206 protein-coding genes, 1 tRNA gene and 10 pseudogenes (2 of these 217 only partly in view) are annotated in these 230686 nt (G+C 71.0%); 102 read left to right on the forward strand and 115 right to left on the reverse strand.

Annotated elements, in window-relative coordinates; genetic code table 11:
- Positions 1-186 carry the 5' portion of an STM4015 family protein gene (locus OG410_RS38905; RefSeq protein WP_329303468.1) on the reverse strand. Its footprint begins 783 nt before the window's first position, so 186 of the gene's 969 nt are visible here — the first part of the coding sequence; the start codon lies at positions 184-186; the stop codon falls past the left edge of the window.
- 323 nt (positions 187-509) lie between these two features.
- Here OG410_RS38905 and OG410_RS38910 point away from each other — a divergent pair, with 323 nt between their 5' ends.
- A complete protein-coding gene (locus OG410_RS38910; RefSeq protein WP_329303469.1) occupies positions 510-836 on the forward strand; it encodes a hypothetical protein in 327 nt (108 codons plus the stop codon).
- A gap of 133 nt (positions 837-969) precedes the next feature.
- Positions 970-1998, forward strand: a complete 1029-nt coding sequence (locus OG410_RS38915; protein WP_443063854.1) for a DUF6745 domain-containing protein — start codon at positions 970-972, stop codon at positions 1996-1998.
- Between the two features lie 35 nt (positions 1999-2033).
- Here OG410_RS38915 and OG410_RS38920 read toward each other — a convergent pair whose 3' ends face one another.
- Complete coding sequence (locus tag OG410_RS38920) at positions 2034-2834, reverse strand: class I SAM-dependent methyltransferase (protein ID WP_329303471.1); 801 nt, start codon at positions 2832-2834, stop codon at positions 2034-2036.
- A gap of 352 nt (positions 2835-3186) precedes the next feature.
- Here OG410_RS38920 and OG410_RS38925 point away from each other — a divergent pair, with 352 nt between their 5' ends.
- Both OG410_RS38925 and OG410_RS38930 read left to right on the forward strand, forming a co-directional pair.
- Positions 3187-4485, forward strand: a complete 1299-nt coding sequence (locus tag OG410_RS38925) for a phosphatase PAP2 family protein (RefSeq protein ID WP_443063855.1) — start codon at positions 3187-3189, stop codon at positions 4483-4485.
- Positions 4486-4643: 158 nt separating this feature from the next.
- The gene (locus OG410_RS38930) at positions 4644-5468 is read left to right on the forward strand and encodes an SDR family oxidoreductase (RefSeq protein WP_329303472.1); all 825 of its coding nucleotides are present in this window, start codon (positions 4644-4646) and stop codon (positions 5466-5468) included.
- Between the two features lie 76 nt (positions 5469-5544).
- Here OG410_RS38930 and OG410_RS38935 read toward each other — a convergent pair whose 3' ends face one another.
- The gene (locus tag OG410_RS38935; protein WP_328673644.1) at positions 5545-5895 is read right to left on the reverse strand and encodes a PRC-barrel domain containing protein; all 351 of its coding nucleotides are present in this window, start codon (positions 5893-5895) and stop codon (positions 5545-5547) included.
- A 171-nt stretch (positions 5896-6066) separates the two neighbouring features.
- On the opposite strand from OG410_RS38935, the gene OG410_RS38940 reads away from it, so the two are divergent.
- Complete coding sequence (locus OG410_RS38940; protein WP_329303473.1) at positions 6067-7092, forward strand: hypothetical protein; 1026 nt, start codon at positions 6067-6069, stop codon at positions 7090-7092.
- A 63-nt stretch (positions 7093-7155) separates the two neighbouring features.
- Here OG410_RS38940 and OG410_RS38945 read toward each other — a convergent pair whose 3' ends face one another.
- The 5 genes and pseudogenes from OG410_RS38945 to OG410_RS38965 form a co-directional block, all read right to left on the reverse strand.
- Positions 7156-7911 (reverse strand): tetratricopeptide repeat protein, encoded by a 756-nt coding sequence (locus tag OG410_RS38945; protein WP_329303474.1) that lies wholly within the window; start codon positions 7909-7911, stop codon positions 7156-7158.
- A 329-nt stretch (positions 7912-8240) separates the two neighbouring features.
- Positions 8241-8480: pseudogene (locus tag OG410_RS38950) on the reverse strand (hypothetical protein); the annotation flags it as partial.
- Positions 8481-8718: 238 nt separating this feature from the next.
- Positions 8719-9015 (reverse strand): hypothetical protein, encoded by a 297-nt coding sequence (locus OG410_RS38955; protein ID WP_329303475.1) that lies wholly within the window; start codon positions 9013-9015, stop codon positions 8719-8721.
- Positions 9016-9351: 336 nt separating this feature from the next.
- Entirely contained in the window at positions 9352-9957 is a 606-nt protein-coding gene (locus tag OG410_RS38960) for an NUDIX domain-containing protein (protein WP_329303476.1), read from the reverse strand.
- 120 nt (positions 9958-10077) lie between these two features.
- Positions 10078-10605 (reverse strand): GNAT family N-acetyltransferase, encoded by a 528-nt coding sequence (locus OG410_RS38965; protein ID WP_329303477.1) that lies wholly within the window; start codon positions 10603-10605, stop codon positions 10078-10080.
- Between OG410_RS38965 and OG410_RS38970 the strand changes: the two are divergent.
- Positions 10574-10894, forward strand: a pseudogene (locus OG410_RS38970) (helix-turn-helix domain-containing protein); the annotation flags it as partial. The gene OG410_RS38965 and the pseudogene OG410_RS38970 overlap by 32 nt on opposite strands.
- Here OG410_RS38970 and OG410_RS42735 read toward each other — a convergent pair.
- Positions 10817-11512 (reverse strand): hypothetical protein, encoded by a 696-nt coding sequence (locus OG410_RS42735; protein WP_443063856.1) that lies wholly within the window; start codon positions 11510-11512, stop codon positions 10817-10819. The pseudogene OG410_RS38970 and the gene OG410_RS42735 sit on opposite strands and share 78 nt — an antisense overlap.
- A gap of 117 nt (positions 11513-11629) precedes the next feature.
- Between OG410_RS42735 and OG410_RS38980 the strand changes: the two genes are divergently transcribed.
- From OG410_RS38980 to OG410_RS39030, 11 genes are all read left to right on the forward strand, one after another.
- On the forward strand, positions 11630-12280 hold the full coding sequence (locus OG410_RS38980; protein ID WP_329303478.1) for a TetR/AcrR family transcriptional regulator: 651 nt from the start codon (positions 11630-11632) through the stop codon (positions 12278-12280).
- Positions 12281-12351: 71 nt separating this feature from the next.
- On the forward strand, positions 12352-12978 hold the full coding sequence (locus tag OG410_RS38985) for a DUF6000 family protein (RefSeq protein WP_329303479.1): 627 nt from the start codon (positions 12352-12354) through the stop codon (positions 12976-12978).
- 57 nt (positions 12979-13035) lie between these two features.
- A complete protein-coding gene (locus tag OG410_RS38990; RefSeq protein WP_329303480.1) occupies positions 13036-13320 on the forward strand; it encodes a hypothetical protein in 285 nt (94 codons plus the stop codon).
- Between the two features lie 75 nt (positions 13321-13395).
- Entirely contained in the window at positions 13396-13641 is a 246-nt protein-coding gene (locus OG410_RS38995) for a hypothetical protein (protein WP_329303481.1), read from the forward strand.
- A 327-nt stretch (positions 13642-13968) separates the two neighbouring features.
- Complete coding sequence (locus tag OG410_RS39000) at positions 13969-15177, forward strand: globin domain-containing protein (protein WP_329303482.1); 1209 nt, start codon at positions 13969-13971, stop codon at positions 15175-15177.
- A 72-nt stretch (positions 15178-15249) separates the two neighbouring features.
- Positions 15250-15891: a class I SAM-dependent methyltransferase gene (locus OG410_RS39005; protein ID WP_443063857.1), complete on the forward strand. Its 642-nt coding sequence runs from the start codon at positions 15250-15252 to the stop codon at positions 15889-15891.
- Between the two features lie 327 nt (positions 15892-16218).
- Positions 16219-16341, forward strand: a complete 123-nt coding sequence (locus OG410_RS39010) for a hypothetical protein (RefSeq protein WP_329303484.1) — start codon at positions 16219-16221, stop codon at positions 16339-16341.
- Between the two features lie 60 nt (positions 16342-16401).
- Positions 16402-16539: a hypothetical protein gene (locus tag OG410_RS39015; RefSeq protein ID WP_329304447.1), complete on the forward strand. Its 138-nt coding sequence runs from the start codon at positions 16402-16404 to the stop codon at positions 16537-16539.
- Between the two features lie 158 nt (positions 16540-16697).
- The gene (locus OG410_RS39020; RefSeq protein WP_329303485.1) at positions 16698-17015 is read left to right on the forward strand and encodes a hypothetical protein; all 318 of its coding nucleotides are present in this window, start codon (positions 16698-16700) and stop codon (positions 17013-17015) included.
- A 71-nt stretch (positions 17016-17086) separates the two neighbouring features.
- The gene (locus OG410_RS39025) at positions 17087-17950 is read left to right on the forward strand and encodes a GNAT family N-acetyltransferase (RefSeq protein ID WP_329303486.1); all 864 of its coding nucleotides are present in this window, start codon (positions 17087-17089) and stop codon (positions 17948-17950) included.
- Between the two features lie 133 nt (positions 17951-18083).
- Positions 18084-18626 (forward strand): GNAT family N-acetyltransferase, encoded by a 543-nt coding sequence (locus tag OG410_RS39030; protein WP_329303487.1) that lies wholly within the window; start codon positions 18084-18086, stop codon positions 18624-18626.
- 145 nt (positions 18627-18771) lie between these two features.
- Here OG410_RS39030 and OG410_RS39035 read toward each other — a convergent pair whose 3' ends face one another.
- Positions 18772-21072: a helix-turn-helix domain-containing protein gene (locus OG410_RS39035; RefSeq protein ID WP_329303488.1), complete on the reverse strand. Its 2301-nt coding sequence runs from the start codon at positions 21070-21072 to the stop codon at positions 18772-18774.
- A 433-nt stretch (positions 21073-21505) separates the two neighbouring features.
- Here OG410_RS39035 and OG410_RS39040 point away from each other — a divergent pair, with 433 nt between their 5' ends.
- Positions 21506-24877, forward strand: a complete 3372-nt coding sequence (locus OG410_RS39040) for a S8 family peptidase (protein ID WP_329303489.1) — start codon at positions 21506-21508, stop codon at positions 24875-24877.
- A 203-nt stretch (positions 24878-25080) separates the two neighbouring features.
- Here OG410_RS39040 and OG410_RS39045 read toward each other — a convergent pair whose 3' ends face one another.
- Positions 25081-26070, reverse strand: a complete 990-nt coding sequence (locus OG410_RS39045; RefSeq protein ID WP_329304448.1) for an aldo/keto reductase — start codon at positions 26068-26070, stop codon at positions 25081-25083.
- A gap of 279 nt (positions 26071-26349) precedes the next feature.
- Positions 26350-26423 (reverse strand) — tRNA-Met (locus OG410_RS39050).
- A gap of 339 nt (positions 26424-26762) precedes the next feature.
- On the opposite strand from OG410_RS39050, the gene OG410_RS39055 reads away from it, so the two are divergent.
- The 5 genes from OG410_RS39055 (at position 26763) to OG410_RS39075 (ending at position 33288) form a co-directional block, all read left to right on the forward strand.
- Positions 26763-28832, forward strand: a complete 2070-nt coding sequence (locus tag OG410_RS39055; protein WP_329303490.1) for a glycosyl hydrolase family 28-related protein — start codon at positions 26763-26765, stop codon at positions 28830-28832.
- Between the two features lie 156 nt (positions 28833-28988).
- The gene (locus tag OG410_RS39060; RefSeq protein ID WP_329303491.1) at positions 28989-29303 is read left to right on the forward strand and encodes a helix-turn-helix domain-containing protein; all 315 of its coding nucleotides are present in this window, start codon (positions 28989-28991) and stop codon (positions 29301-29303) included.
- The gene (locus tag OG410_RS39065) at positions 29300-31012 is read left to right on the forward strand and encodes a helix-turn-helix domain-containing protein (RefSeq protein ID WP_329303492.1); all 1713 of its coding nucleotides are present in this window, start codon (positions 29300-29302) and stop codon (positions 31010-31012) included. The genes OG410_RS39060 and OG410_RS39065 overlap by 4 nt, the downstream gene beginning before the upstream one ends.
- Positions 31013-31091: 79 nt before the next feature.
- On the forward strand, positions 31092-31664 hold the full coding sequence (locus OG410_RS39070; RefSeq protein WP_329303493.1) for a transcriptional regulator: 573 nt from the start codon (positions 31092-31094) through the stop codon (positions 31662-31664).
- Between the two features lie 409 nt (positions 31665-32073).
- Entirely contained in the window at positions 32074-33288 is a 1215-nt protein-coding gene (locus tag OG410_RS39075; protein WP_329303494.1) for an MFS transporter, read from the forward strand.
- 61 nt (positions 33289-33349) lie between these two features.
- Here OG410_RS39075 and OG410_RS39080 read toward each other — a convergent pair whose 3' ends face one another.
- The 3 genes from OG410_RS39080 to OG410_RS39090 all read right to left on the reverse strand — a co-directional run bounded on the left by OG410_RS39080 (position 33350) and on the right by OG410_RS39090 (position 38521).
- Complete coding sequence (locus OG410_RS39080) at positions 33350-34633, reverse strand: aromatic ring-hydroxylating dioxygenase subunit alpha (RefSeq protein WP_329303495.1); 1284 nt, start codon at positions 34631-34633, stop codon at positions 33350-33352.
- A 214-nt stretch (positions 34634-34847) separates the two neighbouring features.
- A complete protein-coding gene (locus OG410_RS39085) occupies positions 34848-36728 on the reverse strand; it encodes a GAF domain-containing SpoIIE family protein phosphatase (protein ID WP_329303496.1) in 1881 nt (626 codons plus the stop codon).
- Positions 36729-37024: 296 nt separating this feature from the next.
- On the reverse strand, positions 37025-38521 hold the full coding sequence (locus tag OG410_RS39090; RefSeq protein WP_443063858.1) for a PepSY-associated TM helix domain-containing protein: 1497 nt from the start codon (positions 38519-38521) through the stop codon (positions 37025-37027).
- Between the two features lie 411 nt (positions 38522-38932).
- Between OG410_RS39090 and OG410_RS39095 the strand changes: the two genes are divergently transcribed.
- The gene (locus OG410_RS39095; RefSeq protein WP_329303497.1) at positions 38933-39751 is read left to right on the forward strand and encodes an RNA polymerase sigma factor SigF; all 819 of its coding nucleotides are present in this window, start codon (positions 38933-38935) and stop codon (positions 39749-39751) included.
- A gap of 147 nt (positions 39752-39898) precedes the next feature.
- On the opposite strand, the gene OG410_RS39100 is transcribed toward OG410_RS39095, so the two are convergent.
- The 4 genes from OG410_RS39100 to OG410_RS39115 form a co-directional block, all read right to left on the reverse strand.
- Positions 39899-40480, reverse strand: a complete 582-nt coding sequence (locus tag OG410_RS39100; protein WP_329303498.1) for a DUF2231 domain-containing protein — start codon at positions 40478-40480, stop codon at positions 39899-39901.
- Between the two features lie 158 nt (positions 40481-40638).
- Positions 40639-41712: a glycoside hydrolase family 19 protein gene (locus tag OG410_RS39105; protein ID WP_329303499.1), complete on the reverse strand. Its 1074-nt coding sequence runs from the start codon at positions 41710-41712 to the stop codon at positions 40639-40641.
- A 419-nt stretch (positions 41713-42131) separates the two neighbouring features.
- Positions 42132-42731: a DUF4328 domain-containing protein gene (locus tag OG410_RS39110; protein WP_329303500.1), complete on the reverse strand. Its 600-nt coding sequence runs from the start codon at positions 42729-42731 to the stop codon at positions 42132-42134.
- Positions 42732-42939: 208 nt separating this feature from the next.
- Complete coding sequence (locus OG410_RS39115) at positions 42940-43389, reverse strand: MarR family winged helix-turn-helix transcriptional regulator (protein ID WP_329303501.1); 450 nt, start codon at positions 43387-43389, stop codon at positions 42940-42942.
- A 113-nt stretch (positions 43390-43502) separates the two neighbouring features.
- Between OG410_RS39115 and OG410_RS39120 the strand changes: the two genes are divergently transcribed.
- From OG410_RS39120 to OG410_RS39130, 3 genes are all read left to right on the forward strand, one after another.
- The gene (locus tag OG410_RS39120) at positions 43503-45011 is read left to right on the forward strand and encodes an MFS transporter (protein ID WP_329303502.1); all 1509 of its coding nucleotides are present in this window, start codon (positions 43503-43505) and stop codon (positions 45009-45011) included.
- 115 nt (positions 45012-45126) lie between these two features.
- Positions 45127-45918: a maleylpyruvate isomerase family mycothiol-dependent enzyme gene (locus OG410_RS39125; RefSeq protein ID WP_329303503.1), complete on the forward strand. Its 792-nt coding sequence runs from the start codon at positions 45127-45129 to the stop codon at positions 45916-45918.
- Positions 45919-46063: 145 nt separating this feature from the next.
- Entirely contained in the window at positions 46064-46630 is a 567-nt protein-coding gene (locus OG410_RS39130) for an AMIN-like domain-containing (lipo)protein (RefSeq protein WP_329303504.1), read from the forward strand.
- Positions 46631-46776: 146 nt separating this feature from the next.
- Here the strand turns inward: OG410_RS39130 and OG410_RS39135 are convergent, their stop codons facing one another.
- Positions 46777-47517, reverse strand: a complete 741-nt coding sequence (locus OG410_RS39135; RefSeq protein ID WP_329303505.1) for a VOC family protein — start codon at positions 47515-47517, stop codon at positions 46777-46779.
- A 71-nt stretch (positions 47518-47588) separates the two neighbouring features.
- On the reverse strand, positions 47589-47939 hold the full coding sequence (locus OG410_RS39140) for a DUF6191 domain-containing protein (RefSeq protein WP_329303506.1): 351 nt from the start codon (positions 47937-47939) through the stop codon (positions 47589-47591).
- A gap of 358 nt (positions 47940-48297) precedes the next feature.
- Here OG410_RS39140 and OG410_RS39145 point away from each other — a divergent pair, with 358 nt between their 5' ends.
- Positions 48298-48621, forward strand: a complete 324-nt coding sequence (locus OG410_RS39145) for a hypothetical protein (protein WP_329303507.1) — start codon at positions 48298-48300, stop codon at positions 48619-48621.
- Positions 48622-48910: 289 nt separating this feature from the next.
- On the opposite strand, the gene OG410_RS39150 is transcribed toward OG410_RS39145, so the two are convergent.
- The 5 genes from OG410_RS39150 to OG410_RS39170 are packed head-to-tail and all read right to left on the reverse strand — an operon-like array spanning position 48911 to position 52814.
- On the reverse strand, positions 48911-50005 hold the full coding sequence (locus OG410_RS39150; protein WP_329303508.1) for a UbiA family prenyltransferase: 1095 nt from the start codon (positions 50003-50005) through the stop codon (positions 48911-48913).
- A complete protein-coding gene (locus tag OG410_RS39155) occupies positions 49984-50634 on the reverse strand; it encodes a hypothetical protein (protein WP_329303509.1) in 651 nt (216 codons plus the stop codon). The genes OG410_RS39150 and OG410_RS39155 overlap by 22 nt, the downstream gene beginning before the upstream one ends.
- Positions 50618-51565: a hypothetical protein gene (locus OG410_RS39160; protein ID WP_329303510.1), complete on the reverse strand. Its 948-nt coding sequence runs from the start codon at positions 51563-51565 to the stop codon at positions 50618-50620. The genes OG410_RS39155 and OG410_RS39160 overlap by 17 nt, the downstream gene beginning before the upstream one ends.
- Complete coding sequence (locus OG410_RS39165; protein WP_329303511.1) at positions 51565-52593, reverse strand: UbiA family prenyltransferase; 1029 nt, start codon at positions 52591-52593, stop codon at positions 51565-51567. Before OG410_RS39165 ends, OG410_RS39160 begins: the two co-directional genes overlap by 1 nt.
- On the reverse strand, positions 52590-52814 hold the full coding sequence (locus OG410_RS39170; protein WP_329303512.1) for a hypothetical protein: 225 nt from the start codon (positions 52812-52814) through the stop codon (positions 52590-52592). Before OG410_RS39170 ends, OG410_RS39165 begins: the two co-directional genes overlap by 4 nt.
- Before the next feature lie 128 nt (positions 52815-52942).
- Here OG410_RS39170 and OG410_RS39175 point away from each other — a divergent pair, with 128 nt between their 5' ends.
- Entirely contained in the window at positions 52943-53572 is a 630-nt protein-coding gene (locus OG410_RS39175; protein ID WP_329303513.1) for a class I SAM-dependent methyltransferase, read from the forward strand.
- Here OG410_RS39175 and OG410_RS39180 read toward each other — a convergent pair.
- From OG410_RS39180 to OG410_RS39190, 3 genes are all read right to left on the reverse strand, one after another.
- Positions 53569-54219 (reverse strand): DUF3159 domain-containing protein, encoded by a 651-nt coding sequence (locus tag OG410_RS39180; RefSeq protein WP_329303514.1) that lies wholly within the window; start codon positions 54217-54219, stop codon positions 53569-53571. The genes OG410_RS39175 and OG410_RS39180 overlap by 4 nt on opposite strands.
- A gap of 68 nt (positions 54220-54287) precedes the next feature.
- Positions 54288-54647: a hypothetical protein gene (locus OG410_RS39185; protein WP_329303515.1), complete on the reverse strand. Its 360-nt coding sequence runs from the start codon at positions 54645-54647 to the stop codon at positions 54288-54290.
- A 119-nt stretch (positions 54648-54766) separates the two neighbouring features.
- The gene (locus OG410_RS39190) at positions 54767-55159 is read right to left on the reverse strand and encodes a winged helix-turn-helix transcriptional regulator (RefSeq protein WP_329303516.1); all 393 of its coding nucleotides are present in this window, start codon (positions 55157-55159) and stop codon (positions 54767-54769) included.
- Positions 55160-55305: 146 nt separating this feature from the next.
- On the opposite strand from OG410_RS39190, the gene OG410_RS39195 reads away from it, so the two are divergent.
- The gene (locus OG410_RS39195) at positions 55306-56151 is read left to right on the forward strand and encodes an NAD(P)H-binding protein (protein WP_329303517.1); all 846 of its coding nucleotides are present in this window, start codon (positions 55306-55308) and stop codon (positions 56149-56151) included.
- 105 nt (positions 56152-56256) lie between these two features.
- Here the strand turns inward: OG410_RS39195 and OG410_RS39200 are convergent, their stop codons facing one another.
- Both OG410_RS39200 and OG410_RS39205 read right to left on the reverse strand, forming a co-directional pair.
- Positions 56257-56868 (reverse strand): DUF6197 family protein, encoded by a 612-nt coding sequence (locus OG410_RS39200; RefSeq protein WP_329303518.1) that lies wholly within the window; start codon positions 56866-56868, stop codon positions 56257-56259.
- Between the two features lie 221 nt (positions 56869-57089).
- Positions 57090-57815 (reverse strand): siderophore-interacting protein, encoded by a 726-nt coding sequence (locus tag OG410_RS39205; RefSeq protein WP_329303519.1) that lies wholly within the window; start codon positions 57813-57815, stop codon positions 57090-57092.
- Between the two features lie 135 nt (positions 57816-57950).
- On the opposite strand from OG410_RS39205, the pseudogene OG410_RS39210 reads away from it, so the two are divergent.
- Positions 57951-58556: pseudogene (locus tag OG410_RS39210) on the forward strand (GNAT family N-acetyltransferase); the annotation flags it as partial.
- A 211-nt stretch (positions 58557-58767) separates the two neighbouring features.
- Here OG410_RS39210 and OG410_RS39215 read toward each other — a convergent pair.
- Entirely contained in the window at positions 58768-60084 is a 1317-nt protein-coding gene (locus OG410_RS39215; protein ID WP_329303520.1) for a cytochrome P450, read from the reverse strand.
- A 30-nt stretch (positions 60085-60114) separates the two neighbouring features.
- A complete protein-coding gene (locus OG410_RS39220) occupies positions 60115-61470 on the reverse strand; it encodes a glutamine synthetase family protein (RefSeq protein ID WP_329303521.1) in 1356 nt (451 codons plus the stop codon).
- 516 nt (positions 61471-61986) lie between these two features.
- Here OG410_RS39220 and OG410_RS39225 point away from each other — a divergent pair.
- The 8 genes from OG410_RS39225 (at position 61987) to OG410_RS39260 (ending at position 69918) form a co-directional block, all read left to right on the forward strand.
- Positions 61987-62175, forward strand: a complete 189-nt coding sequence (locus OG410_RS39225; RefSeq protein ID WP_326783586.1) for a ferredoxin — start codon at positions 61987-61989, stop codon at positions 62173-62175.
- Between the two features lie 5 nt (positions 62176-62180).
- Positions 62181-63389, forward strand: a complete 1209-nt coding sequence (locus tag OG410_RS39230) for an NAD(P)/FAD-dependent oxidoreductase (RefSeq protein WP_329303522.1) — start codon at positions 62181-62183, stop codon at positions 63387-63389.
- Positions 63390-63411: 22 nt separating this feature from the next.
- Positions 63412-64218 carry an acetoacetate decarboxylase family protein gene (locus tag OG410_RS39235; protein WP_329303523.1) on the forward strand — a complete coding sequence of 269 codons (807 nt, stop codon included), beginning with the start codon at positions 63412-63414 and terminating at the stop codon, positions 64216-64218.
- A 40-nt stretch (positions 64219-64258) separates the two neighbouring features.
- On the forward strand, positions 64259-65722 hold the full coding sequence (locus tag OG410_RS39240; RefSeq protein ID WP_329303524.1) for an aldehyde dehydrogenase: 1464 nt from the start codon (positions 64259-64261) through the stop codon (positions 65720-65722).
- Entirely contained in the window at positions 65715-66650 is a 936-nt protein-coding gene (locus OG410_RS39245; RefSeq protein ID WP_329303525.1) for a 3,4-dihydroxyphenylacetate 2,3-dioxygenase, read from the forward strand. The genes OG410_RS39240 and OG410_RS39245 overlap by 8 nt, the downstream gene beginning before the upstream one ends.
- 9 nt (positions 66651-66659) lie before the next feature.
- On the forward strand, positions 66660-67505 hold the full coding sequence (locus OG410_RS39250) for a fumarylacetoacetate hydrolase family protein (protein WP_329303526.1): 846 nt from the start codon (positions 66660-66662) through the stop codon (positions 67503-67505).
- A gap of 155 nt (positions 67506-67660) precedes the next feature.
- Positions 67661-68287, forward strand: coding sequence for a TetR/AcrR family transcriptional regulator (locus tag OG410_RS39255; RefSeq protein WP_329303527.1), 627 nt, complete (start codon positions 67661-67663; stop codon positions 68285-68287).
- A gap of 170 nt (positions 68288-68457) precedes the next feature.
- Entirely contained in the window at positions 68458-69918 is a 1461-nt protein-coding gene (locus OG410_RS39260; RefSeq protein WP_329303528.1) for an APC family permease, read from the forward strand.
- A 15-nt stretch (positions 69919-69933) separates the two neighbouring features.
- On the opposite strand, the gene OG410_RS39265 is transcribed toward OG410_RS39260, so the two are convergent.
- Positions 69934-70449 (reverse strand): type 1 glutamine amidotransferase, encoded by a 516-nt coding sequence (locus OG410_RS39265; RefSeq protein WP_329303529.1) that lies wholly within the window; start codon positions 70447-70449, stop codon positions 69934-69936.
- Positions 70450-70760: 311 nt separating this feature from the next.
- On the opposite strand from OG410_RS39265, the gene OG410_RS39270 reads away from it, so the two are divergent.
- The gene (locus OG410_RS39270; protein WP_329303530.1) at positions 70761-72251 is read left to right on the forward strand and encodes an aldehyde dehydrogenase; all 1491 of its coding nucleotides are present in this window, start codon (positions 70761-70763) and stop codon (positions 72249-72251) included.
- Positions 72248-72958, forward strand: a complete 711-nt coding sequence (locus OG410_RS39275) for a gamma-glutamyl-gamma-aminobutyrate hydrolase family protein (RefSeq protein ID WP_329303531.1) — start codon at positions 72248-72250, stop codon at positions 72956-72958. The genes OG410_RS39270 and OG410_RS39275 overlap by 4 nt, the downstream gene beginning before the upstream one ends.
- A 129-nt stretch (positions 72959-73087) precedes the next feature.
- Here the strand turns inward: OG410_RS39275 and OG410_RS39280 are convergent, their stop codons facing one another.
- Positions 73088-73660, reverse strand: a complete 573-nt coding sequence (locus OG410_RS39280; RefSeq protein WP_326783575.1) for a MarR family winged helix-turn-helix transcriptional regulator — start codon at positions 73658-73660, stop codon at positions 73088-73090.
- Positions 73661-73900: 240 nt separating this feature from the next.
- Here OG410_RS39280 and OG410_RS39285 point away from each other — a divergent pair, with 240 nt between their 5' ends.
- The 4 genes from OG410_RS39285 to OG410_RS39300 all read left to right on the forward strand — a co-directional run bounded on the left by OG410_RS39285 (position 73901) and on the right by OG410_RS39300 (position 77407).
- Positions 73901-74302: a YciI family protein gene (locus tag OG410_RS39285; RefSeq protein WP_329303532.1), complete on the forward strand. Its 402-nt coding sequence runs from the start codon at positions 73901-73903 to the stop codon at positions 74300-74302.
- Positions 74299-75549, forward strand: coding sequence for an RNA polymerase sigma factor (locus OG410_RS39290; RefSeq protein WP_329303533.1), 1251 nt, complete (start codon positions 74299-74301; stop codon positions 75547-75549). Before OG410_RS39285 ends, OG410_RS39290 begins: the two co-directional genes overlap by 4 nt.
- A gap of 90 nt (positions 75550-75639) precedes the next feature.
- Entirely contained in the window at positions 75640-76560 is a 921-nt protein-coding gene (locus OG410_RS39295) for a phytoene/squalene synthase family protein (RefSeq protein WP_329303534.1), read from the forward strand.
- A gap of 100 nt (positions 76561-76660) precedes the next feature.
- Entirely contained in the window at positions 76661-77407 is a 747-nt protein-coding gene (locus OG410_RS39300; protein ID WP_329303535.1) for a phosphotransferase family protein, read from the forward strand.
- Between the two features lie 381 nt (positions 77408-77788).
- Here OG410_RS39300 and OG410_RS39305 read toward each other — a convergent pair whose 3' ends face one another.
- Positions 77789-78247: a hypothetical protein gene (locus OG410_RS39305; protein WP_329303536.1), complete on the reverse strand. Its 459-nt coding sequence runs from the start codon at positions 78245-78247 to the stop codon at positions 77789-77791.
- Positions 78248-78644: 397 nt separating this feature from the next.
- Between OG410_RS39305 and OG410_RS39310 the strand changes: the two genes are divergently transcribed.
- Both OG410_RS39310 and OG410_RS39315 read left to right on the forward strand, forming a co-directional pair.
- Positions 78645-79100, forward strand: a complete 456-nt coding sequence (locus tag OG410_RS39310; protein ID WP_329303537.1) for an IS110 family transposase — start codon at positions 78645-78647, stop codon at positions 79098-79100.
- A 224-nt stretch (positions 79101-79324) separates the two neighbouring features.
- Positions 79325-79618, forward strand: a complete 294-nt coding sequence (locus OG410_RS39315) for a DUF1330 domain-containing protein (protein WP_329303538.1) — start codon at positions 79325-79327, stop codon at positions 79616-79618.
- Positions 79619-79699: 81 nt separating this feature from the next.
- On the opposite strand, the gene OG410_RS39320 is transcribed toward OG410_RS39315, so the two are convergent.
- From OG410_RS39320 to OG410_RS39330, 3 genes are all read right to left on the reverse strand, one after another.
- Positions 79700-80062, reverse strand: coding sequence for a hypothetical protein (locus tag OG410_RS39320; protein WP_329303539.1), 363 nt, complete (start codon positions 80060-80062; stop codon positions 79700-79702).
- Positions 80062-80808 carry a TnsA-like heteromeric transposase endonuclease subunit gene (locus OG410_RS39325; protein WP_329303540.1) on the reverse strand — a complete coding sequence of 249 codons (747 nt, stop codon included), beginning with the start codon at positions 80806-80808 and terminating at the stop codon, positions 80062-80064. Before OG410_RS39325 ends, OG410_RS39320 begins: the two co-directional genes overlap by 1 nt.
- Before the next feature lie 159 nt (positions 80809-80967).
- Complete coding sequence (locus OG410_RS39330; RefSeq protein WP_443063692.1) at positions 80968-82419, reverse strand: NF041680 family putative transposase; 1452 nt, start codon at positions 82417-82419, stop codon at positions 80968-80970.
- 542 nt (positions 82420-82961) lie between these two features.
- On the opposite strand from OG410_RS39330, the gene OG410_RS39335 reads away from it, so the two are divergent.
- Positions 82962-83540 (forward strand): radical SAM protein, encoded by a 579-nt coding sequence (locus OG410_RS39335; RefSeq protein ID WP_329303541.1) that lies wholly within the window; start codon positions 82962-82964, stop codon positions 83538-83540.
- 424 nt (positions 83541-83964) lie between these two features.
- On the opposite strand, the gene OG410_RS39340 is transcribed toward OG410_RS39335, so the two are convergent.
- The 3 genes from OG410_RS39340 to OG410_RS39350 all read right to left on the reverse strand — a co-directional run bounded on the left by OG410_RS39340 (position 83965) and on the right by OG410_RS39350 (position 89167).
- Positions 83965-84549 carry a hypothetical protein gene (locus tag OG410_RS39340; protein ID WP_329303542.1) on the reverse strand — a complete coding sequence of 195 codons (585 nt, stop codon included), beginning with the start codon at positions 84547-84549 and terminating at the stop codon, positions 83965-83967.
- Positions 84550-84987: 438 nt separating this feature from the next.
- Complete coding sequence (locus OG410_RS39345; protein ID WP_329303543.1) at positions 84988-87489, reverse strand: WD40 repeat domain-containing protein; 2502 nt, start codon at positions 87487-87489, stop codon at positions 84988-84990.
- 1054 nt (positions 87490-88543) lie between these two features.
- A complete protein-coding gene (locus OG410_RS39350; protein WP_329303544.1) occupies positions 88544-89167 on the reverse strand; it encodes a hypothetical protein in 624 nt (207 codons plus the stop codon).
- 102 nt (positions 89168-89269) lie between these two features.
- Between OG410_RS39350 and OG410_RS39355 the strand changes: the two are divergent.
- Positions 89270-89637 (forward strand): annotated as a pseudogene (locus tag OG410_RS39355) (hypothetical protein).
- 80 nt (positions 89638-89717) lie between these two features.
- Here OG410_RS39355 and OG410_RS39360 read toward each other — a convergent pair.
- Together OG410_RS39360 and OG410_RS39365 are read right to left on the reverse strand one after the other, a co-directional pair.
- Positions 89718-90149 carry an SRPBCC family protein gene (locus OG410_RS39360; RefSeq protein WP_329303545.1) on the reverse strand — a complete coding sequence of 144 codons (432 nt, stop codon included), beginning with the start codon at positions 90147-90149 and terminating at the stop codon, positions 89718-89720.
- A gap of 52 nt (positions 90150-90201) precedes the next feature.
- Positions 90202-91212 (reverse strand): aldo/keto reductase, encoded by a 1011-nt coding sequence (locus tag OG410_RS39365; RefSeq protein ID WP_329303546.1) that lies wholly within the window; start codon positions 91210-91212, stop codon positions 90202-90204.
- 139 nt (positions 91213-91351) lie between these two features.
- On the opposite strand from OG410_RS39365, the gene OG410_RS39370 reads away from it, so the two are divergent.
- Complete coding sequence (locus tag OG410_RS39370; RefSeq protein ID WP_329303547.1) at positions 91352-92251, forward strand: LysR substrate-binding domain-containing protein; 900 nt, start codon at positions 91352-91354, stop codon at positions 92249-92251.
- A 60-nt stretch (positions 92252-92311) separates the two neighbouring features.
- Here the strand turns inward: OG410_RS39370 and OG410_RS39375 are convergent, their stop codons facing one another.
- Positions 92312-92524 carry a nuclear transport factor 2 family protein gene (locus OG410_RS39375; RefSeq protein ID WP_329303548.1) on the reverse strand — a complete coding sequence of 71 codons (213 nt, stop codon included), beginning with the start codon at positions 92522-92524 and terminating at the stop codon, positions 92312-92314.
- A gap of 126 nt (positions 92525-92650) precedes the next feature.
- On the opposite strand from OG410_RS39375, the gene OG410_RS39380 reads away from it, so the two are divergent.
- A complete protein-coding gene (locus OG410_RS39380) occupies positions 92651-92797 on the forward strand; it encodes a hypothetical protein (protein ID WP_329303549.1) in 147 nt (48 codons plus the stop codon).
- A gap of 49 nt (positions 92798-92846) precedes the next feature.
- Complete coding sequence (locus OG410_RS39385; protein WP_329303550.1) at positions 92847-93359, forward strand: hypothetical protein; 513 nt, start codon at positions 92847-92849, stop codon at positions 93357-93359.
- Positions 93360-94099: 740 nt separating this feature from the next.
- On the opposite strand, the gene OG410_RS39395 is transcribed toward OG410_RS39385, so the two are convergent.
- The 3 genes from OG410_RS39395 to OG410_RS39405 form a co-directional block, all read right to left on the reverse strand.
- A complete protein-coding gene (locus tag OG410_RS39395) occupies positions 94100-95752 on the reverse strand; it encodes an ArnT family glycosyltransferase (protein ID WP_329303552.1) in 1653 nt (550 codons plus the stop codon).
- The gene (locus tag OG410_RS39400) at positions 95749-96522 is read right to left on the reverse strand and encodes a glycoside hydrolase family 26 protein (RefSeq protein WP_329303553.1); all 774 of its coding nucleotides are present in this window, start codon (positions 96520-96522) and stop codon (positions 95749-95751) included. Before OG410_RS39400 ends, OG410_RS39395 begins: the two co-directional genes overlap by 4 nt.
- Positions 96523-96725: 203 nt before the next feature.
- Positions 96726-98333: a glycosyltransferase family 2 protein gene (locus tag OG410_RS39405; protein ID WP_329303554.1), complete on the reverse strand. Its 1608-nt coding sequence runs from the start codon at positions 98331-98333 to the stop codon at positions 96726-96728.
- Between the two features lie 357 nt (positions 98334-98690).
- Between OG410_RS39405 and OG410_RS39410 the strand changes: the two are divergent.
- From OG410_RS39410 to OG410_RS39435, 6 genes and pseudogenes are all read left to right on the forward strand, one after another.
- Positions 98691-99116, forward strand: a pseudogene (locus tag OG410_RS39410) (ISAzo13-like element transposase-related protein); the annotation flags it as partial.
- Positions 99115-99288 (forward strand): annotated as a pseudogene (locus OG410_RS39415) (IS630 family transposase); the annotation flags it as partial. The pseudogenes OG410_RS39410 and OG410_RS39415, both read left to right, overlap by 2 nt.
- 497 nt (positions 99289-99785) lie before the next feature.
- Positions 99786-100085 carry a hypothetical protein gene (locus OG410_RS39420; protein WP_329303555.1) on the forward strand — a complete coding sequence of 100 codons (300 nt, stop codon included), beginning with the start codon at positions 99786-99788 and terminating at the stop codon, positions 100083-100085.
- Positions 100086-100311: 226 nt separating this feature from the next.
- A pseudogene (locus OG410_RS39425) lies at positions 100312-101128 on the forward strand (site-specific integrase); the annotation flags it as partial.
- Between the two features lie 154 nt (positions 101129-101282).
- Positions 101283-101726 (forward strand): MarR family winged helix-turn-helix transcriptional regulator, encoded by a 444-nt coding sequence (locus OG410_RS39430; protein ID WP_329303556.1) that lies wholly within the window; start codon positions 101283-101285, stop codon positions 101724-101726.
- The gene (locus OG410_RS39435) at positions 101723-103024 is read left to right on the forward strand and encodes an MFS transporter (RefSeq protein WP_329303557.1); all 1302 of its coding nucleotides are present in this window, start codon (positions 101723-101725) and stop codon (positions 103022-103024) included. The genes OG410_RS39430 and OG410_RS39435 overlap by 4 nt, the downstream gene beginning before the upstream one ends.
- Positions 103025-103064: 40 nt before the next feature.
- On the opposite strand, the pseudogene OG410_RS39440 reads toward OG410_RS39435, so the two are convergent.
- Positions 103065-103274 (reverse strand): annotated as a pseudogene (locus OG410_RS39440) (Tn3 family transposase); the annotation flags it as partial.
- Positions 103275-103652: 378 nt separating this feature from the next.
- Here OG410_RS39440 and OG410_RS39445 point away from each other — a divergent pair.
- The 5 genes from OG410_RS39445 (at position 103653) to OG410_RS39465 (ending at position 110592) form a co-directional block, all read left to right on the forward strand.
- A complete protein-coding gene (locus OG410_RS39445; protein WP_329303558.1) occupies positions 103653-105008 on the forward strand; it encodes a beta-1,3-glucanase family protein in 1356 nt (451 codons plus the stop codon).
- Positions 105009-105481: 473 nt separating this feature from the next.
- Positions 105482-106315 (forward strand): PIG-L family deacetylase, encoded by an 834-nt coding sequence (locus OG410_RS39450; protein WP_329303559.1) that lies wholly within the window; start codon positions 105482-105484, stop codon positions 106313-106315.
- Between the two features lie 71 nt (positions 106316-106386).
- Complete coding sequence (locus OG410_RS39455; protein WP_329303560.1) at positions 106387-107256, forward strand: class I SAM-dependent methyltransferase; 870 nt, start codon at positions 106387-106389, stop codon at positions 107254-107256.
- A gap of 226 nt (positions 107257-107482) precedes the next feature.
- Positions 107483-108928, forward strand: a complete 1446-nt coding sequence (locus tag OG410_RS39460; protein WP_329303561.1) for a tannase/feruloyl esterase family alpha/beta hydrolase — start codon at positions 107483-107485, stop codon at positions 108926-108928.
- Between the two features lie 185 nt (positions 108929-109113).
- Positions 109114-110592, forward strand: coding sequence for a serine/threonine-protein kinase (locus tag OG410_RS39465; RefSeq protein WP_329303562.1), 1479 nt, complete (start codon positions 109114-109116; stop codon positions 110590-110592).
- 13 nt (positions 110593-110605) lie between these two features.
- Here OG410_RS39465 and OG410_RS39470 read toward each other — a convergent pair whose 3' ends face one another.
- Positions 110606-111850, reverse strand: a complete 1245-nt coding sequence (locus tag OG410_RS39470; RefSeq protein ID WP_329303563.1) for an MFS transporter — start codon at positions 111848-111850, stop codon at positions 110606-110608.
- 137 nt (positions 111851-111987) lie between these two features.
- On the opposite strand from OG410_RS39470, the gene OG410_RS39475 reads away from it, so the two are divergent.
- Positions 111988-112950 (forward strand): LysR family transcriptional regulator, encoded by a 963-nt coding sequence (locus OG410_RS39475; RefSeq protein ID WP_329303564.1) that lies wholly within the window; start codon positions 111988-111990, stop codon positions 112948-112950.
- A 97-nt stretch (positions 112951-113047) separates the two neighbouring features.
- Here the strand turns inward: OG410_RS39475 and OG410_RS39480 are convergent, their stop codons facing one another.
- The 6 genes from OG410_RS39480 to OG410_RS39505 form a co-directional block, all read right to left on the reverse strand.
- Positions 113048-113920: an SDR family oxidoreductase gene (locus tag OG410_RS39480; protein ID WP_329303565.1), complete on the reverse strand. Its 873-nt coding sequence runs from the start codon at positions 113918-113920 to the stop codon at positions 113048-113050.
- A 155-nt stretch (positions 113921-114075) separates the two neighbouring features.
- On the reverse strand, positions 114076-114543 hold the full coding sequence (locus OG410_RS39485; protein ID WP_329303566.1) for a DUF5959 family protein: 468 nt from the start codon (positions 114541-114543) through the stop codon (positions 114076-114078).
- 217 nt (positions 114544-114760) lie between these two features.
- A complete protein-coding gene (locus OG410_RS39490) occupies positions 114761-115165 on the reverse strand; it encodes a hypothetical protein (RefSeq protein WP_329303567.1) in 405 nt (134 codons plus the stop codon).
- A gap of 81 nt (positions 115166-115246) precedes the next feature.
- Positions 115247-115777 carry a hypothetical protein gene (locus tag OG410_RS39495; protein WP_329303568.1) on the reverse strand — a complete coding sequence of 177 codons (531 nt, stop codon included), beginning with the start codon at positions 115775-115777 and terminating at the stop codon, positions 115247-115249.
- A 122-nt stretch (positions 115778-115899) separates the two neighbouring features.
- On the reverse strand, positions 115900-118497 hold the full coding sequence (rph, locus tag OG410_RS39500) for a rifamycin-inactivating phosphotransferase (protein WP_329303569.1): 2598 nt from the start codon (positions 118495-118497) through the stop codon (positions 115900-115902).
- Positions 118498-118798: 301 nt separating this feature from the next.
- On the reverse strand, positions 118799-119887 hold the full coding sequence (locus OG410_RS39505; protein ID WP_329303570.1) for a MerR family transcriptional regulator: 1089 nt from the start codon (positions 119885-119887) through the stop codon (positions 118799-118801).
- Positions 119888-120107: 220 nt separating this feature from the next.
- Here OG410_RS39505 and OG410_RS39510 point away from each other — a divergent pair, with 220 nt between their 5' ends.
- Positions 120108-120545: a hypothetical protein gene (locus OG410_RS39510; protein ID WP_329303571.1), complete on the forward strand. Its 438-nt coding sequence runs from the start codon at positions 120108-120110 to the stop codon at positions 120543-120545.
- A gap of 67 nt (positions 120546-120612) precedes the next feature.
- On the opposite strand, the gene OG410_RS39515 is transcribed toward OG410_RS39510, so the two are convergent.
- From OG410_RS39515 to OG410_RS39525, 3 genes are all read right to left on the reverse strand, one after another.
- Positions 120613-120990 (reverse strand): toxin Doc, encoded by a 378-nt coding sequence (locus tag OG410_RS39515; protein WP_329303572.1) that lies wholly within the window; start codon positions 120988-120990, stop codon positions 120613-120615.
- 5 nt (positions 120991-120995) lie between these two features.
- Positions 120996-121247: a hypothetical protein gene (locus tag OG410_RS39520; protein WP_329303573.1), complete on the reverse strand. Its 252-nt coding sequence runs from the start codon at positions 121245-121247 to the stop codon at positions 120996-120998.
- 283 nt (positions 121248-121530) lie between these two features.
- Positions 121531-122055, reverse strand: coding sequence for a MarR family winged helix-turn-helix transcriptional regulator (locus OG410_RS39525; RefSeq protein WP_329303574.1), 525 nt, complete (start codon positions 122053-122055; stop codon positions 121531-121533).
- Positions 122056-122094: 39 nt separating this feature from the next.
- Between OG410_RS39525 and OG410_RS39530 the strand changes: the two genes are divergently transcribed.
- Positions 122095-123003, forward strand: a complete 909-nt coding sequence (locus OG410_RS39530; protein ID WP_329303575.1) for an EamA family transporter — start codon at positions 122095-122097, stop codon at positions 123001-123003.
- Between the two features lie 42 nt (positions 123004-123045).
- On the opposite strand, the gene OG410_RS39535 is transcribed toward OG410_RS39530, so the two are convergent.
- Positions 123046-123768 (reverse strand): VOC family protein, encoded by a 723-nt coding sequence (locus OG410_RS39535; protein WP_329303576.1) that lies wholly within the window; start codon positions 123766-123768, stop codon positions 123046-123048.
- A gap of 234 nt (positions 123769-124002) precedes the next feature.
- Here OG410_RS39535 and OG410_RS39540 point away from each other — a divergent pair, with 234 nt between their 5' ends.
- The gene (locus OG410_RS39540; RefSeq protein WP_329303577.1) at positions 124003-124950 is read left to right on the forward strand and encodes a hypothetical protein; all 948 of its coding nucleotides are present in this window, start codon (positions 124003-124005) and stop codon (positions 124948-124950) included.
- A gap of 52 nt (positions 124951-125002) precedes the next feature.
- Here OG410_RS39540 and OG410_RS39545 read toward each other — a convergent pair whose 3' ends face one another.
- From OG410_RS39545 to OG410_RS39555, 3 genes are all read right to left on the reverse strand, one after another.
- On the reverse strand, positions 125003-125920 hold the full coding sequence (locus OG410_RS39545) for an aminoglycoside phosphotransferase family protein (protein WP_329303578.1): 918 nt from the start codon (positions 125918-125920) through the stop codon (positions 125003-125005).
- Between the two features lie 141 nt (positions 125921-126061).
- The gene (locus OG410_RS39550) at positions 126062-126877 is read right to left on the reverse strand and encodes a bestrophin-like domain (RefSeq protein ID WP_329303579.1); all 816 of its coding nucleotides are present in this window, start codon (positions 126875-126877) and stop codon (positions 126062-126064) included.
- 110 nt (positions 126878-126987) lie between these two features.
- Positions 126988-127746, reverse strand: a complete 759-nt coding sequence (locus OG410_RS39555) for a hypothetical protein (RefSeq protein WP_329303580.1) — start codon at positions 127744-127746, stop codon at positions 126988-126990.
- Between the two features lie 227 nt (positions 127747-127973).
- Between OG410_RS39555 and OG410_RS39560 the strand changes: the two genes are divergently transcribed.
- The 3 genes from OG410_RS39560 to OG410_RS39570 all read left to right on the forward strand — a co-directional run bounded on the left by OG410_RS39560 (position 127974) and on the right by OG410_RS39570 (position 132995).
- Positions 127974-129431, forward strand: coding sequence for a hypothetical protein (locus OG410_RS39560; RefSeq protein ID WP_329303581.1), 1458 nt, complete (start codon positions 127974-127976; stop codon positions 129429-129431).
- A 72-nt stretch (positions 129432-129503) separates the two neighbouring features.
- A complete protein-coding gene (locus OG410_RS39565) occupies positions 129504-131732 on the forward strand; it encodes a hypothetical protein (RefSeq protein WP_329303582.1) in 2229 nt (742 codons plus the stop codon).
- 120 nt (positions 131733-131852) lie between these two features.
- A complete protein-coding gene (locus OG410_RS39570) occupies positions 131853-132995 on the forward strand; it encodes a winged helix DNA-binding domain-containing protein (protein WP_329303583.1) in 1143 nt (380 codons plus the stop codon).
- 515 nt (positions 132996-133510) lie between these two features.
- Here the strand turns inward: OG410_RS39570 and OG410_RS39575 are convergent.
- Positions 133511-134224, reverse strand: coding sequence for a response regulator transcription factor (locus OG410_RS39575; protein WP_329303584.1), 714 nt, complete (start codon positions 134222-134224; stop codon positions 133511-133513).
- Entirely contained in the window at positions 134221-135489 is a 1269-nt protein-coding gene (locus OG410_RS39580) for a sensor histidine kinase (RefSeq protein WP_443063939.1), read from the reverse strand. Before OG410_RS39580 ends, OG410_RS39575 begins: the two co-directional genes overlap by 4 nt.
- 464 nt (positions 135490-135953) lie before the next feature.
- Here OG410_RS39580 and OG410_RS39585 point away from each other — a divergent pair, with 464 nt between their 5' ends.
- Together OG410_RS39585 and OG410_RS39590 are read left to right on the forward strand one after the other, a co-directional pair.
- Complete coding sequence (locus OG410_RS39585; protein ID WP_328444279.1) at positions 135954-136646, forward strand: ABC transporter ATP-binding protein; 693 nt, start codon at positions 135954-135956, stop codon at positions 136644-136646.
- A complete protein-coding gene (locus OG410_RS39590; protein ID WP_329303586.1) occupies positions 136643-139060 on the forward strand; it encodes an ABC transporter permease in 2418 nt (805 codons plus the stop codon). Before OG410_RS39585 ends, OG410_RS39590 begins: the two co-directional genes overlap by 4 nt.
- A 188-nt stretch (positions 139061-139248) precedes the next feature.
- Here OG410_RS39590 and OG410_RS39595 read toward each other — a convergent pair whose 3' ends face one another.
- Together OG410_RS39595 and OG410_RS42740 are read right to left on the reverse strand one after the other, a co-directional pair.
- Entirely contained in the window at positions 139249-140463 is a 1215-nt protein-coding gene (locus OG410_RS39595) for a glycoside hydrolase family 3 N-terminal domain-containing protein (RefSeq protein ID WP_329303587.1), read from the reverse strand.
- Between the two features lie 185 nt (positions 140464-140648).
- A pseudogene (locus OG410_RS42740) lies at positions 140649-140854 on the reverse strand (hypothetical protein); the annotation flags it as partial.
- Between the two features lie 404 nt (positions 140855-141258).
- Here OG410_RS42740 and OG410_RS39600 point away from each other — a divergent pair.
- Positions 141259-142179, forward strand: coding sequence for a poly(ethylene terephthalate) hydrolase family protein (locus OG410_RS39600; RefSeq protein ID WP_329303588.1), 921 nt, complete (start codon positions 141259-141261; stop codon positions 142177-142179).
- Positions 142180-142244: 65 nt separating this feature from the next.
- Positions 142245-142889 carry a hypothetical protein gene (locus OG410_RS39605; protein WP_329303589.1) on the forward strand — a complete coding sequence of 215 codons (645 nt, stop codon included), beginning with the start codon at positions 142245-142247 and terminating at the stop codon, positions 142887-142889.
- Between the two features lie 119 nt (positions 142890-143008).
- On the opposite strand, the gene OG410_RS39610 is transcribed toward OG410_RS39605, so the two are convergent.
- The 9 genes from OG410_RS39610 to OG410_RS39650 all read right to left on the reverse strand — a co-directional run bounded on the left by OG410_RS39610 (position 143009) and on the right by OG410_RS39650 (position 152059).
- A complete protein-coding gene (locus OG410_RS39610; RefSeq protein ID WP_326783379.1) occupies positions 143009-143755 on the reverse strand; it encodes a maleate cis-trans isomerase family protein in 747 nt (248 codons plus the stop codon).
- On the reverse strand, positions 143752-144450 hold the full coding sequence (locus OG410_RS39615; protein ID WP_329303590.1) for a hypothetical protein: 699 nt from the start codon (positions 144448-144450) through the stop codon (positions 143752-143754). The genes OG410_RS39610 and OG410_RS39615 overlap by 4 nt, the downstream gene beginning before the upstream one ends.
- Positions 144447-145376 carry an SDR family NAD(P)-dependent oxidoreductase gene (locus OG410_RS39620; protein ID WP_329303591.1) on the reverse strand — a complete coding sequence of 310 codons (930 nt, stop codon included), beginning with the start codon at positions 145374-145376 and terminating at the stop codon, positions 144447-144449. The genes OG410_RS39615 and OG410_RS39620 overlap by 4 nt, the downstream gene beginning before the upstream one ends.
- The gene (locus tag OG410_RS39625) at positions 145373-146338 is read right to left on the reverse strand and encodes a hypothetical protein (RefSeq protein ID WP_329303592.1); all 966 of its coding nucleotides are present in this window, start codon (positions 146336-146338) and stop codon (positions 145373-145375) included. The genes OG410_RS39620 and OG410_RS39625 overlap by 4 nt, the downstream gene beginning before the upstream one ends.
- Positions 146335-147138 carry a hypothetical protein gene (locus OG410_RS39630; protein ID WP_329303593.1) on the reverse strand — a complete coding sequence of 268 codons (804 nt, stop codon included), beginning with the start codon at positions 147136-147138 and terminating at the stop codon, positions 146335-146337. Before OG410_RS39630 ends, OG410_RS39625 begins: the two co-directional genes overlap by 4 nt.
- Positions 147139-147146: 8 nt before the next feature.
- Complete coding sequence (locus tag OG410_RS39635) at positions 147147-148364, reverse strand: aromatic ring-hydroxylating dioxygenase subunit alpha (RefSeq protein WP_329303594.1); 1218 nt, start codon at positions 148362-148364, stop codon at positions 147147-147149.
- Between the two features lie 84 nt (positions 148365-148448).
- Positions 148449-149435: an alpha/beta hydrolase family protein gene (locus OG410_RS39640; protein WP_329303595.1), complete on the reverse strand. Its 987-nt coding sequence runs from the start codon at positions 149433-149435 to the stop codon at positions 148449-148451.
- On the reverse strand, positions 149432-150238 hold the full coding sequence (locus OG410_RS39645; RefSeq protein ID WP_329303596.1) for a hypothetical protein: 807 nt from the start codon (positions 150236-150238) through the stop codon (positions 149432-149434). Before OG410_RS39645 ends, OG410_RS39640 begins: the two co-directional genes overlap by 4 nt.
- Before the next feature lie 66 nt (positions 150239-150304).
- The gene (locus tag OG410_RS39650) at positions 150305-152059 is read right to left on the reverse strand and encodes a nitrilase-related carbon-nitrogen hydrolase (protein WP_329303597.1); all 1755 of its coding nucleotides are present in this window, start codon (positions 152057-152059) and stop codon (positions 150305-150307) included.
- Positions 152060-152166: 107 nt separating this feature from the next.
- Between OG410_RS39650 and OG410_RS39655 the strand changes: the two genes are divergently transcribed.
- Positions 152167-152478 carry a Dabb family protein gene (locus tag OG410_RS39655; RefSeq protein WP_329303598.1) on the forward strand — a complete coding sequence of 104 codons (312 nt, stop codon included), beginning with the start codon at positions 152167-152169 and terminating at the stop codon, positions 152476-152478.
- Positions 152479-152565: 87 nt separating this feature from the next.
- On the opposite strand, the gene OG410_RS39660 is transcribed toward OG410_RS39655, so the two are convergent.
- The 5 genes from OG410_RS39660 to OG410_RS39680 all read right to left on the reverse strand — a co-directional run bounded on the left by OG410_RS39660 (position 152566) and on the right by OG410_RS39680 (position 159558).
- Positions 152566-154050 carry an aldehyde dehydrogenase family protein gene (locus OG410_RS39660; protein ID WP_329303599.1) on the reverse strand — a complete coding sequence of 495 codons (1485 nt, stop codon included), beginning with the start codon at positions 154048-154050 and terminating at the stop codon, positions 152566-152568.
- Positions 154051-154128: 78 nt separating this feature from the next.
- Positions 154129-155331, reverse strand: a complete 1203-nt coding sequence (locus OG410_RS39665) for an FAD-dependent oxidoreductase (RefSeq protein ID WP_329303600.1) — start codon at positions 155329-155331, stop codon at positions 154129-154131.
- Complete coding sequence (locus OG410_RS39670) at positions 155328-156857, reverse strand: aldehyde dehydrogenase family protein (RefSeq protein ID WP_329303601.1); 1530 nt, start codon at positions 156855-156857, stop codon at positions 155328-155330. Before OG410_RS39670 ends, OG410_RS39665 begins: the two co-directional genes overlap by 4 nt.
- Positions 156858-156868: 11 nt before the next feature.
- Complete coding sequence (locus OG410_RS39675; protein WP_329303602.1) at positions 156869-158152, reverse strand: acyl-CoA dehydrogenase family protein; 1284 nt, start codon at positions 158150-158152, stop codon at positions 156869-156871.
- Between the two features lie 41 nt (positions 158153-158193).
- Positions 158194-159558, reverse strand: coding sequence for a flavin reductase (locus tag OG410_RS39680; RefSeq protein WP_329303603.1), 1365 nt, complete (start codon positions 159556-159558; stop codon positions 158194-158196).
- A gap of 261 nt (positions 159559-159819) precedes the next feature.
- Here OG410_RS39680 and OG410_RS39685 point away from each other — a divergent pair, with 261 nt between their 5' ends.
- A complete protein-coding gene (locus OG410_RS39685) occupies positions 159820-160605 on the forward strand; it encodes an IclR family transcriptional regulator (protein ID WP_329303604.1) in 786 nt (261 codons plus the stop codon).
- Positions 160606-160617: 12 nt separating this feature from the next.
- On the opposite strand, the gene OG410_RS39690 is transcribed toward OG410_RS39685, so the two are convergent.
- Positions 160618-161313, reverse strand: coding sequence for a hypothetical protein (locus OG410_RS39690; RefSeq protein WP_329303605.1), 696 nt, complete (start codon positions 161311-161313; stop codon positions 160618-160620).
- Between the two features lie 16 nt (positions 161314-161329).
- On the reverse strand, positions 161330-161512 hold the full coding sequence (locus OG410_RS39695; protein WP_329303606.1) for a hypothetical protein: 183 nt from the start codon (positions 161510-161512) through the stop codon (positions 161330-161332).
- Positions 161513-161575: 63 nt separating this feature from the next.
- On the opposite strand from OG410_RS39695, the gene OG410_RS39700 reads away from it, so the two are divergent.
- Both OG410_RS39700 and OG410_RS39705 read left to right on the forward strand, forming a co-directional pair.
- Positions 161576-161698, forward strand: coding sequence for a hypothetical protein (locus OG410_RS39700; protein ID WP_329303607.1), 123 nt, complete (start codon positions 161576-161578; stop codon positions 161696-161698).
- 1 nt (position 161699) lies between these two features.
- The gene (locus OG410_RS39705; RefSeq protein ID WP_329303608.1) at positions 161700-162344 is read left to right on the forward strand and encodes an isochorismatase family protein; all 645 of its coding nucleotides are present in this window, start codon (positions 161700-161702) and stop codon (positions 162342-162344) included.
- A 99-nt stretch (positions 162345-162443) separates the two neighbouring features.
- Here OG410_RS39705 and OG410_RS39710 read toward each other — a convergent pair whose 3' ends face one another.
- The 6 genes from OG410_RS39710 to OG410_RS39735 all read right to left on the reverse strand — a co-directional run bounded on the left by OG410_RS39710 (position 162444) and on the right by OG410_RS39735 (position 170008).
- Positions 162444-163148: a neocarzinostatin apoprotein domain-containing protein gene (locus OG410_RS39710; protein ID WP_329303609.1), complete on the reverse strand. Its 705-nt coding sequence runs from the start codon at positions 163146-163148 to the stop codon at positions 162444-162446.
- On the reverse strand, positions 163145-163753 hold the full coding sequence (locus tag OG410_RS39715) for a neocarzinostatin apoprotein domain-containing protein (protein WP_329303610.1): 609 nt from the start codon (positions 163751-163753) through the stop codon (positions 163145-163147). Before OG410_RS39715 ends, OG410_RS39710 begins: the two co-directional genes overlap by 4 nt.
- Before the next feature lie 74 nt (positions 163754-163827).
- Positions 163828-165981 carry a hypothetical protein gene (locus OG410_RS39720; protein WP_329303611.1) on the reverse strand — a complete coding sequence of 718 codons (2154 nt, stop codon included), beginning with the start codon at positions 165979-165981 and terminating at the stop codon, positions 163828-163830.
- Positions 165982-165985: 4 nt separating this feature from the next.
- The gene (locus OG410_RS39725) at positions 165986-167140 is read right to left on the reverse strand and encodes a hypothetical protein (protein ID WP_329303612.1); all 1155 of its coding nucleotides are present in this window, start codon (positions 167138-167140) and stop codon (positions 165986-165988) included.
- Positions 167137-168144, reverse strand: a complete 1008-nt coding sequence (locus tag OG410_RS39730; protein WP_329303613.1) for a WxL protein peptidoglycan domain-containing protein — start codon at positions 168142-168144, stop codon at positions 167137-167139. The genes OG410_RS39725 and OG410_RS39730 overlap by 4 nt, the downstream gene beginning before the upstream one ends.
- Positions 168145-168388: 244 nt before the next feature.
- Positions 168389-170008: a hypothetical protein gene (locus OG410_RS39735; protein ID WP_329303614.1), complete on the reverse strand. Its 1620-nt coding sequence runs from the start codon at positions 170006-170008 to the stop codon at positions 168389-168391.
- A gap of 441 nt (positions 170009-170449) precedes the next feature.
- On the opposite strand from OG410_RS39735, the gene OG410_RS39740 reads away from it, so the two are divergent.
- From OG410_RS39740 to OG410_RS39785, 10 genes are all read left to right on the forward strand, one after another.
- Positions 170450-171067 (forward strand): MaoC family dehydratase, encoded by a 618-nt coding sequence (locus OG410_RS39740; RefSeq protein ID WP_329303615.1) that lies wholly within the window; start codon positions 170450-170452, stop codon positions 171065-171067.
- On the forward strand, positions 171064-172155 hold the full coding sequence (locus tag OG410_RS39745; RefSeq protein WP_329303616.1) for an LLM class flavin-dependent oxidoreductase: 1092 nt from the start codon (positions 171064-171066) through the stop codon (positions 172153-172155). Before OG410_RS39740 ends, OG410_RS39745 begins: the two co-directional genes overlap by 4 nt.
- A complete protein-coding gene (locus OG410_RS39750) occupies positions 172152-173384 on the forward strand; it encodes a CaiB/BaiF CoA transferase family protein (RefSeq protein WP_329303617.1) in 1233 nt (410 codons plus the stop codon). Before OG410_RS39745 ends, OG410_RS39750 begins: the two co-directional genes overlap by 4 nt.
- Positions 173377-174831, forward strand: coding sequence for an MmgE/PrpD family protein (locus OG410_RS39755; RefSeq protein ID WP_329303618.1), 1455 nt, complete (start codon positions 173377-173379; stop codon positions 174829-174831). Before OG410_RS39750 ends, OG410_RS39755 begins: the two co-directional genes overlap by 8 nt.
- Complete coding sequence (locus OG410_RS39760) at positions 174828-175925, forward strand: RidA family protein (protein ID WP_329303619.1); 1098 nt, start codon at positions 174828-174830, stop codon at positions 175923-175925. The genes OG410_RS39755 and OG410_RS39760 overlap by 4 nt, the downstream gene beginning before the upstream one ends.
- A complete protein-coding gene (locus OG410_RS39765) occupies positions 175922-176434 on the forward strand; it encodes a MaoC family dehydratase (RefSeq protein WP_329303620.1) in 513 nt (170 codons plus the stop codon). Before OG410_RS39760 ends, OG410_RS39765 begins: the two co-directional genes overlap by 4 nt.
- Positions 176431-176856: a MaoC/PaaZ C-terminal domain-containing protein gene (locus tag OG410_RS39770; RefSeq protein WP_329303621.1), complete on the forward strand. Its 426-nt coding sequence runs from the start codon at positions 176431-176433 to the stop codon at positions 176854-176856. The genes OG410_RS39765 and OG410_RS39770 overlap by 4 nt, the downstream gene beginning before the upstream one ends.
- A complete protein-coding gene (locus OG410_RS39775; RefSeq protein ID WP_329303622.1) occupies positions 176853-178604 on the forward strand; it encodes an acetyl-CoA acetyltransferase in 1752 nt (583 codons plus the stop codon). The genes OG410_RS39770 and OG410_RS39775 overlap by 4 nt, the downstream gene beginning before the upstream one ends.
- A gap of 99 nt (positions 178605-178703) precedes the next feature.
- Positions 178704-179867, forward strand: coding sequence for an acyl-CoA dehydrogenase family protein (locus tag OG410_RS39780; protein ID WP_329303623.1), 1164 nt, complete (start codon positions 178704-178706; stop codon positions 179865-179867).
- Positions 179868-179874: 7 nt separating this feature from the next.
- Positions 179875-180768, forward strand: a complete 894-nt coding sequence (locus OG410_RS39785) for an HpcH/HpaI aldolase/citrate lyase family protein (protein ID WP_329303624.1) — start codon at positions 179875-179877, stop codon at positions 180766-180768.
- 39 nt (positions 180769-180807) lie between these two features.
- On the opposite strand, the gene OG410_RS39790 is transcribed toward OG410_RS39785, so the two are convergent.
- Genes OG410_RS39790 through OG410_RS39800 form a run of 3 tightly spaced genes read right to left on the reverse strand, consistent with a single transcriptional unit; the run spans position 180808 to position 184651 of the window.
- Complete coding sequence (locus OG410_RS39790; protein WP_329303625.1) at positions 180808-182607, reverse strand: MmgE/PrpD family protein; 1800 nt, start codon at positions 182605-182607, stop codon at positions 180808-180810.
- Positions 182604-183428, reverse strand: a complete 825-nt coding sequence (locus tag OG410_RS39795) for a cyclase family protein (protein WP_329303626.1) — start codon at positions 183426-183428, stop codon at positions 182604-182606. Before OG410_RS39795 ends, OG410_RS39790 begins: the two co-directional genes overlap by 4 nt.
- Positions 183425-184651 (reverse strand): CaiB/BaiF CoA transferase family protein, encoded by a 1227-nt coding sequence (locus OG410_RS39800; RefSeq protein WP_329303627.1) that lies wholly within the window; start codon positions 184649-184651, stop codon positions 183425-183427. Before OG410_RS39800 ends, OG410_RS39795 begins: the two co-directional genes overlap by 4 nt.
- A 224-nt stretch (positions 184652-184875) precedes the next feature.
- Between OG410_RS39800 and OG410_RS39805 the strand changes: the two genes are divergently transcribed.
- The gene (locus tag OG410_RS39805) at positions 184876-186321 is read left to right on the forward strand and encodes a dihydroorotase (protein WP_329303628.1); all 1446 of its coding nucleotides are present in this window, start codon (positions 184876-184878) and stop codon (positions 186319-186321) included.
- 57 nt (positions 186322-186378) lie between these two features.
- On the opposite strand, the gene OG410_RS39810 is transcribed toward OG410_RS39805, so the two are convergent.
- On the reverse strand, positions 186379-187221 hold the full coding sequence (locus tag OG410_RS39810; RefSeq protein WP_329303629.1) for a DUF4437 domain-containing protein: 843 nt from the start codon (positions 187219-187221) through the stop codon (positions 186379-186381).
- A gap of 77 nt (positions 187222-187298) precedes the next feature.
- Positions 187299-188903, reverse strand: coding sequence for a class I adenylate-forming enzyme family protein (locus OG410_RS39815; protein WP_329303630.1), 1605 nt, complete (start codon positions 188901-188903; stop codon positions 187299-187301).
- A 183-nt stretch (positions 188904-189086) separates the two neighbouring features.
- On the opposite strand from OG410_RS39815, the gene OG410_RS39820 reads away from it, so the two are divergent.
- Positions 189087-190031, forward strand: a complete 945-nt coding sequence (locus OG410_RS39820; protein ID WP_329303631.1) for an alpha/beta hydrolase family protein — start codon at positions 189087-189089, stop codon at positions 190029-190031.
- 356 nt (positions 190032-190387) lie between these two features.
- On the forward strand, positions 190388-190627 hold the full coding sequence (locus OG410_RS39825) for a hypothetical protein (protein WP_329303632.1): 240 nt from the start codon (positions 190388-190390) through the stop codon (positions 190625-190627).
- Positions 190628-190835: 208 nt separating this feature from the next.
- On the opposite strand, the gene OG410_RS39830 is transcribed toward OG410_RS39825, so the two are convergent.
- A complete protein-coding gene (locus OG410_RS39830) occupies positions 190836-191606 on the reverse strand; it encodes a polysaccharide deacetylase family protein (protein ID WP_329304451.1) in 771 nt (256 codons plus the stop codon).
- Between the two features lie 208 nt (positions 191607-191814).
- Between OG410_RS39830 and OG410_RS39835 the strand changes: the two genes are divergently transcribed.
- Together OG410_RS39835 and OG410_RS39840 are read left to right on the forward strand one after the other, a co-directional pair.
- Positions 191815-192249 carry a VOC family protein gene (locus tag OG410_RS39835; RefSeq protein WP_329303633.1) on the forward strand — a complete coding sequence of 145 codons (435 nt, stop codon included), beginning with the start codon at positions 191815-191817 and terminating at the stop codon, positions 192247-192249.
- A gap of 396 nt (positions 192250-192645) precedes the next feature.
- The gene (locus OG410_RS39840; RefSeq protein WP_329303634.1) at positions 192646-195312 is read left to right on the forward strand and encodes a cellulase family glycosylhydrolase; all 2667 of its coding nucleotides are present in this window, start codon (positions 192646-192648) and stop codon (positions 195310-195312) included.
- Positions 195313-195396: 84 nt separating this feature from the next.
- Here the strand turns inward: OG410_RS39840 and sigJ are convergent, their stop codons facing one another.
- Positions 195397-196335 carry an RNA polymerase sigma factor SigJ gene (gene sigJ / locus OG410_RS39845; RefSeq protein ID WP_329303635.1) on the reverse strand — a complete coding sequence of 313 codons (939 nt, stop codon included), beginning with the start codon at positions 196333-196335 and terminating at the stop codon, positions 195397-195399.
- A gap of 178 nt (positions 196336-196513) precedes the next feature.
- On the opposite strand from sigJ, the gene OG410_RS39850 reads away from it, so the two are divergent.
- A complete protein-coding gene (locus OG410_RS39850; protein WP_329303636.1) occupies positions 196514-197188 on the forward strand; it encodes an LUD domain-containing protein in 675 nt (224 codons plus the stop codon).
- A gap of 161 nt (positions 197189-197349) precedes the next feature.
- Here OG410_RS39850 and OG410_RS39855 read toward each other — a convergent pair whose 3' ends face one another.
- A complete protein-coding gene (locus OG410_RS39855; protein ID WP_329303637.1) occupies positions 197350-204351 on the reverse strand; it encodes a glycoside hydrolase domain-containing protein in 7002 nt (2333 codons plus the stop codon).
- A 418-nt stretch (positions 204352-204769) separates the two neighbouring features.
- On the opposite strand from OG410_RS39855, the gene ltaE reads away from it, so the two are divergent.
- Together ltaE and OG410_RS39865 are read left to right on the forward strand one after the other, a co-directional pair.
- Positions 204770-205897, forward strand: coding sequence for a low-specificity L-threonine aldolase (gene ltaE, locus OG410_RS39860; protein WP_329303638.1), 1128 nt, complete (start codon positions 204770-204772; stop codon positions 205895-205897).
- A gap of 1015 nt (positions 205898-206912) precedes the next feature.
- Positions 206913-207761 carry a transglutaminase domain-containing protein gene (locus tag OG410_RS39865; protein ID WP_329303639.1) on the forward strand — a complete coding sequence of 283 codons (849 nt, stop codon included), beginning with the start codon at positions 206913-206915 and terminating at the stop codon, positions 207759-207761.
- Between the two features lie 142 nt (positions 207762-207903).
- Here OG410_RS39865 and OG410_RS39870 read toward each other — a convergent pair.
- Both OG410_RS39870 and OG410_RS39875 read right to left on the reverse strand, forming a co-directional pair.
- Positions 207904-208115, reverse strand: a pseudogene (locus OG410_RS39870) (transposase); the annotation flags it as partial.
- A gap of 287 nt (positions 208116-208402) precedes the next feature.
- Complete coding sequence (locus OG410_RS39875; RefSeq protein ID WP_329303640.1) at positions 208403-208915, reverse strand: MarR family winged helix-turn-helix transcriptional regulator; 513 nt, start codon at positions 208913-208915, stop codon at positions 208403-208405.
- 12 nt (positions 208916-208927) lie between these two features.
- On the opposite strand from OG410_RS39875, the gene OG410_RS39880 reads away from it, so the two are divergent.
- Complete coding sequence (locus OG410_RS39880; protein ID WP_329303641.1) at positions 208928-209275, forward strand: YceI family protein; 348 nt, start codon at positions 208928-208930, stop codon at positions 209273-209275.
- Between the two features lie 60 nt (positions 209276-209335).
- Here the strand turns inward: OG410_RS39880 and OG410_RS39885 are convergent, their stop codons facing one another.
- From OG410_RS39885 to OG410_RS39930, 10 genes are all read right to left on the reverse strand, one after another.
- On the reverse strand, positions 209336-210814 hold the full coding sequence (locus OG410_RS39885; RefSeq protein ID WP_329303642.1) for a glutamate--cysteine ligase: 1479 nt from the start codon (positions 210812-210814) through the stop codon (positions 209336-209338).
- A 285-nt stretch (positions 210815-211099) separates the two neighbouring features.
- Entirely contained in the window at positions 211100-211855 is a 756-nt protein-coding gene (locus tag OG410_RS39890) for a hypothetical protein (RefSeq protein WP_329304453.1), read from the reverse strand.
- Positions 211856-212091: 236 nt separating this feature from the next.
- Entirely contained in the window at positions 212092-213066 is a 975-nt protein-coding gene (locus tag OG410_RS39895) for an NAD(P)-dependent alcohol dehydrogenase (protein WP_329303643.1), read from the reverse strand.
- Between the two features lie 147 nt (positions 213067-213213).
- Positions 213214-213906, reverse strand: a complete 693-nt coding sequence (locus OG410_RS39900; RefSeq protein ID WP_329303644.1) for a DUF4232 domain-containing protein — start codon at positions 213904-213906, stop codon at positions 213214-213216.
- Positions 213907-214055: 149 nt separating this feature from the next.
- Positions 214056-214973 (reverse strand): ADP-ribosylglycohydrolase family protein, encoded by a 918-nt coding sequence (locus OG410_RS39905; protein ID WP_329303645.1) that lies wholly within the window; start codon positions 214971-214973, stop codon positions 214056-214058.
- 273 nt (positions 214974-215246) lie between these two features.
- Complete coding sequence (locus OG410_RS39910; RefSeq protein WP_329303646.1) at positions 215247-215615, reverse strand: VOC family protein; 369 nt, start codon at positions 215613-215615, stop codon at positions 215247-215249.
- 101 nt (positions 215616-215716) lie between these two features.
- Positions 215717-216721: a HEAT repeat domain-containing protein gene (locus tag OG410_RS39915; RefSeq protein WP_329303647.1), complete on the reverse strand. Its 1005-nt coding sequence runs from the start codon at positions 216719-216721 to the stop codon at positions 215717-215719.
- Positions 216722-216724: 3 nt separating this feature from the next.
- Entirely contained in the window at positions 216725-217396 is a 672-nt protein-coding gene (locus OG410_RS39920; RefSeq protein ID WP_329303648.1) for a HEAT repeat domain-containing protein, read from the reverse strand.
- Positions 217397-217646: 250 nt separating this feature from the next.
- On the reverse strand, positions 217647-218255 hold the full coding sequence (locus OG410_RS39925; RefSeq protein ID WP_329303649.1) for a TIGR03086 family metal-binding protein: 609 nt from the start codon (positions 218253-218255) through the stop codon (positions 217647-217649).
- Between the two features lie 87 nt (positions 218256-218342).
- On the reverse strand, positions 218343-218984 hold the full coding sequence (locus OG410_RS39930; protein ID WP_329303650.1) for a TetR/AcrR family transcriptional regulator: 642 nt from the start codon (positions 218982-218984) through the stop codon (positions 218343-218345).
- 121 nt (positions 218985-219105) lie between these two features.
- Between OG410_RS39930 and OG410_RS39935 the strand changes: the two genes are divergently transcribed.
- The 4 genes from OG410_RS39935 to OG410_RS39950 all read left to right on the forward strand — a co-directional run bounded on the left by OG410_RS39935 (position 219106) and on the right by OG410_RS39950 (position 221717).
- A complete protein-coding gene (locus tag OG410_RS39935; RefSeq protein ID WP_329303651.1) occupies positions 219106-219696 on the forward strand; it encodes a chloramphenicol phosphotransferase CPT family protein in 591 nt (196 codons plus the stop codon).
- 17 nt (positions 219697-219713) lie between these two features.
- Entirely contained in the window at positions 219714-220217 is a 504-nt protein-coding gene (locus OG410_RS39940; protein WP_329303652.1) for a GNAT family N-acetyltransferase, read from the forward strand.
- A complete protein-coding gene (locus OG410_RS39945) occupies positions 220214-221089 on the forward strand; it encodes a PhzF family phenazine biosynthesis protein (RefSeq protein WP_329303653.1) in 876 nt (291 codons plus the stop codon). Before OG410_RS39940 ends, OG410_RS39945 begins: the two co-directional genes overlap by 4 nt.
- 154 nt (positions 221090-221243) lie before the next feature.
- Positions 221244-221717, forward strand: coding sequence for a hypothetical protein (locus OG410_RS39950; protein WP_329303654.1), 474 nt, complete (start codon positions 221244-221246; stop codon positions 221715-221717).
- A gap of 11 nt (positions 221718-221728) precedes the next feature.
- On the opposite strand, the gene OG410_RS39955 is transcribed toward OG410_RS39950, so the two are convergent.
- The 4 genes from OG410_RS39955 to OG410_RS39970 all read right to left on the reverse strand — a co-directional run bounded on the left by OG410_RS39955 (position 221729) and on the right by OG410_RS39970 (position 226167).
- Positions 221729-222283 carry a transposase gene (locus OG410_RS39955; RefSeq protein WP_329298339.1) on the reverse strand — a complete coding sequence of 185 codons (555 nt, stop codon included), beginning with the start codon at positions 222281-222283 and terminating at the stop codon, positions 221729-221731.
- Positions 222280-222762: a helix-turn-helix domain-containing protein gene (locus tag OG410_RS39960; protein WP_329298340.1), complete on the reverse strand. Its 483-nt coding sequence runs from the start codon at positions 222760-222762 to the stop codon at positions 222280-222282. The genes OG410_RS39955 and OG410_RS39960 overlap by 4 nt, the downstream gene beginning before the upstream one ends.
- A 387-nt stretch (positions 222763-223149) precedes the next feature.
- Positions 223150-224604, reverse strand: coding sequence for a Re/Si-specific NAD(P)(+) transhydrogenase subunit beta (gene pntB / locus OG410_RS39965; protein WP_329303655.1), 1455 nt, complete (start codon positions 224602-224604; stop codon positions 223150-223152).
- A gap of 6 nt (positions 224605-224610) precedes the next feature.
- Positions 224611-226167: a Re/Si-specific NAD(P)(+) transhydrogenase subunit alpha gene (locus OG410_RS39970; protein WP_329303656.1), complete on the reverse strand. Its 1557-nt coding sequence runs from the start codon at positions 226165-226167 to the stop codon at positions 224611-224613.
- A gap of 638 nt (positions 226168-226805) precedes the next feature.
- On the opposite strand from OG410_RS39970, the gene hemC reads away from it, so the two are divergent.
- The gene (hemC, locus tag OG410_RS39975) at positions 226806-227738 is read left to right on the forward strand and encodes a hydroxymethylbilane synthase (protein ID WP_329303657.1); all 933 of its coding nucleotides are present in this window, start codon (positions 226806-226808) and stop codon (positions 227736-227738) included.
- 117 nt (positions 227739-227855) lie between these two features.
- Here the strand turns inward: hemC and OG410_RS39980 are convergent, their stop codons facing one another.
- Both OG410_RS39980 and OG410_RS39985 read right to left on the reverse strand, forming a co-directional pair.
- Positions 227856-229520, reverse strand: coding sequence for a beta-1,3-glucanase family protein (locus tag OG410_RS39980; RefSeq protein WP_329303658.1), 1665 nt, complete (start codon positions 229518-229520; stop codon positions 227856-227858).
- Between the two features lie 318 nt (positions 229521-229838).
- Positions 229839-230686, reverse strand: the 3' portion of a protein-coding gene (locus OG410_RS39985; RefSeq protein WP_329303659.1) for an MFS transporter. The gene runs 394 nt beyond the window's last position; only the last 848 of its 1242 coding nucleotides appear in the window; its start codon lies off the right edge, out of view; it ends in the stop codon at positions 229839-229841.

A 230686-nucleotide genomic window follows, 5' to 3' on the forward strand; every position in this document is an offset into this window, starting at 1 on the left:
GGCGGCCAGGAAACGCGCGAAGGCGTCCTCCCACTCCTCCTTGCTCTCGTAGGCCTCCACGGCGATGCGCCAGGCGACGGATTCGGGCGAGGGAAGCGATGTGGCCCGGGGCGACTTGTCGTCGGCGTCCGGGAAGGTGAAGGCCGGCAGGCCGTGGAACTCCTCGAGGTGCCTGTTGATGGTCATGCGCGCCCGCTCCTTCGTGCTCATTGCGGTGGATCGACGGTCGTGGTGGAGAGTCCGGAGCGCGCCGTCCGCACCCAGACAGACGAGTTCTACCAAGCCCCACTGACATCGCGGTGAGCCGGGTCGGCACCTGTGGACGGGACGCGGCGGAACGGTCGGCAGCCGCACGGCCCCGAGCGTTCCGACCGGGGTCCAGCGACCTGCCATCGAGGACATGACGCCTGGTCACCGGAGGTGCGCGCCAGGTCCGGAGGCCGATTGTCAGTGGTCGCCTCTACGGTTTTTCCCATGGCACATCCCGTGCCGTGCCGGGAGGGAGACCCATGTTCCGCCAAGGAGACGTGCTGATCGTGCCGTTGGACGAGACGGCGGTGCCGGACCACGCCAGCGACGCGGCGTCCGAACCCCGCGACGGCCGCGGACGACTCGTGCTGGCCCTCGGCGAAGTCACCGGGCACGCCCACGCAGTGGTCGGTCCGGGGCGGCTGATACGGGACGGCGGGGTGTTCGGCCCGATGCTCCTGCACGTTCCGGACGGGGCGCGGGTCGTGCACGAGGAGCACGCGGCGATCTCCCTCCACAAGGGCTGGTACCGGGTGATCCGCCAGCGTGAGTACGTGCCGGGTTCGGTGCGGATCGTCGCCGACTGACGGGATTGCCCGTGGCCCCGGCCCCCGGGGGTGCGGTGCGCACCGGGGCGTGGACGGGGCGTTCGACGACGGGACCGGGTGGCATCGCGGGTGCCGTGCCGCTCGGGCACGGAGGAAATCGGAGAGGAACGGTGTGATGGAACAAGGCAGTTGGCGTGCCACCGCGACCCGGACGGGGGCGGGCGACCGGGCGGCGGCCGAGGAGGGCGTCCGGCTCGCCTATCGGAAGGCCGGGCTGGACGAGCCCCAGCGCATTGTCTGGGCGCGGTCACCGCACGAGGCCGTACGCATGCTCATGGGTACGGCGCCCGTCGACGGCGCCGTGCTGGGGGACACCGGACCGAGCGTCCGAAATGCCGTCGTCGCGGGGCCCTGGGCTGCGGAACGCGCGCGAACCCACGAACGGCTGGGACCGGAGGGGTGGAGCGGGCGCTGGCGGGCCACGGGCGCGGCGCTGTGGGAGTCGGCCCGCACACTGGCCGACCGGGTGCGTGCGGGCATCGTCGAGGACCTCGGCACCGACCGGCACGAGGAGAGCCGGGTGCGGTTGCTGCTCCTGGACGCGACCCTCGGCCAGCACGACGCGGCATGGCTGTGCACCTTCGACCCCGACGAGACGAGCGCCCTGGCCGGGATCGCGGCGGTGGCGCGCGAGGCCGGCTGGTGGTGGCCGTACGAGAAGGTGGCGGTCATCAGCGAGCGGCCGCTGAGTCTGCACCGCGACGAAGCCGGTCGCCTGGACCGGGGGGACGGCCCGGCGCTGCGTTACGCGGACGGCTTCGAGCTGTGCGCATGGCGCGGGATGCCGGTCCCCCGCACCTTCCTCGACGAACTCACCGCTTTGACGCCCGAGCGGATACGTGATGAGGAGAACGCCGAACTGCGCCGGGTGATGCTGGAGTACTACGGCTACGACCGGTACTTGGACGAGTCGGGGGCCGTTCCCGTGCACCGCGACGAGACGGGTGTGCTGTGGCGGGTCGAGCTGGCCGGGGACGAGGACGTGGTCATGGTCGAGGTGGTGAACTCGACCCCCGAGCCGGACGGTACGAACCGTACGTACTGGCTGCGCGTCCCGCCGACGACGCGGACGGCTCGTGAGGGAGTGGCGTGGACGTTCGGCCTCGCCGCCGAGGCGTACGAGCCGTCCCGGCAGACGTGAGGAGGACCGGCGCCCGCGCGAGGCCCTGGCAGGGCTCAGGGCCGCTGCCCCCAGGCGATCATCAGGCCGGGTCCGAGTTCGGCGAGCCGGGGTGAGGCCAGGTAGGCCACCGCCTCGTCGATGACGGCGGAGTCGACGCGTCCGGTTTCCTCGAGGGCGGGGCGCATCCGGTTCCAGGTCTCGGACCAGAAGCGAGCCAGCGGGCCGTCCGCGACCAGCGGTGGGCAGCGCAGTTCACCGCCGACGTTCTGGAGCCCTTCCTCTCTCAGGAAGTGGGGATAGGCCGGGATGTCGGAGGTGTCGGTGCCGATGGTCGTCCGCAGGGCCTGCCACATGGCGTCCATGGTCCGCCGGTAGGCAGACGAGGCGTCGAGCGGATTCGGCACCTCCACGGCATCGCCGAGTACCAGCCAGCCGCCCGGGTTCAGCCATCGGGCGAGACGGGAGACGAGTTGACGGCGTTCGGGCAGGTGCATGAGCACGAACCGGGCATGGATGAGGTCGAAGCCGCCCAGGTCCAGGTTCTCGTCCCGGAGGTCGGCGGTGACCAATTGCACACGCGGGTCCGCGAGGGTTTCCAGGCCGCCGGTGTCCCGGTCCAGCGCGACCACCTCGGCGGCTCCCGCCCTCTCCAGCAGCCAGCGGACCACGGTCCCGGTTCCGGCTCCCACCTCCAGGCAGCGGCCGCCCGGTACGGAGCCCAGCGCTCGCAGACGGCTTGTGGTGACAGGGTCGTAGACCAGCGCCGCCGCGTCGATGCGCTCGGCCTCCTGCGGGTGTTCCGGCTCGAACAGATCTTCTCCGTAACGGCCGCCGGAGGCCGTGGAGCCGGTCATGACCCGCTCCATGGCCTCGGTCCCGCGATGGGTCTCCTGTCTGTCCGCGCCATGAAAGCCCCTGTGCATCGAAGAGCGATTTACCGACAGAGTGGCAGATTTCGGTCGCCTCGGCAGTTCGTCGGGCACAGGGTCCGCCGACCTTTGCACCTGCTGTGACCCTTGAAACCCGCCTGTATCGCTCATAGCATGATCGAACTCACGACGATTGCCCTGATCGTCCGTCCTTCACTAGAAGAACACGCTGTCTAGCGCGAAGGGTGAGGCAGATGACCAATACCTAAACAAATCGGCCGAACAATTGATATCTATAGCATCCCGAGTAATTTCACGAATAAACAGCATAATTGAATTGGACGAGCGGCGTCGGCCACAGGTGATTCTGTGGGCCGTCGCGGGGGTCGTGACCTTCGGCTTCCTCGTCGTGATGGAGATCGTCGCCCGTCACTACGGCATGCCGGGTCCGATCACCAGCCAGGCCAGGGAGGTGATATTCACTCCCACCTCAGGACCTCTGCTGTACGCAGGCCTGGCATTGATGATGGTCGTCCTCCCCTGGCGACAGCGGTTCGTCTCGCTGGGAATCGCGGCCGGTATCGACGTCGTCTTCTTCCTGGTTCGCTGGGTGGCCGATGTCAAGATGATGTTCGGCAACGGCGCATTGTGGGTGATTCTGGGCTATGCGTTCATCGCCGTCACTCGGCGAACGGGCAAGGAACGCGTCCTGCTCCTGAAGGGCGTCGGACTGGGCCTGCTCCTGGTGGCCGGTCACAAGACGGGCGACACCTGGCTGATGATCACGTCGGAGACCCGTCCGTCCGTGCTCGACGCGTACGTGGCCACGGCCGATCACGCGCTGGGCGACCCGTCCTGGGTCATGGGCCGGTTCGTCGAGGCCACCGGCCCGATCGGTTACCACGCCCTCCATCTGGTCTACGGCCAGCTCCCGCTCGCCGCGGCCGTCTTCGCGCTCTACCAACTGCGCAACGTGGCGCGGGAGCACCGCTTCCCGGCCCATCACCTGGTGCGTACCTTCCTGGCCATAGGCATGGTCGGGCCCATCGTCTACATGATCTTCCCCGTGGTCGGGCCGGTGTTCGCCTACGGCGCCGAAGGCGGGCAGTGGGCGGCGGCCAACCTGTGGCCGCAGACCCCGCTGTCGACCGGTGCCCCGCAGGCGTTTCCGTTCGACGAGATCACCCCGCGCAACTGCATGCCCAGCCTCCACACGGCCTGGGCCACCACGCTCTTCATCCATACCCGAGAGGGCTCGCGGCTCCTGCGCAACGCGGGCACGTTCTGGCTGGTCGGCACGCTCACGGCGACGCTCGGATTCGGGTACCACTACGGCGCGGATCTCGTCGCCGGTGTGGTGTTCGCGCTCACGGTCGAGGCGACCATGCGCGCTTTCGCCCGAGGATGGGACCGGGCGGGAGTCACACTGGTCGCCTACGGCTCCGTGGTGTTCACCGTGCTCGTGGTGTCGTACCGCTATCTGCCGGTGGAGATGGCCAGGTATCCCTGGGTGTTCGGACCGGCCCTCCTCCTGGCGATGGCCTCCGTGATCTACGGATATCTGCGGACCACCAGAATGTGGAATCCCCAGACCGCGCCCGTGCAGCAGCCGGAACCGCAACTCGTACAGGTGTGACCGCTCCGGCCCCCACCGGAGCGGGGGCCGGAGCCGGCGCGGGGCCGCGCCCGGAAGCCGGATTTGCGCTGGAGCGCACTCGAAGGTGTTGGGTGACAGGAGTGGCACCGCGGCGACGTGGTGACCGAGCGGACGACACGTTGCACGAGGAGCACTCCATGACACAGAAGATCTGGTTCATCACCGGCGCCTCCCGCGGCTTCGGGCGGGAGTGGGCGATCGCCGCGCTGGAGCGCGGCGACTCGGTGGCCGCGACGGCGCGCGACCTGTCCACGCTGGGCGATCTTCGGGAGACCTATGGGGAGCGGCTGCTGCCGCTTCAGCTCGATGTGACGGACCGCGACGCCGATTTCGCCGCCGTGCGGCTGGCGCACGAGCGGTTCGGACGGCTCGACGTGGTGGTCAACAACGCCGGCTACGGCCACTTCGGGATGATCGAGGAGATCACCGAATCCGAGGCTCGCGCGCAGTTGGAGACCAACCTCTTCGGGGCGCTGTGGGTCACCCAGGCGGCGCTGCCCTTCCTGCGCGAGCAAGGAAGCGGCCACATTCTGCAGGTCTCCTCCATCGGCGGGATCAGCGCCTTCCCGCTGGTCGGCATCTACCACGCCTCGAAATGGGCTCTTGAGGGAATGAGCCAGGCGCTGGCGCAGGAGGTGGCGGCGTTCGGCATCAAGGTCACACTCATCGAGCCCGGCGGGTTCGCCACGGACTGGGCCGGTTCCTCGTCGAGCACGTCCGAGCAGCTCCCCGCGTACGCCGAGTTCCACGAGGAGGTGCAGGAACAGCGGCGCAAGCGCGTCGGCACTCCGGGCGACCCGCGCGCGTCCGCCGCGGCCGTGCTGGAGATCGTGGACGCGGAGGAGCCGCCGCTGCGCTGCTTCTTCGGTTCGGCGCCGCTGGGCATCGCGAAGGCGGACTACGAGCGGCGCCTCGCGTCCTGGGAGAAGTGGCAGCCGGTGGCGGAGCTGGCTCAGGGCTGAGCCCGGAGCTGGCTCAGGGCTGAGCGTCGGCGGCCCGCGGGAGACCCGGCCCCTGACCCGCCGGCGCGACGGTGGGTCAGGCGCGGTGGCTCTGATAGTAGCCGCCGACCAGTTCGTGGTAGTCGACATCGCCGACGTGCTTGACCCGGTCGAACTCGGGGGATTCCCTGATCTGCTCCTGAGTGAGCGAGACGTAGATCTTCCGCTCGTCCCGGTCGACCCGCCTCACCGTGCCCGCGGGCAGGAGGACATGCCTTCCGAAGATCCACACGCCGATGTCGACCACGAGATACGCGGAGTCGACGTCGTCCGCGTGCTTGTCGACCTTGCCGATGGCGCCGTCGACGGCCTCGACCTTGAACCCGACCAGATCCGTGCCCGTGACGTGCCCGGCGGCCGGGTGGTAGCCCCAGATGCTGTCAGTCATGAACGGCTCCCTCATCGAGAATCCGCGCCCCTCCGCAGCGGAACCAGGGAGTCCCGCAGGCGTCATCCACGTTAGACGAAGCCCGCGCGCGATGGCGGATGCTGCCTCCCGGCTGCCTCCCGTCTGCCTCCCGCACGTCCCGCGCCGCCCGGGCCCGGTACGGTTCGCGCCGTGGACAGGAACGAGTGGGAGCCGGGGCACCGGATCGCCTACGGCTGTGGGGCGTGGGAACGCGCCCGTCACCAGGCGCGCCTGCTGGTCGCCTGGTACGACGAGCGCGATGGCGGCCTGGGACCACGGATGTCCCCGCGGCTCTCCACGGACCCCGGTGCGCGGGTGAAGTGGCCGTGGGGGAGCGCCAGGCACGACACGCTCGGTCTGCTGCTCTGGCGAGCGGCCTACGACTCGGGGATCCTGGTCGACCAGGTCCTCCTGGCCGACGCCCTGCGCTACTGCGCCCAGGGAGCCGAGCCCTTGGACACCGGTCCCGTGCCCGAGGCTGCCCGCACCGCCGGGATCGGAGCCGGCAGCGCGGCATCGGTGGCCGGAATCAGACACGTACTCCAGGCGCACGTCGAGGCCGACCTTCCACGGCCGCGCCCTGCCGGGGTGCGACTGACGCTCGGCTACCGCGTCCGGGAGTCGCGGGCGACGCCGGACTGGGATCTCGGCGACTGGCCGACGGCTCTCACGCAGGCCCGCCAGGCCATGGGGCGGGCCGACGATCTGCGGGAGCGGGGGACGTGGAAGCCCACCGACCACGAACGGTCCACCGGCGCACGCATCGGCCATGGCCTGGAACAGCCGGCCCGCTCGCCCGCCGCTTCCGGGCACCCGGTACCGAGTTGGCTGGAGCGGGCATCACGCCTGACCGCCGCGGCCGACATGCTGACCGCCGCGGCCGACACGCTGCTCGGCGCGGCCGACACGCTGCTCGGCGCCGGGCGGGACGACGCGAGCCCACTGGTGACGGTCCTCGGCACCACGGCCGACGCGTGCGCCAGGCTGAAGGCCGACACCGAGGAGATCGGGCGGCTCTGGGCGGCCGAGGCGTCGCGTGAGCCCTCGGACCGCGCTGCCTGGGAAGTGGCCTGGGAACTGTCCCACGTACCGGGCGCGCTGCTGGAACAGACCGAGGAAACGGAACACCTGGTGCGGGCGCTGGCCGTCTTTCTGTGGGTCCTGGCCGTTCGCTGACCGAGGAGCGCGGCGCGCTGCCCAGGGGCAGTGGACCGCCCAGGGTCGGCAGCCCGTCCAGGGTCAGTAGAAGTCGCCTCGGCGCTGCGCGGGGTTGACGGTGTCACGTCGCTGCTGCAACCGGCGGGCTGCCCTGAACGCCGATATCTCCCGCAGGTGAGCCTGGCTCTGAAGCGCCATCATCGATCCCAGGGCGTGGCGCTCGGTCATCGGGTTGTCCACACAGGACTGGTACATCACGGCGGCTCGCTCGTTGTCCTGGTAGAGCGTGCGATAGATCTCCGCGGCGCGGTACTGGGCGTAGGGGTGGTTGCGGGCGGCGGCCGTGAGGAACTGCTCCAGGGCGTGTTCCGCCGGGGTCCGGGTGATCGGAATCAGCCGCTCCAGGTACAGGTCGCCCAGTACGAGCATCGCTTCGGGCTCGCCCAGTTCGGCCGAGGTGCGATACCAGCGGGCCGCCTCGTCCAGCGACTCCACGATGCCCGCTTGAGGGCAGCCGTGGTGATAGAGCGAGGCGAGGTAGAAGGCCGCTCGCGGTGAACCGCTGCTGTGCCGCAGCCGGGGCACCGCGCTCGCGTACCGCCCCTGCGTGTAGTCGATGTGCCCCAGCAACTCGATCGCGGCGCTGTGACCGGTGGACGCCGCGGTTTCCAGGAAGTAGACCTCCGCACCGGGGTGCTGCCCGCTGTTCCAGCAGTGCAGGCCGATCCGGTAGTACTCCTCGGCACTGGTCGGCTCGTGTCCGTCCACGGTGAAGTTGGTCCCGTGCCACTGCACCATGTCGCTGCCCTTCGCGTCGTGGCCTGCCCCGGCGGACACGTGCGGCTCTTCGCTCCGCGGCCTCGCGAGGAGGCCGGGACCGACGACGGGGGCAACCCGGTTGGCCAGTCGTTCCAGTCGTTCCAGCCGTTCCCGTACGTTGTCCCGGTGCGTCGGGGCCTCAACAGATGGTACGGCTCGTCAACCGGCACACAATCGTAGGCCTGATTGTCCGAGGATCCGCCCGTTGTACGGAGCGGATCGCCAATATGGCCCGTTTTCGGTGGCAGTGGCAGTGGCAGTGGCAGTGGCAGTGGCCAAGTCGGGGTCGGAGCGTTGACAACCGGGTGTGCATGGCCCGGAGGTCGCCCTCGAAGAAACCTGTCGTTCTACTCGTTCGGGTCCCAGGCCTTGAGCAGGTCCAAGACGCGCCTTTCGCCGTCGACCTTCACGGAGTCCACCGGAACACGGCCGTACAGGACGAGGACCAGCTCACCGGCCGTGCCTCGGGCGGAGACGCGGACCAGATCCGGGGGTCTCGTCGGCAGGCTCGGTGGACGGTTCACCGGCACGGGAAGGTGTGTGAGCCGTACGCCGTCGGCGGAGAGCGACAGGCGCCAGGAGCGTCCCTCGGTGGCGTGGGGACGACGCGGTGTGCGGGCCGTATCGAGTGTGCCTGGGGCGGGACTTGGAGCAAGTCCGAGGTCTCGGTCCGGGACGGAGCTGAGCCGAACCGTCGGACACTGGTGAGCCTCACCCGGGCCGAGGTGCGCCGCCGGCCTCTACCGACCGACCGGCGGGTGAGCCGGGCCGAGTCTCGGCCCGAAGGCGTTTACTCCTCCGGATGCTCGCTCGGCCCGAAGTCCATTACTCCACCAGCTGCTCGCTCGGCGCTTCCCGGTGTTCCGGCGGCACACGCGCGGCCACGGCATCGAAGATCCGCCACCCGTCGACTTGGCCGGCGTGCCCGAAACGCTGGTCGTCCGCCAGAGCCTCTTCGATCAACGCCCGCACGGTCGCGGGCCGGTGGAGATTGAGATATCCGCCGTGTACGCGACTGACGCCACCTTCGTGAGCTCCCCAACCACCGCCGCCCACCACGCGATCGGGACCCGAGTCGAAGACGACGCGGATCACGCCCGGGGTGCCCTCCCGCGCGATCACGAGAACCTCCTGGCATGAGCGTCCGACCCCACCGCCGGGGTCGGAGTCCGGCACATGGCGGTGGCTGACCCACCACCGGAATCGCTCGGAGCCCATGACCAAGTGCCGATGCCGACGACGTCCCATGCCATCACGTTAACAACGTGCCCAGGTTCCTCGGCTTCCGCGAGCGCCGGATAGAGCGAGGTGACCGAGGGCGACTTGCCCGCAATCCCGCTGACCGATCCACGACCCCAACGGCATGGGCGCCGAACCCGCCATCAGGGCCCTCAAGGTCGCCGACCAGATCCTGGACCGGCACGAGGCCGAACTGAGCAGATGTTGCCGCGAAGATGACTACGCGCAAGCGATGACGTTCATGAGCTTGCGGGTGAATCGATGCATGTGTGGATCGAGCGTGCTCCTGGGCTCGGCAAGGATCTGCCGCAGGGAAAGCCACTTGATCGATTCGAATTCTTCCTCATCGAAAGAGGTGATGCCGCCAACTTTCGACTGCAACACGTACCACAACGACACATCAGTGTGCTGGCCCTGCCCGCGTGTTTGCGTGACGGTGAGGAAGAGCGGTTGCGCGCCGGAGACAGTCGACGGGACGGCCTCGATGCGCAGTTCCTCACGGCACTCGCGCGTGACCGTGTCCCACGGGTCCTCCAACGGCTCGACGTGGCCACCGCTGGGAAGCCAGAGGCCCGCCTTGCGGTGGGCGACAAGCAGGAGCTCCCCGCAGGTTTCATCCAGGACCACGAAGTAGCTGACCAAGTGCATCGACGGGACATCAGGCTTCCGGGTCCGATAGAGCGGAGCCCCGCCGGCGACCCACTCCATGGTCGCGGCGAGGTGCGTGCGCTCCTGTTCGTCCCAGGGGTGCACGCCTTTCAGTAATTCTGTCAGCTGAGCGCGACGAAGCTGATCGGGAACCTCTGAGGCATCACTGGCAGTCACGGCCCTCATGATGCCAAGGAGCTATGACATCTTCGCGGTTTCGCTGTCCGCAAGAGACGGACCACCGGGCATCAAGACCGTCGCACACGAGGCTGAGGGTTTTCCCGCAACGGCCTCTCGTCACTGGGTAGTGACGTGTAGTTCCCGGACGTACCAGTTGAACCGTGTGCCGTCCTTGCTGTTCGTCTGCTTGCCGGGGGTGAAGCCTGCCCGCTGCGCGACTGCAGCCGATGCGGGATTCCCTGGCTCCACCTGGATCACCGCCTCCTCTCCGCCCTCGTTCGCCGCGTACTGGGACGCCAAGAGGACCGCACGGGTAGCCAGACCACGTCCCCTCCATGACGGATAGAGGCCGTACGCGAGGTTCACCTGGCCGGGAGCCAGCCCCTCTGCCGCGAACCGCAAGTCGACCGTCCCCGCGAGCACCCCGTCGGCGCCCACCCGTATGCCGAAAGCGCGGAGCGGCCCGGCAGCCTCCCACTGTTGCCGGCAGTGCCGGAAGTACGCTTCGACGCCCTCGGCTGTCCCAGGGCCGCCGTTGAGCCAGCGAACGAGCAGCTCATCCTCCCCCGTGAGGTGCGTCTCCACATCGTCCAGACGCAGCGGGGACAGAGTGATGATCCCGTCGGACAGCTTCACTTCATGCATTCGGCAATTCTTGACGCCGGAGCCGTCCTGGACAGCCCCGTTCACCGGGCTGAGCCCGCGGCAGTTCGGCAAGCTGCCGACCGCACTGCGACGTGAAGGCGCGGACACGGTCCGCGGGGGCGGGGGGCGACGGTGGAGCCTGCCGCTGGAGGACCGGCTTCTGCTGGTCGCCGCGTACTGGCGGACGAACTTGACTCTGAGGCAGCCGACGTCACTGTTTGGGGTGTCGAAGTCGGCCGCAGGCCGCATCATCGACCACCTTGCACCGTCGCTCGCACTCCAGCCGCAAGCGGTTCTCGGACGGTAGCCGATGCGGAGCGGGCGGTGGCGGGGCGCCTGCCGCGGAGGTCGGCGAGGAGAGCGAGGGCGACACCGATGCCGACCCAGACGGTGAGGGTGAGGGCGGGGAGTCCGGTGCCTGAGCTGTCGAAGAAGGCGTTGGCGCGCAGGAGGCTGCCGGAGGCGCCCGGCGGGAGGAGCTGTCCCAGGGTGGCCCAGCCGGCGGGGAGCCAGTGGGGTCCGGTGGCCAGGCCGCGCGCGCTCCGATGGAGTCGGTGCCCATCACGTAGTGCTCGGGGTGCGCCGCGAGGAGTGCGCTCTCGTCACCTGCGAACGCCTTGTCCATCCAGGCAAGGAAGGCGCCCGAGGTGAGGCCCTTCGTCGCGAGCACGGTGGTGCCTGCCTTGAAGCTGCCGTCGGAGGTGCGGGCGCTCTCGCGAAGGAAGGCGTTGCCTTCCTCGATGTCCGCGGCCAGGAGGTCGAGGAGGCCCTGGCGGCCCAGCAGCGTCCGGAAGCGGTCCAGGGCGCGGCGGGCGTGGAAGAGCTCGAAGTCGTCGATGCTCCCGGCGCCGGTGGGTCCGTCCTCAAGCGTCACGGTGACGGGCGGGAGCGTCTGGTTGTCGGTCATGACCGAACCTCCGATAGGATGTAAATGTGAATTCGCGTTCGCATAATGCGAGTGCGCCGAGGAGCGCACCGGTTGTCAAAGGGACCTGTTGAGAGCGCCGCCGATACCATGCGGGACATGACCGAAGAGCCGGAGCGCCCAGCGTCCTACCGGGAGCCCCGGCAGGCCCGCAGCGCCGCGACCCTGGCCCGTGTCCTGCTGGCGGCAGAGGAGATCGCCTGCACCTCCGGCCTGGAGGAGATGACGATCGCGGGTGTCGCGGAACGCGCCGGGGTCTCCGTCGGCACGATCTACCGCCGCTTCGAGGACAAAGAACAGCTGATCACCGCCTTGACCGAGCGGATGCTGGAACGCCGCGAGGAGTACGTGGCCGAGCAACTGCGTACGGCCGAGCCGTCGCTCTCCGGCGTCATGGACGCCTACGCGCACGCCTTGCTGCAGTCCTTCGCCGACAGCAGCAGCCTCTTCCCCGAGCTGCTGCGCACGCGGGGGACCAGGTCACTGGACCGCGGGGCCCGCACCATCACCGAACTCCACCGTCTCCTGCTCGAAGCAGCAGCCCCGTACACCGACCAGATCCGCCGCTCCCAACCGCAGACGGCACTCGACACCGCGGCCCGCGCCATCCTGGGCGCCTGCTTCCACAACTCCGTGCGCCCCGATGCCGCCACCGGCGAAGTGGCCAGGCGTCGGTACGCAGACGAGCTCAGCGACATGGCAATCGCCTACCTTTTCACTCCCGACCGACGCCGCAGAGCCGACACCTGAACCAGCAGTCGCTACTCGGGGTCGCAGGGTAAACCGCTGCAGCCGGGTGCTCGCCGGGCAAAGATGCAGCCATGCGTTATGCCGGCACCGACCCCGAGCTGATGGGCCTGATCCGACGATTCGTCACGCCGGGACGACGGTACCTTCGGTTGGGTGGAAGCTCGCTGCGGTTGAGCGGGCCTGAGCGCGAGCTGTTCGTGAGGGAGTTGGTCCAGGCTGCCCGGGAGATCACTCCCGCTGAGCTCGGCATCCTCTTCGAAGGTGGGTGGCGAGAGCGTAAGACTGCCTCCTGGCTGGTTGTTGTAGCCGGCAGGACCGAGTTCCGCAGCCGCATCGGCGAACTCCTGCCGGCCGGCGGGGGGCCCTATGCCGACGCGGCCTACTGCGTCACGCTTGCCACGTCCGGAGACAGTGCGGACGCCGATCTGGTCTGCAGATACCTTGATCACTACTTGCTTCGACCAGACCTCGGCTACGGCCAAGGCCTTGCTCTTGGCACACTGCTTCACCTCGATGCCGCCCTGGGGACCGAGCGCGCATCCCGGTACCTTGCCGCCGGTGGCCTGTGGCAGCAGTGGACTGATGCCACGCCGGGCCTGGTGCGGGAACCGCAGGAGTACCGGCAGTTCGTGGACCAGCTCTGTTCCTTCGCCGGCGAGTGCGCTGAACTCTTCGCCAGACCGGAAACCAGACGCTGATCCCCGACCTGACCGCTGGACGCGGACTGCTGCGGGCCCGTCGGTAGGGTCTGGGCCATGACAGGGAACCGCGGCCGCCGGCCAAAGATCGACCAGGATGACCAGGACGGTGGCATCGAGGACGTGACGCTCCTCATCCTGGAATGGCTGGGTGAGCAGGGCGTGAATGCCCTGATCAGGGTGGACGCCGAGAGGGTGGCTGACAACGTGCCGGCGTGGACGTTCGCCGCCAGTGGAGGTCCCTTGGAGCAGGGCATGCGTGCTGATGGGAGGACTGTGCGGCAATGCATGTCCGCCGCCCTGTCCCAGCTGCGCGAGGCCGGGCTGCCGGTTCCGTTTTGATCTTCGTCTTCGCTCGCCTCTGAATCGCTGGGGCGCGGAGACCTGGAGGACGGCGATCCAGCGCCGGACGACGCCATGACGGTGCTGGCCGTGGTCGCCGACGCGGCGTGGGTGACCGTCATGGAGCTCCTCCGGCAGGTCTGGCCGGTCTGCCGGGAACACGAGACCAGAATGCATCCCCCTCCTGCGGGCACCTCTGTCGGCTGGTACCCGGGTACGACGGACGCGGCCGGCTCGCCGGTGTGGTGGTGCCGGGACGGTCGGTACGGCGCGTGCCACGACGTATGTCCGGTGGGCGAGTCGGCCGCCACCCTGCAGTGAAAGCAGCGTCGTACGCGCTGCGGCGCAGTGAGAACGGAATGCGCCGTGTTTGACAGCTGGACGGGCGTATCGGACCCGGACCCCTCCCCCTCCCCCGACGATCCGCGGGAAAGTTCACCAATGCGGGCATAGGGAGTGCGAAGGGGGCGGTGCCCTTCTAGCGTGGTGGGCGGGCGCCGCGCCGCGCGTCCCGGGGATCCGGTCTCCGAGGACGGCCGCGGTATCCGCGCGGGTCGATCGGCCCCGCCCCGGCTCCGACTGCCGTACGAGCGATTCCGTGGTTGCCCGATGCCTGCCCGCACTTCGCCTGCGCTGGAGATGCACATCATGCTTTCGAACACGTCCCGACCCGTCATCACGGCCACGTTGCCCGTCGTCGGGGAGCACATCGGTGAGATCGCCCGGCGCTTCTACCGTCACATGTTCGCCAACCATCCCGAGCTCCTGGACGGGGTCTTCAACCGAGGGAACCAGGCACACGGAGAACAGCAGCAGGCGCTCGCCGGATCCGTGGCGGCGTTCGCCGGCGGTCTGGTGAGCACTCCGCAGCGGACCCCCGAACACCTGCTGAAGCGCATCGCGCACAAGCACGCGTCTCTCGGGATCCGTCCGGACCAGTATCAGACCGTCCACGACAACCTGATGTGGGCGATCGTCGACGTGCTGGGCGACGCGGTCACCCCGGAGGTCGCCGCGGCCTGGGACGAGGTCTACTGGCTGATGGCGAACGCCCTGATCAACCAGGAACGCGGTCTCTACAGCGCGCGGGGGGTCACACCCGAGACGGTGTGGCGCACATGGGAGGTCGAGAAGAAGATCAAGGAGACCCCGGACGTCGTGACCTTCGTCGTCAAGCGGGTCGACGACCGCCTTGTGACGACCTCGCTCCCCGGCCAGTACGTCACCGTGCTGATCGACATGCCCGACGGCGTGCGGCAGCCGCGCCAGTACAGCCTGACCCGGGCCGACGACGGCGAACACCGCCAGTTCTCGGTCAAGCGGGTACGCGGCAACGGCGAGCCCGAGGGAGAGGTGTCCGCTCTCCTGCACGACACGGTCGACGTGGGTGACGTCCTCACCCTGTCGCTGCCCTACGGCGATGTCGTGCTCGACGACTCGGGACGGCCGGTGGTGTTCGCCACGGCGGGCATCGGGATCACCCCCATGGCCGGAATGCTCTCCCACCTCGTCGAGGCCGAGTCCCGGCTGCCGATCACCGTGCTGCACGCCGACCTCGACGAGGCGTCGTTCGCGCTGCGTCGCCAGGTGGTCAGCGACGTACTCGAACTGCGGAACGCCGAGATGTACCTCTGGTACGAGAAGGGCGCGCAGACCAACGAGCCGGTCAAGGGCGTTTTCGACGGGCTGATGGACCTCTCCCACGTCGATCTGCCGGACAACGCGGTGTACTACATGTGCGGGCCGCTGGCGTTCATGCAACCGCTGCGGAGCGCGCTCCTGGGGCGGGGCGTCGCACCGCAGGACATCCAGTACGAGGTGTTCGGCCCGGACCTCTGGCAGGCGGACCTCGACTGACGAGCCCGTCACAGCCGTCATAACCACCCAGTCCGAACGGCCGTGAACGGCACGGGTGTTAGCTTCTTCCCCGTGGCGGAACACCAGGTACGACACCAGGACGAGACCAGGACGGCCTACGACGGGATCGTCGAGCTCTATGCGTCGATGTTCGCCGATCGGCTGGAGACACGGCCGTTCGCGCGGGCCATGCTCGGCACCTTCGCCGAGCTGGTGCGCGAGACGGGGAACCTGCGGGCAGCCGATGTCGGCTGCGGTCCCGGACATCTGACGGCCATGCTGCACGACTTGGGTCTGGACGCCTTCGGGCTCGACCTGTCCCCGGCCATGGTCGACCACGCCAGGAAGTCCCATCCCGCCCTGCGGTTCGACCAGGCGCGAATGGAGGCTCTGCCCGTCGAGGACCGCGCGCTCGGCGGGGTGTTGGCCCACTACTCGATGATCCATACCCCGCCTGAGGAACTGCCCGCGCTGCTGGCCGAGCAGGTGCGGGTCCTGGCGCCAGGGGGCCTGCTGATGGTTTCGTTCTTCGGGACCGAGGGGACCGAGCCGGTCCGCTTCGATCACAAAGTAACGCCCGCCTACAGCTGGCCGGTTGACCGGTTCGCCGAGCTGCTGGTCGGGGCCGGGCTCGTGACGATCGCCCGGCTTCTCCACGACCCGGCCTCCGAACGGGGTTTCCTGGACACCCATTTGCTGGCCCGCCTCCCCTGATCCTCACCACCACCGACGCGCGGACCGCGCTGATCTGTAACGCGCAGAGCGCCGCCGGCCAGTGCTTCACCCAGTCCGAGGTACGTCGGCTCGCGCAGGCCGCGATCCCGGGCGACGGCTGCGGAGTGGGATGGGTGACGACATCGGCCGGCGCCCCGGTCCTCGACGTGGAGACCCGGCACATCGGCGATCACGCCGGCGACATGACCTTGGCGCTCGACGACGGTCGCAAGTACTGGGAACCGGGGGGAGTCCCAGCCGCGGATCGGGTTCACCGACGCCAGCGTCGCCAAGGTTCTGGCACGCGGCAACCGTCTGGTCCCGGAGGTGATCACGGATCTGTGCCGACGGCTCGGGGTCGCGACCGCGGACATCGACCTCCTCGTCACCAATCAGCCGAACCGCACCTTCCTGCGCAACTGGACCGAGGCGCTGCAACTGCCCGCCTAACGGCATCCGAACACCTTCGACCAGTACGGCAACCTCTTCGGAGCGGCCATCCCGGTCACCCTGGACCACGCGATCACCTCGGGCCGGGTGAAGGACGGTGACCTCGTGGTGCTGGGCGGGTTCGCCCACGCAGGCGACTTCGCGGGAGCCGCCGTCGTGCGCTGGTCCGGCGGGCGAGGCCGACTCCGCGGCCGGTGACCGCGGTGCCTGGAAGCGGCGGCGGACATCTGCCCGTCGTACGAGGTGATCAGCCGCCGATGACGCCGTCAGCGTGACGTTCGGCCGCGAACGCAACCGAAGGGGCCCTCACGAAACTCTGGACAAGTGATTCACAACACATCGGTGAGGAGACAGAGATGACCCCCTGGAGCAGTGAGAGCCTCGGTTCCTGCGCGTTCGCCGACCCCTATGCCGTCCACCCCCGTGACACCGCCGTGCCGGCCCAGGCGCAGCCCCGCGACGACGGCGACTTCCTCCTGCCGCCCCCCAACCCCGCCCACCGCCTCGGCTTCACCATCGACCCGCAGGATGAGCGGCGCCTGGCCCTGCACGCGACCCTCACCGCCGCCGGCATTCCCCCGATGCCCGAGGACCGTGCGGTCATCGACCAGATCAGCGCGCTTCCGGCGGACGTCAACGAGGTACTTCAGCGCTGGCTGCACCACACCCTGTGACACCGGTCAGGGCGGAGTCGTGGTCCCGGGCGCGTACTTCCCGGAGGAGAGGCGGTCGGAGATCATGAAGCATGGGCCTCGACGACTGGTACTTCACCGAAGACATCGACGACTTCCTCGCCCGAGCGGGAGACTTCCTGTGCTCGCGCCCCGTCATGCACAACACACCCCTGACAACGCTCGCGAAAATGCGGGCACAGGGCGCGGGCACACACGGCGGCGAAGCCCCCGTCTTCGGCCGGCTGGAGTCAGGGGGCGAGGTCCGGGCCGTCCTGTACCGCACCGCGCGCGGCCGCCTGACCGTCACGACGCTCGCCCCCGAGCAGGCCGACACCCTCGTGCCCCGGCTGACCGGCCTCGGGCACCGCATTTCGGGCGTCATCGCGGACCAGGACACCGCCACCGCTCTCGCGGAGGCGTGGCGGCGGCACAGGGGTGGCGCGGCGCCGGTACGTGACTGGTGGGGCCGTCTGCATCGACTCGGCACGCTCACCCCGCCGGAGCCGGTCCCGGCGGGCCGGGGCCGACCGGTGGGCGAGCAGGAGCACGAGCAAGTGATGCGCTGGTGCCGTGAGTTCGCCGCGGACGTCGGGGAAGCCGTCTCCGTGACCGCCGAGTCCTGGGCCGGCACACGCTTCGCCGAGAAGCGCTACACCTTCTGGGAGACCCCGGACGGCACGCCCGTCTCCATGGCGGGCGCGAACCCGCTGGTCGGCGGCCAGGTCCGGGTGGACCCCGTCTACACCCCGGCCGGCCTCCGGGGGCGCGGCTACGCGGGCGCCGTGACGGTCGAGGTGAGCAGGGCCGCGCTGGCCGCGGGCGCGAAGGAGGTCGTGCTGTTCACCAACCCGGCCAACGCGACCAGCAACGCCCTCTACCGGCGCATCGGATACGTCCCGGTCACCGACTTCGTCGGTTACGCCTTCTCCGGCTGACGGCTGACGGCTGACGGCTGACGGTTGACGGTTGACGGTTGAGGCCTGACGGTTGAGCGGCTGCCCGGCCGGACGTGCTTCCGCCTGTCCCGGTTATCCTGGCTCGTTCCGAACAAGCCAGGAGGTACAGCACATGAGCAGCACCATGCCGTCGTTTCCCGAGCGGATCGAGCTCTCGGGGGAGGGGCTCGTCCTTCGTGACTGGACGGAGGCGGACCTGACGGCGATGCCGGAGCTGTTCGATCACCCCGACATCGCCTACTGGACACCGCTCGTCTCCCCCTTCGACGCGGCCGCCGCCCGCGCGCGACTGGACCGGGACCGCCAGTTCCGCGCGGAGGGCACGGTCATCCTGCTCGCGATCACCGTCGACGGCGGAGCACCGCTCGGCGAGGTGATGCTGCGGCGCGCGCCCGAGGGCACGGAGATCGGCTACGCGGTGGGCCCCGCGCACCGCGGTCAGGGGCTGGCGCTGCGGGCGGTACGGGTGATGGCCGCGTACGCCTTCGAGCAGATGGGCGCCGAGCAGGTGATCCTGGAACTGGAGGCCGAGAACGCGGCCAGCGTCGCCGTGGCCACCAAGGCGGGCTTCACACTGCTCGACGTACCGCTGATCACGGGTGAGGAGAAGGGGCGGCCCTTCACCCTGCAGACGTGGGGTCTGAACCGCCCTTGACCGGCAGGCCTCCCCATCGAGTGGTCGGTCGCCGACGGGAGGCGACGGCTCGGTCCCAGGGCGACTCCGGACGTACGGGCTGTGTCGTCGGCTGCTTTCCGCGGTCTGCCCCCAGCCGCTTGTCCGGGCCGCGGACCCGGAGACTTCACGGTGTCCGTACCTCCAGTTCACGCAGTTCGGCCGTGGCCTCCGCCTGCCGGGGGCTGTTGAGCCGGCGAAGTCCCTCGTGGGCGGCGAGCAGGGTTCGGCGAGCCTCGTCGTACCGGGCCAGGTGGCGCAGCACGATGCCGAGGTCGAGGCGGGTGGGTTCGGCCCAGCCGGCCATGCTCGTGGTCTCGAAGACGTCCAGCGCCTGCTGGAGCGGTCGTTCGGCCTCCGGCCAGCGTCCCAGCGCCGCGAGGTCGTTGCCGATCTGCTGCCGGATCGCAGCCAGGTACACGGTGATCAGCTCGGTCGGCCGTCCGGGCACCTCCGTCAGGCAGATCGCCTCGCTGCGCAGGTGGATGGCCAGAGCCTCCTCGACGCTGCCCGACTGACGTAGATAGCTTCCCAGCGTGTTCAGGACGGTGAGTTCGGCGAGGCGGCCCTGCACGGAGGTCTGGTCGGCAAGGCAGACGGCGGCGTCGCGCAGCCGGGCTATGGATTCCCCGGTCCGGCCGGTGCGCTGCAGCGCCGATGCCCCGTAGCCCAGCGCCCAGCCCATCTGGAGCCGGTCCCCGATCTCACGGGCCACCTCCAGGGCGGCGTCCGCGGTGACGAGGGCGGCGGCGGGTTCGTGGACGCAGACGTTGTACGACCAGGCCAGGAAGTTCAGCTGGACGGCCTCCTCCTGCCTGCTGCCCAGCGCGCGGGCCGCCTCGACCCCGTGCTGGAACAGCTCCACCCACAGCTCCCAGTGCTGGTTGAACTCGGAGAACCAGTGCATGGCCCGGGCCGTGTCGATCACTTGCCGGTGGTGTCCCCTGGCCTGCGCGTGCCGCACGGCCGCGAGCCATTGGGCCCGCTCGGCCTCCAGCCAGACGCGGGCCTGGTCACGGTCGGCGGGTGCGCCGACGGGGTCGGGATCGCCGTGAGGTGAGTCTTCGTGGGGTTCGGCGTCGAAGCGCAGCGCGGCTGCCGTGGCCCGGCGCAGCATCCACTGTGCCGTCCGGTCCAGCGAGGCTCGGGACACCTCGGTGCCGTCCTCGGTGGTCAGTTGTTCGGTGGCGAAGATCTTCAGGAGGTCGTGGAAGCGGTAACGCTCTGCCGAGGCGTCGGACTGCAGCAGCCCGGCGTCCGTCAGTTCCTCGGCGCACCGGGCCACCTCGTTGACCGGCAGGTCGGCCAGGAGAGCGGCGCTCTCCGGGCTGAAGTCGCCTCCGGCGGCCAGGGAGGCCCGCCGCAGTACGGTTCTGGCGGACGGGGTCAACTGCCGGTAGGACAAGGCGAAAGCGGCTCGTACCTGAAGGTCGCCGACCTGGAGTGTGTCCAGGCGACGGCCTTCCTGGGCCAGTTGGGCGGTCAGCTTGCCGATGCGCTCGTGGGGCCGGCCGGCGAGGCGTTGTCCGGCGATCCGTACGGCCAGGGGCAGGAGTCCGCACAGGTCCGCGAGGTCGCGGGCGGCCTGGGCCTCCTGCCGTATCCGCTCGGGGCCGATGATACGGCTCAGCAGTTCGACCGCCTCCTCCCGGCGAAACAGCGCGAGGTCGCTGCGGTGGGCCGATTCGAGACCGGCCAGGGCGTGCCGGCTGGTGATGATCGTCAGGCAGCGCCCGGCACCGGGGAGCAAGGGACGGACCTGGTCCTCGCCCGCCGCGTTGTCCAGTACCAGCAGCAGTCGCCGGTCGCGGAGCACGGACCGCAGGAGCCCTGACCGGTCGTCGGTCGCGGCCGGGATCGCGTGCTCGGCCACGCCTACGGCCCGGAGCAGGGACGCGAGAGCGTCGCGCGCGGAGGTGGGCTCCGGGTCCATGCCGTGCAGGTCGAGGACCACCTGTCCGTCCGGGAAGTGCGGCGCGAGAGCGTATGCGGCGTGTACCGCGAAAGCGGTCTTGCCGAGGCCGGGCTGTCCCGACACCACGCTGACCGCGGAACGGCCGGCGCCGGTGCGCTCGGCCAGGGCGAGCAACCGGGCCAGGGCCGGACCACGCGAGACGAAGTCGCCGACGTCACGCGGCAGGGCCAGCGGGCCGTGGGCGCGCGGTCCGGCGGCCGGTCGCGGGCGCGTCCGTCCTCGGCCGGCGGCCCGCTCCAGCTCCGCGGCGGTGTCGTCGTCCAGGCCCAGCCCGGCGGCCAGGGCTTGAACGGTGCGCCGCTGCGGTCCTCGGGAGCGACCGCGTTCCAGATCCGCCAGCGCGCGGACGCTCACCCCGGCGGCGTGGGACAGCCGCTCCTGGCTGAGCCCGGCGCGTGTGCGCAGGGTCAGCAGCAGCCGCCCGAACTCCGTGACCGGTACGGCAGTGCCCATGTCGAGTCTCCCTGTTCAGCGCTGTCCGGCCACGAACTCCCCTTCCCGGCAGAAGTATGACGGGTCGTAATCCCGCCGGAGGAAGTGCCTGGTGCCTCTCGGAGTCCGACTGATCAACTTGACCCGTTCGCACGAGAGGGCCGGACCTTCGGATTCCCGGCACGGTCCGGGCGCGGAGTCTGCGGCAGCGCCGAGCCCGGCGGGTCGAGCACCGAAACGATGTGATGCGGATCATGCCGTCGGTGCCCTCTTCAGGGAGTGGAATTCGTGGAGCGACCCAGCCCCCTCGCCTGCTGCCGGGAGGGCGTGCCGCTCTGCGACCGCCCCGCCGGTTCTCGGCCGCCACGTCGTTCCCGCGACCGGGCGCCCGCCACCCACGTGCAACGACCACTCGCCTTCAACCCGAACTTCTGGGGGAGACTTGCGCTTATCCGTGAAGAGAACACGCGCCTTCACCGTCACACTGGCCACGTCGGTGGCCCTCGTGGCAGGTATGACCGGCCCCACGACAGCGATCGCCGCGCACACGACGACCACACCGCACCCCACACGCTCCGACGGCGACCAGCGGATCCGGCTCATCACGGGCGACCGTGTGGTGGTCGGCGCCAAGGGCCATGTGGTGGGCTTCGAGGCAGCCAAGGGCCGTGAGCGCATACCCGTGCAGGTGCAGCGCATCAACGATCACACGCTGGTGGTGCCCAGCGACGCGCAGCGCCTGATCGCCACGGGGAAGCTGGACCAGCGGCTCTTCGATGTCGCCGAACTCACCGACCCGCGGCTGCGCAAGAGCCAGGGCGACGGGCTCAAGCTGATCGTGCAGTACGACGGGGGCTCCGGTGCCGCACGTGCCGAAGTGCGTTCGGCCGGTGACACCCGACTGCGGCGCACGTTCCCCACCCTCGACGCCGACGCCATCCGTACGCCGCAGGACGACGTGGCCGAGGTGTGGGAGGCACTGACCGACCAGCGGAAGGGCGGCCTGCGCGCCACCGCCTCCGGCATCGGCAAGGTCTGGCTGGACGGTGTGCGCAAGGCAAGCCTGGACCGCAGTGTCAAGCAGATCGGTGCCGACAAGGCGTGGGAGGCCGGGTACGACGGCACCGGCGTCAGGATCGCCGTCCTCGACACCGGCGTCGACAAGACCCACGACGACCTGAAGACCCAGGTCGTCGAGGAGAAGAACTTCTCCGGCTCGCCCGACACCGTGGACCACGTCGGGCACGGCACGCACGTCGCCTCGATCGCCGCCGGAACCGGTGCCAGGTCGGGCGGCAAGTACAAGGGTGTCGCACCGGGTGCCGAGGTGATCAGCGGCAAGGTGCTCAACGACGAGGGATACGGGGACGACTCCGCCATCATCGCGGGCATGGAGTGGGCCGCCGACGAGGGCGCGGACGTCGTCAACCTCAGCCTGGGCGGCCCGGACTCCCCGGGCGTCGACCCGCTGGAGGAGGCGGTCGGCAGGCTGTCCGCCGAGAAGGGGATCCTGTTCGCCATTGCGGCGGGCAACGAAGGCGAGTACGGCGAGTCGACGGTGGGCTCGCCGGGCAGCGCGGACGCCGCGCTGACCGTCGGCGCCGTCGACAAGGACGACAAGTTGGCGTCCTTCTCCAGCACCGGGCCGCGCGTCGGTGACGGCGCCGTGAAGCCGGACGTGACCGCCCCCGGCGTGGCCATCACCGCGGCCGCCGCCTCCGGCAGCGTGTTCGACACCGACCCCGGTATCCCGCACCCTGCCCCCGGCTACCTACAACTCGACGGCACCTCCATGGCCACCCCGCACGTCGCGGGCGCGGCCGCGATCCTCAAGCAGCAGCACCCGACCTGGAAGGCGACCGAGCTCAAGAGCGCGCTGATCGCATCCGCCGAGGGTGGCGACTACACCGTCTTCCAGCAGGGCTCGGGCCGCATCCAGGTCGACAAGGCGCTGGCCCAGAGCGTGATCGCCGATCCGGTCTCGCTGAACTTCGGCGTCGCGCAGTGGCCGCACACCGACGACCGGCCCCTCACCCGGAAGATCGGCTACCGCAACCTCGGGACCAGCGACGTCACCCTCGACCTGTCGGTGTCCGGGCTGGACCAGGCGGGTTCACCGGCCCCGGCCGGGTTCTTCGCGCTCGGTGCCACCAAGGTGACCGTGCCCGCCGGAGGCAGGACCGAGGTCGACCTGACCGCCGACACCAGGATCGGTGACGTCGACGGCACCTACTCGGGCTACGTCACCGCCACCGCCACCGCCACCGGCGCGGGCCAGTCCGTCCGCACGGCCGTGGCGGCCGTCCGCGAGGCGGAGTCCTACGACGTCACGCTCAGGACCATCGACCGCGACGGCACCGACGCGCGGAACTTCGTCAACAGCCTGGTCGGCGTCGCCGGCCCCGCCAAGGGCTTCCGGGCCCGTATCGGCGACGAGCCGGGCACGCACACGATCCGCGTGCCCAAGGGCTCGTACACGTTCGACACGGCCGTCTACCAGGACCCGTCGGACTTCACCAAGGGCACCGACTGGATCTCCCAGCCGAAGCTGGACGTCTCCGGCGACACCACGGTCACCGCCGACGCGCGTACCACCGAGCCGGTGGACATCACCGTGCCCGGCCTCGACACGGCGGACTTCGGGGGGACCTACTACGAACGCGCGACCGAGATCGGCTCCGTCGGCAACGGCTGGGTCCTCAGGGGTTTCACCGGCTTCCGCACCGCGCACATGGGTCCGGCCGTCACGGACGGCTCGCTCCTGCAGACCTGGGACGCGCACTTCATCAAGGACGCCACCTCTCAGTACTCGGTGGCCTACGGCGGCGGGACACAGAAGGTCGCGACCGGCTACACCAAGCACGTGAAGGCGGACGAGCTGGCGACGCTCAAGGTCGGCGTCGGTGCCTCCGCCGCCGGGAAGACCGCTCTCGCCTTCCCGTACCCCCGTCTGCCGGGTGCGCCGGAGGGCAACGCGTTCTCGGCGGCGCAGGCGGCGCCGAGCACGCGCACCTTCTACGTCTCCACTGCCGACGGCGTCGAGTGGCTGACCAGAGTCAGTCAGCTGGGCGAGCCGGACGAGTGGGGCTACCCGGCCTTCGACGGGGACTACGCGATGTCCGAGCCGAAGCGCTACGAGGCCGGCAGGACGTACCGCGAGAAGTTCAACACCGGCGTGTTCGGCCCGCTTCTGGGCGAGAACATGGGTGTCTTCCGCACCGCACCCGACCCGGCCACGGGCAAGCAGCAGCTCGTCGGCTCCCTGCCGCTGTTCGCCGACGGCAAGGGCCACGTGGGAGGCTCGACGTACACCTCGGCCACGTCGGTGCTGTACCGCGACGGCGTCAAGGTCGGCGAGAACGACGACCCGCTGAGCGGCGCGAAGCCCTTCACCGTCGACTCCACCGACGCCGAATACCGGCTGACGACCTCCGTCGAGCGCTCGGCGAAGGTCGCCGCGGCCTCCACCCGCATCGACGTCGGCTTCACGTTCCGCTCCAAGGAGGTCTCGGCCACCACGGCGCTGCCGGTGTCCACGGTCCGCTTCGCGGCCCCCGTCGACCTCGCCTCGCGCGCCCCGGCGGACGCGTCGGTCCGGATCCCGGTGACCGTGCAGGGCTCGGCGGCCGGAAGGAACCTCGGGTCGCTCACCGTGTCCGTGAGTTACGACGACGGGACGACCTGGCAGCTCGTGAAGGTCGAGAACGGCAGGATCTCCGTGAAGAACCCGGCCAAGGACAAGGGCATCTCGTTCCTCGCCGAAGTCACGGACAAACAGGGCAACAAGTCGACACTGGCGATCCACAACGCGTACTACGGCAAGTGATGTCGCCCCGGTGACGAAGTTCGCGTGACGACGACGTGCTGGAAAACGTTCAAGGACGGTTTCCAGCACGTTCGTTCACCGCCCCGGATCCACCGGTCGCCGGCCGGTCCCGGGCCGGGAGAGCCGGCCGCACGGGGAAGCGGGTCGGCGAGTCGGCACGAACAGGCCGCACCCCGGCGTCCGGCGGCTTCGTTCACGCGCCACTAGCGATTGACGGATCGCATCCCTGCCTCGTCGTAGCGCTCGCCCGCCGCCTCGGGCAGTTCCGCGTCGATGCGGGCCAGATCCTCCTTGGTCAGTTCGATGGCGACCGCGCCGGCGTTCTGTTCCAAGTAGGTGCGGCGCTTGGTGCCCGGGATCGGTACCAGGTCCTCGCCCTGGGCCAGCACCCAGGCGATCGCCAGCTGGGCCGGGGTCACGCCCTTCTCGGCGGCGATCTCCTTCACCTTTGCCGCCAGCCGCAGGTTCGCCTCCAGGTTGCCGTCCTGGAAACGCGGGTTCTCGCGGCGCCAGTCGTTCGTCTCCAGCTCGTCCGGCGAGGTGAACCGCCCGGCGAGGAAGCCGCGGCCGAGCGGCGAGTACGGCACGAAGCCGATGCCCAGCTCACGGCAGGCGGGCAGCACCTCGGCCTCCACGTCCCGTGACCACAGCGAGTACTCGCTCTGCACCGCGGTGATCGGGTGCACCGCGTGGGCGCGCCGGATGGTCTCCGCGCTCGCCTCGCTCAGGCCGATGTACCGCACCGTGCCCTCGGCCACCAGTTCGCCCAGCGCGCCGACCGTCTCCTCGATGGGTACGTTCGGGTCGACCCGGTGCTGGTAGTACAGGTCGATGTGGTCGGTCCCCAGGCGTTCCAGGGAGCCGTGGACGGAACTCCGGACGTGCTCGGCCGAGCCGTCCTGCGGGCCGACCGTGCTGATGTCGCCCGGTACGGCGGTGTCCATCCGGTAGTTGAACTTCGTCGCGATCACGTACTCCTCGCGATGCCCCCGGATCGCCTCGCCGACGAGCGTCTCGTTGGTGAGCGGCCCGTACATCTGCGCGGTGTCGAGAAAGTTCACCCCGAGGTCGAGGGCGCGCCGGATGGTCGCGATGCCCTCCTGCTGATCAGTGGATCCATAGAAGGCGGACATACCCATACATCCGAGACCGATGGACGATACCTGAAGGTCTCGCAGACTGCGCTTCTGCATGTCGTGTCCCAGCCTTTCCTGCGCGCTCGTCGGTCGTTCGAGCGCACGAAGCCGCTCGTCGACCCAGCGGCGGATTCCCACGCCGGCATCTCGCGAGAGGCGGCCGGCGACACGGGCTGTGCGCGCCGTGATGTCTGCAACGCTACGAGTTCGAGCGCACTCCAGCGCAAGTCGATCGCACCGCGCTGCCTGCCGGGCCGCGCCCGGCTCATGAGGTGCCGCAAACGAATCCGGCCCCTTGGGGCGGCATCACGCCGCCCCAAGGGGCCAGGATCTTCGTAGCGGGGACAGGATTTGAACCTGCGACCTCTGGGTTATGAGCCCAGCGAGCTACCGAGCTGCTCCACCCCGCGTCGACACGCTCATCCTATGGCACCGGCGGGGGCCGGAATTACCACCCCGCTTCGGAGTGACAGCGGGGGCGACTCGGGACCCGGTCGGCCGGGGGTGTCCGATGGTGCGCGGTCCGGCGGTGAGGACGGCGTCGCTCCGGAGAATGAGATCCGCGTGCAAGAAATCGACTATGGCTTGCAGGATATGTACTGAAGGATGGAAAGACGTGTCCGACGTCTTGTCCGGGTGTCCCGTCGCGCCCTAATGTCCCGGTACGCAGCGGCACGGCCCGTTCCCTCCGTGCCGCCGCGCACCGAGCGGTCCTCGGTGTCCTCCGCTCCGAGAGAAACGAGAATCCGATGGCGCGGTACACCACCCACACGGCTGCGGAGCGGGTCGGCAGCCGCGCGCGAAGACCGGTCCGTACGGTCGCGGCGGTGACCGCCGCGGCTGCCGGACTCGTGCTCGTGCTCGGTGCCCCGGCCCCGGCGGCCTCCGGGCGCGGAGGCGGCGGCGCCCCGGCGGTGACCCGGGCCGCCCTCGATCCCGCCCTCGTCGCGGGGCGTGGCGCGAGGGTGGACTTCGCCGAACAGGAGGCGGAGAACGCGTCGACGAACGGAACCGTCATCGGCCCCGACCGCACCGCCTACACCCTGCCCTCCGAGGCGTCCGGCCGCTCGGCGGTGCGCCTGAAGCCGGGCCAGTACGTCGAGTTCACACTGCCGCGCGCCGCCAACGCTCTCACCGTGCGCTACAGCATTCCCGACGCCCCCGAGGGCGGCGGCATCACCGCGCCCCTCGATGTCTCCGTGGACGGTGGACACCGCACCACGATGACCCTCACCTCGCGGTACTCCTGGCTCTACAACCAGTACCCGTTCAGCAACGACCCCCAGGGCGACCTGCTGCACCCCGACTGGTGGATCACCGAGTGCGGCTGCGTCCCCGCCGCCACCACCCCGACGCCCACCATCGGCAAACCGTTCAGGCCCAGCCACTTCTACGACGAACAGCGACTCCTGCTCGGCAAGCGGTACGCGGCCGGCGACACCGTCCGCCTCACCGCGCCCGAGGGCAGCGCCGCAGCCTGGACCGTGATCGACCTGCTCGACACACAACTCGTCGCCGCGCCGCACGTCGAGGCGCACGCCGCGAACGTCCTCGCGTTCGGCGCCGACCCCACCGGCCGCCGTGACGCGGGCGACGCCCTCGACCGGGCCGTCGCCTACGCCAAGAAGCGGCACCTCAAGGTGTACCTGCCGCCGGGCACGTACCAGGTGAACCGGCACATCGCCGTGGACGACGTGACGATCGCCGGGGCGGGAAGCTGGTACACGATCGTCAAGGGTCACCAGGTCACCCTCGGCACCCCCGCGCCCGACGGCTCGGTCCACACCGGCGTCGGCTTCTACGGCAAGGACGCGGCGGACGGCGGCAGCCACAACGTCCACCTGTCCGGCTTCGCCGTGGAGGGCGACGTACGCGAACGCGTCGACACCGACCAGGTCAACGCCGTCGGGGGCGCGCTCAGCGACTCGACGATCGACGGCCTCCACCTCCACCACACCAAGGTCGGCATGTGGTTCGACGGCCCGATGACGCGCCTGCGCGTCACCCGCACCGTGATCGCCGACCAGATCGCCGACGGCGTCAACTTCCACACGGGCGTCACCGATTCCAGCGTCTCGGACACGTTCGTCCGCAACACCGGCGACGACGGCCTGGCCATGTGGTCGGAGAAGAAGGGCGACGCGCGCAACGTCTTCGCCCACAACACCGTGCAGAGCCCCGTCCTCGCCAACGGCATCGCGCTGTACGGCGGCACCGACAACTCGGTCACCGGCAACCTGATCGCCGACCCCGTCAGGGAGGGCAGCGCCATCCAGATCGGCTCCCGCTTCGGTGCCGAGCCGTTCACCGGACACCTGCGGATCACGGACAACACCACAGTCCGCTCGGGGCCGTTCGAGCTGAACTGGAAGATCGGCCTCGGCGCCATCTGGTTCTACGCGCTGGAACGGGACATCGACGCCGACATCGAGGTCACCGGCGACCACTTCCTCGGCAACACCTACAACGCGGTCATGCTCGTCTCCGACTTCCCGGTGAAGGACAAGTACGCGATCCGGGGTGTCCGCTTCAAGGACATCCGCGTGGACGGCACCGGCACCTCCGTGCTCAGCGCCCGCTCCGCCGGCTCGGCGTCCTTCGAGAACGTGGACGCCCGTGACGTCGGCGCGGTCGGCATCAACAACTGCGGAGCCTTCAACTTCCCTTCCTCCGGCTCCGAGTTCGCGGTGAGCGACCTCGGCGGCAACGACGGAGGCGGCACGACCGGCCCCTGGCTGGCGCCCTGGGAACTGCCGAACACCATCACCTGCGACGACCGGCCGCCCGTGGTCCAGCCACCGGCCCCGGCGCCCTGGTGAGGAGCGTCCGCCCCTTCGGCGTCGCACCGCCTCGCCGGAAGCAGTGACGGACCGGGCGGCGGCCGATTCCCATCGGACGCCGCCCGTGTACGTCGGTGCGCACCTCTCATGCGTATGACGCATCAGGGATGAGCTGAGCAGGCTAGACTCGACATCATGGGTATGAGCCTCGAGGAGCGGGTGCGGGCCGCGCTGGCGGCACTCCTGCACGCGGCAGGCGAGTCGCAGACCGACCTCGCCGCCGCCCTGGGGGTGAGCCAGGCTCAGGTGAGCAGGCGTCAGTCCGGTACCGCGGCCTGGAGTCTGGCCGACTGCGAGGCGGTCGCCGCTCACTACGGGATCGACGTACTGGAACTCCTGGCGGGACCGACCAGGGCCACGGAGGCGCTGCCCGTCGGCCGCCGCCGTGTTCCCCGCCGCCGCGCCGGCGCCCCCCGTGCGGCCGTGGCGCGCGAGAGGGGAGCGCGATGAACGGCTTCGACGCGATCGACGCCCTGCTCGCCGGAGTGAAGGAAGAGGTCCCGCTTCCGCCCGCCGGGGAACGGCGCGCGCTGCGGGAAGCGCTGAACCTCTCGCGCGCCCAGCTCGCGCGCGCCCTCGGCGTCGCGGCCTCCACCGTCGGAGGCTGGGAGTCCGGACGCGACCCGAGCGGCGAAGTCCGTGAGAAGTACGCGTACTTCATCGAGGGAGCACGGGAGAGGCTGGCCGGATCGACGGCACACGAGGCCCCGGACGAAGAGCCGTCGGACGACACCGAGGCGGAGAACGACGGGGACACCGAGGCGGACAACGACGGGGCGGATCCGGGCCAGGCCGAGGTTCCCGCGAGGACCGGCGAGGACTCCGGGCAGGACGACGACGATGTGCTCGCAGCACCCCAACCGTGCGTGCTGTGCGGGCAGCCCGCCCGCCACCAGCTCGCGGGATTCCCCCAGCATCTGGACCCCGCAGAATGCGGCACGCCCGAGCCCGCGCAGCCTGTGGAGAGCGCCGAGCCCGTACCGATCACGGAGCCCGTGCGGCCTGTCGAGAGCGCCGAGCCCGTACAGGCCCCCGAGCCCGCGCAGCCCGTACAGGCCACGGAGCCAGCCGAGCCGGAGAGGCCCGTGTCTCGGCAGGCCGCACGGCAGCCGGCCCGCGGCGGACGGCATGACCAGGCGCCGTCCGGCGTGAGAGTCGTGCCCGTCGGCCGTCGGGTGCAGGCGGCTGCCGACGCGCCCGACCCGATCGGCTCCGCTGTCGCGGCCGTCCTCACCCAGCACGCGGGCGACGCCGAGGCGGCGACGGCCGCGTTGGTCAAGCGGGCGATCCCGGACGCGATGGCGCTGCTGGACCAGACCCGCAGGGGCGGCCGGTACGACATCGTGGCGCACCCGTGGCTCCCGGACATGCTGCGCAAGCAGACCGCCCGAGGCGCCGACCAGATCTGGGAGGCCCGCCCGAAGTGGACCCGCCCGGAGCTGCCCGCGGGCGCGCACGAGGTGACGGCCCTCGACATCAACGGCGCCTACCTGTCGGCACTGAAGACCCACCTGCCGATCGGGCAGCTCGAACACTCCACCGGCGACCACCATGACCGCCGCCGCGCCGGCGTCCACCTGATCACCCCGCCCGACTGGGACCACGACGCGGTCCTGCCCAACCCGATCGGCAACCGCGACGAACCCGGCCCCCTGTGGGTCACCGAGCCCACCTTGCGTCTGCTGCTGCGCCTGTCCGGCCCGAAGTACGCGCTGTGCGACTCGCCGGAGATCCACGAGTCCTGGACCTCGGGAGCCACGGAAGGCCTGCTGGAGAAGTTCCGTGTCGTGCTGAAGGACGCCCGCGACCGGGCGATCGCCGAGGACGACGACGTGACGCTGGAGTACGTCAAGCAGATGTACTCCAAGTTCGTCTCCACACTGGGGGAGTCGAACTACAACCGGGAGCTGTACCGCACCGACTGGATGCACATCATCCGCTCCCAGGCCTTCACGAACCTGTGGTGGAAGGCCCACCGTGCCTACGACGAAGGCCTCATGGTGGTCCGCGCCATGGGCACCGACGAACTGCACGTCGTCGGTGACTGGCGCGCGGTGTTCGCCGAGGGCCGGGGCGTCACCGAGGTGAAGGTCAAGGACGTCTACACCGTCGGCACCGAGCGGCCCGAGGCCGCGCAGCCCCCTGAAGACCGTCCCTGAGGCCTGTGCCCGAGCTCGGCTGCGCACGGCCCGCGTCGGCCCGTACAGTGATCCACCTACCCGAGGACCGGAAGAGACGATGCCAGAGCGGAACATCGAGTTCGGCAAGTACGGCGCCCGCGGCCTCAGGGGCCACGAGGCCGTCGCCCGCCGGCTGGACGACCTCGCCGGCTACGTCGCGACCCCCGTCACCGCACGCCGCGGCCTGCTCGCCCGCCTGCACTACCTCACCCGCACCGACCACGCCCGCACCGCGGCCCGCGCGGCCGGTCTGACCGTCACCGGCCGCACCCTGCGCGCCTGGCTCGACGGCACGCGCTCGCCGTCGAAGAAGAACCTGGAGCGGATCGAGCGGGCGTACCGGACGGTGCGGCGCGAGAACGTCGCCCGCTATCTGACCGCCCGCCTCAACCGTGCGGGCCGGGGCACCCGGGTCGAGATCCACCCTCTCAACCAGTCCCAGGTCGACCGGCCGCGCCAGCGGGTGGTGGAGTTCCGCACCCTCAATGTGCGCCGCTGGGACCGCATCGTCGCGGCCTGGGCCGCCGGGGACGAGCAGGAGCTCGGCGACGCGTGGGTGGACCAGGTCGTCGACCTCGGCAGCCAGTGGGGCCAGTACGAGTACGTCACCAACGTCGGCTTCGCCGCCTGACAGGGTCCGTGCGCCGAGGGCCTGGCGCCGCGCGCGGACGACACGGCCCGTCGAGAGCCCGTCCGAGCAAGCCGTGGCGCATCCGAGCCGTGTCCCACGCCCGCGCCCGCCTGACCTCGCCCCTGCCTGGACGAGGGCGTGGCCGCAGCGGCTACTCTTGCCCCTTGCTCACCGGCCGGGGCCGACCGCCGCAGCCGGGGGACGGGGCCCGGCCCGATGCCGCAGACCACGGGGCGATCTTGGAATGGATGCCCTCGCGTCGTTGCTGCACTCCCTACGGGCTCACCCTCTTCCCGGGGTGCTCCGGGTCTCGATGACCGGCGCGACGGGACGTGGAAACCGCGGGCGAGCTCGCATCGCCCCGCTCCCTGGTCCCCGGCCCGTTGTCTTCGAAAGGTTCCCCTGCACCATGCCCTTGGCTCTGCTGGCCCTGGCTGTCGTCGCGTTCGGCATCGGCACGACCGAGTTCGCCACGATGGGGCTGCTGCCCCAGATCGCCGACGGGATCGGTGTGTCCGTACCGCACGCCGGCAACGTCGTGTCGGCCTACGCGCTCGGTGTCGTCGTCGGCGCGCCACTGCTGACGGGTATATGCGCGCGTGTCCCGCACAAGCGGCTGCTGCTGCTCCTGACCGGGCTGTTCGTGATCGGCAACGTGGCGTCCGCCGTCGCCCCCGACTTCGGCACCCTCTTCGCCGCCCGTTTCCTGGCCGGCCTGCCGCACGGCGCGCTGTTCGGCGTCGGCGCCGTCGTCGCCTCGCGCCTGGTCGCACCGGACAGGGCGGCACGCGCCGTCTCGAAGATGTTCCTCGGCCTCACCATCGCCAACATCGTCGGCGTTCCGGCCGCCACCGCCCTCGGCCAGCACCTGGGCTGGCGCTCCGCCTACGGCGCGGTCGCCGTCATCGGACTCGTCGCCCTGGCCGCACTGGCCGCCTTCGTCCCGCACCAGCCGCGCGGGGAACAGTCCGGCATCCGGCACGAGCTGCGGGCCATGGGCAACAAGCAGGTCGCCATCGGTCTGGCCACGGCCGTCGTGGGCTTCGGCGGATTCTTCGCCGTCTACAGCTACCTCGTACCGATGCTCACGCACGTGACCGGCCTCTCCGGTTCCTCGACCACCTGGGTCCTCGCGCTCTACGGCGTCGGCATGACGCTCGGCACCCTGATCGCCGGACCGCTCACCGACCGAGCGCTGCGCCCGACGATGTACTGGGGGCTCATCCTGCTCGCCGCGGCGCTGGTGGCGTTCTACTTCGCGGTCCACAGCACCGTGCCCGCACTGGTGACGATCACGTTCATCGGCGCGATGGGCTCGCTCATCACCACGCCGGTCCAGATGCTGCTCATGGCCAAGGCGAAGAACGCCCCGACGATGGCGGCGGCCTCCAACCACTCGGCCTTCAACCTGGCCAACGCGGGTGGCGCCTGGCTCGGCGGCCTGGTCATCTCGGCCGGCTGGGGCTGGGCCGCACCCAACCTGGTCGGCGCGGCCCTCGCCGTGGCCGGTCTGGGCCTCGCCTTCACGGGCGGAGTCATGGAGAGGGGCCACAAGCGATCCGAAGTGATCACGCAGGCGTCGCCCGTGGCCGGACAGGAGACGCCGGTCCCCGCCGTGGACTGACCCGTCGACCGGGATGCGCCGCCCTTCCCGGCAGCGCATCCGGCCCGGCAGGCCGACGGGACTACTCGGACCTGCCGGCGCCCTCCACGGCCGGGCCCGCGGACGGTGCCGGTCCGGCATGGCCCGTCGCCCCGGCGGCGTCCGTACCGGCGGCGGCGTGGTGGGAGGGGGCGGCCATCCCGCACGGCGTACAGCCGGACGCCCGCTCCGGACGCAGCGGTACGCCGTTGTCGCGCAGTACGTCGCGGAGGTCGAGGATCAGCGGGAACACCTCGTGGTTGTGGTCCTCGCCCTGCTCGTCCCAGGCGCGCTGCTCGGCCTCGACCGCCATCCGGTCCTGGGCGAAGACCCGCTCGGTGAAACGGCGGATGAGCGGCCAGGCGAGATGGAGCGCCCCGGGGACCGACGGCTTCGCGATCGTGAGCAGGCCGTAGGCGTGATTGATCCGCTGCTCCGCGTCCTCCGGGACGTAGGCGGCCCACAGCGAGAACACCGGAAGGTCGCTGCCCTCGGGGACGTCCCGCAGGGTCTGGTACGGGTACTCGGTGCGGATCGTGATGACATCGGGCCGGTCCTGGCCCCCGATCCCCTCCGCCGACAGCAGCCCCGCGCCCCGGTCCTTGCGGCCTCCGGCGGGGACGAAGAGATAGCGGGCCTCCACGTGCCGTGGCCCGGCGTCGTACCCCAGCAGTTCCGGCCGGATCCGGCCGAGCACACTGCGGTGCAGGAACTGATGGTTCATGTCGAGCAGATTCTCGTGCATGAACGAGTAGTGGCAGCGCACGGTGCGGGAGAACGTCATGGTGCGGTGGGTCGCGGAGTGGTACTCGGGCAGGAACGGGAACGGCGCCTCCTCGGCGCGCGCCGGATCACCGGGGAACACGAAGACCAGGCCGTAGGCCTCGCGGACCGGATACGAGCGCACCCCGCGCGGCGGCCGCTCGCAGCCCTTGGGCAGGTAGGGGATCTGCGAGATACGTCCGTCGCCCCGGTACGCCCACGCGTGGTAGCAGCAGCGCAGGAGCTCACCCTCGACCACGCCCATGCTCAGTGGTACCTGACGGTGTGCGCAGCGGTCCTCCAGCGCGTGGACGACACCGCTGCGCCCCCGGTACAGCACGATCCGCTCACCGGCGAAGACGGCCGCGAACGTCCGGTTGCGCCGCACCTTCCGCGAGGTCGCCACCGGATACCAGTGGTCGGGGGAGATGCCGACACGGCGGAGGTCGGAGACCGCTCCGGGCCGGGCCGCCGGACGGCTGTCCGAGTGGTGCGGCACCGAGGCCCCCGGGCGGGCGGCGGAAGGGCGGTCCGGTCCGGAGCGGTCGTGCCGGGCCTCGGTCATGTGCGGTGCTCCCTTGCACTCGGGGCGCGAGTTCGCGTCGTGCGGCAGCGGGGAGACCGCGCGGCGCGCTCACGTTCCGCGACCCGCCACGTCGTCACCCCGTCCAGGGAACCCACCCCGCGGCAGTAGGCGGTTCAGCCCCGCCGTGGCGAGGCTCCACCTGACCACCGTCACCGCGTGCGCGACGGCCGTCAACCGCGGGGGTGCGTTGGTGTTACGCCCGCGCCGCTCGGACGGCGGGGACGCGCAACGCGAGCAGGGCGATGTCGTCGACGGCATCGGGACCGGCGATCTCGTCCGTGATCTCGTTCAGCAGCGTGTCCAGGGGACGGTCGGCGTGGGCGGCCAGCATGCGGCCGGCCGCGTCGATGGCCAGGTCCATGTCCTCGTCGGGGCGTTCGACCAGGCCGTCGGTGTAGAACATGAGCAGGCTGCCGGGTGGCAGGAGCAGCCGGTGCTCGCTGCGGGGCGGCGCGTCCAGGCCGGTGAAGAGCATGATGTCGTGCCGGGTCAGCCGGTGGACCGAACCATCGGGCCGGACGGCGAGCGGGGGCGGGTGTCCGGCGTTGGTCCAGGTCAGCTCCCAGCTGCCCGCCTCGGCCGACCGGCAGGGGCGGAGGTGGGCGTGGACGAGGGTGCCGCTCGCGTCGAGACCCAGGGCGGCGTTGGCGTGTTCCAGCGCGCTGACCGCCTGTGCGGGCCCGCCGCCCGCGTGGTCGAGGTCGGCCTGGCGGAGCATGCTGCGTACCTGGCCCATCTGGGCGGCCGCCCGCATGTCGTGGCCGGTGATGTCACCGATGGACAGGACCAGCACGGCCGGGTCGGCGGAGTCCTCCCCGTCCCGGGCCGCGTCGGGCAGCAGGAAGGCGTCGTACCAGTCGCCCCCGACCAGATCCGTGCGCGCGGCCGCCCGGTAGAGCGCGGCCAGGTCCAGACGCGGCACCGAGGGCACATCGGTGAGCAGGGCCTTCTGCATCTCCCGGGCCACGTCGACGCGGCTGTCCACGAACAGCGCCCGTTCCACGGCCCGCGCGGTGTACCCGGCCAACGAGGAGAGCACCGCCTGTTCCACGATGTCGATCTCGTGCGGGTGGTCCCAGCCCAGTACCAGCGTGCCGAGCGGGAGAACCGTACCCGGCAGCGGAACGCACACCGCTGTCCGCAGTCCCAGAGCCGTGAACGTCGCGACCGCCTCCGGCGCGTAGTCGCGCTCCAACTGCGCCGTGTCCGTGACGGTGATCATCCGGTTCTCCCGGGCCGCCCGCGCGGTCGGCCAGGCGGCATCGAGCGTGTACGTCTCGTACGTGCGCTCCATCGACGTGCTGCCCAGCACGTCGACCATGCGCCGCAGCCGCTTCGTGGTGCCTCCCTCCACCAGCACCAGCCCTACGTACACGGGCTTGAGGTCGCTGCTGACCAGGTCCCGCACCTGCTCGCGGACGTCGGCCAGGCCGGTGGTGTCGGCCAGCGCGTCCGCGGCCCGCAGCAGCAGCCGGGAACGCTCCAGCGCGGCGCGGTGCCGCCTGGTCGCGTCGTCCGCCTCGGCCCGCGCACTCGCCTCTGCGGCGCGGGCCTGCTCACGGTGGCGCGACACGATCCGCAGCCGCAGCTCCGCGCTGCACGCCGCCGCCAGGTCCTGGAGGAGTTCCAGTTCCCGCGCGGTCCACCTCCGCGGACGGGTGTCGATCGCGCACAGCGAGCCCAGCACATGCCCGGCCCCGTCGGTCAGCGGCATCCCCGCGTAGCCGATGACCCCGATGCCGGGGACGGCCGGGCTCGCGCAGGCCAGGGGATCCTGGCGGGCGTCGGTCAGGACGAGCGGCCGGCCGCTGGTCACGACGTGCCGGCACAGCGCATGGGACAAGGGTGTCTGGCGGGTGTCCGCCCACGGCTCGGAGAGCCCCACCATGCCCGGCAGCACCTGCCGCGAGGACTCCACCAGGGACACCAGCGCGATGGGCACACCGATCACGCCGGCCACGAGCCGGGCGAACCGGTCCATTCCCGCGTCCGCCACAGCCGACAGCCCGGTCTCCCGCAGAGCCGCCAGCCGCCCCCCGGTCACGACCCCAGACGGCTCTCCCGCCGTTGCCACAGTTCGCTCCCGAAGCTTTCTCGCAGACGCCAAGACGATCGACTGACGGCAACGATGGATCTCTCGCTCCCGATACGCGCCCTTCCCCGGCCGGGAAGGGCAACCGTCGCCAGGACCTGTCCAGTATCGCCGTTCAGGAAGCCGGGCGGAGGCAGACTCCGTGAGCGGTCCGGGCGCGCCCGTCTCCCGGGACGGCCCTGGTACGAGGACGCCGTCCGGGTCGGGAGCGAGGTCCGTGCGTCGGTGGAGGCCGTCCGCGGGAGCGGGGGAGGGGTGATCGATGTCCGTCGTTCGGGTCAGCCCTCGGCGCCGGATCCGGCCGTGGGCGGCGTCACCGGCCAGCGGCGCCGCACGGCACCCACGACGAGGTCGGCGGCCAGGAACGCGGCGAGGGGTACGCCGAAGAGGGGGAGCGCCCAGCCGAGCGCGATGACGGCCACGACGCCGGCCGCCAGTGCCCCGTACGGAATTGCGCGCCAGGCACCGCGGGCCGGCGGGGTGCCGAGCAGGGCACGGTGGCCGTCGCGGACGGGACGGCGCTGCCACCACATGCGGTAGCCCCAGAGGATCATGCAGGTCAGGCCGATGGCCAGCACCGCCAGCAGGATCTGGTTGACGAGGCCGAACAGGGTGCCCATGTGGGCGCCGATGCCCCAACGCGTCAGCTTGGCCAGGACAGGCCAGTCGGCGAAGTCCACCCGGTCGACCACCTTCTCGCTCGAGGCGTCGACGGCGACGCTGTCGCGTCCGACCGGCCAGAGATTGCGGGTCTGCGACACGGTCCAGGCGGTGGTGTGGTCCTGAGGCACGCCGATGGCCACGGGGCCCGAGACGCCGTCGCGCCGGGCCGCGGCAAGAACCCCGTCGATCGCCTTCGGGTCCACGCCCTGCGTGGCGTGCGAGCCGCTCCCGCCGCTGTGGTGGTGGCCGCCCTGGCCGTCGGCGGACGCGCCGGGCAGAGCGGTGGACACACCGGGCGTGCCGGAACGCAGCGCGTCCAGGGCCTCACCGAAGTGGGCCCCCGCGAAACGGGACCAGGTCAGGCCGGTCGCGGAGAGGGCCAGCAGACCGACGGCGAGCCACACACCCGTCGCCGCGTGCCAGCTACGGGTGCGGCGTACGCCCTTCTTGGCGGCGAGGTCGGGCAGCAGCAGACGTCGGGCGGTCCGGTTGCGGCGCTGTCGGCGCCACCAGAGGACCAGGCCGCCGAGGACGAGGACCCACAGCCAGCTCGCCGCGATCTCCGAGTAGTACCGGCCGATCGTGCCGAGATGCAGGTTGCGGTGCAGGTCGTCCAGCCATGTCTTCAGGGGCGTGGATCCGTACCAGGTGGTCAGCTGTCCGGTGACCTTGCCCGTGTACGGGTCGACGTAGACGGTGTGCGCCCGCTCGCCCAGTTCGGGCAGCGCGAAGTCCACCTGCGTCGTCTCCTCCCCGGCTCCCGGGCGGACGGCGACGAGCGTGCCCTTCGGGTGACTGGCCCGCGCGGCGTCCACCTGCTCGGCCAGGGGCCGGGAGGTGTCGGCCGTGTGCGCGACGGTGAGCTCCTTGTCGTAGACGAACGAGTCCAGTTGAGGCGTGAAGGTGTAGAGCAGGCCGGTCACCGCCGCGACGAGGAGGAAGGGTGCCACCAGGACTCCGGCGTAGAAATGCAGTCGCGCCATCAACGGCCCGAAGCCCGAGGGCTGTCGCGCCGGTCTCGATACAACGGCCGCGGTGTCTTCGCTCTCGGGTATGTCGGTGACCTCCTCGCTCGGGGCGGGCAGGTCGGGGGCATCGGAGTTGACGGACAAAATCCCACCTCGTTCTGTGTCGACCACGCGCGATGCCGCTCCTCGGTCCGAGACGGCGGGCGCCCGGCAGACGACCGAGCCGCGGCGTCCCTCCAGCGGCCTGTCGTGGCCGTGTGATGAAGCAGTCGGACGGGTGAGCCATCCAGTTCCCGTGACGATCCGGAATGTGCGCGAGAAATACCCGGACAGCGCGGACCCCGCCGTCACGCTTCACGGCCAGCCGGCCCCTCCGTGTCACATTGCCCCGATATGGGTTTATTGGTCCGACGGCAGGGGACGGGAACAGCAGTGCTTCGGATAAAAGGCACGTCCGTGAGAGCGCGCGCTCCCGTGCACGGCTGTGTCCGGAACTCGTGTGCTCGCCCACGGTGTTTCTGTCCGGTCAGCGGCCCTCGAGGGAGCTGTCAGCACATGACCTGCACTGTCACCACACAACGTCGTCGGCACGACGACGCCCCCGAAACCGACGCGGCCTTCTCGCACCTCTCGGGACTCCCGGACGGGCGCGAGCGGCAGGCCCTGCGCGACGAGATCGTCGAAGCCTGGATGCCGATGGCGGAGCGTATCGCCGGCAAGTACCGCGGGAGGGGTGAATCCGTCGAGGATCTGACCCAGGTCGCCGCTCTGGGCCTGGTGAAGGCCGTGGACCGGTACGACCCCGGGCGGGGCAACGCCTTCGAGAGCTATGCGGTCCCGACCATCGTCGGTGAGATCAAACGTCACTTCCGCGACCACATGTGGGCCGTGCACGTGCCACGCCGAGTCCAGGAAGCGCGCAACAAGGTCCGAGGGGCCGTGAAGGACCTGGCGCCGACGAACTCGGACCGACAGCCCGGCGTCGCCGAGATAGCCGAGTACGCGCAGCTGAGCGAGGACGACGTACGCGCGGGCCTGGAGGCCCTGGACAGTTTCGCGACCGTGTCGCTGGACGCCCGGCTCACCGAAGGCGACCACGGATACTCCCTGGCGGACGCGCTGGGGGAGCCCGACACCGGCTTCGACCTCGTCGTGGACCGAGAGGCCCTGAAGCCCGCCCTGGCCAGGCTGCCCGAACGCGAGCGGACGATCCTGTACCTGCGGTTCTTCCGTGACATGACGCAGACCTGTATCGCCGAGCGGCTGGGCGTCTCGCAGATGCACGTCTCGCGCCTGCTCAGCAGCTGCTGTGCCTCCCTGCGCGAGGAGGTGCTCGCGGACGCGTCCGGGGCCGGACATTCCCCCCGCCCGTGAACCGTCGCCCACGGGCACCCCGGCGAACCGTCACCACCGGGGCGGCACGACGTCCGCCACTGAACGGGGGGTCGGCCAGGGCCTGTCGTTCGGGTCAGGCGGCGTCGAGGTGCCCCGCGTCCCGCCGCATGATCCGAGCGACAGGCCCTATGCCGCCGGCCACGCGCCCACGGCCTGCCGGTAGGCCACGTGCCCGCCCAGCGCCCCGGTGACGGCGACCGCCGCCAGTCCGCCCAGCGACCACAGTCTCCCCCTCGCCGTGCGGTGGCGGAGCCGCGCTGTCAGGGAGGCGGTGAAGAGGACCACCGTGGCCACGTTCACGACGGCGTGGGCCAGTCCGACGCGTGCCTGCTCGGGCGGCAGGTCCGCCCAGTCGACCCACCCGCTGATCGCCGCCGGGGCGACCCCGGCCAGTCCGACGGCTGTCAGAGTCGTCGCGGCGCGCTGCCCCGCAGGCATGACGTCCATGACGGCGGCCGAGAGCCAGCAGCCGATCGGGACCTGCACCAGGACGGGATGTGCGGGATGGCCCAGTGGCCTGCCGTGCAGCAGATCGCGGGCCGCGCCCAGCGGCAGCGAGCGGATTCCCCGCTGCAACTTCTGGATCACGGGGTCCGCCGCCTCCGACCGCTCGATGCGGGCCAGTCCGGTCAGCCATCGGGCCGAGACGCCGTCCGACGCCAAAATCGTCCGAGTATCCAGGGAAGTGTCCGGATCGTATGCGTTCATACCAGACGACTACCCGACGCGAGGGCACTCTCCCACCCGCCGCTCGTGTGGCGTGGGGGTGTATCCGAGCAGTGCTGCGGTCGGGAAGGGCCCGGCAGGACGGAGGTGCGCCGCGGCGGCGACGCACCTCCGGCTCTACGCGCTCATCCCTCGGTCTGTCAGCAGTAGAGGTTGGCTCCCGGCGTGACGCCGAGGATCGATGTGAAGCGCTGGTACGCGTCGACGCGGCTCTGCACCTGTGCGGGGTTCCTGCCGTCGCACTCCAGCGAGCCGTTGATGCTGCGGATGGTCTGGCCGAATCCGGCGCTGTTGACCATCGCGTTGTGGGGGGTCATGGTGCCGGGGCCCGACTGCGTGTTCCAGTACCAGAGGCCGGTCTTCCAGGCGACGGCGGCGTCGGTCTGCACGAGGTTGGGGTTGCCCAGCAGGTCGATGCCGAGCGCGTCACCCGCGGCCTTGTAGTTGAAGTTCCAGCTGAGCTGGATCGGCCCGCGCCCGTAGTACGCCGACTGGCCGGCCGGGCAGCCGTAGGGCTGGCTCCAGTCGCAGTAGTGCGAGTAGTTGGCGGTGTTCTGCTCCACCACGTAGACCAGACCGCCGGTCTCGTGGTTCACGTTGGCGAGGAACGCCGCGGCTTCCTGCTTCTTGACGGTGTCACTGCCGCTGTTGGCGAAGCCGGGGAACGAACTCAGGGCGGCCTTGAGGCCGTTGTAGGTGTAGAAGGAATTCCGGCTCGGGAACATCTGGTTGAACTGCGCCTCGCTCACGACGAAGCCGTCGGAGGGGTTGGTCGAGCCGCCGTCACAGGCGTACGGCTCCCAGAACCAGGTGCTGATGACGGGGTCGTACCCCGGGTTGTCGTGCTCCGCGATGTAGGCCTTGCCGTCCGTGTACCGGACGATGTTGCCGGTGACGTAGGACCTGCCGGCGACCCAGTCCGGGTAGATCGAACAGGACCCGCCGGACGGGTTCGTCGGGCCGCTGTCGCAGGAGTAGGGGTCCCAGTACCAGGTGCTGATGGTGGGGTCGTAGCCAGGGTTGTCGTGTTCGGCGATGTAGGTCTTGCCGTCCGTGTACCGGACGACGTTGCCGGTGGCGTAGGACGTGCCGGCGGCCCAACTCGGGTAACTCGCGCAGGAGGCGGCGGAGGCGCTCGTGGCCGGGAGCAGCAGCGGCGCGGTGGTTCCGATCAGGAGCGCGGCCAGGACGGCAGGCATGCGGCGTTGTGACACGGGATCAGTCCTTCGTGGGGCAAGGCCGCGACGCGGACAGGGCGGAGCCATGGGCGCACGCCGACGAGAGCCGACGCCGCGCGGTCCGGAGCGACCGTGGTGGGGGGGTGTGGAGCCACACTCAACCGCTTTGGTCTGTACCAGTCAAGACGGCGAACGATGGCGCCCGATACTGGTGACGAAAAAGCACCGCACAACCGGAATGTGACCAACTGCCTTGAGGATCAAGGTGGTTGACCCCAGCGGTGGATGTGACCCTGACGTCCGGCGGTTCCCGCCCAGGGGAATCGCCCGCCCGGCCTGTGCCCGTTCTCGCCCCACCTCCACGGCCGGCCGAGCCGCGTGGGGTGCCGGCGGCGCGACCATCGGGAACGGCGCTTCCGCCGGGTCCGCCGCCTACTGGTCCCGCGGAGGCCGCGTCACCCCAGGGGGAGGGGTTCGACGGGAACGGTGGGGCGGAGTGCGGCGCTCTGGAGTGCCGTGATGCGCTCGATGACGAGTCCCAGCAGTACGGCCGCCGCGATCATGAGGGACTCGGCCGTCACGAGCAGGGCCATCGACCCCTGGGCCACGTAGGTCGTCGTCAGGATCGCCAGCCCGTGCCCGATCCAGGCGGCCCACCACAGAGTCACCAGCCGGACGTCTCGCTTCTGCTCCCACGCCGGGGAACTCGCGCGCCCGATGTCGAGGACCGACTGGCGCGGTGCGTAGAGGTTGGCCACCGGGGCGAACCAGGCGCCGATCGTCCAGCCCGCGGTCGGGACCGGGCTCGAGGGGGACAGCGACTCGGCGTTGCGCCGGGCCCGGGCGAGCCATGCGAGGAACAGCACGATGGCGAGGGTCATCAGGTAGACGAAGACCAAGGAGGCCGATCCCGACTCCGAGGACGCGTCCGAGGGGTGCAGGCGGTGCTCCCGGAGCGCTGTCGCCCGGAACACGTCCGCCACGGCGGCGACCCCGATCGCCGTCTGCGCACAGCGGGCAAGCGTCCGGGGAGCCTTGAGGGCGGTACTCGTCATGTCTGTGCGGCCTGTCTCGAAGGTGGGTGCGCTGGTACAGCGGTCGCTGGGGCGGAGTGATCATAGAGCCCGACCGCCGTACGCGCGTGCGATTTTCGAGTGCCGGCCCAGGGTTACGTCCCCGACGGGTGCCGGCCGTTCACCGGCCGACGAGGGCTGCCGAAACGCCGGCGGGTTCACCCCGGCCGGCGCGAGCAATCTCGGACGCTCAGGCGCTCGGTCGGAGAGGGGCGGGCTGTGTGGTGAAGGCGCGTTCCAGGAGGGCGTAGAGGGTGTCCCGCTCCTCCTCGCTGAGCCTGTCCAGGCCGGCGCGCGTGGTGTTCATCTTCGCGCGGATCACATCGATGACGCGTTCGCCCTCGGCGGTGAGGACGACGTTCTTGACGCGCCGGTCGGTGGCGCTGGGCTCGCGCCGTACCAGACCGCGCTTCTCCAGCCGGTCGATGATCCCCGTCATATTGGAGGCGTCGCAGGTCAGGATGGTGGCGAGGGCGCGCATCGCGGCCGGACCCCGGCGCAGCACGTTGAGCGTCTTGCCCTGGCTGGCGGTGAGGTTCTCGCTCGCCGCGGCCACCGTGAAGTCGCCGTAGTAGGCCCCCAGCGATACCGACAGGAGCTCCATGAGCTGGTCCGTGTCCACACCGCTGGTTCCTGTCATGTGGGTCACCTTACGCCAGGAAGTTTGACCATCTCAAATATTGACGGCTACGGTCAGCCATTGCTTGAAGTTCTCAAGCATCGAGGTTGTTAAGTAGTTAGGGCAGACTTTCCGTGTCTCACACACAGCAAGCGGCGTCGCCGAGGTCCTCCGGGCACACCGGGATCGTCCTGGTGCTCGGGCTCGCCGCCATGGTCGTCTCGATGATGCAGACTCTGGTCGTCCCGATCCTGGGGATGATCCAGAGCGACCTGAACGCCGGCACGGCGAGTGTCAGCTGGGTGACCACCGCCACCCTGCTGTCCGCCGCCGTGTTCACCCCGCTCCTCGGCCGCTTCGGTGACCAGCACGGCAAGAAGCCCACGCTCGTCGGTGTGCTGGTCGTGATGATCGCCGGGTCGGTGCTCGCCGCCACGACGACCTCGCTGACCTGGCTGATCGTCGGGCGGGTGATGCAGGGGGCGGCCACCGCGATCTTCCCGCTCGCCCTCTCCGTACTGCGTGAGGAGATCGCGCCGGAGAAGCTGCACGGAGCGATGGCCCTGGTCAGCGGCACGCTCGCGTTCGGCAGCGGACTCGCTCTGGTCGGCGCGGGCCTCCTCACCCAGGGTTCCCACCCCGACTATCACCGGCCCTTCTGGCTGGCGGTCGTCCTCGCCGTGGTGGCGCTGGTGGGCGTGCTGTTCATGGTGCCCGCTTCCCGGACGAAGACGGGTGGACGGACGGACTGGCTGGGCGCGCTGACCCTCGGCATGCTGCTGGTGCTCCTCCTGCTGCCCATCTCGCAGGGGCACGAGTGGGGCTGGACGTCCGCCCGAACGCTCGGCACGTTCGCCGCGGCGGTCGTCATGGCGGGTGTGTGGGTGTTCACCGAGAACCGGGTCAAGGAACCGATGGTGGACATGAAGATGTTCGTCCACCGGCCCGTTCTCTTCACCAACCTGGCGGGGCTGCTGCTGGGATTCGCGATGTTCACCCAGTTCATCGGCGTCTCCTACCTCGTGCAGATGCCCGATGACCTGGTCGGTTACGGCTTCGGCGCCTCGGTGCTCGCCGCGTCCGTCGTCTATCTGCTGCCGACCACGCTGGTCTCCCTGGTCGGCGCCCAGTTCGGCGGGGTGCTGGTGCGCAGGCTCGGCGCCCGCGTCACGCTGGCCGCCGGGGCCTGCTTCGGAGTGCTCGGCTTCACCTGGCTGACCGCCGCGCACGACACCAGTGCCTCGGTCATCGGCGCGGGCATGCTCATCGGTCTGGCGATCAGCTTCGGTTACGCCTCCATGCCCGCCCTCATCGTCGCCGGCGTCCCGGCCCACCAGACCGGTATCGCCAACGGCATCAACTCCATCTCCCGCTCCGTCGGCAGCGCCGTCGCGAGCGCGGTGATCACATCGCTCCTGGCGTCGAAGTCCGTACCGCTGCCGGCCGGCATGCCTGTCCTCCCCCAGGAGAGCCAGTTCACGCTGAGCTTCGCCATCGCCGGAGGGGCGTTCGTCCTGGTCGTCGTCGTCGCCCTCGTCGGCCTCAAGGCGGCACACGCGCCGCGCACACCCGTGGTGCGCAAGTCCGCCGCCCCCGAGACCACGGAGCTCGCGGCGGCCGGGGCCGAGGCCACGTCCGTGTGACCGGCCCCTCGCCGCTCAACGCCCCGCACGTATCAGCCGGTTCGGACACGGTCACGACCGCGCCGTCGGCTGCTCTGCGGAACCGAACTTCCCCTCGTAGAAAGGCACTCCAGCGATGATGCCCTCGGACAGCCGCGAACGCGGGGCGACTCCGGTCGACCACCGTGCCGCGATCACGGCGGAGACCGCCCGGTTCGTCGCGGCGCTCAAGAACGCCGATCCGGCCACCGAGGTGCCGAGTTGCCCCGGCTGGACGCTGGCGGACCTGGTCCGGCACACCGGCAGCGTGCAGCGCTGGTTCTCGGCTCTCCTGCACGCCCGCGTCCAGGAGCCCCCGCGAAGTCGCGACGTGGACCTGCGACTTCCCGACCGGTGGGACGGCTACGCCGACTGGCTGGCCGAGAGCGCGACGGTGGCCGCGGAGGCCTTCGCGGCCACCGACCCGGACCTTCCCATGTGGGCATGGGGCGTGGATCAGCACGCCCGCTTCTGGGCGCGCCGGATGCTCTTCGAGACCCTGATGCACCGGGTCGACGCCGAACTGGCGCTCGGCCTGCCGCCCGTGATCGACCGCCCGTCGGCGGTCGACGGCATCGACGAATTCCTCGTCAACCTGCCGTTCGCCGCTTCCTTCGCACCCAGGGTCGCCAACCTGCGCGGTCCCGACAGGACCATCCGCTTCCAGGCGACCGACGGTGACGGCGACTGGCTGGTGCGCCTGCGGTCCGACGGCTTTGGGCTCGACGCGTCCGGGGCGGCAGCCGGATCCGCCGACGCGACCGTTCGGGGAACCGCGGCCGACCTGCTGCTCCTCGTCTACGGCCGTCTCCCCCATGAAGCGGAGGCCATCACATACGACGGGGACGAGGGCCTGTTGACCCTCTGGTTCGACAACTCGGCTTTCTGAAAGGCCGGTTGGGGCGGGCGGCTGGTGAAACCGGCTCCGGGTGCGGAAGAGATTCACTCGTTTCGGGGCGGTCCGTACAACCAAAACCGTTACCGTCATGTCGTACATGGCAGGGAATCGAAAGCCCCAACCACAAGGGGGAACCATGCGTACGAGACGATCCATGGCGGTGCTGGCCGCCCTGACGATGGCCGGGGTGGGTGCGGTCGTGGCCGCGCCCACGCCGGCGGGCGCGGCCACGGCGGCGGTCGCGTGTCCGACCGGCTGGGGCAGCCTTGCGAAGACCGCGGCGGACGCCGACACCGGGTCGCTGACCGACATCAGGACCGGTCAGCACGACTGCTACGACCGCATGGTCTTCGACGTACCCACCGCCGGCACCACGCCGATCGGGTACACCGTGCACTACGTCGACGCCTTCATCCAGGACCCGTCCGGCATTCGCATTCCGGTCTCCGGCGGGGCGATCCTCGAGATCCTGGTGTCCGCACCCTCGTACGACCTGGAGACCGGCACCGCGACCTACCCCGGCCGAGGCGGCCAGCCCCTTCCGGGCGTCAACCTGACCGGCTACCGGACCTTCCGGGACGCGAAGTTCGGAGCCAGCTTCGAGGGAGTCACACAGGTGGGACTCGGCCTTCGGGCCCGGCTGCCGTTCCGGGTGACGCAGCTCTCCGATCGCCTGGTGATCGACGTCGCGCACACCTGGTGAGGAATCGTCGTCGGCCGCGTCAGGGCCGGTGACGAGACGCGAGTGGGACGTGGGCATCCGGTGACCACCGGCGCCCGGCGGCCCGCTCGCGTCCGACTCGTTCGATGCCGGCCCGGCCCGATGCCGGGCGCCGTCGGCGCGCCGTGTCAGGACAGGGCGAGGACGCAGAACTCGTGGCCCTCCGGGTCGGTGAGGCACGTCCACGGTACGTCGCCCTGGCCGATGTCGAGATCGGTGGCGCCGAGGGCCCGCAGCCGGGCCACCTCCGCCTCCTTGTCGTCGCCGGGGTACGGCAGCAGGTCGATGTGGACGCGGTCCGGCACGGTCTTCTCGCCCGGAGTACGGAGGAACTCCAGGTACGGGCCGACATCCTTGGCGGACCGCAGCCTCGCATGATCGTCGGTCACCTCGTGCAGGGTCCAGTCGGTCGCCCCACCCCAGAACCTGGCCATGGCCCGCGGATCCACGCAGTCGACCACCAGTGTGGCGATCGGCCCGGTGTCCCGGTAGACCTCCCGGGGCTCCAGCACGCAGAACTCGTTCCCTTCCGGATCGGCGAGGACCGTCCACGGTACGTCGCCCTGGCCCACGTCGACGGGCGTTGCGCCGAGCGTCCGCAGGCGGTCGACCAGCTCCGCCTGATGGGCGGCGGAGGTGGTGGCGAGATCGAGGTGCACACGGTTCTTCGTCGCTGTCTTGGGCTCCGGCACCGGAACGACGTCGATGCCGAGGACGACCGGGTCCGGCCAGACCGGACCGCCGGGAGGCCCGACGTAGGTGGTCACGCCGGGGCTGTACGCACTCCAGCCGAGCGCCTCCGCCCAGAACCGGCCGACCGCCGAGCTGTCGACGGCCTTGATATTCACGTGAACAGGTCGCAGTGCCATGCCGGTGATCCTATGCACGTGCTTCGCGCCGGCCGCTCCAGCGGCATGAGGGCTCGCCGGGCCGGCCAGGGTCAGGACGTCGGCACCGTGCGGCGGCGCTGCCCCCGGCTGGCGACGGGCATCCGGACGATCGCCGTTCCTCCGTCCAGGTCCACCGTCGTCCGGTTCGGCGGCGCTCCGTCCTCCTCGTCGTCGCGCAGCAGCAGGGCCGACTGGCGCTCCTTCAGCTCGGCCTGCTTGCCCGGCGACAGGCTCGCGTGCAACTGCTCGAACCCGGTCGCCGATATCTGACCCTGCCGTGCCGCGTTGCGCCACGGCAGCAGTCCGGCCTTGCTCGCGCGCAGCAGAAGCTGATCGACGAACGACAGAGCGGTCAGCAGGATGACCAGTCCGGGCAAGGTCATGAAGACGAGGAATGCCATGCCCCGAGTATTGCCTCGGTACCCGGCGGTGTCACCGCCGGGCTGGGGGCCGGCCACCCGGTCGATCTCGGCTGCCCACGCCGGGCGGTGGGGCCAACCGGCAGGATCGTGGCGAAGCCCGCGTCAGGGGGGCGGGACCGGGAGAGTGTCAGGTCCATCATGCCTGCTCGGGGGGCGTTCGCGGTAGGACGGAGCGCACGTCCGTTCGGTCTTGGCACAGGCACCGGCCTGCCCGCAGACTCGTCGTCATCCACTCACCGGCATGCGTGCCGGCGCCCATGTCGGGCTGCCGGCGCGTTCGTTGTGCTGCCTCGTCGTGTGCCGGGGCGGGCCGGGAGTGGTGGAGCGAGGGGGATCGATGGATCAGGACATGGTTATGCGGGCGAGGGTCATGTTGCTGAGCGCCAACACGCGGGTGGTGCGAGGGGTCGCAGGGCTGTGGATCTACCGGACCCTGACACCGGTCGAGCCGGAGGTGTACGGGTCGAAGCTGGCGTACGTACTGGTGGAGGCCTGCGCCTCGCCGTTGGTGCGGGACCTGCCTGAGCGGCGGATGGCTCTGCTGGACGAGGCGGTGGAGGTGGCGACGGCCCTGAGTCCCGCGAACCCGTTCCGGGACAAGGTGCTGGCAAAGGCGCTGAACGCCAGGCGGCGCGAACTCGAGGGGTCTTCGGTGTCCTAGCGGGCTCGTGAGGGTCCGGACGGTCAAGTCCCTTGAGTCGTCGTCCGGTTGGATCCGTGCTGCCGCCCCGGAACGCGCGTTCCGGGGCGGCAGCACGGATCGGCCTTCGGGGCGTGGCTCCCGCGCCCTCGCTCAGCCGCTCAGCCGCTCAGCCGCTCAGCCGCTCAGAGGTTCTGGTTCAGCCTGAAGCTGTAGGTGTCCCCGCTGGCAGGCCATCGGACCGCAGTGCGCTCATAAAACCAGCCCGAGGCCCGGGTCTTCTGACCCGATCCCCAGGTCGGGCAGCCCTTCACGCCTTCGACAACTCCTTGTGCGCAGGCGGCAAGCGCCGTGCGATGTGGGCCAGGAGCCGTCGGCCGAGGGCGGCCGCGAGCGTGGCTCCCGTCACGGCGCTCATGCTCAGGGCGACTTGGGCGGGGCGGGGTGCCAGGGCCGCCGTCGCGCCCAGCACCGCGACGAACGGGCCGGCGAGGAACAGCACGCTGCGGCCGCCAGCCGAGACGCGCCGTCCGGCGGTGTGGCGTGCCAGGGGCGCAGTGCCCGCGAGGAGGGCAATGAGGCTGATCAGGAGGAGCGGAAGCCGGGCCGACGCGGTAAGGAGCGCCGTCAGGCACAGCGCCCCTGTCACCGCATAGCCGACTGTCATCGTCAGCCGGAACGCGGTGGACGTGCCGACGCCGTGCGGTCCGGGCCGCAGGCCCAGCACGATCGCCGTGGTGCGGAGCCCGGCGGACAAGTCCGTCTCCAGGTCCTTGACGTCTCCTCCCGCCACGTCGAACGCCGTGACCACCAGCGCGAGAGCGGCAGCCGCCGCCAGATGTCCGACCGTGGGCGCCGGGGTGAACGCGAGCAGCGGCGCGGCCACGCTGACGCCCCAGAGCAGGTCGGACACCGGTGTGGGGACACGAGAGCGCTTCTGCCGCGTGTTGCCCCAGACAGTGAGGGCCAGGGAGGCCCACAGGAGGGAAGGGTGCTCGCTGGGCAGGGTGAGCACCGCGAGCGTGAACAACGCGCCAAGGAGTAGCGACAGGACGACAGCGTGCCGGACTGGTACGCGTCCCGAGGTCAGGGGCCTGTCGGCTCGCCGTGGGTCCAGGGCGTCCAGTTCCCTGTCGGCGGTGTCGTTGCTGGCACAGCTGAGGCCGTGCAAGGCCAGACCGGCTGCGAACCAGGCGTACGCCGTCGCCGGTGAGCCGGTGGGTAACACGGCAAAGCCCAGCAGGAAGGGCGCCGACAGCAGGGGCAGGCACTCCAGCCGCACCAGACCCGTGTAGTCCCAGAGGCGTCCGGCGATCCCTGTGCCGTCGCGGTTGGAGACGGCTGCGGCCGGTACGGCAGTGCCGTGCGTGGTCCTGGCGTCCCTCACGGTGTCTTTCGCCCGCATGGTGCCGCCTCGCTCAGTGCGTCCAGGGCGTGCTGGAGCATCTCCAGGCTCCTCTCGGTTCCGGCCGCGGACAGCGCGGCGGCGGGGATCGGCTCGCCCCGGGAGACCCGGATCGTACTGAACGGACGGGGCACCGACTGGCCCTGGAACTCCCAGGCCCGGTCCGCGCGGACGCGCAAGGGGGCGACCGCCCTGCCGGTGTCCTTCGCCAGCGCTGCAAGGGAAGTCCTCACCCTGCCGTCCCGGCGGCCTCCGTCCGTGAAGATCCCGACAGGCCCCGTGCGCTCGCGGAGGAAATCCCGGACCTGCTCGTACGGGCTGCGGTGTCCTCCACGGCCGATGCGGAAGACGTCCACTCCTGCGGCCAGAGCGGGCAGTGCTGCCGCGTAGCCGCCGACCGTGTTGTCGTTGACCCAGGCGAAATGACGGAATCCGCAAGCGGCGAAGACCCCAGGGACGAGGTCCCCGTGCGGCATGTAGTAGAGCACCGGGTCCGGGGGCATCACCGTGCGCGGCACTCGCACGGTGGGGCGGAAGAGACCGATGCAGAGGGTGTAGTAGACACCGTAGGTGTGTCCGGTCAGCCGGGTGCGGACCGGGGGCTTCACGCGGTCACCCCAGACGAGCATGGGCGCCTGATCCCTTCTCCGCTCGGTCGAGCTGCGCTGCGGCGCGCTCGGCCCAAGTGTCGGTCAGTCCGAGGACGACTCCGGCGTCGGTCCGCGACAGCGCGCCGCGCGCCCGCTCCAGGCAGCGCAGTGCGAGTCGCAGCACCACGGCCGCTCCGCCGCTCAGATACAGCGCGTCGAGGAGGTCGTCCGCGGTGTGTGCGGCGAAGGGCGTGAGGGAGGGGTCGGCACTGTCCGGGGCGCTGATGCCCAGGGCGCTGATGCCCAAGGAGACGGGGAAGGTGACGTTGCGGTGTTCCCAGTCCTCCCTCAGATCTTGCAGGTCGTCGAGCAACTGGAGTCCGGAACACAGGTCCGTGACAGCCTGGGGAAGCTCCGCGAGGTGCCGCGACCGTCCGCAGCGCGCCGCCACGACGACCAGGGCCAGAATCCCGGGGGCGGCCTTCTCTCCCAGACGGAACACGTCGTCGGGGCTGTAGTCGTCTCCCGGACGCTCGTTGTGCGAGATGTCCCGCAGGAGCGCCTCGGCATAGGCGGCCGCACCGGCGGCATGGGACACCAGGAAGCGCTCGGTTCCGGCCCCGAGCCGTGCCCCGCGCGTCAGGTACAGGGTGAGCGCGGCATCCATGAGCACAGCTTGCCTGGGGGAAAGCCGTCCGTGGTCGACGAGCTGGTCGTGCAGGACGTAGTACAGGTGCCCGAGGCCGAAGACGGTGGCGACCTCCTCCAGCCAGCCTCCGTCCTCCTCTCCCCAGCGCATGGCCTGGGCGAGTGGCATGTAGAAGAAGCCGGAATCGAGGCCGAACACCTTGCGAGGGAGTTCCCGGACCGTCGTGTCGAGCGCGGGTACGGCGCGGGTGATCTCGTGGTGAATGCGGGCGACGACGGTTTCCCAGGGCACGGCGGAGCGCGCCTCGTTCAGGGACGGCATCAGGCGATCTTCTCCTGCTCACGGGTAGGGAGAGCCACCAGGCCGCGGGTCAGCACGAGCCACACGGCGGTGAGGACGGCGACGACGACCGTCGCGAGGGGTGCCCAGAGCAAGCACGCCACCATCAACGAGAAGAAATTCAAGCCGAGATAGCGCTCCCGGCCATTCGGGTCCACGGCCCGCGCCTGCCGCACCAGCGTCCACAGTGAATGGGCGGCCATGCCCTGGAGGACGAGCAGTACGGCCGTCGCCACCGCTCGGTGTCCGGCCGGAGACGGCGCGGCCAGTACCAGTGCGAGAAGGGAGGTCATCGAACCGAGCAACAGAACGCAGAGCAGCAGCAGATAGGAGCGCGTCGGTATCAGCCGGCCTGTATCGGTCAGCCGCACCCCCGCCCGGAGCGCCGTCGTGTCGTCTCCCACAGTCCGGTCGTGTTCGAGGTCCTTGAGATTTCCGGCGACGACATTGAGCAGGACCATGTGGATACCGAAGGCCACGGCCACCAGCCATGCGGGCGTGAGATCACGCGGGGCCGTCACGGCACAGCATAGGACAGCCGGTGCGCCCATGTTCACGCCGAACAGGAGGTCCATCACCAAGGGATGGGCGATCCTGCGCTTCTGATGGGCGTTGGAAAAAGTGACGGTTGCGAAAAGGACGGTCATGCCTACGGCGAACAACCATCCCGATTTTCCGGCGACCGCGGCGAAGATCGTCAGCACGACGGCCAGAGCCAACTGAACGCCGAGCGCGATACGCGCCTCGGTAATACTGACAGCACCACTGACCAGAACACTTCTGCGTCGCGCCGGGTTCCGTCGATCGGACTCCAGATCGGCGAGGTCGTTGACCGTACACCCATAGGTGTGACCGAGCACCCCGAGGGCCGAGACCGCGATCACCGGAGCTGGGGAGACGTCTCCCCCCGCGGCCACCAAGGGGCCGAGGGGGTAGACGAAGGCCGCAGCGCTCGCGGCATGAACCCTGGTCAGCCGGCTGTACCGCCGGAAACCGGAATCCTTTCTCACCAAGTGACGCCTTCATCGGCGCGCGGTTCGAGAAGCCGCCGACGTTCTCGTGTGCTGCCCGCCGTCTCCGCCGTACGCCAATCCTGCTTGATCGAACCCATGAGTTCTTCGAACAATTCGCGATCTTCGATGGTTGCCGAACTACCTTGCTGCACACCCGCCCCCTTGATCAGTGATGCAAAGCTCCAACAGTGTGACCACGCGCGCGATGAACTGTCCATACGTACTGAGTAGTTCGATTATCCGAGATCGGGAGTGCACGATGATGCGAGAAACTCACCGGAAGGATCTCGATCGCTCACGGCAAACGATCAGAACCGGGCGGGGAACCGGGGAATTCTATGAATGTGTGTTCGGTTCGGAAGTGGTGGGCCGCGGGGGCCCGATTCTGGACATCGGCGCAGGCGACTCACCCTTCGGGCGTGATCGGCTGGATGTCGTCCGGGTCGACCCCGCGTACGCGGACGAGCCCCCGGCGGGTTCGAAGGCGGTCGCCGCGCTCGGGCAGGCCCTGCCCTTCGGCGACCGCACGTTCTCCGTCGTCCTGGGAAGCTTCGTCGCCCAGCATGTCCGGGACGTCGACGAGCTGCTGACCGAGTTGCTCCGGGTGGTACGGCCGGAGGGCTTGCTCGCGCTGCACCCGGTCTGGCGGCCGTCCGCCGGACGCCGCGCGGTGAGCGAACTGGGCGGATATGCCCGCTTGTTGCCGTCTGCTGACATCCGGGCATCCTGGTGCGGCGATCAGTGCCCGCCCCCGCGACGGAAACGGTGGAGGACGCTGCCTTCCTTGGTCCTGCACCGGCCACCGCACGGGTCGCCGGGAGAACTCGTCCGGATCGCGGAGACGATCGCCCGGAGCCGCGCGCTTGTCCCCCCTGCCGTCATCGCCGTACCGGCGCGCTGGGGCATGCGGGCCCTGGTCCGCGCACGGGGTACGACACGGCTCACCCTGCCCGGCAACCGGGACTCGCCTCCCTAATTCCCGGCAGCCTTCGGCGAGTCGGCCTCCGCCTTACGCTGCCGGGCAGCGCCGTGAGCCAGGACGGCGAGCATCACCACGGCGCAGGCGATCTGTAACGGCGCGCGCAGCACGAAGCGCGCCACGAGCAGGACATCGGTGTTGCCGCGCAGGTACAGGACGGTCATCACGACGGCTTCCGCGGCGAACCGCGCCGCCCACAGCAAGGTGAGCAGTGCGTGCACCCGCTTCGAACCCGGAACCCGGAACCGCCATCGCCTGGCGACGGCGCGCAGCACCACGCCGATCAGGGGCCGCCGCAGCGCCACGCTCGCCGACAGCACCACCGCGTAGAGCGCGTCGATCAGAATGCCCGGCAGGAAGTAGTCCTGCGCCCGGCCCGTGAGCGCCGCGAGAGCCACAGAAAGGGCCAGCAATCCCAGGGCCACCAGCATCTTCCGCGTATGGCCCAGGCGAGAGGCGATCAGCGTGGCGGCACAACCGACTGCCAGGGCGACACACGCCGCCACGGCCAGGGATGCCGACGCGAAGCGCCAGGCGCCGTACCAGACGAGGGTCGGTGTGCCGACCAGAGCCACCAGGCAGGCGTCGCGGGCCATCACCGAGCGCTGCGATTGCGCCGGCTCCGTCGAATCCGGTGACGTCACGACAGAGTTGCCCCTCTTTCATCCACTGACGCTTTCCATCGGCGGTCGTGCGGCCTCGAAGGGGCCGGCTACCCGAAGAGCAGCATGCCGAGGAATAGCACGCCCACGATGCCTCCCGCGACGGCTGCCGCCTGCGTCCCCGACGTCATGAACACCGCCAGGACGAGCCAGAGAACGAGGAACATCACCGACGCGATCATCAGAGGGAAACCAAGATCGCTGGGTTTGGCCCGGGCGAGCGCCGACAGATTCTCGGCGACCTTCGAGACGATCGCGACGAGGATGATGCCCCCCAGGATCACGCTGACGACGGCCGTGGCCACCGTCTGACTGCCGTCCGCGAGCCACACGTGCTCCACCGATACGGCCCCCTTCCCGCTGCCGGTCAGCTTTTCGATGTCGGCCAGTGTGGAGGGACCGATCGTCAACTGTCCTGACATCGGAGGCTTGTTGCCCGTTTCGTGACCGAAGGGACGCGAGGCGTTGCCGTCGGGGGCCGCCGGGCAAACCGCCGGCGAAGGACGCAGCCGGGCCGTACTCGCCGACGCTAGTGGGCTGGGTCGGTGTCGTAGTCGTTCCGGGCCTGTTCGACCTTGTCGAGGTTGGCGGCGGCCCAGCCGGCGAGGTGGGCGAAGAGCGGGGCCAGGCTGCGGCCCAGCTCGGTGATGTCGTACTCGACCCGAGGAGGGACTTCCGGGTGGTACGTACGGACGACCATGCCGTCGCGTTCCAGCTGCCGCAGCCGCTGGGTCAGCACCTTCGGCGTGATCGTGCCGATCCGTCGTTCCAGCTCGACGAAACGCAGTCGGCCGTGGGAGTTGAGCGTCCACAGGATCGGTGTGGTCCACCGGCTGAACACGATGTCCACAACCGCACTGGTCGGACAGGCGAGTTGAGGGTCGGCCGCATCGGCTGCCACCCAGTCCGTGTTGCCTGCCATGAGCATCCTTAGGGATAGTCACTTTCCTCTAGGTACCTACTATATCCACGGTGTTAGCGTCCCCGTGTCGCCGAGAGAACAGCTCTCCGCGACGGTCCCGCCCACTCGGGCGCGACAATCATGCTGAATCGACACGGGAGTTGTTCATGTTCGTAGTGACGGGGGCAACCGGCAACGTCGGCCGATCGCTCGTCCGGACCCTCGCGGCAACCGGTGTGCGGGTGACCGCGACATCCCGGGGGATCTCGGACGCGGATGTGCCGGAGGGCGTCGGGTACGCGCGGGCCGACCTGGCCGATCCTGAGAGCCTGCGGTCCGTGTTCGACGGAGCCGACGCGCTCTTCCTGCAGAACGGGGGACCCGGCGCGCACCTGCTGAGCCCACGGGACATCCTCGACGTCGCCAAGGCCGGCGGGGTCGGGCGAGTCGTCCTGCTGTCCTCCCAGGGAGTCGCGACCCGACCCGGGTCGGCCTCGCACGGGGAGACGGGGCGCTCCATCGAGGACGCCGTCCGGGAATCAGGATTGGCCTGGACGATCCTGCGGCCCGGAGGCTTCGACTCCAACGCGTACGCGTGGGCCGAGTCGGTCCGCGCCCGGAGGACCGTCGCGGCTCCGTTCGCCGACATCGGCCTGCCGACCGTCGACCCGGACGACATCGCCGAGGTCGCCGCCGTCACCCTGCGCGAGGACGGCCACGCCGGACGGATCTACGAGCTCACCGGGCCCGCTCTCGACACTCCCCGCCGGCAGGCCGAGGCGATCGCCGACGCGCTCGGCGAACCCGTCCGGTTCATCGAACTGTCCCGCGACGAGGCCCGCGCGCAGATGCTCCGGTTCATGCCCGAGCCCGTGGTCGAGACCACGCTGGCCATCCTCGGTGAGCCCACCCCGGCCGAACGGCGCATCAGCCCCGACGTCGAGCGGATCCTCGGCCGCGCACCGGGTGCCTTCGCCGACTGGGCCCGCCGCCACATCGCCGCCTTCCGGTGAAAGTGCTGGGGCCGACGACGCTTCGGGCATGACCGAGGGCCTCGGGACAGCCCCGGCCCTCGCCGACGGCGACCGCTGCTCCGCCTCGCCGGGTCGGTCCGCGCTTCAGAGGCCGCGCGCGTCGGCCAGGATCGCGGCCTGCTCCAGCATGCGGGTCGGCTCGCGGCCGTTGCCCCAGGCGTCGTTGAAGGACGGTACGGACTCCACGTGCGGGCCGAACTGTCTGCGGATCGCCTCCAGCAGCACGGCCATGGCCTGTGCCTCGACATGGCGGTCACCGCCCGACTCCCTGAGGATCGCGCCCAGCGAACACAGGCGGCCGTCGTCGTCGGTCAGAGCTCCCGCGCACCAGCCGTCCGTCCGCAGCCGCAGCGAAGCGCGGTGCAGGAGGCCCGCGACGGGGGTGGCGTGCGGGGCGAGGCCCGGGGGAGCGCTGGGGACGGGAGGGGTCGGGAGGGGAGCGGTGGGAGCCGATGGGGCTCCGATCCGGGACCAGTCGACCGGGGTCGTCTCGATGTGCGCGGTGTTGACCTCGTAGGCGACGGCCGCCTGTGCGAGACGGGCGTCCATCTCCGTTTTGACCGCGGCCAGGCGGGCCTCCAGACCGTCGCCGGGCTGCCGCTCGGGCGCGGGCTGTGCGGCGACGAGCGGGGCGATGCCGGCGGGCCCGGATGCGGCGGCTTGGTCGGCTGCGAGGGTGCGCGTGGGGGACTGCATGAAGGATGGATTCCTGGCTCGCCCCGAGTTCAGCGCCGCCGAACGGGCGGTACCGGGCGCGGGGCGCGCCAGGACAGTGGAGCGGGTGGCCGGGTGGTCCACGGCTCGGTCAGGTCGCGGCCGGGCGGCTGCGCGGACAGCGGACCCGGTTGCCGTACCTGTCGTACCCGCTGTGCATGCCGTACTTGCCGTACCCGCAGTGCCTGGTCAGGCGTGTGCGCTCAGCTCGCCCGCCAGTAGCCGAGCGCGCTGACCCGCTGCTTGGGCACCGACAACTCCTTGCGGACATGTGCCGACAGCGCGCGTGTGGTCGCCGTGTCGCACGCGATCCACACATACGGCTGATCGCTGTCCTTCAGCAGCTCGGGAAGGGCCGCCTTCACCTCGTCGACCAGCCCGCGCCCGGTGTCCCGGCGCGCCACCTGCCGTACGTCGTGGTGCGTGGCGGCCCGGTAGGGCAGGCCTTCCAGGCTGCCCTCGAACCAGATCGTCGCGGGGACCGGGCCCAGCGCTGTGAGCAGGGAGTTGAGGGCGGGCAGGGAAGCGGGGTCGGCCACGGCGATGACGTGTGAGGGTGCGGGTTCGGGGTGCTCGAAGCCGGTGCCCTGGACCGTCGCCTCGATGGTGTCCCCGGGCTGCGCCGCCTTGGCCCAGTCGCTCGCGCATCCCTCGTGCAGGGCGAACTCCAGACTGAAGGTGCCGGCCGCCGGATCCGGGTCGACCAGGGTGTACGCCCGCTGGTGGGGCCGGCCCGCGTTGTCGAACCACAGCCGCACCCACATCGTCGGGTGGACGCCGGTCACCGCGAGCATCCCTCCGTCGGTGAAGTGCAGGCGGCGGTACTCCGCGGTGACGTCCTCCGAGCCCGTCACGGTGAACACGTAGTCCTTCGCACGCAGCAGTTTGAGAACCGCGCCTTCCCAGCCCCGCCCCTGTGCCTGCCCCATTGCTTGCTCACCTTTCGGTACGACTTCACCCTGGCGTTCAGTTAGGTGAGCCTAACCTAATATGGCGGGGTGGCGCACAGGAGGTCACAGGAAACCGCCGGGTCGCGACTGCCGCCGGCTGAACGAGGGAGACCGATGTCCGACACATACGCCACGCGCGCGGCCCTGCACGAGCAGTCCGTCGACGGCTACGGCGCCGTCCGTGTCCTGCCCCTGGACGCGCGGCTCGACGGCCCGGTGATCCACGGCTGGGTGAACGCGGACAGGGCTGCCTTCTGGGGCATGAGAGACCTGGCCGAGGATCAGGTCATCGCGATATACGCCCACATGGAAACGCTCGACACCCACCACGCCCACCTGCTCGTGAAGGACGGCGAGCCGGTTGCGCTGCTGCAGACGTACGAGCCGGCCGCCGATCGGGTCGGCGCGTGCTACCCGGTCGAACCCGGTGACATCGGCGTCCACCTGCTGATGGCGCCGGCCGGACCCGGTGGCGGGCGTCCCGGCTGGACCACGGCACTGCTGAGCGCGGCGGCGTCGTACGTCCTGCTGGGCCTGGACCGCGACCGCGTCGTGGTCGACCCCGACGTACGCAACGAGAGGGCCATCGCCCGCTTCCGCCGCCAGGGCTTCACCCCGGGCCCGGTGGTCGTTCTGCCGGAGGTCGACCTTCCCGACGTCCACCTCCCCGAGAAGCGTGCCCAACTCGCCTTCCTCTCCCGGGAGACGGTGTTCCCGGGCCGAGTGGTGGAACGGACAGGTTCGGCGGACGCCACGGCGAGCGTCTCCCCGTCGGGCCCACCGCCCGGCGGTGACTTCGGTCGGCTCCACCTGGCGACGGACCACTGACGACGAGGTCGGGCCTCCGGCGGCTGTCCCCCGCCCGGCGGGGCGGGGGACAGCCGTGGCGCGTGCCGCGCGTGTCGCGGAGTGCGTCCGCGGGCCACTTCCGTCAGGCGAGCGTGACCTCGACCGGCAGCTTCTTGATGCCGTTGACGAAGTTGGACAGGACGCGGGGCGCGTCGCCGGCCAGCTTGATGTCGGCGATCCTCGGGATCAGCTCCTCGAACATGATGCGGATCTCGGTGCGGGCGAGCAGGTTGCCCAGGCACAGGTGCGGGCTGCCCTTGCCGAAGGTGACGTGATCGTTGTTCGTGCGCGTGACGTCGAAGTCGTACGGGTTGCCGAAGACCTCCTCGTCACGGTTGCCGGAGGCGAACCACATCACCACCTTGTCGCCCTCCTTGACCTGCTTGCCGCCGAGCTCGACGTCGCGGGTGGCGGTGCGGCGGAAGTGGTAGACGGGGGAGGCCCAGCGCAGGAACTCCTCGACCGCGCCCGGGATGAGGGACGGGTCGTCCTTGAGGCGGGCCAACTGCTCGGGGTGCTGGAGGAGCGCCAGCATCGAGTGCGAGATGGTGTGGCGGGTGGTCTCGTTGCCGGCTACGACCAGAAGCAGGAAGTAGTTGTCGAAGTCCTGCGCGGAGAGCGGGATCCCGTCGCGCGGGACGGTGTTGACCAGCTTTGAGACCAGGTCCGTACCGTTGCCGCCGCGGCGCTGCCGGGCCAGTTCGCGCCCGTACTCGAAGACTTCGAGGGAGGCGGGCGAACGGAACGGCAGATCGCGGTACTTGTCGCTCTCCGCGCTGTGCAGCAGCACGTCCGCGTAGTCGGGGTCGGTGTTGCCGATGATGCGGTTGCCCCAGTCGATGAGCTGCTGGTTGTCCTCCGGCGGCACGTCGAGGAGGCGGGCGAGGACGTTGATGGGGAAGTCGGCGGAGACGTCGGCGACGAAGTCGAAGGTGCCCTTGGCCAGGGCGGCGTCCAGGGTCTGCGCCGTCAGACCGCGCAGGAAGTCGCCGTAGCTGTTGATGACGCTCGCGCCGAACTGGCGCTGGATGACGCTGCGCATCGCGCGGTGCCGGACCCCGTCCAGCTCCAGGATGGACGCCCGCTTCTTGATCTGGTCGTCGTCGACCTCTTCGAGGTTGACGAACCTCGAAGAGGTGAAGGTCTCCGCGTCGCGGTCCACGGTGGCGATGTCCGCGTGCCGGGTGACCGCCCAGAAGCCGGAGTTGGGGGCCTCCTCGGGCTGCCAGTGCACCGGGTCCTCGTGGCGCAGGGTGTGGAACATGCGCCACGGCTTGATGCCGTCGGCGAAGTTGTCGAGGTTCGCGAGGTCGACTTCCTCGAGCGGCAGCGGCTCGGCGAGGGCGGCGCGCAGTTCGGCCTGGGTGGTGGGCGTGGCGGGAACGGTGGGGCTGGTCATGGTGGTTCTCCTGGGCCGGGCTTCGAGGGTTTACAGGTGGTAGGCGTACTCGGTGAACTCCCAGTCGGTGACGTGCCGCCCGAAGCGCTCGACCTCGTCCCGCTTGTAGGTCAGGAAGGACGAGGTGAAGTCCTTGCCGAGGATGTCGGTCAGGGCGGTGTCCGCCTCCAGCGCGTCCAGCGCCTCGGCCAGGTTCGTGGGCAGCAGGGCGGAGCGCGCGGTGTCGTAGCCGTAGCCCTCCAGGGGCGCCTCCGGCTCCTCGCCCGCCAGCACGCCGAGGAGCGCGGCGGCGATGGTCCCCGCGATCAGCAGGTAGGGGTTGGCGCTGGCGTCGCCGAGCCGCAGCTCCAGGCGGGCGCCCGAGCCGCGCTCGGGCGGGATGCGCACCATGGCGCTGCGGTTGTCGAGCCCCCAGTCGATCAGCCAGGGCGCGAGGGTGTCGGGTCCGAAGCGCTTGTACGAGTTCACGGTCGGGTTGGCGAGCGCGGCGAGCGCGGGGGCGTGGGCGAGGATGCCCGCGATGGCGTGGCGGGCCGTGGCCGAGAGGCCGTACGCGCCCGACGGGTCGTCGAAGGCGTTGCGGCCCTCGGCGTCGTCGCAGGACAGGTGGAGGTGGAAGCCGGAGCCGCCGGCGTCGCCGAAGGGCTTGGCCATGAAGGTGGCAAGGTTGCCCTCCAGCCGGGCGAGCTCCTTGACGGCGGCCTTGAAGCGGAAGGCGCGGTCGGCCGCGTCCAGGGCCGCCGAGTGGGTCAGGTTGATCTCGTACTGGCCGCCGTCGAACTCGTGGTTGCCGGTGACGACGCCGAGGCCCAGGTCGCGCAGCGCGCGCAGGGTGCGCAGCAGATGGTTGCCCGGGTCGGCGCGCAGCCCGGCGGTGTAGACGGCTCCGGTGGCCTCGGGGGAGCGGCGCCAGCCGGTGGGGGTGCCGGGGGCGGGCTCCAGCAGGAAGTACTCCAGCTCGGGGCCGACGACAGGGCGCAGACCCTGCTCGGCGCACCGGGCCAGGACGGTCCGCAGCAGGTCGCGCGGTGATTCCGGGGCGGGGGCCCCGGTCGCCGGGTCGGTGACCTCGCCGAGACAGGTCGCGACCCCGGGCTCCCACGGCAGTACGGCCGCCGTGGACAGGTCGGGGCGTACGGACACGTCGGGCAGGCCGGCGTCCAGGCCGCCCGCGACGGGGACGACGTCGCCCTGGGGCGTGGTGTGGTAGACGGCGCGGCAGAAGGCCAGTCCGTGCTCGCAGGCCGAGGGCAGGTGGTCGAGCAGGACGTCACGGGCGCGGTCGGTGCCGATCAGGTCGGGATAGACGACCCTGACCACGTCGACGCCCTCGGCGGCGAGCCGCTCCATGTGCCGGCGGATGTCTGGGGTGTCGGATGCGCTCACCGTTGTCTCCTTGGCGGAAGGGTGGGGTGTCCCGGTGGCCTGAGGCCGGGGACGCGTGGTGTGCAGAGAACGGGAGCCGGGGTGCGGGGGAGGCGGGGGTGCCGCTCGGAACAGTCCGGCTCCGCGGCGCCCGGTACGGCCCCGCACGGCGTTGTCGTGCCATCCGCGTACTTCCGTACGCGGATGAGGCTCCACCCGTGCGACAGGCCGCACCGGACCTCGCGGCCTGATCCGGACCGTTCCGAACGACACCCTCCGGGTCGGACCCCGGATCGGTCGTTTGAGTCCGAACGGTATGAGTCGGGTTCTGGTCCCGCAAGGGGTTGACGGTAAGAATTTATCCACCTGGATAGGTATTGACCAGGGCCGAGTGGCTTCCTATGTTGTTTGAAGCCAAACGAGTCAGGGACGCGGCTTCGCATCCCTTTGGCCGAGGGGCCCGGTCCGGCATCGGCCGGGCCCCTCACTTCCCCTTCCCTCCCTGCTCCGACGCCCGTATCCACAGGAGGACCGGCCATGAAGGTCGTCGTCGACATGATCAAGTGCCAGGACCACGGCCAGTGCGTCTTCGCCGCCCCCGACGTCTTCTCGATGGACGACGACGGCCACCTCGCCTACGTCTCCGACGTGGACGAGGCGCTGCGCGACGAGGTCGAGGAAGCCGCCGACGTGTGCCCGCTCCAGGCCATCCGGATCGAGGGCTGATCCCGATGACCGCACGCGTAGTCGTCGCGGGCGCCTCCATGGGCGGCCTGCGCGCCGCCGAACAACTGCGCGCGGCGGGCTGGACCGGCGAGGTCACCGTCGTCGGCGACGAGCCGCACATGCCCTACAACCGGCCTCCGCTGTCCAAGGAAGTCCTCGCGGGCAAGGCCTCGTTCGAGTCCCTCGCCTTCACCCCGAAGGCGGCCGCCGCCGATGTCGCATGGCGGCTCGGAACGCGGATCACGACGGCCCGCCTCGACGAGCGCGTGGTCGAACTCGCCGACGGCGAACGGCTTTCGTACGACGGACTGGTCGTCGCCACCGGAATGCGCCCCCGCCGGCTGCGCTGCCCCGGCCCGCTCGTGGGGCGCCACACGGTCCGCACCCTCGCCGATGCCCAGGTCCTGCGCGACGCGCTGATCAGGCCCGGAGCACGGGTGGTGGTCGTCGGTGCCGGATTCATCGGCTGCGAGGTCGCCGCCACCGCCGTAGGACTCGGCGCGGCGGAGGTCACGGTCGTCGACCCGCTGCCACTGCCCATGGCCGGTCCGCTCGGCGACCTGCTGGGCGGTGCGCTGCTCAAGCGGCACGAGGAGCGCGGAGTGCGCTTCGCGCTCGGCACCGGAGTCGCCGGATTCCAGGGCGACCAGCGGGTCACCGGAGTCGTCCTCGGCGACGGAACGGTCCTCGCGGCCGACGTGGTCGTGGAGTCGGTCGGCTCGGTCGCCAACACCGAGTGGCTGGACGGCAACGGACTCGACCTGTCCGACGGAGTCCTCACGGACGAGCACCTGCGGGTCGGCGGACGCCCCGAGGTCGTCGCGGTCGGCGACGTCGCCCGCTTCCCCAACGCCCGCTACGACGGCGTACCCCGCCGTGTCGAGCACTGGTCCATCCCCACCGACACCGCCAAGCACGCCGCGAAGGTTCTCGCCGCCCATCTCGACGGCACGGAAGCCGAGTTGAAGCCCTTCGCGCCGCTGCCCACGTTCTGGAGCGACCAGCACGACTTCCGGCTCCAGTCCTTCGGCTCGCCGCTGCTCGGCAAGGACGACGTGCGGATCCTCGAAGGCGACCCGGACGGCGACGTCGTGGTCGGCTACCACACCGGCGACCTCCTGGTCGGCGTCGTGGCGCTCGGCGGCCAGTCCGCCGCGATGCGCGCGGCCCGCTACCGCGCCCAGCTGCTGAAGCAGCCTGCCCTCACCGCGTAACGAAGCGTTAGGAATCCCCGCTATGTCCCCTGTCCGTGGCTTCTTCCACCCCAAGACGGCCGGCGGCACCTCGTCGCTCGTCCCGTCCCCGCCGTGGCGCTACTCCGGTGATCTGCTCACCGTGGAGTACCGCACCGATCCCGCACGGGTGCGTGAACTGCTGCCCGCACCACTGGAGTTGGCCGACGAGGACCCGGGCGCTGTCGCGATGATCTGGGCCGACTGGCAGTCCTGCTCCGGCTCCGGCGAGGAACTGCTCGACCCGGTTCTCGCCCAGTACAAGGAGGCGTTCGCGGTCGTCCGCTGCAAGTACCGGGGACAGACCTACACCCGCTGCGTGTACATCTGGGTCGACAAGGACTTCGCCATCGCCCGCGGACTGCACCAGGGCTACCCGAAGAAGCTCGGCTCGATCCACCAGACCCGCCCGCACCCCTACGGCCCGGCCCCGCGCATCGAGTCCGGCGCCCGCTTCGGCGCCACCCTCGCCGCCGCCGACCGGCGCCTCGCCCAGACCGTGGTCACCCTGCGGGAGCCGTCCGAGACCAACGGCTTCGTCAACGCCAACCCCATGGCCCACCACCGCTGGCTGCCCTCCGTCGAGAAGGGCAAGGGCCTCGCGCTCGACGAACTGATCGAGACGGGTGCCGCCTCCTTCGAGGGCGGACAGCCCTGGGTCGGCGACGCCGAACTGGAGCTGTTCGAGGCGCCCACCGAGGAGCTGGCCCGACTGGAGATCCGCGAGCCGATCGCCGCCTACTACCGGCAGGTCGGTGTCGTCTGGGACGGCGGACGACTTCTGGAGTCCGGCACCTCCGGCGCCGAGTGACCCCGACCACCGTACCCACCACAGGACTTGGAGTCCGGACATGACCGAGCACACCCTCACGGTGGCCGGGGTCGCCGTCGACACCCGGCACTGGATCGGCGGCGAACGCGTCGCCTCCGCCGAGACGTTCACCGACGTCTCGCCGATCGACGGGAGCGTCCTCGGCGAGATCTCCCGGGGCACCGCGGCGGAGGCCGATCTGGCCGTGGCCGCCGCGAAGGCCGCCTTCCCCGCCTGGGCCGCCACCTCCCGTGCCGAACGCGCCCGCATCCTGCACGCCGTCGCCGACGGCGTGGAGAAGCGGATCGAGGACCTGGCGATCGTCGAGACCACCGACAACGGCGCCCTGCTGCGCTCGCACCGCCGGGGCGTGATGCCGCGCGTCGCCCACAACTTCCGCTTCTTCGCCGACTGGCTCCTGAAGCTGGACCACGAGGACTTCGAGACCCGCGGCCACACCAACCACGTCAGCTGGGACCCGGCCGGCCCCTCGGTGCTGATCACCCCCTGGAACGCCCCGCTGATGCTGTCGACCTGGAAGGTCGCCCCGGCCCTCGCCGCCGGCAACACGGTCGTCCTCAAGCCCGCCGAATGGACCCCGCTGACCGCGTCCCTGCTCGCGGACATCGCCGCCGAGGCCGGACTGCCCGCCGGCGTCCTCAACATCGTCCAGGGGTACGGCTCCGAGATCGGCGACGCCCTCACCTCGCACCCCGACGTGCGTCGCATCAGCTTCACCGGTTCCGTGCCGACCGCCCAGCGGATCACGCAGTCGGCCGCCGCGAACCTCACCCCGCTCAGCCTCGAACTCGGCGGCAAGTCACCGCTGTTGGTCTTCGCGGACGCCGACCTCGACCTCGCCGTCGACCTCGCCGTGGAGCAGTACGACAACGCGGGCCAGGTCTGTCTCGCCGCCACCCGCATCCTGGTCGAGAAGACCGTCGCCGAGGAGTTCACCCGCCGGTTCGCGGAGAAGGCCGCGGTCATCGTGCAGGGCGACCCGCGCGACGAGGCCACCGACATCGGCCCGAACATCCACGAGCGCCAGCTGGAGAAGATCGACGGCTTCGTGCGGCGCGCGGTCGAGGCGGGCGCCCGCGCGGTCATCGGCGGGCACCGCGGAGAAGGCCGGTACTACGCGCCGACCCTCCTCACCGACGTCGCCCAGGACTCCGAGATCGTCCAGGAGGAGGTCTTCGGACCCGTCCTGACCCTCCAGACCTTCACCACCGAGGACGAGGCGGTCCGGCTCGCCAACGACACCCGCTTCGGCCTCGCCGCCACCCTCGCCACCGGCGACCGGGACCGCGCCGCACGCGTCACACAGCGGCTCGTCGCCGGGACGGTCTGGGTCAACTGCTTCTTCGTACGCGACCTCCAGGCGCCCTTCGGCGGCTCCCGCCACTCCGGCGTCGGCCGGGAAGGCGGCACCTGGAGCTTCGACTTCTACTGCGACCTGAAGAACACCGTGACCGCGCCGAAGGGATGGAAAGACCATGGGTGAGATCGTCGGGGCGGGGCTGCTCGCCCACGTCCCCACCATCGTGCTCCCCGAGGAGATCCGGCTGGAGCTGAACGAGGGCAAGGAGATCACCCTCGTCACCGGCCTGGAACAGCTTCGCCGGGAGGTCTTCGAACGCGACGACTACGACACCGTCGTGGTCCTCGACTCGCACTGGGCGACCACCGTCGAGTTCGTCGCCACCGCCCAGCCGCGCCGGGCCGGCCTGTTCACCTCCGAGGAACTGCCGCGGGGCATGTGCCGGATGCCGTACGACTATCCCGGAGACCCCGAACTCGCCCACAACATCGCGAAGTTCGCGGACAAGCACGGCACATGGATCACCGCGATCGACGACGAGTACCTGCCGGTCTACTACGCCACCATCAACCTCTGGAAGTTCCTGGGGGAGGGGCTGCCCGACAAGCGGTGGGTGACCATCGGGGTGTGCCAGACCGGCGACATGGAGGACCATCTGCGGCTGGGCCGGGCCCTCGCCGACGGCATCGCCGCCACCCCCGGCCGCCGGGTGCTGCTCATCGCCTCGGGCGCCCTCTCGCACACCTTCTGGCCGCTGCGCGAACTGCGGGACCACGAGTCCGGCGACCCGGCGCACATCTTCACCCCCGAGGCGCGCGCGGCCGACGAGGAGCGCATCACCTGGTTCAAGGAGGGCCGTCACGACAAGGTCCTCGACACCATGGACGAGTTCTGGAAATACAAGCCCGAGGCCAAGTTCTTCCACTACCTGATGATGGCCGGCGCCCTCGGCGAAGGAGCCTGTGTCGCCACGGCCCGCCAGTACGGCGAGTACGAGAACTCGATCGGCACCGGACAGGTCCACCTCTGGTTCGACCGTCCGGCCGACGGCTGGACCGGCGCGGGAACACCCGCGGCCGTCGCACCCCACAACCCGCACCGACGTTCCTAGGAAGCCGCCATGCCCGAATACCGCCGCATCCTCCTCGACGGCGCCGCCGTCCAGGCCACCGTCGACGGGGACGAACTCGTCGCCGGTGACGGCCGCCGGGTCAAGACCGAGGAGGCACAGCACCTGCCCCCGGTCGTGCCCTCCAAGGTGATCGCCGTCCACCTCAATCACCGCAGCCGCGTCGACGAGTTCGGGATCGAACTCCCGCCCACTCCCACGTACTTCCACAAGCCGACCTCCTCCCTCAACTCCCACAAGGGCGCCGTCGTCCGCCCCGAGGGATGCAAGTGGCTCAACTACGAGGGCGAGGTGGCCATCGTCATCGGGAGGACGGCACGCAACATCTCCCCGGCCGAGGCGGGGGAGTACATCGCCGGCTACACCGTCGCCAACGACTACGGCCTGCACGACTTCCGGGACACCGACGCTGGCTCCATGCTCCGCGTCAAGGGCTCCGACACCCTGTGCCCGCTCGGCCCCGGCCTGGTCACCGACTGGGACTTCCGCGGCAAGAGCCTGCGCACATACGTCAACGGCGAGGTGGTGCAGGACGGTTCGACCGACGAGATGCAGTGGGACATGCACTACCTCGTCGCCGACATCGCCCGCACCATCACCCTGCACCCCGGCGACGTCCTGCTGTCCGGCACCCCGGCCAACTCCCGCCCCGTACAGCCCGGTGACGTCGTCGAGGTCGAGGTCGAGGGCCTGGGACGGCTCACCAACCACATCGTGACCGGCCCCACCCCGATCCGCGCCGACGTGGGCGCCCAGCCCACCGAGTCCGAAGAGGTGCTGTCCACCGCGCTCGGCGGGGACTGGGAGTTCCGCGGCATCCGTCCGCCCCGGCGCTGATGCCCGCCGCACGAGGGCGCAGCGCCGGCCAGGACGGCGTGAGCCGCCCGGCGGGCCGCTCCGGCGCGCGGCGCGCGGAACCCGGCACGGGCACCACCAAGGGGCCCGTGCCGGTCCGCCCCGGGCCCCCTGAGCAGGCAGGTAGGGTCGGGACCATGACCGAAACCGCCGAGACGCCTGAGGGCCGAAAGCCGCGTCGGCGCATGAACTACGGGGAGGGCCGCGAAGCCCTGCTCAACGCCGCCGTGCGCGTCGTGGCCAGGGGCGGGCTGCGCCGGCTCACCTACCGGGCCGTGGCGGAGGAGGCGGGCACCACGCACGGGCTGGTCGTGCACCACTTCGGTTCGCGCGACGCGCTCATCGAGGAAGCGGTCGCGCACGCGATCCGCACCTCCCTGAACACCAGCGCGCTGGAGCCCGGCACCGGCAAGGTCGAGGACTTCTCGGTGGGAGTGTCCGAGATGGTCACGGCCGATCCGGACATCCAGTCGTTCCAGTACGAGCTGCTCCTGGAAGCCAGGCGCCGCCCCGAACTGCTCCCGCATCTGCGCGCGTTGTACGACGAGTACTTCGACGCCACCGGACGCGAGCTGTCCCGCATGCTGCCCGGCGGAGCCGGGCAGCCGCTCACCCGGCTCGTCTTCGCCGCCCTCGACGGCCTGGTCCTGCACCAGCTCGTCTTCGGCGGCCCCGAGGTCACCGACGCCGCCATCGAGGAGCTGCGCTCGCTGCTCCGGCTGCTGGAGGCCCGGCGGCACACCGACGCCGAGAGCCGCGACTGACGTTGCGACCCGCGTGTTCCAAGGCCCCGGACGCCTGTCGTCCGGGGCCTGTCGTGTTCGGGGCAGGAAACCGGCCGCAGCCCCTTGTCAAACGGATAGTTCCAGCTCAGTATGAGGCAACTCGTTTGGCCTGAAACGAATCCCTCTTTCCTCACTGGCAGGTGATCCGAGTGGACAGTCAGACAGCGGTCGTGAACCAGACCGCGCCCGACGCCCCCACAGCAGGCAAGCTCAAGCCCAACTCGCTCGGCGTTCTGGGCATCCTCTTCTTCGTCCTCTCCGCCCAGGCACCGCTGACCGGTGTCGCGGGCGCCGTTCCCATCGCCGTCGGCATCGGAAACGGCGCGGGGGCACCGGCCGCCTATGTGGTGGCGGGTCTGATCACCCTGCTCTTCTCCGTCGGCTTCGTGGCGATGGGCCGGCACGTCGTGGACGCCGGCGCCTTCTACACGTACATCGGCAAGGGGCTCGGCCGGACCGTCGGGACCGGCAGCGCGGGGATCGCGCTGTTCGCCTACTGCGCGATCCAGGCCGCCATGTACGGCCTGTACGGGGCGACCGTCAACGGCCTGCTCGCCCACTACACAGGCGTGGACGTGCCCTGGTGGGCGTGCGCCCTGGTCACGATGGTGATCGTCCAGGTGCTCGGCAGCGTGGGCATCGAGATGGGCGCGAAGGTGCTGGCGGTCTTCGTCCTGGCCGAGTTCAGCATCCTCAGCGTCTTCGCGCTGGTCACCTTCTTCAAGGGCGGCGGGCCCGAGGGTCTGGCCTTCACGGAGTCCTTCTCGCCGAGCGCGGCCTTCGACGGCGCCCCGGGTGTGGCCCTGATGTTCGCCGTGGCGTCGATGATCGGCTTCGAGGCCACCGCGATCTACGGCGAGGAGGCGCGCGAACCCCGCAAGACCGTCCCGCGGGCCACCTACGCGGCCGTCGCCTTCGTCACCGGCTTCTTCGGGTTCGCCTCCTGGATGCTGGTCTCCTCCTACGGACCCTCGAAGGTGTCCGGGGCGGCCGGCAACGCCCTGGAGAGCGGCGACTCGACGAGCTTCGTCTTCGCGCCCATCGCCGACCTGCTCGGCACCTGGGTCAACGACGTCCTGCCCGTCCTGCTGGTGACTTCCCTCTTCGCCGGCATCCTCGCCTTCCACAACTCCGCCAACCGCTACCTGTTCTCGCTCAGCCGCGACGGACTGCTGCCGCGCAAGCTGTCGTCGATCAACCACCGGCACTCGCCCAGCGCGGCCGGCTGGGTCCAGACGGCCATCGCGGTCCTGCTGGTGGTCCCGTTCGCGCTGGCCGGCAAGGACCCCGTGGTGACCCTGTTCTCCTGGGGCAGCGGCGTGGCCGTCCTCGGCATCATGGCGCTGTACCTGCTGACGTCGGTCTCCGTGGTGGTCTTCTTCCGCCGTGAACGCCTGGACACCCGGCCGTGGAACACCCTGATCGCTCCTTCCCTGGGAGCCCTCGGTGTGGCCGGGGCGATCTGGCTGATCGTCCAGAACTTCGCCACGCTCATCGGGGGCGAGAGCAGTACCGCCCTCGTGCTCGAACTGACCGTCCCGGCCGTCCTCGTCCTGGGCCTCGTGGCGGCACGGCTCACCCGTGACAAGGCCGGTGCCGCCGGCGGCTGACGCACGCCGGGCCGGTCAGCCGGCCCGGTCCGCCGTCCGGCCGAGGAAACCGTCGGCCAGCCGGCGGGCGTTCGTCCGGGCCATGGGTTCCATGGCCCGGCTCCGCGCCGGCAGTTCGCCGGGGTCCACACCGTGGCGTACGCACTGCTCCGCTCCGCCGGCCTCGATCCAGCCGCGCACCATCGCCGTGGTGATCTCCGGATGGAACTGCACACCCAGGCCGGTCTCCGTTCTGAAGGCCTGGACGCACACCTCGTTGCGGGCCACCTCCTTGGCTCCCGGCGGCAGGACGCAGCGGTCGAAGTGCCGCTGGAACCAGGGGCCCGGCCCCACCAGGGACGGATCGTCCGTGGCGACCTCGACCCAGTCGATCTCCGGGCGCGGCGACGCCTCCGCGCGACCGCCGGGCGCGGTGGTCAGCGCCCGGGCGCCGAAACAGGCCCCGAGCACCGGGACGCCGAGGCGGTCGGCCTCGCGCAGGAGGGACAGTTCGCCCTCGATCCAGGAACCGACGGCCGTCCGGTCGTACACCGACCACGGGCCCCGAGCGACACGATCAGGTCCCAGCCGCCCGCAGCGGGGAAGCCGAACTCGACGTCCGGCGCGTGATGGCGGTGCTCGGGCACGACCGTCATGACCGTGAGGTCGTACCCGCGCTCCTCCAGCCGGGCTCCGACCAGCCCCGGCTCCGTCACATGGTCGTGCTGGACGACGAGCGCTCGCACGGTGGCGCTCCCTTCCCCGCGGTGCCCGTGGACCTGCCGGATCGATGCAAGGAGCCCTTGCCCAGGCTCCGCGCCCACCTTATCGTTTGGGTTCAAATAACTTTCTGGAGGCCCCGCATGACGGACGTCACCCACGCGGAGTGGCTGCTCCGAGCCAAGTCCCTGGACCTTTCCGGCGCCCATCACATCGACGGCGCCGACGAGGACGGCGGGGGAGCCGCCTTCGACGCCGTCTCACCCCGTGACGGCCAGGTGCTCACCCGCGTCGCCGACGCGGGCACCACCGAGGTCGACGCCGCCGTCGCCGCCGCCCGCCGCGCCTTCGACACCGGCCCCTGGCCGCGCCTCGCGCCCGCCGAACGCGGCGCCGCGCTGCTGCGCATCGCCGACCTCCTCCAGGAGCGCCGGGCCGACCTCGCGCTCACCGTCAGCCTGGAGATGGGAAAGCCCATCACCGACGCGTACGACATCGAACTGCGCGCCCTGATCAACACCTTCCGCTGGTACGGACAGCTCGCCGACAAGCTCACCGACGAGTCCCCGCACACCAGCGCGGACGCGCTAGCCCTGGTCACCCGGGAACCGGCAGGAGTCGTCGGCGCCGTCGTGCCGTGGAACTTCCCCCTGACGCTCGCCGGCTGGAAGGTCGCCCCCGCGCTCGCCGCCGGCTGCACGGTCGTCCTGAAGCCCTCGGAGAACTCGCCCCTGTCCGCGCTCCTCCTGGGCCGCATCGCCACCGAGGCCGGACTGCCGCCGGGCGTCCTCAACGTCGTGGGAGGCACCGGCCCGGTGGCAGGCCGGGCGATCGGCCTCCACCCGGACGTCGACGTCCTCGCCTTCACCGGCTCCACCGCCGTCGGCCGCCACTTCCTGCACTACGCCGCCGACTCCAACCTCAAGCGCGTATGGCTCGAACTGGGCGGCAAGTCACCGAACATCATCCTTCCCGACGCTCCCGACCTGGAGAAGGCGGCCGCCACCGCGGCCTGGGGCATCTTCTTCAACCAGGGCGAGATGTGCACGGCCCCCTCCCGGCTCCTCGTACACGCCTCGATCGCGGAACAGGTCACCGAGTCCGTCGTACGACGGGCACGTGAACTGCGGATCGGCGACCCCCTCGATCCGTCCACCGAGATGGGCGCCCTGGTCGGTGAAGCGCACCTGGGCCGCGTACAGGACCACATCTCCACCGGCCTGGCCGAGGGCGCCCGGCTGCGCACCGGCGGATCCCGCACCCTCACCGACACCGGCGGCAGCTTCCTGGAACCGACCGTCTTCGACCGGGTGGACCCCGGTATGCGGCTCTCCCGGGAGGAGATCTTCGGCCCGGTCCTGTCGGTCCTCGCGTTCGACGACCTGGACGAGGCCGTACGGCTCGCCAACGACACCGAGTACGGGCTCGCCGCAGGCCTGTGGACTTCCGACCTGTCGACCGCGCACCGGGTCTCCCGCGCACTGAAGGCCGGAACCGTCTGGGTCAACTGCTACGAGGAGGGTGACCTGACCGTCCCCTTCGGAGGCATGAAGCAGTCGGGCAACGGCCGCGACAAGTCCGCCCACGCCCTGGAGAAGTACACCGAACTCAAGACCACCTGGATCCAGCTTTGACACGCCCACTGATCGCCGTTCCGGCACGCTTCTCCGCGACGACCTCCGCCCTGCGGTACGCCGCCGAGGTCAACGCCCGCGCCCTGATAGAGGCGGTGTGGCGGGCCGGCGGCGAACCGGTGACCATTCACCCGGCGGATCCCGCTGTCACGGACGTGACCGGACGCCTCGCCCGCTTCGACGGTGTCCTGCTCCCCGGCGGCGGCGACCTCGCTCCGTACCGCTACGGAGCCGCCGACACCCACGGCAGCGTCTACGACGTCGACGACCTCCAGGACGCCTTCGACCTCGAAGTCGCCCGCCGGACGCTGGACTTGGGTCTTCCGCTGCTGGCCATCTGTCGCGGCCTCCAGGTCGTCAACGTGGCTCTCGACGGCACTCTGGAACAGGACATGGGCGGCCCCGAGCGCGAACACCGGCACATCGTGCACCCGGTGGCCATCGAGCGCGGAACCCTGCTGGAACGGGCCACCGGCGCGCAGAAGGCGGAGGCGTCCTGCTATCACCACCAGCGGGTCGAGCGCCTCGGCTCAGGTCTGACGGTCACCGCACGCGCCGCGGACGGGACCGTGGAGGGCCTTGAACTCCCGGACGGCGAAGGGTGGTTCACCGCGGTGCAGTGGCATCCTGAGGACACCGCACACGAGGATCCCGTCCAGCAGGCGCTGTTCGACGCGCTGGTCGGCGCGGCCGACGACGGACGCTGATCCTGTTGGGCTGTTCGGTTGCGGGGCCGTGAGGTTGTGGGGGCGAGGGGCTGCCGGACCTCGGCCCCGTCCCCTGGACCACAGATCCCTGTTCCCGGCCCCTGGACCAGCGGCCCCGGCCCGCGGCCCTCAGCCCTTCGCCCGTCGGCCGCTGCGGCGGCGGGCCGGTTCGGCACCGTCGAGGAGGGTGAGACGGCGTTCCTCGCCCTCCTCCTCGACCTGGCGCACGACCTGCCGCAGCCCTTCGGCGACGGTGTGGCACTCGTCGTCGCTGAGCCGCGAGGCGACGAACGCCTCCTCCTGGTTGAACCGCGGGAACAGGCGCTCCATGAGCGCTTCGCCCTCGTCGGTCAGACTGAGCAGCTTCAGCCGGCCGTCGGAGGGATGACCGGCGCGTGTCATCAGCCCCCGTCCCTCCAGGGTCCGCGAGACACCGGTGAGCGTGCCCTTGGAGATCCCGGCCTCCTCGGCGACGTGCCGGGTCTCCGACTCGCCCCAGATCCAGACCACCCAGAGCACGACGAAGGACGTCCAGGTCAGATCCGCGTCGCGCAGCACCGAGTTCTCCAGGTGCTGCCGGACCGCCGAGGCGGCACGGTAGATATTGGCGACCACCGCCATCTGCTCGCGGTGTATCGGAATACCGCCCAGCTTCGCGGCTGCCAGCTTCTCCGCTTCAGTGATGGACCGATGGCCGGGCATAGGCACGCTCCGTTGATCGTTCGGACCCAAATTGTACGGGACGGACCGCGCCCCGGGACCGTCGGACAGCGCCCGTGGACCGACGGACCGCGGTCGCGACACGGTGGGTTCGCGGCTCGGCCCGACGCGGAACCGGATTCTTCCCAAGATCTTCTTCCCGGCGATGTAGAGAACCCGTGGGCGGCTCCGTTCATAGGGGGAGTGCGCCAGACTGGGCGGGCCGAAGATCGAGGAGTTCATGTGCCGAAGTTCCTGTTGATGGTCAACCACGACGGTGGAGAGTTCGAGCAACCCATGGACGAGTGGGCTCCGGACGATGTCACGGCACACTTCGACTACTACGAGGCGTTGACCAAGGAACTGATCGCGAGCGGTGAGATGGTGCAGTTCACCGGGCTCGCCGACCCGCGTCGCGCCAGGATCGTGCGCGCGGACGGAGCTTCGGCCCCGGTGGTGACCGACGGACCCTTCCCGGAGTCCAAGGAGGTCCTGGCCGGGTTCAACGTCATCGACGTGGAGTCCGAGGTCCGAGCGCTGGAGATAGCCGCCAGGATTTCGGCGGTGCCCGGACCCGGCGGGGTTCCGACGCGGCAGCCGGTCGAGGTGCGCCAGGTCATGAACGGCATCGCGTTCGACCTGTGACCGACTGGCGGATCGTCGAGGACCTGCTGCGCGAGCTGGCGCCACAGGTCCTCGGCACGCTCGCGCAACGCCTGGGGGACTTCGACGCGTGTGAGGACGCCGTCCAGGAAGCCCTGATCGCCGCGGCCCGCCACTGGCCCATCCAAGGGGTGCCGGAGAACCCGCGCGGCTGGCTGCTGCGGACCGCCTCACGCCGCTACACCGACCAGCTGCGCGGCGAGACGGCACGATGGCGACGCGAGGAACGTGTCGCGAGGGAGCCGGCCCCCGCCGCGGGCCCGGCCGACGACGACACGCTCGCGGTGCTGTTCATGAGCTGTCATCCCACGCTCACGCCCGCCTCGGCGATCGCCCTGACCCTGCGGGCCGTCGGCGGACTGACGACCGCCCAGATCGCAGCCGCCTACCTGGTCCCCGAGGCGACGATGGCGCAGCGCATCAGCCGGGCCAAGCAGCGCCTGAAGGCGTCCTCGGTGCCGTTCGGGGTGCCCGTACCGGGTGCGCCGGACTGGCCCGCGCGGCTCGGCTCCGTACTGCACGTGCTGTACCTGCTGTTCAACGAGGGCTACACCGCCTCGGGCGGCTCGGTCCTGCACCGTGCCGACCTGTCCGGCGAGGCCGTCCGGCTGGCCCGGCAGGTGCACCGGATCCTGCCGGACGAGGGTGAGGTGGCCGGGCTGCTGGCCCTGATGCTGCTGACCGAGGCCCGCCGCCCGGCGCGCACCGGCCCGCACGGCGAGCTGGTCCCCTTGGCCGAGCAGGACCGCACGCTGTGGAACCGCCGCCTGATCCAGGAGGGTTCCGCGCTGGTCATCGGCACGTTCGCGAAGGGAGAGCGGTCCGGCGCGTACCGGTTGCAGGCCGCCATCGCGGCCGTGCACGACGCCGCCGTTCGCGCTCAGGACACCGACTGGCCGCAGATCCACGGCCTGTACGAGTTGCTCGAACACGTGGCGGGCAGCCCGTTGGTCACCCTCAACCGCGCGGTCGCCCTCGCGATGGCCGACGGTCCGGCCGCCGCCCTGGCGCTGCTCGACCGACTCGACGCCGACGACCGAGGCCCCCTCGCCGGCCACCACCGGACGCACGCGGTGCGGGCCCACCTGCTGGAGATGGCAGGAGAACCGACGCCGGCCCTGCGCCACTACCGCCTGGCGGCCGCCCTCACCACCAGTATCCCCGAGCAGCGCTACCTCGCAACCAAGGCAGCCCGGCTGCACCAGAGTTCGCCCCCGCCGACCGGCTGACGTACGGTCATCCACGTCCTCCGTGGGCGAACTCGTTCTTCACCAGCAAAACTTCCGACCCAGAAGTCACCGACCGAGTAGGAATGCGACATGCCCACGTGGGCCCGCACACTGCGCGAGACCGGCATCATCGAGCCGGACCTACGGATTGCGTACCGTCAACAGCGCACGTTCGTCAGGCGATTCAGAACCGCGGAGTATCTGACCGTCCGCCTTCTGCTTCCAACACACCTGCACCCAACGGTCATCGCCGCGGTCGCCTTCATGCACGAGACGGACGAGCGCATCGATACGGGCACACGCGAAGCACGCGGCACGGCGCTGGAGTCGTGGACGTCCGCCACACGTGCGGTACTCGACGGCGGGACCACCATCGATGCGACGCTCAGGGCACTCGGGGACGCGGCCACGAGACACCCTGAGCTGCGGCAGTCCGTCGAAGCCTTCCTGCGCGGGGCACGGCACGAGGTCGAGTACACGGGCTTCGACACCGAGGACGAACTGCAGTCCTACGTCGACGGATACGCACTGCCCGCCTTCATGCTCCTGGTCTGTCTTTTGGAGCGTGGGGACGCCACGGACGACGAGGTGTTCGTGAGGCGCTGCCGTGACCTCATCGAGGTGATGCAGCGCATCGATTTCCTCGACGACCTCGCCGAGGACGCGGCAGAGGGGCAGGTCGGCATCCCGGGCGAGGATCTGGAACGGCACGGTCTGTCCGTCGAGGCTCTACGGGGCCCCACGGACGCCGTCCGCGCGCGACTGGGCCAACTGGTCGAAGAACAGATCGAATTGGCCCGCCCGCGTCTGTCCGCAAGCGGACAACTTGTGAGCTTGGTGCCACCGGGGACACGCCCCTTCGTCACCGCCCTGCTGCAGGTGCAGGAACTCCGGTTGGTCGCGGTCGGCCGAAAGGCCGGCGAACTCGCCGACGGCGGCGCGCGCCCTTCCGTACCGGCGCTGCTGGGCGTGCTGGCACGTCAGTACCGGGCCGTTCGGCGAACGCGGTAGACATCGCTCTGTCCCGGCCCTGTCCCCCAATGATCACGGGCGTGATCGCACGCGATAAACCCGGCGACGTCGGCGGCCATCCCCGAGATACTGATCGCTCATGGATGAGGTCGAAGTCGTCGTCGCCCATTCCGAGCGCGCGACCCTACGCGTCGGCGACGTGTTCCTGAAGGTGGACGCCGATCAGGCGCGCATCGACGTCGAGGTCGAGGCGATGGCCCTCGCGCCGGTCCCGACCCCGGAGGTCCTGTGGCGCAAGCCGCCCGTGCTCGCGATCGCCGCGCTCCCGGGGGCGACGCTCGGGCGCCTCGGCGGGCCGTCGACCGGGTCGCCGACGGCGTGGGCCGCGGCGGGTGCCGTCATCCGGCAGCTGCACGACGCGCCGCTGCCGCCCCTGCCGGGACGGGCCGGCCGTAGCGTTGGCGCGCTGGCGGCGGAACTCGACGCCGAGTGCGAGGTGCTCGTGACGAACGGCGTCCTGCCCGCCGGCCTGGTCACCCGCAACCGCCAGGTCGCCGAGGCCGCGCTCCGGCCGTGGACTCCGGCGTTCACGCACGGCGACCTGCAGATCGCGCACGTCTTCGTCGACGGAGACGAGGTCACCGGCATCATCGACTGGTCCGAGGCGGGCCAGGGTGACGCCCTGTACGACCTCGCCACCTTCACGCTCGGACACGAGGAGCACCTCGACGACGTCGTCGCCGGCTATGGCACCGACGTCGACCTCGACGTGATCCACGCGTGGTGGTCGTTGCGCAGCCTGCTGGTGGTTCGCTGGTTGACCGAGCACGGCTTCGACCCGTTCGCGCCGGGCTGTGAGGTCGATGTGCTGAGATCCCGGATGTGAGGCTGCGCGGGTCCGACTGCTGTGAGTGCGTTCTGACGCATCGAGCACCTCCCTTGCTTCCGACCGGTTGCACGGCTTCCGACGCCTGCGGATCCGGTGGGAACGGCGAGTCGGCAACCAGGAAGCCTTCCCGGGAGGGCTGACAGACGATCTTGTCGATGGACTACCGCTCCGGACCTGCTCGGGCCTCTCGACGGCTACCCGCGCCAGGCCGTCTGACGTGCAGCGAGCTACCCCCGCAGGCGCGGGGGTAGCTCGCCCAGCCTGTCCGCAGCCTTCTCCGGAGTCTTGTTGTCCCATGCCTGTGGGATAGCCCTGCTGTCACTTGATCTTGACCGTCGGATCTTCTGTGATGAATGGGCCGGTGTGGGCAGTGGTTCGCTAGCGGTGGGAACGGCTGAACAGGTGTGCCTGCCGCACCCCGGCTTTGCGGAGTTCGTCCGTCACGATGCGCAGTGCGGTGCGGGCCATGTGCGGGTAGATCCCGTCCTTGCAGTCCATCCAGATGCGGGGCACCGTGGCGTCGACGGCGGCGTAGTTGGGACTGTAGGGAGGGAAGACCTCGTCCCAGAGGTTCTCGGCCTCCTCCGGAGAGAGTTCGCGGCCGTCCTCGAACACGCACATCAGCCGAGGTTCCGCAGCGGTGAGTGCGGCGACCGCGCGGTCCGGTTCGTCCGACTCGACGACGATCTCCCAGTTCTGCACCAGCGCATCGCCATTGCCCCCAAGGATCCCGAATGCCTCGGGGGCGACCGTGATACCGCCCGACTCGCTCTCCGTGACCACGGCCCGCCGCATCCACAACGCCGCCTCGTCGCTGTACAGGCAGGCTTCTGTCACGCGCCAGAGCATCTGCGGGCCCGAACCACGAACCGCCTCCTCGAACAGTTCCTGGGCGTACTCCCACTGCCTGACTCCTGGGCCAGGCACCCACGCCTGAACAAGGCTTCGGAAGAGTGATCTACAGACGGCGGAAGAGCGTCGGTATCCATGGCCCTTCTCTATCAGTGGGCACTGACATTGATGCTGATACTCAGGTTCCGGCGGTCATGGCTCGGGCACTGACTGACGCCCTGCTGGGCTGTCCTGTAGTTGTTCTGTCCGGCTGCCGGAGCCTGTTCCCATGGCTCCGGCCGGGCGGAACATGACCTGATAGGAGCTTGGTCAGAAGCCCCCTCAATGTCCTGTCTGCGCCACCCGGCCGGCGCCCACCTTCGGCTGGGAAGGCAGCATCAGCATGACATCAGCGGTCGCAGAAGATGCCACGGACCAGGATGTGTTCGGCGGGGTCGACTCTCACGCCGACACCCTCCACGTCGCGGTCATCAGCGACAACGGCGGCCACCTCGCAGACGCGGAGTTCACCGCCACCGCCGCCGGATATGCCGCGGCCCCGGCCTTCCTGGATGCCCACGGCCACGTGATCACGATCGGCGTGGAAGGCACCGCCTCCTACGGAGCCGGCTTCACCCGCACCGCCCGCTCACACGGGCACCAGGTCGTCGAGGTCAACCGGCCCGACCGGGCCGAACGCCGCCGCATCGGCAAGTCCGACCCCATCGACGCCTACGCCGCCGCCCGCGCGGCCCTGTCCGGACGGGCCCATGCCGCGCCCAAGGACGACACTGTCGCCGACATCGCGCCCTGCACAACGTCGCCCGCTCCGCCGTCAAGGCCCGCACCGCCGCGCTGAACCAGATCGGCAACATCCTCATCACCGCCCCCGAGACCATCCGCGCCAAGTACGGTCGGCTGAAGGAAGCCGACCGCACCGACACCCTGGCCCGGCCGCGGCCGACCGGAGACGCCGTCCACATCGCTGTCCTCGCCTCGCTGAAAAGCCCCGCTCTCGCCCGCCGACGCTCGTCCGAGACCAACCCGTAAGTCAGATGCACTCATCCCAACACTGGAGGTTCCATGCCCAAGGGCTACTGGGTCAGCGCCTACCGCACCATTTCAGACCCTGAGAAGCTGGCTGCTTACAACAAGCTGGCCGGTCCGGCCGTCCGGGCCGGGGGCGGGCGGCCCCTCGCCCGTGGCGGTCGGGTCGTCGCACACGACGCTGGAATCGCCGAGCGCACCGTCCTGATCGAGTTCGACAGCTTCGAGCAGGCCGTCGCGGCGCACGAGAGTGCGGCCTACCAGGAGGCGCTGGTCGCACTCTCCGACGGCGTCGAGCGCGACTTCCGCATCGTCGAAGGCATCGACTGACCGAGGTCCAGTCGGATCTTCACTGAAGTCAGGGTGGTGAGACGCCCTGCTCCAGGATTCGCTTGGCAGCCAGCCGTTCACTCACGGTCCGCCATCGAGGGGCGTACTCGGGCCGGGGAACAGTCCCTTCGGCGCATCAGGAGGGAGCCCAGTCTCCACCTCGATCAGGTGCTTTTCGAAGAACCGGGCCTTGCGCAAGGCCACTTCAGGGACGGTGTCCAGTAGACCGAAGGGCGGAAGCCCCGGCGTGCTCGCCGTCGCGTCGAGCAGCTCGAATCCGTCCGATGCCATCAGGTGGGCGAACATCACCATGCTCGCGGTGTTGTGCTCGTCGACCAGGCGGACGGTCGTGCCCGACAGGCCGACCACCGTGTGGACCCGGTCCTCGAACCGGACGCGGTCGCCCACCCGCAGTACACCCTTGGGCCGCTCATGCTCGGTCATCAGCCCTCCACCCGGCTCACCAAAGAGTGATCGCCCAAGGGGCGCGACAGGTCCGTCGTCAGCCGCCCGCACCACAGCAGATGAAAGACGACCGGCAGGACCAGGATCGGGTCACCGACGTGCACTGCCTGGCCCACCAGCGGTCCGGGAACGGCGAAGGCCGCCTCCACCACCTCCTCCAACCTGGCCTGAGCGAACCGCGGATGACGAAACCCGGCAAGCCGCCGCAGGTTCGCCACCCGCACCCGGTCGATCTCGCCCACGAGCCGGAAGCCCCAGCCCACGGCCTCGCACGCAGTCTCCGTACCGGCGAACTCGGCCAGGTCCCGCGCCTTGCTCCGGCGAGCCTCCGGCCGGCAGTCCACCACCACGGCTGACCCGTCGGCCCGCCGGGCGAAGTAGTCCGGCGCGTGGGACAGCCGCACCCCCTCCGGCGACGTCCAGGACAGCCAGAACGGCTGCGATGCGAACCACGTGACACGCGGGTCGAAGTCCATCGAGATCGCGTGATCCCGCTCCAGCCAGGACTGGAACCCCACGTGCCGCAGCATCGTGGCCGCCCAGTACAAGCCCGGAAAGTTCCTCTGCCCCCGATACGACGGGAAGTCCCGTACCGGATCGGCCTCCTCGAAGGCCAGCTCCGCCAGCGATCCGTGTACCTCGACCCCGCCTTGAACCCGGGCCACCTCGAAATCGGCCGCCCTGCCCCTGCCCCTGCCGCTCTGCGACTCCCCCTGATCATCCACACCAGGACGATGTCCACCGGAATGAGACAAGCCACCTGTAGCGAGACAAGGGCCACCCCAAAGCGGGGCACCGTCTCACTCAAACCTGTCCCCGCCCCGTACACGGCATGGTCGGTACGCAGATCGGTGCGACAGGCCCCGCTCCACTGAGCTTGATCTTTATCCTCGCTGCTGTTTCAAGCGGATGTGTTCGGTGAGGGTGTCGGCTCGTTTCACGGTCTTCCCGGGTTCGTGTCGTGGGGCTGGCCTGCGGTTTTTCGAGCCGGGTGGGCGGCCGGGGCCGGGCTTGGAGGGTTTGGGCACACCTGCGGGAATGGCGGTCTTCGCGCGGAGGTGGCGGAACCCGCGGCGGACGCGGGCTGGGGTGAGCCGTCGGGGCTCGGCGGGCCGTTCCCAGGGGCGGCGGAGGTCCTCGGCGAGGGGCCGGGCGAGGCGGAGCTGGGTGTGGGCGGCGATGATCAGCCAGGTCCACAGGTCGGCGGTGTGCGGGTCGCGGACCTTGGGGACAGTCCAGCCCAGGGTCTGCTTGAACAGCCGGAAGGTGTGTTCCAGGTCGAATCTGCGCAGGAACGCCTGCCAGCGCAGGTCGACGTTCGCACCGGTCATCGAGGTCCTGGAGGACCATAGCCAGACCGGTTTCGGGTTGCGGTCTCCGGGCAGGTGATCGACCTTCAGCCGAATCAACGTGCCGTGGATCAAAGGAAGTTCACCACAGTGGTCCAGCCAGGGCCCGCGTGCTGTCAGACGCGGGTGCATTCGGTCCCAGGCGAGGACTTCGGTCTTGCCGTAGCGGGTGGTGTCGCAGGTCGTGGCCTGGTCGGGAGTGTGCCAGGAGTCCGGTTTGGAGAAAGTGAGGACACCGCCGTGCTTGCGGGGCTGCCCGCCGCGCGGGGTGGAACGCCGGGGGCCTGCGTCACGGAGCATGACCCGGTCCGAGCGCAGGCGGCCGACCAGCTCGACGGGCAGGTCCGCCAGGACGTAGGCGAGGCGGGTGACGTCGTAGCCGGAGTCCATCACGACGAGGATGTCCGCGTCGCCGGGCCTCCACTGCCCGGCCCGCACGAGCCGGACGACGACGGCGCGGAGCTGGGCGGCGGTCACCGCGGTGGCGTCGTCGGCCGGGCCCAGACGGACAGCGTCCAGCACGGCGGTCCACGAGGTGCGTCCCGTTTCCAGGGCGGCGACGAAGGAGTAGGGCCAGCCTGGGACGAACTGATCCGCGCTGCGGCCCCGCCCGTAGACGTGGCAGAAGAGCCGGTCCGGACTGGTCGGTGCGTCGGACCGCAGCCAGTTGCTCACATCGACCGCGAGGACGATCCGCCCGTCGGCCGCCCTCGGCAGCGGGGTGGAGGCCAGCAGCCGCCGCAGGCGGCGCGGTTCCAGCCAGCCGTGGTTGACCGCGTCGTACATCGCTCCGTGCCCGCGCCGATGCTCGGCCGTCAGCGTCAGCTCGACCAGCGACGTCACCGGACCATCCGCACATAGCACCGCGTCGGTCAACTCGAAGAGCGCATCCGCACGGCGGTAAAGGCAGTCGTAGAACTCGACACGAAAGTGGGACAGCACGCTCAGCGCGGCGTCAGCGGGACCTGCACAAGCCAGACTCTTCACAGCGGCCGTTCCTTCACGCGACGTTGCTCGACACCTCGAAGCGTGAAGAACGGCCGTCCTGCTGTCTCACGAAAAGGCCAAGATCAGCAGGTCAGGTGACCCGGCGAGGTTAAACGCCAAGCTCAGTGCGGCTGGATAGGCGTCGTACGCAGATCAGACGTCCATGCGGAAGCTCGCTGCATTCAGCAGCTGCTCGGTGAGCAGTTTGTTGCGCCCAGCGACGCAAGCAGGAGCTCCAGGACGCCGACCGCACCAGCATGGAGATCGTGCCCGCCCAAGCCCGGCCGGCTCCCACAGCCGCAGGGCTGAGCAGTCGGCCGGCCGCACGCGGAGCAGGCAGGGGGACGCCTTCGTCCCCACCCATCAAGTAGTCCAAAAAGCGGACGAGTTACCCCTTCCGGCACCTGTGGTCGCGTCATGACGACCACTGCAGAGGTCCCCACCACGCTGCGGTTCCGTCGCTGGAAATCACCGCCCGGTGCCAGCTCACCTGTCCCTCGCACTGATACGCCCAGGCCGGGCCGACACGCGGTCACGGCAGCATGACGGCTCGGGACTGGCGCCGGATCATCGACGAGGCCGCCGCTCTGGGAACGTCGGCGGTGCAGTTCATCGGGGGAGAACCCACCCTGCACTCGCATTTCGTCGAGCTCGTTGGGCACGCGGTCGGGGCCGGTCTGCGGGCGCGGGTCTGCTCCAACCTCTACCGGGTGCGCGCTGAACATCGGCGGCTCTTCGAGCATCCGCGGGTGAGCCTGGCCACCTCGTACTACAGCGACGACGCCGCCGAGCACGACGCGGTCACGGGACGCCGCGGCTCCCATGACCTGTTGACCGAACTACCGGGGTTCGAGCCGACGAACCTCCGGAGATCGACACACGGTGACCGAGTCGAGCAGCAGGCCGGGCAGCCGGTCTTCGGAGTCATCCCGTACGGCCGTCCTGATGTGCTGTCATCACGAGCTGTTAGAGAGTACGGCGGCTTGTGGAGGCTCAGGTGCGAGAAGGCAACCAGTTACGGGATGTCACATCGCTCGCGGTGCCGAGGGTCGGCCGGGTGGAGGAGACAGGGGATCCGTCGAGGCCGTACCGGCTGCTCGACCGGGACGGGGTCGAGGTAGCGGCGGTCAGCGAGTTCTTGCTCGACATGCTCGCCGACGACGACAGTCCGGCCTCTCTCTACGCTCGTACGCGTACGAGCTGCTGGCTTGGTTCCGGTTCCTGTGGGCTGTCGAGGTTTCGTGGGAGTGTGCGAGCCGGGTGGAGGCCAGGGACTTTGCCCTGTGGCTGAAGACGGTCAAGAAGCCGCTGCAGCCCCGGCGGCCGGATGCTCCTTCGCCCGGATCGATCAACCCGGTGACTGGCAAGCAGTACCGGGCGAGCACTACGCAGCTCGGACTCGGCGTGAGGTCGTCGCGCACGTCCTGGCGCATCACGCCAGGAGGGCCGCCGAGTCGGCCCGGCCGGTGGTGCCCGCCCCCGGCTACCGACGGCAGCTGACGGCCATCCGGCCGCGGGCCCTTCGCGCCTGGCCGACCAATGGCCTCAGACGCGAGGCGGCAGGACCTCGATGATTTCGGCGATGCCGACGGCGGGTTGGGTCTCGTGCATGGTGATCACATCACCGGGCTTCAGATGCTGCCACTGCTCGGGCAGCAGGGGAGCCAGACGGACGTCGGCTGTCTCGCCCGGGGCGAGTTGCGGCGCGAACTCCACCCAAAGTCGCGCGATGTTCAGATCTTGCTGTCCGGCTGCGGTGCGGTGACCGATGTCCCACAGAGGCCTGAGCCGGCCGTCTCCTGAGAAGGCACTCTGGCATCCGCCCTCCTCCGCACCCAGCAGGGTCAGGGTCGCACGGATCGTGCCGTGCTGGACCTCCCAGCCCCGCCACTCGCACCAACGGCGGCTGTGGTCGAGCATCATCTGCCGAGCGACCTCGGAGAGCAGCTCCCAGAAGGTGCTGGAGACCGGATGGACATCCGCGATATCGAAAAGCATGTCGAGCGCTATCTCCCATTCCTGGAGCTCGATCTCCTCTCGAACATCTCCGACCGTCTGGCCGTGCTCTGCCACGGCGTCCTCGGGCAGCAGGTCGGCGGCTCGCCGAAGGAGTGTGAACACGTCATCCATGTGCTGGATTGTCGCCTGGTTCTGGGCGCCTTGTCACAGGTGGCCATGCAGGACGCAGCGGCGCGTGACCCGCCCGGACACTCCAAGACTCCGAGATTTCTGACCACTACCCTCCGTGACTCGACCCGCTCATGCCCCTGTCAGGCCGTCAGCTGCGCTAGTTCGGATAACGAGTTGGTGCGTGATAGCGGGTGGGCATGCCCCTCACCACGAGAGCATGCCCATCCGCTATCACGCACCAACTCGTTAGGACCTCTTGACGAACTACCGGCAACGGAGTCCTACTCGGTGAAGAGCTCAGAACCACGTGCGAAGAACGAGCCGCCGCCGAAGCGCGCTGCCGGCTTCTGGAACTCCAACTCGAAGCCTTGGAGCGTCCGACCGTGCTGCCGTCGGTGCCGGTGGTGTGCAGCGGACCGATCCGGTCGTGCACATGCCTCAGCGATTGCGGTCAAGTACGACCACGTCGTCGCCCATGCCGATGACGAGGCTTTGGCCGGCGGCGGTCATGCACTGGGCCCGTGTCGGCAGCGCGACCTTCTCCCGGAGCCGGGCCGACGCGAGATCCCAGACGTGGACCGTACCGCTGCCGTCCAGGGTGATGGCGTCCGTACGGTCGTCCCGAGTGGTGCAGGCCACCGCGAGAACTCCTGACGGGTGTCCCGCAAGGGTGGACCGCAGGGTGCCGTCCGTCAGATCCCACACCTGTACTGCGGTGTCGTTCCCGTCCACGGTCAGCGCGTGCGGACGGCCGTCCAGGACGGTGCAGGCGAGTGCCCGTATCCAGTGGTGCCCAGTGGGGACGGTTGCGGTGACGCGTCGGCCCTTCTCCGTGAGCCTCCACAGCCGCAGTGCGGCGTCATCGCCGCCCGTGAGGAGGTGGGGGCGGCCGTCGACGGTGACGGGTTCCATGGCCCGCACCGCCGACCGGGTGCGGTCGGTGTGGAGCGGGTGCTCCACGTCCTCGTCCAGATCCCACACGCGTATGGTGCGGTCCTGGTCGGAGGTGACCACGTGAGGACGGCCGTTGACGTCCGCCCACGCCACGGTCTCCACCCGGCGGTCGGGTCCGGGAAGGTTCCGAAGCCCGGTTCCTGCGGCGAGGTCCCAGACCCGGGCGACGCCGCAGCAGCCTCCGACGGCAGCGTAGGGGCTGCCGTGGACCGTTGTGCACGCCAGCGCCTCCACACGGTGCCCGTGGGACAGGGTGCGTCGTTGCGTCCCATCGGCCAGGTCCCAGACCCGTAGGGTGGTGTCGCCTCCGGTGACGACGTGCGGACGCCCGTCGATCTCCACGGCGTCCACGGCCTGCACGGTCCCGGTGTGGCCCTTGTGTCCCGCGGTCAGGACGGCGTCACCCAGGTCCCATACGCGCGGGGGCGCGGAATGGCCGCCGCTCACGGCGTACGGGTGCCCGTCGATCACCGTGCAGGCCAGCGCGTCCACATAGCCGTGGTGTCCGGTCAGGACGGCGCGCTCCGTGTCCTCGGTCAGATCCCACACGTGAACCGTGCAGTCACCACCGGCGGTCAGCACGTGGGGGCGTCCGCCGAGGTCGGCGCAGCTCACGGCAGATACCCACGAGGTGTGCCCGCCCAGCACCGCGCGCTGCGAGCCGTCGGTCAGGCACCAGACCCGTGCCGCGCGTTCCTCGCCGCCCCCGGTGATGGCGTGGGGGATGCCGTCGATCACCGTGCAGGCCACCGAGTAGACGGCCGACGTGTGACCGGTGAGCACGGTCCGCTCGACGCCGTCCTCCAGGTCCCACAGCCTCACCGTGTTGTCATAGCCCCCGGTCACGGCCACGGGGCGGCCGGCGACCTCGGCGAACGCCACCGCTCGTACCTCCTCGGTGTGGCCGGGCATCCGCGCACGTTCCGACCCGTCGACCAGGTCCCACAGCCGGACCAGGCAGTCTTCTCCCGCAGTGACCGCGTGCGGCCGGCCGTCGATCACCGTGCAGCCCACCGCGCGTATCCAGCCCTTGTGACCTCCGAGGGCGAACCGCTCGGCCCCGGTATCCAGATCCCACACCCGTAGGCTGCCGGAGCAGGTTCCGGTGACGACATGGGGACGCCCGTCGATCTCGACGCAGTCCAGTGCGTAGACCCCGTCGTCCTCGGTGATGACAAGGCGTTCGGTACCGTCGACCAGGTCCCACACGCGGACGTTCGAGTCGTAGCAGCCGGTCACCGCGTGGGGACGCCCGTCGATGACGGTGCACGCGGTGGCGTCCACGCCCAGTCCCGTCCGGGTGAAGCGCAGCGCGGGATGAACCATCGTGCCGGTCGCCCAGCGCGGCCGCCACGGGCGGCCGCGAGACAGCTCCCGGGCGAGGCCGGTCTCACCGTGGCGCGCGGCGTCGACGGCGAGGATGTCACGCCTTTCGGGCAGGCTCGCGGTGGCATGGATGTGGACGGACGCCCGGTAAATACTCCGCCGCACCGTCCCCTGGGACGAGCCAGGGATGTTGAGCGCGCGAAGCAGCCCCCGCGGGGATGCGTGCACCAGGTACTCGGCGTCCTCGAGTACCTCGTCCAGTGCACCGGCCGCGGCGGCGTGGGCGGCGAGATGGTCGACGATGTACGGTGCGGCAGCCGGCCAGTCGCGGTGCCCGCTGTCCCCGTCGAGGGGCACCTCGGCCAACAACGCGCTCGTGACCGCCCGTTGCGTCTGCCGCTCGCCCGACCGAGCTCCCCGGGCACGCAGCCGGTAGGCCGCACCCGCCGGTGTCTGCGTCTCGACCAGGAGTTCGCCCGCCCGGTCCCGGAACACGCTCACGTCCTGAGCCGTCCACGGGTGACCCGACAGGGCACGTGCCAGGACCACCCACAGGGCAAGGGGCAGACCCGCGCCTTCGGCGAACGCCAACGGCCGCAACAGCGCGGCTTCGTCGTCGGAATCCAGCGTCGGCCCGACGGCCCTGTTACCATTCGCCATCGCCACACGCTCCTCGCAGCCCGTTCACGACCCCGTTTCTCCCCGCTGCGGGTGGACGGGTCACCAACCTGGCCACGGATGCTACAGACAGCCACTGACAGCGACGGCGGGGCGTCCTGTGCGGCCATGTGGTCGCGTGCATCGCAGACTGGGTGCGGCAGGTCAGGGTGAGGGGCCCCGCGTCGCCGCCCGGCTGGTAGGCGTTGAGCACGCGTACGGCGGCGGTGGCACGAGGCGCGGCGGGGTCGGGGGAGCCGCGGGGGCGGTGGGTCCATTTCGTCCAGGCCGTCCAGGACAGGCAGGACCATGCCGTGGCGAACCGGACGGGCGGCCAGGTCATCCGCGGGCCAGTCGTAGGCCTCGGTTGGCCACCGCTGTACCAGCTCGGGCAGAGACTGGCGTTCGGTGTCCCATCGGGACAGTGGGAAACCCGCTTCGCCGTCTTGTCCGGCCTTCGAGGTGGCTGTGCCACCAAGTATGAGGCGTCGCCGCCCGGCAACAGTCGTTCGTCAGTGCGGGTCCTTCCACTCAAGTGCCCCGGGGGCGGGCTTCATCGCTTGGGCGGCGCCTCGCAGCGACCTCATGAGCCATTCGGTGCCGCTCTCGTCTGCGTAGGTCGTGGCAGCCCACACGCCCGACAGGACCAGAGCCGGGGCGCTGAGATGCGTCCAGACCATGAACCAGGCATCCGGGTCATGGGGTGCCGGATTCGGCAGCAGGCTACGGTCGGTGAGAAGCCCCGCGGAAAACCCTCCGGAAGCGCCGCGCGCCCGGCGCCCGGTGCCGCCCGGGCTGCCGCGAGCCCCTCGGAACCGGCGGTGGCGCGACAGCGCGCGAACACAGCGGCCGCGGGGCGCCGGGAGCCGCCCATGTCTTGCCGAGGGCGCGGGCCAGCCCGGGCCGCGACGTCCGCCACACGGCGCGCGGAGTCCGCCGTGCCGTCCGGCGAGTGCGTCTGCTCCAGGGTCGCCGAGAAACCCTCAGTAGCCGACTGGTCAGCACGACGGCAGGTGTTTCAGCTGGTGTGAGCACATGAGTTGGCCGCTGCGATGGCTCAGATGTGCATGAGATGTCCGGCCACCTGGTGGCGCGATGTCGTACTGGGCAGAGTCACGACCTGGTGCTGGGTCTCGACCGGGACTGGGTGCAGGTTGGGTGTGTAGCACACCAGACGGATCTGTACTTGTCCTGGCCTGGCGGGGAAGTCGAGAGTGCCGTCGGCTCCGTGGCTTCCTGTCTCCCAGGTGAGGTGTCCGTTGGCGATGAGGTCGTTCACGGACGAGCGGATCGCGTCGCTCGCCCACGAAGAGCTGCGGGACGAGGCACGGATGTTGTTGATCAGATTGCGCATCGGCAGGAGCGCGCGGCCTCTTTCGTCGAGGTAGCCCAGTTCCCGGACTGTGTCCCGCACGAGACGCTCGAGTTCGGACAGGTTGACGTCCTGTTTCGGATTTCTGCCCTTGGCCAGTTCCTGGGCCACGACGCGGGGATCGTATTCATGGAGCATTCTCCGTCCGGCCAGGGCGACGGGCTGTTCAAGAGCGGTGACCACCAGCTTGAAATTCTGACCCGGGCTCCATCTGCCCGTGACGCGAGTGCCGGTCATGATGCCGGCACGCTGCCAGTCCACATGCCTCAGATGCCGCTGGTCCTTCGTGAGCCGAGCGTGCAGGGGCATCTCCAGCAAAAGCTTTCTGTGGTGTCCGCCGCAGATGGTGGTCAGCTTCGACAGCGAGCTGGACCGGCGGCTGGCCCGGGCGGCCGGTCAGTGAGCGACGCCATGCACATCGTCCTGGACGACACCGCGATGGCTGCGGCCGGCCAGGGCAACGTCCTTGCTTCCCGGCTGATCCACCGTACCCACGCCGAACCAGGCTGGTTCCTGTATGCCCCGGCCTGTGCGCTAGTGGAAGCCGATCGCGCCCGGCCCGGCACCGCCGAGCATCTGGCCTCCCTTCCCGGCATCACTGTCCTGGACCTGGACCTGGCCGCCGCCCTGGCCTCGCACGCCAGGAGACATGGGCCGCGGCGCACAGCCAGTACGCAGTGCAGCCCACCCCCGACCGCCCCGACGGCGCGATCATCGCCACCACCGCCCCGCACCGCTGGACAGGAGAACCGGTCCGCGTACTGGACCTCACCCTCTGAACACGACAGCACCCTGCCCTGGTGCCGTGTGCCCCAGCCGAGCTCGTGGCCGAACAGGGGCATCTGCGGGTTCTCCGGACCTAGACCGAGGCCGGGGGTGCGGTGAGGGTCTGGTTCAGCGCGGCCAGGCCCTGCGTGTAGATGCCGTGGAACAGGGCGACGGCGTCGTGGTCGCTGATGCCGTCCGGTGTGAAGACGCCGGACCATTCCACACGGGCCGTGTCCCGGTGGGGCGTCTCGTGCACCGTGAGCGTGGAGCGGTAGCCGGTGACGGGGAACGGGGCCCGGAGGATCGAGTAGCTGTACGTCCGGGCCTCGTTGTCGAAGGCTTCGAGCCGTTCGACGATCACCTCGCCCTCCTCGTTCTCCAGGCGGCGCAGACGTCCGCCTTCACCGAGTTCGCTGGTGGGGATGTAGGGGAGCCAGTCGGGCAGCGAGTCGAAGCCCCCGATGAGCTGCCAGACGCGGTCGGGCGATGCGGTGATGTCGATGGACGCGGTGGTCATGGCCACGGGTTTCTCCTGTAGGTGTACGTGTACGTGTACGTGTGCGGGGTGGGAAAGGTCAGGCGGCGGGGACGGGGGCGTCCTGCGCTATCAGTCGCTCCTCGCGCAGGTCGGTCCAGAACTCGGCCGGGATCCTCTCGCCGAGAGCGGCGGTGTCCTCGGCGATGCGACCGGGCTTGGTGGCGCCGGGGATCGCGGCCGCCGTCGCCGGATGGGCGAGGGAGAACTGGAGCGCGGCGGACTTGATGCCGACTCCGTGCCGCTCGGCGAGTGCCTTGATCCGCTTCACCTTGTCGATGATGTGCGCGGGCGCCTTCTGGTACTCGAAGTGCGTACCTCCGGCGAGGATGCCCGAGCTGTACGGGCCGCCGACCACGATGTCCACGTCCTGGGCCGCGGCGGCCGGCAGCAGGCGCTGCAGGGCGCGGCCGTGGTCGAGAAGGGTGTAGCGGCCCGCGAGGAGGAAGGCGTCGGGCTTCGGCTCGTCCAGGTCCAGGGTGAGCTCCAGGGGTTCCACGCGGTTGACGCCGAGGCCCCAGGCCTTGATGACCCCTTCCTCGCGCAGCCGCTGCAGGACCCGGAAGGCGCCGGTGCGGGCGCTCTCGTAGGCGGCCAGCCACTCGTCCCCGTAGAAGTCCTGTGCGACGTCGTGCACCCACACGATGTCGAGGCGGTCCGTGCGCAGCCGCTCGAGGCTGTCCTCGATGGAGCGCAGGGTGGCATCGGCGGTGTAGTCGTTGACCATCTTGTTCGGGCGGCCGTGTTCGAACAGGCCACCCTTCTCGCCGAGGTCGCGGGCGGCAGGGTCCTCGATCTCGTCGAGGACGACACGGCCGACCTTCGTGCTGAGGACGAACTCCTCGCGCGGGTGCTGTGCCAGTACGTCGCCGAGCCGGATCTCGGAGAGTCCCGCGCCGTAGAAGGGCGCGGTGTCGAAGTAGCGGATGCCCTGGTCCCAGGCCGCCTCGACGGTGGCCGCGGCCTCCTCGTCGGGGATGGCGCGGAACATGTTGCCGAGCGGTGCTGTGCCGAAGCCGAGCGCGCCGGGCAGGAGGGACTTGATGCTCATGAAGGGGTCCTCGCGATGGTGTTCGGACGGATACATCACCGGATGTGCGATCCGTCGGCCTTGCGTCTTCGAGGCTAGGATCTCCACATGAGACTGTCCAAGACTTGCTCGGACACACTTGAGACCTCCGAGGTCCTACATGCTTGACCTGCGACAACTCCGCTACTTCGTCGCCGTCGCCGAGGCCGAACACGTCGGCCGCGCTGCCGAGCGGCTGCACATCTCCCAGTCACCCCTCAGCCGGCAGATCGCCCAGCTCGAGAAGAACTTGGGCCTCACGCTCTTCGAACGCAGCCAGCAACGCATCCGGCTGACCTCCGACGGCAGAGTCTTTCTGACCGAGGCGCACGCCCTCCTGCGCCACGCCGACCGCCTGGAGAACCTCGGCCGACGGCTCGGACGCGGGGAGGAGGGCGGCCTGTGCATCGGCTACGTGGCCGATGCCATGCACACCGGCGTCCTGCCCTCAGCCCTGCGCACCCTGCGTGACCAGCGCCCCGGCATCCACGTCGCGCTGTACGACCAGGAGTCGGCCGAGCAGTTCGAGGGGCTGCGCCAGCGGAGCCTCGACATCGCGCTGGTGCGCACATCGCCGCCCGAGGGCGACCCGGACCTGGACGCGGCGCCGTTGCTGCGGGACCCGCTGCTGCTCGCGCTGCCCGAGCGGCATCCCCTCGCCCTGGCGGAGGAGTTGACACCCGGCGTCCTCGACGGGCAGCCGTGGATCGCGGTGGGCGACGCCCAGGATCCTGCGTGGCGTGACACGTTCGTCGCGTCGTGCGTCGCCTCCGGTTTCACTCCGGACATCCGTCTCGACGCGGCCGACCCCCTCACCGCGCTGGGTCTGGTCGCGTCCGGCCTGGGTCTCGCGCTCATTCAGAGGAGCATGGTGCGAGGCACGTCCGACGGCGTCGCGGTACGTGAACTTCCCTGGTACGAGGGGTCCGTTCAGCTGTGGGCGGCCTGGCACCGGATCGATCTGCGCCCCGTGGTGGCCGCCTTCCGCGAAACGGTGCTCGCGGACCGGGCCGCCGGGTGAGGGGAGGCCCGCGGGTCGGCGAACGGACGCGGAGGGCTCCGCAGGCCGCCACCCACGACCTCAGCGGAAGTCGTTCTCCTTGAGCTCGATCACCCATGCACGGCGTTCGGAGATCTTTCCGTCGCGCATACGGAACACCTCGGCCATCGACATGCGCATCACCTCTCCTGTCTCGCGCTTCACCGTTCCGCCGAGCTCGGCCATGACCACGTCGTCCTCCTCGACCATGCGTCGTCCCCGCGCCCGCGGGGGTAGCTCCTGCCCGAAGTGCATGGGTGTTGCTGTCGCGGGGTGTTATCGCGTGTGGGGTGATGCTGACCAGGCAGCTGGTGCAGTGATCGGCCCACGTCGAAGGCGTGACAGACTCTCGGCGGTAAGTCCGGCCAGTTCGGCGGCGCGGTGAGTGCATTCCGTATGTCGCTCGGCTCGAAGACCGGCTACGACACCGACCACAAGCGGAAGCTCCAGGCCGGGAACCAACCTGGCAAGCACTGGGTCTGGGGCAAGAACGGGAAGATCAGCAGTGGCAAGGTCGGCGACATTTAGTCGAAGTAGGCGCGGCCTGCTGATTGCCGCAACCGCGGTGCTGGTCGTCATGACAGCAGCTCTGACGGCCTGGCTGGTCCCTCAGCGACCAGATGACACAGGTACATGGAAGGGTCACGCGCTGGGCGCAGGCCTGCTCGAGCAAGCGGACCTGGAGTACGACCAGCTGCAGATCGGCAAGGAGTACTGGCTGAACCTCCCCCAAGCGACCAACGCCAGCGGTGAACCGGTGACCATCACCAAAGCCCAGTTCGTCAGCCCCCCGAAGGGGCTGGAGCTGATCGGCTACAAGGTGGTGAGCACCAAGGACTCCGACGGGTACGGGATCGGCGTGCTGGAGGTGAAGTCACCGGGTGACGACGTCACCGGCCTGCCGGAACGGACGGACACCTTCATCGTGAAATCCCACAAGCCGGCCGACTGGTATCACATGGTCCGGTTCAAGGTGACCGGACCGGTGACGGATGACACCTCGCTGTGCCGGTTCTGGTACCAGCAGGGTGCGGTGAAGTACCGGCAGGATCTGCGGTGCGTCAACCAGCTCCGCCTCGCCGAGAAATAGGACGCCCAGACAAAGCGGCCAGAAGCGCCCCCAGGGCATGCGGTTCTGGAGGCGTGGGTCAGCCCGGGCTTCATCGGCGGCCGCGCCTCGTGGACCCCCAGCACCCGCGGTGTATGGTCCTGCGCCGTCGGCGCCGTCAACAGCCTGCCGATGTAAATGAGCGGACCGCATGCGCTGTCGATCAACGGCCCACCGGCCAAGGCGAGGTAGTTCCTCGTCCTCGGTGATGTCGCACACGAACATCGAGGCGAAACCATGTGGCGCACCTGCACGTCAGCTTGATGGCAGTGGTGCGACAGCGAGGGTCTGCCGCTCGCGCGGCGGGTTCACCGCCAAGGTCCACCTGGGGGTGGACAGTCGCTGCCGTCCGTTGTCCCTGATCTCATCTGGGTTTCCCGCGTACCGAACCCCGCCCGCCCGTCCCCGCCGTCCTCGCAACGTTTCAGGCTGCCCGTTGGGAGGCGCTGTAGCTCTGGCCGGACTTCTCGTCCATCCGTCCCCCGCGCAGCGGCTCCGATTCCGTGTCGGTGATCGATACAGCGACCAATGCGGTCCTCACCACGGCCCCGACGGACGGTGATCCCGTGGCAGTCACGGTCGGCACCGTGATCAAGTCCGCGTCGGCCACGACCTTGGCGTCGTCGCCGAAACCGTCCACCGTCGGCGGTGCCGTTGCGTTCACCGCCATGGTCGGGAGTGCTGTTCGCCGAACCCGTCCCTTCAGTGCCAGGTCAAGTGACTCATCGCTTCAACCAGATCCGGTAGTGGCCGGTGTGCTCGACGAAAGGCACGGTTCGCAGCAGGTGGGGCCGGACGTCGTTACTGGCGCTGTGGAAAGGCAGGGCGGCGAGAAGACGGTAGTGCGGATTCCCTTTCAGCGCGTCCGTGATGACGCCGTTCACCCGTGGGTTGGTGAACCCGTCGAGGACGACCAGGTCGAATTCGCCGTTTCGCAGCGCCTTCCAGTAGGCATCGGTGCCGGTGTGGCGGACGCCGTGCCCGTCCGTGTACTCCATACCGAAGACGCTCTGCCACTGGCGGTGAGTCGTCCTGTCATGCAGGTAGTAGACGGGTACCTCGGGCGTTGAGCTGAGGTAGTGGCCCTTGCGGTTCACGTGGGAGGAGAGCGTTCCGATCATCGTCGAGGAGTCGGGCCAGCTTGCGAAGCGCCAGTCTGCCTGCGAGATACCGATGCACAGCGTTGCCGACCACAGAGCAATGCCGAGGTGGGTGTGGCGAAAGTGCGCGCCCACCAGTCGCGTCAGGCCCACGCCCGCCATCGGGGCGGCGAAGAGGAGACCGAAGCCGACATGCTTGAACAGCGCCACGACCGTCCCCAGGTGCATTTGATACGCGGGCGCGAGCAGCGCTGTGGCGCACATCAGCGCCCCGAGCAACGACCGCTGTACGCGTCCCGGGCCGCTCGACCCAGGAGCGAGCGGTGACTCGTGCAAGCGATAGCGCCGGGCATACGAGATCCCGCCCGCGACTGCTGCGAGGAACAGTGGTCCGCCCCACGCGATCGACTGCTCAAGCAGGAACACGGCCCCGTCGGAACCATGTTCACGGTTGGTCGTGGTCTGACGCACTCCTGCCGACAGATCGGTGCTGTACATGCCGAGCACAAGCAGAGCACTCATACCGAGCACAAGCAGCAAAGCCCGAAGGAACGCGCTGCGGCGCCGATGCGGCAGTGCGGTGAGCAGGGCCAGTGCGACGATGGTGGGCAGGTAGAGGCCGGCCGCATACTTCACACCGACAGCCAGGACGGCGACGGGCGCGGCGAGGAGCACACTCGGAGCGGACATCCCAGCGGTGCGCACGACGATCCAGGTGGCCGATGCCAGGAGGAACACGGCGGGTGCGTCGTAGGTGGCGAGGTGCCCCATGACGATGGTCGACTGCACCACGGAGAACAGGCCTGCGGCGGCCAGCCCCGCCCGCTCATTGAAGAGCCGCCGCGTGAACGAGTACAGCAGCGCAGTGGTGCCCAGCATGAAGAACAGGCTGAGCATGCGCGCGCCGGACAGTCCGAATCGGCTGTCCACGACGGCCGCGAGTACCGGGTACAGACGTGGCGAGCCGGAGAAGTACGCGGCGTAGTCGGTCTGCACCGCTGTCCCGTGGAGCAGGTGGCTCACTTCGGCACGACCGGCTGTGAGGTAGAGAGCCTCGTCCTGGAACGCCGTGTTCGACAGTCTCAGTGAGAGTGCCGCTTGGAAAGCCAGGATCGTCAGCAGGACGGTCCGGCTGATCCAGGTGCGCCGTCGGCATCCGGCCGAGCTCCATGCGACCGTGGGCGCCTTCGGCAGGTGGTGAGCCGGCGCGTGGTGGTCGTCGACCTGTGCGGGGGTGGGGGAGAAGGTTTGGGAACCGTGCTGCGTGGGTGTCATCGGACCCTCCGCACGTCGAAGCCGTAGAGGTCATCGGCGCTCAGACGCCGGAACTCTGCGGCGCCCTCCGGGCTCGCGTCCAGCCGCCAGTCGGCGCGCGCCTTGTGGTCGAACCAGGCGAACCCGACGAGGTCGGGGGAGGCGGTGACTCCGTGGAACAGGGCACGCACGTCTTGAGCGCGGTGTCGGCCAGGCATGGCGGCTGTCTCCAGGAGGAGCTGCGGCTTTCGGCTGAAGCGTGCGATCTCCGTCAGGGTCGTTCCGAACAGGCCGTCGAAGGAGCGAGGGTCCCAGTCGGTGAAGTAGCCGATCAGACCGACCCAGTCGACGTACCCGTCGCCGGGGTAAAGGGGGCTCAAATCCTTGTGTGTGCCTGGCTGAACGATGTTCGGTGACCAGGTCCAGATCACGTTGGTGGCCCCGGTGGCCTCGAAGACGTCGTGGACGTGACGCCAGGCCCTGACGTACTCCTGTGGCGTGGTCTCGGTGGTCCCCCACTGCTCCCAGTCGCCGTTCATCTCGTCCGCGAAGCTGATGGCGATCGGGATGTTCAGTCTCCGGACCGCCTTCGCGTATTCCCGGAGATAGCTGTCGGACGCACCGTCGGCAATGCGGGTGAGCGTCGTGCCGTGCGGCTCCCAGGAGGCGACTGTCATCGCCCCCGAGTTCCAGGCGTTGCGCGTGCCCGAGGCATCGAAACTGTCGCCCCAGCCCGCGTAATAGACGATCAGGTTTGGCTGTTTGCCGACCTTCCGAGCCCAGTCGAGCACCGGCTCCATGGAATGTGGGGCTTTGGGCCGGGACACTCCGAAGTACTTCTTCGTCGGGTGCAACAGTGGGCCTACGTCGTAGGGCGAGGCATCGGCAGCCGCCACGGCACCGCCATGGCGGCCTGCTGCGGTTGGGGCGCAGGCGGACGCTGCGGGCAAGAAGGCTGTGAGAGACATCAGCGCGACGACGGCAAGGGCGCGTGTCATGGGGTTCCCATCGCACGAGGCTGCAGCAGGGCTCTCGCGACGACCACAGCGTAGAAGAGTCCGGACGAGAGGAGAACGACGAAATCGACGGGGTCGAGGGTGAGTGTGCGCCATGCGGCGGATCCGACCCACAGCAGGGCGGTCCCGCCGCCCCACGACCACATGCCGATCCGATGCCGCTCGGTGCCGCTGAGCTTCGCGCTGCAAGAACCGGTTGCCTGCCAGCCCACATGCCGCCCACGCAGGATGTCCCAGATCGCGAAGGTGTGCGCCCAGCCGTACATCATCCGCGCGGCCCAGGCCTCGAGGCGGTAGGGAACCTTGTGCCACAGAGGGAAAACAGTGGTCGTGTACAAGACGCTGGGCAAGACCAGCCACAGGGTCTCCGCGGTGGGTTTCTCCGGGAACGCCAGCAGGAGCAGAATCGGAATGAGGGGAGCGACGAATGTGAACAGGGCCGTGTGGATGTAGTAGAGGAAGCCGGACAGGTAGCAAAGCCTGCTTGAGATCCGCATCTTTGCCCGCCAGAACTTGGAGCTGCACAGCATGCTCATCGAGCCGGCACACCAGCGGTATTGCTGACGGAAGAAGGAATCCGCGTTATCGGGGCACACGCCTGCCGACAGTGCGATCGGGACGTAGCGCAGATCCCACCCGAGACTCCGCAGGTCGAAGCCTGTGTGGACATCCTCGGAGTGCTCGATGAGCGTAGTGCCGCCGTTTTCGTGCAGTGCCGCCCGTCGATAGACGGCGCAGCTTCCGACGCAGATAGCCCCGTCGTTGCTCTGCCGGGAGACTTGGACAGCCCGGTAGAAAAGCTCCTGGACGGCGCCGGCACCCCGTTCGATCCAGTTCTGGGCGTCCAGCACACGGAAGTACTGAGGGGACTGGACGATGGCGAGACGCTCGTCTTCCGCCAGATACGGAAGAAGTTCGTGGAGCAGATCCGTGCGCGGGGCGAAATCGGCGTCGAGAACAAGGATGTACGTGCCGTGGGTCTGCTCGAACCCGAAGTGCAGATTGCCGGCCTTCTTGAACCAACCCAGGTTGCTGCGGGTGGCATAGCGGAATCCGAACTCATCAGCCATGGACTGCAGTTCAGGACTGGCCGAGTCATCCAGGACGAACGGCTCGCAGACCCCCGGGTAGTGGGCTGCCAGCGCACGGACATGGGTCCAGGTGTTGTGCAGGATCTCGACCGGCTCGCCGCACACCGGCAGGAAGACATCGACCGACGGGTAGACATCGGGGCGCCAGGCACCCACGAGCTTTTGGTGGCGTGAGAGGTCGAAATCACGGCTGAACAGGTTCACCCAAAGCGAGATCACGTAGTAGAGGACGGTGAATGCCAGAAGCGGATAGAAGAATCGCAGCAGTGGCGCCGAGGAGAAGAGCCGGAACTGACTCAAGGCGAGGCAGCTGATGCTCACCAGCGACGCAACTGTCAACACCCGTAGGCGGCGGCCGACATAGGAATACTTCTCGGAATCCGACGGCGGTACCGGCAACAGGTCCGAGTTGATCGATCCGCAGGGATGTCGCTCAAGGGCCTGTCGATTTTGTGCGGCCGACCGTACCGCACGGACGGCTTCAACTGAACTCATGCAAGTCTCCCGTACCAACCGCCTCGTAGGGGTCGAGGTCGATATGCCCGAACCATAGGATGAGACCTGCGGTCACCACGGATAACGCGGTCGAAGGTGGTGATGGTTAACTCGAAATAATGAGCGTCTTCAGCGTTGTCCCTCCAGGGTGAGGAGCAGGGCTTCGGCGTAGTCGGCGGGCGTCCGTTTCGTAATCACTTGAGATGAAGAGAGGGAGAGCGGGCGGTTTCTGGTCACGTCTGTTTCGCCCGGGAGCCCTTGCGTCTCCCCGATCCGTCAGGTGGAGCGAGCCGACTGCGCTAAGGGCTTGCAGGGAATCAAGGTGTTGCTTCCCGTTCTGAGGCTCGTTGGCGTGGTATGAGCATCCCGGATGAGACTCGTGACCAACTCGCCGTGAAGTTCGCGGTATTGCTCCCGCATCTGGACGAGCGGCAGCGGCGGTTGTTGATGGCTGCGGAGTCCCGGAGCCTGGGGCACGGCGGTGTCCGGGCCGTGGCACAGGCCGCTGCGGTTAGCGAGACTACGGTCCGCAAGGGCGTGTTCGAACTTGAGGCCGGTGAGGGGCCTCTGGGGCGGGTGCGGCGTCCGGGCGGGGGCCGCAAGAGGGTCGCGGATCTGAACCCGGGGCTGCGGTCGGCACTGTTGGCGCTGGTCGAGCCGGATGTGCGGGGTGACCCGATGTCGCCGCTGCGGTGGACGGTGAAGTCCACCCGCACACTTGCGCAGGAGCTGACTCGGGCCGGGCATCGTGTCAGTGCCGACACCGTCGCCGTCCTGCTGCGAGGGCGTGTGGGCCCACGTCAAACGCAGCCTGGCCAACCTCACCGTCGTCGCACTCGACCGACTCGAAGTCCTCGTTCGCAACCGCCTCAAGCGCCTTCAGCACCGGTCCGACACCCTCAGCGGATTCATAGCCGGAACCAGCCTGGACCTCGACACGCCAACATCACCCTAACCAGCCGAAGTCAGTAAAGAACAAGCTGAGAAGCTCTGTCAGAACCGCTGATCTGTGACCTTCTGTGACTGGTACCGGTCGGTGGACCGAGTACCGCGGGTCGCAACATGAGCCGGAATCGGCCATGTCGGCTTGGGTTCTCCTTTCCGGACAGGGCCAGGGCACCCGCTTGCTCGCCGCCATCGCGGCAGAGAACGCGAACAGAGGTTTTCCCCGACCTGTGGGGCAGGGGCCCGGCGGGCATCTCAAGAGCAGGGCCGGATGGCGTCCCTTGTCGTGGTGTGGCCGATCACGGTTGAGGAGTGCGCCGGGGCGTGTGCTGACCTGATTTCCGCTCCCTGCCCGCAGGGCGGGCCACCGTGCAACTCTCCGTTGTGAACGGCCAGTTCAACGCGGGAGGTGCGGGGTGGCCCTGTCTCGGCATGACCTACTCGTGTGGCTGTCTGTGATGTCAACGTGCACACTGACGGTTTCCCGTTCGACCGAAGGACTGAGCCGTGCCCGACCGACCTGAGGTTGTCTGCATCTGCGGCTCTACCCGGTTCGTGGACGAGATGCGTGCAGCGAACCGTGATCTGACCTTCGCAGGTGTCATCGTCGTCGCGCCAGGCGAAGCAGACGAGTTGATCACCAACGAGCAGAAGACCGCGCTGGACGCCCTCCACCTGCGCAAGATCGACCTGGCTGACCGGGTTCTGGTCGTCAACCCCGGCGGGTATATCGGCGAGTCCACGAGCAGGGAGATCGCATATGCCCACGCCACCGGCAAGCCGATCTCGTTCACCGATCCCGTTTGACCAGTAGACGCTTCGTGGTGCGCGCGGGCAACGAGTCTCGGTCAGCCTCGGAGCGTGTTGCTAGTGTGATGCGCCAGAAATTCTGAGGATTAGTTCTCCTCTGTTTTCTGGGTGTCGGTCCCGACCGGGGTGAAGTGGATGATTCGAAGCCTTCCGCGGATAACGCCCTATTGTCTGCGGGATGGTTGATCGCGACCTGCGGGAACGGCCGTCAGGGCCGGCCGCCGGCGTCGTCGCGGACGGCGAGATCGGCGAGGCCCTGGAACCGCTGTGGGGCAGCTCCGTCGTGAACACCTGGAATGCCCGGCGTGCGTCGGTGTTCTCATGGCTGGGCTGGTGCGATGAGCGCGGGTACGACGGCCGGCGGTCCCGGCCTGGGCGAAGCGGCTCACCCCACCGGAGTCCGAGACCCCGGCACGCTCGAAGACGGCGATCGACCGGCTGATCGCGCGGCGCGAGGTGCACCTGCGGGAGAAAACGCTGTGGCGGATGCTCTACGAGACGACCGCCCGCGCCGAGGAGATCCTGGGCGTCAACATCGAGGAGCTGGATCTCGCCGGGCGCCGGGCACCCGTGAAGGCCAAGGGGGTCCGTCCTCGCACCCGTCGCCGCGGCGCTGTCCGCGAGGACCTCATCCTGGAGAGGTCTACTGGGACGCTGGTACTGCCCGGCTGTTGCCCCGACTGATCAAGGGGCGTACGCGCGGCCCGGTGTTCGTCACCCACCGCAAACCCGGCCCGGGCAAGGTCGTCAGCCCGCGCGACAACTGCCCGGACTCCGGGCTTGCCCGGCTTTCGTACGGGCAGGCCCGGATGCTGCTCGACGAGCGCACGGCCCTCGGCGGTGAGCCGGGTACGGGCTGGGATCTGCATGAGTGGCGGCACTCCAGCCTGACCCGCCTCGGCGAAGGTGGGGCGAGCCTGCTGATGCTGATGGCGAAGTCCCGGCACAAGAAGGCGGAAAAAGTACGGAAGTACTTCCATCCATCCCCGGAGACGATCCCTGAAGTCGCCGGCCTGCTCGCGCCGGGCGATCGCCGACGCCGACCGCGGGCGGGGTGCATCCCCGGAATCGGGGGCCGGCGGGATAGCCGTTGTCGCTGAGTGTTCGATCACGAGCCTCGATTTATCGCAGCGCTGTTATATTAGCGCTGTGACATCTTTAGATCCCACAGCGCTACCCGATCCCTGGCACTCCTTGCACGAGCTTCTGGCAGCCATGGACGCCGAGATCGAGCAGGTCTACGTCGAGCGGGGCATCGAGGGGGTGCGGCCTCGGTTCGCCTATCCGCTGATCCGGCTCGCCCACACCGGACCACTGACCATTCGTGAGCTTGCGAAGTCCCTGGACCGCTCGCACTCCGCGATCAGCCAGACCATCGCCGCCATGCGCAAGGAGGAACTGGTCACTTCCGAGCCGGGGCCTGACGCCCGCACCCGGCGGATCGACCTGACCGAGCGCGGCCGGTCGCTGGTGCCGTTCCTGGAGGCGGAGTGGCGCGCTACCCATGAGACGGTCGCCGAGCTGGACAGCGAGATCCCGTACGCGATGACCACCGTTGTCGAGGAGGTGCGGCGGGCGCTGGAACGCCGGTCGATGCGGCAGCGGATCCTCCACCACCTTGTCGAGCCACCAAGATGAGGGGGCGTGTCCGTGTCCGGTTCCTCGACACCCGCCCGCTGCGCAGCAGTCAGTCGTTTCGCGACCTGTGGCTCGGCACCTCGGTCTCTCAAGTCGGTGGACAGATAGCCAACGTGGCGGTGCTGGCCCAGGTCTGGGACCTGACCGGCAGCCCAGTGGGCACCGGTGCCATCGGGCTCGCCACCGGCCTGCCGATGGTGCTGTTCGGGCTGCTCGGCGGCACGTTGGCCGATACCGTCGACCGCCGTGCGGTGGTGCGGGCCACCACCGCAGGCCAACTGCTGGCCGCCGCAGGGCTGTGTGCCCAGGCCCTGGCGGACAACCGCAACGTGCTGCTGCTGCTCGCCCTGGTAGCCATGGGGACGAGCTGCAGCGCTCTCGGAGCTCCTGCCCGGCGCACTTTCCCGGTCCGGCTGTTGCCGGGCGACCAGGTCGCGGCCGGTCTTGCGCTGACCAACGTCTCGTTCCAGGCAGCGATGCTGGCAGGTCCTGCGATGGCCGGGCTGATCATCGCCCGCTGGGATCTCCCTGCCGCATACGCAACCCAGGCCGTGGCCATGGTCGTCTCGATGCTCGCGGTGATCCGCCTGCCCGCCATGCGGCCCGAAGGCACCGACGCGGCAGGCGGCAGACGTCGGCCGGAGCGTGGCGGTTGGCGGATCGTCCTGCGCCGCCCGACACTGTGGGGTTCGATGGCCACCGACCTGTCCGCAACGCTGCTCGCCATGCCCATCGCGCTCTTCCCGCTGGTCAACGAGATCCGCTTCGGGGGAAACCCGCAGACTCTCGGCCTGTTCCTCTCGGCCGTCGCGGTCGGGGGGATCACGGCCGGTCTGCTCTCCGGTACGGTGACGCGCTGGCGTCGTGGCGGCCTGGTCCAGCTGTCCGCAGCCGGTGTCTGGGGCCTGGCGCTGGCCTGTTTCGGTCTGGCAGGGCCGCTGTGGCTGGCGCTCGGATGCCTGGCCGTGGCGGGCGCTGCCGACACCGTTTCTGTCGTCACCCGCAGTGCCCTGGTCCAATTGGAGACCCCGGACGCGTACCGGGGGCGGGTCTCCTCGGTAGAACACGTCATCGGTGTCGCGGGTCCCGAACTCGGCAACTTCCGTGGTGGCCTGTTGGCGTCGGCCACCTCCGCCTCCTTCTCCCTGGTCTTCGGCGGCCTGTCCGCCACCCTGGCGATCGCCGCCGTGGCCGCGACCAACGCGCCCCTTCGCGCCTACCGCACGCCGCCTGCTGCCGCGAAGCCGACGGTCCCTGGGGTCGCCGACGCGGCGGCGACCGCTGGTCAGGTTTCCTGATTCGCCTTCCGCCTTGAGCCCGGTGAGAGGGGTCGTCAGCGTCCGGATCGCGCAGAGGACGCAGGCCCCCGGGCAGCTCGGGGAGTCGGAAGGAATACCGGCCGAGCATGTTGATGTGATGGGGGGCGAACGGGGAGAGGCGGGCCACGTCCTCGTCGCGGACATCGAACCGGTCCTCGCGCAGCTGAGTGACGGCGGCGTCCATGTACCTCGTGTTGAAGAGCACGAGGGCGTTGAGGACCAGGCCGAGGACCCGTTCGCGCCGGGCTGTGAGGTCGACGTGCTGAGATCCCAGGTGTGAGGCTGCGCGGGCCCGGCTGCTGCGAGCGCGTTCTGACGCATCGAGCGCCTCCCACAGGCCCCGTAGCGTCCCCTCGAAGAGGTCAACTCTTGAATGCGCGGTTCAACGCGAGCCGGGCGCGTCGTCGGGGTTCGAACGCGTCGGGGCGCCGGACGCGGTTCAAGCGGTGACAGATGGCGGTTTGCTGGGCCCGCGCACGCGAACTCCCTTCATTTCGGCTTCAGTTGTTGACGTCCGGAACATGCGGGGATACAACCCGGAGAGAGCGCTCTCCGTCTGCTGTTGCTCCGCCCCCACACACGCCGACCCGGCATGAGGAGATCCCGCATGCAGTTCTTAGCCAGCGCCCTTCCCCACCGGCCGTCGAGCAGAACCGCACGGGCCCGTACGGCTCTCGGTCTCGTCGTCGTCCTGCTCGCCGCCTGCGTCGCCTTCCTGAGCCCGTCCTCCGCGCACGCCGCCGACCAACTGCTGTCCCAGGGGCGGCCCGCCGCGGCCTCCTCGGTCGAGAACGGGTCCTTCTCCGCCGGAGCCGCGGTCGACGGGAACACCGGCACCCGGTGGTCCTCGGCCTTCTCCGACCCCCAGTGGCTGCGTGTCGATCTCGGGTCGGTCCAGCAGATCACCCGCGTCACCCTGAACTGGGAGGCCGCCTACGGCACGTCGTTCCAGATCCAGACCTCCGCGGACGCGAACACCTGGGCCACCGTGTACTCCACGGCGACCGGCACCGGCGGCGTGCAGAACATCAACGTCACCGGCAGCGGCAGATACGTGCGCGTCCTCGGAACGGCGCGAGCCACCCCGTACGGCTACTCCCTGTGGGAGTTCCAGGTGTACGGGCCCGGAAGCACCACCCCGCCGGACGACTTCTGGGGCAGCACCGGCGACATACCCGCCGCGAACAACGCCGTCGAGGTGAAAGTCCTCAACCGCACCAACGGCAAGTACCCCGACAGCCAGGTGTACTGGAGCTTCAACGGCCAGGTCCACTCCATCGCCGAGCAGCCCTACCTCGACATGCCGGCGAACTCCGCAGGCCGCATGTACTTCTACCTCGGTTCGCCGAACGGTCCGTACTACGACTTCATCGAGTTCACCGTCGGCAACAACGTCTTCAACGGCAACACCACCAGGGTCGACGCCTTCGGCCTCAAACTGGCCATGCGCCTGCACTCCAAGGACGGGTACGACGTCGAGGTCGGTGAGAACCGGGGGACCTTCGCCGAGGACCGCGCGACGACGTTCCAGCGGTTCACGGCCGCCGTCCCCGATCAATTCAAGGTGCTGGCCCAGACCCAGGCCCCGTACCGGATCATCGCGCCCGGCAGCGACCCGAGCTTCCGGGCGGGCGGCGCCAACGCCGGCTACTTCACCTCCTACGCCCAGTCCGTGGGCGTGAGTGCCGCCACCTCCGACATCTTCGGCTGTGCCGCGGCTCTCGCGAGCAACCCCGACATGTGCGCCGCCCTCAACCGCCATGTGGCGACCCTGCCGGCCTCGCAACAGGGCGATCCCGCCCAGTACTACAAGGCGGCGCCGGCGAACTACTACGCCAGGTTCTGGCACGACAACGCCATCAACAACCTCGCCTACGGCTTCCCCTACGACGACGTGGCGGGTCAGTCCTCCTTCGTCTCCCACGGCAGCCCGCAGTGGCTGCTGGTCGCCGTCGGCTGGTAGTCGGGTCCGCTACCAAGGGGCGGGCCGTGCCGGCTCGACGCCGTCGTGTCGGCGAAGGGGTCGATCACGACGCCGGGATCGAGGATCCCGGACGGGGCCGGCACGGCCTTGCCCGCCCACGGGGCGGCGGCGAAGAGGCCGGGACCACCGGTCGTACCACGACCGGTGGTCCCGGCCCTGCTCGGTATCAACGCCGCCGCCCACCTCCAGGAGCAGACCGAACGCGCCCGATCTCACCTTCGGTGAGCTCCACCTCGTCGGGCCGTAGCTTGGACGCGTCGCGGATCTCGTGGGCCGCGCCGGGAACAGGCGGTGCCGCCTGCACGGTTGCACCGACCGGGGGACCGACGCCGCGCGGGCGGGGAACACGGAGACCAGGAGGTCGTCCGCCCCGCCAGGATCCGGGCCCCGGGATCGCGGTACGCCCGCCGCGCATTCGGACCAAGACGTATTTTCTGCAGGAGGACTGTTTCATGACTGACCGGCCCTTGACGCTCATGGCAGTGCACGCCCACCCCGACGACGAGGCCACCGGAACCGGAGGGGTCCTCGCGCGGTACGCGGCGGAAGGCATCCGCACGGTTCTCGTGACGTGTACCGACGGCCGTTGCGGTGACGGACCGGGGGGTGTCAAGCCGGGCGATCCCGGGCACGATCCGGCGGCCGTCGCCTTGATGCGTCGCGAAGAACTCGAGGCGAGCTGTGACGTCCTGAAGATCAGCGATCTGGAGACGCTGGACTACGCCGACTCCGGGATGATGGGCTGGGCGAGCAACGACGCCTCCGGATCCTTCTGGGGCACCCCCGTGCAGGAAGGCGCCGCCCGACTCGCCGAACTCATGCGGCACTACCAGCCCGATGTGGTCGTCACCTATGACGAGAACGGCTTCTACGGCCACCCCGACCACATCCAGGCCCACCGCATCACGATGGCGGCGCTGGAGATGACCGAGCTGACGCCGAAGGTGTACTGGACCACGATGCCCCGCTCGATGATGCAGCGGTTCGGCGAGATCATGCGCGAGTTCCATGAGGACATGCCCGAGCCGGATCCCGCCGAGGCCGCCGCGTTGGCCGAGATCGGCCTCCCCGACGACGAGATCACCACGTGGGTGGACGCCACCGCGTTCAGCGGTCAGAAGTTCGACGCGCTGGCCGCGCACGCCAGCCAGGGCGAGAACATCTTCTTCCTCAAGATGGGCAAGGAGAGGTTCGGCGAGTTGATGGGCACGGAGACCTTCGTACGTGTCCAGGACACCACCGGCGCGGCCGTACCCGAGAACGATCTCTTCGCCGGACTGCGCTGATCCGCACGTCACAAACCCGGCGGTCTGCTCCGATCGGGGCAGACCGCCGGGGTGGTGTTGAATGTGGCTCCATGAGTGCGCGTGGACGTGCGGCGAGCCGGACGGCGGTGCTGGTCTGTCAGGGGCGGGCGGCCGCGGACGGGCTTGCCGCTCCAGGCCGGTTCGCTGATCCGGTGGCGGTGCGGCTGCTGCGCGTCGCGGAACGTACGCCCGTGGACGAGGTGCGCTCGAACACTCCGCCGAGGGGCTGGCGGGAGCGCACCGTGTACGAGAGTGTGCGGGCGTGCGCCGAGGTGGTCGTGCCGCGGACAGTGGCGATCGACCAGGCACTGCGCGCTCGTGCGACCGGGCAGCTGGTGATTCTCGGCGCCGGTCTTGATACGCGAGCGTGGCGTCTGCCCGAGCTCGCGCGGACCGATGTATGGGAGGTCGACCATCCGGCCTCCCAGAAGGACAAGCGCGCCCGTCTCGCCGCCGGGCTGTCGGCCACCGCCCGTTCCGTGCGGTTCACACCGGTCGATTTCGCCGTCGATGATCTCGGTGCGGCGTTGGACGCCGCGGGTCACGATCCATCCGCGCCGACGACATGGCTCTGGGAGGGCGTCGTCCCTTACCTCACGCGGAACGAGGTGCGTGCCACAGTGGCCGCCCTCGCCGCCCGGACGGTCCCGGGCAGTGCACTCGTGGTCAACTACCAGGCACCGTCGGCGAGGGCGGCCGTAGGCCGACTGCTGACACGCCTGCTCGGCAGTTCGATCACCGCGGGCGAGCCGTGGCGCTCGCTGTGGCGACCGCAGCAGATGGCCGAACTGCTCGCGGAATTCGGCCTGCGGGTGGCGTCGGACGACAACCTCCTCGCCCTCGCGGACACCCTCGGCGTCCCGACACGTGGGCGGACATCCTTGCGGTCGGGTCGCGTAGCCGTCGCGGAGAGCCGATGACCTGAGGAATCGACCGGGGGCATGCCCTGGTCGGGCAGCCCCCATCGCGATGACGGGGCCTTGCGCATCCCGCCGCCGGAGCACGCCCGCGCCCGCGGATCGCGCCATGGTGGCTGACGCCTCTCCCGCGGCCGTCATCATGGCGGGCCGGCACATGTCCCCGACGGTCCCCCTGTCACTAGCCTCCGGCGCGTCCACCCCATCCCACTCGGATTCGAGGTCCCGGATGCGCCACCCCAGTACGGACGTCACCCCACCCGGCGGACGGCGGCCCCGATGGCGGGCCGCGCTCTGCGCGCTGTTGCTCGCGACCGCCGTTCCGGGCGTCGTCGCGTCGGCCACGCCGTCACCCGCCGCCGACCAGGGCGCACCCGCCGGGCTCTGTTCCGCGGGCGATCCGCCGCGGGTAACCGGCGCCGCCTTCCAACAGGCCGTCTGTCTCGACGAGTTGACCACGGCCGGGACCGTGGCCTCCGGACACACCGACCCGGCCGACTACGCGGGCCTGACGCCCAAGGACCTGCCGACGCCCAGCGGAGTGCCCGGGACCCAGATCGACGGCTACTTCCCCGACACGTCCACCACCAACACCAACCACGGCTGGACGCACGACGCGCAGTTCGTCATCCGGCTGCCCGACCACTGGAACGGCGGACTCGTCGTCGCCGGAACACCGGGCAACCGGGAGCAGTACGCCAACGACCGCGCGATCTCCGACTGGGTACTCTCGCGCGGCTACGCCTACGCCGCCACCGACAAGGGCAACACCGGTCTCGCCTTCTACCGGGACGGCGACCGCCCCGGCGACGCCATCGCCGAGTGGAACACCAGGCTCACCCAGCTCACCCGGGCCGCCCGCGCCGTCGTCAGGCAGCGCTACGGGAAGTCCCCCTCCCGCACCGTCGCCACGGGCATCTCCAACGGTGGCTACCTGGTCCGCTGGCAACTGGAGCACCACCCCGAGCTCTACGACGGGGGAGTCGACTGGGAGGGCACGCTCTGGACCTCCGACGGACCCGGCCTGCTCACCTTCCTGCCGCCCGCGCTGCGCGCGTACCCGGCCTACGCGGCCGGCGGACCCGGCGCCGAGGCGGCTCGGGAGGCGCTGCACGCGGCAGGCTATCCGGCCGGATCGGAGTTCCTCTGGCCCTATCACCACAAGACCTACTGGGATCTGACCCAGCGCCTCTACCGTGAGGAACTGGACCCCGGCTACGACGGGACGACCGAGGCGGGAACCCCGTTCTGCGCCTCCGGAACCCCCGACTGCGACGCCGACTACGACTACGGCGCGAGGCCGCGGGCGGTGCACCGCGCCGTCGACCGCATCGCGCTGACCGGGCGCATCGGCAAGCCGCTCATCACCCTCCAGGGCACGCTCGACGTGCTGCTGCCGATCAGCCGCGACGCGGACGTCTACGCCCGCATGGTGCGCGATGCCGGGCGGGGACCGTTGCTGCGGTACTACCGCATCGCGGACGGGACGCACACCGACTCGCTCGTCGACGCCTTCCCGGACCGACTCCGTCCGATGACCCCCTGCCACCGTTCGGCCTTCACGGCGCTGGAACGCTGGCTGGCCGGCGACGGACGCCCTCCGGCCGGCCACACCGTGCCGCGCCCGGCGGACGCGGACGCTTCGACACTGCTGACGGAATGCCCCTTGGAATAGCGCCCTGACAGCTGCCCGCCCGGCCGCGTCCGCAGCGGCCCGGCGGGAGACGCCGGCCGCGTGGGGCGCGGTGGTGCGGTACCGCCTCATGGCGAGCCTCGGCACCGGCACCCCCACACGCTGTCGGTCGTACCGGTGACGGCAACCGTGTCCCGGCCTTCGGCTCCTGCCTTAATCTGACGCGTATGAACGCACCGGGGGACATGATCGACGGACGCTTCGAGTTGATCGATCGGCTGGGCAGCGGGGGTATGGGCACGGTGTGGCGGGCTCGCGACACCGTGCTGGACCGGGACGTCGCCCTCAAAGCCGTACACCCCGAGGCGGAGGCGTCCCAGGCAGTCCGCGAACGGGTCATGCGCGAGGCGAAGGCCCTGGCACGGCTCAACAATCCGCACGTGGTGACCGTCCACCAGATCGTCGACACACACCCCCACCCGTGGATCGTGATGGAGCTGGTGCCCGGCCAGTCATTGCAACAACGCTTGTCCGAAGGAGTGTTGAGCCCGGCGGAGACCGCGCGCATCGGCCGTCAGGTGCTCGCCGCCCTGCGAGTCGCCCACGCGGCAGGTATTCAGCACCGGGACGTCAAGCCGGCCAACGTCCTGCTCCGTCCCGACGGCCAGGCCGTGCTCACGGACTTCGGTATCGCCGCTCTCCAGGGCGCGACCGCACTCACGGTCACCGGCGAACTCGTCGGCTCTCCCGAGTACATGGCCCCTGAGCGCATTCGCGGTCACGGCGACGACCCGGCCTCCGACCTGTGGTCCCTCGGACTGCTCCTGTACGTGTGCGTGGAGGGTGTGAGCCCGCTCCGCCGTGTGACCACGCTCGCCACCCTGGCCGCTGTCCTCGACGACCCGGTTCCACCGCCCGTGCGCTCCGGCCTCCTCTCCGAGGTCCTGCGGTCCCTCCTCGTACGCGACCCCGCCGCCCGCCCCGATGGCGTGCGACTGGACGCGTTGCTGGCCCAGGTCGAGTCGGGCGCCTCACCGCGGTGGGACCCGCCGACGCTGACGGCGGCGTCGATCCCGGCACCGCCCGTCCCGGCACCGTCCTTCCCGGCACCGCCCACCCGGCCGGATTCCCCGGTCCCTGGACATCCGCACCGGCACCGCGGAGCCGTCCTCGCTGTTGCGCTCACCCTGACCGTCATCGCGGTCACCACACTGGTTCTCACCCTGGCCCCGTTCGGCGACGACAAGCCGTCCGCCCGGGCAGGAGGTGCCGCGCCGAGCACATCCGCCTTACCCGCCACCACGGCTCGGAGTTCGCCGCCGCAGCGGAGTGCGAGTCCCGCCGCCGTGCCCAGTGATCCGGTGGTGTCCAGTCCCGCCCGTAGTGATGCGGTGGTGTCCACCCCCGCCCGTTCCGAGTCGTCGCCCGCTCCGGCGGAATCCGGTCGCTGGATCGCCCAGCTGTCCTCCGAACCCGTCTCCGCGGGTACCGCAGCCCGCGACCGGCATCTCGCGGACATTCGTCTCTCTGTGCCGGAAGCGCTCGTGCTGCGCAGCGACGACTACGCGCCCCTGCGCCCCGGCTACTGGGTGATCTACGCGCCCGGTCCGTTCGCCGACAACCGCGCGGCCCTCGCGTTCTGCGCAGAACGCGGCCGCACGACCAGCAACAGCTGCATCGGCCGCTACATCAAGGGGCGTGGCTGAGCCGACACCCGCCTCAGACGTGCCCCGGTGCCGCCTCCGCTCCGGTGGCGGGCGCCCCGGCTCGCCGGGGGAGAAGCAGCGGGGTCGCCAGCAGGAGCACGCCGGCCAGGGCGATGGCCGTACGCGGGCCGAGCAGGGTGCCCAGTACGCCCCACAGTGCCGTCAGGAGTGCGGTCGAGCCCTTGGTCGTCACCGCCCAGGCCGTCAGCGTGCGGGCGACCCGGTCGTTCGCGGTGCGTTCGAGACGGTAGGTGGAGTAGACGGGGTTGAAGACCCCGCAGCAGAAGATGAGCCCGAGCTCGACGCCCATCACCAGCACCAGCCCTCCGGTGCCCGGCCCCAGGAAGGCGAGGCCGAGCGGCCAGAGAGCGCGCAGCGCCCCGGACCCGACCAGGACCCGATGCTGCCCGAACCGGGTGACCAGCGGTCGGGCCAGCCGTGAACCGAGCAGCCCGCCGATCGAGGGCGCGGCGAAGGCCAGGCCGTACTGCCACGGCGTGAACCCGAGCCTGCCGAGCATCAGGACGGCCAGCAGCGGTTGGGCGGCCATCACCAGGCCGTTGAACAAGGCTGTGTTGAAGAACAGCGGACGCAGGGTGCGGTCGGCGAGGATGTACCGCCAGCCGTCGAGCAGGTCCGAGGCCCGCATGCGCGCGGCCTCCCGGTGTTCGGGCGGCGGTTCGTGCCCACCCGTCGCGCGGATGCCCAGGGCGGAGAGCAGATAGCTGACCCCGTCCGCCACCACCGTCGCCACCGGACCCAGAAGCCCGATCGCCGCGCCGCCCAGCGGCGGTCCGATGATCGTGGTGGTCCAGGCCGTCGACTCGAACCGGGCGCCCGCGACGAGCAGGTGCTCGGCCGGCACGAGCGTCTTCAGGTACGCGCCGGAGGCGGCGCGGAAGGTGATGTCGGCCGCCGCGACGACCACCGAGGCGAGCAGGAGATGAACGAAGGTGAGCGCGCCGAGCGCGAAGGCGGCGGGGATCGTCAGCAGCGCGGCGAACCGCACCAGGTCCATCGTCACGAGCACCGGCCGCTTGCGGCGGAACTCCACCCACGGGCCCAGCGGAACCGCCACGGCCGCGCCCACCGCGGCCCCCACGGAGGCGAGCACGGCGACCTCGGCCGGTCCGGAGTGCAGCACCCGGATGGCGATCAGTTCGAACGAGCCGAAGGCGAGCCAGGTGCCGAGCGCGCTCGCCCCGTACGCCCCCCAGAGCCACCCGAACCGCCGCCCCAGCCGGTGCCCGCTCCTCATGCCCGACACCCTCGCCCCTAGCCCCTCAGCCACACCCGGTCCGCGTCCGAAGACATCAAAGCGAGCACCGCGACCGGGGATCAAACAACCGCGGGACCGCACGCCACAACCATCGGTTGTGGCGTTAGGGTGGTTCTGTGGACCTCGACACTGTCCGGACGTTCGTCGCCGTCGCCGACGCGGGGCAGTTCCAGGAGGCCGCCGCCGAGCTGGCGGTCACCCAGCAGGCCGTCTCCAAACGCGTCGCGGTGCTGGAGCGCACCCTCGGTGTGCGACTGTTCACCCGCACACCGCGAGGCGCCGAGCTCACCATCGACGGCCAGGCGTTCCTGCCCCACGCGCGTGAGCTGCTGCGCGTGTCCGAACGCGCGGTCGCGTCCGTGCGCACCGGCCGCCGTCCGCTGCGCGTCGACATCATCGCCTCGCGCGGTGCGGCGTCGGGCCTGATGCGCGGCTTCCACCGTACGTACCCCGAGGTCGACCTCGACGTGGTGATGCTGTTCGACATCGAGACGGCCGTCGCCGCCGTCCGGTCCGGTGCGATCGACGCGACCTTCCGTGCGGTCGCCGTGCCGGACCGGCCCCTCCCCGAGGACATCGAGGCCGTACGGGTGCTCGACGAGCCGCTCCAGCTCCTCACCGGCGCCGCCCACGCGCTGGCGGAAGCCCGGTCGGTGACCGTCGCCGAGCTCGTCGGTCACCGGATCTGGATGCCGGGCATCGTCCCCGGGACCGAGTGGGCCGTGTACTACGACGACCTGGTCGCCGAGTTCGGTCTGACCATCGAGGCGACCGGCCCGAACTTCGGCTCCGACGCGCTCCTCGACACCGTCGCCGACACCCCGGCACTCGCCACGTTCATGGGAGCGCAGACCCTTCCCCAGCTCTCGCCGGGAGGTGCCCCCAACGGCTGGCCCGCCGGCCACGGCCTGCGCCTGATCCCGGTGACCGACCCGACCCCCGTCTACCCGCACTCGCTCCTGTGGCACCGCGACAATCCCCACCCGGCGCTGGCCACGCTCCGCGCCTACCTCGCCGCCGCGGCGGCCGGTCACGACACGGCCGGGACCTGGACCCCGGGCTGGGTGATCCCACGCTGACCGCGGCGGATCGATCGCCTTGCCGTCGCAGGGCTGGACAGGCGTCACCTCGCGCCGCGCCCCCGCGCGGGGGCGGCGCGAGCGGCATCCGCCGTCCTCACGGAGAAGAGGGCCGCCCTTCGGTCCCTGCCCGCACCACCTCGTCCAGTGAGGTCGCCCGGTGTCCGGTGAGGTCCTCGACGGCGGTGGTCACGGTGGCGAGAGATCCGTCGGCGATCGCCGCGTACGTGGACACCCATGCGTCGAGCTGCCAGTCGGGCGCCCCGTAGCGCGCGCGGGAGGCGTACGCCTCCTCGGTCGTCTCCGGGACGTAGGAGACCGGTGGGCCGCCGACGGCGGTGAGGATCCGGGCCACTTCGGTGAGGGTGAGGGACTGCGGTCCTGTGAGCTCGTACGTGCGGCCGGTGTGCGGTTGAGGATCGAGCAGGACCGCCACCGCGGAGTCGGCGATGTCGTCCTGGGCGACCAATGCCGCTCTGCCGTCACCGGCCGGCCCGCGGATGGCGCCGTCGGCGCCCACGAGAGCGGGCATGAAGTCGGCGTAGAGGTTGTCACGCAGGAAGGTGAAGGGGATGCCGGCGGCACGGATGTGCTGTTCGGTGTGCCAGTGGTCCCGGGCCAGGGTGAACGTCGCGTCGGGCGCGGCCCCGTAGAAGGAGATGTAGACGAGGTGAGCGACACCGGCCTGCGCCGCGGCATCGACGAAGGTGCGGTGGTCCCGGAGCCGGTCGGGGGACTCCGAGGCCGAGACCATCAGGACGCGGTCGGTGCCGCGCAGGGCACGCACGAGGGCTTCGTGGTCGTTGTACGCGCCGGACACCGCGATCGCGCCGGTCAGCTGCGGAGCGCGGGAGGGGGTGCGGGCCAGGAGAGTCTGCGCGATTCCGGCGGCGGCCAGCCTGCGCGCGATACGCCCGCCCAGGCGGCCGGAGGCTCCGGTGATCGCGTAGGTGGCATCGGTGGGAGCCAACGTTCTCCTCCTTGAGCGGGTGCCGGGCGCCGGGCGCCGCTTCCGCCACGGTGGCCGTGGCGGCGGCAGCGGGCCGGTGGTCGGCCGGTCCGCGGGGTGACGGATGCGGGTGAAGGCGTAACCGGACGGATGTGCCGGTGCCGGTTCTCAACAGCTCAGCGCCGCCACACGTAGACGCCGAGCGAGGTCTCCACAACCTCCTGGGGCCAAGCAGCACGGACACGCTGCAGTCGTTCGTGGTGCTCATCGGCCCATCCGGCGGCCAGGCGGACGGGGACACTGACGGATGTCCCCGATGCGGCCATGTCCGCCACCACGATCACGGCAGTCCCGTTCCGACCGGACAGCTCGAACCGGATCTCGGGGGCGCGCCCGTCATCCATCCAGACGGCATCCCGCCCGGCAGCGAGCTCTCTCAGGACCTGTGACCAGCTGTCCAAGTCGTCCGGAGTCAGACACACATCGAGATGTCCTCGGGCGAACCCGCTGGTGACGACGATCTCCGCATCGAGGTAATCATGCATGGTCAACACCCCGGGCATGGTCCGGCCGAGAACCCTGACCTCAAGACCGCTCTCCCCGTCGACCAGACGGATGAGATCCACCATGCTGTCCTCGGCCATGCCCGTTCCCCACTCTCGCGTCGACTCTCGTCATCATGCACGTGCGTCAGCGGATGGGGTGCCGCTGGTCGAAACACTCCGCAGGACCGGCCTGGATCGGGCGATAAATGTCATGACCTCGTCCCGCGAGGTGGTCTCCGACGTGCTGGTGCCCCGCCCGGACGCGTGGGCGGGCGCGAGCTGACAACAGACAGTGCCACCGCTTCCTACGACCTTTTCAGGAGCGAGGTTGGGCCATCACCGGCGTGGCCGCGCGGAAGAGGTGCAGGAGGGCCTGGGCCGGCGGGGTGTCCGGGTCGAAGAACTGCCTGGCCAGCGCGGTCGGCACCGCCGGCCCCTGCATGCGGACCTCGTGGCACCGGAAACAGAACGCCGCCTCGAACAACGCCAGGTCGAGAGAGTCCTCGTACGACCGGACGCTCCAGCCGGGTGAGAAGCCGCAGCGGTGCTGTTCGCTGCCGGGCAGGTCCTCGATCAAGGTCAGGGCTTTCGCGGCCTCGTTCCCGGTCCAGTGGGCGACCGCCCTGCCGGGGTAAGGGGCACCCTTCTCGGCCGGCAGGGCGGAGATCCTCACGACCTCGATCAGCGCGGTGGACGCAACGGCTTCGGCGGGGAGCTGCATGTGCCCAGTCTGCTCTTCCTGCCGACGGCCGACTGAGGCGGGCCGAGACCTGGGCCGAGTGGCCCGGGTTTCGTGTCTGTGTCACGTCTCCGGGGTCGTCAGCCATCGGCCCGGGTGACCGGGAGGGAGTTGGAGATCTTCGCGTACGGCCGCGTAGTAGCCTTCGCGGCCCAGGCGTTGGCGTTCCAGGAGTGCCTGCCATGCCCCTGGATCGCGGGTGCCCGCGCGTTGGAAGCCCTCCATCTCCATCACCACCGTCACCCATTCCCGGGCCCGGTCCACCACTTCGCGGCTGCCCAGCATGAGCAGGGCCTCCCCTGGAGGATCGCGGTCGTCGGTGGCCCGGGCCATGAGCGGTTCGGCCTCGGCCAGGGGCAGCGGGTGCGGATGCGGGTCGTTGCCTATGTGGGCGGCGACACGGTAGGTGAGGGTCACCGACTTCTTCAGCGACCGCGCGTACTCGGAGTACACGGCGAGGCGCCGTTCTTCCCACCGCTCCGCCCGATCCCGTTTGAAGCGCTCGCGGTCGCTGCGGACGAGAGCCAGATACGACCCCAGGGCGCCGATCACGACGCCTACGAGCGCGGGGAGTTGCTGAAGGAAAGCGGACATGATCGCACCGTACCGACCGCAGTGTCCGGGGCGGGCGACTTCGCGACCGCGTGGACCGTCGAGCACCGACGAGTGGGCCGCAGCCGCGTCCGCGGCTGCGGCCCACTCGTCGGCTCGGTCGGTCAGGACAGGATCTCGACATACCCGTCGGTGCCGTGCACACGGATCCGCTGCCCGTCCCGGATCAGCCGGGTGGCCCGCTCCACGCCCACGACGGCCGGCAGACCGTACTCCCGGGCGATCACCGCGCCATGCGTCATCAGACCGCCCACCTCCGTCACCAGGCCCGCCACCGCGACGAACAGCGGGGACCAACTGGGGTCCGTGAACGGTGTGACCAGGATGTCGCCCGGCTCGAGATCGGCGTCCGCCATGTCGAGGATGACGCGGGCCCTTCCCTCGATCGTCCCGGCGGAGACGGGCAGCCCGACCAGAGCGCCGTCCGGCACGTCGTCGCGCCGGTAGGACCCGGTGACGGCCTCACCGTCCGAGGTGAGCACCCGGGGCGGTGTGAGCGCCTGGTACGAGCGGAACGCGTCCTTGCGCCGCTGGATGAGCCGGTCGTCCACCCGGTTCGTGCGTACGACGTCGTGGAACTCCTGGAACGTGAGGTAGAAGACGTCCTCCTTCTCGTGAAGCACGCCGGCCCGCACGAGGCGCCCGGCCTCCTCCAGCAGGGCCCGCTTGTAGACGAAGGAGCGGCTGACGATGCCGTACTTCGGGTACTCCCGGTATCCGGCGAAGGCCCTGACCTGGTCGATCATCCGCTTGGTCTCGTCGGCTCCGCGTTCACCGTCCGGCAGGGCCCGCAAGCGTGACAGAACGTCCTGTTCCTTCTCCCACGCTCTCAACCGCCCCTGCTCGAAGCGCCGTTCGGCGGCGCCCGGCTCGAAGTTCCTGACGTTGTCGAGGATCACGGGCACCAGGGTGCTGGGCCGCTCACGCCACCGTGGCCGCGTGATGTCGATCTCGCCGACGCAGCGCATGCCGTACCGGTCGAGGTAGGCCTCGATGGCGTCGCGGGCTTCGGTCCCGCCCGGGAGCTTCGCCAGTTCGTCCAGGAAGTCGTCGTCCTCGACGTCCTGAAGGAACGCCACCACCTCCGGTCGAGAGCGGATCACGTCGGCGACGTCGAGCAGCTCCAGGCCCATCTCCGACGTGATGTTGTCGGGAGCGGACAGCGTCAGCGTGTCGGCCGCGTTCTTCTCGCCCAGCCACTCCCCGAGCTTGTCGTTCAGCCACCAGGTGGCTTCCATCCCCGCCATGATCGCCCGCATGTTCAGCGGATCACCGAGGACCCGCTTGTGCTCCTCGAACGCCTCCAGGAGAAAGTCGAACAGCGCCGGTCCGGTCTTCGTCCGGATGCCGCTCTCCAGGGCGGTGACGGACGCCCGGCTGCGCTCGATCAGCTCGGTGACGATGGCGGGATCGGCCTCGGTCGGGATGGACGCACCGCCCGCAGACGGCCCGCCGGGACCCGTGTCCGGGAGCGAGGGGACGAAGCCGTCGCGGTCGAGGACGGTCTCCAGAGCATTTCTGACCAGCGGATCTCCCTTTCCCATGAGGTCCAGAAGGGCGGCGCGGCTCGCGGGGGAGGCCAGGCGCGGGGTGACGTCGACGAACAGCCTCCCGCCGGCCTCGTGCATCGGCACCATCGCCGTCAGCTGCCACATGGAGTAGCCCAGCGGCTTCATGGCGTCGGTCATCATCTGCTGATGGCCGACGGAGACGTAGACGTGGTTCTCCCGGTCGCCGGCCTCGGGAACGGGAAACAGCGTGGTGATCGGACGGCTCTGCACGATCCGGAAGCCGTCGTCGGCCAGGCACCACTCGATGTCCTGAGGACGCCCGAAATGCGCTTCGATCCGCCGGCCCAGCCGCACGAGCCGCAGGACCTGTTCATCCGTCAGCGACGGCTGCTCCTGCCGCCCCGCGTCGATCGCCACCTCCCGGGTACCACCGGCCGGCAGGGCCTGAACGGCACGCTGTTTGGCGGCGATCGTCCTGGCGACGATGTCGTCGTCCCGCACGGTGAAGACGTCGGGGTTCACCAGTCCGGAGACCAGGGCCTCGCCGAGACCGAAGCCGGCGTCGACTGTGGACACCTTCCGGTTGCCCGTGACGGGGTCGGCCGTGAACAGGATGCCGGACGCGTGCGGGAAGACCATCCGCTGTACGACGACCGCCATGTGGACCGTACGGTGGTCGATGCCGTTGCGCCGGCGGTAGGTCACGGCCCGCTCGGTGAACAGCGACGCCCAGCACCGGCTGATGTGCCGGAGGATCTCCGTCGGCCCCACGATGTTCAGATACGTGTCCTGCTGGCCGGCGAAGGAGGCCGTCGGCAGGTCCTCCGCCGTCGCGCTGGACCGGACGGCGTACGCGGCTCCCTCGCCGAGCCGGGCGAGCGCGCGCGTGACCGCCGCCGCGAGACCGTCCGGGACGGTGATCTCTTCGATGGTCCGGCGGATCCGCGCGCTGAGCGTGCGGAGCGCGTCCCGGTCGTCCGGGTTCACGTGAGACAGCTCGTCGATCAGGCCGTCGACCGACGGCACCTCCGCCATGATCCGCCGGAAGGCGTCCGTCGTCACACAGAAGCCGGCCGGTACCCGGACGCCTTCGATCCGCGACAGCCCGCCCAGATGCGCGCCCTTGCCGCCGACGACCGCGACCTGCGTCCGATCGACCTCTTGAAGATCCAGTACGTACTGCTCAGTCATTGCGATGCCTCCGAGGCGGCCGTGTTCCGTCGTACTGCGATGTCCCGTCACCGGCGCCTCCCACTCTGTCGAACCTCTTGTCGAGCACGTCCTCGTCCCTGGTCGCCTTCCCGCTGACGCGTCGTCCGGCCGCTCCACCGATCGGGCGGCGCGCACCCAGTACTGCCGCGGGTCGGGGCACAGACCGACGATTGTGCGCCGTGACCGGGGCCTTGCGGCAAGCCCCCTGGTGCGCTATAAGTTGAGAGAGGCAAGGAGAGGACTCTCCTTGCCCTTCGTGTTTTCAGGCCACGAGTGATTCTCAGGCCACGAGCAGGCGGAGTCCGAGTTCCGCCGCGTCGAGGGCGACGAGGTCGCGGTTGCGCTCGGCCCACCGGCCTGAGGAAAGGTCGTCGCGGAGTCTGTCCACTGCCCGCTGCTCGGCCTCCGGCCCGACTCTGGTCCATACCGACACCGCGCGGCGCACATGTTCCTCCAGGTACGCCTCGGGCCGGCGCCAGTGGGCCTCGAAGAAGCCGTCGGCGCAGTCCCACGGGACAAGTACCGGCTCCGCGCGACCCCCGATCGCGTGGGTCAGGTCGGCCAGTGAAGGCCAGTCGACGAGAAGGCCGGCGAACTCGGGCAGGTAGTCGCGGGTGAGCCAGAACCTCTGAAGCCAGCCGGGGGCACTGGCGTCGTACGTGAACACCACCACGCGCCGGGCCACGCGCCGCATCTCGCGCAGGCCCGCGATCGGGTCCTGCCAGTGATGAACGGTGCTGAAGGCCATCGCCGCGTCGAAGGACTGATCCTCGAACGGAAGGCTCTCCGCAGCGGCGGCCACGCACGGCGCCGCGCCCGCGGGACGCTGTGCCCGCATGACGGCCGACGGTTCCACCGCGGTCACGTCGCGGTCCGGGGGCTCGTAGGAGCCGGTGCCCGCGCCGACGTTGAGGACCGTGCGGGCGTCCCCGAGCGCATCCCAGACCCGCGCGGCGATCCGTGGCTCGGTCCGCCGTGTCGCCGGGTAGGCGGACCCGATGGCGTCGTACAACTTCGCTCCGAACATGGTCAGTTGCTCCTCGGGTGTCGTTCTGATCCCCATGGCCCGTGCCTCCAGTTCCCTGTCTATCGCCGTCACCATGGCCGCCGCGCGGTCGCGCTGTTCCAGCAGCAGGCCGCGCAACCGGTGCAGGTGCGCGACCGCGTCGGTGGCCGGGTCGTCGACCAGACGCGCGATCTCCCGTAATCCGAAGCCCAGCCGCCGGTAGGCGAGGACCCTCCGCAGCCGCTCCACGTCGCCGGCCGAGTAGGCCCGGTATCCGGCCCTGGTCCGCGCGGACGGCCGTACGAGGCCGATCTCGTCGTAGTGATGCAGCGTGCGGACGCTCACGCCGGCCAGCTCTGCCACGCGTCCCACGGTCAGGTGTTCCTCCACGCCACCGACCATGCCGCATGACGCCGCGTGAGGGTCAAGGCGCCCGTCACGGCCGTGGCCTTGTCAACGCGCAAGGGGCCCTTGATAGTTGATCCGTTCGATGGGGCCGATGACTTGGGGGACAGCGGTGCGGCGTACGGGGAGTGAGGCGGAGCTCGGTGAGAGACGCGGGAGTTACCCGATAGCGGGCGCCATGGGTGGTGTTCTTCAGATGTTCCGGCGCTTCGTCGTGTTCTTCTGTCTCGTCCTGTTGGGATTCATGATCATCAAGAGGCCCCATGGCGCGCTCTTCAAGTGCCTGGTCTCGGTGGCCGTGATCCTCGGCCTGGTCGGGCTGCGGGCCGCGTGGGGCTGGGTTTCCGTGCGGGTCGGGGCGCGCCTGTGTCACATCCACACCGGCGGTCTCGCCGTCACCGGACTGTTCGGCCAGGTGAAGCACTCCATTCCGTGGGACACGATCACCGAACTGAGGCACGTGTCGAACCTGTCGCCCCTGCTCACCTTCCACCGGTTCGAGCTGGTGCGGCGCGACGCCAGGACCTTGGCGATCTTTGTCCTGAAGGCGAAATCGGAGTTCGTGCCGGCCTTGCAGAGGGCGTCGGAGCTGGCCGGGCTGCGCCCGGAGGGATGAGCCCGTCGTCCGCGTGTCGGCGCCCGTTCCTCTTCCCGTCCTGAGGTCCGTCAGATGCGCGCGTTCGTCAGACGCGCCGGGCCCGGATCACGTCGGCGGCGCCGAACACGTCGTTCTTGCCCGCGATGAGGTCCTTGCACAGCTCGACGAGTTCCCCGTACGGGCTGTCGAGTCCTTCGCCGCTGGCGTGCATGTAGGCGATGGCCACGGCGCACGCGAAGCGGACGTTCAGCGAGGGAAGCGGCCGCAGCAGGAGCAGCGTGTGCAGCAGGGCCGCCGCGCGCCATGACGCGTCGGGGTCGATGCCCAGGCGAGGCGGATCCACGCGGTGCCGCGCCACCGCCGCGACCAGCGCGGAGAAGTCGCTGATGTGGGGCTGGTCGGGGAGTGCCGCTTCGTGCTGCCGCAGGAGCCAGCGCACGTCGATGTGCACGACGGGAGCCATGGGTTTCAGGCAGCCCTGCCCGTCGTGCGGGTCACCGGACCGTCGTCGATGCCCGCGGCGGCGATGGCATCGGCCAGCGCGGGATCGTGGAAGACGCTCTGGAAGACCGCCGCGCCCTCCTGGAGCGCCCGGTGGCGGGCGATCGCGTTGGCGGTGGACGCCCTCACGAAGGCTTTCATCGGCATGTTCTGCTCCTGCGCGATCGCCCGCAGGTCCGCGAGCTCCGCGTCGGAGAATTCCACGTTGAGTGCTGCCATGACGGCAGGGTACCGCTGAGGTACCCCGAGCTCAATCATCCCAGGTCAGGGTCTGTGTGTTCGGTACCTTCAGAGGTACCCGGCCGGGACCTGCCCGGCCGGGACCTGCCCGGCCGGGACCTGTTCGGGTGGGCCCGTGACCGGCTTCGGAGGGCCGGTCACGCCGACGCCGACCTCATCGCCCTCGAGGTCGGCCGGTACCCGGTTCGACGGGGCGTCCGCGTCGTTCACCGGACGGCCCGGGCACTCCGGGGCGGGAGTCGTGCCGGTGCCGGGCCGCAGGTCACTCTTCGCCGGTGGCGCGCGGATGTTCCATGTGGGAGAGCCAGGTGGCCAGCAGCGTCTCCAGTGACGCGGCCTCGGCCGGCGGAAGCAGATCCAGCAGGTGGCGTTCGTTGCGCATGTGGTCGGTGAACGCCCGGTCGATCAGTTCGCGTCCGGGCCCCGTGAGCGCGACGATCCGGCCGCGTTGGTCGTCGTCGGAACGGCGGCGGGTGACGAGCCCGGCCCGCTCCAGGCGGTCGATCCTCTTCGTCATCGCGCCGGTGGTGACCATGGTGTGGGCGGCGAGTTCGCCGGGAGCCCGTTCGTAGGGGTCACCGGCGCGGCGCAGTGCGCACAGGACGTCGAACTCGCCCTCGCTCAGGCCGTAGCGGTCGTAGACGAGGCACAGTTCCTCGCTGAGCCGGTCGGCCAGGCGGTGCAGTCGGCCGATCACTCCTTGCGGGCTCGTGTCGACGTCGGGGCGCTCGCGGCGCCACTCCGCCTGGATGCGGGCCACGCGGTCCAGGGATTCATCGTGCTCCATGACTCCATAATAACTTCCCGGGAAGCTATAGTAGCTTCCATGGAAGCTAATTTGCGCTGGGTGGCCCTGACCGCGGTCGCGCCGGTGGCCTGGGGCACCAACTACTTCGTGACCCACGAGTTCCTGCCGGCCGACCGGCCGCTCTACGGGGCCGCCCTGCGGGCACTGCCCGCAGGCCTTGTCCTGCTCGCCCTGTGCAGACAGCTGCCGCGCGGCGCGTGGTGGTGGCGGTCCGCGGTGCTCGGGCTGCTCAACATGAGCGTGTTCTTCGTCCTCGTCTACGCCGCTTCCCAGCTGCTTCCGACGAGCGTGGCCTCGACCGTGATGGCGGTGGCGCCGCTGACGATGATGCTCATCGCCTGGCCCCTGGTGTCCGAGCGGCCCCGTCCCGCCCATCTGTCCGGCGCCGCGATCGGACTCGGCGGGGTCTGCCTCATGCTGCTCTCCGGAGTGGGAACGGTGAGCGTCCTGGGAATCCTCGCCTCGGCCGCGGCGATGCTGGTGTCGTCCTTCGGGTACATCCTGGCCAAACGGTGGAACGCCGGTGCCGACGTGCTCGCCTCGACCGCCTGGCAGCTCACCGCCGGAGGCCTGTTCCTGCTTCCGGTCGCCGCGGCCGTGGAAGGCCGTCCGCCCGCGTTCTCCGGGCAGACGCTCCTCGCGTTCGGCTTCGTCAGCCTGATCGCCACCGCGCTGGCCTTCGTCGCCTGGTTCACCGGGCTGCGGCATCTACCCACGGGGACCGTCGGACTGATCGGACTGCTCAATCCCGTGACCGGCGTACTGCTCGGCACCGTGGTCGCGAAAGAGGTGCTGACCCTTCAGCAACTGGGCGGCCTGGTCCTGGTCCTGGCCGGCGTCGTCCTCGGCCGGCCCAGGCGCGCGGGCCGGCGCGACACAGGTCGGACAGTCCACCGCAGATATCCGGCGAGTGTCCGTAACGAGTGATCTTCGCGGGGGCCGGTGTGTGCGGACGCCGGGGCTGCGCCGCTATGGATGCTGCTGTACGGAGAACTCGTTGCCGTCGGGGTCGAGCAGCAGGACGCGGTCGCTTCGGTCCTCGCCGGTGGACGTACGCGTCGCGCCGAGCGAGACCAGGCGGTCCACCTCCACCTCCCGGTCGGCGCCGACGGGGAGTGCCAGCTCCAGATACAGCCTGTTCGTTCCTGTCTTCGGCGCCACCGGGGGACCGCCCCAGGTGATCTTCGTGCCGCCGTTCGGCGACTGGATCGCGGTCTCCTGGTCCTGGTCCCAGACCAGCGGCCACCCCAGCGCCTTGCTCCAGAAGTAGCCGACCTCCTGCGTACCGTCGCAGGCCAGTGCTCCGATGACTCCGGTGTCGGCGAGGAACTTGTTGCCCGCCTCGATGACGCAGAACTCGTTGCCGTCCGGATCGGCGAGCACCACATGTCCCTCTTCCGGGAGCTGGCCCACGTCGATGTGCTCGCCGCCGAGCTCCAGGGCCCTGGCGACCGTCTCCCGTTGATCCTCCGGGGAGGCGCTCGTCAGATCGAAGTGCGCCCGGTTCCGGCCGGTCCTCGGTTCCTGGCTCGGCAGGAAACGGATGCGGAACCCGGCCGTGTCCCGGGGCAGGATCGCGACGTCGTCGTTCGGGCCCTCGGCCCGTTCCCAGCCCAGGACACCGGACCAGAACCGCGCCAGGTCCGACGGCCGGGTGGCATTGAAGCAGATAGCGAACAGTCGACTGGTCATACCCGGTGCAGCTCCGATCCACTGACGGTCGCTTCGGCGTCGTGCCTTCCGCGCGCGTGCAGCCTAGGGAGGAATGTGCGGGAACCGCATCCGGGTTTTCGCCGTGAGGGAGGCCTGAACGCCTTCGCCAGGACGCACGCCCCCACCCGGTGCAACCCGGCCCCGCGCGCGGCCGATCCCCGACCTGCCCTGGTCGAAGCGAGCCGGCCGGAGCGGTGTGACACCATCCCCACCGTGGCCGATCGCAGGAAAGACGTGGACTGGTCCAGGTTGTTCCATGCCGAAGGGCCGGCCTCCGACACCCCGCGCCGTCTGGCGGCGCTCCTCGGCGACGACGCGGACGCCTTCGTCGACGGGTACACGCACCTGTGGTCGACGCTTCGTCGGGAGGGCAAGGCCTGGCCCGCGACGGCGCCCACCGCGTTGCTGGTCGCCGAGCTCCTGAACGATCCGCTGCTGGGGCCCGACGATCCCTCACTTCCGGACGCGATGCTCGTCTATCTGTACGCGGTCGGCGTCGCCGCCGACCTCGGCGAAGGGGCCGCGGAGGTCCGTTCCCGGGTCGAGGTCCACGCAGGGGAGCTGAGAGCCTGGACCGACGCCTATCTGTCGGCCGATGCCGGCGACCGGGTCCGCATGTGGCAGGACGGTACGGGGCTGGGCGAACTCGTCCTCGATCAGGCGGCGCTCGCCTGCTTCGACCTGGTGCCGGCTCTCCTGCCGCGCGTGCTGCCGCACCTCGCGTCGGAACGTGCCCGGCGCAGGACGTGTGCCGCCGCGGCCGTCGGGTCGCTCGCCCGGCATCCCTCGACGTCGGCGCAACGGCCAGTGCTGCTGGAACGGTTGACGTCGATGGCCCGGGCCGCCGAGTCGTCGTACGACCTGGCGACGACCCTGATCGCCATCGACCACCTCGGCGGCGACACCCGCCCCTGGCTCACCCACCCGCATGCGGGTGTACGGGGCTGCGCCGCCCTCGCTCCCGGCCTCACCGGCGACGACGTTGCGGAGCGGGTGCTGCGGGGACTGGCGGGTTCGCCGCGCGCGTTCGGCGAGTCCTTCGGTGACGTGGCTCCGCCGCTTCAGTTCCAGTTCAGGCCGTACCGGGACCTGCTGACGCCGGAGGGGTTCCTGCGGGTCGATGAAGTCGGGAGGCCCACGCCCGGCAGTGCCGCAACGTAGATCGGCCGTCGCTCAAGCCCGGAGGCCGAGAGGGTTCTCACGTGAGGTTTGATCACTGGTCGGCTGATGCGGTGAGGCGGTGCAGTGAGGCTCGGGCGGGTGGGCCCCAACTGGGCTTGCCTCCGGGGCGGCCGTGAACGCCGGCGTCCGCGATGCGGAGGCAGCTCAGAGCTCGCAGCACCGCCCAGCCGCGGGCTCGCCGAAGCGTCGCGGAGTCCGGGCTCGGCCGGTAGGCCTCGTGGAAGCGGTCGACGGCGCCGTCCGGCAGCAGGATCCACGCGGCGGCGAGATCGAAGGCCGGATCGCCGGCGAAGAGGTCGCCGAAGTCGATCACGCCGGAGAAGGTGCCGTTCGTGGTCAGGATGTTGGCAGGATGCAGGTCGCCGTGGAGCCAGAGCCGCGGGCCGGCCCAGTGGGGTGCGGCGGCCGCGTCCTCCCAGACCGCGCGAATCGCGGCCGGGTCGTGAATCAGCCCCAGATCGGTGGCCGAGGCGAGTGCCCTGGTGAAGGCTTCGGCGTTATCGGCCAGCAGGCCCCCGCGGTCTCGGCCCGTCGGTGCCCCGTCAGGGGCCGGTCGGTGAAGGGCGGTCAGGAAGGCGGCCAGCGTGTCGGCCGCGTCCGCGGGGCGTGTCGCGGGGGCGCGGTCGGCGGGCTCGCCCGGCACCCAGGTGGTGACGAGCCAGGGTCGAGGGAAGCGCTCGCAGGGCTCACCGAGGCGCTGCGGGACGGGAACCGGCAGCGGGAGGTGCGGGGCGAGAGGGGGCACCCAGGTGTGTTCTTTGCGCAGCAGCGCGTCCGCGGACCGGGTGGCCCAGGGCAAGCGGACGGCGAGGTCGGGGCCGAGCCGCCACACCTGATTGTCCCAGCCGAGCGCTCCGAGCCTCAGGGGGAGGCCCGCCAGGTCGGGGCACTGCTCGCGCAGCAGGTCCCGGATCAAGTCCTCCGTGATGTCCGACTCGGTGATGGTCATGTGGAACAACGGTAGTTGGGCCGTAGGCCGCGAGGGGTTCCGATCTGATTCCGTCGGACCGTGTCGGGGCCGACGGCGTCGACGGGACGGCATCTCGAACGTGACAGGCGGGCTCACTTCACGGCCGACGTACCTGACGGCTCACCGGGGCCAGTACTGGGCGAGGGCTCCTTCTCTGTACGGGGCGGGGCTGACGCTGAGTTCGCCGGCGAACGGGCGGTCCAGGACGAAGACCAGGAGCAGGCTGAAGCCGACGAGCCCGGCGACCGAGGCGACGAAGAGGATCTGGACCCTCAGTTTGCGCATGCCGTAGAGGAACGTGAGAGGGATGAGGACGAGTGCGCCGCCGAAGGCCAACACCTGCAGCAGTGGGGGGAGTTCCTGGCGTGCCATGGTGATGCGGGCGCGGCGCTGGGTGGCCACGTCGTCGAGATGGGTGACGGCCTCCTCGTAGAAGACCTGCTCGCTCTGGCTTTTCGGGTTGTACTCCTGGAGGGTCTGGAACGCGTCTCGGAGGTGGGATTCCGTGGCCCCGTAGCTGGGGTTTCCCGCACGCATCCGGGGCCACTGGTCCTCGACGACCGCGTGGACGTAGCCGCTCATCGAGGCGTCGAGACGTGCGCGTACCGGCTCCGGGAACGCGGCGGCGTCCCGGGTGATGAGCGCCGCGTCGGTGGCCTCGGAAGCGACGATGGTCTGGGTGTCCTCCAGTTGGGTCCAGAGGGTGACGATGACGAAGGCGAGGATGATGCCGTAGATCGCGCCGAACATACCGAGGGTCACCCCCACCATCTCGTTGTGTTCACCGCGGGCCACCGAGGGATACCGGCGGCGCAGCAGGACACTGCCGCCGACAGCGAGGAGGACGGTTCCTCCGACGATGACGACGGCCAGGGTCGACGTGCTGAAGTGGTTGAGCAGCCAGAGCGAGAGATGTGCGGAATCGAGGGGGGACACGACTGCCCAAACGCACGGTGTTCATGAGCCGCTACGGGTGGGGCCGGCAGTTCACACCACCGAGTGAGGGATACCGGTGGCCCGGCGGGGCGAGGGGCCGGCCGTCGGCCTTAAGCAGAGGGCAGTTGGTCGTACATCCGGAACGTGTAGGTCGCGTCGTAGGTCATGAGATTTCCGCTTGGTGCGGGCAGTCCCAGTCGCCGGTTGAGCGGTCCTGTCAGGGGCCCGCAGTGCTCGGCCGCGGGGGCGGTGAAGGTGTCGTCGTAGGCCGAGAACTCGATGACCGGTGGATCCTGTGACACCCACTTCGAGGGGCCCGACCGCTTCACCTGGAAATCGACCGGCGCGCTCGCTCCGATGGTGCATCCGTGCGGCAGCAGCGGGCTCGACAGCCGGAAGCGCAGGCTGAGCCGCCCGGTGTAGAAGTCGGATCGGCCACCGTACTCCGGCTTGATCGCCAGTCGAAGGTGCCATGTGCGCTCACCCGCCGCGGTGCCGGTGAGTCCGCCGGGAACGGTGGTGGGCGTGCTGTGCATCGCACCCCATACCTGCCCCAGGGTGCCGTCGGGCATCCGCCCCTCGGCGTGCGTCATGATGATCGGCGCGAGAGCCACATCGACCTTCCCTAACGTCAACAGGGGTGCCGCTGTGTGGACTTCACAGCGCCAGCGGGCCGGGTCGGCCCCGGCCGGAAGAGCGGGGCAGTCGCTGAAGTCGCTCGAGTACTGCGGGGTGGAACTCGGTTCCGCGTGCGCGAGGCTCGGCGTGTACGCCCCCACCAGCCCTGTCAGGGCGGCGGCTCCGGCGAGCGCGAGCGCGGCGCGGCGGGCGAGTGACGGGCGGCGGTCAACGGGAGTCGTGTTCAACATGACCACAGCGTGCGGGTCGTGACCGGGCAACGGCTATCCGTGACGTCCCCGCCTCGACCCTGAGCCGACCCTGATGATTTGTCAGGGGTGGTGTGGTGTCCTGTCTGCGGGGTTCCCGAGGGCACTTGTAGGGGGCACGGCACCCTCACCGGCACGTCTGGAACACTTGCAATCCTTGGCACGCCTGGCACGCCTGGCACGTCTGCCACGCCTGGCACGATGGCACGGTGTCCCCTTCCACCGAACCTCCCGCCGCCGCACAACCGGACCTTGACGTGCTGCTGCCCGGCCTGGCCGGCAACCCCTCCGCACCGCCGGAGGTGCTGATCCGCCTGACTGCCTCGAGCATCGACCGGTCCGGTCTGGCCCGGCGCCGGGACCTGCCCCCGGAAGCCGCGACGGTGCTCGCCATCGACCCTGACGCGGCGGTGCGATCGGACCTCGCCGCCCATCCGCATCTCCCACCGGCGGTTCAGCTCGCTCTCGTCGGCGACGCCGACCCGGGGGTGCGGGGCCGACTGGCCGAAGGTGCGGAGTACTTCACCACAGTCGGTGTACACGGGCGCCTCCTCCCGGACCCGCTGGCGCGCGAGGTCTACGAGAGACTGACGTGCGACCCGGAACCGAAAGTCCGTCGCGCGCTGGCCTTCAACCGCCGGCTGCCGGAGGATCTGCGGGTCAGGATGCTCGATGACCCGGACGCGCGGACGGCCGCGATCGCAGCCTCCGAATGGCCCTCGGCGCCGACCGGACGGATCCAGGAACTCCTGTCACGGGTGACCGGTTCCTTCGGCCGGCAGATGCTTCTGCTCCGCCTGGACGGCCCGCTTCCCGTCGAGGCGGCATACGTCCTGGTCGCCGAGATCGACTCCGCGGTGGACGGGACTTCGCGCAGCGAAGGTCTGCTGCGGCAGGTCGCCGAAGTCGCCGACCTGGACACCGGTCTGACCGACCGGTTCCTGGCGAGTCCGGACCTGCGCGCGGCGGTCGCGGCCAACCCGACCCTGCCGCCCGAGCACATCGCGGACCTGGCCCGCGACCCGGACAACCAGGTCCGCGCGGCTGTCGCCGCCCGGCGCGGCCTCGATCCGGTGCTGCGCGAGTCGATCCCGGTGGACTACGACGACCGGAGCAGCAGCGTCGTCGGCTGGCTGCTGACCGAGGACCTGTCCGCGGCGGATCGGATGGCATTCGCCCGAAGCCGTCACCAGATATTCCGCAAGACCCTGGCGGCGCGCCCCGATCTGCCGGACGACGTCGTCGGGATCCTCGCCGACGACGAGAGCTTCGCGGTACGACTCTTCGTGTGCGAGCGACAGCCGAACGCCCCCGGCCGGCTGCTGGCGCGGATCGCCGAGAAGTGGACCAGCTACAGCCGGTGGGACATGCTCGGCCACAAGAACTTCCCCGCCGATGCCGCCACTCGTCTGGCCCGCTCCGACGATGCCCAGGACCGCGCGGTCTCCGCGGCGCATCCTGGATTGCCGGCCGATACGATCGAGGCTCTGCTCACCGACGAGAACGACGCCGTACGGCGTCGGGCCGCGACCAACCCCGCCGTTCCGGCCCACCGGCTGACCGAACTGCTCGGGGCCGCGGACCGTTCGGTCGCGGCTGGAGCCGCCGCGAACCGGTCGCTTCCCGTGACCGCGATGCACCGGATCCTCGACCGGGCAGGACTGTGACGACGCGGCGCCGTCGGTCGCACATCCGGCGGGCGTGCAGCGTTGTCAGACCCGTCTGACAGGATCCGGCGCATGGATCTTGCCGACGTGTTCGCGGACCTCGACCGGGTCGCCTGGCCGAAGGTGCACCATGCCTACGGCCCCGCCGATGACGTCCCCGGTCTGCTGCGCGCGCTGACCGGCGAGGACCAGGAGACCGTGGCGGAGGCCGAGCAGGAGCTGTGGAGCAGCATCGTGCACCAGGGTTCGGTGTACGAGGCCACGGTGGTGGCTGTTCCCTTTCTGGCGCGTCTCGCGGCTGCGGGCGTCCGTCGTGCGGAGTTGCTCGGCATGCTGGGTGCCATCGCGGAGAGCACGGACGAACGTGGTCCGGGCCGGCCCGGCGAGGCGCGCGCGGCTGTCGTGGCGCAGCTGCCGCTGATGGTGCCTCTGCTGGCCGATGCCGTTCCCGCAGTTCGCCAGTGGGGGGCCTGGGCGGTGGCCAGATGCGGGCAGGCGGCGGGCCCGGCCGCCTCCGCGGCCTTGCGTCGGCGCTGGGAGACGGAAGCCGATCCGGTGGTGCGGGCCGACGTGGTGAGCGCGTACGTCCGGATCGACCCGGCCGCGGCGGAACACCTGTGCGCGGCCGCTCTGGCCGCGTCGGAGCCTTCGCCGGTGCGCGTGGCGGGGCTCCTGGCCGCCGTGGACACGGGCCGTCCCTGGGACAGCGAACTGGCGTCGGTCGTGGCGGCGTTGGCGCCGCTGCAACCGCACACCGCGGGCAGCATCTCGGAACGGGCGCCGTTGTGGGCTCTGGTCGCCGGGCTGTACGAGCGCGGCAGCGTGGACGAAGCGATCGAGGTCGTCGTCGCCGCGCTGGAACGTGCGGTGGAGGCCACGCGCGTCGGCGCGGATCCCCGGCCGGCCGTCGCCGAGGCGACCTGGGCGGCCGAGTCGCTCGCCCTGCGTTCCAGAAGCGCGCCGAGCCGGCTGCTGCCGGCGATGCTGCCCCTGTTGGACACCACGGCCACGGCCGGAGACGTCCTCGAGGCGGTGAGCCAGTGGGGCGAGCCCGCTCCGCGCGCGGTTCCGGCACTGGTCGCCCTCGCCGAAGGGACGAGCGAGGTGGCCGACTTTGCCCTGGCGGTACTGGTGTCGCTGGGCGCGCCCGAGGCGTCTGATCTCCTCGCCCGTCATCTGGCACAGCGGCCACTCGCCCTGGAAGCCGCCTGGGCGCGCACGACCACGCGCCGTCCACCGGCTCCGCTGCCGTGCACCACGCCGTTGCTCGACGCGGTCCGCGTGCGCCTGGCCGCGGTGACGGCCGACGGCACGAGAGGGGGCAGGCGCGGGTCGCTGCTGACGGACGGGCTCGCGGCCGTGAACGAACCGGTCTACCTGACAGGACTGCTGACCGGTTGGGGGCGCTCCGCTCGCGCCGCGATACCCGAATTGCTGGACGCGCTGCCGCATCGCCCCTCCCTGGCCGGCCGGGCGCTCGCCGCCGTCGCCGACGCGCGGCTCGACCCCCACGTGATCACCGCCCTGCGGTCCTGCGCCGAGGCAGGCCCCCGGCAGGGCCGTGTGGCGTCCGCGACCGCGCTCCACGCGCTGACGGGCGACGCCAGTGCCTTGGTCGCCGTCCTTGGACCGGCGCTCGGTGAGCGGAGCGAACCGCGCGACCAGTGGGTCCGGGCCGCCGTCTCGCTCGGCGGACAGGCCCGCTCGCTGCTGCCCCAGCTCTCGGCCATGGTGGCCGAGCCGGCGGAGACCCGGACGAGCGTCGCCGCCCTCCGGGCGGGACTGGCGGCGGCCCGAGCGGTGTGGGAGCTGACCGGGGATCAGGAGAGCGTGCTGCCCATGGTCCTGGAGGGCCTGACCTGGTCCTCCGGTCCCTGGGCCCACCAGGCGGCGAACAGCGCGGCCGAGGTCGCCGCCCTCCTCGGCCCCGACGCGAGGCCCACCGTTCCCCACCTGCTGGCGATGCTGGACCGCCCGGACACGGCAGCGGCGGCCGCGCGAGCACTGGTGGCCGTACACCCGGGCACCGACCGACCCGCCGGTGTCCCGCTCACCGACCTCGTCGATCGGGTCCTCACGGCAGTCGTGCCCGGCGGGCATCTACGCTCCGCGCTGGCCGCGCTCCACGCCCTCGCCGCCATCGGCCCCGCGGCGTTCACCCCGGCCCAACTCGACCGTGCCCGGCTGCTCGCCGAGGGGGATCGTCGCATCGTGGGGTCGGGCAGCCATACCGAGCTCATTCACGACGACACGGAACTGCGCGCTGTCGCTCGACGTGTGCTCGGGGACCTGGTGCCTTGAACGGAGCAGACACGTGAGAAGCGCCCGGATCCAGGGCCGAGCCGGCTGCTGCCGGGTCGCGCGGCGGTTCACGATGCGCCGATGGTGCCGCCGGTGCCGGCCGGGCGGGATAATCCGGGCGTGACCCTCACCGCGCGGCAGCTCACCCTGGCGACCCTGGACCGTCAGCTCCTCCTGGAGCGCCGGCGCCTCGACGTGGCGGAGGCGGTCCGCCAGGTCTGCGCCGTCCAGGCACAGGCACCAGCGTCGCCGTACGTGGCCCTGTGGAACCGCGTGGAGGGCTTCGTGCCCGAGGATCTCGACGCGGCGTTCGCGGAGCGCCGGATCGTGAAGGCGACCCTCATGCGGATCACCCTGCACGCCGTCCACGCCGACGACTACGCGCCGTACCACGCCGCCATGGCCCGGAGCCTGCGGGCATCACGCCTGTACGACCGCCGCTTCACCTCGACCGAACTGACCGACGACGACGCCGACGCGCTGCTCCCGCGGCTCGCCGAGTTCCTGGCGCACCCTCACACCGGAGCCGACGTGGAGGGGGAGGTCACCGCGCACTTCGGCGAACACGCACACCACTTGTGGTGGGCCTTGAGGACGTACGCGCCGATCCATCACGCGCCGACCGGGGGTCCGTGGTCGTTCAGACTGCCGAACACCTACCTCGCCTCGCCCGTCGCCCCGGAGGCCGCGACGCAGGACGCGGCGGCGGGAGTGCGACGGCTCCTGCTCGCCTACCTCCGGGCGTTCGGACCGGCGTCGGCCCAGGACTTCGCGCGGTTCACCCGGCTGGGCCGCCCCGTGATCACCCAGGCGCTGAGCGAGCTCGGTGACCAGGTGGTGCGGGTTCCCGGACCGGCCCGCGCCGCCCTGTACGACCTGCCGGGTGCCACCGTGCCCGCGGAGGACACCCCCGCGCCGCCGAGGCTGCTGCCGATGTGGGACAGCACGCTGCTCGCCCACGTCCTCCCCGGGCGGGTCATGCCCCAGGACCACCGGCCGCTCGTCGTCCGGCGCAACGGCGACATCCTGCCCACCCTGCTCGTCGACGGCCAGGTCGCCGGGGTGTGGCGCACGACGAACGCGGGCCTGGAACTCACCACGTTCCGCAAGCTCGACAAGGCGGCTTGGCGCGGGCTGACCGAGGAGGCGGAGAAGCTGGCGGCGCTGCTCGCCGACCGGGACCCGGCCCCGTACCGCCGCTACAACCACTGGTGGGACAAGGGAATCCCGGCAGTCGAGACCAGGACGGTCAAGGGCTGCTGAACAGGTCCCCGAGGGAGAGCGGGCGTGGCGCAAGTGGGGCCGAAGCGAGGGGCGTTGCTCAACCGGGGTGAGATGGCGGGTGTTGCCTGTGACCGAACCAAGTACGACGTTGTCCCAGGTCAGGAACGCATCCGCACCAAGACGCGCCGCAAGCGGCAGCCGCATGAGGCCATCGAGGCCCACCGTGCGCCTTTGTCGCGCGGCGACGGTCGACCCGTTCCGGCGAGGAGTACCGCAGGCCGACCGACGCCGAGTGGACGAGTTCCTGGGGTACTTCGAGCTCCGCAAGGTCTCGATGGGAACCCGTGGGCGAGCCTTCGGAACGTCATGCATTCACGAGCACGCCCCGCGACCTGAGTACCGAGTGGACCGGTCTGCCTCTGTCCGTCGAAGCTTCTCCCGGCGCTGGTCCCCGGCCACGGTCCTGGTCCCCGGCCCGGTTTCGGCCCGGTCCCGGCCTCCGGTTCCCGACGTCGGCCTCCGGTCCCCAGGTCCCCGCCCCCGGCCGTAGCACGTCAGCCGGTGTCGGGCGGGCCTTGTGGGGAGATCAGACCGCTCTCGTAGGCAAGGACCACGGCCTGTACCCGGTCCCTCAGATCGAGCTTCGACAGGATGCGTCCCACATGCGTCTTGACCGTGGTCGGGCTGAGGAACAGGCGGTCCGCGAGTTCGGCGTTGCTGAGGCCGGTCGCCAGCAGGCGGAGCACCTCCAGTTCGCGCGGGGTCAGCCCGGACAGATCACGGTGGAGACCGGTCCGCGGGGACTCCTGGCGGTGCGCGAAGCGCTCGATCAGCCGACGGGTGATCGTGGGTGCGAGCAGCGCGTCGCCGGAGCGCACGAGGCGCACGGCTGCCACGAGGTGCTCGGGGGTGACGTCCTTGAGCAGGAACCCGCTCGCTCCGGCGGTGAGCGCCGCGTAGACGTAGTGGTCGAGGTCGTACGTCGTGAGGATGATGACCCGGGTGCCCTGGTAGCCCTCGGCGCCGTCGGCGCCTTCGAGGCTGCTGCCGAGGATGCGCCGGGTGGCCTCGATGCCGTCCATCCGCGGCATCCGGATGTCCATGAGGACGACGTCGGGCCGGGTGCGTCTGACGGCGTCGACGGCTTCGGCGCCGTCCGCCGCCTCGGCCGTCACCTCGATGCCGTCGGCGGCGAGGATCATCCCGAAGCCGGTACGCACCAGGGCCTGGTCGTCCGCGATGACGGCGCGCAGAGCGGGCCCGTTCACACCGCCTCCCACGGGACCCGGGCCGTGACCCGGTATCCGCCGGTGAGCGTGGGCCCGGCGGTGAGCCTGCCGCCGTAGACCGCGAGCCGTTCGCGCAGCCCGATCAGCCCGCGACCGTTGCCGTCCACCGGGGGCGAGTCGCGGACGGCTCCCGTGTCGGTGACCGCTATCTCCAGCCAGGATCCGGAGAAGCCGATCTCCACCGTCGCACCGGCGCCCGCCGCGTGTTTGATGGTGTTGGTGAGCGCCTCCTGGACGACGCGGTACGCCGTGAGCTCCACCCCGGGCGGCAGCGGTCCGGGAGGCAGCGAGACGGTCAGGTCCACCGATGTCCCGGCGGCCCGCACCCTTTCGGTGAGGGCGTCGAGCTGTCCGAGTCCGGGCTGCGGTTCCAGGCCGTCGGCGGGGGTGTCGGCGCTCGCGTCCGGGCCCGCCAACAGGCCCATCACATGGCGGAGTTCGGCCATGGCGGCGCGGCCCCCGGCCTCCACCGCCAGCAGTGCTTCCTTGGACCGCTCCGGGGCGGCGTCCATCACCTTGCGCGCAGCGCCCGCCTGAATGACCATCACGCTCACATTGTGGGTGACGACGTCGTGGAGCTCGGCGGCTATCCGGGCGCGTTCCTCCTCGACGGCCCGGCGCGTGGCCTTCTCCTGAGTCTGCTGGAGATCCGTGAACCGCTTGCGGCTCGCTTCCAGCCGCAGGCGCCCGAACCGGACGAGGCTCGCCAGCACCCCGACGATCAGGAGTACTACTGCGGGACTGGACCAGCCGGGAAGCATGGGGTCCGCATCCCGGAACGCGACACCTGCCAGCACGGCGGCGGCGATCAGCGCGACCATGGCCCGGGCGCGGTAGCGGCTGTGCGCGACAGCTCCGTAGGCGCCGATGCTGCAGGTCAGCACATTGATCCAGGAGACGCGATCCGCTATGGCCAGCGCCGCGGCGGCGACCACCCCGAACGCGAGCAGCGGATACCTGCGCCGGGCCGCGAGCGGCAGCGCCGAGAGCAACACCAGGACCCAGGGCGCGGAGGACTCCGACGGGTACTCGGCCCCGGGGGCCGGGGCCGGGGCCGGAGGCGGTACCGGGTACGGGAATTCGGGCCGGTTCGCGGTCACGGCCCGGGAGCTGATCCGTACCGGCCCGTCCCCGGGGTAGCGCGCCGCCACGACGAGCGCGACGACGGTCAGTACGACCGCCAGCACCACGTCCAGGCGCACCGCCCGCCGGGACAGCGGGGTGGGCTCACCCTCCGGCCGCATCGCCTCGCGGAGGTGCGCCCACCACGTCCCGGGCCGCAGCACGTCGCCGGTCCGCTCCCGCCAGTTGCTTGCCTGCTCCCGCCTGTCACCGGTCCGCTCCGGCCCCTCGCTTGCCTGCTCCCGCTGGTCGCGGGTGCGCTCGCGCCGGTCGCCGGCCCGTTCCCGCGCAGGGCCGGGCTGTTCTCGCTCTGTGCCTGACCACGACGCGTCGTGCGGCCGCCCGTACGGGTCCTCCCTCTCCATCCGCACATTGTGCGGCCCGGCGGCACGGGTCCACGTCCGCCTGCGTGACCGGCACACCTGTCCGCCAGGAGTACTCCTCGAGGATGACCCCGCCGCCGGGTCCTCCGCGGGGAGGGCCGTATGTCGGTGCCCCGGCGGACGCGCCGCCGCCGCCTCCGCCCGTACGTTCACCGGACTTGCGCAGGACATCGGCTCATCGACCATGAAGGACGGACACACCCATGAATCACGTGATCGAACTGGAGGGCGTCGCCAAGCGGTACGGCGGCGCCGACGCCCCGGCGCTCGGACCGGTCGATCTCGGCGTGGCCCAGGGCGAGGCCCTGGCCGTGACGGGGCCGTCCGGCAGCGGAAAGTCCACGCTGCTCAATCTCATCGCCGGTCTGGACCGGCCCAGCGAGGGCACCGTGACCGTGGCCGGGCAGCGCATCGACCGGCTGAGCGAGCACGCGCTGGCCCGGTTCCGCCGCGAACGGATCGGCATGGTCTTCCAGTTCTTCAACCTGCTCGACGACCTCACCGTCGCCGACAACATCCAGCTCCCCGCCCAGCTGACCGGGACCGCCCGGCGGGCGGCGGCGACCCGTGCCGGGGAGCTGATGGAGGTGCTGGGAATCCAGAAGCACGCCCGCGCCTACCCCGGGCGGTTGTCCGGCGGCGAACGCCAACGGGTCGCGGTGGCACGGGCCTTGGTGAACAAGCCCGCGCTGCTGCTCGCCGACGAGCCGACCGGCGCGCTGGACACCGCGTCGGGGCAGGAGGTCCGCGAGCTGCTCGTGGATCTGCACCGCGGCGGGCAGACCGTCGTCCTGGTCACGCACGACCTGGAACTGGCCCGGGCCTGCGCACAGCGCACGATCCATCTGGTCGACGGCAAGGTCGCCGTCGACACGCGCGCGGAGGCCGTCCGATGATCCGGTTCGGCGGCGGTGCCCTCGGCCGGGTCGTTCGCTCCGGGGTCGGCAGACGGCGCGTCCAGACGCTGGTGATCGCCGTGGCCACCATGATGGCCGTGGCCTCGGCCGTGGTCGCCGGGTCCCTCATGGTCGCCACGAACGCGCCCTTCGACCATGCCTTCGCGCGGCAGCACGGGGCGCACCTCATCGCGCAGCTCGACCCGCACCGGGCGAGCGCGGCCCAACTGGCGAGCACCCGCGGCCTGGAGGGCGTCACGGCGAGCGCGGGGCCGTTCCCGTCCACGACGATCAGTCCGATCGGCCAGGACGGCGGACACCTGCCCGCGCTGACGCTGGTCGGACGGTCCGGGCCGGGAAAGGACGTGGACGCACTGGACCTGAAGTCGGGCCGGTGGCCGCGCACTTCGGGTGAGATCGTGCTGTCCGCCTCGTTCCAGGGCCCGGATCTCGTGCTCGGCGCGACCCTGAAGAGTTCCGAGGCCGCGGACGCGCAGACGCTGACTGTCGTCGGCTTCGCGCTGTCCACGAGCGGGAGCGCCGACGTCTGGGCGACCCCGGCCCAGGTCCGGTCGCTCGCGACCGGAGACAGCGGCCTCGCGAGCCAGATGCTCTACCGCTTCGACTCGGCGGCGACGAAGTCGCAGATCGCTGCCGACCGGAAGAAGCTCGCCGCCGCCCTGCCTTCCGGGGCGCTCGTCGGCACCCAGTCGTGGCTGGACACCAAGCACGCCGCCGACCAGGGCGCGGCGGCCACGATCCCGTTCCTGTTCGCGTTCGGCGTGCTCGGCATCGTCATGTCGGTGATCATCGTCGGCAGCGTGATCAGCGGCGCCGTCGGCACGGGGCTGCGCCGGATCGGCATCCTCAAGGCCATCGGATTCACTCCGCGCGAGGTCGTACGGGCCTATGTGGCCCAGGCGTTGATCCCCGCGGCGGCCGGCATCGCGCTCGGGGTCGTCCTGGGGAATCTGCTGGCGGTGCCGCTGCTGGCGGACACCGAGTCCGTGTACGGCACCGTGTCCCTCTCGGTGGCCTGGTGGGTGGACGTCGTGGTGCCGGCCGGTGCGCTGCTCGTGGTCACGATCGCGGCGCTGGTGCCCGCGCTCCGGGCCGGCAGGCTGCGTACGGTCGAGGCCATCGCCGTCGGCAGGGCGCCGCGCACCACACGCGGTCAGTGGGCGCACCGCGCGGCGGGGCGGCTGCCGCTGCCGCGTCCGGTGACCTACGGCCTCGCGAGTCCCTTCGCGCACCCGGTGCGGGCGATCGCGATGGTGCTGGCGGTGACCTTCGGGACGGTCGCCGCGACGTTCGCGGTGGGACTGACGCAGTCCCTCAACGCGGTGGCGAGCGCGCAGGATCCCGAGAACAGCGCCGATGTCACCGCCGTCAGTGGTGGGCCGGGCGGCTCCGGGCCCGGCGTGGCGGAGAGGAAGGAGGAGCCGCCCACGGCCGGCTCCCGGCAGGCGCCCGGGGGCTCGGGGCCGAACGGGCAGGAGTCGGCGGATCCGGACGCGGTGCGGGCCGCGATCGCGGCGCAGTCCGGCACCGCCTCGTACTACGGCACGGCGATGGGCGACGCCACGGTGTCCGGGATCTCCCGCACCCTCCGGGCCACCCTCTACCAGGGTGATTCGCGTCCCGGCAGCTACGAGATGATCGCGGGGCACTGGATCTCCGGGCGGGGCCAGGTCGTGGTGCCCACCGGCTTCCTGGAGCGGACGGGAACCAGGATCGGCGATTCCGTGCGGGTGACGTTCCAGAAGGAGACGGTGAGCCTGCGCATCGTCGGCGAGGCCTTCGACACGTCGGACGACGGCATGCGGGTCCACGCGGATCTCGACAGCTTCGCCAAGGCGGAGCCGGAGGCCTTCCACATCGAGGTCAAGTCGGGGGTTTCCCCGGCCGATTACGCGCAGAAGCTCGGTGCGGTGCTCAAGCCGCTGGGCGGAGACGCCTTCGCCGAATCCGCTCCGGAGGGCGAGAACATGATCGTCCTGCTGGAGGCGATGGCGGCGCTTCTCACCCTGATGCTGGTCTCCGTGGCGGGCCTCGGCGTCCTCAACTCCGTCGTCCTCGACACCCGCGAGCGCGTTCACGACCTGGGGGTGTGCAAGGCGCTCGGCATGTCCCCGCGGCAGACCGTGAGTCTCGTACTCGCCTCGGTGGCCGGGATCGGCGTGTTCGGCGGGCTGATCGGGGTCCCGGCCGGGTTCGCGCTGCACGGCTATGTCCTGCCGGTCATGGGAGAGGCCGCGGGCACCCGCCTTCCGCCCTCGGTCCTCGACGTGTACGACGGCTCGCAACTGGTGCTGCTGGGCCTGGCCGGGGTGCTCGTCGCCCTGTCCGGCGCGATGGTCCCCGCGGTATGGGCGGCCAAGGTCCGTACGGCCACGGCGCTGCGCACCGAGTGACCCGCCGCGCGGCGGGTCGGCGTCACCGCGATGTCGTCACTCCAGGAGTGGGCCTCCAGCCACGAGAGGTAGCCGTCCTGGGTTGAACACCAGCACCTCCGCGGGACACTCCCCGGCCGTCGAACCTGGCGGCCGGGGACCCGCGGACTGATGCCGGGTCTGCCGTGCTCGGCCTCGGTGCGACCCCGTCAGCTGCAGGAGAGGAGGCCTGCCTTCTGCTTGGCGTCCAGGACGCGATGGACGCTCTGGCTCACCTGCGTGCGGAAGGCCGCGCTCTGCGCCATCCGGCTCTGCACCGCCTTGGTCATGGCCGGGATCAGATTCGGTTCGACGGTCAGGACCAAGTCGCCGCCGGCCGCGAGGAACTTGACCGCACGGTCTCCCGGGGCCACGGACTTCACCGCCACCGCGTTCCCGAGGTCGTCCGAGATGACCACGCCCTTGAACCCCATGTTCTTGCGGAGCATGGTCTGGATCACCGTCGGGGAGAACGCGGCCCGGTTGTTCGGGTCGATCTTGCTGTACGTCGCGGAGGAGATCATGACGAACGGCGCCCCGGCGTCGATGCCGGACTTGAAGGTGGCGACGCTCGGGCTCGTGCTCGTCGTCACGGTGTCCACGACGTTGGCCGTGGTGTCCGTGTTGCCGCGGACGTAGCCGAGTCCGGGGAAGTGCTTGAGCGTGGCCAGCACGCCGGACTGGGTGGAGCCCGCGAGGAACGCGTTGCTGTGCGGGGCCACCGTCGCGGCCGTATGCCCGAACTCGCGGTCGTACCGGCCGATCGGAGCGTTGGCCGTGCCGAGGCTCGCCGGTACGACATCCGCGACGGGCGCGAGGTTCAGGTTCACACCGGCCGTCCTGAGCTCCTTGGCCCACACGGCCGATTCGCTCTGCAGTCTCGTCGTCGTCCACGTTCCCTGGGTCAGCGCGCTCGGGATGGTCGAGAAGCCGGGGCCCCTCAGCACCTGCACCTGTCCGCCCTCCTGGTCGGTCGAGACCAGGAGGCCCACACGATGCCCGGCCACCGTGTCCGCCTTCGCCTGAAGACCGTCGACGAGGGACTTGATCGCCGCCGTCCCGGCGTTGCTGCGCCCGGCGAGGAACACCGAGCCGACGTGGTACTGACGCATGACATCTATGCGCTTGCTGTCAGGAGCGGACGGCGTGACCGATCCCATGAAGAGCTGGCCGACCCGCTGCGAAGCCGTCATCGCCGAATAGGTCCTGTCGGCGCAGATGGACGCCGAGAGCTTCGAGGTTCCCGCGGGCGGGTCGATCGTGGCGGCCCGGGAGACCTGGACACCTCCCACACCCGCCGCCGCGAGGGACACCGCCAGCGCTGAGGCGAGCAGGACGCGTCGGCTGACGGTGGAGCGATGGGTGGGCGACTGGTGTGATGCCATGAAGATACTCCGAGGGTGCCTGCCGGGGCCCGCTTGTATCTTGAGCGGGAAGTCAGTTGCCGTGTCCAGCGTACCTCCGAGCCCTTGGGCCGGGTCCGAGCGTGTGGCGCTGCCTTTCCGAGGGTCTCGGCGCCTGCTCGCGCGTCTGGGCGAAGCCCGGTCGGTCCTCGTCCGGACCGCCACTGCGGCATGGCCCCGGGGCGCCTGCATGTGTACGCGTCGACGCACAGCAGCCGCACGGCTCGGGCGGCAGCGCCGGCACCTCTCCGTCCGAGATGGCGGTGGTGAGCCGCTCGAAGGCCGACAGGAGCGAGCTGCCGATACCCGGGGCGTCGCCGAGGACGGCGAGTGTCTCCTCATAAGCGTAGTAGGGGCGGTGAGGGACTTCCACCCGCCGACGCCGTGCACGAACACCGGACGCAGCCGCATACCCCTCGTCCCCGGGAAGGCGCGGTTGTTCCGGGGGAGTTGAGCCGGAGACCTTGGACCGGGCGGTGATCCGCTTGCTTGCCCGCAAGGCCTGCGCACCGGCCGAGGGATCCGGCCGTCGGTTCATGGCGGGGATCCGTTCGAAGTCGTGGGCTTCCCCTGTTGACGGTGGCGAGGGACGGTCAGTTTACTGGTGTCGATGTGAAACGAAGTTTCTCTCATGGAAACCATGCGCGTCGTCTCCGAGTCAGGGCGCGAGGTCTGTGAGGGGCTGCTCCTCGTACGTCGTCCGCAATGACCTGGCGAAGAACCGGAGTCCTCATGGTGCGTCCCACACATTCCCTCGGATCAGGCGTGAGACGGGCGGTGACCGCCTTCCTCCTGGGGCTCGCCCTCCTGGCGGGGTCCGGCGGTCTGACTCGGGCGGAAGCCGCGGAAAGTCCGACGGTCTACCCGACGGCCGCCTACGCCACCACGGTCGGCCAGGACCCGGCCGACATCTACTACCCCGCGACCACCACCCGCCGACTGCCGGTGGCGCTGTTGCTCCAGGGCGCGAACGTCGACAAGTCGGCCTACGAGGGGTACGCCCGTACGGTCGCGGCATTCGGCTTCGTCGTGGTGGTGCCCAACCACACCAGGACCCTGTACGGCGTGCCCGGACTGTGGGCCTCCTCCGACGAGGGGCTCGCCGCGGTGACATGGGCCGCTGCCGAGAACGCCGACGCCGACAGCCCGCTGGCAGGACGCATCGACGCCGACACCCTGGTTCTGCTCGGCCATTCCTTCGGTGGCGCCGCGGGGCTCGGCACCGTGCAGGGGCAGTGCGTCCCGCCGTTCTGCTTCGGCCTGCCCGCCGGCGCCGTCAAGCCCGTCCAACTGAAAGCCGCCGCGTTTTTCGGCACGAACAACGTGCCCCCCGGCGGTGGGGCGGCCCCGGCCGTCGACAACACCGGAGTGCCCCTGGCGCTCGTCCAGGGGAGCGTCGACGGCGTTGCCGCACCCGCCGCGGCCCAGGCGACCTACGAGGCACTGACCGCCACGCCGAAGGCGCTGGTCACGGTCACCGGGGCCAATCATTACGGCATCACCGATGCGCAGAACCCGCCCGGGGCGCTCCCGGACGCGTCGGTCCAGACGCTCGATCAGACCGAGAGCATCCGTACCTCGGCCCGTTGGTCCGCGCTGTTCCTGAGGGCGAGCCTGGGTGACGCACTGGCCGCCGCGTACGTACGTCAGTGGGGGGACGGCGTCGACAACGCGGTGACCGTCCAGCAGGCCTACTGACCGACCGCTCCGGTCCGGCGCGGCGATCGCGTGCACAGGCAGGGTTTCTCAACTGGAGGAGTGTCATGGTCTCGGCGGCCCTGTTCCTGACAGGAGTTCTCCAACTCCTGCTCGCCTTCGCCGCGTTCCGCAAAGGCCGTGCGCCCGGGCTGTGGATCGGTGTCCTCGGGTGTGCGCTGGCGTACGACTCGCTCGTCGTCGCGGCCGGGGCGATGGTGGGGGCGGGCGCACCGCTGGAGTGGCTCAACACCGGCCGTTTCGTGGTGCACGCCGTACTGACGCCGCTCTCCGTGGTGTGCGGCGCCCTGTTGCTCGACCGAGGGCGGCGCACGGTCCGGTGGGCCTGGGCGTGCGCCGCGGCCCTGTCCGTGCTCGGTGTGGCCACCACGCTGCCGGGCCTCGAACTGGAGCCCCGCTCCTGGGCCGGAACCCTGCGCTACACGGACGCCGGTGGCGCGGGTGCGCCCTTCGCGGCGGTCCTCTCCGTCCTGGCGCTGTTGGCGATCGGCGTCGTGGCGTGGAAGCGGCGATCCGTGCCCTGGATCGCGCTGGGCGCGTTCGCCGTCTTCGCCGCCTCGGCCCTCGCTTTCAAGGTGCCACCGGTGGGCAACGCCGGCGAAGGACTCATGCTGGCCGGTCTGCTTGCCGCCCTGTGCGACCGGCGTATCGACACGCGCCAGGAAACCACGCCCGCACCGGCCGCGCCGTGACCGGGCCGGGCTCCCACGAGCCCGGTCCCTTCGGCCTGGCCGGACTCTGCTCCGCCCATTCGGCCTTGCCCGACCCTGCTCCGCCCGGCCTGGCCCCGTCCGGTTCGCGCCGGCGGTCCTCAGTGCTCGCGCAACAGTGAACCCACCCCCTGCACCTGGTCGTCGACCCCGTTGTCGCGCAGTGCCATCCACCAGGTGGCGGCGTTGATGGCGATCACCGGGAGCCCGAGCCAGCGCTCCGCCTCGTCGGCCAGGGCGACCATGGACAGGTTGGTCCCGCACTGCACGATCGCCTCGACCCCTTCCAGGAGGGCGAGTTCCGTCAGGGCCTCGCGCAGCCGCCGCTCCTCGACGTGGGCGATGGACACGGCCGTCGGACAGCGCAGTCCGGTGACACCGGCGACCTCGAAGCCCAACTCGGTGAAGAACTGCCGCACGTTGGCATCGCCGACGGGCTGATAAGGGGTCAGTACGCCGATGCGCCGCGCGTCGAACAGGCGCAGCGCCCGGTCGCAGGCCTCGGCGCCGGTGGCGACCCGCAGACCGGTGGCCTCGTGGATCTGGCGGATGAAGGCGCGGTTGCCCTCGACACCGCCCCAGAACGTCTCGGCCGACATGCCCATCACCATGTAGTCGGGTTCGCACGTGAGCACCCGCTCGCAGGCCGCTCCGATCTCGTCGCGGATCTGCTCCAGCAGCCGCTCCATCCCGGCGTCGCCGGACATGTCCTGGTCCCGGATGTGGATGCGCGAGAAGTGCGAGGTCACTCCGGGCACGGTCATCCGGTGGAAGTCCGGTTCCACGATGGTGTTGGTACTGGGGGCGATGACGCCGAACTTGTGGCGCCAGCCGAGGGCGTCGGTCATGGGTTCACCGTTCTGGACAGGCCGGCCGGGTGCGGCGCGGAGCGGGACAGTGAGCGGGCGAGCCTGAGGGCGGCGACCAGGAGGGCCGCCTGGGTGAGCGTGTTGCAGCCCTGCTCGGTCCACTGCAGGGCGACGCTCTGGTCGGGGCGGGCGGCCAGCGGCCCCAGCACGTACATGCCGAGCAGCCACAGGCCCGCCGCCGAGGCGGCGGGAGTGTCCCCGGCGGCCCGTGCGAGCAGGATGAGACGGACCCCGCACACGGTGACCGCGGCGATGGCCAGCACCATGACGGGCAGGGTCGAGGCCAGGAGCAGGGACAGCGCGCCGAGCAGCGTCCAGGTCGCGGCGAACCCCCACAGCGGGGGGACCCGGCCCGTTCCCCGTGGCGAGGGGACCGGGGACGGCAGGGACAGCAGGGCGTGGGCCAGCAGCAGGAAGCCCGCGGCGAGCAGCGGGAACAGCGCCTTGTTCAGGGGCTGGACGTCCGGCCCGTCGAGGGACACGACGAGCTTCCACACCGCCTTGGACAGCCCGCCCGCCAGGATCAGCGCGGTCGCCGTGGCGGCCATGGTCCCGGCCCGGGGCACGGCCCGGCCGACCGGCCGGATCAGACAGGCCGCCCCGATACCGGTCAGGACGACCGGCACGAAGTCCTGGAGCGCGAGCGCGACGGGGTAGTCCACCGGCGCGCTCACAGAGCCGCCTCCCTGCCGTGCCCGGACCCGCGCTCCGGGTTCGGCGTGTCCGCAGGTCCTGCCGGTTCCGCAGACGCCGCAGACGCCGTCGGCGGTCCGGGCGGTCCGGGCGGTGCGGACGGCAGGATGTCGCGGGTGCGGAATCCGGCGGTCGCGAACCGTGCCGCCGCCCTGCGCCGGGTCAGCCGGGCGATCCGGCCGCCGTTGCGGGTCCGGTCCGCCAGGATCCGGCCGGCCAGCCAGGGCGCCACGGTCTCCACCCGGTCCGCCAGGATGTTCAGCACCTTGCGGACCTTCGCGTACTCCGCCGGGCCGTAGTCGTGCAGCAGGAGGTCGGTCACGACCATGCCCGGCGACAGGCGCAGCGCCCGTACGTCGTGCGGTGCGGTCACCGCCCGTTCGCGCAGGTCCGCGGCCAGGGCCTGGGTGAGGTAGGTGACGGCGCGCTTGGTGGTGCCGTACGCGCCGAGGCCCGGCAGGACGCGGCCGTCGGAGCCGAGGCCCTCCATGTTCCACAGGCGTCCGTGGCCTTGGGCGAGGAACCCGTTCAGCGCGACGGCCGAACCATGGGCGGTGCCCACCAGGTTCGTGGCGACGACGGCTTCCAGGTCACCGTCCGGCAGCTCCCAGAGCGGCCGTCGGACGGTGGCCGCCCCGGCGTTGTTGATCCATACGTCGACGCCGCCGAAGGTGTCGAGGGCCGCGTCCCACAGGTCCTGCACCTGGCCCCGGTCGGTGACGTCCGCCGCCCGTCCGAGCAGCCGGTCCGCCGGGGCGTCCAGGACCGCGGCGGCCTCCTTCACGGTCCGTGGTCCGCGACCGGACACCACGACGCGGCAGCCCCGGTCGAGGAAGGAGCGGGCCAGTCCGTGGCCGATGCCGCGGGTGCTGCCCGTGACCACCACGACGGGCGCCCGCGTTCTCATGTCTCCTCCCAGTCGAGGACGCCGTGCACGACGGCGGCCAGGACGTTGCCGTCGAACAGTTCCCAGGTGACGGCCAGCCGTCCGCCCGCGGTCATGCCGGGGGTGGCGTCCAGGGCGAACTCGCGTCCCTTGACCTTGTGCACGTCCCCGTCGGTGAAGTGCCAGACCGGGTAGTTGGCCCGCCCGAACGCCTGGGCGTTGCCCCAGGCCCCCGGTCCTTCCCAGAACTCCCGGGTGCCGTCCCGGCGGCGTACGACGGTGAAGGCGCGGTCCACGCCGGCGCCCGTCCAGCGGACCCGGTGTTCGGTGCGCAGCAGGTCCAGCGGGGTGAGCCGGTCCTCCACCTCGACCGTTCCCAGCGGCTTCTGGTCGGCGCCCCACACCTCGCACGTTCCCCGGAAGGCGCCGGACCGCTTGGTGGGCAGGATCCATGGCACGGGACCGGACCGGGTCTCCGCGGCGAGATGGGCGTCGATCGCGGCGCGTGTCGCCGGATCGTCGGCCCCGGCGCCGACGGTGCGCCGGTAGAGGCCGTTGAAGCAGCCCACCACCGTCCATCCCTGGTAGAGGACGGACGAGTAGACCTGGGTCTCGCCGTCGGGCAGGACGTGGTTCCAGGTGTTGAGGTCGACCTGCCAGCCGGGCCCGTAGTAGTGGGCGTCCACGAACGAGCCGTACGGCTGGCCCGTTCCGTGGAAGTCGGGACCGTGGTAGATCCGGTTGTCGTCGGCGTCGGTCACGGCGAAGGCGAAGGGCGCGGCGAGCCGGAACCGGCCGGCCAGCGGGCCGCCGCCCTCGAGACCGCCGTCCATGCGGTAGACCGTGCCTCCGTCCTCGAACGCCGAGGAACGGCGGATGTCCTCGAATCCGCACCACGTGCCCGTCGCGTCGAACAGCGAGGGCCGGCCGTGCCATTCACCGGTGATGCGCCGCTGCCAGGCGCTGGGCTCCGGGGCGCTCACGAGGCGTCCCCTTCCGCGCCGCCCGGGCCGCCGGTGATCAGCAGGCCGCGCAGTGCGTCGGTCGTCGCCGGGCCGAGCAGCCGGTCGACCTGCGCCCACACCGGATCGATCTCCCGGCTGAACAGCGCGGCCCGCAGCCGCCGGTCGCGGTCGGCGAGGTCCGTGTCCTTCACCTCGTCGGCCGCTGCCGGAGGGAAGTCCCCGGCCAGGTTCAGCCAGTGCTCCAGGTAGTTTTCGGCGATCGGTCCTACGGCCCGCAGTGCCGCCTCGTCGGCACGGTGCACGAGCATCCACGGTGACATCAGGGCGCGCTGGCGCGGACCGATCGCCGCGGGGGCCAGCCCGGGGATCTCCGCCGCGCTGCCGTGCGCCGGGGTCAGGGAGCCGTACACGGCGTCGGTGTACGCGGGATGGGAGGCCAGGTCCGCCCGCTGCACCAGGTCGAGGTGAAAGGCGTAACCCTCCCCGGCGTGCACGGAGTCGAGGGTGAAGTGCGGCAGCGGGCCCTCGGCCGCGCCGAACGCGAACACCATGTGGCTGTCGAGGCCGATGGGCGGGACCACCAGCGAGATGTGCACGACGGACGCGACGGCGCCGCTCCCGGTGAAATACCGGACGGAGCCGACCTCACCGGGGAAGGCCTCACTCGTCAACCGCCCCCAGGGCGTGGGGGATTCGGCGACGTCCGTGACGGCTGTGAGGCGGTCGAGGACGCGCGCGGACAGCGCGGCGGGCGGGGACTGCGCCGCCGCGCGGGCCGGTGGGACGGACGGGGGACGGGCCGCTGTCTGATCCGGCATCTCGGGGTTCACTCTCCGGACGGACGCGGTTCGGGGGCGTCGTCCTTGTCGGGGCCGGACGCGGACTGGGCGCCGTCGACCGTGGGGTGGAGGCCGTGCGCCTTCTGCTCCCAGGCGCGGGCGAACTCGGGAATCTCGCGGCGGCCGGGGGAGGCGATCACCGTCGAGGTGCGCTCGGGCACGTCCCCCGTGACGCGGTCCCCGTCGCCCACCGTCCAGCCCTTGGCGGCGAGTTCCTGCCTCCTGCGCCGGTAGGCGACCGAGATCAGGTCGGAACGCAGGTGGAGTTCCGCGCCCAGGTCGGCGGGGAGCAGCTCCGGCCGGGTCCCGTCCACCACCGGGGCGTCCTGTCCGAAGATGCGGTACACCCGCTTGCGCGTGTTGGCGTCGGCCCAGGAACCGGTGAAGAAGTCGCGCAGAGCGATCCACTTGACGAGGGTGGTGGTCTCGTCGACCGGGATGTTCGTGTCGTAGATGATCATGTTGCCGAACGGCAGCCGCACATGCAGTTTGACGAGGTTCGGCAGCATCCAGCCCGCGGTGCTCACCACCGGTGGCCGGTCCCGGCCCTGCGAACGCCGGTCCTGGTAGAGCCTCGACCACAGTCCCTTCGCGGTCGGCGGGTGCATCGAGACGGTGGCGAACGCCGACCACTCGTCGGGCTGTTCGAGGGTGTACTCCTCGACCTCCGGGCGCTCCGGGTTGCCGAACGAACCCGCGTGCACGAACGGGGTGTGCGCGATGTCGCAGCCGTTCTCCAGCACCCGCTCGTAGTTGGAGTGCCAGAGGTACTCGCCGGTCACCGCCCTGAAGCGGCCGCCGTCCTCCAACAGCTCATCGAACTCGGGCCACTTGGGGATGGGCGGCCGTTCCTCCTCGGGCAGGTCGCCGAGGAACACCCAGACGAACCCGTACCGTTCGCGCGCCGGGTACGCGTCGACCCGGGCCTTCCTGGGGATGCCACGGCCGGGCAGGTTGGCGGGGATCCTGGTGCACGCCCCGCCGGGCTCGAAGCGCCAGCCGTGGTAGGGGCACACCACGCAGTCCCCGGCGACGCTGCCGCCGGACAGGGCCGCGCCCCGGTGCGCGCAGAGGTCGGACAGGGCCACCGGGCGCCCGTCCTCGGTGCGGTACAGCACCAGACTCTGGCCCAGACAGGTCACTTTCAGGGGCCGGCGTCCCACACGGTCGGCGAACTCGACCGCGTACCAGAAGTTCTTGAGCATCCGTGGCGCTCCTCGGCGTCGTTCTCCACTGGGGTGCGGGACTTGGGCCCGCGGAGCCGTGCGGGGCTTTCGTGCGCGGGGAGTTCAGCGGCGTCGAACCGCGATGAGCCCGGGGTGCGGGGGCGCCAGCAGTTCGTCGAGCCGGGACCGGGCGGCGTCGTCGCCGCGCAGGTGGGCGGTGCAGAACAGGGTGATCAGGCGGGACAGCAGGTCTCTGGCGGCACCGTCGTCGTCCGGGACCGTCCGTTCCAGGAACCCGCGCGCACCGGTGGGGTCCGCGGGGTGGCAGGCGGTGAAGTGGTTCGCGCCCGTCAGGGTGGCCAGGACGTTGCCGCCCGCCGCGTCGGGGACGGCCTCGTCGAACGTACGGGCCACCGGATCCGGCGGCGCCCCGCCGGGCGGTCCGGTGTAGCGGTCCGCGCTCGCGGCGATCACACCGTCGTGTTCGCCGGACAGCAGCAGTGCCGGCGCGCCCCCGCCCGCCGGCAGGACGGTCCCCGGTGGCCAGCCGAGCAGGTCGGCGACGACGGTGTGGGCTCCGTAGGCGAACACCGCCCGGACCCCCGGGGTCAGACCGGCCGACTGGAGCGCCACCGTGCCACCCGCCGAGTGCCCGCCGAGGGCGACCCGGTCGGTGTCGAGCAGCCCGGCCAGCGGCGGCCTGGTGCCGAGTTCCCGTACGGCTGCCAGCAGCGCGCTGATGAGCGGACTGGTCGGACGGGTGCCGTACCCGGCCGGTGCCGCCGCTTCGAGGTCCACCGCCGGGGTGAGGCCGTGACTCCCGGCGAACAGCTCGCCCACCAGGTCCGCGGTCACGGTGACCACGCCCGCCGACGCGAGCGCGACGGCCAGCCAACGGTAGGCGTCCTGACCGACGTTGATGCCCGGAAGGAGCAGCGCCACCGGGTACGGGGCTCCCTCGGGGTCGGTCGGGATCTCGCCGGAGAGCCGCTCGGCGTCGGAGCCGGTGGGCCGCGCCGGATAGAACACCCGCAGGTGCGCGGTGTCGAACGGCTCCTTGAGGCCAGGTACCCGGCAGGCCCACCACAGGGCCCGTACGCCGGCCGTCATCTCGGCCTCGGCAGTTCCCGGTCCCCGCCCCACAGGGCCCGGACCAGGCGGTCGGTCGTCTCCTCGCCGAAGTAGCGCACCCCCATGACGTTGGCGGGGTCCCGCTCCGCGATGTTGCGCCGGGTGGCCAGGTCCGCGGCGGCCAGGATGTCCCGCTCGTCCGGGGGCACGGCCTCTGCCGCGTCCACCCATCCGAGCCAGCGGTCCACGTGCGCGTGGGTGAGCGAGCGGACCAGGCCGACGTGCTCCTGGTCGCGGGGCATCGAGTAGCAGTACGCGGTCGGGGACAGACTCGCCCGGATGAACCCCGCCCGGCTGGTGAACCAGTCCAGGGACGGGTGCTGTTCACGGGTGGCGAGCCACTCCTCGTCGAGCGGGGCGTAGTAGCGGTCGTAGTACGCGCCGTCGGCGACCAGGTTCGCGCGGGGCACCGAGTCGAGATAGAACCAGCCTCCCGGCCAGCACAGCAGGGCGATGCCCAGGTGCGGTACCCGGATGTGCGGGCCCAGCCACACCGTCAGGTGCAGGTTGGCGAAGCCGCGGGTCGGGTTGCCGAGCCAGGAGTGCACCATCCAGTCGACCTCGGGCCCGGTGTAGGCGGCCAGCGATCCTCCCGGGCTCTGCGGGGGCGCGCCGTAGGAGTCCAGGCCGAGCGTGGAGGGATCGCGGCGCAGTTCGAAGCGGGCGTCGATCTTGGACTTGAGTTCCGCGAGCAGTTCCCGCCACTGCTCGAAGGTCTCGGTCACGTCGGTGACGGGCGCGTCGTCCGTCATGTCCTGCACGGCCTTGAGGGTCTCGGCCACGGAGCAGCTCCTCGGGGTTCGCGGTGCCGGCGTCGAAGGGCCGGGCGGGGCAAGGGTCCGGAGCGGTCAGGCCGGACGGGGGGCCGGCGCGCCGGCCGGGGCGACCAGCGCGCCGGACAGCCGCCAGGGCCGTCCGTCGACCAGGTCGGTGGAGCGGGACAGCATCCGGCGCAGGGCCTGGGCGGGGTGGATCTCGGCCAGGGTGAGGGGGCCCCTCGCGGTGGTGGTACGGGGATGACTGATGCGGCCGGTGAAGCCGCCTCCGTGGTTCTGCCAGAGTCCGAAGTCGGACGGAAGCGCGTGCACCGCGCCCTGGCCGTGACCGGCCGCGACGAGGTTGAGCCGGTTCTCGGCGGAGCGCTCGGGCAGGCCCAGGGCGCTCTCCCAGGGCTCCAGGCCCGTGAAGCAGACCGCCACGGTGTCGGCGCCGGCCAGCGCGGCGAGCCGGAAGGTCTCCGGATGGACGCTGTCGTCCCCGGCGACCAGGGCGATCCGTCCCCACACGGCGTCATGGACCTCGGGCGGACCCGCCCGCCCGGTCGCCCACGAGGCATGGCGGGCACTCGGATGGAGTTGGGGGACGCGCAGCACCGGCCCGCCCGCTCCGGTCAGCACGCCCAGGTGTACGTCTCCCGCCGGCACGGTGCAGGCGAGCAGGGCGTCGGTGCCGCTCAGCGCGTCCGCCAGCGTTCGCAGCGCCCCGGCGGCCAGAGCGTCGGCCTCGGTCCCCGTCAGGTGCGCGGGGACGCGGCCTGAGGGAAAGAGGAACAGCTCGGGAAGGACCAGCAGGCAGGCGCCTCGCGCGGCGGCGTCGGCCGCCAGCCGGGCCGCGTCCTCGACGGCCGCCCGTCCGGTACCCGAGGGCCGCAGCACCGCGGCCGTGACACTCTCGGCGCGCCGTCCGCCGAAGGCGGGCACCGGGCGCGGCGAACGCGCTATCGGGCCGTACAGGTCGGGACGGCGGGCCGCGAACACGTCGGTGCCGTCGGGCCGGTGCTTGTCGAGCGCGCCGAGCGGATCGATGTCGGCCACGGCGAGAGCCTCGCCGGTGCGCGGAGCCTTGGCGGCCACCGTGCCGTCGGGCGCGACGATCTGACTTTCGCCGGCGCCGTGGAGCGCCTCGGGCGGAATGCCCAGCCCCTCCGCGACGGCGGCGAGCCGGGCTTCGGGGATGAGGGGACCGACCTTGTTCGCGGCCACCACCCACACCTTGTTCTCCGCGGCCCGGACGGGAATGTGCAGCGACGCCTCGTCCAGCGCGAAGGAGTTGAGGCTGTTGAGAAGCAACCGCGCCCCGCGCAGGGACAGAGAACGGCACACCTCGTTGATCACCCCTTCCATGCAGGAGTAGAGGCCGACCGGCCCGAGGCCGGTCTCCACCACCGGGCCCTCGGTGTCGGCCGGGTCGAGATGGTCGTTCTCGCTGCCCATCAGTGTCTGTTTGTCGGCCCGTCCCACGAGTGTTCCGTCCGGGGCGAAGAGCAGGCTCGTCGCGGTGATCCGCATACCGTCGGCCCGGCCGGGGACCGGAGGCGTGGCGGGTGCGGCGAGGGTGACGTGCAGCTTGACGTACAGCCCGTGCCGCGCGGCAGTGGCCGCCACCTCGGTGAGGAAGGTGTCCCCGAGGACGCAGGCCTCGCGCAGCGCGTGCTCCCTGTCCTCGTACCAGGACAGGTGATTGCAGAACTCGGGCAGGACGACCAGGCCGGCCTTCCGGGCCGCCGCCGCCCCGACGGCGCGCAGTACCGCGGCGAGGTTGGCCGACCGGTCGATTCCCACGGCGAACTGGGCCGCCGCGACGCGCACGGAGACAGGGGGCATCACACTCTCCCTTGGTTCCCCTGGCGGAACACTGTTTCCTGAACATACACTCGCCGCCAGCCTCGCGACAGAGGGGAATTCCCTTGTCGCCCAGCGGAAGGACCCCTGTGCTCACTCATGTCGTGCTGATGAGGTTCAAGGATCCGTCCGACGCACCCGAGGCCCGCGACAGACTGGAACAACTGGCCCCGCTCGTAAGGGAGATACGTTCCATGACGCTCGGGCTCGACGTCCTGGACACGCCCGTCTCCTACCACCTGAGCATGATCACCAGGCATGCCGGGCCGGACGAACTCGCCGCCTATCAGCGGCATCCGGAGCACCTGCTGCTCGCGCGATGGCTGCGCCCCCGGCTCGCGGACCGGGTCGTCGTCGACAGCGTCGACGACGACCCGCGCGAGGCAGCGGACGACGACTGATCAAGTGGGCTTCGCCCAGGGCCCGTTCTCGGCAAGGGCGCACCGGGCCGCGGGGCACGACCCCGAGCGGCCCGGCGGGGCGGAGGGTCACGGCGGCGACGGGGGACCGGGCGGGCCGACGGGGACCGGGTAGGCCCCGGGTGCCATCCTGGCACCACCCCCGCGGAACGCGGCCGGCGCGTGCGTCACACACGGCTGTACGTACTCCAGCAGGCCCTCCGCGCCGTACTCGCGCCCGTGGCCGCTGCGCTTGACCCCGCCGAACGGCGCGCGCAGCGACATGCCCGTCCGGTTGTGGGTGTTGACGAAGCAGAAGCCCGCGTCGAGACGGCGCGCGACACCGAAGGCCCGCTCCTCGTCCGAGCTCCAGACCGAGGCGCCCAGGCCGAGTTCACCCGCGCCCGCCCGTGCGATCACCTCGTCCTCGGTGTCGTAGGCGAGCACCGGTACCAGCGGGCCGAACTGCTCCTCCCGCACCACCGGGGCCCGGTCGTCCAGGCCGAGCAGCGCCGTGGGCCTCACGAAGTGCCCTGCCGACGCGTCGGCCGACGGGCACAGCTCACCGAGCGGGACCGTCCGGCCGCCGCGGCGCAGGCCGTCGTCGACGAGGGCGCGCAGCCGCGTCGCCGACTCCGCCGAGATCACGGGCCCCACGCTCACCCCGGGGACGAGGGGATCGCCGAGCCGTACGACGCGCGCGGCGGCGGCCGTGAAGGCCTCCACGAAGCGCTCGTACCGGGCCCGCGGCACGTAGATCCGTTTGACCGCCATGCACACCTGGCCGGCGGTGGACATCGCCGCGAGCACCAGACGGTCCATGGCGGAGTCGTCCAGCGGGGCGTCGTCGAGGAGGACGGCCGCGTCGTTCCCGCCGAGTTCCATCACCGTCGGGGTCAGCGCCGCGGCGGCGGCCGCCCCGATGGCGCGGGCGGCTGTCGCACCGCCCGTGAAGGCCACCTTGTAGACGCCGGGATGCCCGGCCAGGTGGGTGGCCACCGGGGCGTGCCCGTGCAGGACGTGCAGCAGTCCGGCCGGGAAATGTTCCGCCAGGCGCGTCAGGAGGGCGCTGACGGCCAGCGGGGCGAGCGGGGAGGGCTTGACCAGCAGCGCGTTGCCCGCGACCAGCGCGGGGGCGAGTTTCAGCGCGGTCAGCACCACCGGCGCGTTCCAGGGAGTGAGGGCGGCGACCGGTCCGTACGGTCGCTGACGGACCGTCAATCTTCCCTGTGCATCGTCGATATGGCGGTCCGCGAGCAGACCCGGGGCCGCGTCGGCGTACCAGCGCAGCACCGCGGCGGAGAAGAGGATCTCCCCGTGGCAGTCGGCCAGCGGCTTGCCCGACTCCCGTGCGAGCAGCGGCGCCTGCGTCGTCGCCGCCGCCTCCAGGCTCGCCGCGGCGGAGAGCAGCGCGGCCGCGCGGTCGGACACGGCCGTCCGCGCCCAGTCCGGGGCGGCCCGTCCGGCGGCGGCCACGGCACCGTCCACCCCGCGCGACGTCGCGGGTGCCACGTGGCCGACGATCTCGGCGCTCCTGGCAGGGTTGTGAATGCTGATCAGGTCGTCGACGGGCATGGCCCTCCTCGGCCCCGGTCGTCGGTGAGGCTTGGTCTCGGCGGTGCCGCGGCCGTCGGCCGCCTCACCGCCGTGGTGTCACACGGACATCCGCAGGGACGCGATCATCGAACTGCGCAGCAGCGCCTGCCGGGCACGGGCCGGATCGGCAGCCGTGGCCCGCAGTTCGTCCGCGAGCGCGGAGCGCAGTGCCGGGTCGCGGACTCTGAGCCGTTCCCAGTTGCGGTGTGTCTGGGCTCCGACGTACGTCAGCGCGCAGTCCCGCCGGGCCGCGGCGATACGGTCCAGAGCCTCGTCCGCGCCGGACCGGCCGTCCACGACGGCATGGAGCGCGGCGCCCATCAGCACCGCGTCGTGGATGCCGCTGTTCATGCCCATGCCGCCCAGCGGGTTGTTGACGTGGGCCGCGTCCCCGCACAGGAGGATCCGGCCCAGCCGGAAGGTGTCGGCGACGCGCTGGTGCACGCGGTAGAGGCCGGCTTGGACGACCCGCCACGGCGGACCGGTCCGACCTGCGGAGGCCGCGCGCAGGGCGCTCAACCGGCCCGGCAGTCGGGCGAGTTCGGCCGCGTCCGTGGTGTCGCCCGGGGTCGGCAGCAGGATGCGCCAGTGGTCGGGGGTGCGCAGCAGGACCAGCCATTCGTCGGGGTCCATGACGTAGGCGATGGGGGCGAGCCCGGGAAGTTCGGCCGTCAGGTCGGCCTCGACGGACGCGACGAGGAAGCGTTCCGGGTAGGTCATGCCGTGGAATCCGACCCCCAGTGAGCGGCGCACCGCCGAATGGGCACCGTCGGCGGCGACCAGGTGGGATCCGCGCGCCGTCGTCCCGTCGCTCAGGACGGCGTCCACCGCGTGCGGATCCTGGCGGACTGCGGTCACCCGGGCGCCGAAACGCACCTCGCTTCCCGGCAGTCGGGACAGTGCGCGCAGGAGCAGAGGAGTGAGCTTGCCCTGTTCCAGCTGCACGCGGTAGGGGTGCCGGGTGTCCGGGGCGAGCACGGCCAGGTCGAGCTCCGCGACGGGACCCGTGCGCCGGTCGCGGTACTGGAAGGTGCGTACGGTCAGGCCCTGTTCGAGCACCGGGCCGAGCACACCGAGGTCCTCCAGCATCTCCAGGGTCGGCGGGTGGAAGGTCGAGGCCCTCGATTCGGAGGAGAGCCCGGGACCCGCCTCCAGTACGGTGACGGGCACCCCGCGCCGGGCGAGCACCAGCGCGGCCGTCAGTCCCACCGGGCCCGCCCCGGCGACCAGGACGCGACCCTCGGCCGGCGTGCCCGTCACCGGGATCTCTCCGTGGCGGGGCCGGGGCCCTGTCCGGTGTGCAGCGCGAAAGCCGCCTCGACGCCCGTGACCCGGCTGCCCGTGAAGTGCAGCAGCGTCTCGTCGGTACCCTCGTCGACCAGACCCGACAGCCCCCAGGCGGGGCGCGGGGTGTCCAGGTGCAGGCTCATCAACGACGAGCCGTTGACCTTCACCTCGCCCGCCCTGATCCGGCGTGCCACCGCGAGGGCGGCCTCCTCGTCCGTCCCGGCCACATAGCCCTCCAGCCCGTACCCGGTGCTGTTGGCCAGGGCGACAGCCTCGTCCTCGTCGTCGTAGGCATGGACGGTGGCCACCGGGCCGAACACCTCCTCGCGGGCGGCCTGTTCGGGGACGCCGGTCAGCAGGACCGGCGCGAGGAAGCTGCCCGTGCCGGGGATCTCGGTGAAGGTGTGCGGTGTACCGCCCGCCGCGACGAGCGTGTCGAGTGCCGCCGTGACACGCCGGTGATGGCTCGAATGGGCGAGGGGCCCGTACCCGGTGGCGGCGTCGAACGGCGCGCCGGCCTTCACGTCGGCCAGAGCGGCGCCGATTTCCGTCAGCAGTCCGGACAGCATCGCGGAGGGCACGATCAGCCGGCCCAGGGCGCGGCACCACTGGCCGTTGAGGGTCGTCAGGAGTTCGGTGGCCAGCCGGGCCGCCACCGCCGGGTTCGCGTCCGGCATCACGACGAGCGGGTTGTTCCCGCCGAGTTCGAGCTGGACGGGCTTCAGCCCCTGGCCGCAGACGGCGCCGACCGCCCTGCCCGCCGCCGTGCCGCCGGTGAACGACACCACGCGCACGCGGGCGTCGGCCACCAGCCGGGCGCCGATGCGCCCGTCGCCGTGCAGGAGTTGGAGCACGCTGGGGGGAGCCCCGGCGGCCGCCAGCCCCTCGGCGGCGGCACGGACGAGCAACTGTGTTCCGTACGGCGCCAGTTCCGGTGCCTTGATGATGACGGGACAGCCCGCCGCCAGCGCGCTCGCCGCCTTGTGCGCGGCCATCGGCGCGGGCGCGTTGTACGGCACGACGCACAGGGCGGGTCCCAGTGGTGCCCGGCGCACCTCGACGGCGCGCCCGTCCGGCCGCAGCACCTCGGAGCGCAGCACACCGGCTCTCAGCCGGGCCGCGGCGAGCCGGAACGCGCCGCCGACGATGACACCCAGGCCGGAGGTCTGGGCCAGCGGAACGCCGGTGGCGAACGACTCGGCCCGCACGATGGTTTCCACGCGTTCCTCGACGGCGGCCGCCGCCGACTCCAGGGCGTCGGCGCGTGCGGTGTCCGCGAGCGACGCCCAGGTGCCGGCGGAGTGCAGAGAGTCGGCCGCCGCCAGGGCCTGTTCGGCGCGCGCGGCCGAACTGCCCAGCGCGGGACGCACCGTCGCGCCGGTGGCGGGATTCTCCAGCAGCGGCCCGAGCCGGTCGTGGCAGGCCTTCCAGCGGCCGTCCACGAGGTCCGCGGTCGCCTCCAGTTCCACGTCCCCCGTGTTCTTCGGGGCGTCTTCCATTGAGGGTGTGTTCACCGGCCTGCCTCCAGGTTGGCGAAGAGCGCGTTCTCCAGGGAGTCGGTCGCCATCTTCGCGGCCTCCAGTCGGCCCCGTTCCGCGGGGAAGGTCATCACCAGACCCATCGCGAGGTCGCGGACCGTGCGGCCGATCGTGCCGTCCATGGTGGCGCCGGACGTGCCGCAGGCCTTGAGGGCCGCGACGGCCACGTCGAAGCAGGCCTCGGTCACCGAGCCCTTGCCCAGCCGCCACTGCGTGAAGACCTCGGACTTGCCGCGCAGCGGCGGCTCGGACGTCTCCAGCTCCAACTGCCGCCGGAGCCACAGATACGCGGTCTCCAGCCGTTGGGTCATGTCGCCGATGAGCACCTGGTGCATGGGGCTGGAGGCGATCGGGCGGCCCGTGTCGGCGAAGGTCGCGCGGGTGAGACGCTCCAGCGTGTGGTCGTACACCGCCTGCGCGGCGCCCGTGTACACGGCGGCGATGGCGAGTTGATTGCCGACGAAGCTGCCCCGGCTGACCTGGAGCATGCGGGTGAAGGCGCCCGGCACGGTCAGTGCCTCCTCGCTCGCGACGAACGTGTTGCTCAGCCGGATGCCGTGATTGGCGCTCCCACGCATGCCGAGCCCGTTCCAGGGCTCGCGCGAACCGACCCCCGGCGCGGACCTCGGCACGAGGAACAGCGCCAGACCGTCCGGCCCCTCGGTGCCCGCCAGCCGTGCCGTGACCAGATACGTGTCGGCGACGCCGGTCGCGCAGCCGAAGGACTTCTCGCCCGTCAACAGCCAGCCGCCCGGGGCCCGTTCGGCCGTGGTGGCGATGGCGATGTTCGCCGTCGAGCTCTTGACCGACTCGCTGGCGAAGTTCCCGAGCCACGTACCGGCGGCCATCGCGGTCAGCACGCGCTCGGCGAACGCGGTGACCTCCGCGGTCTCGTCCTCGTGGAAGAGACCCGCGCGGATGGCCTCCAGGGGCAGCAGCCCCCGGGAGGCGCTCGTGTTGTGGAAGAAGTAGGCGAGCGCGGTGGAGGGGCAGGCCGTGCCCATGGCGAAGGTGGCCGCGGCGAGGTCGCGCAGAGTGCCCCCGAGACCCCCGTACTTCCGCGGTACGACGAGACCCAGCAGTCCCGCGTCCCGCAGGAGCGCGACATGTCCGGCCGGGAACTCGGCCTTGGCGTCCGCTTCGGCGGCACTGGCGCGCAGCGCCGGCAGTACCTTCTCGACGCGCTGTGCTCGGGCGTGTTCGTCCGGCGTCATGGCGTCGACGAGAAGTTCTCCGGTCAGGCGTGGTCCGGTCATCGGCGGCGGCTCCTCGGATGGGGCGCGTGGGGTGGGGAGGTTCACTGGTCGGGGGCGACACGCGCGGGCAGCGGGCGGCCGTAGCGCATCCGCTCCAGCTCGTTCACCCAGGAGCGCGGGACTTCGGGGCCCACCGGGGTGGCCACCCCCATGCGGGAGCACAGCAGGACCAGGCGCTCGGTGGGCAGCAGGCCGCCGCAGCCGCCGAGTCCGGCCTCGAAGTGGCGGACCCCGCTCTTCATGGCGGTCAGGGCGTTGACCAGACCCAGCCCGTGATGGTCGCGCAGCGCGAGCCGGACCGGCAGTCCGTCGGCCTCGGGCACCACGTCCTGGAGCAGGGCGCGCAGATGGAGCGGCGATCCGTCCAGCGCGCCGGGCGCGCCTGCGGCCCCCGGACCGGGGCGGGCCTCGACGAGCGAGATCTCCGCGCAGCCCGCGGCCTTGAGCGCGGCGACCGTGCGCAGGACGGTCCGGGCGAGGCCGGGGGCCATGGCGTCGCGGACCCGGGCGACCACCGTCGTCGCCGATCCCGCGACGGCCCGGATCACGGCCCGCGCTGCTGTGCCCGTCCCGTCGGCGAGGACGGTCACCTCCACCCGGAGGCAGCCGGCTTCGGCGGCTTCGACGGCCTGGGCCGCGCTGCGCACGTGCACCGCGGGCGGGCCCGGCGTGGTGAGGGCGCCGGCGTACGCCGGTGCGCCGGGCTCGCCCGCGGGTGTACGGGGTTCGGTGCCGGCCGCGTCGGACCAGCGGGGCGCTGACCGGGCGGTGCGCAGCGAGCCGTGGGGGACGACGACCGGGATGCCCGCCGCGCGGACCGTCGCCACCAGCCGGGCGCCCCGCCGGGGAGGCGCGCCCTGCTCGTGCAGGGTGCGGGCCAGGCCGGTGTCCGTGATGCCGACGCTCTGGGGCAGCGGGTCGGCGAGCTGGCCCCAGGCCCGGGAGTGGAACAGCAGCGGCGAGGTGATGCGCGGGACGCACGCGGCCACCACGTCGCCCACGAAGATGGTGTGGTCGCCGCCCGGGTAGCCGTTGCGCACCCGGCAGTCGACCCAGGCGGCGGCGTCGGTCAGGACCGGGCTGCCGGTCGCGCCGGGCAGCCAGTCTCCCTCCGCGAAACGGTCGGTCACCTCGGGTTCCATTCCGGCGAACCGGCGGCCGAGGCCGATGTGGTCACGGCCGAGCACGTTGACGGCGAACACGCCGTTGCGGTCCAGCAGTTCATGGGAGCGCAGCCGCCGGTCGACGCAGACCAGCACCAGGGGCGGATCCAGGCTGACACTGCTGAAGGAACTCGCCGTCATGCCGTGGCGGCCGGCCGCGCCGGCTGTGGTGACTATCCCGACACCGCTCGGCCAGCGGGCCAGTACCTGCCGAAAGGTGCCCCCGTCCACGGCGGTTGTCATCGCCACCCCCGTTCTCGTCGAGTCTCCAGAGAGTTTCCCTCAGTGGAACGTCGTAACGAAGAGCGTAACGACGGGTCCGAAGGGGTGTCAATGACGGCCGGGCGCCCGCCGGACGCTGTTCGCCGGGCCCGCTGGACGGTGGCCGTCCGGGGCACCCACTGAACGGTGTTTCCCAGAGGGAAATCCACGCCTATGCTGTCGGGCATCCCCCGGGGCTTCTCCGGGGGTGGTTCCACGCACCCGAAACGTACCGAGGACGCTGTGACCGAGGAGAACACCAGCAGGTCGATCGCCGCAGTCGAGCGCGCCATGGACGTGCTCCTGCTCTTCGGCCGCAGCGGCCGCCCGGACCTGGGCATCACCGAGATCGCCCAGCAGCTCGGCATCACCAAGGCCGCCGTGCACCGCATTCTGACCGCCCTGCGCAACCGCGACCTGATCATCGCCGACCCCGTCACCCGGCGGTACGCGCTCGGGCCCGCGGCCATCTCGCTCGGCCGCGCCTATCTGGCCCGTACGGACCTCCGCATCCTCGCCGCGCCCGAACTGCGCCGGCTGGCCGGGCAGTGCGAGGAGACGGCCACCCTGTCGATCCGCCGCGGTGACACCCGCCTCTACGTCGACCAGGTCGTCCCCGACCGGGAGTTGCGCATGGAGGTCGCGCTGGGCATCCCCCTCCCGCTGCACGCGGGCAGCTCCTCCAAGGCGATGCTCGCCTTCCTGCCCGACGTCGAGGTCGACGGCTACCTGGAACGGCACGCCCTCGACCGGCTCACCGAGCGGACCATCACCGACCCCGACAAGCTGCGCAAGGAACTCGCGGCGGTGCGGCGCCGCGGCTATGCCACCTCCGTCGGCGAGCGCGAGGCCGGATCCGCGTCGGTCGCCGCTCCGGTACTCGGACACGACGGCCATGTGATCGCCGTGGTGAGCGTCGCCGGGCCCCAGACCCGCTTCAAGCCGCGCATGGCCGAGTGCGCCCCCCTGCTGCTGGCAGCCGTGGAACGGCTGTCCGCGGAGTTCGGCTACCGGCCCGGCGTGAACTGACCCGGAACCGCTTCACAGCCGGGCCCCGGGCTTCAGCACGCCCAGCGCGGCGGCGGCCAGGACGCAGGACCAGATGCCCGCCACGTAGGGGACGCACCCGTTGACCGCCGCGCGCAGCGCGCGCTCGGTCGCGGGTGTCGAGCCGTCCTTGGCCAGCGCGGTGAAGGCCGGGCCGAAGGACCGCAGCCTGAGCCGGATACCGAGGCCGCAGGCGATGGCCAGCGCGTACAGCGCCACCTTGGCGCCCAGCCACTTCGGATGGGTGTCCACGCCGAACGGTTCGGGCGCCAGGAGCGTGTACACGCCGGTGGCCAGCAGCGCCCCGGTCAGGGTGATCCGCACGGCCCAGTCCGTGCGCCGGACCCAGGGCCTGCGGCCGGGGTGGTGATGGTCCGCCACCGTGAGCCCGAGCCAGCAGCCGGCCGCGGTCCACGCGGCCACCGCCGTCCAGCCGTGGAGCAGGCCGGGGGGGCCGTGCGGGTCCAGGACCATCAGCGTGATGCCGCTCGGGAGGAAGAGGATCAGACAGATCTTCGGGCCGAGATCGAGCACGCCCATGATCTGCAGTGCGGTCGACCGGGCGGCGAACGGCAGGTCCGCCCGCAGGACGTAGCGGCTGGAGACGTAGACCCCCAGGTCACCGCCCAGCCAGAAGACGAACAGCACCAGGTGGAGCAGGATCCACCAGCCGTGCGGATGTGCACCCATGGCGTCCGCGCCCCCGTCACGCGGTGCCGGGCCGCGGCCCGGCGGACGGGCCCCAGGCATTGCCTGGGGAGGCGGGCGCGTCGCGGCCGACGGGTGTCCCCGGCCGGGGCGTCGCGGTCTCGTTCTCCAGCCCGTCCCGCGCCGCCGGTCCGGTCGTCTCCATGGCCTGCGGGGGTATGGCCCCCGGTGAGGTCTCCATGCCGGCATTCTGCCGCGTCGATTCCTCTAGCGAAACAATGTTTCCCAATTTTACACTGCGGTCATGACTGGACCCCTGTCCGACATTCAGGTGGAGAACTTCGGGCCCGCACCCCTCGAACGTCGGGACCTAGGCCCCGACGGGCTCGCCGAGATCGGTCCGCGGCCGGCCCAGGAGGTGGTCTGAGATGGCGTCGGACCCTCTCCACGAGGACTACCGCGCGGCCGGGTTCGGTCGCCGCGTCGGCTGGGGCGAGCGGCCCGCGGTGGTTCTCGTGGACCCCGTACGGGCGTACGCGGACCCCGGTGCAGCGCTCTTCCTGGACACCGCGGCCGACGCCCTCGCGGCCATGCGCCGGCTGGCGGACACCGCCCGCGCCGCAGGGCTGCCGGTGGTCTTCACGGCCGTGCGCTACACCGGTGAACCCACCGACGACGTACCGCACTTCGCCCGCAAGGTTCCCGGACTCGCCGCCTTCCGGGCCGGAGCCCCACACGCCGGGTTCACCACGGCCTGTCCGCCCGGCGCGAGCGACTCCGTCGTGTTCAAGCACTACCCGAGCGCGTTCTTCGGCACCGGCCTGGACGGGACCCTTCGTTCCTGGGGCGTGGACACCCTGCTCCTGGGCGGCTTCTCGACCAGCGGCTGCGTCCGGGCCAGCGCGCTGGACGGCCTCCAGTACGGATTCCGGCCGCTGGTGGTCAGGGAAGCCGTGGCCGACCGGGATCCCGGGCCGCACGAGGCCAGCCTCTTCGACCTGGACTCCAAGTACGCGGACGTGATCGCGCTCGACGACGCCTGCGCCGCCCTGGCCCGGTACGCGCCCGGGTGAACCCGGCCCGAAGGCGTCCGGCCGCCTGAGGGCTGTCCCGTGGTCCCCGGCGGGCGGGGATCACGGGACAGCCCTCAGGACCGGGGCGGATGCGTTCGGTCACGTCGATTCGTCACGCTTGCGCCGCACCAGGATCAGAAACGCGGCGCCGCCCATGAGCAGCGTCCCGCCGGCCAGCAGACCCACCGCGACACCGTCCACGGAACCCGTCTGCGGAAGGCTTCCGGACCCCGATCCCGATGTCGATCCTGATGCCGAGCCGGATCCGGAGTCCCCCGACGAGGACCCGGAGGTGCTGCCACCGGAGGTGCCCGCGGTGCTGGACGCCGAAGGACTGGCCGACGTACTGGGCGAGGGCGAACCCGACCCCGTGGCGCTCACGGTCAGCGGCACCTGGACGAGTTCGTCGGTCGCGGAGATGAACACCGCGACCACGCAGGCGCCCGCCTTGGACGTGCAGTCCGCGCCGCCCGCTTTCGCGGAGATCTTCAGGGCCGCGGAGGTCGCGTCGCTGGACGACAGGTGCCAGACACCCGAACCGTCGGTCTTGCCGACCAGCGCGGTCGCCGTGTCGCAGTCGGTCGGACCCGTCGGGTCCGGCTTGCACATGCCGAGCGGGACGAACGCCTGACTCGGACTCAGGCCCTTGGCGGAGACCGTGACGGTGTCACCGGGCGTGAGCCCGGTGGTCCTGCTCACGGTCAGGGTCCCGGCGGCCGCGGCGGGTGTCGCCGCCGAACAGACCGCCGCCACCGCGGCCAGGGCCGCGGCCCCGGTGCCGGTGCGGGAGAGGACGCGGTTCAAGAGGTACCTCCGGTGTCGGGAAGAGGGGTTCCGCCGTCGTGCCGGACGCGGCGGAGGCTGATCAGGGCCGCTCCCGCGCACAGCGCGGCGAGCGCCGTCGAAGCACCCCACAGGAGGGTCGAGGGCCCGCGCCAGCGGGAGCCCGACGACGCGACGGTGCCGCCGGGCGTCGTCGCGGTGACGGCACGCCCCACGCCCGAGGACTCACCCCGGGGAGTTCCGCCCCGGAAGCCGACCGGGATGTCGACGGTGTTGGCGGGCCGCAGCGCGGCCGGAGTACCGGTCGGCAGCGGGGAGATGCCCACCACGCACGGGACGTCGCGGCAGTCGATGCCCGCGAAGCGGGCGTGCGCGGTGAGGGTGACCCGGGGAAGCCTGCCGGAGCCGCCGATGTTCACCAGTACGGCCCCGCCCGCCAGGTCGCAGTCCGTGTTGCCGGTGTATCCCTTCTTGCACAGTCCGACCGCCACCGAGGTGAGTCCGCCACGGAAGCCCTCCCCGGTGACGGTGATCTTCTGGCCCTCGGTGAGATCGACGGCGGCCGACAGCCTGGCCGTGGCGCCCGGCGGGTCGGCGGCCGAAGCCGCTCCGGTGGCTGACAACACCAGGACGCAGGCTGCCAGGACACGGACGACCGTTGCCGGGGCCCGGCCGGCCCGGCCGGGGGAGGACCACCACCTCATGCCGATGCCTTTCTCGTACGGGGGACCAGCGGGGGGCGTGGTGCCCGGCGGCCGGCCGGGAAGCCGACCGCACGACCTCCGAGGACGGGTGACGGTCGGCTTGTGGCGACCAGCACGGCGGTTCCCTGGCCGGTGATCCGGCGCAGCAGGTCGGCCACGTCCGGGTCGGCCGCGAGGTGTCGCGTGCCGGGACCGGTGAGGTCCAGCAGGAGGAGCCGCGGCCGGGCGATCAGGGTCAGGGCGAGGCCGAGCACGCAGCGCTCGACCGGTTCGAGAGCGGCGGGCGGGTCGTCACCGCGGGCCGCGAGAAACGGGAACGCGGCGCGCGCGGCCCGGCACATCTCGTCGGCCCTTTCCGCCCCCAGGGGTGCCACGGTGGTCCGCAGAGCGCCGGACACACTGGTGGGCGAGGCGAGTTGCGGCAGAGCGCCGGGCACGGCGCCGTCCTGCGGGTCCAGCAGCGCGCAGAGCCCCAGCCGCCAGCGTGTCGCCGCGTCGGTACGCGCCACGTCGTGGCCGAGGATCGTGTGGCGGCCGGAGGACCGGCGCGGAATGCCGGCGATCGCGCGCAGGGCCGATCCGGTCCTGCGGCCCGGCCGCCCGTCGTGCAGGACGACCAGTTCCCCAGGGGCGACGGACAGCCGCAGCCGGGTCACTCGGGGCCGGTTCCTGTGGCGCACCGTCAGGCGCCGCACCTCCAGCGCGGGCGGCGTCGTTCCGGGGACCGCGACGCGGCGTGCGGCCCGGCCGACGCGCAGGAGCAGCGCGGCGCGGCTCAGGGGCAATGCCGAGGCCAGGACGAGCGCGTCCCCGGCGTTCAGAAGACGCCCGGTCAGTGCCAGGGCGCCGATCCCCGCCAGACCTCCGAGCAGCGCGGGCAGCGCGGTGCCACGGAATCCGGAGGCCCGCAGTGTCGACACGCCCGCGGCCGCGCTGCCCAGCGCCAGCGCCAGGGCGGCCACGAGCTGCCTCGTGTCGGCCGCCGCCGCCAACGCTGCCATCGCCGCCGCCACGGCGAGCAACAGCAGGGGCAGGAACGGGTCCCGGGGGAGGAACCCTGATCTGCGTACCGTGTCGTCGGCGACCGGTTCGCGCGCCCCGCCGCCGGTGCGCCCGAGGAGAGCAGCGGGCACGATCGCCGCGGCCAGTGCCGCGGTTCCCGTCAGTGCGGCGGGCGCTCCGCCGAGTTCCAGCCGCCGGAACACCAGCAGGTCCTGCGCCGCGAAGAAGGCGGCCGAGGCGGCTGCCGAGAGAACCACGACGTCCACCGTGGTGCTGCGCGCGGCGGATCCGGTACGCATCCCTTCCGCACCCCGCTCCGAACGCGCCGCAGGCATGCGTGCCGTGGCGCGGGCGCCTTTCGCGGGCGGTTCGCCGTCGGCGCCTGGCGTCGGCGGCCTGGCATCCGTGCTTCGCGAGGACGGTTCGGGCCTGGAGTCGTGTGCTGGCGGCTCGTCACCGGCGCCCTGTGCGGAGGGCACCACACCTGGGCCCGGTGCGGAGCGCCCGACACCGGCGCCCGGGGCGGACGGGCCGTCACCGATCGTGCCCACGGCTGCTCGATATGGGGCTGTCGTCCGCGCTGCCGCACTGGCTGTCGTGGCGGGCGAACTACCTTGCCCGCTGGGCACGTTGTCCAGTGGGAGGCCCGGGTGCCTCACCGCGAGCGGTGTCAGCAGGGCCGCCCCCGCCACCCCGCACACGGTGAGCGTCACGCCGGCGTGCTCCGCCGCCCACCCGGTGAGGCCGCCCGCCGCACCCAGCCCGGCGAGCCCGCCCACGCACCAGGCGGGCGTGGCGCGGAAGAGACACAGACCCGGCGCGCCGAGCAGGGCGCCCGCGAGCACGGCCCCGCAGTACACCGGGACCGAGGGCCACAGCCCCGCCACCGCGACGAGCAGGCAGGCGAGCAGCGCGCACCGTGCCGCCGTACGCGGGGTGACGGGCCGTCGTCGGCGAAGCCCACATGTGACTCCCGCGCCGAGGCCGCACACGAGCGCGGCGGTGAGCAGCACGTAGCGCACCGCCGCGCCGGGCATGCCCACGACCGCACCGAGCAACGGTGCGCCGAGCACCAGGGTGCCGGGGAGCAGCCCGGCCGCGGCACCGCTCCGTACGTCGTCGGCCCAGTGCTCACGCGACGGCGTCATGCCCTCACCTCACCTCTCGCGAACGGGCGTCGCGCGGTTCGTCGGACTCCGCCCGCGCGGTGTCGCCGGGACGGGTCGGCAGCGGCGGAGCGAGCAGCCGTACGAGGTCGTCCAGACCCTGGCGGTCGGTCAGCTCCGGCTGCCCCGAGACGTGACGCAGCAGCGTGTGCAGGGCGATCGTCCGGCCGCCCTCGTCTCCCGCGCGGGCCAGGAACGTACGCAGGCCGGCGAGTTCGACGTCGGTCGGGGGCACGGGTGCGGTCACGGTCGCGTCCGAGGCCGGGACGCCGGCCCGCACCGGACGCTCCCGGAAGCGGCGGCGGGCCGCGACACCGATCGCGTAAACCAGGAGCAGAGCCGAGAGAACCGCGGTCGTGATCAGCCCCCAGGGATAGACGTCGGTGGCCGAGGAGAACTTCGCGGGCCCGTACGCGCCGCCCACGGAGTACCTGCCGAAGGCGGCGGCCGGCAGGGTGACGCGGACGAGGTAGGTGCGGGTGGCGCCCGCCGGAAGGTCCCTGGTCAGTGGGGCCGAGACGGGGATGTCCGCCGTCCCGCCCGTACCCCAGGCGACGATCAGCGGGGCCCGGCCGAGGGCGGTCGTCCCGGGATTGCGGACCGTGACCGTGAGCGTGCGGTGCGGCGAGGCGCCGAACAGCTCCGCCAGTCCCGGCGAGCCGGACAGACGCGTACGGACCACGTCGACACGCGGCGCCGGGGCGAGCGAGGGCAGGGGCGCCTCCCGCTGCCCGGCGAGTTCGACGTCCAACTGGGCACTACTCGCGCCGGGTTGGGCCGTCACGCGGATCACACAGGGACAACGTGAGGGCGGCGCGCCCGCGATGAGCGTCACCCGGAAGGTCCCGTCGGCCGCCACCAGGGCCACGGCGGCGCGCAGCGTGTCGCAGTCGGCGCTGCCCCGCAGCGCGCGGGCGCCGCACACCTCCGCCTGCACCGTGGCACCCGGGGGCCAGTCGGCGCCGGTGACCGTGGCGGGCCGGCCCGGGCTCAACCGTGTGGAGCCGACGCCGATCGAGGGCTGCGGGGCGTCTGCCCGGGCCGATGCGGCCGCGACGTCCGCCCGGGCCGACGCTGCGGGCAGAGCGGGACCGGCCAGGAACGCCGCCGCGAGCGCCGCCGTGGGGACCCCGAGGTTCATGGCAACTCCTCCAGGCGGGCACGGCGCCACCGGCGCACCTGTGAGAGGGCCAGGGCCAGCAGTGCCGACAGGGCGAGAAGTACGGCGACGGTGGTCCAGGACAGCAGGACCGAACCGGATTCGGCGGACGCCTCGGGCACGCCCTGCGCGCTCACGCGTACGGAGACGTGGACGAAGTCCAGCGGGGGTGTTCCGTCCCAGGCGGCGGTCATGACCGTGCTCTGGCCGGGCAGAAGGACCGGCAGCCGGGCGGTGCGGAAGGTCTTGAGGCTACGGCCGAAGAGCCCGGTGGCGCGCGGGCGGGCGGTCGGCTGGATGACGGTGTTGCCGGTGTTGACGACCGTGTAGCGGACGGTCGCGGATCCGGAGCGGAAGGGCATTCCGGAGGGCCGGTGCGTCAGCCGTACGTCGCGCACCGTCATTCCGGGAGTGAGCGGGCCGGCCACGGTGAGCTGCATCCGCACGGCGACGGCCCGCTGGATGCCGAGGTCGACGCCGTTGTCCCGGCCGGCCTGTTCCACCGCGTTGTCGAGCGCGACGATGCCCCCGACATGGGCGCCGGGTGTCGCGTCCGCGGGCACGGTCAGGGTGAAGGGGATCTCCGCGCTGCGGCCCGCGGGGATCACCAGGGCGTTGGTGGCGAGCTTCACCCAGCGTCCGATCCCCTGTTGGGCCTGCCCCGCCTCCCGGTAGGCGAGCGCCCCGTCGCGCGGCGTGTTGTACGCGTCGGTCCCGTACACCTGGAAGGAGATCGGCACCTTGGAGAGGTTGCTGACGAGCACCGCGTCCTTGATCTTCGAGCCCGGCGCGGCGTCCAGGGAGAAGGCGCCGCGCCGCACTCCGTCGGTGGCCGCGCCCGCGGGCCGCACGGACCAGGCGTCCGGCCCGCTCCCCGCGGCCGAGGCGGGCGCGGGACTCATGAGCAGCGCCAGAAGGAGGGCGAGCAGTGCGCACGACACCGTCGGGCGGATCGGCCGGAACGGGCCGTGGCTTCGGACGGGCATGGGTGTGCTCCTGCTCCGGCGGCGGGTGGGCGGCGGGTCGGCGACGGTCGGGTCGAGGTGCGGGGCTTGGGGCGTGCCATGGCGGTCGGGCGAGGTGCGTGCCCGGCCGTCCGTGAGGGGCGAGGTCCGTGGTCGATGGCGGGGAGGTACGAAGTCGTGGCCCGACGGCCGGTGAGGCACGAGGCGCGCGGCCGATCACGCACCTCGCCCAACCAGCAGGTCCGGCAGCGATGTTGCTGAACCGTCAGGAAAGGGTCAGGCGGAGCACGGCCTCGTAGGCACCGCTCTGGGCGATGGCCGGTACGTCGAGGGAGAGTCCCGCGCCCGCGTCGAAGTGACCGCCGGTCACGGACGCCGGATCGGTGCTCGCCGACTGGGTGCAGAGCGGGACCGCGATGGTCGTGCCGAGCGGCCCCGGCGAGCCGGCCGTCACCGTCGAGGCGGCCGCCGCTCCCGTGTGCACCCCGCACGTCGGTGTCCACGACAGCCGCCCGCCCGGAATGACCGCCCCCGACGCGGTGCGGAAGTCGGTGACCGTGCCGACCAGCGACCAGCCCTGGGTTCCGCCCCGGAAGTCCTTGACCTGGACCGAGCGCAGGGTGCCGCCCGACGTGTGCTCGGTGCCGTCGACGGTGACCGGTTCGAAGGTCACGTCGCCGGGCTCCTGTGCCATCGTCAGCGCCCCGCCCGCGACCACGATCTTGAGGTTCTGCTCGCTCGCCCCACCGTTCGCCGTGGCCGCCCAGGCCGCCTCGGCGGAGTCCTCGGCGGTGCCGTCCTTCTCGGCCGCGACGATCTTCACGGTGCCCGTGGCGGGTGTGACCGTGGCCGTGAAGGATCCGCGGGCGTCGACCGGAGCCGTCACCGCGAGGTCCGTGGTGGGTGCGCCGGAGTCGTCGACGGGCGTGACGGTGACCTCGTCCCCGGGGTCGAAGCTCGTGCCGGTGACGGTGGTGGCCGTGCCCGGTCCGCCTCCGGAGGGGCTGAGCTGGAGGGCCCTGGTGCCGAGGACGCCCAGGACCAGGGTGGCGGTGGTGCCGCCCTGGGTGATCCTGAGGGTGTGCGGTCCCGGTGCCGCGGACGCCTTGACCAGCACTGTTCCGGTGAGCTTTCCGGCGCTGTCCACGGAGAGATCGGGGGTCAGGTCCGCGTCGGAGCAACTCGTTCCGGTGAGCGAGCACAGCTCCACGGTGTCGACGGCCGCCGAGGGCGTCCAGCCGCTGCCGCCGAGGGTCACGGTGTCACCCGGGCGGGCGCCCGTGGTGTCGGCCGCCGGCCGGCCGGAGATCTTCGAGACCGCCAGCGTGCCGGATCCCCCGCCGGCAGTGACGGTCATGGTGTGCAGCACCGGGGCGTCGCCCTGCAGCGTACAGGCCAGCGACAGGCCGTAACTCGGGATGTCCAGCGTGATCTGACCGGGCGTCAGAGTGACGCTCCCGGGCTGGGCGACGGTGAGCTTGCCGCTCAGATCGGGGATCGGGATCGTCCCCTTGGCGGGGATGGCCGGGTGGGAGGCGGGTGCGCTGAGGGTGATGGGGTCCTGTCCGGAGACGAGGATCCGGGCCGAGGCGGCGACGCTGTTCGCGGGCAGCGGTACGGGTCCGTTGGCGGGACCCGCGTCGTCCAGGCCGAGGGTGACGTCGACGCTCTGTCCTGCGGTCGCGGTGGCGGGAGCCGTGAGCGTCGCCGTCGTGGTGAACTGCGAGTGCGACGTGCTGAAGACGCAGTCGTACGACACGGAGGCGCTGCCGGCGGACGCGGGGGACGACCCGCCGAGGACGAGGGAACCGGCCGCCGCGACGACGAGTGCGGCGAGGGCGGCCCCGCCTCGTCCCGGGACGAGGCCGGGGTGGGCGTGCTTCATGGGGCGCTCCTTTCGTGGAGCGGGTGCGCGCGGACGCGTCGGGGTGTCGGGCAGCACCGCCGTCGGAACGGATGTCCCGTGGGGGCGGACATCCGTTCCGGCGGGGCGCTCGCCGAGCGGGCCGTCGCCGGGTCGGGGGCGCCGGGTTCGGCGAGGTGTCCGACAGTCGGCCGCTCGTTTCCTAGAGTGAAACGACGTTTCGAAAACGTCGTCCAAATACAGCGCCAGGCCCGTCCGGATGTCAAGAGGCGCGGGGTTTCGCTCCCGTTAAACCGTGAGTGCGCGTACGGGCTGCGGCGGTCGGTGGAAGGGTGTCGGGCGGATTCATTGTGGGAAACAATGGAACGCGTAGGGAAACAAGACTCTTGACGCTCTCTCAGGGGAGCTCCTAGGGTTGGCCGCGGCGAGCGGCCCGAAACCCCCTGCACACAGGCGGAGTTCATGGGGACCGCCACGGTCACCGAGTCCGGGCCGCAGCAGGTCCAGGGGAGGATCCGTATGAGCCCGTCGTCGGGCACCGGCCGGGCCACCGGCACCGTTCGCCCCGGCTGGAGCGGACGCTTCTACGAGGACTTCACGGTCGGCGACATCTACGAGCATCCGCTGGGCCGCACCGTCAGCGACGCGGACAACACCTGGTTCACGCTGCTGACGATGAACACCAACGAGATGCACTTCAACGAGGTGTACGCCGGACACAGCGAGTTCGGCCGGCCGCTCGTCGTCTCCACCCTGACCCTGGCCGTCGCGGTCGGACAGAGCGTCACCGACCTCACCCAGAACGCCTTCGCCAATCTCGGATGGGACGACGTGAGGATGACCGCGCCGGTGTTCGCGGGGGACACGCTGTGGTCCGAGTCGATCGTCCTGGAGGCCCGCGCGTCCGCCTCACGCCCGGCTGCCGGCCTCGTCACCGTCCGCACCCGGACCCTCAACCAGCGTGGCGAGCAGGTGTGTTCGTTCCGCCGCACCTTCTACGTCCACCGGCGCGGCGCACTCCCCGCCGACCGGCACCGCCCCCGGCCCACCGCGCCGCTCGGGTTGGACGACACCCCGTGAGCGCGCCCCCGGCACTGCCACGGATCGGCTACGCACCCTGGGGCGAGACCCTCGACGAACTCGTGGCCGCCGGACGGGCCGCGCGCGAGGCGGGCGCCGACACCCTCTGGGCGGCCGAGCTCCACCGCAGCGCCACGATCACGGCCGCCGCGCTCGCCCCCGTCGCCGGCCCGGCCCGTGTCGGGACCGCCGTCGCGCTCGCCTTCGTCCGCAGCCCGCTCACCACCGCGCTGGAGGCCCTCGACCTCGACGAACTCAGCGCGGGCCGCTTCGTCCTCGGCCTCGGCAGCGGGGTCCGGCGGCTCAACGAGGACTGGCACCACGCCGACTTCGACCCGCCCGTGCGGCGCCTGCGCGAGACGGTCGCCTGCGTCCGGGCCTTCACGGCCGCCTGCGCGGACGGCGCCACGATCGAGGCGGGCGGCGAGGTCACCGGATTCCGCATCCGTGGCTACCGGCGCCCCTTCCCGCCGGTGCGTGCGCGCATCCCTGTCCATCTCGCCGCCGTCGGCCCCGTGATGACCCGCCTCGCGGGCGAGATCGCGGACGGCTGGATCGGCCACGAACTGGGCTCACCCGCCCACCTCGAGGACACCGTCCTGCCCGGGCTCGCCGAAGGACACGCCCGCCGGGCATCCGACCCGGCCGCCTCCCGCCCCGACAACGGGCCGGCACCCGGGCACGGCCTCGACGGGTTCGAGGTCACCGCCTCCGCCTGCTGCTCGATCGACCCCGATCCCCGGCGCGCCCACCGCCTGGCCGCGGGCGGCCTCGGCTTCTACGCCTCGGTCCGCACCTACGGCCCGCTCTTCGCCGAGCACCGACTCGAAGTCGCGCAGCAGCGTGTCCTCGAGGAGTTCCGCTCCGCGGGCGCCCGCGCGGACCGGCTCGGCCATGCCGTCGACCCCGCCATGACCCGGGCCCTGACCCTCACCGGCACCCCCGACGAGGTCGCGCGGCGGCTCACGGAGTACGCGGCCGTGGCCGACTCCGTCAAGCTCGGCCCGCCCGTCCACGGCCTGGAACCCGGGGAGATCCGCGCGGCCCAGGCGGCCGTCATCGCCCTCATCAAGGAGGTACGCGCATGACAGCGCCGACGGATCAAGGGGCGTCGGTCCCGCGCCCGCTGGCGGACGTGCGTGTTCTCGCGGTCGAGCAGTACGGGGCCGGCCCGTTCGGCACCCTGCACCTCGCCGACCTGGGCGCCGACGTCATCAAGATCGAGGATCCGGGCGCCGGCGGCGACGTGGGCCGCTATGTGCCGCCCCACCAGCACGGTGAGGACTCGCTGTTCTTCGAGGCGTTCAACCGCAACAAACGAAGCGTCTCCCTCGACCTCGCCCATCCCCTCGGCCGGGCGGTGTTCGAGGACCTCGTCCGGCACAGCGACGCCGTCTACTCCAACCTGCGGGGCGATGTCCCCGAGCGCCTCGGCATCACGTACGACACCCTCGGCCCGCTGAACCCGGCGATCGTCTGCTGCTCACTCACCGGCTTCGGCATGACCGGCCCCCGGTCCGCGCAGCCCGGCTACGACTACATCCTGCAAGGCCTGGCGGGCTGGATGGACCTCACCGGCGAACCCGGGGGACCGCCCGCCAAGTCCGGTCTCTCCCTGGTCGACTACTCCGGCGGCTTCGCCGCCGCGCTCGCCCTGCTGGCCGGCCTGCACGCCGCCCGCCGCGACGGCCGGGGCCTCGACTGCGACGTCTCCCTGTACGACACGGCGCTGAGCATGCTCACCTACCCGGGCCTCTGGCATCTCAACGGCGGCTTCACCCCGACCAGGACCCGGCATTCCGCCCACCCCTCCCTCGTCCCGTTCCAGGCATTCCGGGCCCGCGACGCCTGGATCGTCGTGGGCTGCCCCAAGGAGAAGTTCTGGCAGCGCCTCGCGGGCCTGCTCGGTCACCCCGAATGGGCGCGCGCCGACCACGCGTACGGCTCCTTCGAAGGCCGCCGTACCCACCGCGAGGAACTGATACCCCGGCTGGAGAAGCTCTTCGCCGAACAGTCGGCCGCCGCCTGGATCCGGCGGCTCACCGAAGCCGGGGTCCCCTGCGGGCCCGTCAACTCCGTCGCCGAAGCGCTCGCCGACCCGCACACCGAGGCCCGGGGACTCGTCGTGGAGACCAGCCACCCGCATTTCGGCACCCTCCGCAACCTGCTCAGCCCGGTGCGCACCGGGCCGCCCGCCCCGGCCCACCGTCGGGCACCGCTGCGCGGCGAACACACCGACACGGTCCTGACCGAGATCCTCGGGTACGAGGAGACGCGCATCGCCGACCTGCGCGCGAAGGGGGCCTTCGGTGCCTGAGACCACCCCGCACAGCCACCCTGAGTTGCACAGCCACCCTCACCCGCACGGTCACGCGGACGACGAAGGGGGTCCGGCCGCCGCCCTGATCGCCCGCTGGGCGGGCCGGCTCACGCTGGAGCAGGTACCCAGCGTCGTGCGCCGAGCCGCGCGCAGACAGTTGCTGGACGGCATCGGCTGCCTGCTCGCCGCCCTGCGGAAGGACGCGTCCGCTCCCGCGCTGGCCGCCGCCCGGGGACTGGGCGGCCCGCGGGAAGCCGCGGTACCCGGCACCACGGAGCTGATCGGCGCGCCCGCCGCCGCGCTGGCCACCGGCGCACTCGTCCACGCCCTCGACTTCGACGACACCCACCCCGGCGCACTCGTCCACGCCACGGCCGCCGTGCTCCCCGCACTGCTGACCAGCGCCCAGCACACCGGCGCGACCGGCGCGCGCGTCCTCACCGCCGCCGTCGCGGGATACGAGACCGCGGTCCGGGTGGGCCTGGCCGCCCCCTACCGCTTCCACGCCCGCGGCCTGCACGCCACCCAGGTCGCGAGCGTCTTCGCCGCCCCCGTCACCGCCGCGGTCCTGTACGGCACCTCCGTTCCCGTGCTCACCCACGCCCTCGGCCTCGCGGGCAGCAGTGCCGGCGGACTCCTCGAATTCCTCGACGCGGGCAGCGACACCAAGACCCTGCACCCCGGCCTCGCCGCCCACGCCGGCCTCGTCGCGCTCCGCCTCGCCGCCGCCGGAGCCGAGGGGCCGGACACCGTCATGGAAGGCCGCTACGGTGTGTACGCGGCGCTCGCCGGACACCCCGTCACGGCCGCCCGGGTCGCGGGCGACCTCGGTGAGATGTGGCACGCGCCCGCCGTCGCAGCCAAGCGGCACCCGTGCTGCCGGCTCATGCATCCCGCCCTCGACGCCGCACACGTCCTGCACGGCGAACTGGCCGGTGCCGAAGTGGCCTCCGCCGTCGTCGACGTACCCCCCGGTGCGGTGCCCATCGTGTGCGAGCCCGCCGAGCAGCGCCGGGCACCCCGCACTTCCTACGAGGCGAAGTTCGCCCTCCCGTACTCCACCGCCCTGATGCTGCTCGACGGCCGGATCACCCTCGACTCCTACGACCGGGAGGCCGGCGCGCGCCCGGACGCCACCGCGCTGGCCTCCCGCGTCACCCACCGGGAACAGCCCTGGCAGGGACCCGACGCGGAGGCACCGGGCCGCATCCGGGTGCTCACCACGGACGGACGCGAACACGCGGCCGAGATCCCCGGTGGCTACCGTCCCCCGCCCTCGACCGAGGAGGTGCTGGTGAAATTCCATGTCAACGCCGGTGGAGAGAACGCCCTTTCGCGTGAACTCGGCGAACGCGTCCTGAGTATCGACCGGGAGCCGACGCTCGACCGGGTCCTCGAACTCACCGCGCGCATCGGCGCCTTCGTCGTGCGGAGGACACCATGAGCGCCCCGGTCCGCCCCGCCGCCCGCCTCACCGCCGTCGTGCCGTCCGCGGACCACAGGCCGGGCGCGGAAGCCCGAGCCGTGTGCGACCGGCTGGCGCGGCTGCTGCGGGAACACTCCGCCGCGCCGGGCGACATCGTCCACCTCACGGAGTTCACCGGTGTCGCGGCACTGGAAGCACGGGACGAACTCGGCCTCGCACTGGCGGAGTTGCTGGGCCCGCACCGCCCGGCGCGGACCACCGTCGTCAGCGACACCTTGCCCGCCGGCGCCCGATTCGCCCTCGCCGTCCGACTCGATCCCGGCGGCGGCCGGGCCCTGCCGACGGGTCTGCGCGAAGCGACCGACGGAACGGTCTTCCTGCCCACCGTCCTGCCGCTCGACCCGCGCGGGGACATCGCCCACCCCGGCGACTTCCCGCACCAGTACGCCCACTGCCTGCGCACCGCCGACCGCCTGCTGCACGGCGTGGGCCTCAGCCTCGACCACGCGGTGACCACCTACGACTACTCCACCCCCGCGACCCGCCGCGCCTATCCGCTCTGCGCCGGTCCACGCCGCGAACTGCTGGGCGGGGCCGGGGTGTTCCCCGGCGCGGGCGGCATCCTCATGTCCCGGCTGCACGCCCCCGGCATCCTGGTCGCGCTCGATGTCACGGCTTCCCGGCACCCCCTCGTCGGCGTCAACCCCGGCTGGCAGCGCTACGACACCCTCACCTACAGCCCCGGCGTGCGCGCGGGCCGCACCCTCCACATGTCCGGCTTCGCCGCTCTCGACATGGACACCCAGCAGGCCCTGCACGCCGGTGACCCGGCCGCCCAGACCGCCGAGATCTACCGCGCGGTGCGCACCGTGATCGAGGCCGCGGGAGGCGGACCCGAACACCTCGTGCACACCCAGGAGTTCCTCTGCCCGCCCGCCTTCGCCCCGGCCGATCCGCTGGCCGCATCCCGTGCGGGCGCGCTGGGACCCGGCGCCCACCCGGCCGTCACCACCGTCGGCTGCGCCGCCCTGCTCCGCCGGGAGTTCCTCGTCGAGGTGTTCCCGACCGCGGTCCTGCCCGATCCCGCGGACCTGCCCGAAGGAGGCACGTGACCCGCACCCTGCTCACCGACGAACTGCGCGCCCTCGTCGGCCGTACGACCGTCTACACGGCGCCCGAACCACTCGGCCGCGCCGCCCTGCGCTACTTCGCGACGGCCGTCGGCGACTCCAACCCCCTCTACACGGACCCCGATTACGCCCGCGCGCACGGCCACCCCGATGTGATCGCACCACCGACCCTGATCTGCGAGACCAACCAGTACACCGGCCTGCCACCGGACGAGGACGGCTACGCGGGACACACCTGGGGCATCCTCGTCCCGCACACCGCCACCGTCCGCGGATCACACGCGTACACCTTCCACCGTCCGGCCGGACCCGGCGTCCGCGTCACCGCCACCTGGACCCTCGTCTCACTCGGCGAACGCACCACCGGCGACGGCCGCCCGCTGCTCATCGTCACCTCGCGCTGCGCCTACACCGACCAGCACGGCACTCTGCTCGCCGAGAACGAGGAGACCGTCCTGCACGTCGCACTCACCGCCGAGGAGCCCCGGTGACCGGCCCCCAACTGCTGCTCGGGGCCGTCGTACCACCCCTGGAGCGGTCCTTCCCCATCACCCGCCTGGTCGCCTACGCCGGCGCCACCTGGGACTGGCACCGGCTGCACTACGACGCCGCCTACGCGGGCGCCAGAGACCTGGCCGCCCCCGTCGTGGACGGACAGGTCTTCGGGGCACTCCTCGCGGAGCAGCTCCTCGACTGGCTCGGCCCGGCCTGCTTCCTGCGAAGCCTGCACTTCCGTTTCGCACGGCCGGTGTTCGCCGGAGAGAGCGTGCGCTGCGTCGGCCGGGTCACCGCCGTCGACGGCCGCCTGGTGACCGTCGAGCAGACCGTCGAGGTCCTGGGCCCCCGAGCCCGTACCGCGGTCGCCCCCGCCGGAGCGCTCGTGGAACTCCGCGAACCGGCGGGCGGCCCGTGACCACCGGGGTCGCCGTGGTGGGCGTGGCCGAGGCCGACCTCGGCGTCAGTGACCTGCCCGCCCTCGCCCTCCTCGCCCAGGGCGTCACCCGGGCCCTGGACGACGCCGGTCTCACCCTCGCCCAGGTCGACGGACTGGCGACCTCCGGCACCGGCCGCTTCCCCGCGACACAGGCCGCCGACTACCTCGGGATCGCACCGGCCTGGACGGACTCCACCTTCGCGGGCGGCAGCGCCTTCGAGATGTACGTGGCGCGCGCCGCCCAGGCCATCGCGGCCGGACAGTGCACCACGGCCGTCATCGCCTACGGCTCCGACCAGCGCTCGGGCCGCTCCCGCAGCCTCACCGGGCCCCTGGACCCCGCCTCGCCCGAGGCCCAGTTCGAGGCACCGGCCGGACCGCTGTACCCGCTCTCCCACCACGCCATGGCCGCCCGGCGCTACCTCCACGTCCACGGCCACTCCCGGCGCGCGCTCGCCGAGGTCGCCGTCGCCGCCCGTGCGTGGGCGCTGCTCAACCCGGCCGCCCACCGCCACCGCGCCGGGCCCCTGACCGTCGACGAGGTGCTGGCCTCCCCGATGATCTCCAGCCCCCTCACCAAGGCGGACTGCTGCCTCGTCACCGACGGGGGCGGCGCGATCGTCCTCACCTCCCTCGACCGGGCCCGGGACCTGCGCCGCACCCCGGTGCGCGTCCTCGGGTACGGGGAGGCCACCACCCACACCGGCTCGGCGGGGCCGGACGACCTGCTGACCAACCCGGGCGCGTACGCGAGCGCCGACCGCGCCTACCGGCACGCCGGGGTGAGACCGGCGGACATCGACGTCGTCCAGGTCTACGACTCGTTCACGATCACCACGCTCCTGTCGCTGGAAGCCCTTGGCTTCTGCGGCCCCGGAGAGGCGGCGGACCTCGTCGCGGACGGCCGCATCCGTCCCGGCGGCGCCCTCCCCCTGAACACCAGCGGCGGGGGACTGTCGTACGGACATCCCGGCATGTTCGGGGTGTTCCTCCTGATCGAGGCGGTACGACAGCTGCGCGGCGAGTGCGGCGCGCGCCAGATCCCCGGCGCGCGGACGGCCGTGGCCCACGGCACCGGCGGCATCCTGTCCACCCACGCCACGGTCGTCCTCGTCCGCGAGGACACGGGCGGCGCCGGGTCGAGCCCGCCCGGCACTTCCGAGCCGTGGACCGGCGCGGCCGAACTACCGCCCGCCGCACCCGAAGTCCGACCCGGTTCACCCGAGCCTCCGCGCACCCCGGATCACCCGCAGCCGGGGACGAGGCCGCCTTCCGGGCTCACCCGCGGGGCTCACGCCGGGCCGCAAGCCCCGCCGTGGGACGGGCCTCTTCCCGCGCCCGCCGACGCCGTCACCCGGCCCTGGTGGGACGCCACGCGGACCGGACGGCTCACCGTCCAGCGCTGCGACGCCTGCCGTCACGCACAACATCCGCCCCGCGTCCTGTGCACCGCCTGCGGAGCCACCCGCGGGCTCCGGCTCGTCCCGGTCGCCGGAACCGCGTTCCTCGACACCTTCACCGTCGTGCACCGCGCGCCGCACGGCCGCCCGGTGCCGTACGCACTCGGGCGGACCCGGCTGACCGAGGGCCCGGTGCTCCTCGCCCCGCTGGTGGGAGACCACGAGGCCCTGCTGTGCGGTCAGTCGCTGCGGCTGACCTGGCGGGCGTTGCCCGACGGCAGGATGCTGCCCGTGTTCCGTCCCACCGGGGACCCGGTGGATCCCTAGGGCCTGTCCGACAAGCCCCAGGCCGCCGCGCCCGGCACGCCGCCCACCGACCCGCCGCACGCGGCGCCACCGCCGCCCGCCGAACCGGAGCCCTGAGCCGTGGACTTCACCCTGACGCCCGAGCAGAAGCTGTTCCGCCGGACCCTGCGCGACTTCGTCGCCAAGGAGATCGAACCCGTGGCCCAGGAGTGGGAGGACTCCGGCCGGTATCCCACCGAAATCGTCGCCCGCATGCGGGAGATGGGCCTGTTCGGCCTGACCGTCCCGGCGGAGTACGGCGGACTCGCCGCCGACATGGTGTCGTTCGCCCTCGTCTTCGAGGAGATCTCCCGGGGCTGGATGGGCATCGCCGGAATCCTCGGCTCCCACTCCCTGGCCTGCTGGATCCTGGCCCGGCACGGGACACCGGAGCAGAAGGAGCACTACCTTCCCCGGCTGGCCGACGGCGAGTGGCGCAGCGGCATCGCCCTGACCGAACCCGACGCCGGCACCGATCTCCAGGGCATCCGCACCACGGCCCGCCGCGACGGCGACGACTACGTCGTCCACGGATCCAAGACCTGGATCACCAACGCACGGCACGCCTACGTGCTGCCCGTACTCGTGAAGACCGACCCCGATGCCGAGCCGGCCCACCGGGGCATGAGCCTGCTGCTCGTCGACACCGCGACACCTGGCTTCACGGTGGAACGAGACCTTCCCAAGCTCGGCTACAAAGGCACCGAGTCCTGCGAACTGCGCCTGGACGGGGTGCGTGTCCCCGCCACCGCGCTGCTCGGCGGAGTCGAGGGCCGGGGCATGCAACAGGCCCTGTCGGGGCTGGAGATCGGCCGTATCAACGTCGCCGCCCGCTCGGTCGGCATCGCGCAGGCCGCCTACGACGCCGCCCTCGCGTACACCGCGCAGCGGCACGCCTTCGGACGGCCCGTGCACGACTTCCAGGCCGTGCAGTTGCGCCTCGCCGACATGGCCACCGAACTCCAGGCCGCCCGCCTCCTGGTGTACTGGGCGGCCTGCCGGGCGGACGAGGGCCGACGGGTCGACACGGAAGCGGGCATGGCCAAACTGTTCGCCTCGGAGACCGCCATCCGCGCCTCGCTCGACGCCATGCGCCTGCACGGCGGCTACGGCTACTCCAAGGAGTTCGTCGTCGAACGCCTCTACCGCGACGCCGCCCTGATGGCGATCGGCGAGGGGACCAACGACATCATGCGCACGGTCATCGCCCGCGGTCTGTCCGCGCACACCACCACGATCGGCTGACTCCGGCATGACCGGCCCCACGCCGTCGCACCGCGTGCCCCGCTCCTATCTGTACGTCCCCGGCGACCGCCCCCGCATGCTCGCCAAGGCGCTCGGCCGGGGCGCCGACGCGCTCATCGTCGACCTCGAGGACGCGGTCGCCCCCGCGGCCAGGCGGTCCGCGCTGCGAGCCGTACGCACCTGGCTGGAGGCGTTGCCGCCGGACGGGGCCACCAGCGTCTGGGTCCGGGTGAACCCCGGCCCCGACGGACTGCGAGAGGCCGCCGCCCTCGTCTGTCCGGCGCTGCGCGGCCTGTGCCTCGCCAAATGCCCGCACCCCGGGGCCGTATCGGCGTTCCACGACGTGCTCACCGAGCGGGAGGCGAAGCTCGGTCTCACGGTGGGCCGGATCGCGCTCTCACCCCTGCTGGAGACGGCGGCCGCCGTCCTGAACGCTCCCGCCCTGGCCGCCGCGCCACGCGTCGCCCATCTCCAGGCCGGAGAGGCCGATCTGTGCGCCGAACTCGGCATGGAACCGTCCTCCGACGACCGGTCGGAACTGCTGGTCGTGCGGACCACCCTCGTCCTCGCCAGTGCTGCGGCCGGGATCGCGCCGCCCGTCGGCCCGGTGAGCACGGTCTTCCGTGACACGCAGGCTCTGCTGGCCTCGACACGCGCACTGCGCCGCCTCGGCTACCGGTCCAGGGCATGCATTCACCCTGATCAGATCCCCGTCGTGCACGAGGTGTTCACTCCGTCCGCCGAGGAGGTGTCGGCGGCCCGGGCACTCGTCGACCGCTTCGAGGAAGCGGCACGCTCGGGCCTCGCCGTCGTCACCGGAGCCGACGGACGCATGGTCGACGAGGCGGTCGTCCGTGCCGCACGCCGGGTACTGGCCGCGGCGCCCGAACACACGGCCTGAAGCAGCCGGTTCAAGCCTCCGATGCCGGGAGAGCCCGGGTCAGATCCTCGTCAGGCTCAGCAGATCCGTCACACAGCCCGGTCCGGCGCCCGGCAACGCGGCCGCCATCGCCGCGAGTCGGCCGCTTCGCTCCGCGCCCAGTGACGGCTCCGCGCCGGTCCGGAACTTCCCGGCGAGCTCCGCCGCGGTCAGGGGGCTTCCGGGTCCGCCCCGGGAGGAGGTCACCCGGTGTTCGAGCCTGGCCCCGCCGCGCGTCCGCACCCGCAGCACGGCACCGAAGGCGTGGGGGAACCCGGCGTCGCAGCGCGCGTCGGACACCACCTCCACCCGCGCGGCCAGCGCCAGCCGCCGAGGGTCGGTGAACGCCTCCGGGGTGAAGTCCCGCAGCTGGACCCCCGGGCCTCGGTCCGGGTCGGCGAGCAGCGCCGAGGCGACGGTGTAGGGGCCCGAGAACTTCGCGTGGTAGGGCGAGGAGGGCCGGACCTTCTGCTCGCGGGGCTCCCCGATCGTGCGGCGCGGAGCCGCGGCCACGCCGAGTTCCACCGCCACCACGTCCGCCGGATCGAGTCCGTCGGCGCGCAGCGCCAGGGCGCAGTCGATCCCGGGATGGGTGAAGTGGTTGGAGGGGTAGGGCTTGTACACCGTGCGCGGGTACTCCCACCGGGCGGCGTCGTCCATCGCGTCCAGACCGGTGAGCAGCGGGCCCGCGTCCCAGCGGTCGCCGAGAAACGCCGTGAGGAAGCCGAACCGCCCCTCCAGCACGGTGGGCGGGCCGGTCACGCCGCCGGCGGCCAGCTGCGCGGCGCTCACACCGCAGTGCGCCGCCCAGCCGCAGTGGATCCGCTTCACCGTCCCGCCGGTGCGGTTGGCCTCGATGACACCCGCGCCCATCGAACAGGCGATGCCGATCGCGTCGGCGAGCTGTGCCGAGCTCAGTCCGAGGGCGAGGCCGGCGGCGACGGCGGCGCCCACGGTGCCGCAGACGGACGTGGCGTGCAGGCCCTTCTCGAAGAAGACCGAGTTGCGCAGCCGGGGATCGTAGGACGCCATGCCGAGCCGTACACAGATCTCGCCGCCCGCGGCCAGGGCGGCCACCGTCAGCGGCCCGTCCGCGCCGCTCGCCTCGGCGGCGGCCAGCGCGGCGGGCAGGACCGCCGCGGTGGGGTGGAGCACGGAGGGCAGGTGCGTGTCGTCGAAGTCCAGCGCGTGCGCCAGGGTCCCGTTGACCAGTGCCGCGCGGTCGGCGGGAAGGCGTATCCCGCTGCCGATGGCGGTGGACTCCGGGTTTCCACCGGCTCGCCGGGCCACGGTCAGGGCGGCCTCGTGCGGGCCTCCGGCCGTCTCGTCGCCCACGTAAGGGCCCAGCGCGGCCAGGCAGTTGCCGAGCGCGTCGGTGATCCGGGCCGTGGCGTCCTCGGCCACGGCCGGGGGGATCCCGTCGCGGCACCGCGCGGCGAAGTCGGCAAGCCGCGCGGCGAACCCCGGTCCGGATCCTGTGCGTTGGCCGGTTCCCCGGTGCGTGAGGTGCCGGTCGCTCGAGCCGGTCGAGGTGGGGTGCGCGTCGTCGAAGCCGGTCGGCGATGCCTGCTGGGGTTTGTCGTCCGGCCCGACGAACTCCCTTCCAGATCCGCTGCCTTCGCCGGTTCCCCGGTGCGTGAGGAGGTCGTCGTCCGAGCCGGCTGACGTGGGGTACACGTCCCCCGAAGCGGTCGCCGAACCCTGGGGCGCGTCGTCGTCCGTGCCGACGACGGCTCGCCTGACGCCTGTGCCGGCCCCGGCGTCCGGTCGGCGTGTGCCGGAGGTCCGCCGGACGCCGGGGCCGTGTTCCGTGCCCGTCATGCGGTGTCTCCCGGGGCCAGGACGGCCAGCGGCCGCACCGGGGAGCCGGTGGCGCCCGCCAGGGGCAGTGGGGCGAGCACCAGCAGGAACTCCGTGACCCGCGACTCCGCGAGCCCGGTCAGCCGCATGGTCTCCACGATGTGGATACCGGCGTCCACCAGGAGGCGCCCGTGCACGGGCAGTACGGCGTGGCCGCTCCCCGCCGGGATGTGCTCGAAGGCGAGCGTCTCCCCGCCCACGAGACGCGGTCCGCGCTCGGCCAGCCATTCCCCGGCCCCAGGCCCCGGCCCCGGGGCTCCGCCCAGCTGACCGGTGAACACCTCGGGATCGTCCCAGTGCCGCGACCACCCCGTGCCGATCAGCAGGGCCTCACCCGGCCGCGGTTCGGTCCGTGCCTCCTTCACGGCGTCCTCCAGCTCCCCGACGGTGACTTCGTGGGCGGGCGGCAGGACGGGGACCCCGTGCAGCCGGGCGATGTCGAGGAAGACGGCCCGCCCGACGTAGGGGGTGAACTCCTCTATACCGAGCCGGGAGAACCCCGTCGCGGACTGGGCGGTCGCGGCCTCGGACCCGTCGTGCAGCCGTCCGTCCCGTGACACATGGGCCAGCGCGTCGATGTGCGTACCGACGTGCCCGCCGGTGATGACGATCTCGTTGGCCGCCGATCCGCCGTCGGGCCGTACCAGGTCACCGTGACGGCGCTCCAGGAGCATGCGGTACGGAGGGTGGTTGGGGGACTGCGGCATGCCCCGGCGCATCGGATGGGCCAGATCGAGGACGCGTGTGCCGGACAGGGCGTCCCAGGGCTGATGGACGGTCAAATGACCCGCTCCCTTCGCAAGGTGTCGAGCTCGGCCGCGGTGAGTCCCAGCCGGGTGCCGTAGACACGGTCGGTGTCCTGGCCGTGCGGTCTGCCGGTCCAGCGGATGCTGCCGGGGGTGGCGGAGAGCCGGAACAGGACGTTCTGCATCCGCAGCGGGCCCAGCTCCGGGTCCTGGACCGTAGTGAGGGTGTCGAGCGCGCGGTACTGCGGATCGGCGAAGACGTCGGCGATGTCGTACACGGGGGAGACGGCGGCGTCGGCGGCCTCGAACGCCTTGAGCACCTCGGCCCGGTCCCGTCCGCCGATCCAGTCGGCGACCTGGGAGTCGAGCAGGTCGGCGTGGGCGGCCCGGCCGGCCCCGGATCCGAACCAGGGCTCGCGCACGACCTCGCCGTGTCCCACGAGCCGCATCACCCGCTCGGCGACCGCCTGCGCCGAGGTGCTGACCGCCACCCAACCGCCGTCCCGGGTGCGGTAGATGTTGCGGGGCGCGTTGTGCGCGGAGCGGTTCCCGGTGCGCCGTGGCACGGTGCCCAGCTGGTCGTAGGCGAGGGGCGCCGGGCCGAGCAGGGTGAGCAGCGGCTCGATGATGGCGAGATCGACGACCTGTCCGCCGCCGCCGTGCACATCGCGGTGGTAGAGCGCGGTCTGTACCGCCGCCGCGGTCACGAGGGCGGTGACACCGTCGGCGAGTCCGAACGGCGGGAGGGTGGGCGGGCCGTCGGGCTGCCCGGTGACGGCGGCCAGTCCGCTCATCGATTCGGCGAGGGTTCCGAAGCCGGGCCGCGCCGCGTAGGGGCCGAACTGGCCGAAGCCGGTGACGCGGGCGATCACCAGGCCGGGGTTCGTGGCATGCAGGACCGTGGGGGACAGGCCCCAGCGTTCGAGCGTCCCGGGACGGAAGTTCTCGACGAGGACGTCCGCTTCACGGACCAGCCGCAGCAGGATCCGGGCGCCACGCGCTCGGGACAGGTCGAGGGTGACGGTGTGTTTGTTGCGGCCGAGCATCTTCCACCACAGTCCGGTGCCGTCGCGGGACGGACCGTGGGTACGGGAGGGGTCGGGCCGGGAAGGGTGTTCGATCTTGATCACGTCCGCGCCGAAGTCTCCGAGAACGGTGGCCGCCAGCGGACCGGCGAACAGGGTCGCGCAGTCCAGGACGGTGATCCCGTGCAGTGGACCGGGCGGTGCGCCGCCAGGATCGGGGGAGGGGAACGGCACTGTGGCTCACACCCTTCGGATCGACGGATGTTTCTCCTTGTGGAACGCCGTTTCGAAAAGTTAGCATGCGACCCAGACCCACGAAAGAGAAACAGTGTTTCCCCATCGGTTCCTCTATCCGGGAAAGGGGGTGCGGACGGCTCCCGGGCGAACCGGGGAAGCGCCGCGGTCCGCCGTCCGCGCTCCACGGAAGCGGTCCGGTACACGGAGACCGTCCGGCCGGCATGGCACGCTACGACCTGATCGTGAGGAACGGGACGCTCGTCCAGCCCCATGTGGGCGAGATACGCGCCGACTTGGGCGTCCGGGACGGCGTGATCACGGCGCTCGCCGACGACCTGCCCGCGGCGGAGGCCGAGGAAGTGCTCGACGCGGCCGGCCGGGTGGTCCTGCCGGGCGCTGTCGACGCCCACTTCCATCTGGGCATCTACCGTCCTTTGGCCCAGGACGCGTTCGAGGAGACGCGATCCTCCCTCGTCGGAGGCGCCACCACCGTGCTGTCGTACTTCCGCACCGGCGAGCACTACCTCAACCGCACCGGCCCGTACGCGGAGATCTTCCCCGAGGTCCTCAAAGCCGTCGAGGGGCAGTGTCACACCGACTACGGCTTCCACCTGGCTCCGATGGACACGGCCCAGGTGCGCGAAGTCCCCGCCCTGCTGGACGGTCACGGGGTCGCCTCGTTCAAGTACTACATGTTCTACAAGGGGTTCAACCTCTCCGCCGACTCACGCGACGCGCGCGGCTTCCGGATGACGGGGGAGGACGAGGAGTACGACCTCGGTCACCTCTACCAGCTCATGGAGGCCGTCGCCGCCGCCGGGGCCGCCCGCCCCGACGGCCGGGTCTCCCTCTCCCTGCACTGCGAACAGTCCGAACTGATGCGCCTGTTCATCGACCGGGTGCGCCGCGACGGTGATCCCCAGACCCTCCGGGCGTACAGCGAGGGCCGTCCGCCGCTGACCGAGCAGGTGGCCATCGCGGAGGCGGCGACCCTGGCCCGGGCCACCGGCTGCCCCGTGAATCTGCTGCACCTGTCGAGCGCGGCGGCCCTGGACGCGGCCCGGGCCGCCCGTGCGGCGGCGCCCGGCGGCGACCTGCGGACGGAGGTCACGCTGCACCACCTCTGTCTGGACCACGAGAGTCTGGACGCGGCGGGCCGTGGCCTCGGGGCCAAGGTCAACCCGCCGGTGCGCACCCGGGCCGACAACGAGGCCCTGTGGGCGGGGGTCGTGGACGGCACCGTCGACTGGGTGGCCTCCGACCACGCCTGCTGCATGGAGGAGAACAAGGGCGACGCGCTGTGGCCCGCACTGCCCGGCTTCGGCGGTACGGCGCTGCTCTACCCGGTCCTCCTCTCGGAGGGCCACCACCGGCGCGGAATCCCGCTGCGCAGGATCACCGAACTGGCCTCGGCCGGCCCGGCGGCGGCCTACGGCCTCGCCCGCAAGGGATCCCTCATGGTCGGTTCCGACGCCGACCTCGTCGTCGTGGACCTCGACGAGACCCGCACCGTCAGCGCCGGCCTGCTGCTCTCGGGACAGGACCACTGTCCCTTCGACGGCGTCGAACTCCGCGGCTGGCCCAGTGCCACGGTGGTCGGCGGCCGGATCGCCTACCGGGACGGCCGTGTCGAAGGAACGCCGTCGGGCCGGTACCTGCCGAGGTGAGAGCGTGGGGGCCGCGCCCGGAACCGATCCGGGCGCGGCCCCGCATCGCTCACGCGCTCACATGCCGTCGCTGTCCCACGCGCCCCGCGAGCGGGACCGTATCGGCAGGGTGGAGGGCACCGGCGCCTGGTGCGGCTCGTAGTTCTCGGCGTCGCCACCCCACTTGATCCACTCGTCGGTCGTGTACCAGTTGATCAGCTCGCCGTCGGAGCGGATGATCCACGTCGTGTCCTCCTCCGCCACGAAATGACCGTGCTTCACGAAGGCCGGACGGAAGCAGTAGGTCCCCGGGTCGATGTCCCCGAAGTTGTAGGCCATCCGTCCGGACAGTGTGTAGAACTCCTCGTAGCACGGGTGGTGGGCGAGTCGGTGGTCCGTCCAGCCCTTCGGGGCCAGGACGAGACGGGTGTAGAAGCCGGTCTTCTCGTCACGGTGCAGCAGCTTGATGTACAGCGGGGTCAGCGGGCCGTTCGTCGGCGCCGTGACCCACTCCATGGCCGCCGAGTCCCACTCGGTCACTTCGCCGGACGAATCCGCCCACCGCGCGCCGCCGGGCTCGAAGTCCGAGGGGCCGTACTCCCGCCAGTGCAGCACCCGGCTGCCCGCTTCGGCCGACAACTCCCGCATGGGGACGCCCTTGGGCACGTGCAGATAGCCCCCGGGTCCGAGGTCCGTGGCGCCGTGCCGCAACCGCCCTTCGAGGACGAAGAACTCGGTGTCCGCGGACGGCACCCCGGCCGGACGGTGCGCCGCGGAGTCGAAGGCCAGCGACAGGGCGGCCGAACCGTCCTCCTCGTCACTGCTGAGCCGCCGCTCGCGCACCTCGCCGACGGTGTGCGGGAGTTCGGCCGGATGCCAGACGTAGTCGTCCTCGTGGATCAGCTCGACGTGCGGGCGCACCGCGCCACCGCCTTTCGCTTGTCGCCGCGGGGGCTGTCCCCGGGCGGGTCGGGTGTGATTGCCGACGGGAACGGGGGTCACCGGGGCGGAACGGGCGGCGGGTGCCGCGGTGACGGCGCCTGCGGGGCGGCGGCCGCGCGCAGTTCGCGCTTGAGGACCTTGCCGGCGGAGTTGCGGGGCAACGCCGCCACCGTGCGCACCTGCCGCGGCAGTTTGTAGCCGGCGAGCAACGGCCGCAGGAACAAGGCGAGTTCATCGACGCCGACGGGCACGGCGCCGGCCGGCGGAACGACGTACGCGGTGACCACCTCGCCCCAGAGCGGGTCGGGCACCCCGACCACCGCGCACTGGGCCACGCCCGGATGCGCGAGGGAGGCCTCCTCCACCTCGCGCGGATAGACGTTGAGCCCGCCCGAGATGATCACGTCCTTCTTGCGGTCGACGATGCGGACGTAGCCCTCCTCGTCCATCGTCGCGACATCGCCGACGCTCAGAAAGCCGTCGGTGGTGCGGCAGGCCGCGCTCGCCTCGGCGTCGTCCAGATACCCCTTCATCAGGAACGGCGAGTGACTGAAGAGTTCGCCGGGTACGCCTGCGGGGACCTCGACGCCGTCGTCGCCGAGGATCCTGAGCCGGGTACGGAACCAGGCCCGGCCCACCGAACCGGCCTTGCGGCGCGCGTCCGCGGGGCGCAGGTCGGTCACCACACCGCCCTCGGTCGACCCGTACAACTCGTGCACACCGCATTGCGGGAAGGCGTCCAGCACCCATTCCTTGAGCGGGACGGGGAGCGCGGCCGCGTTGAAGTACAGGGTGTCCAGGGACGACAGGTCCCGGCCCTGCGGTCCCTCGCCGCCCAGGTCCCGTACGGCCTGGGCGTGGGTCGGCACCAGGAAGACGGACCGGGCGCGCTCCCGCGGGACGAGGTCCAGCAGATGCCCGGGGTCCCACCGGGGCAGCATCACCACCGTCCCGCCGGTGAGCAGGGGAGCGTAGCCGAACATGAATCCGGCGCCGTGGCTCATGGGCGCCACGGCGACGCTGACCCGCGCCTCGCCCAAGCCCCATTCGTACGCCGACAGTTCGGCCGTCAGCGCACGGGCCGCGTGGGTGAGGAGCGCGCCCTTGGGCCGCCCGGTCGTCCCCGACGTGTACTGGACACAGAACGTGTCGTCCCCGGTGACCGCGACGCGCGGATCCACGTCACGGCCCCGCGTGAGAACTTCTTCGTAGTCGCGCCCCGGTCCCGGTCCGCCGACCCGCACGACGACGTCCACGGAGACGGCCGCGCACACCTCCTCGGAACGGTCGTGCTGCACGACGAGCGCGCGGGCCCCGCTGTGCCCGGTGATGAACGCGATCTCCGGGACCGTCTGCCGCACACCGATCGGCACCATCGCCAGTCCCGCCTTGCCGAGGGCCGCCGCGATCTCGGGGTATTCGAGCCGGTTGCCGAGCAGCACGGCGACGCGGTCGCCGGGGTTGAGGCCCGCGGCGAGGAGCGAGCTCGCCAGCCGGTTGGAGCGGCTGTGCACGGCGGCGAAGCTCAGACGCCCGGCGCCGTCCACGACGGCCGTCCGCGCGGGCGCGGCTGCCGCCCAGCGGCGCAGCCCCGTGACCATGGAGCGCCCGGGGTGCCGGCCGTCCGGGACGGACCGCAGATGTGCCGGGAGATCTTCCACTACCTGTCCTCCGAAGGCGTCGGGCGAGCGGGAGTCCCACCCTTTTGATACTCCCCGCGTTTCATTGATGTCAACGCTGTTCCATGGAGCGAAACGATGACAAGGGCACGGAGGACTTGTCATGTACGCACATTTCTGCTCTGTTGGGGAAACAATGTTTCCCCAACAAGAGAAGGTGAACTCGTGTTCCGTGGACTGTTACGGGCCGTGCCGGCGCTGCTGCTGACCGCGGCGGCCGCCTTCACCGTCGCCCCCTCCGCGGCCGCCGCACCCGCGGCCGCACCCCTGCCCGCCGTCGCCGCGGCGGACCCCTCGGCGCCCGGTACCCAAGCCGTCGCGTACACCGATGTGACCGTGTCGGCGTCGGGCCGTTCCTTCAGCGCGCGGGTCTGGTACCCGGGCACGACCGCCGGCGCCAACGCGCCCGTCGCCGCCGGAGCCCATCCGGGCCTGGCCTTCGGGCACGGCTTCTTCCAGGACATCTCCAAATACGAGTCGCTGCTGCGGCACTATGCGTCCTGGGGGCTCATCACCGTCACGCCGAAGTCCCAGGGAGGCCTCTTCCCGAGCCACTCGGACTTCGCCGACGATCTGAACGCGTCCCTGACCTGGCTCACCGCCCAGAACACCACGACAGGCTCCCGCTTCGCCGGCACGGTCGACACGGCCCACCTCGGGCTTTCCGGACACTCCATGGGCGGCGGCGCCGCACTGCTGGCCGCGAGCCGCAGCACGTCGGTCAGGAGTGTCTCCACCCTGGCGGCCGCCGAGACCAACCCGTCGGCGGTCACGGCCTCCGGCGCCCTGGGCATTCCCGCCCAGTACGTGGGCGGCAGCCAGGACGGCATCGCGGGGGTCGCCGGCAACCAGCAGAAGATGTACGACGCGAAGTCCGCCCCCGCCCAACTGCGTGTCATCACCGGCGGCTTCCACTGCGGCTTCGTCGACAGCTGGGGGATCGGCTGCGACAGCGGATCGATCACCCGCGCCGCACAGCAGAAACTCACCCAGGGCGTCACCACCGCCTATCTCCTCCACACCCTGGGCGGCGACACCTCGTACTACGATCAGGTCTGGGGCTCCGCCGCCCGGAACCTGGCCGGGGTCGTGTACTCGGCCAAGCCCTGACCGGCGCCGTGGACAGGAGCTGACGCGTTCCGTGATCCGTGCGACAGCGCCCCGGGACCCGGACCGTCACCGCCGCGGTGACGGTCCGGAACCGGCTCGTGCCGGCACCGGTGTGGCCGGATGCACATTCGCCGCCGGAGGAGAAATCGGTCGGGGTCGAAGGGGCGCTCCGGTGCGGCCTGTTGGGAGCGGAAGGGGTGCGAGGTTCAGCCTCGGGACCGTTCGTGCACGCCCCGTCAAGCGTGCGGCGGGTCCGCCGGCGTCCAGTGCGGGCCCGGAGGGTGCCGTGAGGCCCGTACACTCGGCAACCGCCTCCGTGTCCGGCGCGAGGCCCCGAGAGGAAGGACGCGTTGTCCGTGTTCCAGGAAGCCCCGATCTACCGCCAGCTCGTCGCGGAGCGCGGTGACGTCCCCGCGCAGGTCCGAGGTGAGGCCGAGCGGATTCGCAGCGACCTGCAGCGGGTGATGCCGCCCCTCAAGGCCTCGGCGCCCGCCACGGCCGAGCACGCATGGCCCGGCGCGCCCGCCGCGGCCGAGCACGCCTGGTCCGGCGCACCTTCCGGCCTGGCTCTCCCGCCGGGGACGCAGCGAGGCTGATCCGCCGTGCACGGCCCGGCCGCGCGCCCGACCGACTCGACCGCCCGGAAGCCGACGGCTTCCGGGCGGCTGCCGTGATGGCCGGGGCGGTGACCGGCCGCGGCCGGTCGGACCATGACGGCCGGCCCCGGCCCCGGGCTCTGAGTGGTGAGGGCGAAAGGGGCTATCCGGACGAAGTGGACGCCGTGCGACCCTCCGCGGCCCCGGGTCAGCGCACCGGGAAGCCGAAGGTGTGCCCCTGCTCCTTCAGCCAGGGGAGGATCCGGCGCAGGGCCTCGACGGTCTGGGAGCGGTCGCCGCCCGCGTCGTGGAAGAGGATCGTCGGCCCGTTGGGCAGCTCCCGCTCGACCGTGGCGACGACGGCGTCCGTGCCCGGCCGTTCGAAGTCCTTGGAGTCCACGTTCCAGCCCAGCGGCCGCATGCCCCGGGAGGCGGCCAGCTTGCGGCTGTACGGGGTGAAAGCCCCGCCGGGCGCCCGGTAGTACATGGGCCGTACGCCCCCGGACGCCTTGGTGATCATGCGTTCGGCGTCGAGTATCTGCTGCGACTGGTAGGCCTGGGACTTGGCGTCCATGCCGGTGTCGTGCGACACCGAGTGGTCGCACAGCCGGTGTCCGGCCGCGACCACCTTCTTCACGAGGTCCGGATGGGCCTGCGCCTGGGTCCCCACCATGCAGAAAGTGGCCTTCACTCCGTACTCGCGCAGCACGTCCAGTACTTGAGGGGTCCACACCGGGTCGGGGCCGTCGTCGATGGTGATGTTGACCCCGCGCGCGCCCTTGTCCGAGGCGTGCACGATGGTCACCGCCACCGGCTTGACCGCGGCCTGCCCGGCCGACGCGGCCGGGCGGGGCGACGCGTCGGGCACGGCACCGGCCTGCGCGGTCCACACCGAGGCACCGGCGGCCAGCAACGTCACCCCGAGTGCCGCCCCGGCCACCTTGCCGTACCAGCCCCGCCTGCTGCCGTGCCGTGCCATGTCCGCCCCGCTCTCCCGCAGTTCCTCGGTCGCCGTCCGACCACCTGGCAGGACGAGCGGCGAGGGCCGGAGGATGCGTCTGTTACGGATCACGGACAATTCCGGGAGGGAATGGGGACACAACCGCGTGAGTTGGCCCTGTCTTCGCGTCAACGTGTCGGTTCCTGGAGAGACTTGAGCCATCGCTTCGCCCTGTTACGGTGTGCCGATGTCATCCGTCAAGCAGTTCCAGGTCACCTTCGACTGTGAGCAACCTGAGCGCGTCGCCCGCTTTTGGTGCGAGGTGTTGGGCTACGTCGTACCGCCGCCGCCGGCGGGGTTCGCCACATGGGACGACTATGGCCGCTCGCAGCCACCCGAGGAGCAGGGCTCATGGTTCGCGTGCGCCGATCCCACCGGCGTCGGCCCGCGACTGTACTTCCAGCGCGTTCCCGAGGGCAGGGTCGTCAAGAACCGGGTGCATCTCGACGTGCGGGTCGGCACCGGTCTCGTGGGTGCTGAGCGCCTTGCCGTCCTCGAGGCCGAATGCGCACGTCTGATCGCGCTCGGCGCGGTACACGTGCGAACACTCGTTGCCGATGACAAGAACGAGTCCTGCATCGGGATGCAGGACGTCGAGGGCAACGAGTTCTGTCTCGACTGAAACACCCCCCGCGACGGTTCGGGGCAGGCGGCCCGGCGGTGTCCCCGCCCGTGACCGGGTGGGGACACCGAGAACCGGCGGACGGCCCACGGGGCCCGCCCGTCGAGCGTCGCAGCTGAATCGTGACCAGCGGCGGTGGCGTGGGTGATGTGACGTTCGGGCGGACGGCGCAGGCCGTCCGAGGGGCATCGGCTCCGGGAAAGGACGAGCCCCGGTCCGATGACTCCCAGGCCCACGGCGGGAGTTCGGATCTTCGTATCGCTCCCGGCGGAACACCTCGGTTGAACAGCCCGGCGTCACCGCGCCCTCCGGACCCGTCCGAGCCCCGCGGTTCCGGAGAAATTCCTGCTCACAGGCCTTCCGTGCGACCTTCGGACTGCCCTATGTTCTCCATCCATGCTCCTTGCCGATGATCAGCGCGGCGGCCGTCGGCTTGCCCGCATCGCGTCCCTCACCACCGCGGTCGTACTCGTGGTGCTCTGTGCCGCCCTCGGCTATGCCGACGGGACCGGACTGTTCGCTCCCGAGAACTGGCTGGACGCGGGTTTCGTACCCGGCAACGCCACGAGCCCTGCCTGGGCCACCGTGGTGTTCCTGCCCCTGCTGATCGGCGGCAGCGCGGTGGCCGTCCACCGGTTGGTGCGCGCCGCGGCCCCCGGAGCGAGGGCGCGATGGGTCTTCGGCGCCGTCTGGTCGAGTCTGATCCTGGTGGCGTTCCTGGCCAAACTGGCCTACAGCGTGCTGCTGCTGGCGATCGCCGGACCGGCCGGGCTGCACATCTTCCCGACGGTCGGGGCACTGCTCGCCGAGTGCGGTCTGACCGGCGCGAAGTACGCCGTGTTCGGGCCGCTGGTCGCGGGCCTGACGGCGTCGGCGTACCGGATCGGCGTGTGGCGCCTGCGCCGCAAGGCCGGCGAGGGTGACAGGGGCAACGAGGTCGGCGAGGGCGCCGAGGGCCGCAAGGCCGAAGAGGTCGGCAAGGCCGAAGAGGCTGGCAAGGTTGCCGAGGCCGGTGAGCGCGGCCGGCGCACCGAGCGTGCCGCGGGGGCATCGCGCGCCCGTCTCGACTCGGTCGCCGGGTTCGCCTGGCTGCCGGCCGGTGCCGCCGTCGCGCTCCAGGCGGGAACCGGCGCGTTCGCCTGGGCCGCAGGACCGATACCCGGCGGCCGCGTGGCGGCGACGCTGGTCACCGGCGTCGCGGCGGTGTTCGCCGGTGTCGCGCTCTGGCGCCGCGTGGTGGCGCCGGGGCTGACCCGTGCCCGTACCGGCGTGACGCTCTGGTCGCTCGCGACGACCCTCACCGCGGCGGGCGTTCTCGGGTTCGCTCCCCTGTGGCTTCTCGACGGGTGCCTGAACGGTTTCGGCGGGGAGCTGTTCCCGGTCGCGTCCGTGCTCGTACGGGTCGCCGAGGGTGTGACCGCGGGCGTGTGCGCGGGTGTCGTGTGCGTGCCCTGGGTCGCGGAGCTGGCGTGGCGGCGCCGGACGGAGCCCTCGGCCGAGCGCGGAGGCCTCGCCTGGGCCGTCCGGTGGGCGCCACCCGTCGCGGTGGCCGCCGTACTGGCGCTCGCCGCGGGCACCCTGGCGCCGGGACCGGCGGTGGCCCCTGTCGGCGCGCAGGCGCAGGCCGCGGGCCGCGACCGGAACGAGCTGCTGCCGCTGAGCGTGCTGCGCCGCGACGGACAGGACCCGGTGATCGGTGACAGCGCGGGGCGGCAGGTGCTGCTCCGCGGTGTGAACGTCAATCAGCTCATCGACTACGGACAGCCGGACCCGGCCAAGCCCACGGTGTGGCCGCTGGAGGACTCCGACTACGCCCGGATGGAACGGTACGGGTTCGACGTCCAGCGCCTCGCCCTGTCCTGGTCGGCCCTGGAGCCGAAGCGGGGCGTCTTCGACGAGGCGTATCTGGCGCGGGTGCGCACCGCGGTCGACCAGGCCGCCGACCACGGCATCCACACCGTCCTCGACATCCACCAGGACACCTTCTCGAAGTACGTCGGCGCGGCGCCGGGAACACGCTGCAGGGCCAACGCCTCACCGGAGTTCGGCAACGACGGCGCCCCGAAGTGGGCGACCCTCACCGACGGCGCCAAGGCCTGCGGCTTCCTCGGACGCGACCTGGCGCCCAATGTGCAGCAGGCGTTCACCAACCTCTACAACGACACCGACGGCATCGGCGCCGAGTTCGCCCGCATGTGGGGCCGCCTCGCCAAGACCTTCGCGGACGACCCCGCGGTCGCCGGCTACGACCTCCTCAACGAGCCGGGCCCCGGTGACGCCCCGGGCGTGACCTCCTCGATCCTGCTCGGACGCCTCTACCAGCAGGCGATCACCTCGATCCGGGCCGCGGAGTCGAAGGTGGCCGGCGGCTTCCACCACCTGGTGTTCTTCGAGCCTTCGATCCTGTGGTCGGGGCTCGGCTTCGACACCACCCCGCCGGTCGGTTTCGCCGACGACCCGCAGCTCGTCTTCTCGCCCCACCTGTACAGCGAGTCGATCACCATGGACCAGGGCCTGGGCGTCACCCTGACCTCGATCGAGCAGGGCTACGCCACCGCCGAGCGCACCGCCCGGGCGTACGGGGCGCCGCTGTGGTCGGGCGAGTGGGGATGGTTCGGGGAACCCGGCGACTTCCGCTCCCGGTTCGAACGCTTCCTGGAACGGCAGAACACCGAAATGCTGGGCTCGGCGATCTGGGTGTGGAAGAAGGCCTGCGGCGATCCGCAGAACGACCCCGAGGCCACCACCTCGGGCGGCGGCGTCGTGCTGTACACCTGCCCCGACGGCAAGCCGCTGCCGAGCCCGGCCTTCGAGACCACGGCGCTGTCCCAGGCGTACCCGCGCAGCGCTCCCGGTGGCCTGAGCTCCCTGCGGTCCTCCCTCACCGAGCGCGACCTGCGGCTGACCGGCTCCGGGGAGGGCACGCTGGACGTGTGGGTTCCCGGCCAGGACCGCCCCGAGGCCAAGGGCAGCGGTCTCACCGGCATCCGGCTGGCGGAACGGCCCGGCGGCTGGCGGCTCACCGCGCACACCTCCGGTCGCTACACCCTCCACGTGGCATAGCGGCGGCCGTCGTCCGGTCCGCCTCGGGGGCGGGCCGGACGACGGCACCGTGGCGACGCGCGTGGGTCGCGGGCGGGAGGCGAGTCAGCCCGTGGTCCAGCGACGCAGCTTCTCGGGGTTGCGTACGACCCAGATATGGGTGATCCGGTCGCCCACGACCTCGAACGCGAGCACCGTCACGATGACGCCGTCCTGCTGAGCCACCAGGCCCGGCTGACCGTTGACGGTACGTTCCAGGAGCGTCATGCCGTCCGGCCTCCGGTCGGCGAGCCCGGCCCAGGCGTGCGCGATCCGCTCGCCGCCCTCGATGGGGTCCAGGAAGCTCCGGGCGAGACCGCCGCCGTCGGCGGTCGCGACGGCGTCCGGGTCGAGCAGGCCGATGAGGGCGTCGATGTCCTTGGCCTCCCACGCCTCCTTGAAGGCGCTGACGACGCCGGTGCGCCGGGGCGCCGCCGTCGCGGAGGGCCGCGCGGCCCGGACACGGCGGCGGGCCGAGGCGGCCAGCTGGCGGCAAGCGGCCGGCGTACGGCCCACGATCTCGGCCACCTCGGCGAAGGAGTGGCAGAAGACGTCGTGCAGGATGAACGCCACGCGCTCGGCCGGGGTCATCGATTCGAGAACGACCAGGAACGCCAGGCCGACCGACTCGTCCAGGGTGACCCGATCGGCCGGGTCGACGGCCGCACCCCCCGGCCGCCCGCTGATCCACTCCGTGCGCCCGGGCAGCGGCTCGGGGATCCATTCGCCCACGTACGTCTCCCGCCGGGCCCGTGCCGAGCCGAGCACGTTGAGGCAGACACGACTGGCCACCGTCGTCAGCCAGGCACCGGGGGACTCGATGGCGTCCTGCTCCTGCCGGGACATGGCGTACCAACGTGTGTACGTCTCCTGGACGGCGTCCTCGGCCTCGGTCAGGGAGCCCAGCAGCCGGTAGGCGAGATTGATCAGGTGACGCCGCTCGCTCATGATCGCGTCCAGGCCCGGATCGGGCCGGCCGTGTCCTGGCTCGGATCGGGTGGTCATGGTGTCGACAACTCCCTCGGTCGCATCCGCTTTCACCGGGTCGCATCCGCCCTCACCTGTACGACAGAACAGCGCGCCGGAATGTGAGGCCGGGGCGGCGCCTCACATTCCGCGGGGCTGCCTTGTCGAAGCGGTGAGACCGACACATCATCCAGCGGACAGGAAGGCCGGAGACATCATGACTGCCTCGAACCCGGAGAGCCCGGCGACACCGGAGGCCCCGGCGACATCGGAGAGCCCGGCGACCCCGTTCACCGCCCCGGTGACCGACGAGCGACTGGAGCGGGTGGCCGCCGCACTGAAGGAGAAGCACTTCGACGTCGAGATCCTCGACGACGCCGCCGCGGCGCGCGCCCGCGTCAAGGACCTGGTTCCCGAGGGCGCCGCGGTGTTCACCGCGGCCAGCGAGACCCTCCGCCTGTCCGGCATCGACGAGGACATCAACAACAGCGGGCGGTACGACTCCGTCAAAGCACGCGGAACGGCCATGGACCGCACGACGCAGATGGCGGAGATCTGGCGGATGCTCGCCTGCCCCGACGTCGTGGTGGGCAGTGTCGCCGCCGTCACCGAGACCGGCTCCCTCGTCGCCGCCTCGGCCAGCGGAAGCCAACTGCCCGCCTACGCGGGCGCCGCGCCCCGTGTGATCCTGGTGGTCGGTGCGCAGAAGGTGGTGCCCGACCTGGACACCGCGCTGCGCCGCGTCGACGAGTACTGCGTCCCACTGGAGGACGAGCGCGCCAGGAAGGTGTACGGGGTGCCCAGCGCTCTCAACCGCCTTCTCGTCCTCAACGCGGAACCCTACCCGGGGCGCTGCACCGTCCTGCTGCTCCGCGAGGCCATCGGATTCTGAACCGCCGGGGGCCGCCACCTGTGCCGTGACCGCACAGGTATGCGGACGGCCCCTCGGGAAGAACAGGGGGTTCTTCCCGAGGGGCCGTCCGTCCTGGGCGTCGCCGGGCGAGCGTCAGCGGGGCTGCGCCGTGGCTGTGCGGGGCACGGTTCGCCGGGCGGTCACGACGTGCCGTTCGCCCCGGGGACGCCCACGCGCTCCGCCCACTCCGCCTCCGGCGACCAGAGCAGGGCGCCGTCGGCGGATCCCGCTCCGCCGCCTCCGGCGGACCACGATCCGGGTCCTCCGGCTTCGCGGTCACCGCCGCCGGCCGCGGCCGGCCGTTCGTTCCGGGCGGTGAGCCGGAACCCGACCGTGTAGGTGCGGGTGACGGAACCGTTGGCCGAGGTCACCCGGACGGTACGGGTGGTGAACCGGGACCCGGCCGACGAGAGGACCGAACCGCCCTCGGTGACCTTCACCCGGGCGCCAGACTGGGCCGGTACGGCGGAGACGGCCGGGATCCTCTTGTTTCTCGGCCAGTCGACGACGTACGTGGACACCTCCGGATCGAAGCCGTCGATCGCGACGCCCCCCACCGTGATCGAGTCGGCGTCGGCGACGCTCGCCCTGGTGGCGTCGGAGGAGTTCGTCACCGTGACCGAACCGTCGGCGCCCACGACCACGTGCGCCGCCATCGCGGCCGCCAGGTTGATCCGCTGCCAGCTCGCTCCGCCGTCCGCGGTGAGGTCGAGCGGGTACCCGGAGTCCGTCGCGGTCTGTTCCAGGACCTGAGTGCGCTGCTCGGTGGTCAGGTCCGGGAAGGCCGTGACGAGCAGGGCCGCCGCGTCGGCCGGCGTCCTGAGCGTCTGCCCCGCCTTCGCCACCTGGGAGAACCCGTAGGTGAGGCGCCGTGTGTACAGCTCGACGTCCTGCGTCGTGCTCAGGCCGGAGTAGGGGTCGCCCGCGCAGGCCGCGAGCGTGTCCCCGTACCCTTCCGTCTCGCACTGCGCGAGCAGCACGTTCTCGATCTCGGTGTGGGCCTGCAGCAGCAGCTCCCGGAATTCGGGGTCCGCCCACCGGTGTGCCACGGTGGCCTGTCCGGTGATGCGGCCGCCCATGACGTCCAGCGGGTAGTGGAACCCGAGGACGACGCGGTTGTCCCCGTACTCCGAGGTGCGCGCGAGGATCGACGGTGCCAGTTCCGGCAGGAGCGTGGCGAGGACGGTCCCGGCTTCGTAGCCGCCGTAGGTGTGGCCGCTCGGGTACGAGCCGCTGGTGGCGAGGCTGCCGTAGGAGCCGTCCTGCGACTCGTAGATCTCACCGCCGTCGCCGACGAACCCGAGCCGCACGTACGGGCGCTGGTAGCCGTAGTGGTTCTTCGCCGCGTCGACCTTGTCGAGGCCCTTCGTGACCCGGGAGAACAGTGCGCTCGTCTTGGGCAGCCGGCCGCTGCTCAGGGCGTCGCCGTAGATCCGGCCGAGCCGGGAGCCGAGTCCGTCGGCCATCGTGACGGTGGCGCTGTGCGTCGCGTCCACCTCGGCGCGGTCCACCTCCTTCTGTGTGGCCGCGTTGTTGATGGCCACGGCGGTCCTGTCGTTCTCCGCGGTGGGTGAAGTGCCGTTCGGCACCTTGGTGTTGGCGCCGAGGATGTCGGAGCGCAGGTCGTCGGCGCCACTGAGAAGACCGTAGAAGTAGTCGCTCCCGTCGCCGGTCGTCGGCCAACTGTCCGACGGGTAGGCCGCGTTCAGCGCGTCGTCCGGGAAGGGGGACGGCACATAGGTCGGGCCGGAGGCGTCCGCCGTGGCCGCTGCGGTTCCCGAGGCGGGCGCGGCACTGTCGGCGGAGGTTCCGGCCAGGGTGACCGCGGTGACGGTCGCCGTGTGTGCCTTCGCCCTGCCGGCGGCCGTGAGGAGCGCGGTGGCCGTGGTGGCGGGAACGTGTGCGGTGGTGCCGTCGTCGAGGGCCACGGTGTAGCCGATGATCGGGAATCCGCCGTCGCCGCCCGCTCGCCAGGTCACGCGGACCTGCCGGCCGTCGGTGATCACCCCCGTCACGGCCGGCGTCTGCGGCTTGCCCCCGCCGGTCACCACGGGTGCCGTGGCCGGACTCGGGTGCGAGGTGCCGACCGCGTTCACCGCGCGGACGCGCGCCGTGAACGACCTGCCCGCCCGTAGCCGGGTGAACGTCGTGCGCCGGCTGTCCGGATCGTGGATCTCGACCTGGTGGCCGTCGTCGAGGGTGACCTCGTAGCCGGTGACCGGTGAGCCGCCGGTGTCCCCGGGCGCGGACCAGGCGACGGTCACGCTCGTGCCGGACGAGATCGCCGACACGGCGTCGGGCGCGGCCGGTACCGCCTTGGGCTTGGTGGTGAGCGCGGCCCGGGCGCGGTCGAGCGCGCCGTACCGCGCGGTGAGCGTCTCGTCCGTGGCCGCGGTGTCCGCGACCGCGGTCCTCGCCTCGGCGAGCGCCTCGGTGAACGCCGTCCACGACGTGTCCGTGTAGCGGGCGTCGTCGAGGGCCGACGCGGTCGCGACCAGGTCCTCCAGTCTCAGCCTCGGGAGCGGGATCAGCTGCTTGGCGGCGAGGGTGAGGTCGCGGGTCCGGGTGTCGACTTCGAGCTGGGTCACGGCGTCGGCGTCGGCGAGGGTGCGCGCGGCGGCGAGTTCGCGCCGGTACACACCGAAGTCGATCGTGTCGTAGCGCTCCGCGTCGCCGGAGAGCCCCGCGTACCGGTCGATCGCCTTGTGCAGGGCGGACCTGTCCGTGACGGCGGGCGTCTCGACGTGGGCGAAGGTGATCCGGCCCAGGTTCGCCACGTACGGGTGCGAGGAGTCCGCGGTCGTCACCAGCCGCAGGTGGACGCTGTGCGTGCCGGTGATCGCCTCGGGCAGTGTCAGGCTCGTTGTCCCTCCCGAGGACCACGCGGCTCCCGTGACGGGCAACGGTACGGTCGCGTACGGCGTCCCGGGGCTGCCCGCGTCGAAGGAGTCCAGGTAGAGCTGGACGGCGGAACCGGTGCCGCAGCGGGCGGAGTTGTTGACGTAGGTGATCGTGACGGTGTTTTTCGGGGAGCCGCCGAAGCCGATGTCCCCGTAGTCGAGCCAGGCCCCGTCGTAGGTGCCGCCGAGGTCGGTGGTGGACCCCGAACCGCTCCAGCCGACCGGCTCGCTCTTGAGCCCGCCGCCGCTGTGCGAGCGGAACGCCGTGGCGTCGAACGCCACCGGGGCGCCCGCTTCCTGAGTCAGTGTCAGTGAGTACACGTTGGCCACGTAGGGCTGGGAGGCCGTCTGCGTGCTGGAGACGAAGGCGGCGTACACGTCCTGGACGCCGCTGAAGATGCCCGGATCGAGCTGGACGGTCGTGGTGGCGACGGTTCCCCAGCCCGATCCGCTGTAGTCGAGCGGGATGTCGACACTCTTCGGCCCGTCCTTCGAGCCGAGGTGCAGTTCGAGGTGCGAGTCCGCCGCCGCACGCGACCGGGGCTTGTCATAGCGGACGGTGACCGTGTCGGCGCCGTCGCGGAGGTCGGTGTCCTTCCACTCGGCCCACGCCCCGTTCGTCGTGTTCTCGAAGATGCCGTTCGCCAGGTCGAGCGGGAGTGAACCGCCGCCGGTCGCGGTGCTGTCGGCCGCGGTCAGCGTGGCGAGCGTGGTCGAGGGGGACGAGGACACCTCGTACGGAGAGAACTGGTACCGGTCGAAGTTCGACACCCACTGCTGACCGGACGGGGCATGGAAGACGAACGTCGCACTCGACGCGCCCAGCAGGGCGTCCGGGTCGGTGACGGCCGCCCTCACCGTGCTGTAGTACTGCCATCCGCCGGTTCCGGGGAGCTGGACGGTGGCGACGAGGGGACCGTCGGCCGCCCCGGCGTGGATGTCGACGCTGCTCGGTCTCGCGTTCGTCGCCTGCGAGTTGGCGTAGCGGACCGAGACGCTGCGCGGGGCGACCCCGCCGAAGTCCAGCTTCGTGAACCGCTCCCAGGATCCCTCGGTGACGCCACCGAGGTCGCCGTCCGAGTAGTACGCCTCGCTCACGAGGCTGGGGCCCTCCTTCTGGTCGGGGTCCTCGGCCTGGAGGACGGCGAAGCCCCCCTCGTCGATGGTGAGCGCGTCGACGGCGGACCGCAGCGCGTCGTCCGCTGCCATGATCGTGCCTGTCGCGGAAGCGGTGTCCGCGAGGACGGTCCGCGCGCGGTCGAGCGCCGACCGGAACACATTCCACGAGCCGTCGGAGTAGTTGCCTTCGCGCACCAGCACGGCCTGGTCGACGAGCGCGCCGAGCGCCTCGCGATGCACCGCGGCGGCGGACAGGACGAGCGGGTCGGTCGGAGACACCCCGGTGCCGTGCACCGTCGAGGCCCGTACCCCGTGGGCGAAGGCCGCGTCCTGGAAGGTGATGCCGAAGCGCGCGTCGGCCCGCGTGCTGCCGGTGAGCGACAGCGTCGCCGTACGCGAGCCGCTGACGCGGAGGTCCGCCGTGACACCGCCCGGCAGTCCGGTCACGGTCGCCGCCCCCGACCTGGTCAGGCTGGTGCCCTTGCGGGCGGCGAACTCCGCCGGTCCGGACAGGGTGAGCTTCAGGGCGCCGTCGACGACGCCGTCCGATCCGGTGCCGACCGTGCCCGGGGCCGCGGAGACGACGGTGTCGCGCCGGTCCGTTCCCGTGCCGCCACCGGTGTCGCCCGAGTCGGTGTCGAGCGAGTACGCGGGCTTGGTGTGCGCGCCCCACCGGGAGGGCTTGGAGCCCATCGTGAAGTCCAGGGTTCCGCCCGAGACGATCTGCGAGTAGTCGAGCCACGTGTTGTCGAACCGCGAACCGTTGAGGGTCGCGCTCTGCACGTAGTAGTCGCTCGGCGACACACCCTCGGCCTTCACCGTGAACCGGGCGCCGTTCGCGTAGCGGATCGTCGTGGAGTCGAAGAACGGACTGCCGATCTGGAACTGGCTGGAACCGGCGGTCACCGGGAACAGACCGAGGGCCGCGCCGACGAACATCGTCGACATGGTGCCGGCGTCATTGTCCATGGTCGGCAGGAAGCCCCGGGGGGAGAGCTTGTAGACCTGGGTCCTGACCGGCGGACGGAACTCGCCGCCGGAGCTGGGGACTTCGTTCGAGGAGCCCGTCGCGATGTAGCGGTTCCAGGTCGTGCCCGTGTAGATGGCCCGCACCCACTTCTGCGTCAGGCTCGGCTCACCGACGTAGTTGAAGAGGTACGGGGCCTGGAGGTCGATCTCGTTGGCGTTGGAGTGCAGCATGGCCGAGCCGTCGTCGGCGCCGGAGTCCTCGCCGAACATGTGCTCCACGGCGGCCTTGCCCGCTTTCGCGCCGCCCATGGCCTCGATGAGGCCGCCCATGTCGTACGCGTCGTACCAGTGGTACTGCCAGAGCGTGCCCTGGTAGAGGCCGGCCGCCTCGAACTTCTCGTAGTCCGCGCTCTGCCAGTCACCGCTCGCGGCGCGCGGGGTGAGCAGGCCGACCTCGGTGCCGTCTCCGGCCGTCCAGGCGCCGGACTTCACGAGGTTGTCGATCGCCATGGTCGACTGCGTACGCAGTTTTTGCGCGTCCGCCTTCCTGCCGAGCGCGTCGGCGATGACGGAGAGCGCCCACTGGTCGTACCCGCGCTGGACGGTCGTGCCGGGATCCCCGGTGACATAACCCTGCCGCAGCTGCGCTCCCGTGTAGTACCCGGAGTACGACATCAGCGCGGGGTAGGCCTCGTCGAGCCGGTCGAAGTTCTTGTAGCCCTTGGACAGCGCGTCGGCGACCAGGACGGCCGAGCGCTCCCACCGCACGGTCGGGACCGAGTGGGTGAGGCTGCCGGGGCTCTTGCCCGCTGTGTGCGCGTCGGCGAAGAGCTCGATGAGCGACTGCACCATGTCCCGGTAGGTGGCCGGGTCGATGTACGCCTCGACGGAGTACTTGCGGAAGTCGTCCCAGGTGGACCAACCGTCGTAGTACGTATAGCCGTTCGTCTTGTGCACCGCGCCGTCCACCCCGCGGTACGTTCCGCTGGTGCTGGTGGCGTTCACCGGCAGCGCGTACATGCGGTACAGGTGCGTGTAGAACTCCCGGGTGAGCGTCGACCCGGGGTCGGACGTCGCGGAGGCGCGTACGTCGACGGCGCCGAGCGCGCGGTTCCAGTCCGCCCGGGTCCGCTCGCGGGCCTGGTCGAAGGTGAGGTCGCCCACCTCGTTCCGCTGGTCGGTCGCGGCCTGTTCGGCGCTGATCGGCGACAGCGTGATGCGCAGTTCGATGTCGTCCCCGGCGGACCGGTCGAACCCGAGGACGGCACCGGTGTCGGACCCGTCCTGCGTGGTCGCGTCGCTCAGCCCCCCGTCGGGGCCCCAGCTCTTCAGGGTAGTCACGGGGACGTTCGTGGTGGCGGTGTAATACAGCTTGTACGAGGCGCCGTTGAACGACCCGGCGATGAGCCCGCCGATCAAGGTGGTCCCGTCCGGGAGCGTCGTCGCCTTCAGGGTCGAACGGGTGCGGCTGGTGAAGTTGTTCGCCAGGTCCAGGACGAGCTCGGGGTCCGACCCGGAGGGGAAGCTGTACCGTTCCAGCGCCGTGCGCGTCGTCGCGGTCACCTCGGCCTGGACGGTGCCGGAGTCCTGCGTCACCGACGAAGCGGCTCCGGAGACGGAACCGAGCCCCACCTGGTAGGACCCGGGTGTCGCGGTCTCGTCGTCGTGGTCGTACGCGTGGGCGTAGGTGCTGGGGGAGGGGCGTTTGTCGTACCGGACGGAGGTCGGGACGACGAGCAGGTCGCCACCGCCTCCCGAGCCGCCGACGCCGTCGAGGTTCGTCGCGGTGAACCCGGCTATGTGGTCCTCGTCGTAGCCGTACCCGGAGTGGTTGCGGTTCGGCGTGGTCATCGGGTTGACCTTGGCCAGACCGTGCGGCGCCTGGGCGCCCGGCAGGTCGTTGCCGTCGTCGCCCGCGGTCGACACGAACGGGTCGACGAGCTTCGTGTAGTCGGTCCCGTCGGAGGACCCGCCGGACGTTGCGCCTGACGTCCCGCCCGATGTCCCGGCGGACGCTGCGGACATGGTGGGGAAGGGCACTGCCGCAGCCGTGCCGACGCCAGCCGGTGCGGCCAGGGTGAGCGCTCCGGTGAGCAGCGCGACGGCCGCCGCGCGCAGCGGCCGGAGACCGCGCCCGGCTGACCCAGGAAGCATGGCGCGGAACACGGGGGGACGGGATCTGATGGGCACGTAACCTCTCCAGCGTCGCTCATACGCACGCACGGTCCGGCTCATCGGAAGACAACGTTGTCGGCCCGGGGCGCCAGGCGTGCAACTCGGGGTGGGACGGAAGCGGACACACAGGATGGCATCCGTACACCGGATTGCACCCCTCCGTGTTCACGACCGTGCGCAATGAGACACGGAGAAGGCGTACAGCGGGCGAACGACATGCGTACGACGGACGCGTACCGGACGCCGCGACGACGACGTACGAGGCCTCGGGCCTGTCTGGCAACTCCCCGTCTGCCCGGCGCCCTTCGGGCGACGACGCGAATTGTCGGACAGGCCCGAGGAGGCTCGCCGGGAACCCCGGCAGGAGGGGCCGGTTCCGGCGTGGCAGAGTGTGCGTGTGCCCACCACTGATTCCGCCCGTGCCACCGACGCCGCCGATGTCCCCCGCGCCGTGAACACGGCCGATGCCGCCCTCGGCGAGTCCGGCCGCCTCATCGATCTGCGCAGCGACACCGTCACCCGGCCCGGCGAGGCGATGCGCCGGGCGATGGCCGAGGCCGAGGTCGGTGACGACGTGTTCGGTGACGATCCCACCGTCAACGCGCTCCAGGAGCGGATCGCCGGGCTGCTCGGATTCGAGTCCGCGCTGTTCGTCTCCTCGGGGACACAGAGCAACCTGTGCGCTCTGCTGACCCATTGTGGCCGCGGGGACGAGTACATCGCCGGGCAGATGGCCCACATGTACCGATGGGAGGGCGGTGGCGCCGCCGTGCTCGGAGGCATTCAGCCCCAGCCGCTGCCGCACCGGGCGGACGGGACGCTGGACCCGCTGGACATCGCGGCGGCCGTGAAGCCGGACGACTCGCACTTCGCGCGCACGCGGTTGCTCTGCCTGGAGAACACCATCGGTGGCCGGGTCGTCTCGATGGACTACCTGAAGACCGCCACGCACGTGGCCCGCGACCACGGACTCGCCACCCACCTGGACGGGGCGCGGCTGTTCAACGCCGCGGTGGCCGGCGGGGGCGATCCGTACGAGCGGGCACGGCTGATCGCCGGCCACTTCGACAGCGTGTCGGTCTGCTTCAGCAAGGGGCTGGGCGCGCCGGTCGGCTCGGCACTCGTGGGATCGCGGGAGTTCGTGGCCGAGGCACGGCGCTGGCGCAAGGTCCTCGGCGGCGGGATGCGGCAGGCCGGCGTGCTGGCGGCCGCGGCACTCCACGCGCTCGACCACCAGGTGACGCGGCTCGCCGACGACCATGCGCACGCCGCGCTGTTCGCGGAGAGCCTGAAGGACGTGCCGGGCCTGACCATGGAACCCAGCGGGACCAACATGGTCTTCGCGCGTTCCGCCCCCGGCCTCGACACCGACGAGGTGCGCGACCGACTGGCACGTCGTGGGCTGCTGTGCGCGGGATACCCGGGCCAGTTGCGCTTCGTGTTCCACCTGGACGTGACGCGCGCCGACACGGAACGCGCGGTGCGGATCGTGCGCGAGACCCTGGCCGAGACGGCAACAGGCTGATCCCGTAGGGCTGTCTGCCCTCCCCTTCGCGGGGGGAGGGGCGAAGCCGATCGTGCGTTCGCGGGGGAGGGCCGAAGCCGGTCCTCCTCATCGCTGCCGGCTGGACAGCAGCACAACTCGCCTTCGAGGTCTTGGCCTGGGGCGTCCGCGCCCGCCTCAAGGACCCGCCCGCCTACGACCGCGACACGGCCACCCTGCGCAACGGCCGGCCACGGCCGCTTCATCGACGACGCCTCCTGGGGCCGCCGCCACTTCCACCACTGACCGAACCTGAACCGGCGCCCCGCCCGCTCGTCCGGCCCGCTCCTCGCCGGACGAGCGGCGGTAAAGCCAGGAACGGGTCGGGCCGATCACCTGCGGCCCGACCCACCAGCCCGTCCAGTAGCGGTGACCGCCTGCCCCACGGCTTCCCTCGCCATCCTCGGCATGCCTGCCGGGCCGACCCTGGCCGAGCCACCCGCACCCGTCGACGGCGACCGCACCAAGCTGAACACCCAACGGCCACCCCCGGCGCCGAGACCTCCGCGGGCCGGGCCGCAGCAGCCGAGAGTCAGTAGCGACGCCGCATGCGTCTGACGGACCCGGTGGTACGCCCAGATCGCCGGTGCAATAGATCGGCAAGGGTCCCTTCGGATCGCTGGTGGTCGCCCTTCCGTCTGTGAGTTCCAGCAGCAGGACATGCGGCGGTCCGGCCGGGACGGGCCCAGGCGCGCCACTCACCACCCGCGGTGATCCTTACGGGAGTCTGACGTGAGTCGGATATGCCTTCAGCTCTGCCCACACATCCGCAACTCTGGTCTCGCGCATGCCGGGCCAGGGGGAGCGGAGCCACGGACTAGCATGCACATCGAACGGAGGTCGAAGGTGCCGCCGGCAGGGCCATCACCCAAGGCCGGACTGGTCGTCGTCATCTCGGTACGTGAACTTCGCAGCTCGTCGTCATCTCGGTGCGTGAACTTCCCAGCGCACTTGATGCGGAGCCGAAGACCTGGGAAATCGGTGAAGGTGGGCATCTGTGGTCAACGTCGTAATCGATTACGTGCAGCACAGTCCGATGACTGTCCTCGATCCGAGTCAGCACTGGCTGTTGGACGGTCTCCCCGACGATCCCGTGTCGATCTGTGCGTCCGCGCGGACCCTGGTGCTCTCGCCGGAGGATGCCGTGGCCGTTGGTGTCCCCAAGGACAGGCTCAAGGAGCAGAATATTCGGCCGGTCCGTGATCTCGTCGCGATTCTGGCCCGGCGCTGGCCGGAACGTCTCGAGCGCCCGCGTCCGCCTGAGGCCCGTGTCGTGGGCGCGAGTCGCCACGCGGCCACCCTGGCTTGTTCCTTGCTGCGGGAGCATGGTTACGCCGCCCGCGTGCGGTGCGGTTTCCGCACAGTCACCAGCCGGGAGACGCCCCGCACACACTGGACAGCGGAGTGGTGGAGCCCGTATGACGAGCGCTGGATGCGCATGGATCCTGACCCGGCAAGCACGGGGTCTCATCCGGACGCAGGCGAGGCGCCGACGGACTTCGTCACTGCAGGTGAGGCTTGGCAGCTCTACAGGACCCGTTCGCCGGGGCGACCAGATTTCGCGTCAGGCGCCGATAGCGCTCACGTGTCAGCGAGGATCAGCGCCGGCGTAGTCCGGGATCTCGCGGCGCTTTGCAAGGCGGAGATGCTTCCCACGGACACGTGGGGCCGTATGGCGATGCCTCAGCATGCTTTCATGTCGGCCGCGTACCTCCATCTGATCGACGTGGTCGCCTCGCTGTGCGTCCGTGACGAACCCGCGGGCCTCGTACGCCTCTTCGCCAGCAATGACCTCGCGGTACCGCCGCACATGATCGAGTCGCGGGCCGATGAGGGAGCAGTGTGACGACAAAGAGACCGGTTGGAGCCGCATAGCTGACAGCGCGGCTGGGGTGGGCCAAATTCAGGGCTCTGTCTGCAGTTTGGTGAATTCGCAGGTCAGCGGACTATCTGAGGGATCGTTTCTGGGGTCGCTCCGCGCTGGCCGCGCGGAGACAAAGACGGTGGCGGGAGACGCACCGCCCGGCCGCTTCGCCGAGGTTGCGCCACAGGTGGAATCGGTCGGAGACCTGGACTGCGGCGGGCGCCCCGATCCTGGCGCCCTCGGCGAAGAACGAGGCACGGTCGCGGCAGACGACCTCGATCCCGGGTGCTGGGCCGGCCAGGCCGCGAGCGTGCCCGCTTCGCGATCCGGCAGTCGCATCGGGCGGGAGCGGGTGGCGCCGCTGATGGCTTCGTGACCGGCGATTTCGCGTGGGCTCGTAGGGCCCGGAGTTCAAGATCAGGAGGCAATGATCTCAAAGGACTCGTGCCGAGCGGCTCGGGCCGCGACGTATGGCAGTACGGGGCGAGTGCAGGTCGGTGCACCTTTCGGCGAACGTTGGTCGACAGTTCGGTTCGATTCCGGCCGCCCCGACAGAGCGTGGCGCGGACTCCACCCGTCGCACGCCACACCTGTCCGCTGCCCATACGCGGCCGGGCCGGGACTCAGGGCGTGGGGAAGGTGCGCTCCTCAGGGCCCTGGTTCGTCGGCAGCAGGTATTGCAGCCGCGTGTACTGCTGGGCGCAGGCCGTTCGCGCGATGGCCTCGGAGACGGCTTCGGCGAGCGGGCGGGAGGACTCGCTGAGCAGAATGCGGGCCTTGTCGGTAAGTGCCACCTCGATGCCGCGCCGGTCGCCGCATGCGGAGTTCTTGGTGATCGGTCCCGCGCGCTGCAGGCAGGCCACCTGGTAGGTCAGCCGCGTCTTGGGGCGGCCCAGCAGTTCCGCGATCCGTGTCATCCGCAGGCTGGAACCGGGCTGATCGGCGAGCAGGCACAGCAGCAGGAACTCGTCGTGCGAGATCCCCGTCGCGTCCTTCACCCGCGAGCGGAGCAGCTGCTCGATCGTGCCGGCCGCGGCCAACAGCTGCATCCAGGAGCGCAGTTCGGCAGGCAGGAGCCCGGTGTCGTCCGAAGGCTCGAGCTCGGGCTGATCGGCGGGGACGGAAGAGTCGGCCATGGTGTTGTCAGTGTGGACGCGACGTCTTTGGACACGAGGAACGCGAAGCGGGACGAGCACCTGCGCGGCAGTGACTTCTTCGACACCGAGAACCACCCGACTTTCACTTTCGCCGTCAACGGCGCAGCGGTGCCCCAGGGCGGCACCGCCGAGATCGTCGGTCAGCTGACCGTCCGGGGTGCCGGCAGCCCGCAGACCGTCACCGCCCACGTCACCGCGTCGAGCGGCGACGCGATCAGCCTCGCCATGGAGTTCACCGTGGACCGGGAGCAGTTCGGTATGGTCTGGAATCAGCTGGGCATGATCCGCGGCCTGACCACGGTCACCGCGACGCTCACCTTCGCTCGCGCGGTGGTCTGAAGAGTCAACGGGCTCGCCCTCTGACCCGGACACCTGAACGGCACGCGCGCCCGGCGGGCGTCAGTCCACCGGCCAGGTGTGGACCGGTGCGTTGAGGTGCATGTAGTCGATGTACTGCCGGGTCATGCGTCGCAGGGCCTCGTGACGGCCGCAGTGGTCCGACGATTCGAAGCGGTGCAGCATCTCCTTCTGCCAGACCGCTCCGTTGCGCGCGGTGATGCACCGCTGCTCGATGATGCCGAGCAGCGGCTCCCGCCAGGCCTCGTCCATGCCCGAGCGCTCCAGGCCCCGGTGCGCCAGCGGCAGCAGCCGCCGCAGGACGAGTTCGGGCACCGGCACCTCACCCGCTCCCGGCCAGTACAGCCGGGCGTCGATGCCGTTCCGGGCCGCGGCGTGCAGGTTGTCCTCGGCGGCCGAGAAGGACATCCGCGACCACACCGGCCGGTCCTCCTCCACCAGGGCGCGGGTGAGACCGTAGTAGAAGGCACCGTTGGCGAGGGTGTCGGCGACCGTCGGGCCCGCGGGCAGCACGCGGTTCTCCACTCGCAGGTGCGGCCTGCCCTCGGCGACAGCGTAGACCGGACGGTTCCACCGGTAGATCGTCCCGTTGTGCAGGGTGAGTTCGGACAGCTCCGGTGTGTCCCCGCGGTCCAGCGTCTGCGTGGGGTCCTGGTCCTCGCACAGGGGCAGCAGCGCGGGAAAGTAGCGCAGGTTCTCCTCGAAGAGATCGAAGACGCTGGTGATCCACCGCTCCCCGAACCAGACCCGGGGCCGTACGCCCTGCGCCTTGATCTCCTGCGGGCGGGTGTCCGTCGCCTGCTCGAACAGCGGGATACGGGTCTCGTGCGCCAGCTCCTTGCCGAACAGGAAGGGCGAGTTGGCCGCCAGGGCGACCTGGACTCCGGCGATCGCCTGCGCCGCGTTCCAGTAGTCGGCGAACTGCTCCGGTGACACCTGGAGATGGAACTGCGTGCTCGTGCACGCGGCCTCCGGCGTGATGGTGTCCGCGTAGGTCCGCAGCCGGTCGACGCCGTCCACCTCGATGAGCAGATCCTCGCCGCGCGCCGCGAAGACCTGCTCGTTGATCAGCTGATAGCGGGCGTTCTCCGACAGCGCGTCCGGTCCGACGTCCGCCTCGCGCAGGGTGGGCAGGATGCCGATCATGATCAGATGGACGCCGATCGTCCTGGCGCGCTCGTCCGCGTGGTTCAGGGCGGCGCGGATCTCCTCCTCCCAGGCGTCGGGGCCGCCCGCGATCAGCCGCCGGGGCGGAACGTTGATCTCCAGGTTGAACCGGCCCAGCTCGGTGTCCCAGGCGGGGTCCGCGATGGCCTCCAGCACGTCGGCGTTCCGCATCGTCGGCTCGCCCTCGGTGTCGGTCAGGTTCAGCTCGATCTCCAGGCCCACCCGAGGGCGCTCCACGTCGAACCGTGACTCCCGCAGCATCTGCGAGAAGGCGTCGAGACACTCCTGCATCTTGATCCGGTACCGGCGACGGTCCTCGCGGGTGAAGACCAGCGCCGGAACGTCGCGTCCCATCGGTCCTCCCGGTGGCCCCACGGATACCTCTCCCCTCCAGCGTCGCACCATGGGGCGGGTCTGACCATGCGGGACGCCCCTGCCCGCCGGGCCGGAGCCGGGGAAGGCGGTCACATGTGGTGTCCGGTCCGCTTCGGAAGGTGGGTGAGGCTGCGGTGGTCCGCCCGTTCCGGCGGCGGATCCCGCGCGGTGGTCCGGCGGGTCCGGCGATGGATCCCGCGCGGTGGTCCAGCCCGTTCCGGGGGGATTCCCCTCGGGACTGCCTCGCCCTCACCCGGGCTCCCGTCACCTGCCGTCGCCTTCGACAGGGGGTCGCATGAGGTCGAGGTCGTCGCCCCAGGCGTCCAGCACGTCGCCGTGTCCGGCGGATCTGGCAGCTTTCTCGACATGGGCGAACAGGTGTCGTTGCAGGGCTGTGTCACCCGTGGCCGAGACGCGGTCGACGGCACGCAGCAGTGCGTCGGTGTCCCAGCCCGGCAGGGGGTACCGGACGAGCTCCCACTCCAGGTACTTGTTGTACGGGCGGGGGCGGCGGTCCAGAGCGAAGAGCAGCTCGAGCAGGAACCGCATGCTGTCGACGGCGTCGAGGCGAGCGGCGAGAGCCAGACCGTCGCGGTGGTTCTTGACGGAGCGGTAGAGGGAGTTGGCGTAGGCGTCGAGCCGTTCGCCCGAGCTTTGGAACGCCTCGTCGGCGTCCAGTCGTGCCCAGCGGTCGAGGACACGGGCGATGCCTCCGTCGAGCCGGTCGAGCACGATCCGGGCACGCGCCAGGGCATAGCGTTCCCACCCCGGAATCCCGGCTCCACGGAACTCGGTGAGCGTGACGACGACGAGGTCGAGTCCGGTGCCGCGATGGCTCGTGAACCGGGTCGGATCGATGCTGGTGCCGTCGGCGACGACAACGTAGAGATCGTGGTCGGAGTACGGGGTGATCATGCCGTCATGGGCTCGGGATCCTTTGAGGACGAGGCCGACGACGGCTGGGTCGGCGGTGGCGAGTTCGACGAACGCGTCGTAGGCGATGGGCTGTTGAGCATGCACGGTGCGGATCTCCGGTGAGGTGACGACGGGTATGCCTGCCAAGGGCGGCCCGCGTTACGAGGCGCCCCGTACCGTTCGCGGTCGCACGGGGCGGCCACCTGGGAGATCAACGCACAGAAGGACTCTACCGCCCGGCCGGTCGCGAGGGCAGGACGATTGCGGTGGTGTACCCGGTGGCCGCGCTCCCGGTGGGGGACGGAGTCCTGGACCCCGGACCGGACGGACAGAGTTCTCCGTCAGACGGTGATGACGACCTTCGAGCGCGCGTGCTCCCCTTCGAGGTACCGGATGGCCTCGGGAGCTTCGCTCAAGGGGTAGGTGCGGTCGATGACAGGGGTGAGTTTCCCGGAGTCGGCGAGTTCCCTCAGGGTCGCCAGGTTCTCCTTGCCCGGTGTCGCCGTGAGGACGAGCAGCCGGTGGCGGGCGAAGCGTGACATCACCTGCCCCCTGATGAGGAGCCCCATCGGCCCGATGACACTCCCGCCTTCGAATACGCCCCCACCGGAGAGAACGATCGTCCCCGTGGGTTTCAGGGCGCGGCGGAACCCGGCCAACGAGTGGTTCCCCACCAGGTCGAAGACGACGTCGTACCGCCGTCCGTTCCGGGTGAAGTCATCCTGGGCGTAGTCGATGAGGTGATCCGCGCCCAGCGACCGGACCAGTTCGCCATTTCGCGCACTGCACACGCCCGTCACTTCCGCGCCGAACGCCTTGGCGATCTGCACCGCGAAGGTGCCCACACCGCCTGACGCACCATTGATCAGTACCTCCTGCCCCGGCTGCACCTGTGCCAGGTCCCGCAGGCCCATCAGCGCGGTGTTCCCCGCCAGCGGCAACGCGGCCGCCTGCTCGAACGACAGCGCGGCCGGTTTCGGCTCCACCACGTCGTCCGAGGCACAAACGAACTCGGCGAACGCGCCCTCGGTCTCGCCGAACACCTCGTCGCCGGGACGGAACCTCTTCACGGCTCTGCCCACCGCCTCCACCCGGCCCGCGAAGTCCGTGCCCCTGATCTTCGTCTTCGGACCGCTCACCCCGAGCGCCAGGCGCGCCAGGTACGGGTCGCCCCGCATGAGGTGCCAGTCGCGGGCGTTGACCGAGGCCGCGTGGACGCGGACCAGTACCTCCCCGTCGGCGACGGCCGGCGTGTCGACCTCTCTGAGCTCCAAGACGTCAGGTGAGCCGTACCGGTCCTGGGCGATCGCCTTCATCGGGCCTCCGTGACGCACGAGTTCGGTGCGGAATGGAACGGCTGACCGGATGTTCAGCACCACTCACGATGGTAGGCAAGCGACGGCGGCATGGGTATCGGGGCGAATCCCTAGGTGACGCGCGGAGGCGGTTCCCGGGCGTAGGGGTCAGCCGCCCTGGCCGGCGCTACCGATCGGGCCGACCTTCACCGGGGCGCCGGCGCCGTCCGTGACGGGCAGCGTGGGGCCGCCCGGCCAGGCCAGGGTGACCGTCTTCGTCTCGTTCGGCGGGGTCACCAGCAGACCGGTGATGCGGACGCCGGAGCCGCCCGACTCGTTGAGCGGGTAGGTGATGCCGAAGGCTGTCGACTGCCCGCTCTTGAGGACGGTCCGGTCGGTCGGCGCACCGGTGCGCTTCGCGGAGAGCGAGCCCGAACCGGTCTTCAGGTCGACGCCCGCGTACCCGGAGATCGTGCAGTCGCGGCCGCCGCCGTTCTTCAGCTGTACCGCGACGGTGCCGTCGGGGTCGCCGTCGATGGTGTCGTCCTTCGCGGTGATCTCCAGCTCGTCGGTGTGGCACCGGTCGACCTTGCCGCTTGCGTCGGAGCCGGTGCCGGCGGTCGAGCCCTTTCCGGCCGAGCCCTTCCCGGTGCCCGCCCCGCCGCTCTGATCCGAACCGCCCGAGTCCGAACCCGCGCCCTGATCCGTACCGTTCGCGCTCGAACCGCCGCCCGGGGCGGACTCACGGGAGGTGGCGGACGGTGCGCTCTGCCCCGTTCCGTCATCCCCGCTCTGGCAGGCCGTGAGCGAGAGACCTGCGGCGATGGCCAGGGCGGCGAAGGTGAGCCTGTGAACGCGCATCGTTTCATCCTCGGTATCGGTCGGTGGTGCCGGCTGCTCGGTACGAGCGAGCGTTTCCGAACGCCAAGAGCCGGTCCGACCCGGCACACGTTCCGCCCAACCACCGTGTAATGCACGCCTGTTACACGCGAGGCACCGAACGCCGTCGACTACTCCGGCTCTGACGCGACCGGAGGCAGTGGTTCCCGGGCCGTGTGCCAGGCCGCGGGAAGTGCGGCGACTCCCGTGCGAGCGGCGATGACCCCGCCCGCGATGGCGCAGGTGGTGTCGATGTCACCGCGCCCGGCGACCGTCAGCCACAGGCCCTCGTGCAGGTCGTCGAGGTGCCCCGCCGCGCACCACAGCGCGTAGGGCACGGTGTCGGGCCCGGACATCCTGTAGCCGGAGCCCAGGACCTCCGCGGCGTGCCGCACCGAGGTGCGCTCCGGCATCCGGGCCGCGATTCGCACCCCCGACCGGACGTCGCTGTCGGGGAGTCGTTCGGCGACGGCCAGGAGGAAGTCCGGCCGCGCCGGAGCGCTCCCGCCCCGGCTGCGCGTTGCCAGCGCCGCGGCGAGGGCGACCGCCACCGCCCCGGTCACCGCCTCCTGGTGGTGGTGCGAGACCGCGCCCTGGCGGGCGGCCTCCTCGGCGACCGCGTCGAGGTCGGCGGCGTGCCAGGCGCCGAGCGGGGCGGCGCGCATGGCCGCGCCGTTGCCCCAGGAACCCAGCCCGCCGAACTGTCCGGCGACCACCTCCCGCCAGGGTTCGCCCGCGCCGATCCGACGGAGCACGTCATGCATCGAGGCTCCGTAACCGCGGTGCGTGTCCTCGGTGTAGGCGGCCGCGAAGCGCAGAGCGAGACGGTCCTGATCGATGGCGCCGCCGCCCTCGGCGAGTTCGCGGACGAGGACGAGGGCCTGGGCCGTGTCGTCGCTCCACCGCCACAGCGGCTCCGGGGGCAGCGTCCGCGCCTCGAGAACCTCGGGACCGTTCCGGCGCAGGATGCCGAACCAACGGTCGCCAAAAGCGTCACCGAAGGCAAGCCCGTTCAGCGAGTCCAGAGCGGCGGCAGGCACGTTGATCATCGGAGCATTATCACAGCGCGACGGCACACCGGCACTCCGTTATCGGCGCGGGCATGCTTCTGCGCTCACCGAACCGAACGATTGGCGCGGCGCAGTGCCGCCTTCTCAACGGGAGCCCGTCGTGGCGGAACGCGCTGTCGCCGTGACCCGCCGAGACCGCCCCGCCCCCGCGACTCCCAACAGCGGTTCGTCTTCCGCCCGTTGCAGTGAGGGGAACGCCCCTGGGCCTGGAGAGTCCCCGCACGTAGCCGATCCGCCCAAGAGGGCATCCCGTCAGTGGCGACCGGTGTCGATGACACAGAAGCGGTTGCCGTCGGGATCAGCGAGTACGACGAAGTCGGCGTCGTCCGGATAGAGGTCCCAGTCGACGCGCCGCGCGCCCAGAGACACCAGGCGCTCGACCTCCGCAGCCTGGTCGGCAGCGTCCCCGGCGTACAGATCCAGGTGGATCCGCGGATGCTCCTGCACCGGCGTCTCGCTGAGGCCTAGTGACAGCTGCACTCCGGTTCCGTCCGCCGGCACCAGCACCACCCAGTCGTCCTCCAACTCGTCGCGGGGGACGTAGCCCAGAGCCTCCGTCCAGAACGCGGCCGCGCGCGGCACATCCGAGACACCAAGGACAACGGAACCGACTTTCAGCATGCGCTGATTCTGGCGGACAGACCCGAGTGAACAAGCCCGAGTGAACAAGCCCGAGTGAACAAGCCCGAGTGAACAAGCTGGCATCGCCGCCGGGACCTGTGTCACCGTGCGTCGCGCAGGTGCAGAAGATACGCCGCGGTCAGGGCGACGGCACGGTCCGAGTCCTGCGACAGTTCCACGAGGGCGTCGTACGTCCTCGTCCCCGGGATGCCCGCCAGCGCCTGGGTCAGCCGTCCGCGCGCGGGCGCTTCCGGGGTGGGGCGGGCGAGACGGTCGAGGAGCCTGTTCGCGAGATCGTCCGCCGTCGCGGTGTCGCTCGCCAGCACGCTCAGCGCGTCCGCCGCGTCGGTGTCGTTGCGTCCCTCCACGATCATGTCGACGAGCGTCGGAACCGCATCGGCCACCCCCCGTGCTCCGAGCGCCAGAGCCGCATGCCCGCGGACCACGTCGTCGGGGTGCGCGAGGGCGGCCCGCAGATGCGCGGTGGCTTCGTCGCCGGGCATCTCGGCGAGTGACTGGACGGCACGTTCCCGTACCCCGGCCGACGGCGAGGTCAGGCCCTCCGCGAGCAGCGCCGGTCCGCGGTCGCCGGAGCGCGCCAGTGCCCATCGAAGGGCCCCGGCGACGTTCGGCTCCGTCTCGCTCAGCACTGCCTCGACCAAGGCCTCCACCGGCACCGGGACCTCGCCGGCCGAGGACAGGGCGGCGCGCTGCCGTGCGTCGGCGCTCTTGGAGGCCAGCGCCTGGAGGAGTGCGACAACTTGGAGGACGTCTTCCCAGTCGGCGGGTTCCGCGGCGTGGATCCTGCGCAGCCGTGTGAGCAACTCGGTCTCGGCCGCGATGCGTTCGCGCGTCTGGCGGACAAGGCCCTCGACGAGCGACGAGGGTGTGAAGCCGGGATCGTCGAGAGCGCGCCCGATCTCACGCAGCGACAGGCCCAGCGACCGCAGGCTCTCGATATGGAAGATCCGCCTGATGTCGTCCCCGGAGTACTCCCGGTAGCCGGAGCCGGTACGCCCCGAGGGACGCACCAGACCGAGCGACTCGTAATGCCGCAGCATGCGGGAACTGACACCGGACCGTCGCGCCACCTCACCGATCAACACGCCCTATCGTCCCTCCTGACCAGTCCCGTCGAGAACCGCGACGCGCTTCGCCTCCTCGACGGCCCCCTCGAATCCGGCGTCGGGATCGTGCAGCAGTCGCTGGGTGGCGAGCGCGTGCGTACGTACGCGCGGGGCGGGCGCCGTCGTCGCGGCGAGCAGGACCGGAACGATCACGTCTCCCAGCGCGATCAGGGCCTGGCTGAGACTGAGCTGCGTCTCCCGCTCGCCGCGCCCGAGCTGAGTCGCCAACTCCGCGGCCAGGGAAGCCTCCTCGCCCGCGGGCACGAGCACGACCGCGGCACGCCAGGCGCTCCGCGCGACCTCGTCGTCGGCGTCGGACAGCAGGCTCGGTGTGATCGCCGGCCACGCCCGCCGGTCCCCGATCTTGGACAGCGTGTGCAGCGCCTGGCTCCGTGCCTGCGCGTGGTCCGAGCGGGCTTCGCGGAGCAGCGCGGGCAGCGTCATGGACACCGGGTGGCGGGTGAGCGCCCAGGTCAGCATGTCGCGGACGAAGAACTCCGGCTCGACCGCGGATCTCCGGACGAGGCCGGCGACGAAGCGCGGGTCGGGCGTCGTGCCAGCCGCCAGAGCGGCCCGCAGCCGCACGGATGAGCTGTCGTCCTCCAGCCCCCGGAGCACGCGTACCGCATCGGCGTCCCGTTTCGTGATCGTCATCGAGATCACCTCCTTGGCACGCAGTGAAGGCCTTGTCATCGTGTCAAGGTCAAGCGGGACCGCCGCGCGGGGAACGGGACCGGCGCGCGGGGGCCGCGTACCGCCTGCGTGAGCGGACCCCCGTCCGGACCGCGCGGTGTCTGGCTCGGCTCCCGGCCGTACCGAGATCCGACCGGCTCCTGGGGGGCCACGACCCGGACGGGCACCGAGGTCGGTGGCGGCGACGCCGGGGCGGCTGAGATCCGGGGGGTCAGGCGGCTGCGGGCCACCGGTGCGGATCCCGGCCCAGCAGGCGCAGCGTCTCGTCGAGGGGTCCCGACCCGCCGGGCACGTCCAGTGCTGGGGCGAAGGCGTTTCCGGGGCCGCGGAGGGCTGGATCGGCCGGTACCCGTCGGGCTGTGGCGAGTGCCGCGCCGAGGACGTCGTCGGAGAGTTCCAGGCCCACTCCCAGGGCTGCGGCGACGTCCCAGGCGTGAACCACGTAATCGACGAAGTGGAAGCGGACGGCCTGCCGTCCGGTGAAGCTCCCGCCCAGCTCCGGGAGTGCGAACTCCCTTTCTGTCGCGCCGGGTTCGGCGAAGGCCGCGAGGACGGCCGTCGCGGCCACCCGGTGGACGAGGGCCGGATCGTCCATGTCCGGCGCCTCCTGCCAATGGGCTGCCTCCAGGCCCGCTCCGCGTGCCGCCGCCGCGAATCCGAGGTGCTGCGCGGTCATGTGCGCCACGAGCCGTCGAAGGTTCCAGCCCGCGCAGGGAGTGTCCCGGTCCCAGTCCGCGCTCTCCGCCAGTTCCACCACCCGCAGGGCCTCGTTCACGGCGATCCTGTCGAGCTCCACGATGTCCGCTCCGGTGACAGTCATGATCCGACCGTAAAACTGTGCGACCGATCGTTCAATTTGTTTTCCAGCCAAAGGAATTGCTCGAGCCGAGAGGGGCGAACCGTGGGATCAGTTCCCTCGGGGCGCGGGCGTCGTCCCTTCCGTCGAGGCGTTCCGCAACCGGTTCGCGATGCCCAACCGGGCACGCTGATAGGCGGTTTCCTCGGCGTGGAGTACGGAGACGGCGTTGGCTGCTTCCATCAATGCGACGATTTCAAAGGCGAGTTGGGGAACGTCGGTGTCCGATCGCAGCTCGCCGCCCGTACGGGCCTCGTCGATCGTGCGCTCCATCAGCGCCGTCCAGGCCCGGTGGGCCGACACCACCGCGTCATGGACCGGCCCCGATCGGGCGTCGAACTCGGCGATGACCCCGTAGAAGAAGCAGCCGCCCGGGAAGACTCGCCCGCGCGAGTACTCGAGCCACAAGTCGCACAGCCGTCCCACCCGTCCGACGCCCGCAGGGACCTGTTCCGAGGGCCGGACCACCCGCTCGCCGAAGATCCGCCCGGCTTCGCGCACGGTCGCGAGCTGAAGCTCCTGCTTGGACCCGAAGAGTGCGAACACCCCGCTCTTGCTGAGGCCCAGCTCGGTCGCGAGCCGTCCCGCGGACAGTGCCTCAAGCCCCTCGACCGAGGCGATGTCGACCGTTCGGTGAAGCACCAACTGCCGTGTGCGGTTACCCCGTTCGAGCCGTCCGTCGAGCCGGGTCATCTACGCCCTCCCTGTCCTGGCGCCGAGTGCCCGGCGACCATGGTGCAGGCGCCCGGCATGATCCGTGCGGGCGCCGCGCCTGCGAAGGGTTCCCCCGCCACACCTGTGTGATCATGCCCGTATGACAGCCGGCCGCATCATCTTCCTCAACGGTACGTCCAGTTCAGGAAAGTCGAGTGTCGCCCGCGAGTTGCTCGACATTCTCGACGACGGTGTCTTCTTCCACCTGGCGGTGGACAGCTTCAACGCGATGCGCACCAAACGAGCCCTCGGAGCGGAGGAACTCGAAAGCGCGCTGCGGCGGACCCGGATGGGCTTCCACCGCTCGATCGCGGCGATGGCCGAGGTCGGCAACGACATCATCGTGGACCATGTGCTCAGCGAGCCTTGGCGGTTGCTCGACTGCCTGTCGGTTCTGCGCGCCGAGGACGTGCTGTTCGTAGGTGTCCGCTGTCCGTTGGAGGAACTCCTACGCCGGGAACAGGCGCGCGGAGACCGTCCGTCGGGCCTGGCCGCGCACCAGTACGACCTCGTCCACCGTCATGGTGACTACGACCTGGAGTGCGACACCAGCACGTCGAGCCCGCGCGAATGCGCTGAAAGGATCAAGGAGTTCCTTCCGCTTCGTCCCAGCCCTACTGCCTTCGCCCGCCTGCGTGATCGCTACTTGTCGTCGGGCGATACCCCGGACGCAACTATCGGTCAGATGTGACTGTCGAGAGTTCGGACATGCCCGTTTCGCTGCACCTGCAAGTGATCACCCCTGACAACCTCGAGACCGCCATCGGCCTGAAGGTCCGCCCCGACCAGGAACACGCGGTGGCACCCGTGGTGAAGTCGCTCGCCGAGGCGTACGTTCATCCCGGCATCGCCTGGCCCCGGCTCATCTGCGACGGCGACGAGGTCGTCGGGTTCCTCATGGCCTTCTTCGATATCGACTGGACCAGCGACGGTACCGACTTCCGCTCCGGACTCTGGCGCCTCAACATCGCGGCCGGAAAGCAGGGCAGGGGCTACGGACGCTTCGCCGTGCAGTCCGTGGCCGCCGAGATCCGGCGCCGGGGAGGCACTCGCCTGACCACCACCTGGCATCCCGGCGAGGGCGGCCCCGGACAGTTCTATCTGACGCTCGGATTCCGGCCCACGGGGGAGACCAGCGGCGACCAGACGGTGGGCACCCTGGAACTGGAACCCGGAATAGCCGACGGGTGTCCCGCGTTCCGACGATCATGACGACGAATGCGCCGCGGCCCGATGTACTGCGATACACCGCCTTTTCCGACAGCCCGGACGGCGGAAATCCCGCCGGCATCGTTCTGGACGCCACCGCCCTCGACGACAGCGACATGCTGGCCGTCGCCGCCGAACTCGGATACTCGGAGTCCGCGTTCCTGACCCCGGCCCCGGAGGGACTCGAAGGCCAGGAGGGACGCACCTACAGCGTCCGCTACTTCAGCCCGAAGGCGGAGGTACCGTTCTGCGGGCATGCCACCGTCGCGGCGGCCGTGGCGCTGGCCGAGCGAATCGGGCCCGGGGAGCTGGTGTTCTCGACGCGCGTCGGCGTCGTGCCGGTGGAGGTGGCCCAGGAGGGCGGGACGATCCGGGTCACGCTCACCAGCGTGGAGCCGCACATCGAGGAGATCGCCGACGCCGACCTCACGGAGGCGCTCGCCGCGCTCGACTGGCCGGCCGCCGACCTCGACCCGGCCTTCCCGCCCCGCATCGCGTTCGCGGGTGCCCGCCACCTCGTACTCGCGGCGGCGACGCGCGCTCGCCTCGCCGATCTCGCGTACGACTTCGCGCGCCTCGAAGCCCTCATGCACCGCCTGGACCTGACGACCATCCAGCTGGTCTGGCGAGAGACGGCCACCGTCTTCCACGTCCGCGATCCCTTCCCCGTCGGCGGGGTCGTCGAGGACCCCGCGACCGGCGCCGCGGCCGCCGCGTTCGGTGCGTACGTCCGTGAGTTCGGCCTCGTCCCCGAGGACGCCGTGCTCACCCTGCACCAGGGCGAGGACTTGGGCCGCCCCGGCCGGCTCACCGTGACGCTGCGCGCGGGCGACCCCCGCGTCCGCGTCAGCGGCGCGGGAACGCGCATCAGCTAGGAGCTAGGAGTCGGGAGCCGTCCGCCCGATCGCACAGCCACGCCCGTAGCCGCCCGTCGGCCGGACACGTCCCGGTCGGCGGGTGCGGCAACCCCCGGTGTCAGTGCCCGCCGTTACCGTTCGGTCGTACGCGATCTTCAGGGAGGGTGGCTCGATGGGCGCCAGTGGGTGGGACTACGTCACCAGGTACGACGGGGACGTCGAGGCGGCTCTGGAGGCCTTGCGGGTCAGGGTGTTTCAGGAGGAATACGGCGACGGATCGAGCTACCGAAGCATCGAGGACCTGTACGAGGACGAGGAGTTCATGGGGACGGAGGGCACTCACACGATCCTCGACATCGACAGGGTCGTCGCCACGGATGCCCCGCCGGTCCCGTCCCGTTCCTCTGACTACGGCACCCTCCGCCCCCTGGCGGCGAGCCGGGTGGTTCACCACTTCGATACAGACCGCCCCACGGTCGAGGAGTACGAGAGACTCGTCGCCGCTGCCGCCGAGACCACGAGTCACGAGGAGCATGCGCGGAGTCTGCTGGGCGAGCGCCGGATGGGGTGGACCGGCTATTACGTCGTCCTCTACTCCGATGAAAAGCCCACTCATCTGGGCATCTTCGGCTCCTCGGGCGACTAGTGCTGGATTCCTCAAACGGTGTACACGTATCGGCGTCGTAGGGAGCGGGTTGGCGGTGCTGTTCTGCCCCAGATCCATGGGCCGGCATGGGAGTTGAGCTGGTTGGTTGCGAGGGTTGTGGCTTGGGCGATGTCGTCGGGGTTGGCGAAGGAGCGGCCGGCGAGGGCGGCTTTGCGGAAGATGCGCCACCAGCCTTCTTGGAGGTTGAGCCAGCACGCGCCGACGGGGATGAAGGCGTGGTGGATGCGGGGATGGTCCTCGAGCCAGGTCCGGGTGGACAGGCTGTTGTGGCTGGACAGGTTGTCGGTGACGATCCAGATCTCCCCGTCCGGGTTGGCATTTTCGACCTGTTGCAGGAACTGCTGGTAGAAGACGCTGTTGCGGGAGGACGCTGTCATGGTCAGGGCCTGGCCGTCGGCCGGCCGTAGACCGCCGTAGACCCAGGTTTTCTCCGGTCCGCGGCTGTAGTCGAGCTCCGCCTTGATCCGATGCCCGTTGGGTGACCAGGCGGGTGCGGGCGGGAAGGTCCGGGGGATCACCGGCCCCAGCTCGTCGGCGCAGATCACCGTCGCACCGTCGGGCGGGTGGGTGTAGAGGCCGATGATCCTTGTCCTTCTGGGACGAAGTCCGGGTCCTTCGATCGCATCCAGGACCGGGTACGGCGCCAGCGCACGCCCTCGGCGAGCAGGATGCGTCTGACCTGTGAGCGGCCCACCTCGATTCCTTCGGCCTGTGCTGCTGTGGCCAGGGAATCTAGCGTCCACTCGGGCGGTCCTGACTCATCGAAGGCCCACAGTTCCCCGACGGGCTCCCACCGCAGTCGTCCCGGCGGGATGGTCTTGACCAGGGAGATGATCTGGGATCGTTCCTGTTCGGTGATGCGTCGCTTGCGGCCCTGCCCGCCCAGATCATCCAGTCCCTGCAGGCCCAGGCGGTTGAAGCGGTGCAGCCAGCAGCGGACCGTTTTCTGGCTGCAGTCCAGCTCCACGGCGATCGCAGGGACCCGCAGCCCCGACCAGCTCAGCTCGATCATCCGGGCCCGCATCACCACATCCCGAGGAGCCTTCCGTGCCCGCGACAACCTGCGAACGAGAGCCCGCTCGTCCTCGTCACGCCCCGGTCGTGCCCATAAAACCATCGCCCAGCACCCGCCCCCGAGCACCCGCAACTACCCCGCCACCAGCACATATACCCAGTCAAAGAGGAATCCAGCACTAGGACCCACCGTGTCGGTCACCTGACGGCATCGTGTTCGGATCGTCGTGTGCTCCGTCACCATGGTTGTGCGGAGCGTGGAGGTGCGGCCGGGGCGGACCCGGCTGCCTGAGGTGGCAGCCGGGTCCATGGCCGTGCGGGGCCGTGCCCGGAACCGGGCGCAATCGGTGACGCGGCCGTGCGTGACGCGGAGGCGGGGCGCCGGGGCGCGGGGGTCTCAGCGGGCGAGAGCGGCTTCGCTCGACGCCTGGGCGCGCGGGTCGGACGGGAGAGCGCGAAGGATGTCCTCGACGCTCTGCTTGGCATCACCGAAGAGCATGCTGCTGTTCTCGCGGAAGAACAGCGGGTTCTGCACGCCCGCGTAGCCGGACGCCATGGAGCGCTTGAAGACGACGACCTGCTCCGCCTCCCACACCCGCAGGACCGGCATGCCCGCGATCGGGCTGGTGGGGTCATCCTCCGCGGCCGGGTTGACGGTGTCGTTGGCGCCGATGACCAGGACGACGGAAGTGTCGGCGAGGTCGTCGTTGATCTCGTCCATCTCCAGGACGATGTCGTACGGCACCTTGGCCTCGGCCAGCAGCACGTTCATGTGCCCGGGCAGACGGCCGGCCACGGGGTGGACGCCGAAGCGGACCTCCACGCCGCGCTCGCGCAGCTGACGCGTGAGCTCGGCGACCGGGTGCTGCGCCTGGGCCACGGCCATGCCGTAGCCGGGGGTGATGACGACGGACCGGGCCTGGGTCAGAAGCTCGGCCACCTCCCGGGCCTGGATCTCCCGGTGCTCGCCCTGTTCCTCGTCCCCGCCGGTGGGAGCCTCGATGCCGAAGCCGCCCGCGATGACCGAGATGAAGGACCGGTTCATCGCCTTGCACATGATGTACGACAGGTAGGCGCCCGAGGATCCGACCAGCGCGCCCGTGACGATCAGCAGGTTGTTGTCGAGCAGGAATCCCGCCGCCGCCGCGGCCCAGCCGGAGTAGCTGTTGAGCATCGAGACGACGACGGGCATGTCGCCGCCGCCGATCGAGGCCACGAGATGCCAGCCGAGGACGAGCGCGAGCACGGTCACGGCGATCATCAGACCGAGGCCGGGGCTGATCGTGAACCAGACCGTCAGCGCCACGAACGCCACCAGCGCCGCGACGTTGAGCGCGTTCTTGCCCGGCAGGACCAGCGGACGGGACTTGGCGCGCCCCGACAGCTTGAGGAAGGCGACGATCGAGCCGGTGAAGGTGACCGCGCCGATGAAGATGCCGATGAACACCTCGGCGTGGTGGATCTCCAGCAGATCGGCCGTGACATGCCTCTGCGCGGCGCCGTGCGCCTCGACCTCCAGGTAGCTGTTCCACCCGACCAGCACCGCGGCGAGGCCGACGAAGCTGTGCAGCACGGCGATGAGTTCGGGCATCTCGGTCATCTCGACCTGTCGCGCCCGCCAGATGCCGATCGCCGCGCCGAGCACCATCGCGACGACGATCAGCGTGACCGCGCCCGCGTTGATGCTCTGTGCCGCGAGCACGACGGTGGCGACCAGGGCGAGGGCCATGCCGGCGATGCCGTACACGACACCGGCACGGGAGGTGCGGTGCTGGGACAGTCCCGCCAGGCTGAGGATGAACAGCAGGGCGGCGACCAGGTCCGCAGCGTGGGACGCTGTAGTGGTAGTCATGGCGGCTCAGCCCTTCGAGAACATGGACAGCATGCGGCGGGTGACGGCGAAGCCGCCGAAGATGTTGACGCTCGTCAGCAGGATCGCCACGAACGAGAGCGTCGTGACGACCGCGCTCTCGTGCCCGATCTGGAGCAGCGCTCCGATCACCACGATCCCGGAGATCGCGTTGGTGACGGACATCAGCGGCGTGTGCAACGCGTGGTGCACCTTGCCGATCACGTAATAGCCGATCACCACTGCCAGGGTGAAGACCGTGAAGTTCGCGGCGAGTTGGGCGGGGGCGAAGGCGACGAGGGCGAACATCGCCAGCAGGCCGGCGCCGAACAGGGCGAACCGGGCCGCCGGGGTGAGCCGCGGCTCCTTCGGCTGTGCGGCAGCCGCCGCGGGGGCGGGCTGGGGGGCGGCCGGGGCCGAGACGGCCACGGGCGGCGGAGGCCAGGTGATCTCACCCTCGCGCACCACGGTCACCGCCCGCTGGACCACGTCGTCGAAGTCGATGACCAGCCGGCCGTCCTTGCCGGGTGTCAGCAGCTTGATCAGGTTCACCAGGTTGGTGCCGAACAACTGCGAGGCCTGGGTGGGCAGCCGGGACGCCAGATCGGTGTAGCCGATGATGGTCACGTCGTTGTCGGTGACCACGGTGCGGCCGGCGACGGTTCCCGCCACGTTGCCGCCCTGGGAGGCGGCCATGTCGACGATGACGCTGCCGGGCTTCATCGCCGCCACGTCCTCCGCCGTGAGCAGGCGCGGGGCGGGGCGGCCCGGGATCAGCGCGGTCGTGATGACGATGTCCACGTCCTTCGCCTGCCCGTGGTACAGCTCGGCCGCCGCGCGGTCGTAGTCGGCGGAGGTTGCCTTGGCGTAGCCGTCGGTGCTCGCCTCCTGCGCGACGTTCACCGGTAGGTACTCGCCGCCCAAGGACTTGACCTGGTCGGCCACTTCCGGCCGTGGATCGGTCGCCCGGACGATCGCGCCGAGACTGGAGGCGGCGCCGATGGCGGCCAGACCGGCCACACCGGCGCCGGCCACCAGCACCTTCGCCGGCGGGACCTTGCCCGCGGCCGTCACCTGGCCGGTGAAGAAGCGCCCGAACACGTGCGCCGCCTCGATCACGGCCCGGTAGCCGGCGATGTTGGCCATGGAACTGAGTACGTCCATGGACTGCGCCCGCGAGATCCGCGGTACCGCGTCCAGGGCCAGCACGGTGATGGGACGGCTCGCGAGCTCCGCGAGCAGGTCCGCCCGCTGGGCCGGACTGATCAGGCCTATCAGGGTCGAGCCGTCGGGTACGCGCGCGATCTCGCCCGTCGAAGGGGAGTTGACCTTGAGTACGACGTCCGTCTGCCAGGCGTCGCCGATCTGTGCGCCCGCGTCACCATAGGCGTCGTCCGTGAAGCCCGACGCCGTGCCGGCGTCCGACTCGACGACGACCTCGTAGCCCAGTCCCACCAACTGGCGCACTGTGGCGGGCGTCGCCGCGACACGGGTCTCCCCGGAAGTGGACTCGGCCACAACTCCGATGCGCTGGGGCGGGTGGTGGGCCGATTCTTCTGCGGGCATGGTGATGTCTCCCTCAGGGGGCGCAGATGTGCTGGCACGAATGTGTGATCAGGGGGAGTCCACGCCCCTTGGACGCAGGAACTTACATGGTGGAGCAGGCTGTTCGGCACAGCGCGCAGCCGTGACTTGTTTCACGCGAGGTCTGTTGCCGACAACACGCGGAGGGCGTCGTGGTACGGCGTTCCCGACATGTTCCCCACCGTTTCGATGCGTCAGGGATGGGCATGGTCCGTCTCCTGATGCCGCTCCGGCCGTCCCGGCGTGGGCGGGGAACCCCGGCATCCGGCCCGACCGCGGCCGGGTTCCGCCGCACACGGTGGCGGTCAGGCGGCGGTCGGATACCGGTCATGTGTCGGTCATGTCAGGACTCCTGAGCCCGCTCCGGCATCGCGTGTGCGTGAGGGGGACGGGCGCCGCGGGCAGGCTCAGTTCGGACAGTGCGCCTCCGGACGGCGCCTCGTCCGCGGTGAGCGTGCCCCCGTGACGGCGCGCCACGTCGCGTACGACGGCCGGCCCCAGCTCGGCGCCGCACCGAGCTGAGGCGGCCGTCGGCGCGCCCCAATGTCCTTGGTACGCCGCCGGTGTGGACCTCCGGATTGACGGGAGGAGTCGGCCTCCGACGCACTATCGTGTACGACATGTCCGCTCCTGAGCTGATCCGTATCGTTTCCCGTGACTCGCCCATGGCCCTGGCCCAGGTGGAGCGCGTCCGCGCCGAGCTCGGCGTGCTTCATCCCGAACTCCGGACCGTGGTGATCCCGGTCAAGACCACCGGCGACAAATGGATGGGAGATCTCTCCCAGGTCGAGGGCAAGGGGGCGTTCACCAAGGAGGTCGACGCCGCGCTCGTCGCCGGGGAGGCGGACCTCGCGGTGCACTGCGTCAAGGACGTGCCCGCGGACAGGCCGCTGCCCGCCGGGACGACCTTCGCGGCGTTCCTCAAGCGTGACGACATCCGTGATGCCCTCGTCCATCCCGGCGGCCTGCTCCTCGACGAGCTCCCCGCGGGGACCCGGATCGGAACGTCCTCGGTGCGCAGGGTCGCTCAACTCGCCGCCTCCCACCCGCATCTGGAATGCGTGCCGTTTCGCGGCAACGCCAACCGCCGCCTGGACAAGCTCGCCGCGGGCGAGGTCGACGCCCTGCTGCTCGCCGCCTCCGGACTGGAGCGCATCGGCCGGCCGGACATGATCACCGAGGTCCTGTCGACCGAGACGATGTGCCCGCCGATCGGGGCCGGCGTCCTGGCTCTTCAGTGCCGTGAGGCGGATACCTCCACGATCGGCATCGTCAGCGGACTGAACGATCCCGGCACTTATCGGGAGACCACGGCGGAGCGGATGTTCCTGCACGTCCTCCAAGGCCACTGCAACAGCCCGATCGCCGGATACGCGAAGGCGTCCCGGGGCGATCTGTCATTGCGGGCCTGCGTGTTCAGCCCCGACGGAAAGACCGTCCTGAACGCCCACGAATGGGCCGGGCGGCTCAGCCCGTCGGACCTCGGTGCTTCCGTCGCTCTGGCTCTGCTGCGACAGGGCGCCCGCGAACTGATCGACAGCATCGCCCACTGACACCGGGGTCCGGGCCGCGAGCGAGGTCGGTTCAGGTGGCGCGGAACGGGGCGACAACACGGCGAGACGACGGTGCGACCGCCCTTGTGGGGCGGTCGCACCGCTGAAACGCGCGGGTCAGCTGGTGAAGGTGAACCAGTTGATGTTGGTGAAGTCGGAACTGCTGCCCGAGAAGACCAGGTACACGTCGTGGACTCCGGTGGCGGAGGCCACGATGTTCGCGGGAACGGTCTGCCAGCTCTGCCAGCCGCCGTTGTTGGCGAAGTTGATCTCGGCGATCTTCGTGCCGCTGAGGCTGTCGAGCCGTACCTGGACGGCACCGCTGACGCCGGCGGCGGCACCGGATGCCAGCCGGGCCTTGAACTGGTTAGGGGAGGCCGAACCGAAGTCGACGGAGGAGAACTTGAGCCAGTCGCCGTTCGCGATGTAGCCCACGTCGCTGCCGCCGCCGGAGTCGGAGCAGGCCTCGGTGGTGGTCCCGCTCTGCGCCGAGTAGGACTCGGCCTGGATGGTGCTGTAGGCGCTGATGTTGCCCGAGCCGCCCCCCGATCCTCCCCCGGAGCCCCCGGCGCCCAGGGTGATGCTCCACGAGGTGGGCGCCCCGTCCTGGATGTGCCCGTCGACGGGAGCCGAGCCGGTGGGGCCGACGTCGTCGTAGGGGAAGGCGTAGCCGATGCTGGCGTACTTGTGGACCAGCCGCGCGTAGTGGTTGGTGATCGCGTCCGTGTAGTACTGGGCGGGCGTCACGCCGTCGGGGTTGTTGTTCCCGCCCGGGACCAGCAGCGAGCTGCGGTTGAGCGCGGCGGAGAGGCGGGCGGCGATCGCCCCGCGTGCGTCCCCGCCGGAGTTGTAGAGGGGACCGGACGCGCAGCCGAAGATGTCGGTGGCGCTCGGCTTGGTGAAGGGCACGCCGTTGGTGTTGAGACCGGAGAAGACGATGGCGTTGCCGGAGACCTTGCCGGTGTAGGAACCGATGCTGCCCTGGCCGTTGATGGTCAGCGGGTTGGAGGTGTAGTGGCTCCAGACCCGGTTGAGGTAGTCGTCCCAGTAGCCGCCGAAGTCCACCGGCGAGTGCGAGGGCGCCATGACACGTAGCACACCACCGGAGGAGTCGGTGGCCACCAGCCTGTCCCAGGGGGCTCCGTCGGCGGCGTGCTGGGCCTGCAGACCCGAGGCGATGGAGGCGAGGGCGCCGGAGGGCAGCGGGCTGACCGACTGGTTGCCCCCGCTGCCGGTGCTGGACATCGAGATCGGCAGCGCCACCATGTCCACGTAGGAGATGTTCGCGTAGAGGTTGGCGCTGTTGAAGGTGAACTCGCAGAACGTCCAGTTGGTCGACCAGTTGGGGTCGGCACTGACCAGGGCGGGCTGCACCACGCCGGGCACGGCACCCGGGTTGACGAAGAACTGGAGCTTCTTCCCGACCGAGAAGTAGACGCGGCCGCTGATGATGTAGTTGGTCAGGTTGACGGTGGTGGCGGCCGAGCCGGAGGCGCCCAGCGGGATGGAGTAGTCGGCGATGGGGGTCACCGCGGACGACGGGTTGGGCAGCCGGTTCAGGGCGCCGCTTGCCGAGACGAAGACCGGCCAGCCGCTGCTGTCGGTGCCGGATATGTAGGCGTAGACGGTGTCGTGGCCGGAGTTGTTCGCCAGTTTCACGGGGAGTGAGACTCCTGCCGCCGCCGCAGTGGACGTCAACGGCGAGACCGGTGAGAACGGGCTGAGTGCGGCCGTACCGGTGATGGCACCGGCCGCGGTCAGGAAGGAACGTCGGGAAACCACAGGGGCCCTCCCGGAGAGGGTGATGAACCGTCAGCAGGGCGACGGTTGGGGGGAGTTGTTTCGTGTGGGGTTCTGTGCGGGGGTGACGTTATTGGACTGGACCAGTGCAGTCAAGGTTGCGGAACCATTACGTCCAAGTAACGGCATTCGTGTCTCACCAGGACCCTCGGCGCCTGAAGTTCACGCGCTCCGGGGCCGTGAGCGGCGACCGATGTGCCGGCTCCGGTCGGGGCCGCCGGACGGGCCCGTTCGCCGCACGTCGTGTGCCGGGCCGTGTGCGGCGCACTCGCCCTCCGGCATCGCGCCTGCCGCGCGGCGTCAGATCTCCTGCGCTTCGGGCATGGGTCGAGTGCCGGCCGGTGCCGGAGTCCTCTCGCCGCGGCCGGTCAGCAGGAGCGCGAATGCCACGGCCAAGCCGGACAGGCCGGCGCCGAGGAGCTGCACCCGGTAGTCGAGGACGGCCACCATGCCCGTGCCCAGGAGCAGGGCGAGTCCCGTAGGCGCGTATACGAAGGTGTTGGCCGTCGCCGCGACCCTGCCGAGCAACTTGGACGGGGTGTACTTCTGTACGGCCGTCAGCGCCGCGATGACGGGGCAGGGCAAGCCCAGGCCGATCAGCAGGCTGCCGCCGAGCGTGACGGGCAGCCAGGGAGTGGCCCGAGCCAGCATGCCAAGGGCGAAGATGGCGAGTCCGGCCGCCGAGAAGGTGCGCTCAGGTATCCGGCGCATCAGCGCACCGGCCGCCAGCCCGCTGACGACCGAGCCGAGCCCCTGGAGCGAGGTGAGCACGCCCGCGAAGGCCGGGGACCGGTGGAGCCCGGCGTCGAGCATCGCGTACGTGGCCGTGCTGCTGAGGCCGGCCAGCATCATGGTCGTCCCGCTGGTGATGACCAGCGAACGCAGTGCCGGGTACTGCCGCAGGTAGCGGGCGCCTTCGGCGGTCCCGGCGGTCCACACCCGCCCGGTGCGCGGTGCGGGCGAGGCTTCCCGCACCCGGATCAGCCTGAAGGCGGCCGCGGCCAGGACGAAGCTGGCCGCGTCCAGCAGTGCAACGGTCCGGCCGCCGAACGCGGTGAACAGGCTCGCGCCGGCCAGCGGAGCGAGCAGCTTCATGCCCTCGAGGGCGGTGAGTACCAGACCGTTGAAGTCGCCGCGCAGTTCGTCCG

The sequence above is a fragment of the Streptomyces sp. NBC_00659 genome (assembly GCF_036226925.1).
Taxonomy (GTDB): Bacteria; Actinomycetota; Actinomycetes; order Streptomycetales; family Streptomycetaceae; genus Streptomyces.

Bases quoted from the DNA above. Each gene is read 5' to 3' on its own strand.
- OG410_RS39215 (WP_329303520.1), bottom strand. From the start codon at position 60,084: ATGACCAGCCCCACCGTTCCCGCCACGCCCACCACCCAGGCCGAACTG.
- OG410_RS39110 (WP_329303500.1), bottom strand. From the start codon at position 42,731: ATGACGAGTACCGCCCTCAAGGCTCCCCGGACGCTTGCCCGCTGTGCG.
- OG410_RS39675 (WP_329303602.1), bottom strand. From the start codon at position 158,152: ATGACCGGACCACGCCTGACCGGAGAACTTCTCGTCGACGCCATGACG.
- OG410_RS39630 (WP_329303593.1), bottom strand. From the start codon at position 147,138: ATGCCGGATCAGACAGCGGCCCGTCCCCCGTCCGTCCCACCGGCCCGC.
- OG410_RS39060 (WP_329303491.1), top strand. From the start codon at position 28,989: ATGGGTATGAGCCTCGAGGAGCGGGTGCGGGCCGCGCTGGCGGCACTC.
- OG410_RS39750 (WP_329303617.1), top strand. From the start codon at position 172,152: ATGACAGCGCCGACGGATCAAGGGGCGTCGGTCCCGCGCCCGCTGGCG.
- OG410_RS39885 (WP_329303642.1), bottom strand. From the start codon at position 210,814: ATGGGACGCGACGTTCCGGCGCTGGTCTTCACCCGCGAGGACCGTCGC.
- OG410_RS39365 (WP_329303546.1), bottom strand. From the start codon at position 91,212: ATGAGCATCAAGTCCCTCCTGCCCGGCGCGCTCGGCTTCGGCACAGCA.
- OG410_RS39940 (WP_329303652.1), top strand. From the start codon at position 219,714: ATGCCCGTTTCGCTGCACCTGCAAGTGATCACCCCTGACAACCTCGAG.
- OG410_RS39315 (WP_329303538.1), top strand. From the start codon at position 79,325: ATGCCCAAGGGCTACTGGGTCAGCGCCTACCGCACCATTTCAGACCCT.
- OG410_RS39700 (WP_329303607.1), top strand. From the start codon at position 161,576: ATGACTGGACCCCTGTCCGACATTCAGGTGGAGAACTTCGGGCCCGCA.
- OG410_RS39895 (WP_329303643.1), bottom strand. From the start codon at position 213,066: ATGAAGGCGATCGCCCAGGACCGGTACGGCTCACCTGACGTCTTGGAG.
- OG410_RS39720 (WP_329303611.1), bottom strand. From the start codon at position 165,981: ATGACGCCGTCGCGTGAGCACTGGGCCGACGACGTACGGAGCGGTGCC.
- OG410_RS39905 (WP_329303645.1), bottom strand. From the start codon at position 214,973: ATGATCAACGTGCCTGCCGCCGCTCTGGACTCGCTGAACGGGCTTGCC.
- OG410_RS39680 (WP_329303603.1), bottom strand. From the start codon at position 159,558: ATGACAACCGCCGTGGACGGGGGCACCTTTCGGCAGGTACTGGCCCGC.
- OG410_RS39695 (WP_329303606.1), bottom strand. From the start codon at position 161,512: ATGGAGACCTCACCGGGGGCCATACCCCCGCAGGCCATGGAGACGACC.
- OG410_RS38930 (WP_329303472.1), top strand. From the start codon at position 4,644: ATGACACAGAAGATCTGGTTCATCACCGGCGCCTCCCGCGGCTTCGGG.
- OG410_RS39790 (WP_329303625.1), bottom strand. From the start codon at position 182,607: ATGACGGGCACGGAACACGGCCCCGGCGTCCGGCGGACCTCCGGCACA.
- OG410_RS39370 (WP_329303547.1), top strand. From the start codon at position 91,352: ATGCTTGACCTGCGACAACTCCGCTACTTCGTCGCCGTCGCCGAGGCC.
- OG410_RS39690 (WP_329303605.1), bottom strand. From the start codon at position 161,313: ATGGGTGCACATCCGCACGGCTGGTGGATCCTGCTCCACCTGGTGCTG.
- OG410_RS39960 (WP_329298340.1), bottom strand. From the start codon at position 222,762: ATGCGGGCCCGGATGATCGAGCTGAGCTGGTCGGGGCTGCGGGTCCCT.
- OG410_RS39705 (WP_329303608.1), top strand. From the start codon at position 161,700: ATGGCGTCGGACCCTCTCCACGAGGACTACCGCGCGGCCGGGTTCGGT.
- OG410_RS39020 (WP_329303485.1), top strand. From the start codon at position 16,698: ATGACCCCCTGGAGCAGTGAGAGCCTCGGTTCCTGCGCGTTCGCCGAC.
- OG410_RS39530 (WP_329303575.1), top strand. From the start codon at position 122,095: ATGGAAGCTAATTTGCGCTGGGTGGCCCTGACCGCGGTCGCGCCGGTG.
- OG410_RS39900 (WP_329303644.1), bottom strand. From the start codon at position 213,906: ATGCGCGTTCACAGGCTCACCTTCGCCGCCCTGGCCATCGCCGCAGGT.
- OG410_RS39935 (WP_329303651.1), top strand. From the start codon at position 219,106: ATGACAGCCGGCCGCATCATCTTCCTCAACGGTACGTCCAGTTCAGGA.
- OG410_RS39385 (WP_329303550.1), top strand. From the start codon at position 92,847: ATGACAGCAGCTCTGACGGCCTGGCTGGTCCCTCAGCGACCAGATGAC.
- OG410_RS39485 (WP_329303566.1), bottom strand. From the start codon at position 114,543: ATGGCCGAGGACAGCATGGTGGATCTCATCCGTCTGGTCGACGGGGAG.
- OG410_RS39670 (WP_329303601.1), bottom strand. From the start codon at position 156,857: ATGGAAGACGCCCCGAAGAACACGGGGGACGTGGAACTGGAGGCGACC.
- OG410_RS39945 (WP_329303653.1), top strand. From the start codon at position 220,214: ATGACGACGAATGCGCCGCGGCCCGATGTACTGCGATACACCGCCTTT.
- OG410_RS39070 (WP_329303493.1), top strand. From the start codon at position 31,092: ATGCCAGAGCGGAACATCGAGTTCGGCAAGTACGGCGCCCGCGGCCTC.
- OG410_RS39225 (WP_326783586.1), top strand. From the start codon at position 61,987: ATGAAGGTCGTCGTCGACATGATCAAGTGCCAGGACCACGGCCAGTGC.
- OG410_RS39445 (WP_329303558.1), top strand. From the start codon at position 103,653: ATGCAGTTCTTAGCCAGCGCCCTTCCCCACCGGCCGTCGAGCAGAACC.
- OG410_RS39545 (WP_329303578.1), bottom strand. From the start codon at position 125,920: ATGACCATCACCGAGTCGGACATCACGGAGGACTTGATCCGGGACCTG.
- rph (WP_329303569.1), bottom strand. From the start codon at position 118,497: ATGACTGAGCAGTACGTACTGGATCTTCAAGAGGTCGATCGGACGCAG.
- OG410_RS38990 (WP_329303480.1), top strand. From the start codon at position 13,036: ATGACAGGGAACCGCGGCCGCCGGCCAAAGATCGACCAGGATGACCAG.
- OG410_RS39920 (WP_329303648.1), bottom strand. From the start codon at position 217,396: ATGACGATCACGAAACGGGACGCCGATGCGGTACGCGTGCTCCGGGGG.
- OG410_RS39280 (WP_326783575.1), bottom strand. From the start codon at position 73,660: ATGCCCGGCCATCGGTCCATCACTGAAGCGGAGAAGCTGGCAGCCGCG.
- OG410_RS39150 (WP_329303508.1), bottom strand. From the start codon at position 50,005: ATGCGGGCGAAAGACACCGTGAGGGACGCCAGGACCACGCACGGCACT.
- OG410_RS39875 (WP_329303640.1), bottom strand. From the start codon at position 208,915: ATGGCCGACTCTTCCGTCCCCGCCGATCAGCCCGAGCTCGAGCCTTCG.
- OG410_RS39580 (WP_443063939.1), bottom strand. From the start codon at position 135,489: ATGCGGCCGGAGGGTGAGCCCACCCCGCTGTCCCGGCGGGCGGTGCGC.
- OG410_RS39805 (WP_329303628.1), top strand. From the start codon at position 184,876: ATGGCACGCTACGACCTGATCGTGAGGAACGGGACGCTCGTCCAGCCC.
- OG410_RS39590 (WP_329303586.1), top strand. From the start codon at position 136,643: ATGATCCGGTTCGGCGGCGGTGCCCTCGGCCGGGTCGTTCGCTCCGGG.
- OG410_RS39735 (WP_329303614.1), bottom strand. From the start codon at position 170,008: ATGAAGCACGCCCACCCCGGCCTCGTCCCGGGACGAGGCGGGGCCGCC.
- OG410_RS39640 (WP_329303595.1), bottom strand. From the start codon at position 149,435: ATGACGGCCGGCGTACGGGCCCTGTGGTGGGCCTGCCGGGTACCTGGC.
- OG410_RS39135 (WP_329303505.1), bottom strand. From the start codon at position 47,517: ATGGCACTGCGACCTGTTCACGTGAATATCAAGGCCGTCGACAGCTCG.
- OG410_RS39650 (WP_329303597.1), bottom strand. From the start codon at position 152,059: ATGCCCCCTGTCTCCGTGCGCGTCGCGGCGGCCCAGTTCGCCGTGGGA.
- OG410_RS39760 (WP_329303619.1), top strand. From the start codon at position 174,828: ATGAGCGCCCCGGTCCGCCCCGCCGCCCGCCTCACCGCCGTCGTGCCG.
- OG410_RS39620 (WP_329303591.1), bottom strand. From the start codon at position 145,376: ATGAGAACGCGGGCGCCCGTCGTGGTGGTCACGGGCAGCACCCGCGGC.
- OG410_RS39080 (WP_329303495.1), bottom strand. From the start codon at position 34,633: ATGACCGAGGCCCGGCACGACCGCTCCGGACCGGACCGCCCTTCCGCC.
- OG410_RS39335 (WP_329303541.1), top strand. From the start codon at position 82,962: ATGACGGCTCGGGACTGGCGCCGGATCATCGACGAGGCCGCCGCTCTG.
- OG410_RS39910 (WP_329303646.1), bottom strand. From the start codon at position 215,615: ATGCTGAAAGTCGGTTCCGTTGTCCTTGGTGTCTCGGATGTGCCGCGC.
- OG410_RS39740 (WP_329303615.1), top strand. From the start codon at position 170,450: ATGGGGACCGCCACGGTCACCGAGTCCGGGCCGCAGCAGGTCCAGGGG.
- hemC (WP_329303657.1), top strand. From the start codon at position 226,806: ATGTCCGCTCCTGAGCTGATCCGTATCGTTTCCCGTGACTCGCCCATG.
- OG410_RS39025 (WP_329303486.1), top strand. From the start codon at position 17,087: ATGGGCCTCGACGACTGGTACTTCACCGAAGACATCGACGACTTCCTC.
- OG410_RS39565 (WP_329303582.1), top strand. From the start codon at position 129,504: ATGGATCTTGCCGACGTGTTCGCGGACCTCGACCGGGTCGCCTGGCCG.
- OG410_RS39930 (WP_329303650.1), bottom strand. From the start codon at position 218,984: ATGACCCGGCTCGACGGACGGCTCGAACGGGGTAACCGCACACGGCAG.
- OG410_RS39855 (WP_329303637.1), bottom strand. From the start codon at position 204,351: ATGCTTCCTGGGTCAGCCGGGCGCGGTCTCCGGCCGCTGCGCGCGGCG.
- OG410_RS39170 (WP_329303512.1), bottom strand. From the start codon at position 52,814: ATGGACAGTTCATCGCGCGCGTGGTCACACTGTTGGAGCTTTGCATCA.
- OG410_RS39130 (WP_329303504.1), top strand. From the start codon at position 46,064: ATGCGTACGAGACGATCCATGGCGGTGCTGGCCGCCCTGACGATGGCC.
- pntB (WP_329303655.1), bottom strand. From the start codon at position 224,604: ATGACTACCACTACAGCGTCCCACGCTGCGGACCTGGTCGCCGCCCTG.
- OG410_RS39235 (WP_329303523.1), top strand. From the start codon at position 63,412: ATGTCCCCTGTCCGTGGCTTCTTCCACCCCAAGACGGCCGGCGGCACC.
- OG410_RS39730 (WP_329303613.1), bottom strand. From the start codon at position 168,144: ATGCCCGTCCGAAGCCACGGCCCGTTCCGGCCGATCCGCCCGACGGTG.
- OG410_RS39460 (WP_329303561.1), top strand. From the start codon at position 107,483: ATGCGCCACCCCAGTACGGACGTCACCCCACCCGGCGGACGGCGGCCC.
- OG410_RS38995 (WP_329303481.1), top strand. From the start codon at position 13,396: ATGACGGTGCTGGCCGTGGTCGCCGACGCGGCGTGGGTGACCGTCATG.
- OG410_RS39045 (WP_329304448.1), bottom strand. From the start codon at position 26,070: ATGCAGAAGCGCAGTCTGCGAGACCTTCAGGTATCGTCCATCGGTCTC.
- OG410_RS39510 (WP_329303571.1), top strand. From the start codon at position 120,108: ATGGGTGGTGTTCTTCAGATGTTCCGGCGCTTCGTCGTGTTCTTCTGT.
- OG410_RS39610 (WP_326783379.1), bottom strand. From the start codon at position 143,755: ATGACCGACGCCCTCGGCTGGCGCCACAAGTTCGGCGTCATCGCCCCC.
- OG410_RS39195 (WP_329303517.1), top strand. From the start codon at position 55,306: ATGTTCGTAGTGACGGGGGCAACCGGCAACGTCGGCCGATCGCTCGTC.
- OG410_RS39035 (WP_329303488.1), bottom strand. From the start codon at position 21,072: ATGGGCACTGCCGTACCGGTCACGGAGTTCGGGCGGCTGCTGCTGACC.
- OG410_RS39345 (WP_329303543.1), bottom strand. From the start codon at position 87,489: ATGGCGAATGGTAACAGGGCCGTCGGGCCGACGCTGGATTCCGACGAC.
- OG410_RS39075 (WP_329303494.1), top strand. From the start codon at position 32,074: ATGCCCTTGGCTCTGCTGGCCCTGGCTGTCGTCGCGTTCGGCATCGGC.
- OG410_RS39465 (WP_329303562.1), top strand. From the start codon at position 109,114: ATGAACGCACCGGGGGACATGATCGACGGACGCTTCGAGTTGATCGAT.
- OG410_RS39190 (WP_329303516.1), bottom strand. From the start codon at position 55,159: ATGGCAGGCAACACGGACTGGGTGGCAGCCGATGCGGCCGACCCTCAA.
- OG410_RS39785 (WP_329303624.1), top strand. From the start codon at position 179,875: ATGACCGGCCCCACGCCGTCGCACCGCGTGCCCCGCTCCTATCTGTAC.
- OG410_RS39520 (WP_329303573.1), bottom strand. From the start codon at position 121,247: ATGGCAGCACTCAACGTGGAATTCTCCGACGCGGAGCTCGCGGACCTG.
- OG410_RS39155 (WP_329303509.1), bottom strand. From the start codon at position 50,634: ATGCTCGTCTGGGGTGACCGCGTGAAGCCCCCGGTCCGCACCCGGCTG.
- OG410_RS39145 (WP_329303507.1), top strand. From the start codon at position 48,298: ATGGATCAGGACATGGTTATGCGGGCGAGGGTCATGTTGCTGAGCGCC.
- OG410_RS39950 (WP_329303654.1), top strand. From the start codon at position 221,244: ATGGGCGCCAGTGGGTGGGACTACGTCACCAGGTACGACGGGGACGTC.
- OG410_RS39115 (WP_329303501.1), bottom strand. From the start codon at position 43,389: ATGACAGGAACCAGCGGTGTGGACACGGACCAGCTCATGGAGCTCCTG.
- OG410_RS39140 (WP_329303506.1), bottom strand. From the start codon at position 47,939: ATGGCATTCCTCGTCTTCATGACCTTGCCCGGACTGGTCATCCTGCTG.
- OG410_RS39320 (WP_329303539.1), bottom strand. From the start codon at position 80,062: ATGACCGAGCATGAGCGGCCCAAGGGTGTACTGCGGGTGGGCGACCGC.
- OG410_RS39925 (WP_329303649.1), bottom strand. From the start codon at position 218,255: ATGACTGTCACCGGAGCGGACATCGTGGAGCTCGACAGGATCGCCGTG.
- OG410_RS39450 (WP_329303559.1), top strand. From the start codon at position 105,482: ATGACTGACCGGCCCTTGACGCTCATGGCAGTGCACGCCCACCCCGAC.
- OG410_RS39405 (WP_329303554.1), bottom strand. From the start codon at position 98,333: ATGAGTTCAGTTGAAGCCGTCCGTGCGGTACGGTCGGCCGCACAAAAT.
- OG410_RS39245 (WP_329303525.1), top strand. From the start codon at position 65,715: ATGGGTGAGATCGTCGGGGCGGGGCTGCTCGCCCACGTCCCCACCATC.
- OG410_RS38985 (WP_329303479.1), top strand. From the start codon at position 12,352: ATGCGTTATGCCGGCACCGACCCCGAGCTGATGGGCCTGATCCGACGA.
- OG410_RS39830 (WP_329304451.1), bottom strand. From the start codon at position 191,606: ATGGCACGGCACGGCAGCAGGCGGGGCTGGTACGGCAAGGTGGCCGGG.
- OG410_RS39310 (WP_329303537.1), top strand. From the start codon at position 78,645: ATGACATCAGCGGTCGCAGAAGATGCCACGGACCAGGATGTGTTCGGC.
- OG410_RS39375 (WP_329303548.1), bottom strand. From the start codon at position 92,524: ATGCACTTCGGGCAGGAGCTACCCCCGCGGGCGCGGGGACGACGCATG.
- OG410_RS39200 (WP_329303518.1), bottom strand. From the start codon at position 56,868: ATGCAGTCCCCCACGCGCACCCTCGCAGCCGACCAAGCCGCCGCATCC.
- OG410_RS39255 (WP_329303527.1), top strand. From the start codon at position 67,661: ATGACCGAAACCGCCGAGACGCCTGAGGGCCGAAAGCCGCGTCGGCGC.
- sigJ (WP_329303635.1), bottom strand. From the start codon at position 196,335: ATGACCACCCGATCCGAGCCAGGACACGGCCGGCCCGATCCGGGCCTG.
- OG410_RS39835 (WP_329303633.1), top strand. From the start codon at position 191,815: ATGTCATCCGTCAAGCAGTTCCAGGTCACCTTCGACTGTGAGCAACCT.
- OG410_RS39250 (WP_329303526.1), top strand. From the start codon at position 66,660: ATGCCCGAATACCGCCGCATCCTCCTCGACGGCGCCGCCGTCCAGGCC.
- OG410_RS38910 (WP_329303469.1), top strand. From the start codon at position 510: ATGTTCCGCCAAGGAGACGTGCTGATCGTGCCGTTGGACGAGACGGCG.
- OG410_RS39395 (WP_329303552.1), bottom strand. From the start codon at position 95,752: ATGACACCCACGCAGCACGGTTCCCAAACCTTCTCCCCCACCCCCGCA.
- OG410_RS39295 (WP_329303534.1), top strand. From the start codon at position 75,640: ATGCCCACGTGGGCCCGCACACTGCGCGAGACCGGCATCATCGAGCCG.
- OG410_RS39300 (WP_329303535.1), top strand. From the start codon at position 76,661: ATGGATGAGGTCGAAGTCGTCGTCGCCCATTCCGAGCGCGCGACCCTA.
- OG410_RS39240 (WP_329303524.1), top strand. From the start codon at position 64,259: ATGACCGAGCACACCCTCACGGTGGCCGGGGTCGCCGTCGACACCCGG.
- OG410_RS38935 (WP_328673644.1), bottom strand. From the start codon at position 5,895: ATGACTGACAGCATCTGGGGCTACCACCCGGCCGCCGGGCACGTCACG.
- OG410_RS39555 (WP_329303580.1), bottom strand. From the start codon at position 127,746: ATGTTGAACACGACTCCCGTTGACCGCCGCCCGTCACTCGCCCGCCGC.
- OG410_RS39000 (WP_329303482.1), top strand. From the start codon at position 13,969: ATGCTTTCGAACACGTCCCGACCCGTCATCACGGCCACGTTGCCCGTC.
- OG410_RS39850 (WP_329303636.1), top strand. From the start codon at position 196,514: ATGACTGCCTCGAACCCGGAGAGCCCGGCGACACCGGAGGCCCCGGCG.
- OG410_RS39340 (WP_329303542.1), bottom strand. From the start codon at position 84,549: ATGGATGACGTGTTCACACTCCTTCGGCGAGCCGCCGACCTGCTGCCC.
- OG410_RS39535 (WP_329303576.1), bottom strand. From the start codon at position 123,768: ATGACCAGTCGACTGTTCGCTATCTGCTTCAATGCCACCCGGCCGTCG.
- OG410_RS39055 (WP_329303490.1), top strand. From the start codon at position 26,763: ATGGCGCGGTACACCACCCACACGGCTGCGGAGCGGGTCGGCAGCCGC.
- OG410_RS39030 (WP_329303487.1), top strand. From the start codon at position 18,084: ATGAGCAGCACCATGCCGTCGTTTCCCGAGCGGATCGAGCTCTCGGGG.
- OG410_RS39970 (WP_329303656.1), bottom strand. From the start codon at position 226,167: ATGCCCGCAGAAGAATCGGCCCACCACCCGCCCCAGCGCATCGGAGTT.
- OG410_RS39585 (WP_328444279.1), top strand. From the start codon at position 135,954: ATGAATCACGTGATCGAACTGGAGGGCGTCGCCAAGCGGTACGGCGGC.
- OG410_RS38920 (WP_329303471.1), bottom strand. From the start codon at position 2,834: ATGACCGGCTCCACGGCCTCCGGCGGCCGTTACGGAGAAGATCTGTTC.
- OG410_RS39065 (WP_329303492.1), top strand. From the start codon at position 29,300: ATGAACGGCTTCGACGCGATCGACGCCCTGCTCGCCGGAGTGAAGGAA.
- OG410_RS42735 (WP_443063856.1), bottom strand. From the start codon at position 11,512: ATGACCGACAACCAGACGCTCCCGCCCGTCACCGTGACGCTTGAGGAC.
- OG410_RS39595 (WP_329303587.1), bottom strand. From the start codon at position 140,463: ATGGCATCACACCAGTCGCCCACCCATCGCTCCACCGTCAGCCGACGC.
- OG410_RS39515 (WP_329303572.1), bottom strand. From the start codon at position 120,990: ATGGCTCCCGTCGTGCACATCGACGTGCGCTGGCTCCTGCGGCAGCAC.
- OG410_RS39495 (WP_329303568.1), bottom strand. From the start codon at position 115,777: ATGTCCGCTTTCCTTCAGCAACTCCCCGCGCTCGTAGGCGTCGTGATC.
- OG410_RS39635 (WP_329303594.1), bottom strand. From the start codon at position 148,364: ATGCTCAAGAACTTCTGGTACGCGGTCGAGTTCGCCGACCGTGTGGGA.
- OG410_RS39230 (WP_329303522.1), top strand. From the start codon at position 62,181: ATGACCGCACGCGTAGTCGTCGCGGGCGCCTCCATGGGCGGCCTGCGC.
- OG410_RS39455 (WP_329303560.1), top strand. From the start codon at position 106,387: ATGAGTGCGCGTGGACGTGCGGCGAGCCGGACGGCGGTGCTGGTCTGT.
- OG410_RS39095 (WP_329303497.1), top strand. From the start codon at position 38,933: ATGACCTGCACTGTCACCACACAACGTCGTCGGCACGACGACGCCCCC.
- OG410_RS39125 (WP_329303503.1), top strand. From the start codon at position 45,127: ATGATGCCCTCGGACAGCCGCGAACGCGGGGCGACTCCGGTCGACCAC.
- OG410_RS39100 (WP_329303498.1), bottom strand. From the start codon at position 40,480: ATGAACGCATACGATCCGGACACTTCCCTGGATACTCGGACGATTTTG.
- OG410_RS39840 (WP_329303634.1), top strand. From the start codon at position 192,646: ATGCTCCTTGCCGATGATCAGCGCGGCGGCCGTCGGCTTGCCCGCATC.
- OG410_RS39490 (WP_329303567.1), bottom strand. From the start codon at position 115,165: ATGCAGCTCCCCGCCGAAGCCGTTGCGTCCACCGCGCTGATCGAGGTC.
- OG410_RS39605 (WP_329303589.1), top strand. From the start codon at position 142,245: ATGGTCTCGGCGGCCCTGTTCCTGACAGGAGTTCTCCAACTCCTGCTC.
- OG410_RS39725 (WP_329303612.1), bottom strand. From the start codon at position 167,140: ATGAACCTCGGGGTCCCCACGGCGGCGCTCGCGGCGGCGTTCCTGGCC.
- OG410_RS39350 (WP_329303544.1), bottom strand. From the start codon at position 89,167: ATGCCCCTGCACGCTCGGCTCACGAAGGACCAGCGGCATCTGAGGCAT.
- OG410_RS39660 (WP_329303599.1), bottom strand. From the start codon at position 154,050: ATGCCCGTCGACGACCTGATCAGCATTCACAACCCTGCCAGGAGCGCC.
- OG410_RS39435 (WP_329303557.1), top strand. From the start codon at position 101,723: ATGAGGGGGCGTGTCCGTGTCCGGTTCCTCGACACCCGCCCGCTGCGC.
- OG410_RS39160 (WP_329303510.1), bottom strand. From the start codon at position 51,565: ATGCCGTCCCTGAACGAGGCGCGCTCCGCCGTGCCCTGGGAAACCGTC.
- OG410_RS39525 (WP_329303574.1), bottom strand. From the start codon at position 122,055: ATGGAGCACGATGAATCCCTGGACCGCGTGGCCCGCATCCAGGCGGAG.
- OG410_RS38980 (WP_329303478.1), top strand. From the start codon at position 11,630: ATGACCGAAGAGCCGGAGCGCCCAGCGTCCTACCGGGAGCCCCGGCAG.
- OG410_RS39470 (WP_329303563.1), bottom strand. From the start codon at position 111,850: ATGAGGAGCGGGCACCGGCTGGGGCGGCGGTTCGGGTGGCTCTGGGGG.
- OG410_RS39270 (WP_329303530.1), top strand. From the start codon at position 70,761: ATGACGGACGTCACCCACGCGGAGTGGCTGCTCCGAGCCAAGTCCCTG.
- OG410_RS38965 (WP_329303477.1), bottom strand. From the start codon at position 10,605: ATGCATGAAGTGAAGCTGTCCGACGGGATCATCACTCTGTCCCCGCTG.
- OG410_RS39205 (WP_329303519.1), bottom strand. From the start codon at position 57,815: ATGGGGCAGGCACAGGGGCGGGGCTGGGAAGGCGCGGTTCTCAAACTG.